Source organism: Agrococcus sp. TF02-05, from assembly GCF_017565345.1.
Lineage (GTDB): Bacteria > Actinomycetota > Actinomycetes > Actinomycetales > Microbacteriaceae > Agrococcus > Agrococcus pavilionensis.
In genome coordinates this window covers 224300-445029 of the sequence record NZ_JAGEKO010000004.1, presented here as the reverse complement: position 1 = coordinate 445029, position 220730 = coordinate 224300, and the positions used below count along the sequence as shown (strand labels likewise).

Annotated in this window: 226 protein-coding genes, 4 tRNA genes, 2 pseudogenes and 1 riboswitch (2 of these 233 running past the window's edge); of the genes and pseudogenes, 152 read left to right on the top strand and 80 right to left on the bottom strand. The window is 72.7% G+C overall.

Annotated features, from left to right (window positions below; genetic code table 11):
- The 19 genes from rplB to map all read left to right on the top strand — a co-directional run.
- Positions 1–655: the 3' portion of a 50S ribosomal protein L2 gene (gene rplB / locus JQT67_RS06075; protein WP_021010892.1), read on the top strand. It extends 185 nt beyond the left edge of the window; 655 of the gene's 840 nt are visible here — the last part of the coding sequence; the start codon falls outside the window, past its left edge; its stop codon occupies positions 653–655.
- Positions 656–667: 12 nt separating this feature from the next.
- Complete coding sequence (gene rpsS, locus JQT67_RS06070) at positions 668–949, top strand: 30S ribosomal protein S19 (protein WP_021010891.1); 282 nt, start codon at positions 668–670, stop codon at positions 947–949.
- Positions 950–974: 25 nt separating this feature from the next.
- On the top strand, positions 975–1343 hold the full coding sequence (gene rplV, locus JQT67_RS06065; protein ID WP_021010890.1) for a 50S ribosomal protein L22: 369 nt from the start codon (positions 975–977) through the stop codon (positions 1341–1343).
- Positions 1343–2077 (top strand): 30S ribosomal protein S3, encoded by a 735-nt coding sequence (gene rpsC, locus JQT67_RS06060; protein WP_021010889.1) that lies wholly within the window; start codon positions 1343–1345, stop codon positions 2075–2077. The genes rplV and rpsC overlap by 1 nt, the downstream gene beginning before the upstream one ends.
- 2 nt (positions 2078–2079) lie before the next feature.
- Positions 2080–2499: a 50S ribosomal protein L16 gene (rplP, locus tag JQT67_RS06055; protein WP_021010888.1), complete on the top strand. Its 420-nt coding sequence runs from the start codon at positions 2080–2082 to the stop codon at positions 2497–2499.
- Positions 2499–2816, top strand: a complete 318-nt coding sequence (gene rpmC, locus JQT67_RS06050; protein ID WP_021065047.1) for a 50S ribosomal protein L29 — start codon at positions 2499–2501, stop codon at positions 2814–2816. Before rplP ends, rpmC begins: the two co-directional genes overlap by 1 nt.
- Entirely contained in the window at positions 2816–3100 is a 285-nt protein-coding gene (gene rpsQ, locus JQT67_RS06045) for a 30S ribosomal protein S17 (RefSeq protein WP_021065046.1), read from the top strand. The genes rpmC and rpsQ overlap by 1 nt, the downstream gene beginning before the upstream one ends.
- Before the next feature lie 25 nt (positions 3101–3125).
- The gene (gene rplN / locus JQT67_RS06040) at positions 3126–3494 is read left to right on the top strand and encodes a 50S ribosomal protein L14 (RefSeq protein WP_021010886.1); all 369 of its coding nucleotides are present in this window, start codon (positions 3126–3128) and stop codon (positions 3492–3494) included.
- 3 nt (positions 3495–3497) lie between these two features.
- On the top strand, positions 3498–3869 hold the full coding sequence (gene rplX / locus JQT67_RS06035; RefSeq protein ID WP_021010885.1) for a 50S ribosomal protein L24: 372 nt from the start codon (positions 3498–3500) through the stop codon (positions 3867–3869).
- Positions 3862–4422 carry a 50S ribosomal protein L5 gene (rplE, locus tag JQT67_RS06030; protein WP_031223885.1) on the top strand — a complete coding sequence of 187 codons (561 nt, stop codon included), beginning with the start codon at positions 3862–3864 and terminating at the stop codon, positions 4420–4422. The genes rplX and rplE overlap by 8 nt, the downstream gene beginning before the upstream one ends.
- Before the next feature lie 81 nt (positions 4423–4503).
- Positions 4504–4902: a 30S ribosomal protein S8 gene (gene rpsH, locus JQT67_RS06025; RefSeq protein ID WP_021010883.1), complete on the top strand. Its 399-nt coding sequence runs from the start codon at positions 4504–4506 to the stop codon at positions 4900–4902.
- Positions 4903–4908: 6 nt separating this feature from the next.
- Positions 4909–5445, top strand: coding sequence for a 50S ribosomal protein L6 (gene rplF, locus JQT67_RS06020; protein WP_021010882.1), 537 nt, complete (start codon positions 4909–4911; stop codon positions 5443–5445).
- Complete coding sequence (rplR, locus tag JQT67_RS06015; RefSeq protein WP_021010881.1) at positions 5445–5816, top strand: 50S ribosomal protein L18; 372 nt, start codon at positions 5445–5447, stop codon at positions 5814–5816. Before rplF ends, rplR begins: the two co-directional genes overlap by 1 nt.
- Complete coding sequence (rpsE, locus tag JQT67_RS06010; RefSeq protein ID WP_021010880.1) at positions 5813–6523, top strand: 30S ribosomal protein S5; 711 nt, start codon at positions 5813–5815, stop codon at positions 6521–6523. Before rplR ends, rpsE begins: the two co-directional genes overlap by 4 nt.
- Positions 6520–6708 (top strand): 50S ribosomal protein L30, encoded by a 189-nt coding sequence (rpmD, locus tag JQT67_RS06005; RefSeq protein ID WP_021010879.1) that lies wholly within the window; start codon positions 6520–6522, stop codon positions 6706–6708. Before rpsE ends, rpmD begins: the two co-directional genes overlap by 4 nt.
- Entirely contained in the window at positions 6701–7165 is a 465-nt protein-coding gene (gene rplO / locus JQT67_RS06000) for a 50S ribosomal protein L15 (RefSeq protein WP_021010878.1), read from the top strand. Before rpmD ends, rplO begins: the two co-directional genes overlap by 8 nt.
- A gap of 60 nt (positions 7166–7225) precedes the next feature.
- Positions 7226–8557, top strand: a complete 1332-nt coding sequence (secY, locus tag JQT67_RS05995; protein WP_208063914.1) for a preprotein translocase subunit SecY — start codon at positions 7226–7228, stop codon at positions 8555–8557.
- Complete coding sequence (locus tag JQT67_RS05990) at positions 8558–9139, top strand: adenylate kinase (protein ID WP_021010876.1); 582 nt, start codon at positions 8558–8560, stop codon at positions 9137–9139.
- Positions 9139–9969 carry a type I methionyl aminopeptidase gene (gene map, locus JQT67_RS05985; protein WP_021010875.1) on the top strand — a complete coding sequence of 277 codons (831 nt, stop codon included), beginning with the start codon at positions 9139–9141 and terminating at the stop codon, positions 9967–9969. Before JQT67_RS05990 ends, map begins: the two co-directional genes overlap by 1 nt.
- Positions 9970–9978: 9 nt before the next feature.
- Here map and JQT67_RS05980 read toward each other — a convergent pair whose 3' ends face one another.
- Entirely contained in the window at positions 9979–10398 is a 420-nt protein-coding gene (locus JQT67_RS05980) for an ImmA/IrrE family metallo-endopeptidase (protein ID WP_243755664.1), read from the bottom strand.
- Positions 10343–10819 (bottom strand): helix-turn-helix transcriptional regulator, encoded by a 477-nt coding sequence (locus JQT67_RS05975; protein WP_021065043.1) that lies wholly within the window; start codon positions 10817–10819, stop codon positions 10343–10345. Before JQT67_RS05975 ends, JQT67_RS05980 begins: the two co-directional genes overlap by 56 nt.
- Positions 10820–10860: 41 nt before the next feature.
- Between JQT67_RS05975 and JQT67_RS05970 the strand changes: the two genes are divergently transcribed.
- The 20 genes from JQT67_RS05970 (at position 10861) to rplQ (ending at position 24346) form a co-directional block, all read left to right on the top strand.
- Positions 10861–11178: a helix-turn-helix transcriptional regulator gene (locus JQT67_RS05970; RefSeq protein ID WP_208063913.1), complete on the top strand. Its 318-nt coding sequence runs from the start codon at positions 10861–10863 to the stop codon at positions 11176–11178.
- Between the two features lie 80 nt (positions 11179–11258).
- Positions 11259–11537 (top strand): hypothetical protein, encoded by a 279-nt coding sequence (locus JQT67_RS05965; protein WP_021010872.1) that lies wholly within the window; start codon positions 11259–11261, stop codon positions 11535–11537.
- Positions 11534–12127, top strand: coding sequence for a hypothetical protein (locus JQT67_RS05960; protein ID WP_208063912.1), 594 nt, complete (start codon positions 11534–11536; stop codon positions 12125–12127). The genes JQT67_RS05965 and JQT67_RS05960 overlap by 4 nt, the downstream gene beginning before the upstream one ends.
- A gap of 12 nt (positions 12128–12139) precedes the next feature.
- Complete coding sequence (locus JQT67_RS05955) at positions 12140–12700, top strand: hypothetical protein (RefSeq protein WP_208063911.1); 561 nt, start codon at positions 12140–12142, stop codon at positions 12698–12700.
- A complete protein-coding gene (locus tag JQT67_RS05950; RefSeq protein WP_208063910.1) occupies positions 12697–13113 on the top strand; it encodes a hypothetical protein in 417 nt (138 codons plus the stop codon). Before JQT67_RS05955 ends, JQT67_RS05950 begins: the two co-directional genes overlap by 4 nt.
- Entirely contained in the window at positions 13110–14234 is a 1125-nt protein-coding gene (locus JQT67_RS05945) for a hypothetical protein (protein ID WP_208063909.1), read from the top strand. Before JQT67_RS05950 ends, JQT67_RS05945 begins: the two co-directional genes overlap by 4 nt.
- Positions 14231–14839 (top strand): ATP-binding cassette domain-containing protein, encoded by a 609-nt coding sequence (locus tag JQT67_RS05940; RefSeq protein WP_021010867.1) that lies wholly within the window; start codon positions 14231–14233, stop codon positions 14837–14839. Before JQT67_RS05945 ends, JQT67_RS05940 begins: the two co-directional genes overlap by 4 nt.
- A complete protein-coding gene (locus tag JQT67_RS05935; protein ID WP_208063908.1) occupies positions 14836–15726 on the top strand; it encodes an ABC transporter ATP-binding protein in 891 nt (296 codons plus the stop codon). The genes JQT67_RS05940 and JQT67_RS05935 overlap by 4 nt, the downstream gene beginning before the upstream one ends.
- On the top strand, positions 15723–16487 hold the full coding sequence (locus JQT67_RS05930; RefSeq protein ID WP_208063907.1) for a hypothetical protein: 765 nt from the start codon (positions 15723–15725) through the stop codon (positions 16485–16487). Before JQT67_RS05935 ends, JQT67_RS05930 begins: the two co-directional genes overlap by 4 nt.
- 86 nt (positions 16488–16573) lie before the next feature.
- Positions 16574–16828: an HPr family phosphocarrier protein gene (locus JQT67_RS05925; protein ID WP_021010864.1), complete on the top strand. Its 255-nt coding sequence runs from the start codon at positions 16574–16576 to the stop codon at positions 16826–16828.
- Between the two features lie 41 nt (positions 16829–16869).
- Positions 16870–18465 (top strand): PTS mannitol transporter subunit IICB, encoded by a 1596-nt coding sequence (locus tag JQT67_RS05920; protein WP_208063906.1) that lies wholly within the window; start codon positions 16870–16872, stop codon positions 18463–18465.
- A gap of 8 nt (positions 18466–18473) precedes the next feature.
- Positions 18474–18905 (top strand): PTS sugar transporter subunit IIA, encoded by a 432-nt coding sequence (locus tag JQT67_RS05915; protein ID WP_021065041.1) that lies wholly within the window; start codon positions 18474–18476, stop codon positions 18903–18905.
- Positions 18905–20038 (top strand): mannitol-1-phosphate 5-dehydrogenase, encoded by a 1134-nt coding sequence (locus JQT67_RS05910; protein ID WP_208063905.1) that lies wholly within the window; start codon positions 18905–18907, stop codon positions 20036–20038. The genes JQT67_RS05915 and JQT67_RS05910 overlap by 1 nt, the downstream gene beginning before the upstream one ends.
- A 61-nt stretch (positions 20039–20099) precedes the next feature.
- Positions 20100–20999, top strand: coding sequence for a hypothetical protein (locus JQT67_RS05905; RefSeq protein WP_144061065.1), 900 nt, complete (start codon positions 20100–20102; stop codon positions 20997–20999).
- 123 nt (positions 21000–21122) lie between these two features.
- Positions 21123–21344 (top strand): translation initiation factor IF-1, encoded by a 222-nt coding sequence (infA, locus tag JQT67_RS05900; RefSeq protein WP_021010861.1) that lies wholly within the window; start codon positions 21123–21125, stop codon positions 21342–21344.
- A 67-nt stretch (positions 21345–21411) separates the two neighbouring features.
- Positions 21412–21525 (top strand): 50S ribosomal protein L36, encoded by a 114-nt coding sequence (gene rpmJ, locus JQT67_RS05895; protein WP_021010860.1) that lies wholly within the window; start codon positions 21412–21414, stop codon positions 21523–21525.
- A gap of 252 nt (positions 21526–21777) precedes the next feature.
- Positions 21778–22155 carry a 30S ribosomal protein S13 gene (gene rpsM / locus JQT67_RS05890; protein ID WP_021010859.1) on the top strand — a complete coding sequence of 126 codons (378 nt, stop codon included), beginning with the start codon at positions 21778–21780 and terminating at the stop codon, positions 22153–22155.
- Between the two features lie 21 nt (positions 22156–22176).
- Positions 22177–22575 carry a 30S ribosomal protein S11 gene (gene rpsK, locus JQT67_RS05885; RefSeq protein ID WP_021010858.1) on the top strand — a complete coding sequence of 133 codons (399 nt, stop codon included), beginning with the start codon at positions 22177–22179 and terminating at the stop codon, positions 22573–22575.
- Between the two features lie 98 nt (positions 22576–22673).
- Complete coding sequence (locus tag JQT67_RS05880) at positions 22674–23663, top strand: DNA-directed RNA polymerase subunit alpha (protein ID WP_021010857.1); 990 nt, start codon at positions 22674–22676, stop codon at positions 23661–23663.
- A 35-nt stretch (positions 23664–23698) separates the two neighbouring features.
- Positions 23699–24346, top strand: a complete 648-nt coding sequence (rplQ, locus tag JQT67_RS05875; protein WP_021010856.1) for a 50S ribosomal protein L17 — start codon at positions 23699–23701, stop codon at positions 24344–24346.
- Positions 24347–24395: 49 nt separating this feature from the next.
- Here rplQ and JQT67_RS05870 read toward each other — a convergent pair whose 3' ends face one another.
- A complete protein-coding gene (locus tag JQT67_RS05870; RefSeq protein ID WP_208063904.1) occupies positions 24396–26192 on the bottom strand; it encodes a glycoside hydrolase family 15 protein in 1797 nt (598 codons plus the stop codon).
- Positions 26193–26266: 74 nt separating this feature from the next.
- Between JQT67_RS05870 and truA the strand changes: the two genes are divergently transcribed.
- Entirely contained in the window at positions 26267–27091 is an 825-nt protein-coding gene (gene truA / locus JQT67_RS05865) for a tRNA pseudouridine(38-40) synthase TruA (protein ID WP_208063903.1), read from the top strand.
- Positions 27092–27107: 16 nt separating this feature from the next.
- Here the strand turns inward: truA and JQT67_RS05860 are convergent, their stop codons facing one another.
- Positions 27108–27746 carry an HAD hydrolase-like protein gene (locus JQT67_RS05860; protein ID WP_208063902.1) on the bottom strand — a complete coding sequence of 213 codons (639 nt, stop codon included), beginning with the start codon at positions 27744–27746 and terminating at the stop codon, positions 27108–27110.
- 105 nt (positions 27747–27851) lie between these two features.
- Between JQT67_RS05860 and JQT67_RS05855 the strand changes: the two genes are divergently transcribed.
- From JQT67_RS05855 to glmM, 4 genes are all read left to right on the top strand, one after another.
- Positions 27852–29246: a cell division initiation protein gene (locus JQT67_RS05855; RefSeq protein WP_208063901.1), complete on the top strand. Its 1395-nt coding sequence runs from the start codon at positions 27852–27854 to the stop codon at positions 29244–29246.
- A 161-nt stretch (positions 29247–29407) separates the two neighbouring features.
- Positions 29408–29854, top strand: a complete 447-nt coding sequence (gene rplM, locus JQT67_RS05850) for a 50S ribosomal protein L13 (protein ID WP_021010851.1) — start codon at positions 29408–29410, stop codon at positions 29852–29854.
- 20 nt (positions 29855–29874) lie between these two features.
- Positions 29875–30354, top strand: a complete 480-nt coding sequence (rpsI, locus tag JQT67_RS05845) for a 30S ribosomal protein S9 (RefSeq protein WP_021010850.1) — start codon at positions 29875–29877, stop codon at positions 30352–30354.
- A gap of 3 nt (positions 30355–30357) precedes the next feature.
- Positions 30358–31710, top strand: coding sequence for a phosphoglucosamine mutase (glmM, locus tag JQT67_RS05840; RefSeq protein WP_021010849.1), 1353 nt, complete (start codon positions 30358–30360; stop codon positions 31708–31710).
- 29 nt (positions 31711–31739) lie between these two features.
- On the opposite strand, the gene JQT67_RS05835 is transcribed toward glmM, so the two are convergent.
- Both JQT67_RS05835 and JQT67_RS13445 read right to left on the bottom strand, forming a co-directional pair.
- On the bottom strand, positions 31740–33134 hold the full coding sequence (locus tag JQT67_RS05835; protein WP_208063900.1) for an APC family permease: 1395 nt from the start codon (positions 33132–33134) through the stop codon (positions 31740–31742).
- Between the two features lie 43 nt (positions 33135–33177).
- Positions 33178–33717: a CGNR zinc finger domain-containing protein gene (locus tag JQT67_RS13445; protein ID WP_021010848.1), complete on the bottom strand. Its 540-nt coding sequence runs from the start codon at positions 33715–33717 to the stop codon at positions 33178–33180.
- Between the two features lie 94 nt (positions 33718–33811).
- Between JQT67_RS13445 and JQT67_RS05825 the strand changes: the two genes are divergently transcribed.
- Positions 33812–34765 carry a DMT family transporter gene (locus JQT67_RS05825; RefSeq protein WP_208063899.1) on the top strand — a complete coding sequence of 318 codons (954 nt, stop codon included), beginning with the start codon at positions 33812–33814 and terminating at the stop codon, positions 34763–34765.
- 233 nt (positions 34766–34998) lie between these two features.
- On the opposite strand, the gene coaA is transcribed toward JQT67_RS05825, so the two are convergent.
- Positions 34999–35931 (bottom strand): type I pantothenate kinase, encoded by a 933-nt coding sequence (gene coaA / locus JQT67_RS05820; protein WP_243755663.1) that lies wholly within the window; start codon positions 35929–35931, stop codon positions 34999–35001.
- Between the two features lie 34 nt (positions 35932–35965).
- On the opposite strand from coaA, the gene glmS reads away from it, so the two are divergent.
- From glmS to JQT67_RS05775, 9 genes are all read left to right on the top strand, one after another.
- Positions 35966–37810, top strand: coding sequence for a glutamine--fructose-6-phosphate transaminase (isomerizing) (gene glmS, locus JQT67_RS05815; protein WP_208063897.1), 1845 nt, complete (start codon positions 35966–35968; stop codon positions 37808–37810).
- A gap of 47 nt (positions 37811–37857) precedes the next feature.
- The gene (locus JQT67_RS05810; RefSeq protein ID WP_307864235.1) at positions 37858–38220 is read left to right on the top strand and encodes a holo-ACP synthase; all 363 of its coding nucleotides are present in this window, start codon (positions 37858–37860) and stop codon (positions 38218–38220) included.
- Positions 38220–40097: a tRNA (adenosine(37)-N6)-threonylcarbamoyltransferase complex ATPase subunit type 1 TsaE gene (gene tsaE / locus JQT67_RS05805; RefSeq protein ID WP_208063895.1), complete on the top strand. Its 1878-nt coding sequence runs from the start codon at positions 38220–38222 to the stop codon at positions 40095–40097. The genes JQT67_RS05810 and tsaE overlap by 1 nt, the downstream gene beginning before the upstream one ends.
- Positions 40094–40660 (top strand): tRNA (adenosine(37)-N6)-threonylcarbamoyltransferase complex dimerization subunit type 1 TsaB, encoded by a 567-nt coding sequence (gene tsaB, locus JQT67_RS05800; protein WP_208063894.1) that lies wholly within the window; start codon positions 40094–40096, stop codon positions 40658–40660. The genes tsaE and tsaB overlap by 4 nt, the downstream gene beginning before the upstream one ends.
- On the top strand, positions 40657–41127 hold the full coding sequence (rimI, locus tag JQT67_RS05795; RefSeq protein ID WP_307864234.1) for a ribosomal protein S18-alanine N-acetyltransferase: 471 nt from the start codon (positions 40657–40659) through the stop codon (positions 41125–41127). The genes tsaB and rimI overlap by 4 nt, the downstream gene beginning before the upstream one ends.
- The gene (gene tsaD, locus JQT67_RS05790) at positions 41124–42173 is read left to right on the top strand and encodes a tRNA (adenosine(37)-N6)-threonylcarbamoyltransferase complex transferase subunit TsaD (RefSeq protein ID WP_208063893.1); all 1050 of its coding nucleotides are present in this window, start codon (positions 41124–41126) and stop codon (positions 42171–42173) included. The genes rimI and tsaD overlap by 4 nt, the downstream gene beginning before the upstream one ends.
- Positions 42174–42306: 133 nt before the next feature.
- Complete coding sequence (locus JQT67_RS05785) at positions 42307–42675, top strand: DUF4190 domain-containing protein (RefSeq protein ID WP_208063892.1); 369 nt, start codon at positions 42307–42309, stop codon at positions 42673–42675.
- Between the two features lie 48 nt (positions 42676–42723).
- Positions 42724–43587, top strand: a complete 864-nt coding sequence (locus JQT67_RS05780) for a hypothetical protein (RefSeq protein WP_208063891.1) — start codon at positions 42724–42726, stop codon at positions 43585–43587.
- On the top strand, positions 43584–43886 hold the full coding sequence (locus tag JQT67_RS05775) for a hypothetical protein (RefSeq protein ID WP_208063890.1): 303 nt from the start codon (positions 43584–43586) through the stop codon (positions 43884–43886). The genes JQT67_RS05780 and JQT67_RS05775 overlap by 4 nt, the downstream gene beginning before the upstream one ends.
- Positions 43887–43888: 2 nt before the next feature.
- Here the strand turns inward: JQT67_RS05775 and JQT67_RS05770 are convergent, their stop codons facing one another.
- Entirely contained in the window at positions 43889–45055 is a 1167-nt protein-coding gene (locus tag JQT67_RS05770; RefSeq protein WP_208063889.1) for a class I SAM-dependent methyltransferase, read from the bottom strand.
- Positions 45056–45198: 143 nt separating this feature from the next.
- On the opposite strand from JQT67_RS05770, the gene groES reads away from it, so the two are divergent.
- The 4 genes from groES (at position 45199) to JQT67_RS05750 (ending at position 48646) form a co-directional block, all read left to right on the top strand.
- Positions 45199–45495 (top strand): co-chaperone GroES, encoded by a 297-nt coding sequence (gene groES, locus JQT67_RS05765; protein WP_208063888.1) that lies wholly within the window; start codon positions 45199–45201, stop codon positions 45493–45495.
- Between the two features lie 67 nt (positions 45496–45562).
- Positions 45563–46474 (top strand): EamA family transporter RarD, encoded by a 912-nt coding sequence (gene rarD, locus JQT67_RS05760; protein WP_208063887.1) that lies wholly within the window; start codon positions 45563–45565, stop codon positions 46472–46474.
- 167 nt (positions 46475–46641) lie between these two features.
- The gene (locus JQT67_RS05755) at positions 46642–47922 is read left to right on the top strand and encodes an ABC transporter substrate-binding protein (protein WP_208063886.1); all 1281 of its coding nucleotides are present in this window, start codon (positions 46642–46644) and stop codon (positions 47920–47922) included.
- Positions 47923–48016: 94 nt separating this feature from the next.
- Entirely contained in the window at positions 48017–48646 is a 630-nt protein-coding gene (locus JQT67_RS05750; RefSeq protein ID WP_208063885.1) for a maleylpyruvate isomerase family mycothiol-dependent enzyme, read from the top strand.
- Positions 48647–48712: 66 nt separating this feature from the next.
- On the opposite strand, the gene JQT67_RS05745 is transcribed toward JQT67_RS05750, so the two are convergent.
- The 4 genes from JQT67_RS05745 to JQT67_RS05730 are packed head-to-tail and all read right to left on the bottom strand — an operon-like array spanning position 48713 to position 52922.
- Positions 48713–49561: an ABC transporter ATP-binding protein gene (locus JQT67_RS05745; protein ID WP_208063884.1), complete on the bottom strand. Its 849-nt coding sequence runs from the start codon at positions 49559–49561 to the stop codon at positions 48713–48715.
- Positions 49558–50553 carry an ABC transporter ATP-binding protein gene (locus tag JQT67_RS05740; protein WP_208063883.1) on the bottom strand — a complete coding sequence of 332 codons (996 nt, stop codon included), beginning with the start codon at positions 50551–50553 and terminating at the stop codon, positions 49558–49560. Before JQT67_RS05740 ends, JQT67_RS05745 begins: the two co-directional genes overlap by 4 nt.
- Complete coding sequence (locus JQT67_RS05735; RefSeq protein ID WP_208063882.1) at positions 50546–51562, bottom strand: branched-chain amino acid ABC transporter permease; 1017 nt, start codon at positions 51560–51562, stop codon at positions 50546–50548. The genes JQT67_RS05740 and JQT67_RS05735 overlap by 8 nt, the downstream gene beginning before the upstream one ends.
- Before the next feature lies 1 nt (position 51563).
- Positions 51564–52922: a branched-chain amino acid ABC transporter permease gene (locus JQT67_RS05730; protein WP_208063881.1), complete on the bottom strand. Its 1359-nt coding sequence runs from the start codon at positions 52920–52922 to the stop codon at positions 51564–51566.
- Positions 52923–53165: 243 nt separating this feature from the next.
- On the opposite strand from JQT67_RS05730, the gene guaB reads away from it, so the two are divergent.
- Positions 53166–54674: an IMP dehydrogenase gene (guaB, locus tag JQT67_RS05725; RefSeq protein ID WP_208063880.1), complete on the top strand. Its 1509-nt coding sequence runs from the start codon at positions 53166–53168 to the stop codon at positions 54672–54674.
- Positions 54675–54764: 90 nt separating this feature from the next.
- Here the strand turns inward: guaB and JQT67_RS05720 are convergent, their stop codons facing one another.
- Positions 54765–55664, bottom strand: a complete 900-nt coding sequence (locus JQT67_RS05720) for a hypothetical protein (protein WP_208063879.1) — start codon at positions 55662–55664, stop codon at positions 54765–54767.
- A gap of 280 nt (positions 55665–55944) precedes the next feature.
- On the opposite strand from JQT67_RS05720, the gene JQT67_RS05715 reads away from it, so the two are divergent.
- The 10 genes from JQT67_RS05715 to JQT67_RS05670 all read left to right on the top strand — a co-directional run bounded on the left by JQT67_RS05715 (position 55945) and on the right by JQT67_RS05670 (position 66274).
- Entirely contained in the window at positions 55945–56811 is an 867-nt protein-coding gene (locus JQT67_RS05715; protein ID WP_208063878.1) for a DUF4097 family beta strand repeat-containing protein, read from the top strand.
- Positions 56808–57584, top strand: coding sequence for a PadR family transcriptional regulator (locus JQT67_RS13750; RefSeq protein WP_208063877.1), 777 nt, complete (start codon positions 56808–56810; stop codon positions 57582–57584). The genes JQT67_RS05715 and JQT67_RS13750 overlap by 4 nt, the downstream gene beginning before the upstream one ends.
- 34 nt (positions 57585–57618) lie before the next feature.
- Positions 57619–58743, top strand: a complete 1125-nt coding sequence (locus JQT67_RS05705) for a GuaB3 family IMP dehydrogenase-related protein (RefSeq protein ID WP_208063876.1) — start codon at positions 57619–57621, stop codon at positions 58741–58743.
- Positions 58744–58778: 35 nt separating this feature from the next.
- Positions 58779–60605, top strand: a complete 1827-nt coding sequence (locus JQT67_RS05700) for a glycerol-3-phosphate dehydrogenase/oxidase (RefSeq protein ID WP_021010822.1) — start codon at positions 58779–58781, stop codon at positions 60603–60605.
- A gap of 65 nt (positions 60606–60670) precedes the next feature.
- The gene (locus tag JQT67_RS05695; protein ID WP_208063875.1) at positions 60671–61498 is read left to right on the top strand and encodes an SURF1 family cytochrome oxidase biogenesis protein; all 828 of its coding nucleotides are present in this window, start codon (positions 60671–60673) and stop codon (positions 61496–61498) included.
- 10 nt (positions 61499–61508) lie between these two features.
- On the top strand, positions 61509–62036 hold the full coding sequence (locus JQT67_RS05690) for a DUF3817 domain-containing protein (RefSeq protein ID WP_307864233.1): 528 nt from the start codon (positions 61509–61511) through the stop codon (positions 62034–62036).
- Positions 62036–63607, top strand: a complete 1572-nt coding sequence (gene guaA, locus JQT67_RS05685; RefSeq protein WP_208063873.1) for a glutamine-hydrolyzing GMP synthase — start codon at positions 62036–62038, stop codon at positions 63605–63607. Before JQT67_RS05690 ends, guaA begins: the two co-directional genes overlap by 1 nt.
- A 190-nt stretch (positions 63608–63797) precedes the next feature.
- Positions 63798–64502, top strand: a complete 705-nt coding sequence (locus JQT67_RS05680; RefSeq protein WP_208063872.1) for a hypothetical protein — start codon at positions 63798–63800, stop codon at positions 64500–64502.
- Positions 64503–64544: 42 nt separating this feature from the next.
- Positions 64545–64994, top strand: a complete 450-nt coding sequence (locus tag JQT67_RS05675; RefSeq protein ID WP_021010817.1) for a YciI family protein — start codon at positions 64545–64547, stop codon at positions 64992–64994.
- The gene (locus JQT67_RS05670; RefSeq protein ID WP_208063871.1) at positions 64991–66274 is read left to right on the top strand and encodes an RNA polymerase sigma factor; all 1284 of its coding nucleotides are present in this window, start codon (positions 64991–64993) and stop codon (positions 66272–66274) included. Before JQT67_RS05675 ends, JQT67_RS05670 begins: the two co-directional genes overlap by 4 nt.
- 10 nt (positions 66275–66284) lie before the next feature.
- Here the strand turns inward: JQT67_RS05670 and JQT67_RS05665 are convergent, their stop codons facing one another.
- Positions 66285–67079 carry an alpha/beta fold hydrolase gene (locus tag JQT67_RS05665; RefSeq protein WP_208063870.1) on the bottom strand — a complete coding sequence of 265 codons (795 nt, stop codon included), beginning with the start codon at positions 67077–67079 and terminating at the stop codon, positions 66285–66287.
- 80 nt (positions 67080–67159) lie between these two features.
- Here JQT67_RS05665 and JQT67_RS05660 point away from each other — a divergent pair, with 80 nt between their 5' ends.
- The 4 genes from JQT67_RS05660 to JQT67_RS05645 all read left to right on the top strand — a co-directional run bounded on the left by JQT67_RS05660 (position 67160) and on the right by JQT67_RS05645 (position 70447).
- Positions 67160–68452 carry a SufS family cysteine desulfurase gene (locus JQT67_RS05660; RefSeq protein WP_307864232.1) on the top strand — a complete coding sequence of 431 codons (1293 nt, stop codon included), beginning with the start codon at positions 67160–67162 and terminating at the stop codon, positions 68450–68452.
- Entirely contained in the window at positions 68449–68904 is a 456-nt protein-coding gene (gene sufU, locus JQT67_RS05655; protein WP_208063869.1) for a Fe-S cluster assembly sulfur transfer protein SufU, read from the top strand. Before JQT67_RS05660 ends, sufU begins: the two co-directional genes overlap by 4 nt.
- Positions 68905–68985: 81 nt before the next feature.
- Positions 68986–69972, top strand: coding sequence for a bile acid:sodium symporter family protein (locus tag JQT67_RS05650; RefSeq protein WP_208063868.1), 987 nt, complete (start codon positions 68986–68988; stop codon positions 69970–69972).
- A 76-nt stretch (positions 69973–70048) separates the two neighbouring features.
- The gene (locus JQT67_RS05645) at positions 70049–70447 is read left to right on the top strand and encodes a VOC family protein (RefSeq protein WP_208063867.1); all 399 of its coding nucleotides are present in this window, start codon (positions 70049–70051) and stop codon (positions 70445–70447) included.
- A 48-nt stretch (positions 70448–70495) separates the two neighbouring features.
- Here the strand turns inward: JQT67_RS05645 and JQT67_RS05640 are convergent, their stop codons facing one another.
- Together JQT67_RS05640 and JQT67_RS05635 are read right to left on the bottom strand one after the other, a co-directional pair.
- On the bottom strand, positions 70496–71278 hold the full coding sequence (locus JQT67_RS05640) for an acetoin reductase (RefSeq protein ID WP_208063866.1): 783 nt from the start codon (positions 71276–71278) through the stop codon (positions 70496–70498).
- 149 nt (positions 71279–71427) lie between these two features.
- Positions 71428–72402: a Bax inhibitor-1/YccA family protein gene (locus JQT67_RS05635; RefSeq protein WP_208063865.1), complete on the bottom strand. Its 975-nt coding sequence runs from the start codon at positions 72400–72402 to the stop codon at positions 71428–71430.
- Between the two features lie 131 nt (positions 72403–72533).
- On the opposite strand from JQT67_RS05635, the gene JQT67_RS05630 reads away from it, so the two are divergent.
- On the top strand, positions 72534–73559 hold the full coding sequence (locus JQT67_RS05630; protein WP_208063864.1) for a glycerophosphodiester phosphodiesterase family protein: 1026 nt from the start codon (positions 72534–72536) through the stop codon (positions 73557–73559).
- Here JQT67_RS05630 and JQT67_RS05625 read toward each other — a convergent pair.
- On the bottom strand, positions 73498–74019 hold the full coding sequence (locus JQT67_RS05625; protein WP_208063863.1) for a DUF421 domain-containing protein: 522 nt from the start codon (positions 74017–74019) through the stop codon (positions 73498–73500). The genes JQT67_RS05630 and JQT67_RS05625 overlap by 62 nt on opposite strands.
- Before the next feature lie 133 nt (positions 74020–74152).
- On the opposite strand from JQT67_RS05625, the gene JQT67_RS05620 reads away from it, so the two are divergent.
- Entirely contained in the window at positions 74153–76531 is a 2379-nt protein-coding gene (locus tag JQT67_RS05620) for an ATP-dependent helicase (protein ID WP_208063862.1), read from the top strand.
- Between the two features lie 21 nt (positions 76532–76552).
- On the opposite strand, the gene JQT67_RS05615 is transcribed toward JQT67_RS05620, so the two are convergent.
- The 4 genes from JQT67_RS05615 to JQT67_RS05600 all read right to left on the bottom strand — a co-directional run bounded on the left by JQT67_RS05615 (position 76553) and on the right by JQT67_RS05600 (position 80056).
- Entirely contained in the window at positions 76553–76729 is a 177-nt protein-coding gene (locus JQT67_RS05615; RefSeq protein WP_021010806.1) for a hypothetical protein, read from the bottom strand.
- Between the two features lie 74 nt (positions 76730–76803).
- Positions 76804–78465, bottom strand: coding sequence for a tripartite tricarboxylate transporter permease (locus tag JQT67_RS05610; RefSeq protein ID WP_208063861.1), 1662 nt, complete (start codon positions 78463–78465; stop codon positions 76804–76806).
- Positions 78465–79013, bottom strand: a complete 549-nt coding sequence (locus JQT67_RS05605; protein ID WP_208063860.1) for a tripartite tricarboxylate transporter TctB family protein — start codon at positions 79011–79013, stop codon at positions 78465–78467. Before JQT67_RS05605 ends, JQT67_RS05610 begins: the two co-directional genes overlap by 1 nt.
- Complete coding sequence (locus JQT67_RS05600) at positions 79010–80056, bottom strand: tripartite tricarboxylate transporter substrate binding protein (protein WP_208063859.1); 1047 nt, start codon at positions 80054–80056, stop codon at positions 79010–79012. The genes JQT67_RS05605 and JQT67_RS05600 overlap by 4 nt, the downstream gene beginning before the upstream one ends.
- Before the next feature lie 156 nt (positions 80057–80212).
- Between JQT67_RS05600 and JQT67_RS05595 the strand changes: the two genes are divergently transcribed.
- Together JQT67_RS05595 and JQT67_RS05590 are read left to right on the top strand one after the other, a co-directional pair.
- Complete coding sequence (locus tag JQT67_RS05595; protein ID WP_208063858.1) at positions 80213–81808, top strand: sensor histidine kinase; 1596 nt, start codon at positions 80213–80215, stop codon at positions 81806–81808.
- The gene (locus JQT67_RS05590; protein WP_307864231.1) at positions 81805–82482 is read left to right on the top strand and encodes a response regulator; all 678 of its coding nucleotides are present in this window, start codon (positions 81805–81807) and stop codon (positions 82480–82482) included. The genes JQT67_RS05595 and JQT67_RS05590 overlap by 4 nt, the downstream gene beginning before the upstream one ends.
- Before the next feature lie 13 nt (positions 82483–82495).
- Here JQT67_RS05590 and JQT67_RS05585 read toward each other — a convergent pair whose 3' ends face one another.
- On the bottom strand, positions 82496–83218 hold the full coding sequence (locus JQT67_RS05585) for a VIT family protein (protein WP_208063857.1): 723 nt from the start codon (positions 83216–83218) through the stop codon (positions 82496–82498).
- 187 nt (positions 83219–83405) lie between these two features.
- Between JQT67_RS05585 and sucC the strand changes: the two genes are divergently transcribed.
- The 4 genes from sucC to JQT67_RS05565 all read left to right on the top strand — a co-directional run bounded on the left by sucC (position 83406) and on the right by JQT67_RS05565 (position 86663).
- Positions 83406–84572, top strand: coding sequence for an ADP-forming succinate--CoA ligase subunit beta (gene sucC / locus JQT67_RS05580; RefSeq protein ID WP_021010799.1), 1167 nt, complete (start codon positions 83406–83408; stop codon positions 84570–84572).
- Between the two features lie 14 nt (positions 84573–84586).
- Positions 84587–85486: a succinate--CoA ligase subunit alpha gene (sucD, locus tag JQT67_RS05575; protein WP_021010798.1), complete on the top strand. Its 900-nt coding sequence runs from the start codon at positions 84587–84589 to the stop codon at positions 85484–85486.
- Between the two features lie 106 nt (positions 85487–85592).
- Positions 85593–85781, top strand: a complete 189-nt coding sequence (locus JQT67_RS05570) for a hypothetical protein (protein WP_021010797.1) — start codon at positions 85593–85595, stop codon at positions 85779–85781.
- A 69-nt stretch (positions 85782–85850) separates the two neighbouring features.
- Positions 85851–86663, top strand: coding sequence for a hydrolase (locus JQT67_RS05565; protein ID WP_208063856.1), 813 nt, complete (start codon positions 85851–85853; stop codon positions 86661–86663).
- Positions 86664–86762: 99 nt separating this feature from the next.
- Here the strand turns inward: JQT67_RS05565 and JQT67_RS05560 are convergent, their stop codons facing one another.
- Complete coding sequence (locus JQT67_RS05560) at positions 86763–88982, bottom strand: NADP-dependent isocitrate dehydrogenase (protein WP_208063855.1); 2220 nt, start codon at positions 88980–88982, stop codon at positions 86763–86765.
- Positions 88983–89130: 148 nt separating this feature from the next.
- Between JQT67_RS05560 and JQT67_RS05555 the strand changes: the two genes are divergently transcribed.
- The 6 genes from JQT67_RS05555 to JQT67_RS05530 all read left to right on the top strand — a co-directional run bounded on the left by JQT67_RS05555 (position 89131) and on the right by JQT67_RS05530 (position 97819).
- Positions 89131–90789, top strand: coding sequence for a DUF6350 family protein (locus JQT67_RS05555; protein ID WP_208063854.1), 1659 nt, complete (start codon positions 89131–89133; stop codon positions 90787–90789).
- Positions 90790–90799: 10 nt separating this feature from the next.
- Positions 90800–91429 (top strand): phosphoribosylglycinamide formyltransferase, encoded by a 630-nt coding sequence (gene purN, locus JQT67_RS05550; protein ID WP_021010793.1) that lies wholly within the window; start codon positions 90800–90802, stop codon positions 91427–91429.
- Positions 91426–93147, top strand: a complete 1722-nt coding sequence (gene purH / locus JQT67_RS05545) for a bifunctional phosphoribosylaminoimidazolecarboxamide formyltransferase/IMP cyclohydrolase (protein ID WP_208063853.1) — start codon at positions 91426–91428, stop codon at positions 93145–93147. The genes purN and purH overlap by 4 nt, the downstream gene beginning before the upstream one ends.
- A gap of 118 nt (positions 93148–93265) precedes the next feature.
- Entirely contained in the window at positions 93266–93859 is a 594-nt protein-coding gene (locus JQT67_RS05540; protein WP_208063852.1) for an adenylate kinase, read from the top strand.
- A gap of 283 nt (positions 93860–94142) precedes the next feature.
- Entirely contained in the window at positions 94143–96014 is a 1872-nt protein-coding gene (locus tag JQT67_RS05535) for an ABC transporter ATP-binding protein (RefSeq protein WP_208063851.1), read from the top strand.
- Positions 96011–97819: an ABC transporter ATP-binding protein gene (locus JQT67_RS05530; protein ID WP_208063850.1), complete on the top strand. Its 1809-nt coding sequence runs from the start codon at positions 96011–96013 to the stop codon at positions 97817–97819. Before JQT67_RS05535 ends, JQT67_RS05530 begins: the two co-directional genes overlap by 4 nt.
- A gap of 104 nt (positions 97820–97923) precedes the next feature.
- Here JQT67_RS05530 and JQT67_RS05525 read toward each other — a convergent pair whose 3' ends face one another.
- From JQT67_RS05525 to JQT67_RS05515, 3 genes are all read right to left on the bottom strand, one after another.
- Positions 97924–99396: an alpha-amylase family glycosyl hydrolase gene (locus JQT67_RS05525; RefSeq protein WP_208063849.1), complete on the bottom strand. Its 1473-nt coding sequence runs from the start codon at positions 99394–99396 to the stop codon at positions 97924–97926.
- A gap of 15 nt (positions 99397–99411) precedes the next feature.
- Complete coding sequence (locus tag JQT67_RS05520; protein ID WP_021010787.1) at positions 99412–99858, bottom strand: GNAT family N-acetyltransferase; 447 nt, start codon at positions 99856–99858, stop codon at positions 99412–99414.
- A gap of 73 nt (positions 99859–99931) precedes the next feature.
- Complete coding sequence (locus JQT67_RS05515) at positions 99932–100921, bottom strand: 1-phosphofructokinase family hexose kinase (RefSeq protein WP_208063848.1); 990 nt, start codon at positions 100919–100921, stop codon at positions 99932–99934.
- Between the two features lie 125 nt (positions 100922–101046).
- On the opposite strand from JQT67_RS05515, the gene JQT67_RS05510 reads away from it, so the two are divergent.
- From JQT67_RS05510 to JQT67_RS05495, 4 genes are all read left to right on the top strand, one after another.
- Positions 101047–101730 carry a hypothetical protein gene (locus JQT67_RS05510; protein WP_208063847.1) on the top strand — a complete coding sequence of 228 codons (684 nt, stop codon included), beginning with the start codon at positions 101047–101049 and terminating at the stop codon, positions 101728–101730.
- 99 nt (positions 101731–101829) lie between these two features.
- Complete coding sequence (locus JQT67_RS05505) at positions 101830–102981, top strand: hypothetical protein (RefSeq protein ID WP_208063846.1); 1152 nt, start codon at positions 101830–101832, stop codon at positions 102979–102981.
- Between the two features lie 169 nt (positions 102982–103150).
- The gene (locus tag JQT67_RS05500; RefSeq protein WP_208063845.1) at positions 103151–104866 is read left to right on the top strand and encodes a hypothetical protein; all 1716 of its coding nucleotides are present in this window, start codon (positions 103151–103153) and stop codon (positions 104864–104866) included.
- 121 nt (positions 104867–104987) lie between these two features.
- Positions 104988–106535: a DNA polymerase Y family protein gene (locus JQT67_RS05495; protein WP_208063844.1), complete on the top strand. Its 1548-nt coding sequence runs from the start codon at positions 104988–104990 to the stop codon at positions 106533–106535.
- A gap of 106 nt (positions 106536–106641) precedes the next feature.
- Here the strand turns inward: JQT67_RS05495 and JQT67_RS05490 are convergent, their stop codons facing one another.
- Positions 106642–107415 (bottom strand): TVP38/TMEM64 family protein, encoded by a 774-nt coding sequence (locus tag JQT67_RS05490; RefSeq protein ID WP_208063843.1) that lies wholly within the window; start codon positions 107413–107415, stop codon positions 106642–106644.
- Positions 107416–107556: 141 nt separating this feature from the next.
- Between JQT67_RS05490 and JQT67_RS05485 the strand changes: the two genes are divergently transcribed.
- Positions 107557–110949, top strand: a complete 3393-nt coding sequence (locus JQT67_RS05485; protein WP_208063842.1) for an error-prone DNA polymerase — start codon at positions 107557–107559, stop codon at positions 110947–110949.
- Between the two features lie 6 nt (positions 110950–110955).
- On the opposite strand, the gene JQT67_RS13435 is transcribed toward JQT67_RS05485, so the two are convergent.
- The 3 genes and pseudogenes from JQT67_RS13435 to JQT67_RS05475 form a co-directional block, all read right to left on the bottom strand.
- Entirely contained in the window at positions 110956–111168 is a 213-nt protein-coding gene (locus JQT67_RS13435; protein WP_307864230.1) for a hypothetical protein, read from the bottom strand.
- A 50-nt stretch (positions 111169–111218) separates the two neighbouring features.
- Positions 111219–111383 (bottom strand): annotated as a pseudogene (locus JQT67_RS13430) (class II fructose-bisphosphate aldolase); the annotation flags it as partial.
- A complete protein-coding gene (locus JQT67_RS05475) occupies positions 111383–111835 on the bottom strand; it encodes a PfkB family carbohydrate kinase (RefSeq protein ID WP_307864229.1) in 453 nt (150 codons plus the stop codon). The pseudogene JQT67_RS13430 and the gene JQT67_RS05475, both read right to left, overlap by 1 nt.
- 9 nt (positions 111836–111844) lie before the next feature.
- Here JQT67_RS05475 and JQT67_RS05470 point away from each other — a divergent pair, with 9 nt between their 5' ends.
- Positions 111845–112045: a hypothetical protein gene (locus tag JQT67_RS05470; protein WP_208063976.1), complete on the top strand. Its 201-nt coding sequence runs from the start codon at positions 111845–111847 to the stop codon at positions 112043–112045.
- 15 nt (positions 112046–112060) lie between these two features.
- On the opposite strand, the gene JQT67_RS05465 is transcribed toward JQT67_RS05470, so the two are convergent.
- The 5 genes from JQT67_RS05465 to JQT67_RS13745 all read right to left on the bottom strand — a co-directional run bounded on the left by JQT67_RS05465 (position 112061) and on the right by JQT67_RS13745 (position 118187).
- Positions 112061–113194 (bottom strand): amidohydrolase family protein, encoded by a 1134-nt coding sequence (locus JQT67_RS05465; RefSeq protein WP_307864227.1) that lies wholly within the window; start codon positions 113192–113194, stop codon positions 112061–112063.
- 80 nt (positions 113195–113274) lie between these two features.
- The gene (locus JQT67_RS05460; RefSeq protein WP_208063839.1) at positions 113275–116562 is read right to left on the bottom strand and encodes an ExeM/NucH family extracellular endonuclease; all 3288 of its coding nucleotides are present in this window, start codon (positions 116560–116562) and stop codon (positions 113275–113277) included.
- Between the two features lie 126 nt (positions 116563–116688).
- Positions 116689–117540, bottom strand: a complete 852-nt coding sequence (gene purU / locus JQT67_RS05455) for a formyltetrahydrofolate deformylase (RefSeq protein ID WP_021010778.1) — start codon at positions 117538–117540, stop codon at positions 116689–116691.
- Between the two features lie 27 nt (positions 117541–117567).
- Complete coding sequence (locus JQT67_RS05450; protein WP_021010777.1) at positions 117568–117867, bottom strand: hypothetical protein; 300 nt, start codon at positions 117865–117867, stop codon at positions 117568–117570.
- A gap of 20 nt (positions 117868–117887) precedes the next feature.
- Positions 117888–118187, bottom strand: coding sequence for a DivIVA domain-containing protein (locus JQT67_RS13745; protein ID WP_021010776.1), 300 nt, complete (start codon positions 118185–118187; stop codon positions 117888–117890).
- 35 nt (positions 118188–118222) lie between these two features.
- Here JQT67_RS13745 and JQT67_RS05435 point away from each other — a divergent pair, with 35 nt between their 5' ends.
- On the top strand, positions 118223–119452 hold the full coding sequence (locus tag JQT67_RS05435; protein WP_208063838.1) for an MFS transporter: 1230 nt from the start codon (positions 118223–118225) through the stop codon (positions 119450–119452).
- Between the two features lie 23 nt (positions 119453–119475).
- On the opposite strand, the gene JQT67_RS05430 is transcribed toward JQT67_RS05435, so the two are convergent.
- On the bottom strand, positions 119476–120366 hold the full coding sequence (locus JQT67_RS05430) for a LysR substrate-binding domain-containing protein (RefSeq protein ID WP_208063837.1): 891 nt from the start codon (positions 120364–120366) through the stop codon (positions 119476–119478).
- A gap of 152 nt (positions 120367–120518) precedes the next feature.
- On the opposite strand from JQT67_RS05430, the gene JQT67_RS05425 reads away from it, so the two are divergent.
- Entirely contained in the window at positions 120519–124079 is a 3561-nt protein-coding gene (locus tag JQT67_RS05425) for a bifunctional proline dehydrogenase/L-glutamate gamma-semialdehyde dehydrogenase (protein ID WP_208063836.1), read from the top strand.
- Between the two features lie 111 nt (positions 124080–124190).
- Here JQT67_RS05425 and JQT67_RS05420 read toward each other — a convergent pair whose 3' ends face one another.
- Together JQT67_RS05420 and JQT67_RS05415 are read right to left on the bottom strand one after the other, a co-directional pair.
- Entirely contained in the window at positions 124191–124706 is a 516-nt protein-coding gene (locus JQT67_RS05420; protein ID WP_208063835.1) for a DinB family protein, read from the bottom strand.
- Positions 124707–124794: 88 nt separating this feature from the next.
- Positions 124795–125565 carry an SDR family oxidoreductase gene (locus tag JQT67_RS05415; protein WP_208063834.1) on the bottom strand — a complete coding sequence of 257 codons (771 nt, stop codon included), beginning with the start codon at positions 125563–125565 and terminating at the stop codon, positions 124795–124797.
- A 120-nt stretch (positions 125566–125685) separates the two neighbouring features.
- Positions 125686–125764, top strand: a riboswitch (ZMP/ZTP riboswitch).
- Between the two features lie 39 nt (positions 125765–125803).
- Here JQT67_RS05415 and glyA point away from each other — a divergent pair.
- Positions 125804–127135, top strand: a complete 1332-nt coding sequence (glyA, locus tag JQT67_RS05410; RefSeq protein WP_307864225.1) for a serine hydroxymethyltransferase — start codon at positions 125804–125806, stop codon at positions 127133–127135.
- Positions 127132–128019, top strand: a complete 888-nt coding sequence (locus tag JQT67_RS05405; RefSeq protein ID WP_021010769.1) for a bifunctional methylenetetrahydrofolate dehydrogenase/methenyltetrahydrofolate cyclohydrolase — start codon at positions 127132–127134, stop codon at positions 128017–128019. Before glyA ends, JQT67_RS05405 begins: the two co-directional genes overlap by 4 nt.
- Positions 128020–128201: 182 nt before the next feature.
- Here the strand turns inward: JQT67_RS05405 and JQT67_RS05400 are convergent, their stop codons facing one another.
- Positions 128202–128696: an SRPBCC domain-containing protein gene (locus tag JQT67_RS05400; RefSeq protein ID WP_021010768.1), complete on the bottom strand. Its 495-nt coding sequence runs from the start codon at positions 128694–128696 to the stop codon at positions 128202–128204.
- 59 nt (positions 128697–128755) lie between these two features.
- Positions 128756–129292 (bottom strand): gamma carbonic anhydrase family protein, encoded by a 537-nt coding sequence (locus JQT67_RS05395; protein WP_208063833.1) that lies wholly within the window; start codon positions 129290–129292, stop codon positions 128756–128758.
- Between the two features lie 30 nt (positions 129293–129322).
- Between JQT67_RS05395 and JQT67_RS05390 the strand changes: the two genes are divergently transcribed.
- Complete coding sequence (locus JQT67_RS05390) at positions 129323–129706, top strand: hypothetical protein (RefSeq protein WP_208063832.1); 384 nt, start codon at positions 129323–129325, stop codon at positions 129704–129706.
- 26 nt (positions 129707–129732) lie between these two features.
- Positions 129733–129806 (top strand) — tRNA-Leu (locus tag JQT67_RS05385).
- Between the two features lie 19 nt (positions 129807–129825).
- Here JQT67_RS05385 and JQT67_RS05380 read toward each other — a convergent pair.
- From JQT67_RS05380 to JQT67_RS05365, 4 genes are read right to left on the bottom strand one after another with little or no spacing between them, the layout of a single operon-like run.
- Positions 129826–130659 carry a galactosyltransferase-related protein gene (locus JQT67_RS05380; RefSeq protein WP_307864223.1) on the bottom strand — a complete coding sequence of 278 codons (834 nt, stop codon included), beginning with the start codon at positions 130657–130659 and terminating at the stop codon, positions 129826–129828.
- Entirely contained in the window at positions 130656–131645 is a 990-nt protein-coding gene (locus JQT67_RS13740; protein ID WP_208063831.1) for a glycosyltransferase, read from the bottom strand. The genes JQT67_RS05380 and JQT67_RS13740 overlap by 4 nt, the downstream gene beginning before the upstream one ends.
- Positions 131642–132733 (bottom strand): glycosyltransferase family 4 protein, encoded by a 1092-nt coding sequence (locus JQT67_RS05370; RefSeq protein WP_307864222.1) that lies wholly within the window; start codon positions 132731–132733, stop codon positions 131642–131644. The genes JQT67_RS13740 and JQT67_RS05370 overlap by 4 nt, the downstream gene beginning before the upstream one ends.
- Positions 132730–133863, bottom strand: coding sequence for a glycosyltransferase (locus JQT67_RS05365; RefSeq protein WP_208063830.1), 1134 nt, complete (start codon positions 133861–133863; stop codon positions 132730–132732). Before JQT67_RS05365 ends, JQT67_RS05370 begins: the two co-directional genes overlap by 4 nt.
- A gap of 218 nt (positions 133864–134081) precedes the next feature.
- Here JQT67_RS05365 and JQT67_RS05360 point away from each other — a divergent pair, with 218 nt between their 5' ends.
- The 3 genes from JQT67_RS05360 (at position 134082) to JQT67_RS05350 (ending at position 137735) form a co-directional block, all read left to right on the top strand.
- Positions 134082–135050, top strand: a complete 969-nt coding sequence (locus JQT67_RS05360; RefSeq protein WP_021010761.1) for a carbohydrate ABC transporter permease — start codon at positions 134082–134084, stop codon at positions 135048–135050.
- Between the two features lies 1 nt (position 135051).
- Entirely contained in the window at positions 135052–136020 is a 969-nt protein-coding gene (locus JQT67_RS05355; RefSeq protein ID WP_208063829.1) for a carbohydrate ABC transporter permease, read from the top strand.
- A 311-nt stretch (positions 136021–136331) separates the two neighbouring features.
- Positions 136332–137735, top strand: coding sequence for an aldehyde dehydrogenase family protein (locus JQT67_RS05350; RefSeq protein WP_208063828.1), 1404 nt, complete (start codon positions 136332–136334; stop codon positions 137733–137735).
- Between the two features lie 56 nt (positions 137736–137791).
- Here JQT67_RS05350 and JQT67_RS05345 read toward each other — a convergent pair whose 3' ends face one another.
- Together JQT67_RS05345 and JQT67_RS05340 are read right to left on the bottom strand one after the other, a co-directional pair.
- Positions 137792–139843, bottom strand: coding sequence for a primary-amine oxidase (locus JQT67_RS05345; RefSeq protein ID WP_208063827.1), 2052 nt, complete (start codon positions 139841–139843; stop codon positions 137792–137794).
- 61 nt (positions 139844–139904) lie between these two features.
- Positions 139905–140915, bottom strand: a complete 1011-nt coding sequence (locus JQT67_RS05340; RefSeq protein WP_243755721.1) for a helix-turn-helix domain-containing protein — start codon at positions 140913–140915, stop codon at positions 139905–139907.
- 166 nt (positions 140916–141081) lie between these two features.
- On the opposite strand from JQT67_RS05340, the gene JQT67_RS05335 reads away from it, so the two are divergent.
- On the top strand, positions 141082–142584 hold the full coding sequence (locus JQT67_RS05335) for an APC family permease (RefSeq protein ID WP_208063825.1): 1503 nt from the start codon (positions 141082–141084) through the stop codon (positions 142582–142584).
- A gap of 70 nt (positions 142585–142654) precedes the next feature.
- Here JQT67_RS05335 and JQT67_RS05330 read toward each other — a convergent pair whose 3' ends face one another.
- Positions 142655–144034 (bottom strand): ABC transporter substrate-binding protein, encoded by a 1380-nt coding sequence (locus JQT67_RS05330; protein WP_208063824.1) that lies wholly within the window; start codon positions 144032–144034, stop codon positions 142655–142657.
- Positions 144035–144172: 138 nt separating this feature from the next.
- Here JQT67_RS05330 and JQT67_RS05325 point away from each other — a divergent pair, with 138 nt between their 5' ends.
- From JQT67_RS05325 to JQT67_RS05305, 5 genes are all read left to right on the top strand, one after another.
- Positions 144173–145105, top strand: a complete 933-nt coding sequence (locus JQT67_RS05325) for an aldose 1-epimerase family protein (RefSeq protein WP_208063823.1) — start codon at positions 144173–144175, stop codon at positions 145103–145105.
- Between the two features lie 68 nt (positions 145106–145173).
- A complete protein-coding gene (locus JQT67_RS05320; protein WP_021010753.1) occupies positions 145174–145788 on the top strand; it encodes a PepSY domain-containing protein in 615 nt (204 codons plus the stop codon).
- 122 nt (positions 145789–145910) lie between these two features.
- A complete protein-coding gene (locus JQT67_RS05315) occupies positions 145911–146681 on the top strand; it encodes a methionine ABC transporter ATP-binding protein (RefSeq protein WP_208063822.1) in 771 nt (256 codons plus the stop codon).
- Positions 146682–147353, top strand: coding sequence for a methionine ABC transporter permease (locus JQT67_RS05310; protein WP_307864221.1), 672 nt, complete (start codon positions 146682–146684; stop codon positions 147351–147353).
- A gap of 39 nt (positions 147354–147392) precedes the next feature.
- On the top strand, positions 147393–148244 hold the full coding sequence (locus JQT67_RS05305) for a MetQ/NlpA family ABC transporter substrate-binding protein (protein WP_307864220.1): 852 nt from the start codon (positions 147393–147395) through the stop codon (positions 148242–148244).
- Positions 148245–148247: 3 nt separating this feature from the next.
- Here the strand turns inward: JQT67_RS05305 and JQT67_RS05300 are convergent, their stop codons facing one another.
- Both JQT67_RS05300 and JQT67_RS05295 read right to left on the bottom strand, forming a co-directional pair.
- Positions 148248–148880: a GyrI-like domain-containing protein gene (locus JQT67_RS05300; protein ID WP_208063821.1), complete on the bottom strand. Its 633-nt coding sequence runs from the start codon at positions 148878–148880 to the stop codon at positions 148248–148250.
- Between the two features lie 21 nt (positions 148881–148901).
- Positions 148902–148974: transfer RNA gene (locus tag JQT67_RS05295), tRNA-Lys, on the bottom strand.
- A gap of 128 nt (positions 148975–149102) precedes the next feature.
- Here JQT67_RS05295 and JQT67_RS05290 point away from each other — a divergent pair.
- From JQT67_RS05290 to pstB, 7 genes are all read left to right on the top strand, one after another.
- Positions 149103–151631, top strand: coding sequence for an HAD-IC family P-type ATPase (locus JQT67_RS05290; protein ID WP_307864219.1), 2529 nt, complete (start codon positions 149103–149105; stop codon positions 151629–151631).
- Between the two features lie 44 nt (positions 151632–151675).
- A complete protein-coding gene (locus JQT67_RS05285; protein WP_208063820.1) occupies positions 151676–152305 on the top strand; it encodes a DNA-directed RNA polymerase subunit beta in 630 nt (209 codons plus the stop codon).
- A gap of 85 nt (positions 152306–152390) precedes the next feature.
- Positions 152391–152981: a hypothetical protein gene (locus tag JQT67_RS05280; RefSeq protein ID WP_208063819.1), complete on the top strand. Its 591-nt coding sequence runs from the start codon at positions 152391–152393 to the stop codon at positions 152979–152981.
- A gap of 307 nt (positions 152982–153288) precedes the next feature.
- Positions 153289–154404: a phosphate ABC transporter substrate-binding protein PstS gene (gene pstS, locus JQT67_RS05275; protein ID WP_021010746.1), complete on the top strand. Its 1116-nt coding sequence runs from the start codon at positions 153289–153291 to the stop codon at positions 154402–154404.
- Positions 154405–154510: 106 nt separating this feature from the next.
- Positions 154511–155446 carry a phosphate ABC transporter permease subunit PstC gene (pstC, locus tag JQT67_RS05270; RefSeq protein WP_021010745.1) on the top strand — a complete coding sequence of 312 codons (936 nt, stop codon included), beginning with the start codon at positions 154511–154513 and terminating at the stop codon, positions 155444–155446.
- A 3-nt stretch (positions 155447–155449) separates the two neighbouring features.
- The gene (pstA, locus tag JQT67_RS05265) at positions 155450–156532 is read left to right on the top strand and encodes a phosphate ABC transporter permease PstA (RefSeq protein WP_208063818.1); all 1083 of its coding nucleotides are present in this window, start codon (positions 155450–155452) and stop codon (positions 156530–156532) included.
- A 7-nt stretch (positions 156533–156539) separates the two neighbouring features.
- Positions 156540–157319 (top strand): phosphate ABC transporter ATP-binding protein PstB, encoded by a 780-nt coding sequence (gene pstB, locus JQT67_RS05260; RefSeq protein WP_208063817.1) that lies wholly within the window; start codon positions 156540–156542, stop codon positions 157317–157319.
- A 136-nt stretch (positions 157320–157455) separates the two neighbouring features.
- Here pstB and JQT67_RS05255 read toward each other — a convergent pair whose 3' ends face one another.
- The 4 genes from JQT67_RS05255 to JQT67_RS05240 are packed head-to-tail and all read right to left on the bottom strand — an operon-like array spanning position 157456 to position 162136.
- Positions 157456–158400, bottom strand: coding sequence for an NUDIX domain-containing protein (locus JQT67_RS05255; protein WP_208063816.1), 945 nt, complete (start codon positions 158398–158400; stop codon positions 157456–157458).
- A complete protein-coding gene (locus tag JQT67_RS05250) occupies positions 158397–160655 on the bottom strand; it encodes an RNA degradosome polyphosphate kinase (RefSeq protein WP_208063815.1) in 2259 nt (752 codons plus the stop codon). The genes JQT67_RS05255 and JQT67_RS05250 overlap by 4 nt, the downstream gene beginning before the upstream one ends.
- A 12-nt stretch (positions 160656–160667) precedes the next feature.
- Complete coding sequence (gene mshD / locus JQT67_RS05245; protein WP_208063814.1) at positions 160668–161498, bottom strand: mycothiol synthase; 831 nt, start codon at positions 161496–161498, stop codon at positions 160668–160670.
- The gene (locus tag JQT67_RS05240) at positions 161495–162136 is read right to left on the bottom strand and encodes a response regulator transcription factor (RefSeq protein WP_208063813.1); all 642 of its coding nucleotides are present in this window, start codon (positions 162134–162136) and stop codon (positions 161495–161497) included. Before JQT67_RS05240 ends, mshD begins: the two co-directional genes overlap by 4 nt.
- Positions 162137–162253: 117 nt before the next feature.
- Between JQT67_RS05240 and JQT67_RS05235 the strand changes: the two genes are divergently transcribed.
- The 4 genes from JQT67_RS05235 to JQT67_RS05225 are packed head-to-tail and all read left to right on the top strand — an operon-like array spanning position 162254 to position 164384.
- On the top strand, positions 162254–162532 hold the full coding sequence (locus JQT67_RS05235; protein WP_208063812.1) for a hypothetical protein: 279 nt from the start codon (positions 162254–162256) through the stop codon (positions 162530–162532).
- A gap of 37 nt (positions 162533–162569) precedes the next feature.
- Positions 162570–162692 (top strand): hypothetical protein, encoded by a 123-nt coding sequence (locus JQT67_RS13625; RefSeq protein ID WP_035255022.1) that lies wholly within the window; start codon positions 162570–162572, stop codon positions 162690–162692.
- Between the two features lie 4 nt (positions 162693–162696).
- Positions 162697–163314 (top strand): FABP family protein, encoded by a 618-nt coding sequence (locus JQT67_RS05230; protein ID WP_208063811.1) that lies wholly within the window; start codon positions 162697–162699, stop codon positions 163312–163314.
- Complete coding sequence (locus JQT67_RS05225) at positions 163311–164384, top strand: glycine cleavage T C-terminal barrel domain-containing protein (RefSeq protein ID WP_307864216.1); 1074 nt, start codon at positions 163311–163313, stop codon at positions 164382–164384. The genes JQT67_RS05230 and JQT67_RS05225 overlap by 4 nt, the downstream gene beginning before the upstream one ends.
- Before the next feature lie 171 nt (positions 164385–164555).
- Here JQT67_RS05225 and JQT67_RS05220 read toward each other — a convergent pair whose 3' ends face one another.
- Positions 164556–165395: a class I SAM-dependent methyltransferase gene (locus JQT67_RS05220; RefSeq protein ID WP_208063810.1), complete on the bottom strand. Its 840-nt coding sequence runs from the start codon at positions 165393–165395 to the stop codon at positions 164556–164558.
- Between the two features lie 44 nt (positions 165396–165439).
- On the opposite strand from JQT67_RS05220, the gene JQT67_RS05215 reads away from it, so the two are divergent.
- Both JQT67_RS05215 and JQT67_RS05210 read left to right on the top strand, forming a co-directional pair.
- Positions 165440–166264 carry a DUF3626 domain-containing protein gene (locus JQT67_RS05215; protein WP_208063809.1) on the top strand — a complete coding sequence of 275 codons (825 nt, stop codon included), beginning with the start codon at positions 165440–165442 and terminating at the stop codon, positions 166262–166264.
- Between the two features lie 142 nt (positions 166265–166406).
- On the top strand, positions 166407–167162 hold the full coding sequence (locus JQT67_RS05210; protein ID WP_208063808.1) for a phosphoglyceromutase: 756 nt from the start codon (positions 166407–166409) through the stop codon (positions 167160–167162).
- A gap of 121 nt (positions 167163–167283) precedes the next feature.
- On the opposite strand, the gene phoU is transcribed toward JQT67_RS05210, so the two are convergent.
- Positions 167284–167991 (bottom strand): phosphate signaling complex protein PhoU, encoded by a 708-nt coding sequence (phoU, locus tag JQT67_RS05205; protein ID WP_208063807.1) that lies wholly within the window; start codon positions 167989–167991, stop codon positions 167284–167286.
- Positions 167992–168139: 148 nt separating this feature from the next.
- Between phoU and JQT67_RS05200 the strand changes: the two genes are divergently transcribed.
- Both JQT67_RS05200 and JQT67_RS05195 read left to right on the top strand, forming a co-directional pair.
- Complete coding sequence (locus JQT67_RS05200) at positions 168140–169288, top strand: cell wall metabolism sensor histidine kinase WalK (protein ID WP_208063806.1); 1149 nt, start codon at positions 168140–168142, stop codon at positions 169286–169288.
- Positions 169285–169980: a response regulator transcription factor gene (locus JQT67_RS05195; protein ID WP_021010728.1), complete on the top strand. Its 696-nt coding sequence runs from the start codon at positions 169285–169287 to the stop codon at positions 169978–169980. Before JQT67_RS05200 ends, JQT67_RS05195 begins: the two co-directional genes overlap by 4 nt.
- A 4-nt stretch (positions 169981–169984) precedes the next feature.
- Here the strand turns inward: JQT67_RS05195 and JQT67_RS05190 are convergent, their stop codons facing one another.
- A complete protein-coding gene (locus JQT67_RS05190) occupies positions 169985–170443 on the bottom strand; it encodes a hypothetical protein (RefSeq protein ID WP_208063805.1) in 459 nt (152 codons plus the stop codon).
- 182 nt (positions 170444–170625) lie between these two features.
- Between JQT67_RS05190 and JQT67_RS05185 the strand changes: the two genes are divergently transcribed.
- Genes JQT67_RS05185 through rlmB form a run of 4 tightly spaced genes read left to right on the top strand, consistent with a single transcriptional unit; the run spans position 170626 to position 174764 of the window.
- Positions 170626–171114, top strand: coding sequence for a CarD family transcriptional regulator (locus JQT67_RS05185; RefSeq protein ID WP_021010726.1), 489 nt, complete (start codon positions 170626–170628; stop codon positions 171112–171114).
- 43 nt (positions 171115–171157) lie between these two features.
- Positions 171158–172354, top strand: a complete 1197-nt coding sequence (ispD, locus tag JQT67_RS05180) for a 2-C-methyl-D-erythritol 4-phosphate cytidylyltransferase (protein ID WP_374222117.1) — start codon at positions 171158–171160, stop codon at positions 172352–172354.
- A 35-nt stretch (positions 172355–172389) separates the two neighbouring features.
- Entirely contained in the window at positions 172390–173799 is a 1410-nt protein-coding gene (cysS, locus tag JQT67_RS05175; protein ID WP_208063803.1) for a cysteine--tRNA ligase, read from the top strand.
- Positions 173796–174764, top strand: a complete 969-nt coding sequence (rlmB, locus tag JQT67_RS05170; protein ID WP_208063802.1) for a 23S rRNA (guanosine(2251)-2'-O)-methyltransferase RlmB — start codon at positions 173796–173798, stop codon at positions 174762–174764. Before cysS ends, rlmB begins: the two co-directional genes overlap by 4 nt.
- Positions 174765–174874: 110 nt before the next feature.
- Here the strand turns inward: rlmB and JQT67_RS05165 are convergent, their stop codons facing one another.
- Positions 174875–176182: a DUF4032 domain-containing protein gene (locus JQT67_RS05165; protein ID WP_208063801.1), complete on the bottom strand. Its 1308-nt coding sequence runs from the start codon at positions 176180–176182 to the stop codon at positions 174875–174877.
- A 104-nt stretch (positions 176183–176286) separates the two neighbouring features.
- Positions 176287–177363: an ABC transporter ATP-binding protein gene (locus JQT67_RS05160; RefSeq protein WP_208063800.1), complete on the bottom strand. Its 1077-nt coding sequence runs from the start codon at positions 177361–177363 to the stop codon at positions 176287–176289.
- 175 nt (positions 177364–177538) lie between these two features.
- Between JQT67_RS05160 and JQT67_RS05155 the strand changes: the two genes are divergently transcribed.
- Positions 177539–178429, top strand: a complete 891-nt coding sequence (locus JQT67_RS05155) for a thioredoxin domain-containing protein (protein WP_208063799.1) — start codon at positions 177539–177541, stop codon at positions 178427–178429.
- Between the two features lie 4 nt (positions 178430–178433).
- Positions 178434–179411 (top strand): thioredoxin domain-containing protein, encoded by a 978-nt coding sequence (locus JQT67_RS05150; protein WP_208063798.1) that lies wholly within the window; start codon positions 178434–178436, stop codon positions 179409–179411.
- Position 179412: 1 nt separating this feature from the next.
- On the opposite strand, the gene JQT67_RS05145 is transcribed toward JQT67_RS05150, so the two are convergent.
- Positions 179413–179484, bottom strand: a tRNA-Thr gene (locus JQT67_RS05145).
- Positions 179485–179530: 46 nt separating this feature from the next.
- On the opposite strand from JQT67_RS05145, the gene JQT67_RS05140 reads away from it, so the two are divergent.
- A complete protein-coding gene (locus tag JQT67_RS05140) occupies positions 179531–180055 on the top strand; it encodes a GNAT family N-acetyltransferase (RefSeq protein ID WP_208063797.1) in 525 nt (174 codons plus the stop codon).
- On the top strand, positions 180052–180984 hold the full coding sequence (locus JQT67_RS05135; protein WP_208063796.1) for a DMT family transporter: 933 nt from the start codon (positions 180052–180054) through the stop codon (positions 180982–180984). Before JQT67_RS05140 ends, JQT67_RS05135 begins: the two co-directional genes overlap by 4 nt.
- 253 nt (positions 180985–181237) lie before the next feature.
- Here JQT67_RS05135 and JQT67_RS05130 read toward each other — a convergent pair whose 3' ends face one another.
- On the bottom strand, positions 181238–181882 hold the full coding sequence (locus JQT67_RS05130) for a GNAT family N-acetyltransferase (protein WP_243755711.1): 645 nt from the start codon (positions 181880–181882) through the stop codon (positions 181238–181240).
- Between the two features lie 35 nt (positions 181883–181917).
- On the bottom strand, positions 181918–182316 hold the full coding sequence (gene msrB / locus JQT67_RS05125) for a peptide-methionine (R)-S-oxide reductase MsrB (protein ID WP_021010715.1): 399 nt from the start codon (positions 182314–182316) through the stop codon (positions 181918–181920).
- A gap of 82 nt (positions 182317–182398) precedes the next feature.
- On the opposite strand from msrB, the gene JQT67_RS05120 reads away from it, so the two are divergent.
- The 3 genes from JQT67_RS05120 (at position 182399) to groL (ending at position 185069) form a co-directional block, all read left to right on the top strand.
- On the top strand, positions 182399–182776 hold the full coding sequence (locus JQT67_RS05120) for a DUF3263 domain-containing protein (RefSeq protein ID WP_208063794.1): 378 nt from the start codon (positions 182399–182401) through the stop codon (positions 182774–182776).
- Positions 182773–183333 (top strand): LytR C-terminal domain-containing protein, encoded by a 561-nt coding sequence (locus JQT67_RS05115; protein WP_208063793.1) that lies wholly within the window; start codon positions 182773–182775, stop codon positions 183331–183333. Before JQT67_RS05120 ends, JQT67_RS05115 begins: the two co-directional genes overlap by 4 nt.
- Positions 183334–183449: 116 nt before the next feature.
- Positions 183450–185069: a chaperonin GroEL gene (groL, locus tag JQT67_RS05110; protein ID WP_021010712.1), complete on the top strand. Its 1620-nt coding sequence runs from the start codon at positions 183450–183452 to the stop codon at positions 185067–185069.
- 49 nt (positions 185070–185118) lie between these two features.
- Here the strand turns inward: groL and JQT67_RS05105 are convergent, their stop codons facing one another.
- From JQT67_RS05105 to JQT67_RS05080, 6 genes are all read right to left on the bottom strand, one after another.
- Positions 185119–185409: a WXG100 family type VII secretion target gene (locus JQT67_RS05105; RefSeq protein ID WP_208063792.1), complete on the bottom strand. Its 291-nt coding sequence runs from the start codon at positions 185407–185409 to the stop codon at positions 185119–185121.
- 61 nt (positions 185410–185470) lie between these two features.
- Positions 185471–187084 carry a cell wall metabolism sensor histidine kinase WalK gene (locus tag JQT67_RS05100; RefSeq protein WP_208063791.1) on the bottom strand — a complete coding sequence of 538 codons (1614 nt, stop codon included), beginning with the start codon at positions 187082–187084 and terminating at the stop codon, positions 185471–185473.
- The gene (locus JQT67_RS05095; RefSeq protein WP_208063790.1) at positions 187085–187780 is read right to left on the bottom strand and encodes a response regulator transcription factor; all 696 of its coding nucleotides are present in this window, start codon (positions 187778–187780) and stop codon (positions 187085–187087) included.
- 53 nt (positions 187781–187833) lie between these two features.
- Positions 187834–189483 (bottom strand): DNA repair helicase XPB, encoded by a 1650-nt coding sequence (locus tag JQT67_RS05090; RefSeq protein ID WP_208063789.1) that lies wholly within the window; start codon positions 189481–189483, stop codon positions 187834–187836.
- A 72-nt stretch (positions 189484–189555) separates the two neighbouring features.
- Positions 189556–191229: a helicase-associated domain-containing protein gene (locus JQT67_RS05085; protein WP_208063788.1), complete on the bottom strand. Its 1674-nt coding sequence runs from the start codon at positions 191227–191229 to the stop codon at positions 189556–189558.
- On the bottom strand, positions 191229–191543 hold the full coding sequence (locus JQT67_RS05080) for a hypothetical protein (protein WP_208063787.1): 315 nt from the start codon (positions 191541–191543) through the stop codon (positions 191229–191231). The genes JQT67_RS05085 and JQT67_RS05080 overlap by 1 nt, the downstream gene beginning before the upstream one ends.
- Positions 191544–191642: 99 nt before the next feature.
- Here JQT67_RS05080 and JQT67_RS05075 point away from each other — a divergent pair, with 99 nt between their 5' ends.
- Both JQT67_RS05075 and JQT67_RS05070 read left to right on the top strand, forming a co-directional pair.
- On the top strand, positions 191643–192017 hold the full coding sequence (locus JQT67_RS05075) for a cold-shock protein (RefSeq protein WP_026374335.1): 375 nt from the start codon (positions 191643–191645) through the stop codon (positions 192015–192017).
- The gene (locus JQT67_RS05070; protein WP_208063786.1) at positions 192001–192747 is read left to right on the top strand and encodes a DUF3027 domain-containing protein; all 747 of its coding nucleotides are present in this window, start codon (positions 192001–192003) and stop codon (positions 192745–192747) included. Before JQT67_RS05075 ends, JQT67_RS05070 begins: the two co-directional genes overlap by 17 nt.
- A 6-nt stretch (positions 192748–192753) precedes the next feature.
- Here the strand turns inward: JQT67_RS05070 and serC are convergent, their stop codons facing one another.
- On the bottom strand, positions 192754–193857 hold the full coding sequence (serC, locus tag JQT67_RS05065; RefSeq protein WP_208063785.1) for a phosphoserine transaminase: 1104 nt from the start codon (positions 193855–193857) through the stop codon (positions 192754–192756).
- 88 nt (positions 193858–193945) lie between these two features.
- On the opposite strand from serC, the gene JQT67_RS05060 reads away from it, so the two are divergent.
- The 4 genes from JQT67_RS05060 to JQT67_RS05045 all read left to right on the top strand — a co-directional run bounded on the left by JQT67_RS05060 (position 193946) and on the right by JQT67_RS05045 (position 196628).
- Entirely contained in the window at positions 193946–194617 is a 672-nt protein-coding gene (locus tag JQT67_RS05060) for a metal-dependent transcriptional regulator (protein WP_208063962.1), read from the top strand.
- A gap of 153 nt (positions 194618–194770) precedes the next feature.
- Positions 194771–195583, top strand: a complete 813-nt coding sequence (locus JQT67_RS05055; protein ID WP_208063784.1) for a C40 family peptidase — start codon at positions 194771–194773, stop codon at positions 195581–195583.
- A 115-nt stretch (positions 195584–195698) separates the two neighbouring features.
- Positions 195699–196481 carry an NlpC/P60 family protein gene (locus JQT67_RS05050; RefSeq protein WP_208063783.1) on the top strand — a complete coding sequence of 261 codons (783 nt, stop codon included), beginning with the start codon at positions 195699–195701 and terminating at the stop codon, positions 196479–196481.
- A gap of 75 nt (positions 196482–196556) precedes the next feature.
- Positions 196557–196628: transfer RNA gene (locus tag JQT67_RS05045), tRNA-Arg, on the top strand.
- 217 nt (positions 196629–196845) lie between these two features.
- Here JQT67_RS05045 and JQT67_RS05040 read toward each other — a convergent pair.
- The 8 genes and pseudogenes from JQT67_RS05040 to JQT67_RS05005 all read right to left on the bottom strand — a co-directional run.
- A pseudogene (locus tag JQT67_RS05040) lies at positions 196846–197322 on the bottom strand (helix-turn-helix domain-containing protein); the annotation flags it as partial.
- A 399-nt stretch (positions 197323–197721) separates the two neighbouring features.
- Positions 197722–198654, bottom strand: coding sequence for a c-type cytochrome biogenesis protein CcsB (gene ccsB, locus JQT67_RS05035; protein ID WP_208063961.1), 933 nt, complete (start codon positions 198652–198654; stop codon positions 197722–197724).
- 2 nt (positions 198655–198656) lie between these two features.
- Entirely contained in the window at positions 198657–200126 is a 1470-nt protein-coding gene (locus JQT67_RS05030) for a cytochrome c biogenesis protein ResB (protein ID WP_243755658.1), read from the bottom strand.
- A gap of 122 nt (positions 200127–200248) precedes the next feature.
- Positions 200249–201007 (bottom strand): cytochrome c biogenesis CcdA family protein, encoded by a 759-nt coding sequence (locus JQT67_RS05025; RefSeq protein WP_208063782.1) that lies wholly within the window; start codon positions 201005–201007, stop codon positions 200249–200251.
- Entirely contained in the window at positions 201004–201585 is a 582-nt protein-coding gene (locus tag JQT67_RS05020) for a TlpA disulfide reductase family protein (RefSeq protein WP_208063781.1), read from the bottom strand. The genes JQT67_RS05025 and JQT67_RS05020 overlap by 4 nt, the downstream gene beginning before the upstream one ends.
- 28 nt (positions 201586–201613) lie before the next feature.
- Complete coding sequence (locus JQT67_RS05015) at positions 201614–202462, bottom strand: hypothetical protein (protein WP_208063780.1); 849 nt, start codon at positions 202460–202462, stop codon at positions 201614–201616.
- Between the two features lie 117 nt (positions 202463–202579).
- Entirely contained in the window at positions 202580–203170 is a 591-nt protein-coding gene (locus JQT67_RS05010; protein ID WP_208063779.1) for a DUF305 domain-containing protein, read from the bottom strand.
- Positions 203171–203249: 79 nt separating this feature from the next.
- A complete protein-coding gene (locus JQT67_RS05005) occupies positions 203250–203657 on the bottom strand; it encodes a DUF6153 family protein (RefSeq protein WP_208063778.1) in 408 nt (135 codons plus the stop codon).
- Positions 203658–203753: 96 nt separating this feature from the next.
- Between JQT67_RS05005 and JQT67_RS05000 the strand changes: the two genes are divergently transcribed.
- Positions 203754–204179 carry a (2Fe-2S) ferredoxin domain-containing protein gene (locus JQT67_RS05000; RefSeq protein ID WP_208063777.1) on the top strand — a complete coding sequence of 142 codons (426 nt, stop codon included), beginning with the start codon at positions 203754–203756 and terminating at the stop codon, positions 204177–204179.
- A gap of 30 nt (positions 204180–204209) precedes the next feature.
- Here JQT67_RS05000 and JQT67_RS13735 read toward each other — a convergent pair whose 3' ends face one another.
- Positions 204210–204920, bottom strand: coding sequence for a M23 family metallopeptidase (locus JQT67_RS13735; RefSeq protein WP_026374350.1), 711 nt, complete (start codon positions 204918–204920; stop codon positions 204210–204212).
- Between the two features lie 710 nt (positions 204921–205630).
- Here JQT67_RS13735 and JQT67_RS04990 point away from each other — a divergent pair.
- The 3 genes from JQT67_RS04990 (at position 205631) to JQT67_RS04980 (ending at position 208248) form a co-directional block, all read left to right on the top strand.
- Positions 205631–206041 carry a four-helix bundle copper-binding protein gene (locus JQT67_RS04990; protein ID WP_026374351.1) on the top strand — a complete coding sequence of 137 codons (411 nt, stop codon included), beginning with the start codon at positions 205631–205633 and terminating at the stop codon, positions 206039–206041.
- A 605-nt stretch (positions 206042–206646) separates the two neighbouring features.
- Positions 206647–207258 carry a DUF305 domain-containing protein gene (locus JQT67_RS04985; protein ID WP_041203756.1) on the top strand — a complete coding sequence of 204 codons (612 nt, stop codon included), beginning with the start codon at positions 206647–206649 and terminating at the stop codon, positions 207256–207258.
- Positions 207259–207378: 120 nt separating this feature from the next.
- Positions 207379–208248: a hypothetical protein gene (locus JQT67_RS04980; protein ID WP_208063776.1), complete on the top strand. Its 870-nt coding sequence runs from the start codon at positions 207379–207381 to the stop codon at positions 208246–208248.
- On the opposite strand, the gene JQT67_RS04975 is transcribed toward JQT67_RS04980, so the two are convergent.
- The gene (locus JQT67_RS04975; protein ID WP_208063775.1) at positions 208226–209386 is read right to left on the bottom strand and encodes an FAD-dependent oxidoreductase; all 1161 of its coding nucleotides are present in this window, start codon (positions 209384–209386) and stop codon (positions 208226–208228) included. The two genes, JQT67_RS04980 and JQT67_RS04975, sit on opposite strands and share 23 nt — an antisense overlap.
- A 92-nt stretch (positions 209387–209478) precedes the next feature.
- Between JQT67_RS04975 and JQT67_RS04970 the strand changes: the two genes are divergently transcribed.
- From JQT67_RS04970 to JQT67_RS04960, 3 genes are read left to right on the top strand one after another with little or no spacing between them, the layout of a single operon-like run.
- Positions 209479–209691, top strand: coding sequence for a heavy-metal-associated domain-containing protein (locus JQT67_RS04970; protein WP_021009506.1), 213 nt, complete (start codon positions 209479–209481; stop codon positions 209689–209691).
- Between the two features lie 38 nt (positions 209692–209729).
- Complete coding sequence (locus JQT67_RS04965) at positions 209730–210686, top strand: heavy-metal-associated domain-containing protein (protein WP_208063774.1); 957 nt, start codon at positions 209730–209732, stop codon at positions 210684–210686.
- 55 nt (positions 210687–210741) lie between these two features.
- The gene (locus JQT67_RS04960; RefSeq protein ID WP_208063773.1) at positions 210742–213069 is read left to right on the top strand and encodes a cation-translocating P-type ATPase; all 2328 of its coding nucleotides are present in this window, start codon (positions 210742–210744) and stop codon (positions 213067–213069) included.
- Here JQT67_RS04960 and JQT67_RS13410 read toward each other — a convergent pair.
- On the bottom strand, positions 213053–213712 hold the full coding sequence (locus JQT67_RS13410; RefSeq protein ID WP_243755754.1) for a hypothetical protein: 660 nt from the start codon (positions 213710–213712) through the stop codon (positions 213053–213055). The two genes, JQT67_RS04960 and JQT67_RS13410, sit on opposite strands and share 17 nt — an antisense overlap.
- Before the next feature lie 30 nt (positions 213713–213742).
- On the opposite strand from JQT67_RS13410, the gene JQT67_RS04950 reads away from it, so the two are divergent.
- On the top strand, positions 213743–215683 hold the full coding sequence (locus JQT67_RS04950) for a heavy metal translocating P-type ATPase (protein WP_243755706.1): 1941 nt from the start codon (positions 213743–213745) through the stop codon (positions 215681–215683).
- Between the two features lie 23 nt (positions 215684–215706).
- A complete protein-coding gene (locus tag JQT67_RS04945) occupies positions 215707–216027 on the top strand; it encodes a metal-sensitive transcriptional regulator (RefSeq protein ID WP_021009501.1) in 321 nt (106 codons plus the stop codon).
- A 190-nt stretch (positions 216028–216217) separates the two neighbouring features.
- On the opposite strand, the gene JQT67_RS04940 is transcribed toward JQT67_RS04945, so the two are convergent.
- On the bottom strand, positions 216218–216415 hold the full coding sequence (locus tag JQT67_RS04940) for a hypothetical protein (RefSeq protein ID WP_021009500.1): 198 nt from the start codon (positions 216413–216415) through the stop codon (positions 216218–216220).
- Between the two features lie 130 nt (positions 216416–216545).
- On the opposite strand from JQT67_RS04940, the gene JQT67_RS04935 reads away from it, so the two are divergent.
- The 3 genes from JQT67_RS04935 to JQT67_RS04925 form a co-directional block, all read left to right on the top strand.
- Entirely contained in the window at positions 216546–216836 is a 291-nt protein-coding gene (locus JQT67_RS04935) for a DUF4287 domain-containing protein (RefSeq protein WP_208063770.1), read from the top strand.
- A 110-nt stretch (positions 216837–216946) separates the two neighbouring features.
- Positions 216947–218011 carry a peptidoglycan bridge formation glycyltransferase FemA/FemB family protein gene (locus JQT67_RS04930; protein ID WP_208063769.1) on the top strand — a complete coding sequence of 355 codons (1065 nt, stop codon included), beginning with the start codon at positions 216947–216949 and terminating at the stop codon, positions 218009–218011.
- A 67-nt stretch (positions 218012–218078) separates the two neighbouring features.
- Positions 218079–220730 carry the 5' portion of an AAA family ATPase gene (locus tag JQT67_RS04925; RefSeq protein WP_208063768.1) on the top strand. 1095 nt of this gene lie beyond the right edge of the window, so the window shows 2652 of its 3747 coding nt (coding positions 1–2652); its start codon is at positions 218079–218081; the stop codon falls past the right edge of the window.

The window sequence follows — 220730 nt, the reverse complement described above, 5'->3', positions numbered from 1 at the left end:
CCGCGTCATCGACTTCCGTCGCAACGACAAGGACGGCGTGAACGCCCGCGTCGCGCACATCGAGTACGACCCCAACCGCACGGCGCGCATCGCGCTGCTGCACTTCGAGGACGGCACGAAGCGCTACATCCTGGCTCCGAACAAGCTCTCGCAGGGCGACGTCGTGGAGTCGGGCGCTGGCGCCGACATCAAGCCGGGCAACAACCTGCCGCTGCGCAACATCCCCACGGGCACCGTCGTGCACGCGATCGAGCTCCGCCCCGGTGGCGGCGCGAAGCTCGCGCGCTCGGCTGGCGCCTCGGTGCGTCTCGTCGCCAAGGACGGCCCCTACGCGCAGCTCCGCCTGCCGTCGGGCGAGATCCGCAACGTCGACGCGCGCTGCCGCGCCACGATCGGCGAGGTCGGCAACGCCGAGCAGTCGAACATCAACTGGGGCAAGGCCGGCCGCAACCGCTGGAAGGGCATCCGCCCGACGGTCCGCGGTGTCGCGATGAACCCGGTCGACCACCCGCACGGCGGTGGCGAGGGCAAGACGAGCGGTGGCCGCCACCCCGTCAGCCCCTGGGGCCAGGCCGAGGGCCGCACGCGCCGCCCGAACAAGCCGAGCGACCAGCTCATCGTCCGTCGCCGCCCCACCGGCAAGAAGAAGCGCTAGTAGGAGAGTCCGATGCCCCGCAGCCTCAAGAAGGGTCCGTTCGTCGACGACCACCTCCTCACCAAGGTGGTTCGGCAGAACGAGGCCGGCAGCAAGAACGTCATCAAGACGTGGTCGCGCCGCTCGATGATCGTGCCGGCCATGCTCGGCCACACGATCGCCGTGCACGACGGTCGCAAGCACATCCCGGTCTTCGTCACCGAGACGATGGTCGGCCACAAGCTGGGCGAGTTCGCGCCCACCCGCACCTTCCGCGGTCACGTGAAGGACGACAAGAAGGGCCGTCGCCGCTGACGCGGCGACGGAGAAGGAGAAGGCAATGGTTGAGTCGATCGCTCGCGTTCGTCACATCCGCGTGACCCCTCAGAAGGCCCGCCGCGTCGTCGACATGATCCGCGGCAAGCAGGCCGAAGAGGCCCTCGCGATCCTGAAGTTCGCCCCCCAGGGCGCCTCGGAGCCGGTGTTCAAGCTCGTCGCCTCGGCGATGGCGAACGCCCGGGTCAAGGCGGACCAGGCGAACGAGTACCTCGACGAGCAGGACCTCTACGTGGCCCGCGCGTTCGTCGACGAGGGCACCACGCTCAAGCGGTTCCAGCCGCGTGCACAGGGTCGCGCGTTCCGCATCAACAAGCGGACGAGCCACATCACCGTCGTGCTCGCGACGCCGACCACGGAGGACGAGAAGTAATGGGACAGAAGGTCAACCCGTACGGCTTCCGCCTCGGCATCACCACCGACCACGTGTCGCGCTGGTTCGCCGAGTCGACGAAGCCGGGGCAGCGCTACGCCGACTACGTCGCCGAGGACGTCCGCATCCGCAAGATGCTGAAGACGAGCCTCGACCGCGCCGGCGTCGCCCGCATCGAGATCGAGCGCACCCGCGACCGGGTCCGCGTCGACATCCACACCGCCCGCCCGGGCATCGTGATCGGCCGCCGCGGCGCCGAGGCCGAGCGCATCCGCGCCGACCTCGAGAAGCTCACCGGCAAGCAGATCCAGCTGAACATCCTCGAGGTCAAGAACCCCGAGGCCTCGGCGCAGCTCGTCGCGCAGGGCATCGCGGAGCAGCTCAGCGCTCGCGTGGCGTTCCGCCGCGCGATGCGCAAGGGCCTCCAGTCGGCGCAGCGCGCCGGCGCCAAGGGCGTGAAGATCAAGGTCTCGGGCCGCCTCGGCGGCGCCGAGATGAGCCGCAGCGAGTCGTACCGCGAGGGCCGCGTGCCCCTGCACACCCTCCGGTCGAACATCGACTACGGCTTCTACGAGGCCCGCACGACCTTCGGCCGCATCGGCGTGAAGGTCTGGATCTACAACGGTGAGCTCACCAACCGCGAGCTCGCTCGCGAGCAGGCGAACCAGAAGCCGCAGCGAGAGCGTCGGGGCCCCCGTCGCGACGCGCCGGCCGCAGCAGGAGTCGAGGCGTAATCATGCTCATCCCCCGTCGAGTCAAGCACCGCAAGCAGCACCACCCGAAGCGCTCGGGCCAGGCGACCGGTGGCACGAAGGTCAGCTTCGGCGAGTTCGGCATCCAGGCGCTCACGCCTGCGTACGTCACGAACCGGCAGATCGAGTCCGCGCGAATCGCCATGACCCGTCACATCAAGCGTGGCGGCAAGGTGTGGATCAACATCTACCCCGACCGTCCCCTCACGAAGAAGCCCGCCGAGACCCGCATGGGCTCCGGCAAGGGCTCGCCCGAGTGGTGGGTCGCCAACGTCAAGCCGGGCCGCGTCCTCTTCGAGGTCGCCGGTGTCGACGAGCAGCTCGCGCGCGAAGCGCTGACGCGAGCCATCCACAAGCTGCCGCTCAAGGCACGCATCATCAAGCGCGAGGAGGCTGACGCATAATGGCGATCGGTTCCAAGGAGCTCATGCCCGCCGAGCTCGCCACCATGGACGACGAGCGACTCGTCGTCGAGCTGAAGCGGGCCAAGGAGGAGCTGTTCAACCTGCGCTTCCAGTCGGCCACCGGCCAGCTGGACTCGCACGGCCGCCTGCGCGCCGTCAAGCGCGACATCGCGCGGCTCTACACCGTGATCCGCGAGCGCGAGCTCGGCATCAGCGCCTCCCCGGCGCCCGTCGAGAAGCCGGCGGACAAGAAGAAGTCGAAGAAGGCCGACGCGGCCCCGGCTTCTGAGAAGGACGAGAAGGCTGAGGACAACTGATGGCTAGCACCGAGCAGAAGGACGAGACCGTCCAGCGCGGTTACCGCAAGTCGCGCATCGGCTACGTCGTCTCCGACAAGATGGAGAAGACGGTCGTCGTCGAGGTCGAGGACCGCGTGAAGCACCCGCTGTACGGCAAGGTCATCCGCAAGTCGTCCAAGGTCAAGGCGCACGACGAGCAGAACGCAGCCGGCATCGGCGACCGCGTCCTGATCGCAGAGACCCGCCCGATGAGCGCGACCAAGCGGTGGCGCATCGTCGAGATCCTCGAGAAGGCCAAGTAGGCCTCGGCCTCGAAGGAGATCCAGAATGATCCAGCAGGAATCCCGCATCAAGGTCGCCGACAACACCGGCGCCAAGGAGCTCCTGACCATCCGCGTGCTCGGCGGCTCCGGCCGTCGCTACGCCGGCCTCGGTGACACCATCGTGGCCACGGTCAAGGACGCCATCCCCGGCGGCAACGTCAAGAAGGGCGACGTGGTCAAGGCCGTCGTCGTCCGCACCGTGAAGTCGACGCGCCGCGCCGACGGCTCGTACATCAAGTTCGACGAGAACGCAGCGGTCATCCTCAAGAACGACGGCGACCCCCGCGGCACCCGCATCTTCGGACCCGTCGGTCGCGAGCTCCGCGACAAGCGCTTCATGAAGATCGTGTCGCTCGCACCGGAGGTGATCTGACCCATGGCCAGCATCAAGAAGGGCGACCTCGTCGTCGTCATCGCCGGCGCGCGCGAGTCGCGCGGCGGCGACCGGGGGAAGACCGGTCGCGTGATCGAGGTCCTGCCCGAGCAGAACCGCGTGATCGTCGAGGGCGTCAACCTCGTCACCAAGCACATCAAGGTCGGGCAGACCAACCGCGGCACCCGCACGGGCGGCATCGAGACCCACGAGGCCCCGATCCACGTGTCGAACGTCGCGCTCGTCGACCCCGAGACCAAGAAGCCCACCCGCGTGCGCCGCGAGGTCAAGAGCGTCGAGAAGAACGGCGTCACGACCACGACGAAGGTCCGCGTCGCGACGAAGTCGGGCAAGGAGATCAAGAGCAATGACTGACACCGCTGTGCGCCTCCCGCGGCTCAAGCAGCAGTACCGCGAGACGATCATCCCGTCGCTCCGCGAGGAGTTCGGGTACGCCAACGTCATGCAGGTGCCGGGCCTCACGAAGATCGTCGTGAACACCGGCGTCGGCGAGGCCGCGCGCGACTCGAAGGTGATCGAGGGCGCGATCCGCGACCTCACGCAGATCACCGGCCAGAAGCCGATGGTCACGAGCGCCCGCAAGTCGATCGCGCAGTTCAAGCTGCGTGAGGGCATGCCGATCGGCGCGCACGTCACGCTGCGCGGCGACCGCATGTGGGAGTTCCTCGACCGCCTGCTGACGCTCGCCCTCCCGCGCATCCGCGACTTCCGCGGCCTGAGCCCGAAGCAGTTCGACGGCAACGGCAACTACACGTTCGGCCTCCAGGAGCAGTCGGTGTTCCACGAGATCGACCAGGACAAGATCGACCGCGTCCGCGGCTTCGACATCACCGTCGTCACGACGGCGAAGAACGACGACGAGGGTCGCGCGCTGCTCAAGGCGCTCGGCTTCCCCTTCCAGTCCTGACCCCATCGGCGCCGCCGGCGCCGAGCAGATTCAAGGTCGCTGTCCGCGGAACGGGCAGCGAAACCAGAACGGAGAACACCCATGACGATGACCGATCCGGTCGCCGACATGCTGACGCGTCTGCGCAACGCCAACACGGCGATGCACGACGAGGTCACGCTGCCGTCGTCGACCCTCAAGGCGAACATCGCCGAGATCCTCGAGCGCGAGGGCTACATCACGAGCTGGAAGGTCGAGGACGCGCGCGTCGGCAAGACCCTCACGCTCGGCCTGAAGTACGGCCCCAACCGCGAGCGCGCGATCTCGGGCATCAAGCGGGTCTCGAAGCCGGGCCTGCGCGTCTACGCGCGCTCGACCGAGATCCCCCAGGTGCACGGCGGCCTCGGCGTCGCCATCCTGTCCACGAGCTCGGGCCTCCTCACGGACCGTGAGGCCGAGCAGAAGGGCGTCGGCGGGGAAGTCCTCGCCTACGTGTGGTGAGCTGACATGTCACGAATCGGACGTCTCCCCATCGACATCCCCGCGGGTGTCGAGGTCACGGTGAACGACGGCGTCGTCACCGTCAAGGGCCCGAAGGGCGAGCTGCAGCTGCAGGTCGCGCAGCCCATCGAGGTCGAGGTCGTCGACGGCCAGGTGCAGGTCACCCGCCCCGACGACGAGCGCGAGTCGCGCTCGCTGCACGGCCTCACCCGCACCCTCATCGCGAACGACATCGTCGGCGTCACCGAAGGCTACTCGAAGGCTCTCGAGGTCGTCGGCACGGGCTACCGCGTGCAGGCCAAGGGCACCGGGGTCGAGTTCGCGCTCGGCTACTCGCACCCGATCAGCGTCGAGCCGCCCGCCGGCATCACGCTCACGGTCGAGGGCAACAACAAGGTCACCGTCAGCGGCATCTCGAAGCAGGCCGTCGGCGAGGTGGCTGCGAACCTCCGCAAGCTGCGCAAGCCGGAGCCCTACAAGGGCAAGGGCGTGCGGTACGCGGGCGAGCAGATCCGCCGCAAGGCTGGAAAGGCTGGTAAGTGATGGGCATCGGTACCCGAGGCAAGAGCAAGTCGGCTGCCCGCGGTCGTCGTCACGCACGCCTCCGCAAGAAGATCGTCGGCACCCCGCTGGTGCCGCGCCTGGTCGTCACCCGCTCGGCACGCCACGTGTTCGTGCAGGTCGTCGACGACTCGCAGGGCGTCACGGTCGCATCCGCGTCGACGATGGAGGCCGACCTCCGCGCCTTCGACGGCGACAAGACCGCGAAGGCCAAGCGCGTGGGCGAGCTCGTCGCCGAGCGCGCCAAGGCTGCCGGCATCGAGTCGGTCGTCTTCGACCGCGGCGGCAACCGCTACGCCGGCCGTGTCGCGGCGATCGCCGACGGCGCACGAGAGGCAGGGCTGGGACTGTGAGCGAAGAGAACAAGGACACGCAGGTGACGGACACCACGCAGCAGCCTGCTGCTGAGGCCGCGACGACGGCCGACCACCGCGACGAGCCGCGCGAGCAGCGCCGGGGGAGCCGCGACCGCGGCACCCGCAACGAGCGCGGCCGCCGCGACGACCGCACGGAGAACCAGTTCCTCGAGCGCGTCGTCACGATCAACCGCGTCTCGAAGGTCGTCAAGGGCGGCCGCCGCTTCAGCTTCACGGCGCTCGTCGTCGTGGGCGACGGCGACGGCCTCGTGGGCGTCGGCTACGGCAAGGCCCGCGAGGTCCCGACGGCGATCTCGAAGGGCGTCGAGGAGGCGAAGAAGAACTTCTTCCGCGTCCCGCGCATCGGCCGCTCGATCCCGCACCCCGTGCAGGGCGAGGCCGCTGCCGGCGTCGTGCTGCTGCGCCCCGCAGCCGCCGGTACCGGTGTCATCGCGGGTGGCCCCGTGCGCGCCGTGCTCGAGTGCGCCGGCATCCACGACGTGCTGAGCAAGTCGCTCGGCTCGTCGAACTCCATCAACATCGTGCACGCCACCGTGGCGGCGCTGCGGATGCTCGAGGAGCCCCGCGCCGTCGCCGCTCGCCGTGGCCTCGACCTCGACCGCGTGCTGCCCAAGCAGCTCGCGCGCATCCAGGCCGAGTTCACGAAGCACGAGGCCGAGATCGCGAAGGCGGCATCGAAGTGAGCAAGCTGAAGATCACGCAGATCAAGTCCGTGATCAGCGAGAAGCAGTACCAGCGCGAGACGCTCCGCTCGCTGGGCCTCAAGCGCATCGGCCAGTCGGTCGAGCGCGAGGACAACGAGCAGAACCGCGGTTACGTCAACACGGTTCGGCACCTCGTCAAGGTCGAGGAGATCCAGAATGACTGACAAGAACGAGTCGACCGAGCTGCCGTCGCTCAAGGTGCACCACCTCCGGCCCGCGCCGGGCGCGAAGACCGCCCGCACGCGCGTCGGCCGCGGTGAGGCATCGAAGGGCAAGACGGCCGGTCGCGGCACCAAGGGCACGAAGGCCCGCAACTCCGTGCGCGCCGGCTTCGAGGGCGGCCAGCTCAACAGCGTCATGCGCGCCCCGAAGCTGCGCGGGTTCAAGAACCCGTTCCGCACCGAGTACCAGGTCGTCAACGTCGGGCAGCTGCAGTCGCTCTACCCGAACGGCGGCGACGTCACGGTCGCCGACCTGGTGGCCAAGGGCGCGGTCCGCAAGAACGAGCTCGTGAAGGTGCTCGCCGGCGGCGAGCTCACGGTCGCGCTCACGATCGACGTCGACAAGGTGTCGTCGGCGGCCGAGCAGAAGATCGTGGCCGCAGGCGGCTCCGTCAAGTAAGTAGGCTGAGGGGCGGTCCGTTCGCGGGCCGCCCCGATTGCCATTCCCGGAAGGCTGCACGTGTTCAGTGCCATCGCACGCATCTTCAAGACGCGCGACCTGCGTCGGAAGATCCTCTTCACGCTCGCGATCGTCGCGATCTTCCGGCTCGGGTCGTTCATCCCCGCGCCGTTCGTCGACTACAGCAACGTGCAGCAGTGCATCGCGGCCAACTCCCAGGCCACCGGGCTCTACCAGCTCGTCAACCTGTTCTCGGGTGGCGCGCTGCTCCAGCTGAGCATCTTCGCGCTCGGCATCATGCCCTACATCACCGCCGCGATCATCGTGCAGCTGCTGCGCGTGGTGATCCCGCACTTCGAGACCCTCTACAAGGAGGGCCAGCAGGGCCAGGCGAAGCTCACGCAGTACACGCGCTACCTCACGATCGCGCTCGGCGTGCTGCAGTCGACGACGCTCATCACCGTCGCGCGCTCCGGCGCCCTCTTCTCGGCGACCGGCGGCCCCTCGCTCCCGCAGTGCCAGAACCTGCTGACGAACGACTCGTGGTGGTCGATCGCGCTCATGATCATCACCATGACCGCGGGCACGGGCCTCATCATGTGGCTCGGCGAGCTCATCACCGAGCGCGGCATCGGCAACGGCATGTCGCTGCTCATCTTCACGTCGATCGCGGCGACCTTCCCCGGCGCCCTCGGCATCATCTTCGAGACGCAGGGCGTCAACACCTTCATCATGGTGCTGCTCGTCGGCGTGCTCATCATGGGCCTCGTCGTCTTCGTCGAGCAGTCGCAGCGACGCATCCCCGTGCAGTACGCCAAGCGCATGGTCGGCCGGCGCATGTACGGCGGGCAGTCGACGTACATCCCCATCAAGGTCAACATGGCCGGCGTCGTGCCCGTCATCTTCGCCTCGTCGCTGCTCTACCTGCCGGCGCTCGTCGCGCAGTTCAACATGCCGGCGGACGGCACCGCCCCCGCTGACTGGGTGCTGTGGGTGCAGGCGAACTTCACGACGGGCGACCACCCGCTCTACATGCTGGTGTTCTTCCTGCTCATCGTCGGCTTCACGTACTTCTACGTCGCGATCACCTTCAACCCCGAGGACGTCGCCGACAACATGAAGAAGTACGGCGGCTTCATCCCCGGCATCCGCGCGGGCCGCCCGACGGCCGAGTACCTCGACTACGTGCTCACGCGCATCACGTTCCCGGGATCGCTCTACCTGGGGCTCATCGCCCTCATCCCGCTCATCGCGCTCGCCACGGTCGGCGCGAACCAGAACTTCCCGTTCGGCGGGGCTTCGATCCTCATCATCGTCGGCGTCGGCCTCGAGACGGTCCGCCAGATCGACGCGCAGCTGCAGCAGCGCCACTACGAAGGGCTCATCCGCTAAATGGCGAACCTCCTCATCGTCGGCCCGCCCGGAGCGGGCAAGGGTACCCAGGCAGCTCGGCTGGCCGCGGCACTGCGCGTGCCAGCGGTCTCGACCGGGGACATCTTCCGCCAGAACATCAAGGAGCAGACCGAGCTCGGCAAGCGGGTCACGGCCATCCTCGACGCGGGGGAGTACGTGCCCGACGAGCTCACGAACGAGCTCGTCGACGACCGGCTCGCGCAGCCCGACGCCGAGCGCGGCTACCTCCTCGACGGCTACCCGCGCACCGCGGGCCAGGTCGAGTACCTCGACGGCGTGAACCTGCGCCGCGGCGAGCAGCTCGACGCGGTCGTGCGGCTCATCGCCGACACCGACGAGGTCGTCCGCCGACTCTCGGCCCGCGCGCTCGAGCAGGGCCGCAGCGACGACACCGAAGAGGTCATCCGCCACCGCCTCGACGTCTACGAGCGCGAGACCGCGCCGCTCATCGCGATCTTCGAGGAGCGCGGCCTCGTCGTCGAGGTCGACGGCATCGGCGCGGTCGACGAGGTGACCGAGCGCATCCTCGCGGGCCTCGCGGCTCGCGGCATCGAGGCCTGATGCGCGGCCGCGGCCCCTACAAGTCGCGCCGCGAGCTCGCCGGCATGCGGGAGCCCGGTCGCATCACCGCCCTCGCGCTCGAGGCGGTCGAGCGCGCCATCGCGCCGGGGGTCACGACGCTCGAGCTCGACGCGATCGCCGAGCGCGTCATCCGCGAGCACGGCGCCGTGCCGAACTTCCAGCTCGAGCCCGGCTACGAGCACACGCTGTGCACCAACGTGAACGACGTGGTCGTGCACGGCATCCCGAACGGCACGCCGCTGCAGCCGGGCGACATCGTCACCGTCGACTGCGGTGCGACGATCGGCGGCTTCCACGGCGACGCCGCGATCTCGGTCGTCGTGCCGGGCGGCGACCCCGCGCTGACGGATGCGCGGCAGCGGCTGAGCGACGTCACGCACGACGCGCTGTGGGCCGGGATCGCCGCGCTCGCCGGCGCGAAGCAGCTCGGCGAGGTCGGCGCGGCGATCGAGGAGCACATCGAGGCGCACAGCGACTACGGCATCAGCGAGGACTACATCGGCCACGGCATCGGCCGCGCGATGCACGAGGAGCCGCCGGTCTTCAACTACAGCACGCGCGTCAAGGGGCCGGCGGTCAAGCCGGGGCTGTGCGTCGCGATCGAGCCGATCATCCACGCGAAGGGCACCGCGACGACCGTCGACGCCGACGGCTGGACGGTGCGCAGCGCCGACGGCTCCGACGCATGCCAGTGGGAGCACTCCGTCGCGGTCCACTCCGGCGGCATCTGGGTGCTGACCGCGCTCGACGGCGGCGCCTCCCGGCTCGCGCCGCTCGGCGTCGAGCCGGTGCCGATCCCGGATCGCTGACGCGGCGGCTCACGCGGCGCGGCGCACGCCGCGATGCTCCCGGTAGTCCCGCACGATGTCGATCGTGACGCCCAGCTCGTCCGCGAGCTCGGCGTCGTCGCGCGCCCACCTGCACGCCTCGGCGAGCGCCCGCGGATCGATGAGCAGGCGCGCGGCGAACCGCTCCGCGGCGCGCTCGTCGGCTGCCGACGAGCCGACGTGCGAGAGCAGCGCGTGCCCGAGCTCGTGGGCCAGCACGCAGCGCTGCTCGACGGGCGTGAGGCCGCGGGCGAGCAGGATGCGCTCGCGCTCGTGCTCGTAGGCGCCGAGGCAGCCGGCCGGGAGCGCTGCGACGTGCACCTCGAGCCCCGCGTGCGCGCACAGCCGGACGAGCTCACTCAGCGTGGGGCTCGTCCCTTCGAGCGATGCCGCGCCGCGCCGCAAGTCCATGGATGTCGCGCTCCTCGAGTCCGCCCTCGTCGTGGATGGCGGTGAGGGTAGGGCCGACCGCTGACACCTCGCCCGCCCGCACGTGCGCGGCGAGCGTCGCGATCGCGGCGTCGGCGGCGAGGTGCCTGCGATCGGCGGGCACGCTCGAGAGCAGCTCGGACATCACGGCGACCCAGAGCTCGACCTCGGGGTCGCGCGGCTGCGCATCGGTGGCGAGGCCCAGCGCTGCGAACAGCCGTCGGAGGACGTCCTCCTGCGGAGCGCCGGCACCGCGCTCGATGTTGCTCACGGTCGTGCGGTCGACCTCCGCGAGCGTCGCGAGCGCCTTCTGGCTGAGGCCGCGGCGCACGCGGGCGGGTCGCACGAGCTCGGCGTAGCGCGCGCGCTCGCTCGCGCTCGCGCCGCGAAGGTGGATGGACATCGCTCGACCCCGTTTCCTGCGTCACCCCATTATCCGCACGATTGCCGAACACCGATCACGGTATTCGACGGTTGTTCGACATGCAGCGGCAAGATCGGCTACCCGTTGTCGAGAAGTGGTTGCGCTGGCGTCGAAAACCTGGCACGCTTTCCGACATGGCGGTCGAATCGCGCATCGGGACCTCACTCGCATCGCTGCGCTCGCACGCCGGCATGACGCAGCACGCGCTCGCCGATCGCGCCGGCACGCCGGTCGCGACGGTCGTCGGCGTGGAGGACGGCTCGATCGAGCCGCCCGCGTCGCTCGTGGCGCGCTTGGCGGCGGCCATCGCGGCGCGGCTGCGGGAGGAGGGCGAGTGATGGCGTCGCGGGCGACGCCCACGGTCTCGTGCCGCGCGGCACGAGCACCCGGCGAACGGGTGGGAAGAAGGAGTCAACTCATGCAGATCGAATCGAAGCGCGGCCGTGCGGCCGTGTGGACGGCATCGGCGGCCGTGACGGTCGTCGGCCTGGCGGCGGCAGGCGTGTCGCTGTCGTGGCTCATGGCCAGCTTCGGGCTGTCCGGCATCGCGGCCGCGCAGGTCGTCGCGGCCATCGAGATCGGCGGTGCGGCCCTCGCCGTCGTCGCCGCGCTCTTCTCGGGCGGCCTCCTCGGGGCGGTCATCTCCACGGTCACGTGGTACTTGAAGCGGAAGCTCCGCACGCTGGCCATCCGATGAGCCGGAGCACGGTCGGCGCCGCGAGCGAGCGGGGCGCGCTCCGGCTCGCGCTCGCGTCGTCGGCCGTGCTCGCCGCCGGTCTGCTGGGCGCGACCTCGGCGGCCACCGCTGCGGCTTCCGGTGACATCGCTGCCGCCAACGCGGCGGCCGTCGCCGGCGGATCGATCGACTCGGCCGTGCTCGCCGCCGACGGCAGCGCGCTCGGCATCGCCGCGAGCAACCTCGCAGCCATCGCGCTGCTTGCGTCGGGCGCGCCGGTGCTCGGGTCGCTCACCCTCGTGGGCATCGCGCTCATCGGGATCGGCATCGGCGTCTCGGCCGCTTCGGTCGTCGCGGCCCTCGGAGCGGTGGAGACGCTCGCGCGCATCGCTCCGTACATCGTCTTCGAGGCCGCCGCGGTGCTGCTCGCGGCGACAGCGGGCCTGCTGCCCGTCGCGCACGTCGCGTCGGCATGGCTGTGCACAGGGCGACGCCCGACCGCTGCGTACGCGATCGGGCTCGGCTACGGTCTGCGCCTCACGGCCGTCGCCGCGCTGCTCGTCGTGCTCGCGGCCGTCGCGGAATCGCTCTGCGTCGCTCGCGGCGCGTGAAGGGAGGAAGCCATGGATGCGCCCATCCGGGCGGGGGTCGCTCGCCCCGCGCTCGAACGGTCGACGACCTCGGCGGTGGTCTGGTGCGTCGTGCTCGCGCTCGTGAGCGCGCTGCTGCTCGTGCGCCTGCCGATCCTCGTCGACGTCGCCGCGGCTGCAGGGCAGGAGGCTGCGGACGCGCTCGGCGATGCGGCGCTCGCGGCTGCCGCGACGACGGTCGGAGCGGTGAGCGCCATCGCGCTGCACCTGCTCGTCCTCATCGTCGCGGCCGTGATCGCGACGTTGCTCGAGCGCTGGCTCGGGCCGGGCGCGCTGCGACCCGCGCGCGGCGCGGGCAGGGTGCGGCTCGGCGTCGCGGGCCTCGTGCTCGCGGTGCTCGTGCTCGGCCAGCAGGTCGCCGCGCTCGCGATGGGCGTCGCCGCCGTGCCGCGCGGCTGGCAGCTGTGGGTCGCGGCGATCGCGGTCGCCGCGGTCGCGCCGCTCGCCTTCCCCGCGGCACGGCGCTCGGCGCGGGACTACGCGCGCTCGCTCGCGGCGGCCGCGGCGACGGGGGTGCTGCTGTGCCTCGGGTGACGCGCGCGACCTTCCGCATCCCCGAGCTCGGCATCGCGCTGCCGCTCTCGCGCACCGGGGTCCGCGGGATCGCGCTCGCGCAGCTGCTGCTCGTCACGGGCGTGCTGAGCGCGGCGGCGACGGCCGACGTCGCGCCGGAGCTCCGGGTGGCGAGCACGTGGCTGACGCTCGCGGCCTCCGCCTGCGCGCTCGCGACGAGCGTGCCCGCGCTGGTCGACGGGCGCTTCCGCTTCCCGCTCGCCGGCGCGGGATCGGCCGTGACGGCGCGCGTAGCGATGACCCTCGTCGGCCTCGTGCGCACCTGGCCCGCGCACCTGTTCGGGTGGCCGCTGCTCACCGTCTCGATGCTCGCCGTCGCCTACCACCTCGTCGGCTCCGGGCATCGAGCCGCGCGTCGCTCGCGCGAGCCATGAGCGACGGGCGCGCGAGGGCTCGGCGGGCGACGGCGGCTGCCGCCGAGGTCGGCTGGGTCGTCGCGCACCACGCGCTGCCGGGATGGATGCTCGCCGCGCTCTCGAGCCCGCTGCGGCTGCCGCTGCTCGTGGCGTCGCTCAGCGCGCTCCTCGGCGTCGTGGCGGTCGCCGCGGCCGCCGTGCACCTCGCCGTGCGCCTGTCGCCCGAGGTCGCGGTGCCGGTGCTGCTCGCGGCGCTCGCGCTCGGGCCCGCCTCGCGCCTCGCGGTCGGCGCGATGCCGCCGCTCGTCGTGTCGCTCGACGCCGTCGCCGGACTGCTGCGCACCCTCGACCTCGGCGGCGCGCGAGGGTGGGGAGCGCTCGCGGCCGTCGCTCCGCTGCTGCCGAGCTCGAGCGTCGTGGCGGGAGCTGCATCGGTCTCGCTGTCGACCGCGGGCGACGGCCGCGCGGTCGCGGTGCTCGCGGCGGCAGCAGCGGGGATCGCCGGGGCGATGGCGGTCGCTGCCATCGGCGGGGGACGGCCGCTGCTCCGCGGCGCGGGGGCGCGGCTCGGCGCTGTGCTCGCGGCCGGCGTCGCGGCCTGGGCCGCGATCGCGGCCGGCTCGCTCGAGCTCGCGGCGCCGAGCGCGGAGCTCGCGGCGGCCTGGGCTGCGATCGCCGCGTCGCAGCCGCTCGTGCTCGCGATCGCGGCGGCGCCCGCGCTGTGGATCGCCACGCAGCTCCTGGCGCAGGATGCGCGCCCGCTCGAGCGGCTCGCGCGCGAGGTCGTGTCGTGCGGCGCCCCCTCCGCGGCGGTCGCTGCGACGCTCGCGGTCGCCGTGCTCGCGATCGGCGTAGCGGCGGCGCCGCTCTCGAGTGCGCTCGCGGCGCTCGCGGGGAGCGGCGCCGAGCGGCCGTGGGCGGCCGCGGCGATCGGCTGGTACGTCGCGGTGGCGGCGTCGACCGTCGTGCTGCTCGAGCCCGGCACCGAGCGCCTCGCGGTGCGCGCGCTGGCCTTCGCCATGCTCCTCGCCGCGCCGTGCCTCGTCGCGACCGGCGGCCTCGCCGCGGCGTGGCTGCTCCTCCCGGGCACCGCGCTCGTCGCGGTCGCCGTCGCGGCGACGCTCGGCAGGCGGCGGTGACGAGCGTGCTCATGGAGGGCGTCGGCATCGTGCCGGTCGGCCGCTCGCGCGTCCGCGTCCCCGACCTCGAGGGGCGCGCGCCGCGACTGCTGCGCCTCGTCGGTCGCAACGGGATCGGGAAGAGCACGGTCGTCGAGCTGCTCGCGGGCGCCGCGCGGCCGCCGCGCGGCCGCGTGCTCGTGGCGGGCAGGCTCGCGAGCGACCCGCTCGCGCGCGCTGGACGCACCGTGACGCGCAGCGAGCCCGCGCTGCTGCCGGCCGTGAGCCTCGAGCGGCACGCGCGCCTGTTCGGTCGCGCGGCGGGCGTCGGCGCCGATCGCGCGATCGCGGCGCTCGCAGCCGCCGGGCTCGAGGGCTGCCTCGCGATGCGCGCCGACGCCCTCTCCACCGGCCAGCGGCGCAGTGCGTGGGTCGTGCTCACGACCCTTCGCGAGGCCGGCGTCATGCTCCTCGACGAGCCGTTCCTCGGCCTCGACGACGAGGCCGCCGCGCGGCTCGCGGGGAGCGTCGAGCGCTGGGCGTCGACGCGGCTCGTCGTGCTCGTCGACCACGGCGAGCGCGCACTCGCCGCCGACACCGGTGTCGTGCGCATGGAGCCCGCATGAGGCCGGCGATCGAGGTCGCGGCGCTGCGCCGCGGCTACGGCGGTCGCACCGTGCTCGACGGCGTCTCCTTCCTCGTGCCGTGGGGCAGCGTGACGGGCTTCGTCGGCGTCAACGGCGCCGGCAAGACGACGACCCTCCGCTGCCTCCTCGGCCTCGAGCGCCACGAGGGCATCGCTCGCGTCGCGGGCGCCCGCTACCGGTCGCTCGGCACGCCCTTGCGCTCGGTCGGCTTCTGCGCCGATGCGCTGGGAGCCGCGCCCGGTGCGAGCGCTCGGTCGCACCTCGTACCGCTCGCCCTGCGCGCGGGCGTCGCGCCCGACGCGATCGACCGCACGCTGCAGGCGGTGGGACTCGCGGAGGCGCGCGGTCCGGTGCGCTCGTTCTCGCTCGGCATGCGCCGCCGCCTCGCGATCGCGGGAGCGCTGCTGCCCTCACCGCGCATCCTCGTGCTCGACGAGCCCTTCGACGGCCTCGACCCGGCCGGCCGGCGGTGGCTCTCGGCACTCCTGCGCGCGCACGCCGACAGCGGCGGGGCCGTGCTGCTCTCGGCGCACGCGCTCGACGAGATCGAGCCGCTCCTCGACCGGCTCGTGTGCCTCCACGGCGGACGCACGAGGTTCGAGGGCGACGTGGATGCGTTCCTGCGCGCGCACGCCGCGCCCGTGGTCATCGTGCGGTCGACGGAGGGCGACCGCTTCGCGGGAGCGCTGCGCGCGGCGAGCGCCGTCGTGCACGGCCGCGCGTCGGGCGCGCTCGCGGTGCGGGGGCTCGACCCCGAGCGCATCGCGCGCATCGCGGCACGGGAGGGACTGCTCGTGACGGAGCTCTCCCCTCGGCGCCTCTCGCTGAGCGCCGCGTTCGCCGCGGCGATCGAGGGCGGCCCGTGAGCGCCGTGCTGCGCGAAGCGAGGGCCGAGCTCGCGACGATGCTGCTGGGCCGGCGACCGTGGATCCCCCTGACGCTCGCGCTCGTCGGATCCGGCCTCGGCGGGCTCGCGACCGGCGCGCTCCTCGCGCACGCCGCGGCCTCGACCGACCTCGAGGCCGCGACCGTCGTCATCGCGCGCGGCTCAGCCGCGCAGCCCGCGATCGCCGTGCTCGCGAGCCTGGGCGTCGCCGCGCCCTACCGCGACGGCAGCTGGATGCATGCCGCGCTCGCCCACCCGAGACCGGCGCACCGGCTCGCGCTGTCGATCGGGTCGACGCTCGTGCCGGCGCTCCTCCTCGCGGCGCTCTCGAGCGCGGCGGCGCTCGCGGGCGCGGCGGCGCTCGTGCGCCCGAGCCTCGATGCGGCGCTCGTCGTCGTGAGCATCCACCTCGGCACCGCGGCCGCGTGGGCCGTGTGGATGGCCGCGCTCGCGCACGCCTCCCGCTCGCCGCTGCTCGTGCTCGCGGTCGGTCTCGCGCTGCCGCTGCTCGTCGAGCCGGGCATCGCCGGCGCGCTCGCCCTCGCGGGCCTCGACGGCGTCCGCTGGCTGCTGCCCGGCCAGGCGCTCCGCGCGGTCTCCGAGGGCATCGTCGCGGGCGGCACCGTGCTCGCCCCGATCGGTGCCGCCGAGCTGCGACTGGCCGCCGCGGCGCTCGTCGGCTGGAGCGCCGTCGCGGTGCTCGCGACCTGGGCGCGGCTGCGCGGCGGCCGCCCCCGCTGACGCCGCGGGATCCTGCCGACGGTCGGGGAACCGGTGGTACCGTGAGCGCCACCCGGCGTCCCGCCGGACCGAGTCAGAGGAGCAGCATGGCCGAGCGCACCGTCACCGTCGAATCGTCGCACGGCCTCCACGCGCGGCCCGCCTCCCTGTTCGCCCAGGCCGCCGCCAAGGCATCCGCCCCCGTCACCGTCGCCGTCGGCGACAAGCAGGTGAACGCGGCGAGCATCCTGTCGGTGATCTCGCTCGGCGTGAACAAGGGCGACACCGTGACGATCGCCTCCGACGACGAGGCGGCGCTCGACGAGCTCGAGCAGCTGCTCTCGACCGACCACGACGTGTAGGCGCCGCGAGCCCTGATCCGCCAGCGAGCACAGGAGCCGAGATGACCACCACCACAGCAGCCACGGCGTCCGGCAGCGGCGCCCGCGTCCGCGTCCAGCGGTTCGGCACGTTCCTCTCGGGCATGATCATGCCCAACATCCCCGCGCTCATCGCGTGGGGCATCGTCACGGCCCTCTTCATCGCCGACGGCCCGTTCCCGAACGAGGGCCTCGCGTCGATCGTGGGGCCGACGATCCACTACCTCCTCCCCATCCTCATCGCCGCGACCGGCGGTCGGATGGTCTACGAGGCGCGCGGCGCCGTGGTCGGCGCCTTCGCGACGCTCGGCGTGATCGCCGGCTCCGACTGGCTCATCGCGCAGTTCAACGCCGCCAACCCGCCCGCCGAGGGGCAGGGGGAGCTCGGCCAGGTGCACATGTTCATCGGCGCGATGATCATGGGCCCGCTCGCCGCGTGGGTGATGAAGAAGCTCGACGCGCTCTGGGAGGGCAAGGTCAAGGCGGGCTTCGAGATGCTCGTCAACATGTTCTCGGCGGGCATCGTCGCGTTCATCCTCGGCATCGCCGGCTTCTACCTGCTCGCACCGGTCGTCAACTGGATCATGGACGTCATCGGCGGTGCCGTCGGCTGGCTCGTCTCGACCGGCCTGCTGCCGCTCGCCTCGATCCTCATCGAGCCCGCGAAGGTCTTCTTCCTCAACAACGCCATCAACCACGGCGTGCTCACCCCGCTCGGCATCTCCGAGGCGGCGGAGCAGGGCAAGTCGATCCTGTTCCTGCTCGAGGCCAACCCGGGCCCGGGCCTCGGCGTGCTGCTCGCCTTCACGTTCTTCGGCGTCGGCGCCGCGCGCGCGACCGCGCCGGGCGCCGCCGTCATCCAGTTCCTCGGCGGCATCCACGAGGTCTACTTCCCCTACGTGCTCATGAAGCCGGCGCTGCTGCTCGCGGTGATCGCCGGCGGCATGACGGGCGTGGCGACCAACGCGCTCTTCGCGACCGGCCTGCGAGCGCCCGCGTCGCCGGGCTCGATCTTCGCGATCGTCGCGCAGACGGCGACCGACAGCTACCTCGGCGTCGTGCTCTCGGTCGTGCTCTCGGCGGCGGTGTCCTTCGCGGTCGGCGCGCTCATCCTGCGGCTGAGCCGCAAGCGCGACCTCGAGCGCGAGGCGGCCGGCGACGACGCGCTCGGCGCCGCCGTGGCGCAGACGCAGGCCAACAAGGGCAAGTCCTCCGAGGCCCTCGCCGGGCTCGCCGCCGCGGGCGCCGCGTCCGGCTCGGCCGCCGCTGCCCCGAGCGCGACCGACGGCCGGGCCGCGGTCTCGGCCGATCCGATCCGCTCGATCGTCTTCGCGTGCGACGCGGGGATGGGCTCGAGCGCGATGGGCGCGAGCGTGCTGCGCAACAAGATCAAGAAGGCGGGCATCGAGGGCGTCGACGTCAAGAACGTCGCGATCGCGGCGCTCGGGACCGACGTCGACCTCGTCATCACGCAGCAGGAGCTCACCGAGCGCGCCCGCCAGCGCACGCCCGGCGCGACGCACGTGTCGGTCGACAACTTCATGAACAGCCCCAAGTACGACGAGGTCGTCGAGATGGTGCAGCGCGCCAATCGCGACGGCAGCGACACGACCGCGTGAGGAGACCCATGCCCGTCCTGACCCTCGAGCAGATCACCACGAGCCCGCGAGCGACCACGAAGGACGAGGCGATCCAGGAGGCGGCGGACATGCTCGTCGCCGCCGGCGCCGTCACGCCCGACTACGCCGACGCGATGCGCGCTCGCGAGGCGAGCGTGTCGACCTACATGGGCAACCTGCTGGCGATCCCGCACGGCACGAACGAGTCGAAGGACTCGATCCTCGCCTCGGCGCTCTCGGTCGCGCGCTACGAGACGCCGCTCGACTGGGACGGCAACCCGGTGAAGTTCGTCATCGGCATCGCCGGCAAGGACGGCGGCCACCTCGAGATCCTCTCGAAGATCGCGATCGTCTTCTCGGAGGAGGACGACGTCGCGAAGCTCGAGGCGGCGCCCGACGCGGCGGCGATCCTCGAGCTGCTCGGCGACGTCAACGAGTGATGCGCGCCGTCCACTTCGGCGCGGGCAACATCGGCCGCGGCTTCGTCGGACTCATCCTGCATCGCGCGGGCTTCGAGGTCACGTTCGTCGACGTGAACGCCGAGCTCATCGGGATGCTGCAGTCGGCGGATGCGTACCAGGTGCGGGAGGTCGGGCGCGAGGCCCGGATCCACACGGTCACGGGCTTCTCCGGCATCGACTCGAGCGCCGACCCGGAAGCGGCGGCGCGCGCGGTCGCGGAGGCGGACGTCGTCACGTGCGCCGTCGGGCCGAGCGCCATGCGCTTCATCGCGCCCGCGATCCGCGCCGGGCTCGAGCAGCGCGAGGGCGCGCCGGTCGTGGTGATGGCGTGCGAGAACGCCATCGGCGCCTCCGACACGCTCCGCGAGCACGTGCTCGACGGCGCGCCGGAGCTCGCCGACCGGGCGGTCTTCGCGAACACGGCCGTCGACCGGATCATCCCGCCGCAGGACCCGCACGGCCTCGACGTCGTCGTGGAGGACTTCTTCGAGTGGTCGATCGATCGCGCGGCCTTCGAGCGCGGCGGGATCGCGGCCCCCGAGATCGGCGACGCGCACTTCGTCGACGATCTCGAGCCCTACATCGAGCGCAAGCTCTTCACGGTCAACACCGGCCACGCGACGACCGCCTACGCGGGCTGGGTCGCCGGCGCCGGCACGATCGCGGCCGCGCTCGAGCTGCCCGAGATCCGCGCGGCCGTCGAGGCGGCGCTCACCGACACCTCGAGGCTGCTCGTGGCGAAGCACGGCTTCGACGAGGCCGAGCACGCCGCCTACGTCGCCCGGGCGATCGCGCGGTTCGAGAACCCGGCGCTGCCCGACACGTGCGAGCGCATCGGCCGGCAGCCGCTGCGCAAGCTGTCGCGCCACGAGCGCTTCGTCGAGCCCGCCGCGCAGCTCGTCGACCGCGGCGAGTCCGCCGACGCGCTCGTCGCGGCGTTCGGCACCGCGCTGCGCTTCGACGCCCCGGGCGACGAGCAGGCGCTCGAGCTCCAGGAGCTGCTCCGCTCGCTCGATCCGGCGGCGTTCGTCGCGCGGGTCACCGGGCTCGAGGCGGAGCACCCGCTCACCGCGCGGCTCGTCGAGGTCGTGCGGGAGGCTCGGGCCCGCTGAGCCTCGGCCTCGCCGCCGTCGGGGAGAATGGGGCGGTGGAGATCGAGCGGAGGCGGCGGTGGTGACCAGCACCTCGAGGCGACGAGGACGCTCGAGCGCGAACCCGCGGCAGCGGCTGCTGCACGGCTGGGACTGGGCGGACGCCCGGATCGAGCTCGACGAGCTGCGCCCCGGCAGCCGCGTGCTCGCCTCCGCGGGCGCGGGCGAGGTCGTCGCGCAGCTCGCCGCCGCCGGGCACCGGGTCTCGGCGATCACCTCGAACCGCACGCAGCTCGACTACGCCCGCCGGCGCGTCGCGGGCGGCGACTTCGAGCCGGGCGCCGCGGAGCGCCTGTTCGACATCGGCCGCGGCATGGTGCGAGCGGCGAGCCCCGCGTGGAGCCGTCGCCGCGTGCGGCAGTTCCTGCAGGAGCAGGATGCGCTCCGCGCGGCCGAGCACTGGCGCTCGCGGCTCGACAACCGCACGCTCGCCTCGATCCTCAAGACGATGCTCGGGCCGGCCGGGAGCCTGTCGGCCCTCGTCCTGCGCGACTTCTCGACGCCGCTCCCACCCCACTTCGACGAGGCGATCCGCGGGCGCATCGGCCGCGCGCTGCGCAAGCACGCGCCGAGCGGCAACCCCTTCGCGTGGCGGCTGCTGCTGGGGGAGGAGCTGCCCGGCCACGCGCTCCCGCGCGTCGGCGCCGATGCGATCGAGTGGGTCGATGAGCCGCTGCTCGACCACCTCGAGCGCGCGGAGCCCGGCGCCTACGACGCGATCACGATCTCGAACGTCGTCGACGGTGCCGACGAGCGCTGGGTGCGCGACGTGCGGAAGGCCGCGGTGCGCGCGCTCGTGCCCGGCGGCCCGCTCATCGCCCGGTCGTTCGCGACGACGATGGACGACGACGCGGCGAAGCGCGCGCGTCGCGACCGCGCGATGCTGTGGGGGTCGATCGTCGTGCAACGCGCAGCGCCGTAGCGTCGAGGCGACACGCCCGGCTTGCACAAACCGCTGCGCCGCGCGTAGGCTTGATCGTTGGTGTCGTGCGCCCTCTGCGCGCGTCACTCGCATGACTGGCGACCAGGACTTGTAGAAGAGGATATGGCCAAGAAAGACGGCGTCATCGAGATCGAAGGCTCGGTGAGCGAGGCGCTCCCCAACGCGATGTTCCGCGTGGAGCTCTCGAACGGGCACATCGTGCTCGCACACATCTCCGGCAAGATGCGGCAGAACTACATCCGCATCCTGCAGGGCGACCGGGTGATCGTGGAGCTCAGCCCCTACGACCTCACCCGTGGTCGCATCGTCTACCGCTACAAGTAGCCCCTGGTCGCTGGATAAGGAACGGCTCGCGCGACCGCGCGAGCACGAGGCCAGCGAGGAAGCAATCATGAAGGTCAACCCCAGCGTCAAGCGCATCTGCGGCAAGTGCAAGGTCATCCGCCGCCACGGTCGCGTGATGGTCATCTGCCAGGACCCCCGCCACAAGCAGCGGCAGGGCTGATGCCGCAGCGCTCAGATCGGCAGGGCCGATCTGAGCGCGGAGGCATCAGGATCGAGTAGCGCGCGCCGCAGGCGCTCGCGCATCGAGATCTGAAGCACAGCAGGACCCCACAACTGAACACGCACGGAGCCCGCTCGCGGGCCGAGGTGCACATCCCAGCAGCGGTAAGAGCTCCACGAGGGGCGACACCTTGGGGAGAGGCCCAGGCACCTCCGCTGCTCCACACCTCTCATACTCCTGAGGAGACACACGATGGCACGCATCGCAGGTGTCGACATCCCGCGCGAGAAGCGCGTGGAGATCGCACTGACGTACATCTACGGCGTCGGCCGCACCCGGTCGGTCGCGACGCTCGAGGCCACGGGCATCGACCGCAACACCCGCGTCAAGGACCTGACCGACGACCAGCTCGTCGCGCTCCGCGACCACATCGAGGGCACGTTCAAGGTGGAGGGCGACCTGCGCCGCGAGGTGGCCGCCGACATCCGCCGCAAGGTCGAGATCGGCTCGTACGAGGGCATCCGCCACCGCCGCGGCCTCCCCGTGCGCGGTCAGCGCACCAAGACGAACGCGCGCACCCGCAAGGGCAAGAAGCAGACGGTCGCCGGCAAGAAGAAGGCCGGCCGCTAGGCCGCGTGGAGGTAGAGAAACATGGCAGCTCCCAAGTCCGCGGTCCGCAAGCCGCGCAAGAAGGACAAGAAGAACGTCGCCGTGGGCCAGGCCCACATCAAGTCGACGTTCAACAACACGATCGTCTCGATCACCGACACCACCGGCGCCGTCATCACGCAGGCCTCGGGCGGCGCGGTCGGCATGAAGGGCTCGCGCAAGTCGACGCCCTACGCCGCCCAGCTCGCCGCCGAGTCGGCTGCGCGCCAGGCGCAGGACCACGGCATGAAGAAGGTCGACGTCTTCGTCAAGGGCGCCGGTTCGGGCCGTGAGACGGCGATCCGCTCGCTCCAGGCCGCCGGCCTCGAGATCGGCGCGATCCACGACGTGACGCCGCAGGCGCACAACGGCGTTCGCCCGCCGAAGCCGCGCCGCAACTAGTCGCTCCTGCCGGGCAGGCGATCCTCGCCTGCCCGGCATTCCGCCGTCACTGAACACGCGAGTCATATAGCGGACTCGCGACCGAAAGGAACCGACACGTGCTGATCGCCCAGCGCCCCACTGTCTCCGAGGAGTCCATCGCCGAGCACCGCTCGCGGTTCACGATCGAGCCGCTCGAGCCGGGCTTCGGCTACACCCTCGGCAACTCGCTCCGCCGCACCCTCCTGTCGTCGATCCCCGGCGCGGCCGTCACGAGCATCCGCCTCGACGGCGTGCTGCACGAGTTCTCGACGATCGCCGGTGTCAAGGAGGACGTCACCGAGATCATCCTGAACATCAAGCAGCTCGTCGTCTCGTCGGAGCACGACGAGCCCGTCGTCGCCTACCTCTCGCGCCAGGGCGCGGGCACGGTGACGGCCGGCGACATCACGACGCCCGCCGGCGTCGAGATCCACAACCCCGAGCTCGTGCTCGCGACGCTCAACGACTCGGCCAAGCTCCAGCTCGAGCTGACCGTCGAGCGCGGCCGCGGCTACGTCTCGGCAGCGCAGAACCGCGACGAGTTCGCCGAGGCCGGCGTCATCCCGGTCGACTCGATCTACTCGCCCGTGCTCAAGGTCACCTACCGCGTCGAGGCGACGCGTGCCGGTGAGCGCACCGACTTCGACTCGCTCGTCGTCGACGTCGAGACGAAGCCGGCCATCTCGCCGCGCGACGCCATCGCGTCGGCCGGTCGCACGCTCGTCGAGCTGTTCGGCCTCACGCGCGACCTGAACGCCGAGGCCGAGGGCATCGAGATCGGCCAGGCGCCCGCCGAGGCCATCGGCTCGGGCGAGCTCGCCACTCCGATCGAGGAGCTCGACCTGTCGGTGCGCTCCTACAACTGCCTCAAGCGCGAGGGCATCAACACGGTGTCGGAGCTCGTCGCGCTCAGCGAGACGCAGCTCATGAACATCCGCAACTTCGGCCAGAAGTCGGTCGACGAGGTGCGCGACAAGCTCACCGAGCTCGGCCTCTCGCTCAAAGATGCGGTGCCCGGCTTCGACGGCGCGCACTTCTACAGCGGTTACGACGAGGACGCTCGCTGACGCGGGCCGATTGACGATCAAGGGATAAAGGAACCATGCCCAAGCCCACCAAGGGTCCCCGCCTCGGAGGCGGTCCGGCGCACGAGCGCCTGCTGCTCGCGAACCTCGCGGCCGCGCTGTTCACGCACAAGTCGATCAAGACGACCGAGACGAAGGCCAAGCGCCTCCGCCCGATCGCCGAGCGCCTCATCACGTTCGCCAAGCGCGGCGACCTGCACGCGCGTCGTCGCGTGCTCGCCGTGATCGGCGACAAGGGCGTCGTGCACGAGCTCTTCACCGAGATCGCGCCGCTCGTCGCCGAGCGCGAGGGCGGCTACACCCGCATCACGAAGCTCGGCTACCGCAAGGGCGACAACGCCCCGATGGCGCAGATCGAGCTCGTCCTCGAGCCGGTCGCGAAGAAGCCGTCGAAGTCGAAGGCCGCCGCCGCGGCGTCGACCGCGGCCGCCGACCAGGAGGCCGCGGAGGCGAAGTCCGCCGAGGCAGCCGAGGACGAGGCCGAGGTCGAGTCGACCGACGCCGAGACCGAGGTCGCCGAGGCCGACGCCGCGGAGACGCAGGAGTCGACGGTCGAGGGCGAGCAGGTCGCCGCCGAGGCCGCCGACGCCGCTGCTGCGGACGCTGCGGACGCGACGCAGGACGCCGCGACGCAGGCCGAGGCGCAGGCGCGCGAGAACAAGTAGCACCGCTCCACGATCGAAGGGCCCCGCGCGAGCGGGGCCCTTCGTCGTCTCACGCGCCGTCGGCCGACGACCGCGCCCGCTCGAGGTCGGTCGCGGCGAGCACGAGGCCGAGGTGCGAGAAGGCCTGCGGGAAGTTGCCCCAGTGGCGACCGGTCGTCGGGTCGATCTCCTCGGCCAGCAACCCCACGTCGTTGCGGAGCGCGACGAGCCGGTCCATGAGCGCGGTCGCGTCGTCGATCCGGCCCGCCTGGGCGTAGGCGCTCACCAGCCAGAAGCCGCACAGCACGAAGGGGTGCTCGTCGCCCGGCAGCCCGTCGAGCCCGGTCGTGCGGTAGCGCAGCGGCAGGCCGTCGACGAGCAGCTCCTGCTCGATGCGCGCGATCGTGCCGAGGAAGCGCGGGTCGGTCGGCTCGACGATCCCGATCGTCGGCAGCTGGAGGAGCGAGGCGTCGACGTCGCTCGTGCCGTAGTGCTGACGGAAGGAGCCCGTGGACTCGTCGAAGCCGCGCGTGAGCACCTCCTCGCGGAGCGCATCCCGCAGCTCCGCCCAGCGGCTCGCATCGCCGTCGCAGCCGCCCTCGACCGCCCGCACGCCGCAGTCGAACGCCGCCCACATCATCGCGCGCGAGTGCGTGAAGAGCTGCGGCTCGCCGCGCATCTCCCACAGCCCGTGATCGGGCTCGCGCCAGTGGGTCGCGAGCTCGTCGAGCAGCGCGCGCTGCATGTGCCAGGAGTCGTGGCTGTCGGCGATGCCGAGCTCGCGGAGCCGCTGCAGCGTGAGCATGACCTGCCCGAGCACGTCGTGCTGCCGCTGGTCGGCGGCGCCGTTGCCGATCCGCACGGGCCGCGCGCCGCCGTAGCCCGGCAGGTGCGGCAGCTCCCGCTCGAGCAGGTCGCGGCCGCCGTCGCGGCGGTACATGATGCGCATGTCCTGCGGGTCGCCGGCGATCGCGCGCAGGAGCCAGTCGCGCCACAGGCCCACGCGCTCGACGAGCCGCACCGCGAGCATCGCGTCGACGGTGAGGGATGCGTCGCGCAGCCACGTGAAGCGGTAGTCCCAGTTGCGCACGCCGCCCGGTTCCTCGGGCAGCGACGTCGTGGGTGCGGCGAGGATGCCGCCGGTCGCCTCGTCGGTGAGCGCGCGCAGCACGAGCACGCTCGACTGCACCGCCTCGAGGTACGGGCCGTCGTAGTCGAGCTCGGCGAGCCACTCGGCCGACTCCGCGACCGTCGTCGCGACCACCTCGGGCTCGCCGACGGGCTCGGCGATCGGGAGCCACGAGTGCTGCCAGCAGAGGTCGAGCACGAACCGCTCGCCCGCGCGCACCGCGAACGTCCCGCGGTGCGCGTGCTGCGCGCTGCGGGGCAGCGGGGCGCCGCGCAGCACGAGCCGGTCGGGGCCGGCGATCGCCACGAGCACCTCCTCGCCGCGATCGCGCACGCGGCGCACCCACGGCGGCACCGAGCCGTAGCCGAAGCGCACGACGAGCTCCTGCTCCATCTCGACCTCGCCCGCGACGCCCTCGACGATGCGCACGACGTCGGCGCGGTCGTCGCCGGTGGGCATCGCATCCGTCACCCGCACGGTGCCGCTCGCGGTCTCGTGGGTCGTCTCGAGCACGAGGCTGCCCGGCAGGTAGCGGCGCGTCGTCGTCGCGGGACCCGCGGGGCCGATGCGCCAGTGCCCGTTCCGCCGGTCGCCGAGCAGCGCGGCGAAGCACGCGTGCGAGTCGAAGTGCGGCAGGCACAGCCAGTCGATCGAGCCGTCGCGCCCGACGAGCGCGGCGGTCGAGCGGTCGCCGATCATGGCGTAGTGCTCGATGGGCAAGGGCTCCTGGGCTCGCATGGCGAGAGGCTACCGAGGTGACCTCCGCGGCCCGTGGGCGCGGCCGCCCCCGCCCGCCTGCATAGGCTGGGCGCATGCCGCGCCTCCGCCTCGACCTCGCGTACGACGGCGGCGGCTTCGCCGGCTGGGCCGCGCAGCCGGGGCTGCGCACGTGCCAGGGCGAGCTCGAGCGCGCGCTCTCGACGGTCGCGCGCGAGGCGATCAGGGTGACGGTCGCGGGTCGCACGGATGCGGGCGTGCACGCGAGCGGGCAGGTCGCGCACGCCGACGTGCCCGACGCGCTCGCGGCCGATGCCGGCCGGCGCCCGGAGCGTCTCGCGCATCGGCTCTCGCGGCTCGCCGCGCCCGAGGGCGACCTCGCCGTGCGCGGGGTGTCGATCGCACCGCCGGGCTTCGACGCGCGGTTCTCGGCGACCTCGCGCTCGTACCGCTACCGCATCGTGACGGGTCCCGCCGACCCGCTCGAGCGCCGCACCGCCGCGCACGTGCCGCACGGGCTCGACGTCGAGGCGATGCGCCGCGCCGCGGCGGCGCTCGTGGGGCTGCGCGACTTCGCCGCGTTCTGCCGGCCGCGCGAGGGCGCGACGACGATCCGCGAGCTGCGCGAGTTCTCGTGGGCGCAGCACGGACAGCTCCTGACGGCGTCGCTCACCGCCGATGCGTTCTGCCACTCGATGGTGCGGGCGCTCGTGGCGGCGTGCGTGCGGGTGGGGGAGGGGCGGCTCGGGCTCGCGCAGGCCGTGGCGCTCCTCGACGAGCGTCGCCGCTCGCCGCTCACGGGGCTCATGCCCGCGCACGGCCTCACGCTCGTGGGGGTCGGCTACCCGCCCGACGAAGGGCTCGCGCAGCAGGCCGAGCGCGCCCGGGCGCGACGGAGCGCATCCGATCTCGAGGAGTGAGGCCGGGCCGGCCGGGTCAGCGCAGCGCGGCGCCCAGCTCGTCGACGGAGTCGACGACCCGCCAGGCGCCCGCGGCCTCGAGCTCCGCGCGCGAGCCGTAGCCGTAGGCGACTCCGATGGCGCGGATGCCGAGCTCGGCGGCCGAGGCGATGTCGTGCTCGCGGTCGCCGACCATGACGACGTCGGTCGCGTCGCGGCCGATCGAGGCGACGGCGCGCTCGATCACGGTCGCCTTCGAGTGGCCGAGCAGCTCGGGGCTGCGGCCGTGCACGCCGCGGAAGCGGTGGCGCAGCCCGTAGTGGTCGATGACGCGCTCCGCGTCGGGCTGCACCTTGAACGTCGCGACGGCGAGCGGCGTGCCCTCGCCGTCGAGGTCGGCGAGCAGCGCGTCGATGCCCGGGTAGAGCTCGCTCTCGAAGAGGCCCGTCTCGAGCCGCTCGCGGAAGGCCGCGAGCGCGCGCTCGACGGTCGCCTCGTCGTGCCCGGCCTCCTTGAGGCTCTGGCCGACCGGCGGGCCGAGCCACGCCTGGAGGGCCTCGTCGCTGGGCTGCTCCCAGTCGAGCGCGGCGTGCATGTGCCGCAGGCTCGCGAAGAGGCCGGGCTTGGAGTCGGTGAGCGTGCCGTCGAGGTCGAAGATGATGCCGTGGGGTGCCATGTCCTCCCATGCTCCCAGAGCGGCGCTCGAGCGGGCCAGGCGGGTTTGCGCGCGGCGTAGGATCGAGGCGGCCGGGCCCCAGCACCGGTCAGTCGAGGAGTGGTGATGACGGAGCAGTCGTCGTTCGATCAGGTCTTCCGCGGGTACGACCGCGAGCAGGTGGACGGCGCCCTCGCGGCGCTGCGCGCCGAGCTCGACGAGGTGCGGCGCACGGCCGAGGCGCGCAGCCTCGAGGCCGAGGCGCGTGCGCAGCACTTGAGCGAGGACCTCGACGCGGCCGTCGCGCGCGCCGACCAGGCTGAGGCGCGCATGCTGCGGCTCGCGCAGCAGGTGCAGACGCTCGACGACGACGCCGAGGAGGCCGACGAGGACGACTCGAAGGAGGGTCGCCAGACGCGCGTGCGCTTCGCCGAGATCCTGCGCGTCGCCGAGGACCAGGCGTCGTCGCTCGTCGAGAACGCCTCGAGCGCCGCGCAGCGGATCCTCGACGACGCGAACGCCGAGCGCGACCGCATCCGCCGCGACGCGCAGGAGGAGGCCGCGCGCGTGCTGCAGGAGGCGCAGCACGAGGCCGAGCTTGTGCGCCGCCGCAGCGAGACCGAGCAGACGGCGCACCGCGCGCGCATCGAGACCGAGCTCGGCTCGATCGGCGAGAAGGTCGCGCAGGCCGACCGCGAGGCGCAGGTCCTGCTCGGCGAGGCCGAGCGCGCCGCCGCCGCGCTGCGCGCGCAGGTGACGCGCGAGACCGACGACCTCAAGCTCGACGCCGACCGCATCGTCCGCGAGGCCAAGGCGCGCCGGGTCGAGCTCGACGCGGCGCTCACCCGCCGGCAGGACGACGCGCAGCAGGAGTTCCTGCGCCTGCACAACCAGGCCGTCGCGCACGCCGAGCGCATCACCGCCGACGCGAACGAGAAGGTCGCCTCGGCGCTCGCGCACGCGAAGCACGTCGCCGAGCAGTCGGAGGCGTACGAGCAGCTCTCGAAGGCGCAGGCCGCGCAGATCGAGGCGAGCGCGAAGGCGCGCGCCTCCGCGATGCTCGACGAGGCCCGGCAGCGCTCGCAGGCGATCGTCGACACCGTCACGAAGCACACGAAGGACGTGCTGCGCGACGCGGAGGACCGCGCTCGCGGCCTCCGCTACCAGCAGACGCAGCTCACGGGCTTCATGGCCGAGGTGCAGTCGCTCATGCACGTCGCCGACGCCGCCGACCCGCGCACGTGGAGCAGCGCGGGCGCCGAGGCGCCGGGGGCCGCGGATGCGTCGGGCTCGACGGCGGATGCGTCCGGCTCGGCGGTGCCGACGGTCGCGGCCGAGGACCGGGCCGTCGTGCCCGACGCCTTCACCGCATCCGCCCCCGTCGTCGACCCGCTCGAGGAGCTCGCGCTCGGCTCGCCGATCGAGGCGGAGGCGATCGAGGAGCCCGCGACGCGCGAGGAGGTCGTCGAGGTCGTGTGGCACGAGGACGAGGAGGAGTACGACCCCTCGATCGACCGGTGACCGCCGGTTGACCTGCCCGGGAGCGAGCGGCTATGCTCGATCCTTGGTGCGCACGCCCGTGCCCACCCGAATGAGCCCTCCACCGGATGGTTGCCCGGCATCGCCGCGACAACACCTCGGAGCGGGATTCACGACCATCCATTCGATCAGTGAGGCAACCAATGACTCGCACGTACTCGCCCAAGGCGGCGGAGGTCCAGCACGACTGGATCGTCATCGACGCCACCGACGTGGTGCTCGGCCGCCTGGCCAGCCACGCTGCCGCGGTGCTCCGCGGCAAGCACAAGCCGACCTTCGCCCCCCACATGGACATGGGCGACTTCGTCATCGTCGTCAACGCCGAGAAGGTGGCCCTCACGGGCCAGAAGCTCCAGAAGAAGATCGCCTACCGCCACTCGGGCCAGCCCGGCGGCCTCAAGGCGGTCGGCTACGAGGAGATGCTCGAGCGCTACCCCGTCCGCACCGTCGAGAAGGCGATCCGCGGCATGCTGCCGAAGAACTCGCTCGGCCGCGCCCAGATCAAGAAGCTCAAGGTCTACGCCGGCCCCGAGCACCCGCACGCGGCGCAGCAGCCGACCCCCTACACGTTCGACCAGGTCGCCCAGTAGGGCGCGAGGAGACACCAGACATGGCGAAGATCGCAGACTCCATCGAGGCTCCCGAGAGCTTCTCGACCGAGACGCCGGCGGCTGAGGCTCCCCGCGCGCCCCGCGTCGTCAACATCGGCGGCCAGGCCGTCGGCCGTCGCAAGCAGGCCATCGCCCGCGTGCGGCTCGTCCCCGGCTCCGGCTCGTTCACCGTGAACGGCCGCACGCTCGAGGACTACTTCCCGAACAAGCTGCACCAGCAGCTCATCAACGACCCGTTCACGCTCCTCGAGCTGCAGGGCTCGTACGACGTGATCGCCCGCATCTCGGGCGGCGGCCCCTCGGGCCAGGCCGGCGCGCTGCGCCTCGGCATCGCCCGCGCGCTCAACGAGATCGACGTCGAGAACAACCGCCCGGAGCTCAAGAAGGCCGGCTTCCTCTCGCGCGACGCGCGCGTCATCGAGCGCAAGAAGGCCGGCCTCAAGAAGGCCCGCAAGGCACCGCAGTACTCGAAGCGCTGATCGATGTCGCGCCTCTTCGGCACGGATGGCGTCCGAGGCCTCGCAGGCCTCGACATCACGGCAGAATCGGCGCTGGCGCTGGCACAGGGCGCCGCACTCGTGCTCGGGCGAACCGCCCGGCAGGAGTCGCGGCGCCCTGTCGCCGTCGTCGCGCGGGATCCGCGGGTCTCGGGTGAGTTCATCGCCGCGGCCGTCTCGGCGGGCCTCGCCTCGAGCGGCGTCGACGTGCTCGACGCCGGCGTGATCACGACCCCCGCCGCGGCCTACCTCGTGCAGGACATCGACGCCGACTTCGGCGTCATGGTCTCGGCGTCGCACAACCCGGCGCCCGACAACGGCATCAAGTTCTTCGCCCGCGGCGGCCGCAAGCTGCCCGACGCGGTCGAGGACGAGATCGAGCTCGCGCTCGCCGGGGCGCCGCTGCGCCCGATCGGGGCCGAGGTCGGCACCATCCGCCGCTTCTCGGACGCCGAGGACCGCTACCTCGTGCACCTGCTCGGCACGCTCGACGTGAGCCTCGAGGGGCTGCACGTCGCGCTCGACTGCGCGCACGGCGCCGCCGCGGGCGTGAGCCCGCGCGCCTTCGCGGATGCGGGTGCGCGCGTGACCGTGATGGGCAACGACCCCGATGGTCTCAACATCAACCGCGAGGTCGGCTCGACCCACCTCGAGCAGCTGCGCGAGCTCGTCGTCTCGTCGGGCGCCGACCTCGGCATCGCCCACGACGGCGACGCCGATCGCTGCCTCGCGATCGACGCCGACGGGAAGGTCGTCGACGGCGACCAGATCATGGCGATCCTCGCGCTCTCCGGCAAGCGCCGCGGCCGCCTCACCGACGACACCCTCGTCGCGACCGTCATGTCGAACCTCGGCCTGCGGGTGGCGATGGAGCGGCACGGCATCGAGCTCGTGCAGACCGCCGTCGGCGACCGCTACGTGCTCGAGGCGCTGCGGGAGTACGGGCTCGCGCTCGGCGGCGAGCAGTCGGGGCACATCATCTTCTCCCGCTACGCCACGACCGGCGACGGCATCCTCACGGGCCTGCAGATCGCCGCCGAGATGGCGCGCACCGGCAAGCCGCTCAGCGAGCTCGCCGCGGTCATGGAGGTCTACCCGCAAGTGCTCGTCAACGTCTCGGGCGTCGACCGCCTCGGCCTGCGCGGCAACCAGCCGATCGCCGACGCCGTCGCGCGCGCCGAGGCGGAGCTCGGCTCGAACGGCCGCGTGCTGCTGCGCCCCTCGGGCACCGAGAAGATGGTGCGCGTCATGGTCGAGGCGCAGGAGCACCACGTCGCCCAGTCGATCGCCGACGAGCTCGCGGAGCTCGTGCGCGCGGAGCTCGCGGTCAGCGCCTAGCGCCGATCGCGGGCTCCGCCCGCAGCGCGTCAGTCGTCGTCGCGCACGATCGGCCGCTCGAGCCGCAGCTCGCGCGTCGGCTCCGCCGTGCCCTGCCGGTGCTCGCGCCGGCGGGCGGCGCGGGCGACGAGGAACAGGATCGTGCCGACCACGACGTAGCCTCCCGCGATGAGCCACGTCTGCAGGCTCTGCTGCGTCAGCAGGGCGACGGACGCGATGAGCGCGAGCACAGAGACGATGCGCGGGGTCGTGAAGTGCTTGTGCGCGACCGTGTCCTTCTTGAGCACGAGCACCGAGATGTTCGCCGAGATGAAGACGAGCACGAGCAGCAGCACCGTCGTGTCGGCGAGCGTGCCGACGTCGCCGATGAGCGACATCGCCATCGTCACGGCGCCCACGACGAGGATCGACACCCACGGGGTGCGACGCTTCGCCAGCACGGCGCCGAACGCCCGCGGCAGCAGCTTCGCCTCGGCGAGGCCGTACGTCGCGCGCGAGGCCATGACGAGGAAGAGCAGCGCGCCGTTGCCGATCGCGACGAGGGCGATGAGGGCGAAGAGCCACGACGGGAAGGCGAGCCCGGAGGCCTCGATCACCTCGAGCAGCGGACCCTCCGAGGTCGCGAGCTGGTCGAGCGGCACGACGACCGCGGCGCCGAGCGCGATGAGCAGGTAGACGACGCCGGCCGTGATGATCGCCCCGAAGAGCGCACGCGGGTACGAGCGGCTCGGGTCCTTCACCTCCTCCGCCATGTTGGCGGCGGCCTCGAAGCCGAGGAACGAGAAGAACGCCGTGATCGTGGCCGCGAAGGCGCCGGAGAGCGGCGGCACGCCCTCGGCGAAGGTCGTGAGGCGCGCAGGCTCGCCGCCGCCGGAGCCGAAGACGATCGCCGCGACGACGATGATGATGATGAGCCCCGTCATCTCGACGACGGTCGCACCCACGTTCGCGATGAGCGACTCCCGCACGCCCCGCAGGTTGACGAGCACGAGCAGCGCGATGAAGCCGATCGCGACCGGGATCGTCGGGATGTCGGGCACGAGCGCCTGCAGGTAGTCGCCCGCGAACGCGTTGGCGAGCGCCGCGGCGGTCGTGATGCCCGCCGCGAGCATGAGGAAGCCGATGAGGAACGTCACGTACGGCTTGTCGAAGGCGCGCTCCGCGTAGCGGGCGGCGCCGCCCGCGTGCGGGTACTTCGTGATGAGCTCGGCGTACGTGCCGGCCGTCAGCAGTGCGAGCACGAGCGCGAGGACGAGCGGCACCCACAGCACGCCGCCGACGTCGGCCGCCATCGTGCCGACGAGCGTGTAGATGCCTGCGCCGAGCGTGTCGCCGACGATGAAGAAGAACAGCAGCAGCGTCGTGATGCCGCGCTTCAGCTTCGTCGAGTGACCCGCAGGCTCCGCGGTCGTGGTCGTTGCCATGCGCGACAGCATCCTCCCGGCAACCTGGGAGGTCGTCCGACGGCTACCCCTCGAGCGCGCGTGCGCGGAAGGCGGCGACGTTCGTGCGGGACTGGCATCGCGTCGAGCAGAACCGGCGCGATCGGTTGCGCGAGAGGTCGAGGAACATCCGCTCGCAGCGCACGTCGGCGCAGCGCCGGCAGCGCTCGAGGTCGTCGAGGCGCACGAGGTCGCCGAGCGCCATCGCGGCGTCGACCGCGATCGTGTCGGCGAGCGATGCGCCGTGCGGCAGCCCGTGCAGGTGCCAGTCGAAGGCGTCGTGCCGCACGAGCCGCGGGCTCGCTCCGGTCTCCTCGAAGATGCGGTTCACCATCGACGCGACGGTGTCGCGGTCCGCGTCCCACATGCGCTCGATCGCCTCGATCCGGCCCCACGTCGCCTCGAGGTCGGCGCGCGTCGCGCCGCTCGCGCCGGGGAAGCCCCAGGAGGCGCACGTCTGCCGCAGGCTCACGGCGGTCTGGAGCTCTGCATCGCGTCGCCGATTGCACAGGTCGGCGGCGAACTCGAGCACTTGCACGAGCTCCTTCGGATACGGCAGCGACACTGGTTGACCTCGGTTAGGATCGCGACTGTCAGGCCCGACGGTCGTGACACCGTGCCGTCGTGAGCACGATGCTATCGAGACAGGGGCCCCGCCGATGCACGCTCGTCGATCGATCGGCCTCGCCTTCGCGCTCGCGAGCGCCGCGTCGTTCGGCATCTCCGGCATCCTCGCCTCCTCACTCCTCGACGCGGGATGGTCCTCCGGGGCGGTCACGACCGTGCGCATCAGCGGCGGCGCGCTCGTGCTGCTCGGCCCGACGCTGTGGCTGCTGCGCGGTCGGTGGGATGCGGTGGCCCGGTCGTGGAAGGAAGTGCTCGTGCTCGGCGTGCTCGCGATCGCGCTGTGCCAGCTCGCGTTCTTCAGCGCCGTCGCCTACATCCAGCCCTCGCTCGCCCTGCTCATCGAGTTCCTCGGGCCCGTGCTCCTCGTCTTCGCCACGTGGGCCGTCACGCGCCGCGCGCCGGCGTGGCTCACGCTCGCGGGCGCGGGCGTCGCGCTCGTCGGCCTCGCCCTCATCTCGGGGGTCGGCGGCGAGGCGCTGCACCCGATCGGCGTGCTCCTCGCGCTCGGCTCCGCGATCGGCAACGCCGCCTACTGGGTCGTCGCGTCGAAGCCCGACTCGGAGCTGCACCCGATCGCGCTCGCGGGCCTCGGCATGGTCGTCGGCGCGGTCGTGCTCGGCGCCGCGTCGCTCTCGGGGCTGCTGCCGTTCGAGGCGACCGCTGAGCCGGTCGTGCTCGCGGGCTCGACCGTGCCGATGTGGGTCGCGGTCGCGCTCGTCGTGCTCGTCTCGACCGCCGCCGCCTACGTGCTCGGCATCCTCGGCGGACGCCGGCTCGGCGCGACGCTCGCGAGCTTCGTCGGCTACTCCGAGACGATGTTCGCGATCGCCTGGACCGCGCTGCTGCTGTGGATCCTGCCGACCCCGCCGCAGCTGCTCGGCGCCGCCGCGATCATCGCGGGCGTCGTGCTCGTGCGGCTCGGGCAGAGCCCGCGCACGCGCGCCGCGCGATCGCCGAACGTCGTCGAGGGCGTCCCGGCCCCGTAGCCCGCATCTGAGTGGCGCCTCCCGCACTTGAGCGGCGCCTCCCGCGTGTGAGTGGCGCCTTCCGCGTGTGAGTGGCGCCTCCCGCGGGTGAGTGGTCACTTGCGCGGGTGAGTGGTCACTTGCGCGGGTCACTGCCGCGGGTGAGCGGTCAGGTCGGCGCGTGAGCGGTCAGCTCGGCGGAGCCGGGTCTCGATGCGCCGCCTTCGGCGGCTACTCGACCAGCGGGGGCGGGGCTACACCTTGCGGAGCAGGACGCTCCGGATCGTGTGGTCGTCGTCCTTCCGCAGCACGAGGTCGGCGCGCGAGCGGGTCGGCAGGATGTGCTCGACGAGGTTCGGGCCGTTGATCGAGTCCCAGATGTCCGACGAGTACGCGCGCGCCTGCGCATCCGTCATGTCGGCGAAGCGGTGGAAGTACGACTGCGGGTCCTGGAACGCGGTCGCCTTGAGGGTGAAGAAGCGCTCGATGTACCACTCCCGGATCGCGCGCGTGCGCGCATCCACGTAGACCGAGAAGTCGAACAGGTCGGAGACCGCGAGGTGCGAGCCCGTCGGCGGCGGCTGCAGCACGTTGAGCCCCTCGACGATGAGGATGTCGGGGCGCCGCACGACGATCTCCTCGCCCGGCACGATGTCGTACGAGAGGTGCGAGTAGACGGGCGCCCGCACCTCGGCCTCGCCCGACTTCACGCGCGTCACGAACTGCAGCAGCGCGCGCCGGTCGTACGACTCGGGGAAGCCCTTGCGGCCCATGATGCCGCGCTGCTCGAGCACGCGGTTGGGGTGCAGGAAGCCGTCGGTCGTCACGAGGTCGACGCGCAGCTCGCCCTGCCAGCGGCCGAGCAGCTCCTTGAGCAAGCGCGCGGTCGTCGACTTGCCGACCGCGACGGAGCCGGCGACGCCGAGCACGAAGGGGGTCGGACGCGTCGGGGCGCCCAGGAACTCGGTCGTCTCGCGGTGCAGGCGGGCGGCCGAGTCGCGGTAGAGGCTGATGAGCTTCGACAGCGGCAGGTAGACCTCCGCCACCTCGCGCAGCTCGAGCCGGTCGCCGGTGCCGCGGATGCGCCGCACCTCGGCCTCGGTGAGCGGGTCGGGCACGTGGGGCGCGAGCCTCGCCCAATCGGCGCGGTCGATCTCGACGAACGGCGAGCTGATCGGGTGCGACATCGAGCGCGACTCTACCGCCGGTAGGATCGACCCCATGTGTGGAATCGTCGGATACACGGGTGAGCGCGGCACGGTCGACGTGCTGCTCGAAGGGCTGTCGCGGCTCGAGTACCGCGGCTACGACAGCGCCGGGGTGTCCGTCATCGACGGCGACCACATCGCGCTGCGCAAGAAGGGCGGCAAGCTCGCCGTGCTGCGCGCGAGCCTCGAGGACGCGCCGCTGCCCGCCTCGGCGACCGGCATCGGCCACACGCGCTGGGCGACGCACGGCGGCCCGACCGACGAGAACGCGCACCCGCACGTCGGCGACGACGGCCGGCTCTCGCTCATCCACAACGGCATCATCGAGAACTTCGCCGAGCTCCGCGCCGAGCTCGAGGCGGCAGGTGAAACCTTCGCGAGCGAGACCGACACCGAGGCCGCCGCGAAGCTGCTCGGCCGCGCCTACCGCGAGACCGGCGACCTGACCGCGGCGATGCGGCAGGTCGTGGGGCGGCTGCACGGCCAGTTCACGCTGCTCGCGATGCACGCCGAGCAGCCCGGCGTCGTCGTCGGCGCCTCCCACAACTCGCCGCTGCTCGTCGGCTACGGCGAGGGGGAGCACTTCCTCGGCAGCGACGTGAGCGCGTTCGTGAAGTTCACGCCGAACGCCGCCGCACTCGACAACGACCAGATCGTGACGATCACGCGCGACAGCGCATCCGTCACCGACTTCGACGGCAACGCCGTCGAGCCGAAGCGCTTCGAGGTGAGCTGGGATGCGTCGGCCGCCGAGAAGGGCGGCTGGAACTCCTTCATGGCGAAGGAGATCTCGGAGGGCCCCGAGGCCGTCGAGAACACGATGCGCGGCCGCCTCGCCGACTCGCACGTCGAGCTCGACCTCGGCGCGCTCGACGACGAGGCGCTGCGCTCGATCGACCGCATCGTGATCGTCGCGTGCGGCACCGCGAACTACTCGGGCCTCGTCGGCAAGTACGCGATCGAGACCTGGGCGCGCGTGCCCGTCGAGGTCGACCTCGCGCACGAGTTCCGCTACCGCGACCCGGTGCTCGACGAGCGCACGCTCGTCATCTCGATCTCGCAGTCCGGCGAGACGATGGACACGAAGATGGCCGTGCAGCACGCCAAGGCGCAAGGCGCGCGCACGCTGTCGATCTGCAACACGCAGGGCGCGACGATCCCGCGCGAGTCGGAGGCCGTGCTCTACACGCACGCCGGCCCCGAGGTCGCGGTCGCGTCGACGAAGGCCTTCCTCGCGCAGGTGATCGGCCAGCTGCTGTTCGGCCTGCACCTCGCGCGCGTGCGCGGCACGATGGCCGACGAGGCGATCGCCGAGGTCGTCGCCGAGATGCGCGAGCTGCCCGCCGAGCTGCGGCAGGTGCTCGCCGAGCAGGAGGCCGTGCACGAGCTCGCGCACTGGATGGCCGACAGCCGCTCGGTGCTCTTCCTCGGCCGCCACGTGGGCTACCCCGTCGCGCTCGAGGGCGCGCTCAAGCTCAAGGAGATCAGCTACATCCACGCGGAGGGCTTCGCGGGCGGCGAGCTCAAGCACGGCCCGATCGCGCTCATCGAGCCGGGCCAGGTCGTCTTCGTCGTGGTGCCGAGCCCGCGCAACGAGCCGCTGCTGCACTCGAAGATCGTCTCGAACATCCAGGAGATCCGGGCGCGCGGCGCTCGCGTCATCGTGGTCGCCGAGGCCGGCGACGCCGCGGTGCTGCCGTACGCCGACGTCGTGCTGCGCGTGCCGCTCACCCTGCCGATGCTCGAGCCCGTGCTGCAGGTCGTGCCGCTGCACATCTTCGCGCTCGAGCTCGCGACCGCGAAGGGCCTCGACGTCGACCAGCCGCGGAACCTCGCGAAGTCCGTCACGGTCGAGTGACGCTCGGGAGCTGAACGGGCGCGGATGAGCGGGGTCGGCTCGTGATCGTGGGGCTCGGCGTCGACGTCGTCGACGTCGCCCGCTTCGAGCGCGCCGTCACGCGCACGCCCGCGCTCAAGCCGCGGCTGTTCGCGCCGGAGGAGCTCGTGCGCAGCGACGGGCAGGCGCGCGGCCTCCACTCGCTCGCGGCCCGCTTCGCCGCGAAGGAGGCGGCGATCAAGGCGCTCGGCGCGCACGCCGGGATGCGGTGGGTCGACCTCGTGGTCGTGCCCTCGCCCGAGGGGGACCCGGAGCTCGAGCTGCGCGGCACCGCTGCGACGCGGGCCGTGGCGATCGGCGCCCGGCGGGTGCACGTCTCGATGAGCCACGACGGCGGCGTCGCGACCGCGACCGTCATCGCGGAGGACTGATGCGCGTCGAGGTCGACGCCGCGGCGATCGCGGCGAACGTGCGCGCGCTCCGGGCGCGCGTCGGCGTGCCGGTGCTCGGCGTCGTGAAGGCCGAGGGCTACGGCCACGGCGCGCTCGCGTCGGCGCGCGCGATGCTCGATGGCGGCGCCGTGATGCTCGGGGTCGTCGACCTCGCCGAGGCCGTCGCCTTGCGCGATGCAGGGCTCGATGCGCCGCTGCTCGCGTGGCTGCACGGCCCCCGCACGGACTTCCGCATCGCCGCCCGGCGCGGCGTCGAGGTCGCGGTCTCGTCGATCGCGCAGCTCGAGGCGGCCGCCGACGCCGGCGCGACGATCCACCTCAAGGTCGACACCGGGCTTGGCCGCAACGGCGTCGCGCGCGGCGACCGCGCCGCGGCCCTCGCTCGCGCGGTCGAGCTCGTGCGCGGCGGCGCGCGCGTGCGCGGCCTCATGTCGCACCTCGCCGGCTCGAGCCGCGAGGCCGACCTCGCGCAGGTCGCCGACTTCGCGGCGGCGGCCGCCGCCGCCGAGCCGCTCGCGCTCGAGGTGCGCCACCTCGCGGCCTCCGCCGCCGCGCTCGCGCTGCCCGAGTCGCGCTTCGACCTCGTGCGGCTCGGCATGGCCGCCTACGGCGTCGACCCCGCCGGTCCCGGCGCGGGCGACGGCGCGAGCGCGGCTGCGCTCGGGCTCCTGCCCGCGATGCGCGTCACCGCGGCGTTCCGCGACGGCGTCGCGGAGGGCGGCCTCGACGCGGGCCTGCTGCCCGCGATCGGCGCCCCGGTGCGCGTGGGCGACGAGCTCGCGCGCGTCGCGGCGGTCGCCGCGGGCGCGCTCCGCATCGAGCCGCCGCTCACGGGCGAGGGCGTGCTCTTCGGCGACCCCGCGACGGGCGCGCCGAGCGCCGACGCGTGGGCGCTCGCGGCCGGCACGATCACGTACGAGGTCGTCACGCGGATGGGCTCGCTCGCGCTCGGCGCGCACGGCACGGCCCCCGATCCCGCGCTCGCCCCGCGGCGCGCGCTCGAGCTCGGGCTCGACGGCGCGCCGCGGCGGCTGCTCGGCGAGCTCGTCGGCGTCAAGCGCGTCGAGGCGGGGCTCGGCGTCTCCTACGGCGGCGAGCACGTGACGGCGCGGCCGACGACGCTCGCGCTCGTCGGCCTCGGCTACGCCGACGGCATCACGCGCGCGGCGAGCGGCCGGCCGGTCATGCTCCGCGGCGGAGCCGAGCCCATCCGCGGGCGCGTCGCGATGGACCAGGTCGTGCTCGACATCGACGACCGCCTCGCGGCCGTCGGCGACCCCGTCGCGATCGAGCACGCATCCGCCCCCGAGCTCACCGGCATGGTCGGCCCGCGCGTCGCGGTCGAGGTCGCCGGGGCCGTGCCCGATGCCGACGCGATGGAGCTGCTCGGCGAGCGCATCGGGCGCCGCCTCGTCGCGGGCGACGCGGTGCTGCTCATCGGGCCGCTCGGCGCCGGCAAGACGACCCTCACGCGCGGCATCGGCAGGGCGCTCGGCGCGCGCGGCACGGTGCAGAGCCCGACCTTCGTGATCGCCCGCACGCACCGCACCGAGGCCGGTCCCGACCTCCAGCACGTCGACGCCTACCGGCTCGGCGGCGACGAGGGCAGCGAGGCGCAGCTCGACGACCTCGACCTCGACCTCGACGGCGCCATCACGGTCGCCGAGTGGGGCGCGCCGCTCGAGCACGCGCTCGAGTCGTGGCTGCGGGTCGAGATCGAGCGGCCGCTGGCCGCGGGAGAGGATGAGATGGACGACGAGGCGGATGCGCCGCGGCACGTGCGGCTGAGCGGTCACGGCCCCGCGTGGGACGCCGCGCGGCTGCGCGCGCTCGCGCTCGAGGGGGCGGCGCGATGATCCTCGCGATCGACACCTCGCTCGGCACCGCGGTCGCGGTGCTCGACGGCGACGAGCTCGTCTTCGAGGAGCGCTCCGACGACCGGCGCGGGCACGCCGAGCGGCTCGGGCCGATGCTCGAGCGCGCGCTCGAGGGGCGCAGGAGCCGGATCGAGCTCGTCGTCGCAGGCATGGGGCCCGGCGCGTTCACGGGGCTGCGCGTCGGCATCGCCGCCGCGCGCGCGACGGCGATGGGGCTCGGCGTGCGCTGCCTCGGCGTCGCGAGCCACCTCGGCGGGGCGACTGGCGACGCGCAGGTCACGACCGACGTCCGCCGGCGCGAGCGCGCGTGGAGCGTCGTCGCGGGCGGTGCCGTCGTCGACGGGCCGCACCTCGCGCCCGCCGACGCGGTGCCCGAGCCCGCCGGCGAGCACGCGGGGCTGCCGCGCGTCGACGCCGAGGCGATCGACGCGGGACTGCTCGCTCGCGCCGCCGCACGCGGCGCCGCCGAGGTGACCGAGGCGCTCTACCTGCGCGAGGCTGACGCGGTGCCGTCAGCGGGCCCGAAGCGGGTGTCGCAGTGAGCGCCGACCTCCCCGAGGCGGGCGTGCGCATCCGCACCGCCGACGCCGCCGACCTCGACGCGATCATGGTGCTCGAGCGCGCCTCCTTCGGCCCGAGCGCGTGGGAGGCCGAGACGATGCGGGCCGAGATCGCGAGCGAGTGGGGCCGCTACCTCGCCGCGGTCGACGCCGAGGGGCGGCTCGTCGGCTACGCGGGGCTCCGCGCCGTGGGCGTCGAGGGCGACGTGCAGACGATCGCGGTCGCGGCCGACGCCCGCGGTCGCGGCATCGGGCGCGCGCTGCTCGCCGAGCTGCTCGCCGAGGCCGAGCGCCGCGGCGTGCAGGAGCTCTTCCTCGAGGTGCGCGCCGACAACCCCGTCGCGCGCGGCCTCTACGAGTCGGTCGGCTTCCGCGAGATCGGGGTGCGGCCGCGCTACTACCAGCCGGAGGACGTGGATGCCGTGGTGATGAAGCGGGAGGCGCGATGAGCGGGCGCGCACCGGTCGTGCTCGGGATCGAGTCGAGCTGCGACGAGACCGGCGTCGGCATCGTGCGCGGCACCGAGCTGCTCGCGAACCGCATCGCGTCGTCGATGGAGCTGCACGCGCGCTTCGGCGGCGTCGTGCCCGAGATCGCGGCGCGCGCGCACCTCGAGCAGATGCAGCCGACGATCCTCGCGGCGCTCGACGACGCATCCATGACCCTCGATGACCTCGACGCGATCGCCGTCACCGCCGGTCCGGGGCTCGCGGGCGCCCTCATGGTCGGGATCGGCGCCGCGAAGGGCCTCGCGACCGCGCGGGAGCTGCCGCTCTACGGCGTCAACCACCTCGTCGGCCACGTCGCCGCCGACGTGCTCTCGGGCGAGCCGCTCGAGCTGCCGACCGTCGCGCTGCTCGTCTCGGGCGGCCACACGTCGCTGCTGCTCGTGCGCGACCTCGCCGGAGACGTCGAGCTGCTCGGCGAGACGATCGACGACGCCGCGGGCGAGGCGTTCGACAAGACCGCGCGCCTGCTCGGGCTCAGCTATCCCGGCGGGCCCTCGATCGACGCCGCGGCCGTCGGCGGCGACCCCGACGCGATCCGCTTCCCGCGCGGCCTCACGGCGCCGAAGGACCGGCAGCGGCACCGCTTCGACTTCTCCTTCTCGGGCCTCAAGACCGCCGTCGCCCGGCACGTCGAGCGCGCGGAGGCGGCGGGGGAGCAGCTCCCGATCGCCGACGTCGCGGCGAGCTTCCGCGAGGCGGTCGTCGACGTGCTCGTCGCGAAGGCGCTCGACGCGTGCGCCGAGCTCGGCATCCCGCGGCTGCTGCTCGGCGGCGGCGTCGTCGCGAACCGCCGCTTGCGCGAGGTCGCCACCGAGCGCGCGGCCGCGCAGGGCGTCGAGCTGCGCATCCCGCCGCTCGAGCTCTGCACCGACAACGGCGCGATGATCGCGGCGGTCGGCGCGATGCTCGTCGCCCGCGGCGACGCCCCGAGCGACCCGGGCTTCGCGGCCGAGTCGACGCTCGACGCGAGCACGGTGCAGGTGTGAGCCGGGCAGGAGTGAGCCGGGCAGGTGTGCGCCGGGCAGGTGTGCCCCGGGCAGGTGCGGGCGCGGCGCGGCTCGCCGACGGCCCGCACAGCCGGGGCTGGCAGGATCGGAGCCGAGACCGAGGAGGCGCAGCATGAGCCAGGCCGCGTGGCAGCAGCAGGGATGGGGCGCTCCGGCGCCGAGCCAGCACGCTCCGGGACCGCAGCCGACGGCGTGGAGCGCGCCGACGCATCCGGGACCGACGACGAGCACGCTCGCGGTGCTCGCGATCATCGCGGCCGTGTGCGGCGCGACGATCCTGCCGATCATCGGCTCGATCGCGGCGATGGTCATGGGCGCGATCGCGCTCGGCCGCATCAAGCGCACCGGCGAGGACGGCCGGCTGCTCGCGATCTGGGCGATCATCCTCGGAGCCGTCACGATCGTCGCGATGCTCTCGGCGACGATCACCGGCATCGCGATGATCGTGCAGCTCGCCGAGCAGGTGCAGCCCGGCCTCTAGGCGATACGTTGATCACGCGCATCCGCGCGCGTGCCAAGGAGGAGCCCCGTGACCGACCAGTTCTCGCAGGCCGACGACCGATTCCGTCGACCCGACCAGGAGGGCGCCGAGCCCCAGGCCGGTGAGCAGCCCACCGCGGACTTCGGCCAGCAGCCGGCCTACGACCCGCAGCCCGACGCCCCGGCGTACGGCCAGCAGGAGTCGGGCTTCGGCCAGTCGCCCGCGTACGGGCAGCAGCAGCCGTTCGGCGACCAGGGGCAGCCCTTCTCGCAGCCGGCCTTCGACCAGCAGGCCACGCAGGGCGACGCGGCGTACGGCCAGTCGGCTCCCGCATCGGGCTACGGGCAGCAGCCCTACGGCGAGCAGCCCGGCTACGGCCAGCAGTCGCAGCCGGCCTACGGGCAGCCCGCGCCCGCCTACGGCGAGCAGGCGCCCGCCTACGGCGAGCAGGCCGGCTACGGCCAGCAGCAGCCCTACGGCAGCGCGCCGGCGTACGGCCAGCAGCCCGCCTACGGCCAGCAGCCCGCCTACGGCCAGCAGCCCGCGTACGGCGCCGACTCGGCCGGCTACGGCCAGGCGCCCGCCTACGGCGACGCGGCCGCCGGCGGCTATGCGCCCGCCGCCTACGCCGCGCCCGGTGAGAAGAAGCTCAAGGGCATCACCGTCTGGGCGCTCGTGCTCTCGGGCCTCGGCCTGCTGCTCTCGTTCGTCTTCGGGCTCGGCTTCCTGCCTGCGCTCGTGGGCGCGATCCTCGGCTTCGTCGCGATCCGCAAGAACCCGGAGGGCAAGCCGTGGCCGCTCGTCGCGGGCATCGTCGGCGCCGTCGCGGCCGTGATCTCGATCATCGTCGGCGTCGTGAACGCCATCCGCCTCGCGCAGTGGATCGAGTACTACTCGATCATGGGCGGTTGATCGAGCCGGCTCGGCCCCGGTCGGCGCGCGGCGCGCGCCGACTGAGCGACCTCACGTGGGTCGCGCTCATCCTCTCGGGACTCGGCCTCGCTCTCGCGTTCATGAGCGGGGCCGGGCTCCCGATCGCCGCCGCCGGCACCGTGTGCGGGCTCTTCGCCCTCCGCCGGCGCCCCGACGACAGCCCGTGGCCGTACGTCGCGGTCGCCGCGGGATCGGTCGGCTCGGTGCTCGCGCTCATCCTCGCGATCGTGACCGCGGTCGAGTGGCTGCCGGTGCTGCCGGGGATGCTCCTGGGCTGAGCTCACGCTCGGTCGGCGAGGATCGCGCGATGCCGGCCGCCGACGCGCGTCGCGACGAGCGTCGCCCGCTCGTCGCCCTTGAGCTTGAGCCGCTTCCGCAGCGCGGCGGGGTCGACATCGGCGCCGCGCTTCTTGATCTCGAGCTCGCCGATGCCGAGCTGCCGGAGCCGCTGCGCGATCCTCCGCTCGTCGAGCGGCAGCACCTCGCGCACGCGGAACGCCTGCGCGAGCGGCGTCTCGACGAGCGCGTCGCCCGTGAGGTAGGCGATGCCCTCGCTCACGCTCCGCGCGCCGAGCCGCTCGGCGAGCGTGCCGATGAGCTCGGCGCGGATGACCGAGCCCGCCGGCTCGAAGAGCCACTCGCCGAGCTCCCCGGGCTCCGGATGCGTCGGCGCACCGACGAGCTCCTCCGCTGCGCCGTTGCCGAGCACGAGGGCGCTGCGCGGCGCGGCGGGACGGGCCAGGGCGCCCGTCCACACGACGGCCTCCACGGTCTCGAGGCCGTCGGTGACCCACTGGTGCTCGGCGTCCGGCGGCAGCAGGGTGCGATCGATGCCCGGCGCGAGCTTGACGCCCGCGGGCTGCGCGGCGGCGCGCTCGAAGACGCGGTCGAGCGAGGGCGACCAGTCGGCGGGGTCGCGCAGCCGGCTGGCGCCGTCGCGCCGCGCGGGGTCGAACCAGAGCGCCTCGGCGTCCGTCGCCGTCTCGAGGGCGTCACCGTGCACGACGGTCGCGTGCCACGGGGCGAGGTTGAAGGCCGCGATCGCCGCCGTCGCCTCGTCGCGCTCGACCGCGGTCACCTCGAGCCCGAGCGTCGCGAACGCGAGCGCGTCGGCACCGATCCCGCACCCGAGGTCGGCCACCGAGACGATGCCGGCCGAGCGCATCCGGCCCGCGTGGTGCGCGGCGACGCGCAGCCGCGTCGCCTGCTCGAGACCGGCCTCGGTGAAGAGCATGCCCTGCGCGAACTCGCCGAACTTCGCGCGCCCCCGGCGCCGCAGCCGCGCCTGGCTCAGCACGGTCGCGACCAGCAGCGGGTCGTGCCCCTCGGCGCGCAGCCTCGCGACCTCCCGCACGACGTCGGCGGCGCCGCCCAGGCCCGCCTCCGCGCGGTCGAGCAGCGCGAGGCCCTCCTTCGACAGCAGGAGTCGCAGCGCATCGGCGTCCATCGCTCTCATCCAACACCACGCACTGCCCGCGGGTCCCGGGCGGTTGGCACTCATGTTGACCGAGTGCCAACTCTCGGCCTAGTCTTGGAGCGGCGCCCGGCATGACCGGGCGCGCCCCAGAGTCTGACAAGAAAGAGGCAACCGTGTCGGTTTCCATCAAGCCGCTCGAGGACCGCATCGTCATCAAGCAGGTCGAGGCAGAGACGACCACTGCAAGCGGTCTCGTCATCCCTGACACCGCCAAGGAGAAGCCCCAGGAGGGCGAGGTCGTCGCGGTCGGCCCCGGCCGCGTCGACGACAACGGCAACCGCGTGCCGATCGACGTGACCGTCGGCGACAAGGTGCTCTACTCGAAGTACGGCGGCACCGAGGTCAAGTTCGGCGCCGACGAGTACCTCGTGCTCTCGGCTCGCGACGTGCTCGCGATCGTCGAGCGCTGAGCCACCAGCACTGACGACAGCGGCGGCGCCCCTCCGGGGGCGCCGCCCTTCGTGATCGAGGGGGACGATGCCCGAGCAGCGCACCACCGGCGTCTGGTACGCCGTCTTCGCCTACGCCTTCTGGGGCGTCGTGCCCGTCTACCTGCAGCTCACCAAGGGCATCGACGGCTTCGAGCTCATCGGCTGGCGGGTGCTCGCCTCCGTCGTGGTCGGCTTCGGCCTCGTCGCGATGACGCGCGGCTGGGCGCGGATGCGCGCGACCCTCCGCAACCGGCGCGACACGTGGACGCTCGTGCTCGCGGGCCACGCGGTGCTCGTCAACTGGACCGCGTTCATCGTCGCCGTGCTCTCGGATCGCGTGCTCGAGACGAGCCTCGGCTACTTCCTCAACCCGCTCGTCTCGGTCGTGCTCGCGGTGCTGTTCCTCGGCGAGCGCCTGCGGCCCGCGCAGTGGGTCGCCGTCGGCCTCGGCGCGATCGGCGTGCTCGTCATGGTCGTCGGCTACGGCGAGGTGCCGTGGTTCGGGCTCGCGGTCGCGCTCTCGTTCGGCGTCTACGGCCTCATCAAGAAGCGCGTCGGGGGATCGGTGGATGCGCTCACGGGCTTCACGATCGAGACCACGGCCGTGATCCCCGCGTCCCTCATCATGCTCGGCATCGCGGTGAGCATCAACGGGGTGACGGTCGGTGCCGCGGGCGCGCCCGGCATCTGGGCGACCGTCGGCCTCGGCCTCGTGACGGCCCTGCCGCTGCTCGCCTTCTCCGCCGCGGCGCGCCGCATCTCGCTCACCGCGCTCGCCTTCACGCAGTACCTCGCGCCGATCATCTCCTTCCTCTTCGGCGCCTTCGTCATGCTCGAGCCGATGCCGCTCGAGCGCTGGATCGGCTTCGCGCTCGTCTGGCTCTCGCTCGTGCTCGTCTCGGTCGACCTCGTGGTCGGCCGCTTCCGCCGCCCACGCCCCTTACCGCCAGCAGCCTGATCGCCGCTCAGCGGCGGCCGAGGAGTCGCCGTGCCCCGGCGCAAGCGAGGTCGCGAGCGCCAAGACCGTTACCAGGACGTAACGCGATCGCGCGGAAATCGGCGCGATGCTCGCTTACTGTGGTGCAAACGCGCGCGCTAGCGCGTCCCACGCAATTGAGGAGCACAATGCAGTCCTTCCTTCGCACCAAGGGGCCCAAGCCCCGGCGCTTCGCGGCGCTCGGCGCCGCGACCGCCGGCGTGCTGCTGCTCGCCGCATGTTCCGGCGGGGGCGGCGGCGCCGCCACGCCGTCGGGCTCGGCCGGACCCGAGGGCAACGGCGAGGTCGACACGGAGTTCGTGGTCGGCACGATCCTGCCCCAGACGGGCAACCTCGCCTTCCTCGGCCCGCCCGAGTTCGCGGGCGTCGACCTCGCGGCAGCCGACCTCGAGGCCGCCGGCTTCGAGTTCACCGTCGACGTGCAGCACCGCGACTCGGGCGACACGACGACCGACATCGCGACCGCCTCGGCGGGCGAGCTGATCTCGGCCGGCGCGGACATCGTCGTGGGCGCGGCGTCGTCCGGTGTCTCGTTCACGTTCATCGACCAGCTCATCGACGCGGGCGTCGTGCAGATCTCGCCGGCGAACACCTCGCCCGACTTCTCGGACTACCCCGACGACGGGTTCTACTGGCGCACCGCCCCCTCCGACGTGCTGCAGGGCCGCGTGCTCGGCAACCTCATGACGGGCGATGGCGCGGCGAGCGTCGGCTTCATCACGATCAACGACCCGTACGGCACCGGTCTGCAGGAGAACGCGGCTGCGGCGGTCGAGGCCGCCGGCGGCACCGTGACGGGCAGCGTCCTCTACAACCCGGGCGACACGAACTTCACCACGCAGGTGCAGGAGATCATGGCGGGCCAGCCCGACGCGATCGCCATCATCGCCTTCGCTGAGACGGCGCAGATCGTGCCGGAGCTCGTGACGCAGGGCTTCCCGGCCTCGGGCATGTACTTCGTCGACGGCAACCTGTCGAACGACTACAACTTCCCCGAGGGCACGCTCGACGGCGCGAAGGGCACGCTCCCCGGCAACCCCGCCGACGAGTCGTTCCGCGACCGCCTGCTCGAGCAGGACCCGAACCTGCAGGACTTCTCGTACGGCCCGGAGTCGTACGACGCGGTCATCCTCGCGGCCCTCGCGGCTGCGCAGGGCGGCAGCGCCGACGCGGAGACGATCCGCGACAACCTGCAGTCGGTCTCGACGGGCGGCACGGAGTGCACCGACGTGGCGGAGTGCCTGCAGCTGATCGCCGACGGCGAGGACATCGACTACAACGGCCCCTCGGGCCCGATCGAGTTCGACGAGAACGGCGACCCGACCGAGGCGTACATCGGCATCTACCAGTACGGTGCCGACAACCAGTACACCTTCCTGAACGCGGAGTTCGGCTCGCTCAACGAGTGACCTGACGCGCACCGAGAGGGCCCCGCTGCGGCGGGGCCCTCTTCGTGCTCGCAGGGGCCGTGCGGTCCTCGAGCGCATGCGCGAGGATGCTGCCATGGCGGAGGACGGCGCGTGGGCATGGATCGACGCGGAGCGGCAGGCGCTCGCCGACGACCTCGCCGGCCTGGACGACGCGCGCTGGTCGACGCCGTCGCTCTGCGCGGGGCTCTCGGTGCGCGAGGTGCTCGCGCACCTGACGGTCAGCGGCGCGGTCTCGCGCGCGCGATGGCTCGTCGGCGTGCTGCGCGCTCGGTTCGACTTCGACCGGCAGGTCGACGACCGGCTGCGGGAGCAGCTGGGCGAGACGCCCGCCGTCACGCTCGCGCGCTTCCGCGCGACGATCGGCAGCCGCGTCTCGCCCCCGCTGCCGCGCCTGGCGCTGCTCGACGAGGTCGTCGTGCACGGCGAGGACATCCGGCGTCCCCTCGGCATCGCGCGAGCGCATCCGCCGGAGGTGCTCGCGGCGGTCCTGCGCTACTACGCGGGCACCGATCTCGTGGTCGTCGCCAAGCGGCGCGTGCGCGGCCTGCGCCTCGAGGCGACCGACGTCGACGTGGCGATCGGGGAGGGCGACGCCGTGCGCGGCAGCGCGCTCGCGCTGATCATGGCGATGACCGGCCGCGCGGCGCTCCTGCCGGAGCTCGCCGGGCCCGGGCTGCCCCTGCTCGCGGCGCGCTCGGGCTGACGCCGGCCCCGCGGCGACGACGAGGGCCCCGCAGCTCGCGCAGCGGGGCCCTCGTCGCATCCCGGGTCAGGGCGCCTTCGGGTCCTCCGTGACCACCGGGGGAGCGGTCGTCGTGGCGACCTCGGGCGTCGGCTCGACCGTCGCGGTCGACGACGTGCGCGCCTTCTCCTCGACGTCGGTCGCGAGCGTGCCGAGGTAGAGCTGGATGACCTTCGGGTCGTTCAGCATCTCGCGACCGGTGCCCGTGTAGGCGTCCTTGCCCTGGTCGAGCACGTAGGCGCGGTGCGCGATCTGCAGGCAGCGCCGCGCGTTCTGCTCCACCATCACGATCGTGACCCCGTGGCTGTTGATCTCGGCGACCCGCAGGAACGTCTCGTCCTGGCGCACGGGGCTCAGGCCGGCGCTCGGCTCGTCGAGCAGCAGCACCGCGGGGTCCATCATGAGCGCGCGGCCCATCGCGACCATCTGGCGCTCACCGCCCGAGAGGCTGCCCGCGCGCTGCTTGCGCCGCTTCACGAGCTCCGGGAAGAGCGCGCCGACGAACTCGAAGCGCTCCTTGAACATCTTCGGCTCCTGGAAGAGCCCCATCTCGAGGTTCTCCTCGATCGTGAGCGAGGGGAACACGTTGTTGTTCTGCGGCACCATGCCGACGCCCTTGCTCACGAGCTTGTCGGCCTTGAGCCCGGTGATGTCGTCGCCGTTCAGCAGCACCGACCCCTCGCGGATGTTCACCTGGCCGAAGACGGCCTTGAGCAGCGTCGACTTGCCGGCGCCGTTCGGTCCGATGATGCCGATGAGGTCGCCCTGGTTGGCCACGATCGAGCAGCCGTTGAGGATGTTGACGCCCGGCAGGTAGCCGGCCACCAGCTCCTTGGTCTCGAGCACCGGGGTGGTCGTCGCTCCGGTCGTGGTCATCGCTGGCCCTCCTCGTCGTCGGCGGTCGCGACCCGCGTCGCCCCGCCGGTGCCGGTCGCCTCCGAGTCGTCGGATGCGTCGGGGTCGGTCGGCACCTCCTCCTCGGCGTCCTCGTGGATCTGGGCGACCTGCTGGTTCGTCAGGGTGCCCAGGTCGGTGTCGTGGTGCGCGCCGAGGTAGGCGTCGACGACGGCCTGGTTCTGCATGATCGTCTCGGGCGGGCCCTCGGCGACGACCTTGCCCTCGGCCATCACGATCACCCAGTCGGAGATGTGGCGCACCATGTGCATGTCGTGCTCGACGAAGAGCACGGTCATGCCCTCGGCCTTGAGTCCCTTGACGTGGTCGAGCAGCGACTGCGTGAGCGCCGGGTTGACGCCGGCCATCGGCTCGTCGAGCATGACGAGGCTCGGCTCGCTCATGAGCGCGCGCGCCATCTCGAGCAGCTTGCGCTGCCCGCCCGAGAGCGACGCCGCGTAGTCCTCGCGCTTCGCGTCGAGCTTGAAGCGGGCGAGGAGCGCATCGGCGCGCTCGGTGTTCGCCTGCTCCTGCTTGGCCCACAGCGGCTTGAGCAGCGCCGCGAAGATGCCCTCGCCGCGCTGGTCGCGCGCGCCGAGCAGCATGTTCTGGAGCACGGTCAGGCGGCCGAGCGACTTCGTGAGCTGGAACGTGCGCACCATGCCGCGCCGGGCCACCTTGTGGCTCGGCACGTGCGCGAGCGACTGGCCCTCGAACGACCACGAGCCCTTGTTGGGCCGGTCGAAGCCGGTGAGCAGGTTGAAGAACGTCGTCTTCCCCGCACCGTTTGGGCCGATGAGCGCCGTGATCATGCCGCGGGGGATCTCGACGTGCGCGACGTCGACGGCGGTGAGGCCGCCGAACTGCCGCACGACGCCGTCGGCGACGACGATCGGGTCGACCTTCTTGCAGCCCGGGCCGACCTCTCCGTCGACGAGCGGGTGCGTGGTGGGAGGCGTGGTCGTGTCAGACATTGAACGACAGCTCCTTCTTGTTGCCGAGGATGCCCTGTGGTCTGAAGATCACCAGGACCATCAGTGCGATGCCGATGAGCACGAACCGGATCTGCCCAGCCTGCGAGCCCGACATGTCGCCGAAGATTCCCATGCCGTGGAGCAGGTTGATGACGCCGCCCGTGAACGAGAGCAGCACCCAGAACAGGACCGAGCCGAGCAGCGGCCCGAAGACCGTCGCGGCGCCGCCGAGCAGCAGCGCGGTCCAGATGTAGAACGTCATCGTGGTGGCGAAGTTGTCGGGCTGCACGGCGCGCGGCAGCACGAACATCACGCCGGCGACCGCGCCGAGCACGCCGCCGAGCACGAGCGCCTGCATCTTGTAGCCGTAGACGTTCTTGCCGAGCGAGCGCACCGCATCCTCGTCCTCGCGGATGCCCTTGATGACGCGGCCCCACGGGCTGCGCATGAGGAGCCACACGAGCACGAGCGCGACGATCACGAGCGACCACGCGACGATGCGCACCCACGTGTCGTATGCGGTCGCCGTCCACGGGCCGAACCCGTAGGTCGTGCCGGTGAGCGGGTTCATCGCGTCGAAGTCGCCCTTGTAGTCCGCGCCGCGCAAGCCCTGCGAGCCGCCGGTGATGGCCGTGAGGTCCTGCGTGCGGACGGAGAAGCGGATGATCTCGGCCGCCGCGATCGTCACGATCGCGAGGTAGTCGCCGCGCAGGCGCAGCGTCGGGATGCCGAGGATGAGCGCGAAGACCACCGCGGCGACGATCGCGACGAGCACCGCCGCGATGAACGACAGCCACACCGGCCAGCCGAGCGTCGCAGTCGGGTCGACCATCATCGTGAAGATCGCGAACGCGTAGGCGCCGATCGCCATGAAGCCCGCCTGGCCGAAGTTCAGCAGGCCGGAGTAGCCGAAGTGGATGTTGAGGCCGATCGTCGCGAGCGCGAAGGCGGCGGTGGTGGGCGAGAGGATCTCGCTGGCGGCGGAGTTGATGATGGAGAGGAAGTCCATGTCAGCCGATCCTTTCCCGTCGACCGAGGATGCCCTGCGGTCGGAACAGCAGCACCAGGATGAGCACGAGCAGCGCGATCGCGTAGCGCAGGTCGGGTGCGATGAAGAGCGTCGAGATCTCGGTCACGAGGCCGATGATGATGGCGCCCACGAGCGCGCCGAACGCGCTGCCGAGCCCGCCGAGGGTCACGGCCGCGAAGAGCAGCAGCAGGATCGTGAAGCCGACGTCCCACTTGATGTTGGCGCCGATGAAGTAGGTGTAGAGGATGCCCGCGCCACCGGTGAGGAGGCCGGCGAGCACCCAGACGATGCGGATGACCCGGTCGACGTCGATGCCCGACGCAGCCGCGAGGCCCGCGTTGTCGCTCACGGCTCGCGTCGCCTTGCCGATGCGCGTGCGGGTGAGGAACAGGCCGACGGCGACGAGCACGACGATCGCGATGAGCGCGCTCACGACGCCCGACGTGCGCATGAGCACCGGGCCGATCTGCAGCACCGCACCGCGGTCGACCGAGAGGCCCTCGGTGCCGCCGCCGATGAGGAACTGGTAGAAGTAGCGCAGCGCGATCGAGAGGCCGATCGTGACGATGAGCACCTGCACGAGGCCCACGCGCCGGCGGCGCAGCGGCTTGAAGATGCCCCAGTCGTGCGCCCAGCCGAACGCCGCCGATGCGACGAGCGTGACGATCACCGCGATCCACGCGGGCCAGTTGACGAGCGTCGTGGTGGCGTAGAAGACGATGCCGCCGAAGGTGAGCAGCTCGCCGTGGGCGAAGTTGTTGACGCCCGTGGTGCCGAAGATGAGCGTGATGCCGATCGCCGCGAGCGCGAGCAGGAGGCCGAAGCTCAGGCCCGAGATGACGCGCGCGAGCAGCTGCGAGCCGAAGTCGTTCGAGCTCGCACCCGTGTCGGAGGAGCCGCCGGGCGTGCCCTCGCCGCCGGGGGCGGGTGCCTCGCTGCCGCTCGGGGCGCCGCTGCTGCCCGTGCCGGGGTCGCTCCCGGAGCCGCCACCGCCCGTCGCGGGGCCGAAGGGGAACAGCACGCCGACCGCGGTCGAGCCGCCGACCTCGAACTCCCGGCTCTCGAAGCTGGGGTCCCGCAGGGTCAGCCCCTCGGGCAGCGTCGACGTGTCGATCGACACCGTGTAGGTGCCGGTCGACGGGACGCCGATGAGCCAGCGTCCGTCGGCGCCCGTGGCGACGGTCTCATCGACGCCGTTGCCGGTGACGGTGATCTCGACGCCCTCGACGGGCGTCTGCCCGTCGCGGATGATGCCGTTGAAGTTGTAGGGAGCTGCCTGCTCGGTCTCGGGGAGCGGCGCGGCGGCGACCGCGGTCGCACCACCAGCCACCATGCCCATGACGGCCAAGGCCACGGCGATCACTCGCCGCAGCCCGCGCCGTTGCGGTCTGCTGGACGTCTTCACATGTCCTCCATGCTGTGGGGCGACGAGTCCAGCAGGAATGCGGATCGCGGGATGCCCGTTACATCGGTGGTGTCACAGTAGCGGCGGCCGCGCCGCTCCTCGTCCACTTGAGGCGCTCCTCGGGGCAACTTCGCCGAGATGCCGCTGGACCGTAACCGAATCGATACGATGAGAGCGATGGAGATGCGCAATCCGTTCGGGCCGATCGGCCTCACCTACGACGACGTCATGCTGCTGCCGGGGCGGACGGACGTGATCCCGAGCGAGGCCGACACCGGCACTCGGCTCTCGCGACGCATCCGGCTCGGCATCCCGCTCGTCTCGAGCGCGATGGACACCGTGACCGAGGACCGCATGGCGATCGCCATGGCGCGCCAGGGCGGCATCGGCATCATCCACCGCAACCTCGCGATCGCCGAGCAGGCGGCGATGGTCGACCGCGTGAAGCGCTCGGAGTCGGGGATGATCACGGATCCCGTGACGACGCATCCGGACGCCACGATCGAGGAGGTCGATCGCGTCTGCGGCGAGTTCAAGGTGTCGGGGCTCCCCGTCGTCGACGAGGCCGGCGTGCTCGTCGGCATCGTGACGAACCGCGACATGCGCTTCGTGCCGCGCGACGAGTTCGCGACGACGCTCGTGCGCGACATCATGACGCCCGCGCCGCTCAAGACCGCCAAGATCGGCATCTCGCGCGAGGACGCGTTCCAGATCTTCCAGCAGACGAAGCTCGAGAAGCTGCCGCTCGTCGACGACGAGGGCCGCCTCGGCGGGCTCATCACCGTCAAGGACTTCGACAAGATCGAGCAGTACCCGAACGCGACGAAGGATTCGCAGGGCCGGCTCCGCGTCGGCGCCGCGATCGGCTTCTTCGGCGACGCGTTCGAGCGCGCCGAGGCGCTCGCGGAGGCGGGCGTCGACGTCATCGTCGTCGACACCGCGAACGGCGAGAGCCAGGGCGTGCTCGACATGGTCGCGAAGCTCAAGGGCGACCGCCGCTTCGACGACATCGACGTCATCGGCGGCAACGTCGCGACCTACGAGGGCGCGGCGGCGCTCATCGCGGCGGGCGTCGACGCGGTCAAGGTCGGCGTCGGGCCGGGCTCGATCTGCACGACGCGCGTCGTCTCCGGCGTCGGCGTGCCGCAGGTCTCGGCCATCTACGACGCCGCGCGCGCCGCGCACGACGCGGGCACCGACATCCCGATCATCGCCGACGGCGGCCTGCAGTACTCGGGCGACATCGCGAAGGCGCTCGTCGCGGGCGGCTCGTCGGTCATGCTCGGCTCGCTCCTCGCCGGCACGAACGAGAGCCCCGGCGACCTCGTGCTCGTGAACGGCAAGCAGTACAAGACGTACCGCGGGATGGGCTCGCTCGGCGCGATGCAGACGCGCGGCAAGAAGACCTCCTACTCGCGCGACCGCTACTTCCAGGCCGATGTGCCGAGCGACGAGCAGCTCATCGCCGAGGGCATCGAGGGGCAGGTGCCCTATCGCGGCCCGCTCGGCTCGGTCGCCTACCAGCTCGTCGGGGGGCTGCGGCAGTCGATGTTCTACACCGGTGCGCGCACGATCGACGAGCTCAAGGAGAAGGGCCGCTTCGTGCAGATCACCGCGGCGGGGCTCAAGGAGTCGCACCCGCACGACATCCAGATGGTCGTGGAGGCGCCGAACTACCGCCGCTGACCGCTCGCGCCCAACCGGGGCCGGTGCGCCCGACCGGGGCCGGCGCGCCAGGCCCGGTCGGGCGCATCCGGCCCGCTCGGCGTGGTCGCCTCACCAGCCGGGCAGCAGGACCGAGCGCACCGGGATGTGCGCGCGCTCGAGCATCGGCCGCAGGAGCGCCGGACGGAACGCCTGCTCCCACATCCAGTGCAGCGTGTCGATGTGCTCCCGCAGCGCGTCCTCGCGCTGCTTCTCGGCGATCACGGCATCGACCGGCTGCATCCCGTTCGCCTCAGCGATCACGCCGTACTTCCACGCGCCGTCGAACTCGCCGCCGAGCGGGCGCATCCCCGGTCGCTCCCACAGGAAGTCGGGGAAGCGCGGACCGAGCCTCGTCATGATGCGCACCTGCAGCTGCGGCGGCGGCGCTCCGAGCCGGTGGATGCCGACTCGGCTCCACGACTCGCCTACCGACTGGCACAGCGGGTCGGCGAAGCGGATCACCCACTCGGCGCGGCGCCGGCCGCGTGGACCCTGGCGACCGAGCGCATCCGTCACCGCCTCCTTCGTGACGATCTCGCGCCGGAGCGCCTCGTCGAGCGCGCTCACCGCATCGCCCTGGCGACCGACCCGGGCGAGGTGCGCGAGCGCGTAGGCGGGGGTGCAGCGGGCGATGTCGTCCTCGACGAGCACGTCGACGTCGTCGATCGCGACCCGCGTGCTCGCGACGCCGCTGCGGCGGCCCGTCGCGCCGAGGTCGCCGATCGTGTGCACCGCGTCCGGCCGGCCGTGCGGGAGGTCGGCGAGGGCGAGCGCGGACTCGCGGGCGAAGACCGCGCCGGGGCGTGAGAGCGCGACCGCGCGCACGTGGACGACGTGGCGCTGGTGCTGTGGAAGCGCCGTGAACGCGGCGGCGTCGACGTAGGCACCGCGGCGGATTCGCTGGAGCTCGGGTGCTCGTCGGAGCCGCTGCGGCTCGCCTGGGTCCGGTCTGAGGAGGTCGACGGTCACGGCCGCACCCTGGCGCATGGGGCAAGTGACCGCGTGGCTCGGCGAGCGCGCTGTGGAGAGCGACGCTCGCGCATCGTACGCGAGCCCGCGCGCGAGCCGGTGATGCTCGGCGACCGGGGCGCCTGCGCCTGACCGGCGCCGGTGCGCCTGCCCCGCTCGGGCGCAGCGGCCCCGATGGGGCGGCGGCGATCCCGCAAGGGTTGCGCCGTTCGCAGACGCGATATATCGTGTGCCGCACGACGCGTTATATCGCGTTTTCGATCAGGCGAAGGAGCCAGAGATGGACGAGCAGTTCGAGAGCGGCGACACCAGGCCGCGCAGCGCATCCGGCGCGTCGGCGTCGGGCGCCGACCGGATCATCGAGCAGTGGGTCGTGCGCGAGGGCGAGAGCCGCGTCATCGACCTCGACGAGGTGCGGGCGCTGCGCGTCGGCATCGTCGGCGGCAGCGTCGACATCGTCGCGCACGACGAGCCGACCGCCCGCGTCGAGGTGCACCGCGTCGAGGGGCGCGACCTCACGGTCAAGCTCGAGCACGGCCGGCTGTCGATCGCGCACCCGCGCGTGAGCTGGGACGACGTGTGGCAGTCGGTCAAGGCGCTCGTGGGCGTGCGCGCCAAGGTCGAGCTCTCGATCCTCGTGCCGCGCGACGCGACGCTCTCGCTCGGCCAGGTGAGCGCATCCGCCCTCGTCTCGGGCCTCCGCTCGAGCGCGACGCTCAGCACCGTCTCGGGGCAGCTGCAGGTCGAGTCGCACGAGGGCGAGCTCGAGCTCAACACCGTCTCGGGCGACGTCGAGGTGTCGGGCGGCAGCGGTCGGCTCTCGGTCAACGGCGTCTCGGCCGACGTCACCGCGAGCGGCGCGCTCGACGAGATCGGCGTCGACACCGTGAGCGGCGACGTGCTGCTCGACGTGCACGGCTCGCCGCGCTCGATCTCGGTCAACACCGTCTCGGCCGACGTGACGCTGCGCCTCGACGCGGGCCAGGGCGTGCGGGCGACGACGCGCACCGTCTCGGGCGCCGGCTCGATCGCCGGCCACTCGCTCCCGCGCCGCGGTGGCACCGAGACGATCGACGGCTCGAACCTCTTCTCCTTCGTGGCGAACACCGTCTCGGGCGACGTCACGGTCGTGCGGAGGGACGCGTGAGCCCCGCCGTCTTCGGCCACGGCGCGCTGCGGCTCTACCTGCTGAGCCTCCTCGCCGAGGCGCCGCGCCACGGCTACGAGCTGATGCAGGCGCTCGAGCAGCGCTTCGGCGGCACCTACTCGCCCTCCGCCGGCACGATCTACCCGCGGCTCTCGAAGCTCGAGGAGGAGGGGCTGCTGACGAAGGCGGTCGATGGCCGCAAGACCACCTACTCGATCACCGACGCGGGCCGCGCCGAGCTCGACGCGCGCGAGGCCGAGCTGCGCGACCTCGAGAGCGAGATCACCGACTCGGTGCGGCGGATGGCCTCCGACGTCCGGGCGGGCGTGCGGAGCGCGATGCAGGCCCTCCGCGCCGACCTCGCGGCGGCCGAGCGCGACGCGCGGAGCGCCGCGCACGGATCGCGACCGAGTGCGCCCGGGCGCGACGCATCCGGGCCCGACGCATCCGCCCCCGTGCCCGAGGCGCCGCCCGCGCCCGAGGCGCCGCACGTGCCCGCGGCGCCCGACGCGCCCGAGGAGCGCGCGGCGAACCCGTGGAGCGCGCCGCAGCCGGAGCGCGACGAGCCGGCGGATGCGTCGCACCCGGCCGAGCGGGCCGCGTCGCGCATCGCGGTGCACGACGTCGACCTCGCGCTCGGCGAGTTCCGCCAGCAGGTGCGGGCGGCGGTGCGCGCCGACCGGGGCGAGCGCATGACGGCGGAGCGCGCGGCGACCGTGCGGCGCGAGCTCGAGGCGGCGCTGCTGCGCATCAAGAGCGCGCTCGGGGGCTGAGCCTCGCTCGACGAGCCCGGGATAGGCTGGGGTCGTGACGGAGATCGAGATCGGCCGCAGCAAGCGCGCCCGCATGGGCTACGGCTTCGACGACATCAGCATCGTGCCGTCGCGCCGCACGCGCGACAGCGACCTCGTCTCGCTCCAATGGCAGATCGACGCGTTCCGCTTCGAGGTCCCGGTGCTCGGCGCGCCGACCGACTCGGTCATGAGCCCCGCGACGGCGATCGCGCTCGGCCGCGCGGGCGGCCTCGGCGTGCTCAACCTCGAGGGCGTCTGGACCCGCTACGACGACCCCGAGCCCCTGCTCGCCGAGATCGCCGGCCTGCCGGCCGACCTCGCAACCAGCCGCATGCGCGAGATCTACGCCGAGCCGATCAAGCCCGAGCTCATCCGCGACCGCATCGCGCAGATCCGCGACGCGGGCGTCGTGGTCGCGGGCAGCCTGAGCCCGCAGGCCGTGCAGCAGCACTACGAGGCGGTGCTCGCGGCCGGCGTCGAGCTCATGGTCATCCGAGGCGCGACCGTCTCGGCCGAGCACGTCTCGGCCGACGCCGGCGCGCCCCTCAACCTCAAGCGCTTCATCTACGAGCTCGACGTGCCGGTCGTGGTGGGCGGCGTGGTCACGTACACGGCGGCGCTGCACCTCATGCGCACCGGTGCCGCGGGCGTGCTCGTCGGCTTCGGCGGCGGCGCCGCCTCGACGAGCGAGAAGGTGCTCGGTGTCGCAGCCCCCATGGCGACGGCCGTGAGCGACGTCGCGGCAGCGCGCCGCGACTACCTCGACGAGTCGGGCGGCCGCTACGTGCACGTCATCGCCGACGGCTCGCTCGGCACGTCGGGGCAGATCGTCAAGGCGCTCGCGTGCGGCGCCGACGCCGTCATGCTCGGCACCGCGCTCGCGCGGGCGACGGATGCACCGGGTCGCGGCTGGCACTGGGGCCCGGAGGCGCACAACCAGAAGCTGCCGCGCGGCAACCGGGTGCAGGTCGACCGCGTCGGCCCGCTCGACGTCGTGCTCAACGGGCCGTCGCCCGTCGCCGACGGCACAGCCAACATCATGGGCGCCCTCAGGAAGGCCATGTCGACCACCGGCTATAAGGATCTCAAGGAGTTCCAGCGGATCGATGTGGTGCTGGAGGCCAACCCGCAGCGCTAGCGCGCCGCTCCGGGCGGCGCGAACGAGGAGGATCCATGTCTGAGACCACCAACAGCGTCAGTCGGTCGAGGAAGCTCGGCCCCGAGGAGCGTGCCGCCGCGATCGCCTCGATGCGCGAGCGCGAGGTCGACGTGCTCGTCATCGGCGGCGGCATCGTCGGCACCGGGGCGGCGCTCGACGCCGTCACGCGCGGCCTTCGTGTGGGCCTCATCGAGGCCCGCGACTTCGCCTCGGGCACCTCGAGCCGCTCGTCGAAGCTCATCCACGGCGGCATCCGCTACCTCGAGCAGCTCAACTTCGGGCTCGTGCGCGAGGCGCTCATCGAGCGCGGCCTGCTGCTGCAGCGCATCGCGCCGCACCTGGCGAAGCCCGTGCGGTTCCTCTACCCGCTCGAGACGCCGCTCATCGAGCGCGCCTACATCGGCGCAGGCATGGCGCTCTACGACGTCTTCAGCTACACGGGCTTCATGAAGCCGGGCGTGCCGCTGCACCGCCACCTGACGAAGAAGCAGGTGCTCAAGAAGATCCCCTCGCTCGACCCGAACGCCTTCGTCGGCGGGCTCACCTACTACGACGCCCAGGTCGACGACGCGCGCTACGTCGCCGAGCTCGCGCGCACCGCATCCTTCTACGGCGCGCACGTCGCGAGCCGGGTGCGCGCCGAGGGCTTCCTCAAGGTGGGGGAGCGCGTCGTCGGCGTGCAGGCGCACGACTACGAGACGGGCGAGCAGTTCGAGATCCGCGCGAAGCAGGTCGTCAACGCGACCGGCGTGTGGACGGGCGAGACGCAGGCGATGGTCGGCGAGCGCGGCGAGTTCAAGGTGCGCGCGTCGAAGGGCGTGCACCTCGTCGTGCCGCGCGACCGCTTCCACTCCGAGATGGGGCTGCTGCTGCGCACGGCGAAGAGCGTGCTGTTCGTCATCCCGTGGGGTCGGCACTGGATCATCGGCACGACCGACACCGACTGGAACCTCGACAAGGCGCACCCGGCGGCGACCGCGGCCGACATCGACTACATCCTCGACAACGTCAACAAGGTGCTCGCGACGAAGCTCACGCGCGCCGACGTCGAGGGCGTCTACGCGGGCCTGCGCCCGCTGCTCGCGGCCGGCGGCGACGGCACCTCGACCGCGAACATCTCGCGCGAGCACCACGTCTCGCACACCGTGCCGGGCCTCGTGCTCATCGCGGGCGGCAAGTGGACGACCTACCGCGTGATGGCGAAGGACGCGATCGACGAGGCCGTGAGCGCGATGGACGGCAAGGTGCCGGAGTCGTGCACCGACCAGATCCCGCTGCTCGGCGCGACCGGCTACCGCGCCGCGTGGAACAAGCGCGCGAAGATCGCGCGCGCCTTCGGCGTCCACAAGCACCGCGTCGAGCACCTGCTGAACCGCTACGGGGTGCTGACCGACGAGATCCTCGACATGATCCGCAAGGACCCGTCGCTGCTCGAGCCGCTCCCCGGCGCCGACGACTACATCGGTGCGGAGGTGCGCTACGCGTGCACGCACGAGGGCGCGCTGCACCTCGACGACGTGCTTGCCCGCCGCACCCGCATCTCGATCGAGTCGTGGGACCGCGGCGTCGCGGCGGCCCCCGTGGCCGCGCGGATCATGGCGGATGCGCTCGGCTGGGACGACGCGCGCGTCGAGAAGGAGATCAACACCTACAACAAGCGCGTCGCCGCGGAGATCGCGAGCCAGGAGCTGCCCGACGACGAGTCGGCCGACCGGGCGCGCACGGAGGCGCCCGAGATCGTGCCGCTCAGCGCGCTCCCGACCGCCGACACCGTCGGCACCCGCCCGCAGGAGGCGTCGCCCGCCGGTCGCGGGGCGGGTGCCCCGCCGGTCGTCGAGTAGCCGCCGGAGGGGGGGAGCGGCGGCTCAGCCAGCGGGCGCAGGCGCGCCGGTAGACTGGGCGCGCCGTGAGCACCCCTCTCCCCACCTTCTCCGACGTCGCGAAGCGACCGCGGTGGATCGGCGTGCTCGTGCTGTGCATCGTCGTCGCCGGCGTCTTCGCGCTGCTCGGCCAGTGGCAGATCGAGCGGGCCGTCGAGCAGGGGCAGGCCGACGAGCGCGACACCGAGACCGCGGTGCCGCTCGAGCAGGTCGCCGAGCCCGGCTCGACGCTCACGAGCGAGGCGGGCGGGCGCATGGTCGCCTTCTCGGGCACCTGGACCGACGACTTCGACACCCGCGTCGGCCGCGACCAGCACGGCGACCAGGGCAGCTGGGTCATCGGCCGCGTGCTCGTCGAGCAGCCGGCCGGCGGCACCGCGTCGCTCGCCGTCGCCCTCTCGTGGCTGCCCGACCCCGCCGCTGCCGAGGCGCTCGCCGCGTCGCTCGAGGCGGGGGAGACCGGCGAGCTCGTCGGCCGGCTCATGCCGCCGGAGGCGCCCACGATGGGCGACGTGCAGGGCGGCACGCGCGAGGCGATGAGCGTCGCCGAGCTCGTCAACGAGTGGGACGACTACGACGGCATGGTCTACGCGTCGTACGCGATCCTCGACGAGCCGTCGGCAGCCGCATCCGACGCCCTCGTCGAGGGCGCCGAGCCGATCGTCTCGGTGCGCCCCGAGGTCGACGCGCAGCTCAACTGGCTCAACGTCTTCTACGCGATCGAGTGGATCGCGTTCATGCTCTTCGCCTTCTACCTCTGGTACCGGCTCGTGAAGGATGCGCTCGAGCGCGAGATCGAGGACATCGAGGATGCAGAGGCTGCGGCCGCCGAAGCCGCCGAGCCCCGCCGATAGGCTGGTAGCCGTGCCCCGCCCCATCGAACAGCTGCCGCAGATCCGCTCCGCCATCCGCTTCTACCGCGTGATGTCGTGGGTGACGGGCATGTTCCTGCTGCTGCTCGTCGCCGAGATGGTGCTGAAGTACTCGCCCACCCACGTCGAGGTCTTCGCCGGCGGCTCGGGCGGCCTGCTCTCGCTGCAGCGCGTCGTGCCCGGCGACGGCTGCCAGTGGTACTCGCTCTTCGTGCCCGGCGGCATGGGCTGCGAGATCACCTCGCTCGGCGACGGCTTCAACATCTCGCTCGCGATCCTCATCGTGCACGGCTGGATCTACGTCGTCTACCTGCTCGCGTGCTTCCGCCTCTGGAGCCTGCTGCGCTGGCCCTTCAAGCGCCTGCTCGCGATGGCCGCCGGCGGCGTCGTGCCCTTCCTCTCCTTCTTCGTCGAGCGCCGCATGCACGACGTCGCGGTCGCCGACGTGACCCGCCTCGAGGCCGAGCGGGCCGCGAGGGACGCCGCCGCTCCCGCCCCTGCAACCACTCCGGAGGCTTGATGTCCGACACCGCTCAGCGGCCCGTGCTCGTGATCGACTTCGGCGCCCAGTACGCGCAGCTCATCGCGCGCCGCGTGCGCGAGGCCGACGTCTACAGCGAGATCGTGCCCTCGACGATCAGCGCCGAGGAGGTGCGCGCGAAGGACCCCGCCGCCATCGTGCTCTCCGGCGGCCCCTCGAGCGTCTACGAGGAGGGCGCCCCGCGCCTCGACGAGGAGATCCTCGAGCTCGGGGTGCCGACCTTCGGCATCTGCTACGGCTTCCAGGTGATGGCCGCACAGCTCGGCGGCAAGGTCGCCAAGACCGGCAACCGCGAGTACGGCTCGACGAGCGTGCGCGTCGACGGCGGCGGCACGCTCCTGCACGGCCAGCCCGACGCGCAGACGGTGTGGATGAGCCACGGCGACTCGGTCGCGGAGGCGCCCGAGGGCTTCACGGTCCTCGCGTCGACCGCCGACACCCCGGTCGCCGCCTTCGAGCACCGCGAGCGGAAGATGGCCGGCGTGCAGTGGCACCCGGAGGTCAAGCACTCCGAGCACGGTCAGCGCGTGCTCTCGTCGTTCCTGCACGAGATCGCGGGCCTGCCGGGCGACTGGCAGACCGGCAACGTCATCGACGAGCAGGTCGCGCGCATCCGCGAGCAGGTCGGCTCCGACAAGGTGCTGTGCGCGCTCTCGGGCGGCGTCGACTCGGCCGTCGCCGCGGCGCTCGTGCACGAGGCGGTCGGCGACCAGCTCGTGTGCGTCTTCGTCGACCACGGCCTGCTGCGGCAGGACGAGCGGCGCCAGGTCGAGGAGGACTACGTCGCCTCGACGGGCGTGCGGCTCGTGACGGTGGATGCGCGCGAGCGGTTCCTCTCGGCGCTCAAGGGCGTCACCGACCCGGAGCAGAAGCGCAAGATCATCGGCCGCGAGTTCATCCGCGTCTTCGAGCAGGCCGAGCGCGACCTCGCCGCCGAGGCCGCGAGCGAGGGCGAGCCCATCCGCTGGCTCGTGCAGGGCACGCTCTACCCCGACGTCGTCGAGTCTGGCGGCGGCACGGGCGCGGCCAACATCAAGAGCCACCACAACGTCGGCGGCCTGCCCGACGACCTGCAGTTCCAGCTCATCGAGCCGCTGCGCGCGCTGTTCAAGGACGAGGTGCGGGCGATCGGCCGCGAGCTCGGCCTGCCGGAGGCGATCGTCGGCCGCCAGCCCTTCCCCGGGCCCGGCCTCGGCATCCGCATCATCGGCGAGGTCACGCAGGAGCGCCTCGACACGCTCCGCAAGGCCGATGCGATCGCGCGCGCCGAGCTCACCGCCGCAGGGCTCGACCAGGAGATCTGGCAGTGCCCCGTCGTGCTGCTCGCCGACGTGCGCTCGGTGGGCGTGCAGGGCGACGGCCGCACTTACGGCCACCCGATCGTGCTGCGCCCCGTCTCCTCCGAGGACGCGATGACCGCCGACTGGACGCGACTGCCGTACGACGTGCTCGCGCGCATCTCGAACCGGATCACGAACGAGGTGCCAGAGGTCAACCGGGTCGTGCTCGACGTGACGTCGAAGCCGCCGGGGACGATCGAATGGGAGTAGAGCTGGTGTGAGCGCGTCGTGCACGCCGCTCCTCAGCTCAGACAATGAAGCGGTCCGGACGCCCCGATGGGGCGCCCGGACCGCTTCATAACTCGCACCCCGCGGCGTGCACGACGCGCTCGCGGGTGGAGGTAGGCAGCCGGGGAGCGGGTGCTGGGCGCGGCTCGGTGCTGGGGAGGAGGATGAGCGCATGGTGCAGCCGAGGGGGCGGGACGTGGCGGCCCGGGTCGTCGCGCTCTGGACGCTCGCGATCGGGTTCGGGGCGAGCGTGCTCGTCGGGCTCTCGCCCACCAGCTGGCTGCAGGCGCGGCTGCGCTACGCGTGCGCGTTCGAGGCGGAGGAGTGGGTGTGCGACGGCAACGCGGCCCTGCTCGCGGCCGGGGCGAGCAGCCTCGTGCTCTCGACGCTCGCGCTCGGAGGCATCGCCCTCATCGTCCGCGCCACGTGGGATCGCGTGCGGATGCGCGCCGAGCGGTTCGGCTGGATCGCGCTCATCGCCGTGCTGCCCACGCTCATCCTGTGCGCGGTGCTGCTGCTCGACGCGGCGACGCACGAGCCGGCCGACGTGGGCATCGACGACAGCCGCCTCGCGATGTGGATCGAGAGCGCGATGATCCCGGCGCTCGCGACGGCCGTCGCCGGCGTGCTCGCCGGCTCCGGGCTGCGGATGCGCGCCCGCGGCCGCCCGCGCCGGGTCGCGTTCGTCACGATCCTGCCGGCGTTCGCGCTGCTGCTCGTCGCCGCGGTCATCTCGTTCCTCGGCACGCTGCCGACCGGCATCGTCGCGGCGTCCGCGATCGGCGCGGGCTGGTACCTCGCGGCGGCGGCGTGGCCGGGTGCGCCGAAGCAGATCGTCGGCGATGTCGATCCAGGCCGTTCCCGTTCGACGTCCTGAGTGAGAGGGTCGAGACCGACCCACCGGAACGAGGAGTGGACCATGCAGTACATGCTCATCATGCGTGCGGACGACGAAGCGGTCGACGCGTACAAGGAGATCCCCTTCGAAGAGGTCATCGAGCGGATGGGGAAGTACAACGAGGCGATGATGGAGGCCGGCGTCATGATCGGCGGCGAGGGCCTGAGCGACGCGAGCGAGGGGTTCGTCGTCGACTTCAGCAGCGACCCGCCGCTCGTGACCGACGGGCCCTACGGCGAGACGAAGGAGCTCTTCAACGGCTTCTGGATGCTCGAGGTGTCGTCGAAGGAGGAGGCCGCCGAGTGGGCCAAGCGCTGCCCGCTCGGACCGGGCGCCAAGCTCGAGGTGCGCCGCGTCCAGGGGCCCGACGACTTCCCCGCCGACAACGAGTGGATCCAGAAGGAGGAGGGCTGGCGCGAGGAGCAGGCCGCGAAGCGCGCCGCGACCACGCCGGGCGGCAGCGCCGGTTGAGCGCCCCCGTCGACGACGAGCGCCGGGCGGTCGAGTCCGCTCGGCGCTCCGTCGCGGCCGTGTGGCGCATCGAGTCGGCGCGCATCGTCGCGACGCTCACGCGCTTCACGGGCGACTTCGCGCTCGCCGAGGACCTCGCGCAGGAGGCGCTCGCCGACGCGCTCGAGCAGTGGCCCGAGCGCGGGTCGCCCCGCAACGGCGCCGCGTGGCTCACCGCGGTGGCGAAGCGGAAGGCGATCGACCACTGGCGGCGCCGGGAGCGCTACGACGACCGGGTCGCCGCGATCGCGCACGACCTCGAGCGCGAGCAGGACGAGGCGGCGGATGCGCTGCCCTGGGATCCCGACGAGATCGACGACGATGTGCTCGGGCTCGTGTTCACCGCGTGCCACCCGGTGCTGAGCCCGGCCGCGCGCGTCGCCCTCACGCTCCGCGTCGTCGCGGGGCTCGAGACGAGTGAGATCGCCCGCGCCTTCCTCGTGCCGGTGTCGACCATCCAGCAGCGCATCGTGCGGGCGAAGCAGGCGCTCGGCGACGCGCGCGTGCCGTTCGAGGTGCCGGGCCGGGCGGAGCGCGCCGAGCGGCTCGGTGCCGTGCTGCAGACCGTCTACCTCCTCTTCACCGAGGGCCACGCGGCCACGGCGGGCGACGACTGGATGCGGCCAGGCCCCGCGCAGGAGGCGCTGCGGCTCGCGCGCACCCTCGTCGCGCTGCAGCCGGAGGAGCCGGAGGTGCACGGGCTGCTCGCGCTGCTCGAGCTCACCGCCGCGCGCTTCCCCGCGAGGGTCGACGCGAGCGGCGAGCCGGTCCTGCTGGCCGACCAGGATCGCGGGCTGTGGGATCGCGGCGCGATCCGGCGCGGCCGGTCGGCCCTCCGGCGCGCGGAGGGCTTCGGTCGGGGCCTCGGCCACTACGGCCTGCAGGCGGCGATCGCCGAGTGCCACGCGACCGCTGCCGACGTCGACTCGACCGACTGGCCGCGGATCGTCGACGCCTACGAGGCGCTCGAGCGGCTCGCACCGTCACCGGTCGTCGCGCTCAACCGCGCGGTCGCGGTGTCGATGGCCGAGGGGCCGGCGGCGGCGCTCGCGATCGTCGACGCGCTCGCGGGGGAGAAGGCGCTCACGATCGGGCACCTGCTGCCGTCGGTGCGCGGTGAGCTGCTCGCCCGCCTCGGTCGCGTCGACGAAGCGCGCGAGGCGTTCGCGCTCGCCGCCGACCGAGCGCAGAACGAGCGCGAGCGCGCCGTGCTGCTCGCCAAGGCTGCCGCGGGGCGCTGAGCCCCGCCGGTCACATCGACGGCAGCGCGAGGCAGAACTCGCGCACCGCAGCTGTGAACTCCGCGGGTCGCTCGAGGTTGCTGAGGTGACCGCAGCACCGCAGGACGACCAGCCGCGCGCCGGTGATCGCGCGCGCGAACTCGTCCGCGACGCGGAGCGGCGACCGCGCGTCGAGCGCGCCCCAGATGAGCAGCGTGGGCACCGCGATGCGGGGCAGCTCATCGCGGAGGTCGGCGTCGGCCATCGCGCGGAGCTGCTGGCGCAGCGTGGCCGGGCGGGCGGCGGCCGCCATCGCGCGCACGAGCCGGGCGGCCTCTCCCGGCGGATCGCCGGCGAAGAGCCCCGGTGGCAGCTCGAGCACGCCTGAATCGGCGGCATCGAGCTGCCGCGCGGCCGCCCCGACGCGCTCGCGGAGCTCGGCCGTCGGCAGCGAGCCGCGCCAGCCCGCGTACGTGTCGGCGCGGATGAGGGCTCGCACGAGGTCCGGATGCCTGCGGTGCAGCTCGAGCGCGATCGTGCCGCCCCACGAGATGCCGCCGACGATCGCCGGCTCGCCCGCGACCGCCTCGATGAGCGCGGCGAGGCGATCGGCGTAGTCGCCGAGACCGAAGCCCGCCGGCACGTCGGAGGAGCGGCCCTGCCCGGGCTCGTCCCACGCGACGACGGTGAAGTCGCTCGCGAGGCCCTCGAGCTGCGGGCTCCACGCGCGGCTGTCGTCGCCCGCGCCGTGCACGAGCACGAGCGGCGGTCCCTCGCCGACGCGCTCGAACGCGATGTCGACGGCCCCGGCGCCCAGCGTCTCCACCGCCGACACGCTACGCCGCGGGGAGCGCGGCCGACAGCCGCGCATATGGCCCCGACAGGGAGGGCTACTACCCTGGGTGGGTGACGACGACGAGTGCCGAGGCGACCCTGAGCGAGGAGCGGATCGAGCTGCTGCGCGCCGACTTCCCGATCCTCGCCGAGCAGCCGGGAGGCGTGCCGCTCGTCTACCTCGACTCCGGTGCGACGAGCCAGCAGCCGCGGCAGGTGCTCGAGGCCGAGTGGGCGTTCCGCACCCAGCGGAACGCCGCGGTGCACCGCGGCGCGCACACCCTCGCCGCGCTCGCGACCGACGACTACGAGCTCGCGCGCGAGCGCATCGCGCGCTTCGTGGGCGCGAAGCCGACCGAGATCTCCTGGGCGATGAACGCGACGGATGCGCTCAACACCGTCGCGCTCTCGCTCGCCGAGGCGAACCGGGCCGGCGCGACCGACCCGGCCCTCCGCATCCGCGAGGGAGACGAGATCCTCGTCACCGAGGCGGAGCACCACGCGAACCTGCTGCCGTGGCAGCGGCTCGCCGACGAGACCGGCGCGGCGCTGCGCTGGATCGAAGTGGACGACGACGGCGTCTGGACGCTCGAGGACGCGCTCGCCGCGATCACCGAGCGCACGCGGCTCGTCGCGCTCGCGCACGTCTCGAACGTCACGGGCCTCATCGCGCCCGTCGAGGCGATCGCCCGGGCCGCCCACGCGGTCGGCGCGCTCGTGGTGCTCGACGCATGCCAGTCGGTGCCGCACCGGCCCGTCGACCTCCACGCCCTCGGGGTCGACGCCGCGGCGTTCTCCAGCCACAAGATGCTCGGCCCCGGTGGCGTCGGCGTGCTCTACCTCGCGAGCGCGCTCGGCGCCGCGCTCCCGCCCGCCCGCGTGGGCGGCTCGATGATCACGACCGTGACGATGACCGAGCGCGACTACCTGCCCGCGCCGCAGCGCTTCGAGGCGGGCACGCAGCCGGTCGGCGCGATCGTCGGCCTCGCCGCCGCGGTCGACTACCTCGAGGCCGTCGGCATGCGCGCGATCGAGCGCCACGAGGTCGCGCTCGGCGAGCGGCTCGCCGCCGGCGCTGCCGCGATCGACGGCGTCCGCCTCGTCGGGCCACGACCGGGCAGCGAGCGCGCGGGCCTCGCGAGCGTCATCGTCGACGGCGTGCACGCGCACGACGTCGGCCAGGTGCTCGACGCCGCCGGCATCGCCGCGCGCGTCGGCCACCACTGCGCCCAGCCGCTCCACCGCCGCCTCGGCGTCGCGGCGACGACCCGCGCATCCACCTATTTCACGACGACCGCGGCCGAGGTCGATCGCTTCCTCGACGTGCTCTCGACCGTGCGCTCCTACTTCGGGGTCGGTCGATGAGCGCCGCCCCGCGCGACCCGCTCGCCGGGCTCTACCAGGAGCTCATCCTCGAGCACGCGAAGCGCCGCTCGGGGGAGGGCGTGCTCGAGCCCGCCGATGCCGAGCGGTTCCTGCGCAACCCCACGTGCGGCGACGAGATCCGCCTGCGCGTGCGGCTCGACGGGGAGACGGTGGATGCGGTCGGCTGGGAGGGGCAGGGATGCTCGATCTCGCAGGCCTCCGCCTCCGTGCTCGCGGAGGACGTGCCCGGGCTCACGGCTGCAGGCGCGCGATCGCGCATCGAGGCGCTCCGCGAGCTGCTGCGATCGCGCGGCTCGGTCGAGCCGGACGAGGCGCTGCTCGGCGACGCGGTCGCGTTCGCGGGCGTCGCGAGGTTCCCCATGCGGGTGAAGTGCGCGATGCTCGCGTGGGTCGCGCTCGAGGAGGCGCTCGACGAGCTCGACGCCCGCTGAGCGGGGCGTCACCGGGCGTCACGGGACCCGGCGCCGCATGTCGGCTGTGATGGGATGAGATGTCCCCCAAGGAGGTCTGACATGTCCAGCACCACGCCCGTCGGCGAGCGGATCGGCCGCGTCGCCGGCACCTGGTTCCCGCTCGTCGTGCTCGCCGCGGCGGCCGTCGCGATCGTCGTCCCGCAGGCGTTCCTGCCGATCGGGCCGTGGGTCAACACGCTGCTCGGCATCATCATGCTCGGCATGGGGCTCACGCTGAAGCCGGTCGACTTCACCGTCATCGCGAAGAAGCCCAAGGCCTTCGTCGTCGGCGTCGTCGCGCAGTACGTCATCATGCCGCTCGCGGCGATCGGCCTCGCGCTCGCGTTCCAGCTCCCGCCCGAGCTGCTCGTCGGCGTCGTGCTCGTCGGCTCCGCGCCCGGCGGCACCGCCTCGAACGTCATGGTCTACCTCGCGAAGGGCGACACCGCCCTCTCCGTCGCGATGACGACCGCGTCGACGCTGCTCGCGCCCGTGCTCACGCCGCTGCTCGTGCTGTGGCTCGCGGGCTCCTACCTGCCGGTCGACGCGTGGGGCCTGTTCCAGTCGATCATCTTCATCGTGCTGCTGCCCGTGATCGCGGGCGTGCTGCTGCGCATCCTGCTCCCGCGCGTCGTGCAGGCGATCCTGCCGTGGCTCCCGCTCGTCTCGGTCATCGGTATCACGCTCGTCGTGCTCGCCGTCGTCGCCGGCTCGGCCGCGACGATCCTGTCGGTCGGCCTGCTCGTCGCGCTCGTCGTCATCCTGCACAACGGCGTCGGCTACGGGCTCGGCTTCCTCGCCGCGAAGGCGGTCGGGCTCGACGAGAGCGCCCGCCGCGCCGTCGCGATCGAGGTCGGCATGCAGAACTCCGGCCTCGCCGCGGGCCTCGCGCGCACCCACTTCTCGCCCGAGTCGGCGCTGCCCGCCGCGATCTTCTCGGTCTGGCACAACGTCTCGGGCTCGCTGCTCGCGTCGTTCTGGTCGCGCCGCCCGCCGAAGGACGCCGCCCGCCTCGCGGCGGCGGAGGACCAGCCCGTCGCGAGCTGACCGGAGCGGATGCGCCCCGTCACCCCTCGTGGGCGGCGGGGCGTACGCTTCCCAGCACCGACCGAGAGGGGCTGCGATGGCGCTGCGCTGGTATTCGAACGTGATCGAGTCGACCGACCCCAGGAGGCTCGGCGCCTGGTGGCGCGAGGCGCTCGACTGGGAGATCATCCACGACACCGACGACGAGGTGGTCGTCATCCCGAAGCAGGCCCAGGAGATCGCCGCGAAGCTGACCTTCCACCAGTTCCCGCCGGGGCTCGTCTTCGTGCGCGTCGACCACGAGAAGGCGACGAAGAACCGCCTGCACATGGATCTCGCCCCGCACTCGAGCGATGACCGCGAGGCCGAGATCGCGCGGCTCGAGGCGCTCGGCGCGAGGCGCATCGACGTGGGCCAGGGGCCAGACGTGTCGTGGACCGTGCTCGCCGACATCGACGGCAACGAGTTCTGCGTGCTCTCGAGCCGCGAGATGTGAGGATCGCCGCGGGGCGCCGTGCATCGCGCCCCGCGGCGATCGAGCGGGTCAGCGGTAGACCATGCCGCCGTCGATGAGCGGGGTCTGCCCGGTCATGTAGTCGGAGTCCGGCCCGGCGAGGTAGGAGACGAAGCGCGCGACGTCCTCCGGGGTGGATGCGCGACCGAGCGTGATGCCCTCGACGTACTTCTTGTAGGTCGCGCCGATCTCGGCGCCGGTGAGCTCGGCGAAGCCGCGGTCGATCTCCTCCCACATGCCGGTGCCGACGATCCCGGGGGAGTAGCCGTTGACGGTGATGCCGAGCGTCGCGAGCTCCTGGGCTGCGGCCTGCACGAGCGCGCGCACGGCGAACTTGCTCGACGAGTACAGGCCGAGCATCGGGAACGACTCGTGCGCTGCGATCGAGGTCGCCGCGATGATCTTGCCCCCGTGCCCGAGCTCCTCGAGCTTGGCGGCAGCCACCTGGATGCCGAACAGCACGCCCTTGACGTTGATGCTGAAGACGCGATCGAAGTCGTCCTCGGTGATCCCGCGCACCGGCGTGATCGGCCCCGCGATCCCCGCGTTGTTCACCATGATGTCGAAGCCGCCGAGCTCGTCGACGGCGCGGTCCACTGCCGCCTCGAGCGCCGACTTGTCGGAGACATCGCCGCCGATGGTGATCGCGCGGCGGCCGGCGCCCTCGACGAGCGCCTTCGTCTCGCCGAGCGAGTCCTCCCGCAGATCGAGGAGCGCGACATCCGCCCCGTCGTGCGCCAGCCGCACCGCGATCGCCTGACCGATGCCCTGTGCCGCTCCCGTGACGAAGGCGACCTTCCCGTCGATGGCCATGCTGTTCCTCCCGTTCGTTGCGTCAGTGTCCTCCGACGCTACGGCGGTGCCGCCGCTCGCGCATTGCGGCGATTGCCAGGCTTGCCCGCACCGCAGCACGACGAAGGCCCCGGCGGTTGCCGGGGCCTTCGTCGTGGAGCGCTGCCGCGCTAGTTGTTGCTGCGCAGGATCGCGAGGATGCGCAGGATCTCGACGTAGAGCCAGATGATCGTCATGACGAGGCCGAACGCCGCCGACCAGCCGTACTTCTTGTGCACGCCGCGCTTGACGCCGAGCTCGATGCCCTCGAAGTCCATCACGAGCGAGTAGGCGCCGAGGAGCACCGCGAGGCCGCCGAGCAGCACGCCGAGCGGGATGCCGAAGATCTCCTGCGAGCGAAGGCCCCACGGATCCTGGTTGACGCCCGTGAGCATGAGCACGAAGTTCACGAGCGAGAAGACGCCGTAGCCGATGATCGCGATGAAGAAGATCTTGTTCATCTTCGGCGAGGTCCGGAAGAACCGGAAGGCGTAGCCGGCGAGGGTCACGCCGAACACGCACGCGGTCGCGAGCAGCGCCTGGAAGATCACGCCCGGCAGGTTCATGCCGAACTCGACCGTCGCCGAGAAGCCGCCGAGGAAGAGGCCCTGCGCCGCGGCGTAGGCGAGCACGAGCGCGGGGCTCGGCTCCTTCTTGAAGATGTTGACCAGCGCGAGCACGAAGCCGGCGATGGCGCCGCCCCACGTGAGCGCGTAGAAGAGCGGCGTCGGCCCGGTCAGGAAGAGCATGCCGAGCGTGACGACGAAGCCGAGCGCCGTGACGCCGAGCGTCAGCGCCGTCTTGGTGATGACGCCGTCGTAGGTGAGGCGCTCGGTCTCGAGCGCGCCGGCCGACGGGGCGTTGAACTGCTGGTTCAGCTGGTCGGCCGACGGCATCGGCTGCTGGCCGTACGGCGTGCCGTACTGCTGCTGCTGGCCGTAGGGCGCGCCGCCGAACTGCTGCTGCCCGTAGGGCGCCTGGCCGTAGGGCGCCTGGCCGTAGGGGGCCTGGCCGTAGGGGGCCGGGCCACCGGGGATGGCCTGGGCCGCGCGCTGCGAGTTCTCGGTGAACGCGGGCGAGTTGCTGAACGCCGGGTTGCCTGCCAAGGGTGGTGCTCCTGTCGAAGTCAATGCGGCCGCCTCTCGGGGCGGTCGCGCTCAGCGTAGCGAAGCGAGCCAGCATTTCGCTGTGCCTGCGGCCCCGTTCGCCCGAGGCGGAGCGCGCATAGCCTGGGGCGATGCGGCCCACCACGCTCATCGCCCACCGCGGCGCCTCCGGCTGGGCGCCCGAGCACACCGAGACCGCGATCCGACTCGCCGCCGCGCTCGGCGCCGACGCCGTCGAGCCCGACCTCGTCGCGACGCGCGACGGCGTGCTCGTCGTGCGGCACGACAACGAGCTGGGCGAGACGACCGACGTCGCGGCGCGCGGCGAGTTCGCCGACCGTCGGCGCTCGCAGGCGATCGACGGCGTCGAGCTCGAGGGCTGGTTCGTCGAGGACTTCACGTGGGCTGAGGTCGCGACGCTCCGCGCTCGCGAGCGGCTGCCGCACCTGCGCCCGCTGGGCGCGCGGCGCGACGGGCACGACCGCGTGCTGCGGTTCGAGGAGCTGCTCGAGATCGCCGACGAGACCGGCCTCGGCGTCGTCGCCGAGCTCAAGCACGCGACCCACCACGCCTCGCTCGGCCTGCCGCTCGACGAGCTCGTGGCGGATGCGGTGCGCGGCACCCGCTGGCAGGCGCCGGGCGCGCTCGTGGTCGAGTCCTTCGAGGAGAGCGTGCTGCACGCGGTGCGGGAGCGGGGCGTGGAGGCCCGGCTCGTCTACCTCATGGAGCACGACGGCACCGCCGCCGACCTCGTGGCCGGCGGCGAAGCATCCGCTCCCACCTACGCCGAGCAGCGCGAGGACGCGGCGCTCGCGGCGCTCGCGAGCCGCGTCGACGCGATCAGCGTCGCGAAGTCGGTGCTCTTCGAGCGCGACGGGGAGCGGCTCGGCACGAGCGACCTCGTCGAGCGGGCGCGCGCGGTCGGGCTCGGCACGATCGCCTGGACGCTGCGGCCCGAGAACGCGTTCCTCGAGCCCGAGCACCGGCTCGGCGAGCACGACGCGGCGTGGGGCGACTGGACGACCGAGTGGGGGATGCTCGCGGCGCTCGGGCTCGAGGCTGTCTTCGTCGACCACCCGGACCTCTGGCGCCGCGTCACCGCGCGGGACGCTCCGGCGGCTCCTCGCTCGGCTTGCCCTCCACCGGCAGCACGCTGACCATGCCGTTGGGCTCGAGCCACGCCCGCTTGACCTGCGAGATGTCGGTGAGTCCGTGCAGCCGCAGCTGCGACTCGACCTCGTCGCGGCTCATGAACTCGCGCCGCAGCGCGCGGCGGTTGAGCCGGCCGTCCTCGATGAGCGGCTTCGGCCGTGCCTTGAGCAGGCGCCCGAGCGCCGGCCAGCGGTAGCCCAGCGCGTCGAGCGCGACGCTCCAGAAGAGGATCGTGCCGACGAGCACGAGGCTGTCGCCGATCGAGCCCGCCTCGCCCCGCATGCCCGCGCCGGCGGCATCCGCGACGAGCACGACGATGAGGATGTCGGTGATGCCGAGGCCGCCGGCCTCGCGCTGGCCGACGACGCGCAGCAGCACCGTGAGCGCGAGGAACATCACCGAGCCGCGAGCGACGATCTCGAGCACCGGCACCGTCAGGCCGAAGACCTCTCCCCAGTCCGGCATCGTGCATCCCTCCCCGTGATCGTGCGGTCACCCTAGCCACGGCGCGTGCGCGCGTGCCGAGAGGCCGGCCGTCCACGAGGGATGCGTCACGACCGTCGGCCGTGTCACCCCCGGCTCGTAGACTGGAGAGGACATGACGGATCTGTGGGGCCTGGGGGACGAGGGCTTCGGGGAAGTGCAGCGGCCGACGCCCCTCGGACCGCGCGGCGAGGCGATCCCCGAGGAGCTGCTCGAGGGCCTCAACCCGCCGCAGCGCGAGGCGGTCGAGCACCGAGGGCCCGCGCTGCTCATCGTCGCGGGCGCCGGCTCGGGCAAGACGCGCGTGCTCACGCACCGCGTCGCCGGCCTGCTCGCGACCCGCGAGGCGTGGCCGAGCCAGATCCTCGCGATCACCTTCACGAACAAGGCCGCCGCCGAGATGCGCGAGCGCGTCGAGCGCCTCATCGGCGAGGAGTCGCGCGGCATGTGGATCTCGACGTTCCACTCCGCGTGCGTGCGCATCCTGCGCCGCGAGGCCGAGGAGTTCGGCTTCAAGCAGTCGTTCACGATCTACGACTCGGGCGACGTGCGCGCGCTCGTGAAGCGGCTCATCAAGGAGCGCGGCGCCGACATCCAGGGGCTCACGCCCGGCGGCGTCGCCGCCCGCATCTCGAAGGCGAAGAACGAGCTGCACGACGTCGACTCCTGGGCGCGCACCGCCAACCTCGAGAACCCGCTCGACGCGGCCTTCCTCGAGCTCTGGCGCGCCTACGACGCCGAGCTGCGGCGCGCGAACGCGTTCGACTTCGACGACCTCATCTCGCAGACCGTCTTCCTGCTGCGGGCGTTCCCGCACGTCGCCGCGCAGTACCGCAAGCGCTTCCGGCACATCCTCGTCGACGAGTACCAGGACACGAACGCGGCGCAGTACGCGCTCATCCGCGAGCTCACGCAGCCCGTGACGCGCGCCGACCTGCCCGACCTCCGCGCCGACCTGCCCGGCGCATCCCTCACGGTCGTGGGTGACTCGGATCAGTCGATCTACGCCTTCCGGGGCGCCGACATCCGCAACATCACCGACTTCGAGCGCGACTTCGCCGGCGCGCGCGTCATCATGCTCGAGCAGAACTACCGCTCGACGCAGAACATCCTCTCGGCTGCGAACGCCGTGATCGGCAACAACTTCGACCGGCGCGAGAAGCGGCTGTGGACCGACTCGGGCGACGGCGAGAAGATCGTCGGCTTCACCGGCTACTCGGGCCACGACGAGGCGCAGTTCGTCGCCGACGAGATCGTCGAGCTCACCTCCGGCGGCATGGCCTACAGCGACATCGCCGTCTTCTACCGCACGAACGCGCAGACGCGAGCGCTCGAAGAGGTGCTCATCCGCACCGCGATCCCGTACCGGGTGATCGGCGGCACGAAGTTCTACGAGCGGGCCGAGATCAAGGACGCGATGGCGTACCTCATCACGGTCGCGAACCCTGCCGACTCCCTGAGCCTGCGCCGCATCATGAACGTGCCCAAGCGCGGCATCGGCCCGGCGACCGAGGCGGCGCTGCAGGCCTTCGCCGACGAGCGGCAGATCACGCTGCGGGATGCGATGCGTCGCGTCGACGAGATCGCCCTCGGCCCCAAGGTCGCCGCGGCGATCAAGGACCTCGCGGCGCTGCTCGACGAGTGGAGCGACCGGCCCGAGGCGGACCCGGGCGAGGTGCTGCGCGAGCTCATGAGCCGGTCGGGCTACACCGACCAGCTGCGCCGCTCGCCCGACCCGCAGGACGCCGCGCGGCTCGAGAACGTCGAGGAGCTCATCGCGGTCACGCGCGAGTTCCGGCGGCAGAACCCCACGGGCAACCTCGTCGACTTCCTCACCGAGACGGCCCTCGTCGCGGCCGCCGACGAGCTCGACGACTCGGGCGGGCAGGTCTCGCTCATGACGCTGCACACCGCGAAGGGGCTCGAGTTCGACGCGGTGTTCATCACGGGCGTCGAGGAGGACCTGCTGCCGCACCGCATCTCGGCGAACGAGCCGGGCGGGCCCGCCGAGGAGCGGCGGCTGTTCTACGTCGGCATCACCCGCGCGCGCCAGCGCCTGCACCTCTCGCTCGCGATGACGCGCGCGCAGTTCGGCGAGGTGAACCCCGCCGTGCCGAGCCGCTTCCTCGAGGAGATCCCGGCCGACCTCATCGACTGGCGCACCGCGCCGGTGACGGTGCGGCAGGCGTCGTCGCAGCGCGCGGTCGGCCGCTGGCGCGACGAGCCGCGCGAGTCGTTCGTGACGGGCTACCGGGAGCCGAAGGCGCTGCCGAAGGGCCCGAAGCGCGAGTTCGCCAACACGATCACCGAGGTGCGCGACAACAGCGGCATGGAGCTCGCGCCCGGCGACCGCATCCGCCACAAGGACTTCGGCGAGGGCCGCGTGCAGGCCATCATGGGCGCCGACAAGAAGCGCGTCGCCGAGGTGCTCTTCGACGCCGCCGGCCGCAAGCGGCTGCTCGTGAAGATCGCCCCGATCGAGAAGATCGGCTGACCGCCGCTCCGCGCGATCGAGCTACAGCGACTGCGTTACGAGCAGCACCATCGCGACGAGCGTGAGCGCCGCGCCGCCGACGATGATCGGCCGGAAGCGGCGCGCCATCGTGCGCGGCGGCCGGTCGTCGTCGAAGCGCTCGAAGTAGGGGTCGAGCTCCGGCGGCACCCGGTCCTGCTCGCGGCTCTGCTCCTGCATGTGCCCAGCCTCCCACGGATGACGGATGCCGTCCCGGTGTGTCCGGGACGGCATCCGTCGTCTTCTGGTGCGCCTCAGTCGCGGCGGTCGTCCTCGGGACGATCCAGGTCCCGGTCGACTCTCGGCAGCGCCGTGGTCGAGAGCCGGCCGCGGTCGGGCTGCGGGTGCGGCTCGTGCGACTCGATCTCCTCGTCGATCGCCGCGATGGCCGTCGTGTCGGCCGCGGGCAGGGCCGCCTCGAAGCGGGCGCGGCGGCGCTTGAGCCACAGCGCGAGCACGATGATGAGCGCCATCGCGACGTAGGCGACGATCGAGAACGGGCTCTGCACGAGGTACGACGGGTCGCCCTGCCCGATCTGCATCGCCTTGCGCAGCTGCTCCTCGGCCATCGGGCCGAGGATCGCGCCCACGACGAGCGGCGCGATGGGGAAGCCGAGGCGCCGCATGAAGAAGCCGAGCACGCCGAGCACGAGCAGCACGCCGATGTCGAACACGGTGAAGTTCGCCGCGTACGCGCCGAGGCCCGCGAAGACCAGGATGCCCGCGTACAGGTAGGGCCGCGGGATCTGCAGCAGCTTCACCCAGATACCGACGAGCGGCAGGTTGAGCACGAGCAGGAGGGTGTTGCCGATGTAGAGGCTCGCGATGAGCGCCCACACGAGCGCCGGCTGGGTGTCGAACAGCCGCGGTCCCGGCTGGATGCCGTAGCTCTGGAACGCGCTCAGGATGATCGCGGCCGTCGCGGTCGTCGGGATGCCGAGCGTCAGCAGCGGCACGAGCACGCCCGCGGCGGCGGCGTTGTTCGCCGACTCCGGCCCGGCGACGCCCTCGATCGCGCCCTTGCCGAACTGCTTGCGGTACTCGGGCTTCGCGAGGCTGCGCTCGGTCGCGTAGGAGAGGAAGGTCGCGACGTCGGCGCCGCCGGCCGGGATCGAGCCGATCGGGAAGCCGATGCCCGCGCCGCGAAGCCACGGCTTCCACGAGCGCGCCCAGTCGGAGCGGCGCATCCAGGTGCGCCAGCCGCGCGTGATGGGGATGATCGGGATCTCGCCGTTCCGCAGCCGCGAGCCGACGTAGAGCGCCTCGCCGAGCGCGAAGAGGCCGACCGCCACGAGCACGACGTCGATGCCGTCGCCGAGCTGCGGGATGCCGAGCGTGAACCGCGCCTGGCCGGTGAGCGTGTCGACGCCGATGAGTCCGATGAAGAGCCCGATCGAGAGCGACACCATGCCGCGCCATGCGCTGTCGCCGAGCAGCGCGCCGACCGTGAGGAAGGCGATCACCATGAGCGCGAAGTAGTCGGCTGGGCCGAGGCTCACGGCGAAGCGCGCGACCACGGGCGCGAGCAGCGTCAGCAGCACCGTCGCGATGGTGCCGGCGATGAACGAGCCGATCGCCGCGGTCGCGAGCGCCGCCGCGCCGCGGCCGGCGCGCGCCATGCGGTTGCCCTCGAGCGCCGTGACGATCGAGGCCGACTCACCGGGCGTGTTGAGCAGGATCGAGGTCGTCGATCCGCCGTACATGCCGCCGTAGTAGATGCCGGCGAAGACGATGAACGCCGCGGTGGGCTCGAGCGAGTACGTGATCGGCAGCAGCAGCGCGACCGTCATCGCCGGGCCGATGCCCGGCAGCACGCCGACGGCCGTGCCGAGCAGCACGCCCAGGAGCGCCCACAGCAGGTAGATCGGCTGCAGCGCGGTCGCGAAGCCCTCGAGCAGCAGGGTCCAGGTGTCCATCAGAGGCCGACCCAGGAGGTGAGGGTGCCGGTCGCCGGCAAAGAGAGCCCGAGCAGCGTGCCGAACACGACTTGCGTGACGACGCCGAGCGCGAGCCCGATGAGCGCGGCGACCCACCAGCGCTTCGCACCGAGGGCGAGCGAGGCGCCGGTGAAGAGGATGGTCACGCCGAGCGGCCACCCGAGGTGGGGGATCGTGACCATGAGCGAGAGGAAGCTCAGCACCACGACGCCCGTCGAGCCCCACGAGGTGCCGTGCTCGAGATCGATGTCCTCGCCCTCCTCCGCGTGGCCGAAGCGGCCCCGCAGCTGGCCGACGAGCACGGCGATCGCGCTGACGAGCATGAGCCCGCCGACGGCGTAGGGGACGACGCGAGCGCCGAGGGTGTTGGTCGAGCCCGGGGGCTCGCGGATGGTCGTGGTCGCGATCAGCACGGCGATCGAGAGGAGCGCGATGAGTCCGACGAACGCCATCGCCTCGATCCGGGCGGAGCGCGACGCCGCCGACGCGCCCGAGGAGGTCGCGCCGGCGGACGTCGCCGTGCTCATTCGATGAGCCCGATCGTGCGGAGGGTCTCCTGCGTCTGCGTGATGTCGTCGGCGAGGAACGCGTCGAACTCGTCACCGGCGATGAACGCATCCGTCCACCCGTTGGTCGAGAGGATCTCGGTCCACGCGTCCTGCTCGTGCAGCTGCGTGACGAGGTCGATGAGCGCGGTGCGCTCGTCGTCGGTGATGTCGCCGGGCGCGATGACCCCGCGCCAGTTGGTCACCGTCACGTCGATGCCCTCGTCCTGGATGGTCGGCACGTCGGGCAGCGCCTCGGCGGGCTCGGCGCTCGAGACGGCGAGCGCGCGCAGGTCGCCCGAGAGCACCGACTCCGAGAACTCGCCGACGCCCGAGATGCCGGCCTGCACGGTGCCGCCGAGCAGCATCGTGAGCGCCTCGCCGCCGCCGGAGTTGGCGATGTAGTTGAGCGTCGAGGGCACGTCGGCCGCGTCGACGCCGCCCTCGGTGAGCAGCAGGCCCGCGAGGATGTGGTCGATGCCGCCTGCCGAGCCGCCCGTGACGGCGATGCCCTGGCCCTCCTCGACCACCGCGTCGACGAGGTCCTGCAGCGACTCGTAGGGCGAGTCGGCCGGCACGACGATGACGAGCGGCTCCTCGGTGAGCTTCGCGATCGGCGTCGTGTCCTCGATGCGCGTGTCGGAGGCGTTCGTCTCGACCGCGCCGACCATGACCGAGCCCGTGATCATGAGCGTGTTCGGGTCGGTCTCGGTCGCGAGGCTCGCGAGGCCGACCGTGCCGCCGGCGCCGCCGATGTTCTCGACCGGGGCCGAGCCGACGAGGTCGGTGTCGGTGAGCACCTGCGAGATCGCGCGGGCGGTCTGGTCCCAGCCGCCGCCGGGGTCGGCGGGGGCGATGACGTTCACGGCGGTGATGGCCGCGGCCTCGCCGTCGCCGGCGGGCGCGCTGCCCGCGGGGGCACCGCCGCCCGACGAGCAGGCCGCGAGGGCGAGCATCGCAGTCCCGGCGATGCCGACTCGGACGATGGTCGAGAAGCGCGTGCTGCGCGCGGTGCTGGGGTGCATGGACCGTCTCCTCCTTGAGCGCCCGGCGCCATGCCGGGTCACGATCTGCCAGGACGCTAACCGGACCGGATGCGCTGCGTCGCGTTGTGGTCGATGTGTGCGTTTCGGTCGTTTCGGTCACGATCTGCCGCGCGGCATCGCGCCTACCATGGGGCCGTGAGGAGAGCGATGAAGCTGCGCACGCAGATCGTGCTGCTGCAGAGCGCGATCATGCTCGTCGTCATCCTCGGCTCGGGCGTCGCCGCCGCGTGGCTGCAGGAGCGCTCGCTCCGCGATGCCTACCTCGATCGCATGATCGGGGTCGCCTACTCCGTCGCGCAGCTGCCGTCGGTGACCGAGGCGTTCGACGATCCGGACCCCGCCGCCGTCATCCAGCCGATCGCCGAGACGGTGCGGGAGGCATCCGATGTCACCTACGTCGTGGTCTCGAACGTCGAGGGCATCCGCTACTCGCACCCCAATCCCGAGCGGATCGGCGAGGTGGTCTCGACGCCGCCCGACGCCGCCAGGAGCGGCGAGCTCGTCACCACGACCGAGACCGGCACGCTCGGCACCTCGTGGCGGGCGAAGGTGCCCGTGTTCGGCCCCGACGGGGAGATCATCGGCCAGGTCTCGGTGGGCATCCTCGAGTCGGAGCTGCACGCCGAGTGGCTCAGCACCGTCTGGATCCTCGGCCTGTGCCTCGCCGTCGCGGCGATCGTCGGCGTGCTGCTCGCGGGCTGGGCGGCGGCGCAGGTGCGCAAGCGCATCTACGGCGTCGAGCCCGACGAGATCAAGTCGATGCTCGAGACCCGCAATGCGACGCTCCACGGGATCGGCGAGGGGCTCGTGGTGCTCGACGACTCGGCGACGATCACGCTGTGCAACGACTCGGCGCTCCGCCTGCTCGGCCGCGAGGGCGACGACCTCGCGGGCGTCGCGATCGCCGAGGTGCTCGATGCGCAGCTCGAGCTGCTGCTGGCCGACGCGGGCGAGCAGCAGCTCGTGCTCGCGGGCGAGCGGATGCTCGTGGCCCGTGCCGACCCGGTGGTCGTCGACGGCCGCACCGTGGGCACCGTGCTCATCCTGCGCGACCGCACCGAGCTCGACGCGGCGCTGCGCGATCTCGCCGGCGCGCAGGGCATGACCGAGACGCTGCGTGCGCAGCAGCACGAGTTCGCCAACACCCTGCACACCCTCGGCGGCCTGCTCGAGCTCGGCGAGGCCGAGGCGGCGATGCAGGTCATCGAGCGCGCGGGCGCGGGCGGCGCGCTCGCGGCGCTCGAGCCCGCGAGCGGCATCCTCGAGCTCGAGGTCGCGGCGCTGCTGCTCGCGAAGCGGGCGCAGGCGCGCGAGCACGGGGTCGAGCTCGTCGTGCGCGACGGGTCGAGGCTGCGCCCCGCCGCCCCCGCGGGCGACGCGAGCGACTGGGTCACGGTGCTCGGCAACCTGCTCGACAACGCGATCGAGGCGGCTGCCGGCGGCCGCGTCGAGGTCGCGATCGACGACGTCGACGCCGAGGCCGGCCGCGTCGTGACGATCGTCGTCGACGACGACGGGCCCGGGGTGCCCGAGGGCCGGCGCGCCGCGATCTTCGACCTCGAGGAGTCGACGAAGCCGCGCGCCGCCGGCCTCGCTCGCGGCTATGGGCTCACGCTCGTCCGCCGCGTCGTCGAGAGGCTCGGCGGCAGCGCGGCGGTCGAGGCATCGCCGCTCGGCGGTGCGCGCTTCACCGCGACGCTCCCGGTCGCGCGCCGCGAGGTGCCGGCGTGAGGACGCTGCGAGCACTGATCGTCGAGGACGATCGTGCGGTCGCGATGGTCACGCGCGGGTTCATCGAGCGGCACGGCGCGTTCCTGGTCGCGGGCCAGGCAGGCACGGGTCGGGACGCCCTCGAGGCGATCGAGGCCATCCGCCCCGACCTCGTGCTGCTCGACGTGCACCTGCCGGATGCGTCCGGGATCGAGGTGCTGCGCGTCGCGCGGGCGCGCGGCTTCGCCGGCGAGGTCGTGGCAGTCACGGCCGCGCGGGACCTCGAGACGGTGCGCGCCGCGCGCGCCTTCGGCGTGCGCCACTACCTCGTGAAGCCGTTCGGCCTCGAGGCCATGCGCGAGCGGCTCGAGGCGATCCGGGCCGAGATCGAGCGGGCCGAGGCGTTCGGGCCCGCGGTGCTCGACCAGCGGGCCGTCGACGCGATGCTGCAGCCGGCCGACCGGCAGCGCCCCGCGCCGCCGCCCGGCTCGCAGCTCACGCTCGAGCGCGTCGCGGCAGCGCTCGACGCCGCGGAGGAGACGGTGAGCGCAGCCGAGCTCGCCGAGCTGCTCGGCATGTCGCGCGTGAGCGCGCGCCGGTACCTCGAACGGCTCGTGCTCGACGGCCGCGCGGAAGTCGCCCCGCGCTACGGGGGCACGGGACGGCCGGAGCTGCGCTACAGCCCGCGCCGCTGAGGCCGCCGCGGCGCTAGTGCACCGGCGTGCCGAGCAGCGCGCCGATCGCCCAGGTCGCGGCGAGCGCGAGGATGCCGCCGATCAGCACGCGGAACATCGCGACGCGCTTGCCCGAGGCGCCGATGCGGGCCGAGACGAAGCCCGTGATGAGCAGGGCGACGACGGTCGCGATCGCGATCGGCCACGGCATCCACGCGCCGGGGGAGAGCACCGCCGCGAGCAGCGGGATGCAGGAGCCGATCGTGAAGGCGACGGCGGAGGCGAGCGCCGCCGACCACGGGTTGTTGAGGTCGTCGGGGTCGAGGTTGTACTCGATGCTGAGGTGCGCGCGCAGCGGGTCCTTGCCGTGCAGCTCGACCGCGGCCGTGTGGGCGGTCGCGGGCGAGAGGCCGCGCTCCTCGAACATGTGGGCGAGCTGGTCGATCTGCCCCTCGGGGTTGTCGGCGAGGTGCTGCTGCTCGCGGCGGATCGCACCCCGCTCGCTGTCGCGCTGCGACGAGACGGAGACGTACTCGCCGACGCCCATCGAGAACGCGCCGGCGACGAGCGCCGCGACCCCCGCGGTCAGCACGCCGGCGGGCGACGTGCCGGCGCTCGCGACGCCGACCATGAGCGCTGCCGTCGAGACGATGCCGTCGTTCGCGCCGAGCACGCCGGCGCGCAGCCAGTTGAGCTTCGACGCGATCGATCCGACCGGCGGCGGCAGGTCGGGACGGCGCTGGAGCGCAGGATCCATGGATGTCCTCCCGGGCATCCATCGTCCGGTGCCGTCGAGTGCGCCGCAAGCAAGGTGGCACTCGGCCCAACCGTGCCCGCGCGCCGAAGCGAGCGGCTTCGGCACGCCGAAAGCGACGGGGGCGCATGTGAGGCGGGGTTAGGCTTGACAGCGGCGATTCGCCACCAGCACACCGATTGGATGACGCGTGGATCTGTACGAGTACCAGGCAAGGGACCTGTTCGAGCAGCACGGGGTCCCCGTGCTGCGGGGCATCACGGCCGACACTCCCGACGAGGCGCAGGCGGCTGCCGCGGAGCTCGGCGGCGGGGTCGTGGTCGTGAAGGCGCAGGTCAAGACGGGCGGTCGCGGCAAGGCCGGCGGCGTCAAGCTCGCGAAGAGCCCCGAGGAGGCGAAGGCCGCCGCGGAGGCGATCCTGGGCCTCGACATCAAGGGGCACACCGTGCACCGCGTGATGGTCGCCGAGGGCGCCGCCATCAAGGAGGAGTACTACTTCTCGGTGCTGCTCGACCGCGCCAACCGCTCGTACCTCGCGATGTGCTCGTACGAGGGCGGCATGGAGATCGAGCAGCTCGCCGAGGAGCGCCCCGAGGCGCTCGCCAAGGTCGAGGTCGACCCGTCGACCGGCATCGACCAGGCGAAGGCCGAGGAGATCGTGCGCGCCGCGAGCTTCCCCGAGGAGCTCGTCGCGAAGGTCGCGCCCGTCATCGTGAAGCTCTACGGCGTCTTCACCGGCGAGGACGCGACGCTCGTCGAGGTCAACCCGCTCGTGCTCACCGAGGGCGGCGACGTCATCGCGCTCGACGGCAAGATCACGCTCGACGAGAACGCGGAGTTCCGGCACGAGGCACACGCGCAGCTCGAGGACAAGGCCGCGACGAACCCGCTCGAGGCGAAGGCCAAGGCGGCCGACCTCAACTACGTCAAGCTCGACGGCCAGGTCGGCATCATCGGCAACGGCGCGGGCCTCGTCATGTCGACGCTCGACGTCGTCGCCTACGCGGGCGAGCGCCACGGCGGCGTCAAGCCCGCCAACTTCCTCGACATCGGCGGCGGCGCCTCCGCGCAGGTCATGGCCGCCGGCCTCGACGTCATCCTGAACGACGAGGACGTCAAGAGCGTCTTCGTCAACGTCTTCGGCGGCATCACCGCGTGCGACGAGGTCGCGAACGGCATCGTCAAGGCGCTCGAGATCCTCGGCGACGAGGCCTCGAAGCCGCTCGTCGTGCGGCTCGACGGCAACAACGTCGAGGAGGGTCGGCGGATCCTCGCCGACGCCAACCACCCGCTCGTGACCGTGGTCGAGACGATGGACGAGGCCGCCGACAAGGCCGCCGAGCTGGCTGCGGCCTAGGAGATACAGAAGAGATGTCGATCTACCTCAACAAGGACAGCAAGGTCATCGTCCAGGGCATCACCGGCGGCGAGGGCTCGAAGCACACCGCCCGCATGCTCGCGGCCGGCACCCAGGTCGTCGGCGGCGTCAACGCGCGCAAGGCCGGCACGACCGTCTCGCACACGGCGCAGGACGGCTCCGCCGTCGAGCTGCCGGTCTTCGGCTCCGTCGCCGAGGCGATGGCCGAGACGGGCGCCGACACGTCGATCGTCTTCGTGCCGCCGGCCTTCGCGAAGGACGCCGTCATCGAGGCCGTCGACGCGGGCATCGGCCTGCTCGTCGTCATCACCGAGGGCATCCCCGTGCAGGACTCGGCCGAGTTCTGGGCGCACGCGAAGGCCAAGGGCACGACGCGCATCATCGGCCCGAACTGCCCCGGCATCATCACGCCCGAGGAGTCGCTCGTCGGCATCACGCCCGCGAACATCACCGGCAAGGGCCCGATCGGCCTCGTCTCGAAGTCGGGCACGCTGACCTACCAGATGATGTTCGAGCTGCGTGACATCGGCTTCTCGACCGCCATCGGCATCGGCGGCGACCCGATCATCGGGACGACGCACATCGACGCGCTCGAGGCCTTCGAGGCCGACCCCGAGACGAAGGCGATCGTCATGATCGGCGAGATCGGCGGCGACGCAGAGGAGCGCGCGGCCGACTTCATCAAGGCCAACGTGACGAAGCCCGTCGTCGGCTACGTCGCCGGCTTCACGGCTCCCGAGGGCAAGACGATGGGCCACGCCGGCGCGATCGTCTCGGGCTCGTCGGGCACGGCCGAGGCGAAGCAGGTCGCGCTCGAGGCGGCCGGCGTCAAGGTCGGCAAGACGCCCTCCGAGACCGCTCGCCTCATGCGCGAGGTCATCGAGTCGCTCTGACGTGAGCGCTCACGGAGCGCCCCGGCTGCGGCCGGGGCGCTCCCGCGTTCTCGGGCACCGCTCGGGCACGCCGTCTAGGGTGGCTGCACGACTCGAGGAGGCAGCCATGCATCACGACGCGAGCAGCGAGCACGACGACGAGGGCACCAAGAAGCCCGGCGGGCTCGGCGACGACGGCACGATCCCCGCGAACCCCGACGGCCTCGGCGCGACGACGACCGACGAGGAGTCGACGTTCGAGCCGGAGGAGGACGAGGCGGCCGACGACCAGGCGGCGAAGCCCGACGTCGACTGACGACGCCGCGCGCCCCGCGCGCGACGGCCCGCGCTCGCGCCGAGCGCGGATGCGGTGCAGAGTGTCAGCATGACGATCCTCTGCGCGACGTGCGGCGTCGAGACCGCCGAGCCGCTGCCCGAGACCTGCCGCATCTGCGCCGACGAGCGGCAGTGGGTGCCGCTGCACGGGCAGATCTGGACGAGTGTCGAGGAGCAGCTGGCCGACGGCATGCACATCGACGTCGTCGAGCTCGAGCCCGGCGCGTGGGCGCTCACGTCGGATCCCGCCGTCGGCATCGGCCAGCGCTCGATCCTCGTGCAGACCGACGCGGGCAACGTGCTGTGGGATCCGCTCGGCACGATCACCGACGACGCCGTCGAGCAGGTGCGCGAGCTCGGCGGGCTCGCGTTCGTCGCCGCCTCCCACCCGCACATGTTCGGCGTGCAGTGCGCGTGGGCGGACGCGCTCGACGCGCGCGTGCTCGTGAACGAGCGCGACGCATCCTGGATCGCCCGCCGCCACGAGCGCATCGACCTGTGGGACGCGGAGGTCGAGATCCTGCCGGGCGTGCGGCTCATCCGCTTCGGCGGCCACTTCCCCGGCGCCGCCGTCATCGAGTGGGCGCGGGGGAGCGGCGGCGAGGGCTCGCTGCTCGCGGGCGACACGATGCAGCCGAAGCCCGACCGGCGCAGCGTCGCGTTCATGCGCTCGTACCCGAACAACATCCCGCTCTCCGCGGGCGTCGTGCGCCGGCTCGCGGAGCAGGCAGCCGGGCTGCGGTTCCGCCGCGTCTACGGCAACATCCCCGGGCAGGTCGTCGAGGACGGGCCCGAGGCGATCGCCCGCAGCGCCCAGCGCCACATCGACTGGGTGACGGGCGTGCACGACGACCTGACCTGAGGGCGCGCCCGGACGGGCACGAGCGAGAGGGGCGGATGCGCCCGAGCGGGGCCGGCGTGCCCGGCCCGCTCGGGCGCATCCGCCCCCGTCGGTCTCGCGTCAGCGCAGGTGCGCGAGGATCCCGTTGAGCGTCGCGCTCGGCCGCATCGCGGCGTCGGCGAGGTCGGTGTCGACGCGGTAGTAGCCGCCGAGGTCGACGGGCGAGCCCTGCGCCTCGAGCAGCTCGCGCTCGATCGCGTCGGTCTGCTCGACGAGCTGCTGCGCGACGGGCGCGAACACCTCCGCGAGCTGCGCGTCGTCGCCCTGGGCGGCGAGCTCCTCGGCCCAGTAGCGCGCGAGCCAGAAGTGGCTGCCGCGGTTGTCGATCTCGCCGACCTTGCGCGAGGGCGACTTGTTCTCGTTGAGGAACGTGCCGGTCGCCGCGTCGAGCGTCTCGGCGAGCACGCCCGCGCGGGCGTTGCCGGTCGACTCCGACAGGTGGCGGAACGACTCCGCGAGCGCCATGAACTCGCCGAGCGAGTCCCAGCGCAGGTGGTTCTCCTCGACGAGCTGCTGCACGTGCTTCGGCGCCGAGCCGCCGGCACCGGTCTCGAACAGGCCGCCGCCGTTGAGCAGCGGCACGACGGAGAGCATCTTCGCGCTCGTGCCGAGCTCGAGGATGGGGAAGAGGTCGGTGTTGTAGTCGCGCAGCACGTTGCCGGTCACCGAGATGGTGTCCTCACCGCGGCGGATGCGCTCGATCGAGACGCGCGTCGCCTCGACCGGGCTGAGGATCTGGATGTCGAGCCCCTCGGTGTCGTGCTTGGGCAGCTCGGCCTCGACCTTCTTGATGAGCTCGGCGTCGTGCGCGCGCTCGGCGTCGAGCCAGAAGATCGCGGGCGTCGACGAGGCGCGGGCGCGCGTCACCGCGAGCTTCACCCAGTCGCGCACCGGCACGTCCTTCGTCTGGCACGCGCGCCAGATGTCGCCGGCCTCGACGTCGTGCGAGAGCAGCACCTCGCCGGCCGCGTTCACGACCTCGACGCGACCGTCGCGCTCGATGCGGAACGTCTTGTCGTGCGAGCCGTACTCCTCGGCCTTCTGCGCCATGAGGCCGACGTTCGGCACCGAGCCCATCGTCGTCGGGTCGAAGGCGCCGTTGCGCTGGCAGTCCTCGATCACGACCTGGTAGATGCCGGCGTACGACGAGTCGGGGATGACCGCGAGCGTGTCGGCCTCCTCGCCGTCCGGGCCCCACATGTGGCCCGACTGGCGGATCATCGCGGGCATGGATGCGTCGACGATGACGTCCGAGGGCACGTGCAGGTTCGTGATCCCGCGGTCGGAGTTGACCATCGCGAGGCGCGGGCCGTCGGCGATGCCCTGCTCGATCGCCGCGCGCACCTCGGCGGCCGTCTCCTCGCCGAGCTCCGAGAGGCCGGAGAGGATCGAGGCGAGGCCGTTCTCGGGCGAGAGGCCGGCCTCGGCGAGCTGCTGGCCGTACCGCTCGAACACCGCGGGCAGGAACGCGCGCACGACGTGGCCGAAGATGATCGGGTCGGAGACCTTCATCATCGTCGCCTTGAGGTGGGCAGAGAAGAGGATGTGCTCGTCGCGGGCGCGGCGCACCTGCTCGGCGAGGAAGGCGTCGAGCGCCTTCGCCGACATGAACGTCGCGTCGACGATCTCTCCCTCGAGCACCGCGAGGCCGTCCTTGAGCACGGTCGTCTCGCCGTCGGCGCCCACCAGGCGGATCTGCAGCGTGTCGGCGGCGGGCATCGTGACCGACTGCTCGTTCGAGCGGAAGTCGCCGGCGCCCATCGTCGCGACGGCCGTCTTGGAGTCGGCCGACCACGCGCCCATCGAGTGCGGGTGCTTGCGCGCGTACTCCTTCACCGAGCGCGGCGCGCGCCGGTCGGAGTTGCCCTCGCGCAGCACGGGGTTGACCGCCGAGCCCTTGACCGAGTCGTAGCGCGCCCGCGCGTCGCGGTCGTCGTCGGTGACGACCTCGTCGGGGTAGTCGGGCAGCGCGAAGCCCTTCGACTGCAGCTCGGCGATCGCGGCCTTGAGCTGCGGCACCGACGCCGAGATGTTCGGCAGCTTGATGATGTTGGCCTCGGGCGTCTTCGCGAGCTCGCCGAGCTCGGCGAGCGCGTCGGCCTCCTGCTGCTCGGCGGGGAGGCGGTCGGCGAAGGCGGCGACGATGCGGCCGGCGAGCGAGATGTCGCGGCGCTCGACCTCGACGTCGGCGGCCGCGGCGAAGGCCTCGACGATCGGCAGGAACGAGTGCGTCGCGAGCATCGGCGCCTCGTCGGTGTACGTGTAGATGATCTTGGCCATGCGGCTCGAACCCCTCGCGGTCTCGGATTGTGACGGCGGCCTCGAGAGCGTGCGCGGGCCGCGCCGTGCGCATCCAACCTACCGCGAGCGTGCCCGTCCGCCGCGCGGCGGCGGGGCTCGGGCCGGATGCGTCGGTAGGGTGCCAGCCGTGCGTCGCGTGTGGGCCGGGATCGGCCAGGCAGTCGAGTCCGCCGCCATCGCAGCGGTGGGCCTCGTGCTGTGCGCGCTCGTGCTGCTCGCGGTCTGGGGCGTCGACCAGGGCTTCGCCGGCGACCCGCTCGTGCACTGGCGCATCGCCGCCGACGCGTGGCTCGTCGGCCACGGCGTCGACCTCTCGCTCGAGCTCGGCCGCGACGCGGTCATCGCGGTCGGCATCGAGGCGGCGAGCCGGCCCTTCGCGATGACGCTCGGCGCGTGGGGCATCGGCCTCCTCACGCTCTGGCTCCACTGGCGCAGCGGCCGCCGGCTCGCCGAGCTGCCGATGCTCGACGCGGGCATCGCGACCGCGAGCGGCGCGCTCGCGACCGGTGCCGTCGGCCTGCTCGCGGCCGCGAGCGCCCAGCACCCCGTCGCATCCCCCGACCTCGCGCAGGCCTTCGCGCTGCCGGCGCTCGTCGCCCTCGTCGGCATGGTCGCCGCCATCGTGCGCGTGCACGGCCACGACTGGCTCGACGCGGCTGCGCGCGCGCTCACGATCGAGGACCGCTGGATGCGCCCGATCCGCGCCGCCCTCCGCACCGGCGCGGGCGGCGCGGTCGCGGTGCTCGGCGTCGGCGGCCTCGTGCTCGGCATCGGCCTCTTCGCGCGCTTCGCTGACGGCCTGCTCGTGATGGAGTCGCTGCAGGTCACGCACCTCGGCGCCTTCGTGCTCTTCCTGCTGCAGCTCGTGCTCGCACCCGTCGCGATCGTGTGGGCCGCGGCGTGGGCGGTCGGGCCGGGCTTCATGATCGGCACCGGCTCGCACGTCTCGCCGCTCAGCACCGACCTCGGCCCGATCCCCGCGATGCCGCTGCTGTCGGCGATCGACCCCGAGGCGGCGCCGTGGATGCTCGCCGTCGTCGCGCTCCCGGTCGTCGCGGCGGTCGTGGTCGGCGCGCTCGCGCGGCAGACGATCCTCGCAGGCACCGCCGCGCGCCCCGTGCACTGGTGGGAGCTCGCGATCGCCGGCGTCGGCGGCGGCGTGCTGGCCGGCGCGCTGCTCGGCCTCGCCGCGATGCTCTCGAGCGGCTCGATCGGGCCCGGCCGGCTCGCCGAGGCGGGGCCCGACGCGGTGCTCGTCGCCGCGTGGGGCGCGCTCGAGGTGGGCGTCGGGCTCCTGATCGGCCTCGTCGCGGGCGGCCGCGGCGTCGGCTCGCTCGCGCGGGAGGGCGAGGGCTCGACGATCCGCGAGGTGCTCGGCCTCCGCGCGGGCAACGACGGGGCGGATGCGTCCACGGGCGACGCGCACGCTGACGCGCAGGAGACCCGGCCGGTCGCGCCGGTCGCGGAGCCCGCGGTCGCAGCGCCGACGCCCGTCGAGCCCGCGCCGGCCGAGCCGGGACCGGTCGAGCCGGGACCGGTCGAGCCGGGACCGGTCGAGCCGGGACCGGTCGAGCCGGTGGCTGAAGCACCCGCGCCCGCCGAGCCGCAGGAGACCTCGCCGGTCGTCGCCGTCTCGATGGAGGACCGGGCGGCGACGCAAGCCGTCGATCCCGTCGAGACGCCCGCGGGCGGCACCCCGGCGACCGACGACGGCGCCGAGCCGGCGCACGAGCGCGACGCAGCGCATCCGGACCCGACTGCCGACGGCGACGAGCACCCTCGGTAGGCTGGAGGGCGTGCTCCGCGTCGTCGTCCTCGTCTCCGGGAGCGGCAGCAACTTCGCCGACCTGCTCGATCGTGCTCGCTCCGGGCGCGTCGCTGTCGAGGTGATCGCCGTCGGCGCCGACCGCGAGTGCGGCGGCATCGAGATCGCGCGCGCCGCCGGCATCCCGACCTTCGTCGAGCCGTTCGCCCCGCCGCGCGAGGCCTGGAGCGATCGCATCGCCGAGCGCGTCGAGGCGTTCGAGCCCGACCTCGTGGTGCTCTCGGGCTTCATGCGGCTGCTCTCGGCCGAGGCGGTCTCGCGCTTCGAGCCGGCGCTGCTCAACACGCATCCCGCGTTCCTGCCCGAGTTCCCCGGCGCGCACGGCGTGCGCGACGCGCTCGCGGCGGGCGTCACCGAGACCGGCGCGAGCGTCATCATCGTCGACAGCGGCGTCGACACCGGCCCGATCCTCGCCCAGCAGCGCGTGCCCGTGCTCGAGGGCGACACCGAGGCGACGCTCCACGAGCGCATCAAGCTCGTCGAGCGCGAGCTGCTCGCCGAGGTGCTCGCGGGCATCGCCGACGGCTCGATCGACCTCGCCGACCACGGCCTCGAGCACCGGCTCGACCAGCCCGACACCGCACCGGAGGAAGCCAAGTGAGCGGACCGCAGCACGACCCCAGCCTCTACCGCGAGCGCGACGCGGTGCCCTTCCGGCGCGCGCTGCTCTCGGTGAGCGACAAGACCGGCATCGTCGAGCTCGGCGCGGCGCTCGCGGAGGCGGGCGTCGAGCTCGTCTCGACCGGCTCGACCGCGAAGCTGCTCGCCGGCGCGGGCCTGCCCGTGACGGAGGTCGCGTCGGTCACCGGCTTCGCCGAGGCGCTCGACGGCCGCGTCAAGACGCTGCACCCCGCGATCCACGCCGGCCTGCTCGCCGACCTGCGGCTCGAGCACCACGAGGCGCAGCTCGCCGAGCTCGGCATCGCGCCGTTCGAGCTCGTCGTCGTGAACCTCTACCCGTTCGTCGAGACCGTGCGGTCGGGCGCGGCCGACGCCGACATCGTCGAGCAGATCGACATCGGCGGGCCGGCGATGGTGCGCGCGTCGGCGAAGAACCACGCGAACGTCGCGATCGTCACCGACCCGCGCGTCTACCCGCTCATCGCGAAGGCCGCCGGCACGGGGCTGAACCTCATGCAGCGCCGCGCGCTCGCGCGCGACGCGTTCGCGCACACCGCCGCCTACGACCGCGCGGTCGCGCGCTGGTTCGCGGGCGAGCCGGTGGACGAGCCGGCCGCGGCGGCGCCCGCGGCGGCCTCCGCCGCCGAGGCGCCCGCTGCGAGCGCGGTGCTGGCCGCCCCGGCAGCCGCGACGGGCGCGCCCGAGCCGGCCGAGGCATCCGACCCCGACACGTCGAGCGCGAGCGGACTGCTGCGCGCCGTCGGCGCCGCGAGCCTCGTGCAGGGCCTGCGCTACGGCGAGAACAGCCACCAGCAGGCGGGGCTCTTCGCGCTGCCCGGCGGCCGCGGCATCACGCAGGCCGAGCTGCTGCACGGCAAGCCGATGTCGTTCAACAACTACGTCGACGCCGATGCGGCGCTGCGGGCGGCGTACGACTTCGTCGAGCCGGCGGTCGCGATCATCAAGCACGCCAACCCGTGCGGCATCGCGATCGCGGCGCCCGGCGCGGCCGACGCGATCGCCTCCGCGCACGAGCGCGCGCACGCGTGCGACCCGGTCTCGGCCTTCGGCGGCGTCATCGCCGCGAACCGCACCGTCACGCGCGCGATGGCCGAGACGGTGAGGGACATCTTCACCGAGGTCGTCGTCGCGCCCGACTTCGAGCCCGAGGCGCTCGAGCTGCTCACGGCGAAGAAGAGCATCCGGCTGCTGCGGCTGCCGGAGGGCTACGCGCGCGAGGGCTCCGAGCTGCGGCACGTCTCGGGCGGCGTGCTCGTGCAGCAGCCCGACACGTTCGATGGCTTCTCGTCGCACACGTGGCGACGGGTCGCCGGCTCGCACGTGGCCGACGACGTGCTCGCCGACCTCGAGTTCGCCTGGCGCGCGGTGCGCTCGGTGAAGTCGAACGCCATCCTGCTCGCCGCGGGGCTCGCCTCCGTCGGCGTCGGCATGGGTCAGGTCAACCGCGTCGACTCGTGCGCGCTCGCCGTCTCGCGCGCGGGGGAGCGGGCCGCCGGCTCGGTCGCGGCCTCGGATGCGTTCTTCCCGTTCGCGGACGGCCTCCAGGTGCTGCTCGACGCGGGCGTGCGCGCGGTGGTGCAGCCGGGTGGCTCCGTGCGCGACGAGGAGGTCATCGCGGCGGCGACCGCCGCCCGCATCACGATGTACTTCACGGGGGAGCGCCACTTCGCGCATTGAAGGCGCGGCCTCGCCGCCCGCCTCGCCGACGGGGGCGGTCGTGCCCGACCGGGGCCGGCACGCCCGCCCCACTCGGGCGCATCCGCACCGCTCGGCGCGTGCCGGTAGCCTCGCCCGCATGAGCGCCGGCACGATCGACGACGTGCGTCGCGCTCGCCGCGTGCTGTGCTTCGGTGCGACCGGCTCGGGCAAGTCGACGCTCGCGACCGCGCTCGCGGAGCGGCTCGGCCTGCCGGTCGTGCTCATGGACGACCTCTGCTGGGATCCCGGCTGGGTGCAGCCGCCGCGCGCGGAGCTCGACGCTCGCGTGCTCCCGGTGCTCGAGCGCGAGGCGTACGTCGCCGACACCGTCTACGGCATCCACAACGGCGCGGCGCTCGAGCGCGTCGACGTGATCGTCGGGCTCGACTACCCGCGGCTCGTGTCGCTCTCGCGGCTGCTGCGACGCACGCTCCGGCGCGTGCGGACGCGCGAGATCGTGTGCAACGGCAACGTCGAGACCGTCCGCGCCGTGCTCTCCCGCGACTCGATCCTCGTCTGGCACTTCCGCTCCTGGCGCTCGAAGCGCGCGCGGATGCGGGCCTGGCACGCCGACGCGACGAAGCCGCCCGTGCTGCTGCTCCGGGCGCCCGCCGACGCGGACGCGCTGCTCGACGCGCTCGGTCCCGGTGCGTGCGACGCGACGTCATCGGGAAACGCCGATCAGCGGTAGACACGCCGCTGTGAGTCTGCTTAGGATCGAAGGCTGTCTGCACCGACCGGGTGCTGCCGACGCCAGGAGGATGCCATGAGCACGACGACCACCGCGATCGCTGCCGCCCCGGCCCTCCGCGTCCGCCCCGCGCGCGTCGCCGCCTAGGAGCAGACGGGGCATCGCCCGCCGCGAGCCACGCTCGCCCTCGCGTCACGACCGCTGACGCCGCTCGACCCCAGCGACCATCGTCGCGCCCCACCATCGCAGGCCCACCCAGCCTGCGACCGCGAAGGATCCCCTCATGTCCTCGACGTCTCCGGACCAGACCGAGACCAAGCCCGTCGGCCACCTGCGAGCGCTCTCGCGGCTCGTGCCGTTCCTCCGGCCCGTGCTGCCCCGCTTGCTGTGGGGCACGTTCGCCGCGCTGCTCTCGGCGCTGCTGAGCCTCGCGACCCCGATCGCGATGCGCGCGCTCGTCGACGGCCCGCTCGCCGCCGCCGACGCCGCCGCGGTCTGGCCGGTCGGCCTCGCGATCCTCGCGCTCGGCCTCGGCGAGGCGTTCTTCGTCTACATGCGCCGACTGCTCGTGACGCTGCCCTCGACCAAGGTCGAGGCATCGATGCGCCGCACGCTCTACGCGAAGCTGCAGGCGCTGCCGGTCGCGTTCCACGACCGCTGGCAATCGGGCCAGCTGCTCAGCCGCGCCGTGCAGGACCTCGGCATGATCCGCCGCTTCACCGCCTTCGGCGCGCCGCTGCTCGTCGTCAACTCGATCACGCTCGTGGTCGGCATCGGCGTGCTCTTCTACTGGAGCCCGCTGCTCGCCGGCGTCTTCGTCGTGCTCTCGGCGCCCATCGTGCTCGTCGCGCTGCGCTTCGAGCGCCGCTACTTCTCCATCTCGCGCTCGGCGCAGGACCAGGCGGGCGACCTCGCGACGACCGTCGAGCAGTCGATCCACGGCATCCGCGTGCTCAAGGCCTTCGGCCGCGGCCGCCACGCGCTCGAGGGCTTCACCGACCAGGCGAAGCGGCTGCGCGAGACCGAGATCGACAAGGCCCGCATGGACGGCAACCTGTGGATGTGGCTGACGATCGTGCCGTACGTCTCGTACGCGGTCTGCCTCTTCCTCGGCGTCTGGCTCGCGGCGAGCGGCCAGATCACGGTCGGCACGCTCTTCGCGTTCTTCGCCGTCGCGATGGTGCTCAACTGGCCCATCGAGTCGATCGGCTTCCTGTTCGCGTTCCTCATCGACGCGTCGAACGCATCCCGCCGCTTCCACGAGATCCTCGACAGCGAGAACACGATCGTCGACCCGGCCGAGCCGAAGACGATCCGCGAGCCGAAGGGCCGGCTCGTGTTCGAGGACGTGCACTTCCGCTACCAGGACGCGCAGCCGCACGAGCGCGACCTCGTCGACGGCGCCGACCTCGTGATCGAGCCGGGCGAGACGATGGCGCTCATCGGCGTCACCGGCTCGGGCAAGACGACGCTCACGGCGCTGCCGACCCGCCTCTACGACGTCACGGGCGGCCGGGTGCTGCTCGACGGCGTCGACGTGCGCGACCTGACCCTCGAGGAGCTCCGCACGCACATCGCGATGGCGTTCGAGGACGCGACGCTCTTCTCGGCGTCGGTGCGCGACAACGTGCTCATGGGCGCGCCGGATGCGTCGGAGGAGGCCCTCGACCGCGCGCTCGCGATCGCCCAGGCCGGCTTCGCGCGCAACCTGCCGGACGGGCTCGACACCGAGATCGGCGAGGAGGGCCTCTCCCTCTCCGGCGGCCAGCGGCAGCGCCTCGCGCTCGCGCGCGCGGTCGCCGCCGACCCCGCGGTGCTCGTGCTCGACGACCCGCTCTCGGCGCTCGACGTCGAGACGGAGGCGCAGGTCGAGGATGCGCTGCGGCACGTGCTCGAGCGCACGACCGCGCTCATCGTCGCCCACCGCCCGAGCACGGTGCAGCTCGCCGACCGCGTCGCGCTCATGCGCGACGGCCGGATCGTCGACGTCGGCACCCACTCCGAGCTGCTCGCGCGCAGCGAGCACTACCGCTACGTGATCTCGAGCCTCGAGGAGGCCGAGCGCGACCGCCAGTCGATCGCCGCCGTCACCGGCTCGATGGAGGTCATCGACCTCGACGAGCTCGACGCCGAGTCCGAGGAGGTGTCCCGATGACCGTCCAGGGCGTGCAGGGCGAGGACCGCACCGACTACACCAAGGCCGAGTCGAAGGCCATCCGCGCGCGCTCGCGGCGCCTGCTCGGCTCGCTGCTGAAGCCGCACGTCGGCCGCGTCGTCGTGACGCTGCTGTTCGTCGTCATCGCGGCCGCCGCGAACATCGCCGGGCCGCTGCTCATCGCCTACGGCATCGACGTCGGCCTGCCGGCGATCATGGAGCAGGGCGACTGGATGCCGCTGTGGGTCGCGACGCTCGTCTACATCGTCGCGGCGATCGCCGCGGGCGTGCTGATGTACCTCTACACCGTCGGCATCGCGCGCATCAGCCAGACGGTGCTCTACGAGCTGCGCCGGCGGCTGTTCGCGCACGCGCAGCGGCTGAGCCTCGAGTTCCACGAGTCCTACACGTCGGGCCGCATCATCGCGCGGCAGACGAGCGACCTCGAGTCGATCCGCGACCTGCTCGACCAGGGGCTCAACGAGCTGGTGCGCGGCGTGCTCATCATGGGCTTCACCGCGGGCGCCATGACGCTGCTCGACCCGCTCTCGGGCGCGATCATCGGCATCGCGCTCATCCCCGCGATCATCCTCACCCGCTGGTTCCAGGTGCGCTCGACGGTGCTCTTCCGCGAGACCCGCACGACGAGCGCGCGCATGATCGTGCACTTCGTCGAGACCATGACGGGCATCCGCGCCGTGAAGGCGTTCCGCAAGGAGGCCGCGAACCAGCGCGAGTTCGACGAGCGCGTCGACGACTACCGCGACGCGAACTACCGCACGATCAACATCTTCGGCATCTACGAGCCGGGGATCATGATGATCGGCGCGGTCACGATCGCGACGCTCGTGATCGTCGGCGGCCTCCGGGTCGTCGAGGGCTCGATGCAGATCGGGGCGCTGCTCGGCGTCGCCCTCTACGCGCGCAACTTCTTCCAGCCCATCCAGGGCATCGGCATGTTCTTCAACGGCTACCAGTCGGCCTCGGCGGCGCTCGAGAAGATCTCGGGCGTGCTCGAGGAGGAGCCGACGGTGAAGGAGCCGGTGCAGCCGAAGGCGCTGCCGGCCTCGCGCGGGCAGATCGACTTCGACGCGGTGCGCTTCGCGTACGGCAACGGCAAGGTCGTGCTGCCCGACTTCGACCTGCACATCCCCTCGGGCCAGACGATCGCGCTCGTCGGCACGACCGGGGCGGGCAAGTCGACGCTCGCGAAGCTCGTCTCGCGCTTCTACGACCCGACCGAGGGCGCGGTGAAGCTCGACGGCGTCGACCTGCGCGAGCTCGCGAACGACGACCTGCGGCGCGCGGTCGTGATGGTGACGCAGGAGGCGTACCTCTTCTCGGGCACCGTCGCCGACAACATCGCGCTCGGCAAGCCCGGCGCGAGCGACGAGGAGATCGAGGCGGCCGCGCGCGCGGTCGGCGCCCACGGCTTCATCGAGGCGCTGCCCGACGGCTACGCGACCGACGTCAACAAGCGCGGCGGCCGCGTGAGCGCGGGCCAGCGGCAGCTGCTCTCGTTCGCGCGCGCGTTCCTCGCCGACCCGCGCGTGCTCATCCTCGACGAGGCGACCGCGTCGCTCGACATCCCCTCGGAGCGGCTCGTGCAGGAGGGCCTCACGACCCTGCTCGCCGACCGCACGGCGATCATCATCGCCCACCGGCTCTCGACCGTCGCGATCGCCGACCGGGTGCTCGTGATGGAGCACGGCCAGATCATCGAGGACGGCTCGCCCGCCGAGCTCATCGAGCAGGGCGGGAAGTTCGCGTCGCTGCACCGGGCGTGGCGGGAGTCGCTCGTCTAGCCGCCTCCCCGGCGGCGCTCTGCAGCGGGTGCGGATCCGCCGCCGGGGTGGCGGTATGCCGCCACCCGACAGGCGGTAGCCCACCCGCTGAGAGGGTCGGCTGGCTACGGGCGGGCGGAGCGGTCGAGCGCGACCGCTTGCCACGGGTCGAGCTCGAGCGCGGCGACGCCGCCAGCGACCTCGACGACGGATGCGCAATCGGGCACGACGACGTCGCAGTAGTCGCCGTCGGGCAGGCCGACGGGCACCTCGACCGAGGCCGGCGAGTCGTCGAGCTGCACCGCGAACGCGGCCGTCTCGCCGCGGAGCGAGACGAAGACCGAGTCGATCGACGACTGCTCGGTCACCGGTGCGTCGACGACGCGCGAGCGCCACGAGACGAGCTCGAGCGTGCCGGGCCAGCGGTGCTGGCACACCCAGTCGCCGTCCTGCCAGCCGCCCTCGGGGTCTGGCCGCGCATCCGCCGCGCACGACGCATCCGCCACCGAGCCGTCGGCCTCGAGCACCGGACCCGCGTCGCGGTCGGTGAACGCGTAGCCGGAGTAGAGCGTCGGCGGGCCGTAGTCGCTCGCGAGCATGACGGCGGTCGCCGCGGCGAACGCGCCGCCGTCGCGGTAGGAGAGCGTCTGGCTGTTGCGCTCGGTGTCGTGGTTCGCGACGAAGGTGCGCTGGCCCTCCTCGAGCAGGCCGTAACCGGCGGGGGAGAGGTCGGCGAGCGCGCGCGCCTGCCCGCCGCGCACGAAGGCGCCGACGCGCTCGGCCCAGCCGAACTCCCACACGGTCGAGAAGCCGGTGTACTGCTCGGGCAGCACCGGCTCGCCCGCGCCGCGGATGACCTCGCTGATGACGGGCGTGCCCTCGGGCAGCGCGCCGACGATCGCGGCGACGTCGTCGGGGTCGATGTGCTTGGCGGCGTCGACGCGGAAGCCCGTCACCCCGAGCGAGAGCAGGTCCTCGAGGTAGCCGACGATCGTCGCCCGCACCGATTCCGACTCGGTCGCGAGGTCGGCGAGGTTCTCGAGCTCGCAGTGCTGGATGACGAAGGGCTCGCGGTAGGCGTCGATGTCGTCATCGGGCGTGCGGTTGCAGTCGTGGAAGTCGGCGCGGCCGTAGAGGCCCGGGTACTCGTAGTGCTCGAACGCGGTGCCCGCCCAGCCCGAGCCCGACTCGACGCCCGCCATGTGGTTGATCACCGCATCCGCGTAGACGTCGACGCCCGCCTCACCGCACGCGGCGGTCATCGCGGCGAACTCGTCGCGCGTGCCGAGCCGCGACTCGACGGCGTACGAGACGGGCTGGTAGCTCCACCACCACTCGGTGCCATCCGGGCCGGCAGGGCCGGCGGTGCCGTCCGCGTCGGGCAGAGCGGCCGTCGCGCCGTCGACGTGCTCCTGCGGCGGCGAGGTCAGCACCCACGCGACGCCCGCGTCGCCGAGCGCGGGGCACTCGGCGGCGATCGCGTCCCACGTCCACTGGAACATCGCGACGCCCGCGTCGCGGCGCTCGGGCGGGGCGGATGCGCAGCCCGCGACCGCGAGCACGGCCGCGGTCGCGACGAGGGCGGCCAGGCGTCGCACGCGGTGCTCGCGGGGCTAGAGCGTCTTGCGGCCGATGGCCTCGCCGTACTCGTTCTCGCCGATGACCTCGAAGCCGACCGCCTGGAAGAACTTGCCGGGGCCGAGGTCGCCCTCCTCCCACACCGCGAAGAGGTGCTCGAAGCCGAGCCGCTTGGCCTCCTCGGCGACCTGCTCGACGGTGTAGCTGCCGACGCCGCGGCGCTGCGCGTCGCCCGCGACGTACATGCGCAGGATGCTCGAGCGGTACTCCTCGCGGTCGACCTCGGGGTCGAAGTTCGCCATCACGAACGCGACGGGCTCGTCGCCGTCGAAGACGACGCGCTGCCACGCGCTCTGGGTGTTGACGAACTCCTCGAGCCGCGCGTTCGCGGCGAGGAAGGCCTCCTGGCCGCGCTTGAGCGTCATGCCGTTGGCAGCGACGATGTTGGCGGCGTTGAGCTCTTCGAGGCGCAGTGTCGTCATGGGCACACCGTACCAGCGCGATGCCGGGGGCCGAATGGGCGTTGGATGAACGCTCGGAGCCGGCTGGACGCGCTCAGCCGATGGGCGTGATGCGGATGCGTTCGGCGAGCTCGGCGGGATCGGCGATCGAGCCGGCCTGGGCGTCGAGCACCGCGGCCGCCGACCACGCGGTCGCGCGGGCGAGCTGCTCCTCGAGCGTCGCGCCCTCGCCGAGCGCCTCGGCGAGCGCCGCGACCGCGGCGTCGCCCGCGCCGGTCGGGTTGCCGTCGAGCACGCGGTCGAGCACGGCGTGCCACGCGCGGCCGTCGGGGAGCACCGCGAGCATCCCCTCGATGTCGAGCGACGCGAAGACGGTGCCGGTGCCGAGCGCCGCGAGGCGGCGGGCCGCGTCGAGCGGGTCGGTGCCGCCCATCGCGTCGAAGAGCTCGTGCCGGTTGGGCTTGACGGCTGTCGCGCCCGAGGCCATCGCGTGCCGCAGCTGCTCGCCGCCGACGTCGACGATCACGGGGCGGCCGGCGGCGAGCGCGATGTCGACGACGGAGGCGCAGAAGCGGTCTGGCGTCAGCGGCGGGAGCGAGCCCGACGAGACGACGACGCGCGCGGCGGGCGCCTCCGCGCGCACGATCTCGAGCATGCGCGCCCAGTCGCGGTGGTCGATCGGCTCGCCCGTCTCGTTGAGGTTCGTGGTGCCGGCGGGCGTGACGATCGCGGTCGTGCGGCGCGTGGGCGCCGCGACCTCGACGAGCCGGTGCGGGATCCCGGAGCGGTCGAGGTCGTGCACGAACAGCGACTGCACGGGGCCGCCGACCGGGGCGACGACGATCGCGCGGCCGTGCTGCTGGTGCAGCACGCGCGCGACGTTGACGCCCTTGCCGCCCGCGCGGGCGAGGCCGGTCGGCACGCGGTGGCTCGAGCCGGGCCGCAGGTCGTCGATCGTGTAGGTGATGTCGATCGCGGGGTTCGTCGTGACGCACAGCACGTGGGCGCCGCTCGGGCGGCCGGTGTCGGCGGTCGGTGCGAGGGTCTCGGATGCGTCGTCGGGGCGGGGAGCGTCGGTCGCCATCCAACCTCCTCGTCGCGATCGCAGGGCTCAGCGGACTCGGATCGATCTTGGCACGGCGCGCGGTCGCCGACACGCCGGAGGCGGTTGACCGGTTCGAACACACGTTCGAGAATGGGAGGATGAGGATGGCGTCCACGAGGCTCGAGCGCCGCTCGGGCGAGGAGCGCACCGCGACGATCGAAGCGCTCCGCGAGCGGCTGCGCGGCATGCAGCAGGCCGTGCCCGCGGCCGCGCCGACGGTCGACGAGTCGGCGCCCGCCGGGCTCGACGAGGTCGTCCGCACCCTCCGCCCCGGTGCCGCCCACAGCATCCAGTCGCGCAGCCTCGCGCTCGCGTGCCTCGGCGCGGCGCTGCCCGCCGGCGCGTGGGGCGCGATCGTCGGCATGCCAGACCTCGGCATCGAGGCGGCCCGCGATCTCGGCGTGCCGATCGACCGCATCGCGCTCGTGCCGCAGCCGGGGCGCGCGTGGCTCGACGCGGTCGCGAGCCTCGCCGAGGCGATGCCGGTCGTGCTCGCCGCCTCGCCCGCGCGCGTGACGCCCACCGAGGCCGCTCGGCTCGCGGCGCGGCTGCGGCAGGCCTCCTCGACGCTGCTCGTCGTCGGCGAGTGGCCGAACGCGGCGACCGTCGTGCGGAGCGTGCGCGCCGAGTGGCAGGGCCTCGCCGACGGCGACGGGCGCATCGCCGCGGGCAGCCTGCTCGTCGAGGCCGCCGCGGGCGGCGCGCCCCGGAGGGCGCGCATCCCGATCGCCGGCCCACCGGCGGTCGAGCTCGAGGAGGAGCAGTCGCTGCGCCTGCCCGCGGCGTGATCCCTCGCCTGGGAAAGCACTGAGAAATCCTTGCCGTTCGCGCAGGCATTCCGTACGGTGGCGGGCAGACCCGAAGGTCACGACTTCGAAGGGGCAGCCATGGCGGCGAGCAGAGCAGGGGCACGGCCCCGCGTGCTGTGCCTGGCCCTCGCCGCCGGTGCCGCATCGCTCGGCGCAGTCGGCCTCTCCGTGCTGCTGGGCGGCTCGACCGCCCACGCCGTCGACGACGACCGCGGCGCCACGACCGGCCTGCTCGGCGACGTCGGCGACCTCGTCGGCGGCGCCGTCGGGCTCGTCACCGAGCCGGTCGACGCGCTCGTCGGCGGGCTCGCGCCCGTGACCGATCCGGTCGAGGCGCTCGTCGTTCCCGTCGTCGCACCCGTCGCTCCGGTCGTGGGCACCGTCGTCGACCTCCCCGGCGAGGTCGTCGGCGCCGCGAGCCCCGTCGTCGCGCCCGTCACCGGTGTCCTCCAGCCCGTGCTCGAGCCGCTCGCGCCCGTCACGCAGCCCGTCGAGCGACTCGTCGAGAGCGTGCGCGGCGAGGTGCTCGCGCCCGTCGTCGGCGCGGTCGACGAGACGGTGGCCGAGCTCCCCGTCGTCGACGAGCTGCTCGGCGAGCGCCCCGTCGCGGGCATCGTCGACCCCGTCGTCGAGGCGATCGACGAGACCGTCGTCGACGTCGTCGTGCCGACTCCGTCGCCCGAGCCCGGCACGTCGCCCGAGCCCGGCACGTCGCCCGAACCCGGCACCGCGCCCGCCCCCGGCGCGAGCCCCGCTCCCGTCCCGACCCCGGCGCCCGGCGCCGGCCCCACCCCCGCGCCGGGCGCCGGCCCCGCGGTCGGCGAGCAGCCCGGCGAGATCGTCGCCGAGGCACCCGCGCTCGGCGGCGCGCTCGAGGGTGCCGACGCATCCGCCCCCGCGCCGCTCGGCGAGCGCGCACCCTTGACCCTCGAGCGCCTCGTCGCCGATGCGCTCGCCTCCGTGCCGGCGCCGGCCGCCGCGCTCGTCGAGGCCGTGCCCGCCGCGCCGCTCGCGGCCGAGCCGGCCGCGCCCCCGGCGCCCATCGGCGCCGAGCCGTCGGCCGTCGTGGCCGGCGGAGCGAGCGGCGCCAGCGCCGCCGGCGCCAGCCAGCCGCTCGCCGTCACCGACAGCCACCGCCTGCCGCAGCTCGCCGAGGGCGGGCTCCGCGCGGCCGCGGACGACCGCATCCCCGACGCCCCGGTGGAGGAGCACACCGCAAGCCCTGATTGAGCGATCCGAGGCCGCGCCCTGCGCGCGGCACGCAGCCGTCCCGGAGCGGGCCGGCAGATCACTCGATCAGAAGGGCAAGACAACTATGCGCAAGCTCGCATGGCGAGCGCTGGCAACCACAGCGCTCGCGGGCGGCCTCTGGGCCGCAGGCACTGGCATCGCCAGTGCGGTGGATGCCGACGCGACGATCAGCGTCGGCTCGCAAGACCTCGTGGTGGCGACGGCATCCGTGCCGATCGACCTGGCCGGGATCGAGGTCGACGCCATCGCGGACGTCGACCTGCTGGGCGACGACGGGCTCGTGTCGGCCGACGCCGACGTGACCGCCGTCGTCGGCGGACTCCTCGACTCGACCGTCGACGCGGTCGTGGAGGTCGGCGGGGTCGCTGACGGGCTGCTCGGCGGCGCCGAGGCGGTCGTCGACGCGGACGCGGTCGTCGATCTCGGCGACACGGCTGCCGAGGCGGTGGCCGACGCGGATGCCGTGGTCGACCTCGGCGATGCGACCGCCGACGTGGTGGCTGACGCGGACGCCGTCGTCGACCTCGCTGACGGCGTGCAGGACGGCGGCCTGGCGGCGGATGCCGATGTGGACGCGGTCGTCGACCTCGGCGGCATCGTCGGCGAGGTGCTCGGCGATGCGGTGCCCGAGGGCGCCGATGTCGTCGTCGACGCGGATGTCGTCGCGGATGTCGGTGAGCTCGTCGGCGTCGATGCGGATGCGTGCGTCGTCGTCTCGCTCGACGGCACGTCGCCGACGTGCGACGCGCCGGCTCCCTCGCCGGCGCCGAGCGTCGGCGAGGAGGCCGATCGGCCGCACCAGCCGACGCTGATCGACGCGGATGCGTGCGCCGACGTGGCGGTGCTGGGCTCGAAGCCGGCCTCGTGCGGCCTGGCCCCCGCGCCCGGTGCCGGTCCCGGTGTCGCGCAGCCGACGGAGCCGACGCTCATCGACGCCGATCTCTGCGCCGATGTCGCGGTGCTCGGCTCGAGCTCGGGCTCGTGCGCTCCGGCGGCGACGCCGGGCGCTGGCGAGGGCGAGGGCGAGCAGGCGGGTTCGCCGTCGCTCATCGACGCGGATGTGTGCCTCGACCTGGGCGTGCTGAGCGCGACGACGGGTTCGTGCGCGCCGGCTGCGACGCCGGGTGCGGGCGAGGAGGGTGCGCAGCCCGGTTCGCCGTCGCTGATCGACGCGGACGTCTGCCTGGACCTCGGCCTGCTGGGCTCGGCCTCGGGTTCCTGCGCTCCGGCGGCGACGCCGGGTGCCGGTGAGGGCTCGGATCGCCCGGAGCAGCCGTCGCTCATCGACGCGGACGTGTGCCTCGGCCTCGGTCTGCTCGGTGCGGCCCCTGCCGGCTGCGCGACGGGCGGCTCGGACTCTGACGGCACGTCGAACCCGCCGCTCATCGATGCCGACGTGTGCGTCGCCCTCTCGCTGCTCGGGGTGGTGTCGCCCGGCTGCACCGAGGCGACCCCGGCGCAGCCCGGTGAGCCCGGTGAGCCCGGTGAGCCCGGTCAGCCTGGTCAGCCCGGCGAGCCTGGCGAGCCCGGTGAGCCCGGTGAGCCCGGTGAGCCCGGTCAGCCTGGTCAGCCCGGTCAGCCTGGTCAGCCCGGTCAGCCTGGTCAGCCTGGTCAGCCCGGGGAGCCCGGTCAGGCCGGCGAGCCCGCTCCGATCGACAAGGGCGAGGTCCCGGGCGATGAGCCGGCGGACGACGCCAAGACGGATCGTGCCCTGCCGGTGGTGACGGATGCGACCGCGGCCGTCTCGACCGCGATGCTGCCTCGCACGGGCGGCAGCGCTGGCGAGCTGCTGCTCCCGGCGCTCGCGCTGCTGGCGGCCGGTGCGCTCCTGCTGCTGCGCCGCCGCTCGAGCACGGTGGGCTGAATCGAGCAGGGGTGCGGGGCGCGCGAGTCGCGTCCCGCGCCCCTGCATGCCCGCACCCGCTGGCACTCGCGACACACCGCATCCGCTTGACGGTGATCGAACGTGTGTTCGATCATGAGGTGTGACGATCGAGACGACGAGCCAGGCCGGAGCGCGAGTGCGCGGCGGCCGCATCGGCGTGCTCAAGGTGCCCGACTGGTCGGTCGTCGTCGCGCGCCAGACGGGCGCGCTGCCCGCGGGCGGCGAGCAGGGATCGCCCGGCGCGATCGTGCACGCGCTGCGCGTCGTCGCGTGCGACGCCGAGGCCCGCGCCGACGGCGTGCGAGTGGGGATGCGGGTGCGCGACGCCCAGGGCGCGTCGCCCATGCTCGCGCTCGCGCCCGCCGACCCGGTGGGGGAGGCGCTCGCCTTCGAGCGCGTCGTGCGCGCGGTGCTCGCGGTCGTGCCGACGGCGCAGCCGATCGGCGACGGGGCACTCGCGTTCCGGATGCGCGGGGCGAGCCGGTTCTACGGCTCCGAGTCGCGCGCGATCGAGGCGGTGCGCGGCGCGCTCGCCCCGCTCGGGCTGACGGCCGCCTTCGGCGTCGCCGACGACCGCTTCTCGGCGGAGCTCGCCGCCGGCGCGGGCGCCGAGACGATCGTGCCGCCGGGCCGCAGCCGCGAGTTCCTCAGCAGCCTGCCCGTCGGCGTGCTCGGCGACGACGAGCTGCCGAGCATGCTGCACCGGCTCGGCGTGCACACCCTCGGCGGCTTCGCGCAGCTGCCCGACGCGAGCGTGCGCGACCGCTTCGGCGAGGCCGGGCTCGTGGCGCTCGCGAGGGCGCGCGGCCTCGACGACCGGCGCGTCGACGACAGCGGCCTCGGCGAGGAGCGCGTGCTGCGGCTCGCGTTCGAGCCGGGCATCGAGGGCGTGCACGAGCTCGCGCTCGCGGTGCGCGAGCCGGTCGAGCGCTTCGTGCGGCAGCTCGCCGAGCAGCGGCTCGTGTGCAGCGAGATCCGCATCGTCATGCGCGGCGAGGAGGGCCGCGTGAGCGAGCGGCTCTGGCGGCAGCCGGGCTTCCTGCGCGCGGGCGACATCGTCGACCGGATGCGGTGGCAGCTGGGCGAGAGCGATCTCGGCTCGGCGCTCGTCGAGGTGCAAGCGCTGCCCGAGCGGCTCGACGCCGACGTCGAGCACATGCCGGGGCTGTGGGGCGGCGGCGACATCGACGACCGCACGAAGCACGCGCTCGAGCGGCTGCAGGGCATGCTCGGCCGCGAAGCGGTGCTCACCGCGCGGCCCGGCGGCGGGCGGCTGCTCGCCGAGCGCGGCGTGCTCACGCCGTGGGGCGACGCGCCAGCGCCGCAGGCCGCTGGGCCGTGGCCGGGCGCCCTGCCGCCGCCGCGGCCCGCGGTCGTCTTCCGGCCGCCGCTGCCCGTGCGGCTGCTCGACGCGGCGGGCGAATCGGTCGATGCCGCCGCGCTCGACGAGCGGCAGGGGAGCCCTGCCGCCTTCTCGCCCCCCGCATCCGCTCGCCGTCGCGTGGTCGCGTGGGCGGGGCCGTGGCCGATCCGGCGCCGCGAGCTCGGCGACGTCGTGCACCGCGTGCAGATCCTCGACGGCGAGGGGGAGGCGTGGGTGCTGCTGCACGCCGATGGGTCGTGGCTCGCGGAGGGGCGCTACGCCTGACGGCACCCGGTGCGTCGCAGCGGTCCGTTGCGGTCCCCGTTCCACCGAACGGGGACCGGTATCTCGGGTCCCGTCTGGTGGAAGGGGTCCCGGAAGGGGAGTCGGCTCACCCGGCGGCGGTGCCGGAGGGATCCGGCTCGCCCGGCAGCGAGTGCTCGGCCTTGCCGCGCCACGAGCGCCACGCCCAGATCGTGAAGCCGAGCACCACGCCCCACGCGATGACGACGACCGCGCCCGACCAGAACGACGGCGCGGCGATGAAGGCGCCGATCGAGACGAGCGAGACCTGCCCCGGCACGGAGGCGACGAGCGAGGCGATCGAGAACACGCGGCTCGGCACCCCGACGGCGCCGGCACCGTAGTTGACCGGCCAGTAGGGCATGCCCGGCATGACCCGCAGGGTGAAGACGGCCGCGAAGCCGCTGCTCTCGTCGAGCCGCTCCTCGAGCTTCCGGGCGTGCCGGCCGAGCAGGCGCATGACGGTCGTGCGCCCGAGGCCGCGCGCGATCCAGTAGGCGCCGATGCTGCCGATGACGGCGCCGACGATCGAGAGCAGGCTGCCGCCGATGACGCCGAACAGCAGCCCGCCCAGCAGCGCCATGATCGTCACCGGGATGGGCGTGAGCGCCACGACGGCGTAGGCGGCGACGAAGACGAGCCAGCTCCACCAGCCGAAGCCCTCGATGCGCTCGCGGAGGTCGTCGAGCTCGGGCAGGCGCACGGTCGCCGCGACCCAGATGAGCGCGACGACGACGACGGCGAGCGCGGCGACGCGCAGCGCGGTGCCCCGGCGCGACCCGCGGCGCGCGGCATCCCCGCCGCGCCGATCGTCGTCGGCGCGGCCGGCTCCGGCGCGACCGGAGGCACGGGTGGCTGACACGGAGCCAGCCTACGGTCGCGCTGCCGAGAGCCCGCCGCGTCGCGAGCGGCCCGTGGCGCTCGCGGGCGGGGACGGGTAGCATTCGAATGTACGTTCGAACGAGGTGGACGCCTCGACGACACGCGGGAGGGAGGCGAGCCGATGGGCTGGAACAACCCGGCGATGCCGTGGAGCGAGCTCGAGGGCATCCTCTCCGACCGCGACGTCAGCGCCGGCCGCACGCCGCACGCGCGTGACCTCGACGAGGCGCGGCGCCGCCGCGTGCGCGTGCCGCAGCCCGGCGCGGTCACGCCCTACGCCGAGCTGCACGCGCACTCGCACTACTCGTTCCTCGACGGCGCCGCGAGCCCTGCCGAGCTCGTCACCGAGGCGCGCCGGCTCGGCCTCGAGGCGCTCGCGCTCGTCGACCACGACGGGCTCTACGGCGCGGTGCGCTTCGCCGAGGCGGCCGCCGAGGCCGAGCTGCCGACCGTCTTCGGCACCGAGTTCTCGATCGGCCTCGACGAGCCGCAGAACGGCGTGCCCGATCCGGGCGGCAGCCACCTCGTCGCGCTCGCGACCGGCCCGGCCGGCTACACGGCGCTCGCGACCGCGCTCACCGACGGCTACCTCGCGACCGACGCGAAGGGCGCGCCGGGCGAGAAGGGCAGGCCCGTCTTCGAGCTCGAGCGGCTCGCCGAGACGGCGCGCGGCGAGTGGATGATCCTCTCGGGCTGCCGCAAGGGCGCCGTGCGGCAGGCGTTCGGCGACGCCGACCCGGAGGGGACGGATGCGGCGGGCCGCGAGCTCGACCGGCTCGCGTCGCTCTTCGGCCGGGACCGCGTCGTGGTGGAGCTGAGCGACATCGGCGACCCGCGCGACTTCGAGCGCAACCGGGCGCTCGCCGCGCTCGGCGAGGCGCGCGGCCTGCCGGTGATCGCGACGACGAACGCGCACATCGCGAGCCCCGCGCAGCAGCGGCTCGGCGACGCGGTCGCGGCGGTGCGCGCGCGCCGCTCGATCGACGAGCTCGACGCGTGGCTGCCCGCGGGCGGCGTCCCGTCGCTGCGGTCGGGCGACGTCATGGCCCGCCGCTTCCGGCGCTTCCCGGGCGCGATCGACACGGCCGCCGCCCTCGGTCGCGAGCTCGCCTTCGACCTGCGCGCCGCATCCCCTCGCCTGCCCCGCGTGCCGGTGCCCGACGGCCACTCGCCGATGAGCTGGCTGCGCGCGCTCGTCGCCGAGCGGCTGCCGCGCGTCTACGACGTCGACGGCGCCGGCCGCCCGAGCCCGGAGGTCGCGGCGCGGCTCGAGCACGAGCTCGGCCTCATCGAGCACAAGGGCTTCGCCGGCTACTTCCTCATCGTCTTCGAGATCGCCGACTTCGCGCACCGGCAGGGCATCCTCTGCCAGGGCCGAGGCAGCGCGGTCGCGAGCGCGGTGTGCTTCATCCTCGGCATCACCGCCGTCGACCCCATCCGCTACAAGCTGCCGTTCGAGCGCTTCATCTCGATGATGCGCGAGGAGGAGCCCGACATCGACATCGACTTCGACGCGGGCCGGCGCGAGGAGGTCATCCAGCACGTCTACGAGCGCTACGGCCGCCGCAACGCCGCGCAGGTCGCGAACGTCATCACCTACCGGCCGAAGTCGGCGGTGCGCGACGCGGCGAAGGCGCTCGGCTACGCCGTCGGCCAGCAGAACGCGTGGTCGAAGTCGGTCGAGTCGTACTCGAAGCCCGACGTCGACGGGATGCCCGAGGACGTCGCGCTGCTCGCCGCCGAGTTCCTGCACGCGCCGCGCCACCTCGGCATCCACTCGGGCGGCATGGTGCTCACCGACGAGCCGGTCGGCTCGGTGTGCCCGATCGAGCCCGCGCGCATGCCGGGCCGCACGGTGCTGCAGTGGGACAAGGACGACTGCGAGTGGATGGGGCTCGTGAAGTTCGACCTGCTGGGCCTCGGCATGCTCGGCGCCATCTCGCACACGCTCGAGCTCGCGCGCGACCACCTCGGCGAGGCGTGGTCGATCGCGTCGATCCCCGCCGAGGAGGCGGGCGTCTACGACATGCTGTGCGAAGCGGATGCGGTGGGCGTGTTCCAGGTCGAGTCGCGCGCGCAGATGGCGACCCTCCCGCGCCTCAAGCCGCGCTGCTTCTACGACCTCGTGATCGAGATCGCGCTCATCCGCCCCGGCCCGATCCAGGGCGGCGCGGTGCACCCCTACATCCGCCGCCGCACGGGCGCCGAGCCGATCAGCTACCCGCACGAGCTGCTCGTGCCCGTGCTCGAGCGCACGCTCGGGGTGCCGCTGTTCCAGGAGCAGCTCATGCAGATGTCGGTCGCGGTCGGCGGCTTCGACGCCGCCGAGGCCGACCAGCTGCGGCGCGCGATCGGCTCGAAGCGCTCGCGCGAGCGCATCGAGGCGCTCAAGGCGAAGCTCTTCGCCGGCATGGCCGCCAACGGCGTCGACGACGCGACGGCCGAGTCGATCTACCGCAAGATCGAGGCGTTCGCGGGCTTCGGCTTCGCCGAGTCGCACTCGCTCGCGTTCGGCAAGCTCGTCTACTCCTCCTCGTGGCTCAAGCTGCACTACCCGGCGGCGTTCCTCGCGGGGCTGCTGCGCAGCCAGCCGATGGGGTTCTGGTCGCCGCAGACGCTCGTGAAGGATGCGCTGCGGCACGGGGTCGAGACGCTGCGCCCGTGCGTGGTGCGCTCGGCCGCCGTCGCGGGCCTCGAGCGGCACGGCGAGCGCCGCCCCGGTCTCGACGCGTGCCTCGAGCGCGAGCAGCCGCCCGTGCCGCCGGTGGCCTCGGAGTCGCTCGCGATGCGCGACCGGCATCGCCGCGACGCGGGCTTCGCGGTGCGGATGGGGCTCGCGAGCGTCGCGGGCGTCGGCGAGGGGGCGGCCGAGCGCATCGTCGCGGCGCGCGAGACCGCGCCGCTGCGCGACATCCACGACCTCGCGCGCCGCGCCGACCTCGACCGCGGCGAGCTCGAGGCGCTCGCGACCGCCGGTGCGCTCGACGCGCTCGGCGTCAGCCGCCGCGAGGGGCTGTGGCTCGCGGGCCCCGCCTCGACCGAGCGGGAGGATCAGCTCGAGGGCTCGCAGCTCGTCATCCAGCCGCCGCTGCTGCCGATGCTCTCGGCCTCCGAGCAGGTGGCGCTCGACATCTGGTCGACGGGCGTCGCGACCGACGACCACCCCGTGCGGCACGCGCGGGCGATGCTCGACGCGCGGGGCGTGCTGCCGATCGAGCGGCTCGCCGACGCCGAGCCCGGCCGACGCGTGCAGACGGCGGGCATCGTCACGCACCGGCAGCGGCCGAGCACGGCGCAGGGCGTGACCTTCATGAACCTCGAGGACGAGACGGGGATGCTCAACGTCATCATCTCGAAGGGGCTGTGGGCGCACTCGCGGCAGGTCGCGCGGCACTCGCCCGCGCTCATCGTGCGCGGCATGCTGCAGCGCACGCCCGAGGGCGTCATCGCGGTGCTCGCCGACCGGCTCGACCGCTTCGAGGTGCCGAGCCCCGGCTCGCGCGACTTCTCCTGAGCGCCGTCAGGCGATCCGCACCTCGAGCCCGGCCGACTCGAGCGCGTCGCGCATCTCGTCGGCGATGCCCGCGTCGGTGATCACGCCCCGGAACGCCTCGAGCGGCGCGACGCTCGCGAGCGTGCGCACCCCGAGCTTCGACGAGTCGGCGACGATCCACGCCTCGGTCGCGCGCTCGGCGAGCAGCTGGTTGACGCGCGCCTCGCGCTCGTCGTGCACGGTCGGCCCGACCTCGGGGTCGAGCCGATCGGCCGCAGCGCGCCGTGCCGGCGCACGCAGTTCTCGCTCAGCTGCAGCACGACCGGCAGGCCGGTCGCCTCCGCGGCGGCGGCGAACGCCTCGGCCGACTCGAGGTGCAGCACGTTGAACGCCGCGAGGCCGCGGTGCTCGGCGCGCGCCTCGGCGAGCAGCTCGGCGGTGGGGATGAGCGGCATCAGGCCTCCAGGTCTCGAGTGCGGATGCGCTCGGCGAGCGCGGCGAGGACGGGGTCGTCGGGCGCGCCGATCGAGCCGGCGAGCGGGTGGAGCACGGCGGCCGCCGACCAGAGCGCGCAGCGGTGCGCGATCGCGTGCGGGTCGGCCTCGCCCTCGGCGAGGCACGCGGCGAGCGCGGCGACCGCCGCATCGCCCGCGCCGGTCGTGTTGCCCTCGAGCGGCCGGTCGAGGGCAGCGGCCACCGCGCGTCGCTCGTCGACGAGCACGAGCCCCTCGGCGTCGAGGGACGCGAGCGCGGTCGCGCCGCGCCCGGCGAGCGAGCGGGCGGCGGCGACGGGGTCGGCCATGCCGGTCGCCTCGGCGAGCTCGGCCCGGTTCGGCTTGACGTGGCTCGCGCCCGCGTCGATCGCCGATCGCAGCAGCGAGCCCGGCACGTCGGCGATCGCCGGCACGCCCCGCTCGTGCGCGGCATCGAGCAGCGCGAGCACCGCCGCGGGATCAACCTCGAGGTGGTCTCGTGGGACGACCTCGACTCGGTCGAGGGCGGGCCCGACCCCGCGTGCCCCGCCTCGGCGCTGCAGCTGCACCCCGACGCGCTCGTGCTCGTCGACGAGGCGGCCGCGAGCCGGCCGTCGGCCCGGGCGGTCGCCGAGCGCCGCTGACCCGCTGCCCGCGGCTCAGCGGACGGGCTCGCCCGCGCGCCAGGTGCCGACGACGCCCAGCCGCTCGTCGAGCGCGACGAGGTCGGCCGCCGCGCCGACCTCGATGCGGCCGAGGTCAGCCCGGCCGAGCGCGTCGGCCGGCGCCCTCGACGCGGCGTCGAGCGCCGCCTCGAGCGGCGCGCCCGCCGCGACGAGCACGCGCACGGCGCGGTCGAGCGTGAGCGTCGAGCCCGCGATCGAGCCGCCCTCGGCGAGCCGCGGGAGGCCCTCCTCGACGCGCACGTCGAGGCTGCCGATCCGGTAGGCGCCGTCGGGCATGCCGGCTGCGGCCATCGCGTCGGTGATGAGCGCGAGCCGGCCGGGCGCCGAGCGCGCGAGCAGGCCGAGCATCTCGGCAGCGACGTGCTCGCCGTCGGCGATCGCCTCGAGCGTCACGCGCTCGTCGAGCAGCGCGGCGGCGAGCGGACCGGGGGAGCGGTGGTGCATGGGCGGCATGCCGTTGCACGCGTGGGTGAGGAGCGTGGCGCCCGCGTCGAAGGCCGCGCGCGCGGTCGCGGCGTCGGCGCCCGTGTGGCCGACGGCGACGCGCACGCCCGCGGCCGAGAAGCGCGCGATCGCCTCGATCGCGCCCGGGAGCTCCGGCGCGATCGTCACCTGCAGGACGTGCCCATCGCCCGCCTCGAGCAGTCGGTCGACCGCGTCTGCGGTCGGCGCCGTGAGCGCGGCGGGGTCGTGGGCGCCGCGGTGGCTGTCGGCGAGGAACGGCCCCTCGAGGTGCACGCCGAGCACCGCGGGGTCGACGGCGGCGCGCGCCGCGGCCGCCCGGACGCGCGGGACGAGCGCGTCGAGCGGCGCCGTGACGAGCGAGACGGCCTGCCGCGTCGTGCCGTGGGCGGCGTGGAAGCCGAGCACGGCATCCCAGTCGGGCTCGTCGTCGTCGAACGCCGAGCCGACGGCGCCGTGGCAGTGGAGGTCGACGAAGCCGGGTGCGAGCGTCGCGCGCGGCAGGTCGATGTCGGCCGCGCGCGGCGGCGCTCCCTGCCCCACGGCGGTGATGACGCCGCCCTCGAGCTCGAGCCACGCATCCGGCACCAGCACGCCCTCGAGCAGGGCCCGACCGGCCCGCATCAGCACCTTCGACTCGCTCACTCCGCCAGCGTAGGGCGCGCGGGAACGGCGAGGGCCCGCGCCGAGCCGGTCGGCTCAGCGCGGGCCCTCGGGTCAGGCGATCAGCAGCTGGTGCGCCACGCGTTCGGCGACAGCGTCGCCGGGCCGCCGACGTTCGCGACCGACGTCGGGGCGAGCCACGCGATCGTGTCCTCCACGTCGAGCGTCACGCACGAGCCGGCGGCGAGCAGCACCGGCGCGCTCCGCTCGCCGGCGAGCATCGACGCGGAGAGCGCGTCGGGGAACACCCGGCCCGAGGCGATGGCGATCGCCTGCTGCTCCTGCGGCTCGATGAAGGCGCGCACGAGCTGGGAGCTCACCGCGTAGCGGTCGTAGCCGTCGATGCGGTCGACGTCGACACCCGCGTCGCGGTAGCCGCGCAGCGCGGCGTCGCCGACGGTCGCGCGCCCGCCGACGACGGTCGCCGATGCGGCGCCGAGCGACTCGAGCGCGCCGAGCGTGCTGGCGTTCGCCGACTCGCGCGGCGTCAGCAGCACCGGCATGTCGCCGACGGCCGAAGCGACGCCGCTCGCCGACACGGCGTCCGAGAACACGAGGCCGCTCGCGATGAGCGCGTGCGAGGCGGTGCCGAAGAAGCGCTCGGCGACGAGCGCCGCCGTCTCGTAGCGGTCGCCGCCGGCGACGCGCGTCACGGTCGCGTTGGGCACGACCTGCGAGACCTGCTCGACCACTGCGCTCGAGATCGTCGAGGTGCCGCCCACGATCGTGACGCTCGACGGCTGCAGGCGGCGCAGCTCCGCCTCCGTCACGGCCGGCAGCGCGCCGCTGCGCGTGAGCAGCAGGCTCGCGTCCGCGTGCGCCGCGGCCGGGCCGGCGGTGAGCGCGTCGGTGAAGATCGCGCCGGAGGCGAGCACGACATCCGTGCCCGGCTCGAAGAGCGCCTCGGAGACCGCGACGTTCGCCTCGTAGCGGTCGGCACCCGCGAAGGTCTCGACCGTCGCCTCGACGGGCGGCAGCGCCTCCCACGCGAGGCCGATCACGACGGCGTCGTGGTCGCTCGCGCGGTAGGGGTCGGGCGCGAAGAGCGCGTCCTGCGCCGGCTGCTTGAACGCCATCGAGTAGTCGATGAGGCTCACCTCGTCGGCGTTCGCGTGCCACGCGGCGGCACCGGCGACGAAGGGCATGAGCCCGGCGTCGGCGAGGCCGTAGTCGAGGTAGCCGAGCTGGCCGTCGAAGACGTACGTGTACGCCTCCTCGCCCTGGAACTCCTCCAGCAGGTCGGTGTAGCCGGCCGCCTCGAGCGTCGTGATCGGGTCCTCGTGGTCGTAGGCGTTGAGGTCGCCGATGATGAGGGAGCCCTCGGCGCCCTGCCCGGTCGGGTCGCCCTCGAGCCAGTCGGCGAGCGCCGCGGCGGCCGCGGTGCGCACGTCGTTGCAGTTGCCCTGCTCGGGCGTGCCCTCATCGCCCGGGCAGGCCGAGCCCTTCGACTTGAGGTGGTTGACCGCGACGGTGAGGATGCGGTCGGTCTCGAGGTCGCGGAACGACTGCGCGAGCGCGGGCCGGTTGTAGGCGGTGTCGAAGCGCGGGTCGATCGACTCGTCGAGCGTCGCGAAGGCGCCGGCCGGTGCGACGAGCGCGGGCTGGTAGATGAGCGCCGTCGTGATGGCGTCGGTGCCGAGCGTGCCGGTGTCGATGCCGGCCCAGCGCTCGGTGCCGTCCTCGTTCGGGCCCGCGACCTCGTTGAGCGCCGCGACGAGCGTCTCGAGCGCGACGCCGTCGTTGTTCTCGATCTCGAGCAGGCCGACGATGGCCGAGTCGAGCTCGTCGATCGCGGCGACGATCTTCGCCTCCTGGCGCTCGAACTCCTCGGCCGTGACGGCACCGCGGTCGTTGAGCGTCGTGAAGTAGTTCAGCACGTTGAACGAGGCGACCTCGAGCGAGGCACCCTCGATCTCGGGCGCCGCAGGGCGCTCGTTCACCGCGGTGTAGGTGCCGGGCTCGGTGGGCTGCAGCTTCCACGTGGAGTTGCGGAACTCCAGCACGCCCGTGAGGCCCTCGATCGTGTCGCCGCCGCGGAAGTCGTTCTCGAGCGTGAACTCCGCGAGGTTGCCGGGGTGGATCGCCGGGTCGGCGTTCTGCACCGAGCGGCCGTCGTCGACCGTGATGCGCTGCTCGGCGTTCGCGGTGCGCACGGCGGCGGCCTCGGCGGAGCCGGGCGCCGCGACCGCGGTCGGCTGCATCTGGCGGTCGGTGCCGAGCACGACCTCGCCGTAGCGGCCGAAGTTGAAGTACTCGAGGATCGAGAGCTCCTGCGGGAGCGTGACGAGCATGCCCTCGAAGCGCTCCTCGTCGGCGATCGGCAGCTCGAGCTCGACGGCCGCCGGCACCGTGCCGGCGCCGCAGTCGAGGATCGACGGGTTCGTCAGCTGCGTCTGGCCCTGGAACTCGCCGGCAGTGCCGGTGACGGTCAGGAGGTCGCCCTCCGTGACGGCGTCGGCGCCGGGCGCGTAGACGAAGACGGCGTCGCTCGTGGCGGCGTCGCCGTCACCGGCGTCCTGCAGGTGGAAGCCGTTGAAGCCGCCCTCCTGCCAGTCGCCGACGACCGTGCCGCGCACGGTCACCACCTGGCCGGCGACGGGCGTCGTGTCGCCCGAGCCCTGGACGGAGCCGATCGTCACCGCATCCGACTCGCACGTGATGTCGGCGGGCGGCTCCTGCACCTCGACGACGCGGTTCGCGACGCCCGGGGTGTTCCACGCCTGGCCGGGCTCGGGGGTCGCGCCCTCGAAGCCCGCGATGCCGGCGCCGTTGAAGGCGTTGCGCACCCAGTCGCTCGCGCTGCCGGTGTCGGTGCCGTCGGGCACGCGGCTCGCGCCGCCGACGGTGGCCGAGCCACCGTCGAAGCCCTGGTCGAGGATCGTGCCCCACGCGAGGTCGCCCGCGTCGGCGTCGCGGACGCCGACCGCGTCGACGACGGTGAAGCCGACGCCCTCGTCGATCGCGCCGTCCTTGTCGGCGTCGACGACCTGGCCGCCGGTCGCGGTGCCCTGCACGAGCAGGATCGAGGCAGAGCCGTTCTGGATGCCGTTGGTCGCGTAGCGCAGCACGCCGAAGCCGCTCGCGTCGACCGCGGGCGCAGCGTCGGCCCGGATGACCTTGCCCTGGTTGCTGTTCGAGTCGCCCTCGACGATCACGATCATGTGATCGCTCAGGTCGGTGCCGGGTGCCGCGTGGACCTCGACGAACTCGGCGTTCGTGTCGGTCCCGTTGACGTCGGCCGAGAACTCGTTGATGACTGGGTGCTCCGCGGCGACTGCCGGGGAGGCGACCAGGCCCGTGAGGGCCAGCGCGGCGACTGTTCCAGTGCCGAGCATCGTGCGTGCGCGCATAGATCCACTCCGTTGAGGTGCAGGGTGCTCCTGAACCTAGCCGCAGCCGACGACAAGCGCACCGCTTTCCGGTGAACAGCCGGTGACACGCCGCTCGGGGCGCGTCCGCGGGCGGTGCCGGACGCGTCAGCGGAAGATGATGGTGCGCTGCCCGTCGAGCAGCACGCGGTCCTCGGCGAACCACTGCACGGCGCGCGAGAGGGTGCGCGACTCGACGTCCTGGCCGATCGCGACGAGCTGCGCCGGGCTCTGCGTGTGGTCGACGCGCTCGACGTTCTGCTCGATGATCGGGCCCTCGTCGAGGTCGCTCGTGACGAAGTGGGCGGTCGCGCCGATGAGCTTCACGCCCCGCGCGTGCGCCTGCCGGTAGGGGTTCGCGCCCTTGAAGCCTGGCAGGAAGGAGTGGTGGATGTTGATGAGCCGGCCCTCGAGCGCCGCGCACAGCTCGGGGGAGAGGATCTGCATGTAGCGGGCGAGCACGACGAGCTCGACGCCCTCGCGCTCGACGACCTCGAGCATCCGTCGCTCGAACGCCGCCTTCGAGTCGGCGTCGACGACCGGCGCGTGCTCGAAGGGCACGCCGTAGAACGCCGCGAGTCCCGCGAGGTCGGGGTGGTTCGACATCACGAGCGGGATGTCGACCGAGAGCTGCCCGGCCCGCTGGCGGAAGAGCATGTCGTTGAGGCAGTGCGCGGCCTTCGAGACGAGCACGAGCGTCTTGAGCGGCCGGGCGACGTCGTCGAGCTGCCACTGCATGCCGTAGCGCTCGACGACCGGCGCGAGCCGCTCCTCGAAGTCGCCGCGCTCGGCCTCGGCCTCGACCTGCAGGCGCATGAAGAAGCGGTCGGTGTCGGCGGAGGAGAACTGCTGCGACTCGGTGATGTTGCCGCCGCACGCCACGATCGCGCCGGTGATGGCGTGGACGATGCCGGGGCGGTCGTCGCAGACGATCGACAGGATCCAGTGGTTGGCGCTCATCCGCTCGATCCTACGAGCGATCGCGCCTCACTCCGGCCGCGAGCCCTCCGGCCACTCGGGCTCGGGCAGCGCCCCGGCCACGAGGTCGAGCAGCGCGTCGACGTCGGCGGTGCGGTAGCGCGCGCCGCTCAGCGCGATCGTGGAGGGCAGCGACACGGCGCCGGCGATGACGTCCGCGAGCGCGGCCTCCCCGTCGGCGGACTCGGGCGCCGCGGCGAAGGCGAGCACGCGCGCGCGCCACGCGTCGACCGCGGGAGCGGGGTAGCCCGGCTGCCACGCGCTCGCGGAGTGCAGGGGCAGGGCGGTGATCGCCTCGGTGGTCAGCACACGGCAAGCGTAGGGGCGCGCTACGCGCCCGCCGGCCCGCGGAGCGCCGCGGCCTCGAGCGCGCGGAGCGCCGTCTCGGCGCGGTCGAGGAAGTCGTCGACCTCGAGCTGCGCGTAGCCCTCGCGGAACGTCGTGACCGAGAAGCGCTGCGCCGGGATGTCGGCGGCGAGCAACTCGATGCCGTCGCCGTCGTGCTCGGCGTAGGCGCGCAGCGTGCGCGCGACGCGGTCGAGGAAGTCGTCGACCGCGTCCATGTCGTAGCCGGGGCCGAAGCGGGTCGTCGCGAAGCGCGCGGAGATGACGTCGTCGGCGGTGAGCACGGCCCGATGCTATCGGCGGCATAGGCTTGCCGGTCGTGAGTGAGCAGTCGACGACCCGGGCGGGGAAGGCCGCGGACCGCTTCCCGACCGCCGCGCTCGCGGTGCTCGCGCTCGCCGTCTTCACGAACATCTCGGTCGAGATGCTCCCGATGGGCCTGCTGCTGCCCATGAGCCGCGAGCTCGGCGTGGGCGAGGGCGCGATCGGCCTGCTCGTGACGATCTTCGCCTTCACCGTCGTCGCGTCGTCCACGACGCTCGTCCGCCTGACCCGACGCATCCCCCGCCACTTGCTCGTCATCACGGTGCTCGTGGTGTTCGGGCTCAGCTGCTTCGGGTCGGCGCTCGCGCCCGACTACGCGTGGTCGGTCGCCTTCCGTGTCGTGGGCGGCATCGTGCACGGCGTCTTCTGGACGGTCGTGGGCGCCTATGCCGCCTACCTCGTAAAGCCCCACCAGCTCGCGCGCGCCGTCGCGATCACCTCGGCGGGCGGCTCGTTCGCCTACGTGCTCGGGCTGCCGCTCGCGACGCTGCTCGGCCAGCTCATCGGCTGGCGCTGGTCGTTCGCGCTCTTCGGCGCCGTGTGTCTCGCGGTCGCGGTGGCCGTGTGGCGGCTGCTGCCGCCCGTCGACCACTTGCGCGACCGAGCCACGACCTCGACGGGCTCGATCGCGCTGCCCGATCCCGAGCCGGGCAAGAGCGTGCGCGGCGTCGCGCTCGCGATCCTCTCGACGACCGTCGTCATGCTCGGCCACTACGCGCTCTACACCTACGTCTCGCCGTTCCTCGTGGATCACGCGGGCGTGCCCGAGTCGTGGCTCTCGGGCGCGCTGTTCGGCTACGGCGTCGTCGGCATCGCGGCGGTGCTCGCGATCGCGCTGTGGCTCGGCAAGCGGCCGACCGCGGCGACGCTCGCGATGCTCGTCGCCGGCATCGCGGCGATGCTCGCGCTCGGGCTCTCGCAGCACGTCGTGCTGACGGTCGCGGCGGTGATGCTGTGGGCGTTCTCGCTCGGCGCGCTGCCGGCGCTGCTGCAGACGCGGCAGCTGCAGGCGACGCCCGAGCGGATGCTGCAGCAGGCGACCGCCTGGTACACGACGGGCTTCAACGTCGGCATCGGCGCGGGCGCGCTGCTCGGCGCGTTCGTGCTCGAGTCGCTCGGCGTCGGCGCGCTGCCGTGGGCGCTGCTCGTCGGGCTCGGGATCGCGCTCGTGCTCGTCTCGAGCGACGTCGCGCTGCACCGGCGCGACCTCGCGCGGCTGCGCTGACGCGGCTCCTCGGGGAGCGGGTCTCAGCTCAGGCCGGCGGGCACCGCGGCCGCGAGCGCGGCGCGCACGGCCGCGATCGCCGGGTCGCCCTCCGAGGCGGCGCGCGCGGCGGTGAAGACCTCGCGCCGGGGTGCGCCCGGCAGCTCGACGATGCGGAAGCCGACCTCCGTGCCGACCCACGTGAGGTCGTTCACGATGCCGACCGCGTGGCCCGTCTCGATGAGCCGCATCTGCGCCTGGAGGTCGGCGGTCGCGAAGCGCACGTCGGGCTCGAAGCCCGCGACCCGGCACTGCTGCTCGCCGAAGTGCCGCGACGCGGCGCCGACGGGCTCCATGACCCACGCGTGCGCGGCGGCGTCGGCGAGCCGCTCGATGCGCGAGTCGGGCGGCACCGCGAGCCGCAGCGCGTCGGTCGTGAGCAGCTGCCGGTCGAGGCCCGCGTGCTGCGGTGCGGCGTGCCCCGGGTACTGCTCGGCGACCACGAGGTCGAAGTCGCCGACGAAGGTGTCGTAGAGCGCCGTCTCGGGCTCGCGCTGCACCATCTCGACCCGCACCTCGGGCGCCTCGTCGGCGAGGATCCGCAGCATGTGGGGCACGAGCCCGAGCGCTGCCGACTGGAACACGGCGATGCGCACGGTGCCGACCGGCCGCCCGAGCGACGCGGCGACGGCGCGCTCGGCCGCCTCGAGACCGGTGAGGATGCCCTCGGCGTGCTCGGCGAGGAGCTCGCCCTGCGCGGTGAGCGCGAGGCGCCTGCCCTGCTTGCGCGTGAGCGGCACGCCGACCTCGCGCTCGAGCGCGGAGAGCTGCTGCGAGACGGCGCTCGGCGCGTAGGCGAGCGCGGTCGCGACCGCGGCGATCGTGCCGCGCAGGCGCAGCTCCCGCAGCAGCCGCAAGCGTCGGACGTCGAGCATTCGGCCCTCCCGAGAAGCATCGCGAATCACGACGGATATCCATCGCGAACCGTCACTGTACGCGACGGTTGCGCGAGCGCATACTGGCCCCGGCGTGCCATCGCACGCAGACGACGACGCGAGCCGCACGACGGCAGGAGGAGGGCAGCCGCATGGGCGCAGCAGCCACCGGGACGACAGCGACCACGACCGCCGAGACGACCGCCGAGCGGCACGACGCGGTCGAGCCGAGCACCGGCCTCGACGCGGCGGAGCTCGAGCGCCTGCGCGCGCTCGCGCCGGCGATCGTCGCGCAGGTGCGCTCGTGGCTCGAGGAGGCCGAGCGCATCCCCGCCGACGCGAGCGCCGAGCAGCTCGCGGGCGTGCTGCGCGACCCCAAGGGCCTCGACTTCGCCGTGCGCTTCGTCGACGGCGTCGTGCGCCCCGAGGACGTGCACGTCGCCGCGCAGACGCTGCGCGAGATCGGCGGCATGGCGCCCGGCTTCCTGCCCTGGCCCATGCGGCAGGCGCTCAGGCTCGGCGGCGGCGTCGCCCCGCTCGCCCCGCACGTCGTCGTGCCGATCGCGCGACGCGTGCTGCGCGAGATGGTCGGCCACCTCATCATCGACGCGACCGACGCCCGCCTCGGCAAGGCGATCGAGCGCATCCGCGCCACGGGCGCCCGACTGAACGTCAACCTCCTCGGCGAGGCCGTGCTCGGCGACCGCGAGGCGAAGCGCCGCCTCGACGGCACCCTCGCGCTCATCGAGCGCCCCGACGTCGACTACGTCTCGATCAAGGTCTCGGCGACGACCGCGCCGCACCAGCCGTGGGCGTTCCAGGAGGCCGTCGACCACGTCATCGAGCGGCTGCTGCCGCTCTACCGCCGCGCGGCCGCGACCGGCACGTTCATCAACCTCGACATGGAGGAGTACAAGGACCTCGAGATGACCATGGCGGTCTTCACGCGGATCCTCGAGACGCCGGGCCTCGAGCAGTACCGCGGCGGCATCGTGCTGCAGGCCTACCTCCCCGACGCGCTGCCGGCGATGCAGCGCCTGCAGGCGTGGGCCGGCGAGCGCGTTGCCGCGGGCGGCGCCCCCGTCAAGGTGCGGCTCGTCAAGGGCGCCAACCTGCCGATGGAGCGGGTCGAGGCGTCGCTGCACGGCTGGCCGCTCGCGACCTGGCACACGAAGCAGGACAGCGACACGCACTACAAGCGCGTGCTCGCGTGGTCGCTCACGCCCGAGCGCATCGCGAACGTCGAGCTCGGCGTCGCGGGCCACAACCTCTTCGACGTCGCCTTCGCGTGGCTGCTGTCGAAGGAGCGCGGCATCGAGCGCGGGCTCGACTTCGAGATGCTGCTCGGCATGGCGCAGGGCCAGGCCGAGGTCGTGCGCCGCGACGTCGGCGGGCTGCTGCTCTACACGCCCGTCGTGCACCCGAGCGAGTTCGACGTCGCGATCGCCTACCTCATCCGCCGCCTCGAGGAGGGCGCGAGCCGCGAGAACTTCATGTCGGCCGTGTTCGAGCTCGCGCGCGACGAGGCGCTCTTCGAGCGCGAGCGCGACCGCTTCCTCGCCTCGCTCGACGCGCTCGCGGCGCCCGCGCCCGCGACGCACCGCACGCAGGATCGCAGGGCAGTGACGACGGCGGATGCGGTCGACGCCCCCGAGGACGGCTTCCGCAGCGCCCCCGACTCCGACCCGTCGCTGCCGGCCAACCAGGCGTGGGCCGCGAGCATCCGCGAGCGCGCGAGGTCGTCGCGGCTCGGCGTCGACCTCGTCGAGGCCGCGACGCTGCGCGAGGCGGCGGAGCTCGACGCGACGATCGAGGCCGCGATCGAGGCGAACGCCGCGTGGCGGGCGCTCTCCGGCGACGAGCGCGCCACGATCCTGCACCGCGCGGGCCGCGAGCTCGAGGCGCGCCGCGCCGAGCTCATGGAGGTCGCGGCCGCCGAGGCGGGCAAGACGCTCGACCAGTCCGACCCCGAGGTCTCCGAGGCGATCGACTTCGCTCACTACTACGCCGAGCGGGCGCGCGACCTCGACCGCGTCGATGGCGCCGTCGCGGTGCCATCGCGGCTCATCGCCGTGACGCCGCCGTGGAACTTCCCGATCGCGATCCCCGCGGGCTCGACGCTCGCGGCGCTCGCCTCGGGCGCATCCGTCATCGTCAAGCCCGCGCGCGCGACCGCCCGCACCGGCGCCGTGATGCTCGACGCGCTGTGGGCGGCGGGAGTGCCGCGCGAGGTGCTGCACTTCGTGCAGTTCGCCGACCGCGGCCTCGGCGACCAGCTCATCGGCGACGCGCGCGTCGACCGCGTGATCCTCACGGGCGGGTTCGAGACCGCCCAGGCCTTCCGACGCATCCGCCCCGACCTCGACCTGCTCGCCGAGACGAGCGGCAAGAACGCGATCATCGTGACGCCCTCGGCCGACTTCGACCTCGCGGCCAAGGACATCGTCGCGAGCGCGTTCGGCCACGCGGGGCAGAAGTGCTCGGCGGCGTCGCTCGCGATCCTCGTCGGCCAGGCGGGGCGCTCGAAGCGCCTGCACAGCCAGATCGTCGACGGCGTGCGCTCGCTCGACGTCGGCTACCCGTGGGACGCCGACAGCCAGATGGGGCCGATCATCGCGCCCGCGGAGGGCAAGCTGCTCGAGGGGCTGACGACGCTCGGAGAGGGCGAGTCGTGGATCGTCGAGCCGAAGCAGCTCGACGACAGCGGCAAGCTGTGGAGCCCGGGCCTGCGCGCCGGCGTGCAGCGGGGGAGCGAGTACCACCGCACCGAGTACTTCGGCCCGATCCTCGGCATCATGCGCGTCGAGACGCTCGAGGAGGCGATCGAGCTCGTCAACGACGTCGACTACGGGCTCACCTCCGGCATCCACTCGCTCGACCCCGACGAGATCGGGCTGTGGCTCGAGACCGTGCAGGCGGGCAACCTCTACGTCAACCGCGGCATCACGGGCGCGATCGTCGAGCGCCAGCCCTTCGGCGGCTGGAAGCGCTCGGTCGTCGGCCCGACGACGAAGGCCGGTGGCCCGAGCTACCTCTTCCCGCTCGTCGACTGGCGCTCGGCCGAGGCGCGCGAGACCGCCCCGATCGAGCTGCCCGCGGTGCAGGCGATCGTCGACGCGGTCGAGTCGCTCGTCAAGGCGACGGATGCGTCGGTCACGGCAGCCGAGGCGGAGGCGCTCGCGCGCGCGGCTGGCTCCGACCAGCACGTGTGGGCGACCGAGCTCGGCGTCGCGAAGGACGTGCAGGGGCTCTCGGCCGAGCGCGACATCCTGCGCCACCTGCCGATGCCGGGCGTGACGATCCGGCTCGCGGAGGGCGGCCGCGTCGCGCAGCTCGCGCGCTCGGTCGTCGCCGCGCTCCGCGCGGGCGCCGAGGTGCGGGTCTCGACCGCGATCGAGTCGGCGCCCGCGGTGCGGGCGGCGCTCGCGGCGGCGGGCGTGCCCGTGACGGTCGAGGACGACGCGGCCTTCCGCCGCTCCGCGCAGCGGCTCGAGCAGGGCCGCATCCGCTACCTCGCGGCCGACGACGCGGTCGCGGCCGGCGTGCGGGCGATCGCCGAGGCGGTCGAGGGCCGCCCCGACCTCGCGATCGTGTCGCACCCCGTGACGGAGGCGGGCCGCGTCGAGCTGCTGCCGTTCCTGCGCGAGCAGGCGATCGCGATCACGGCGCACCGCTTCGGCACGCCGAACCACCTGACCGACCACCTGATCTAGGCGCTCGTCGCCGCGGAGGGGTCTCGCTCGCTCGAGCGGGACCCCTTCCGCCGTCCGGGACCCGGTGCACCAGGTCCCGTTCGGTGGGAGGGATCCCATCGCGCAGGTCGGTCAGAGCACGAGGTGCTGGCGACCGTCGATGAGCTCGCGGGCCGCGTCGAGGTGGCCGGCGTGCGTCGCCGCGTCGAGGACCACGTGCAGCAGCACCGCCTCGAGGTCGGCGAACCGCTCCGCCGGCCACTCCGGCTCGCGGCGGCGGGGCGGGGCGCCGAGCGGCAGCGCGGCGAGGATCGCATCCGAGCGCGCGATCGCCTCGCGATACTCCGCCACCACGGCATCCGTCGACTCGTGCGACTCGACGCGCCAGTCGGCGGGCCGCCCCTCGTCGAGCTCCGGCTGGTCGACAGGCCAGTAGTCGAGCGGCTCGCCGGCGACCACGGTGTGGAACCAGTAGCGCTCGCCGCCGAGCGTGAGGTGCCGCACGAGCCCGATCGGAGACCAGCCCGACGGCAGCACCGCGGCGCGCAGCTGCGCGTCGCTCAGCCCGTCGATCGCGGCGAGCACGTGCTGCCGCTGCGCGTCGAGCGCGCCGAGCAGCAGCGAGCGGGAGCGGTCGCCGTCGTCCATGCGCCGATCCAAGCACGCCCGCGCATCCGCCCGCTCGACTGGCTCCGTCGTCGCCAGCCGCTCAGCGCCGCGGCCGGCGAGGCCGGGCTCAGCCCGCGGCCCAGCCGCCGTCGTTCGGGATGATCGCGCCGTTGACGTTGACCGCCGCATCCGAGGCCAGGAACGCCGCGAGGTTCGCCTGCTCGATCGGCTCGGCGTTCCGCAGCGCGCCCTGGTGCACGGGGCCGAGCGCCGCGAGCCCCTCGTGGTCGATGCCGCGCTGCACGTCTTCGGTCATGACGTTCGTCGCGACGCCGCCGGGGCAGATCGCGTTCGCGCGGATGCCCTGCTTGCCGTACATGTAGGCGGTGTTGCGGGTGAGGCCGACGAGCCCGTGCTTCGAGGCGGTGTAGGCCGCTCCCGCGGCGGCCCCGCGGATGCCCGCCGCGCTCGAGACGTTCACGATCGAGCCCGAGCCCTGCGGCAGCATCACCTTGAGCGCCGCGCGCGTGAGGTAGAACGGCGCGTTGAGGTTCACGCGCATGATGCGCTCCCACAGCGCGTCGTCGACGTTCGCGGCGCCCGCGAAGTGGTCCATGATGCCGGCGTTGTTGACGAGCACGTCGAGGCGGCCGTAGCGCTCGACCGCCGCCGCGACGACCGCGTCCGCGACGGCGACGTCGCCGATGTCGCCCACCATGGCGGATGCGGTGCCGCCGGATGCCTCGATGCTCGCGACGGTCTCGTCGGCGGTCTGGGCGATGTCGCTCACGACGACCTTCGCGCCGAGCTCGGTGAACAGTTGGGCGGTCGCGCGGCCGATGCCGCTGCCGCCGCCGGTGATGATCGCGACCTTGCCGGTCAGGTCGATGACGCTCATGCAGTGCTCCTTCTTCGTCGAAGTGATCGATCGCCAGCATCCGGCCACGCGCACGGCCGTGTCAATGAGGTTCGCTCGACCCGACGCATCCGTCGTCGCCCTCCTCGCGCGGGCTACGATGGGAGCGGCCGTGACTGGCGCAATGGTGGAGCACCACCGGGGAGCGGCCGAGCAGCCGCCGCGCGCCTGGGCATCCGAACCAGCGACGCGCGCCAGCGCCCCCAGCGAAGGAGCAACCGTGACCGACCGCCTGCCCTCCACGTTCAACTCGCCGCTCACGGAGGTCGATCCCGAGATCGCCGCGGTGCTGCAGCTCGAGCTCGACCGCCAGCGCGACTACCTCGAGATGATCGCGAGCGAGAACTTCGTGCCCGTCGCGGTGCTCGAGGCCGCCGGATCCGTGCTCACGAACAAGTACGCCGAGGGCTACCCGGGCCGCCGCTACTACGGCGGCTGCGAGCACGTCGACGTCGCCGAGTCGCTCGCGATCGAGCGCGCGAAGGCGCTCTTCGGCGCCGAGTACGCCAACGTGCAGCCGCACTCGGGCGCGACCGCCAACGCCGCGGTGCTGCACGCGATCGCTCGCCCCGGCGACACGATCCTCGGCCTCTCGCTCGACCACGGCGGCCACCTCACGCACGGCATGAAGATCAACTTCTCGGGCCGCCTCTACGACATCGTCGCCTACGGCGTCGACGAGGCCACGAGCCGCGTCGACATGGACGAGGTGCGCCGCCTCGCGCAGGAGCACAAGCCCAAGGTCATCATCGCCGGCTGGTCGGCCTACCCCCGCCAGCTCGACTTCGCCGCCTTCCGCGAGATCGCCGATGAGGTCGGCGCGCTCCTGTGGGTCGACATGGCGCACTTCGCTGGCCTCGTCGCCGCGGGCCTCCACCCCAACCCCGTGCCGCACGCGCACGTCGTCTCCTCGACCGTGCACAAGACGATCGGCGGCCCCCGCTCGGGCTTCATCCTCACGAACGAGGCCGACATCGCGAAGAAGCTCAACTCCGCGGTCTTCCCGGGCCAGCAGGGCGGCCCGCTCATGCACGTCATCGCCGCGAAGGCGACCGCGTTCAAGCTCGCGGGCTCGGAGGAGTTCAAGGAGCGCCAGGAGCGCACCCTGCGCGGCGCGCACATCCTCGCCGACCGCCTCATGCAGGACGACGTGCGGGATGCGGGCATCACCGTGCGCTCGGACGGCACCGACGTGCACCTCGTGCTCGTCGACCTCCGCGACGCGGCGATCGACGGCAAGCAGGCCGAGGACCTCCTGCACGAGATCCGCATCACCGTCAACCGCAACGCGGTGCCGAACGACCCGCGCCCGCCGATGGTGACGAGCGGCCTCCGCATCGGCACGCCCGCGCTCGCGACGCGCGGCTTCGGCGACGAGGAGTTCACCGAGGTCGCCGACATCATCGCGCTCGCGCTGCTGCCTGGGGCAGACCTGGATGCGCTCCGCGCGCGGGTGGCGAAGCTCGCCGACGCGTTCCCGCTCTACCCGGGCGTGGGCCCCTCGGGCCAGCCGGAGGCGGTGCACGAGCTCGGCTCGAGCGTCGACCGATGACCGCGCAGCTGCTCGACGGCAACCGCACCGCCGCCGCGATCAAGGACGAGCTGCGCGATCGCGTCGACGCCCTCCGCGGCAAGGGGCTAGTGCCCGGGCTCGGCACGCTGCTCGTCGGCGACGACCCGGGCAGCCAGTCGTACGTCAAGGGCAAGCACCGCGACTGCGCCGAGGTCGGCATCGAGTCGATCCGCGTCGACCTGCCCTCGAGCGCGTCGATCGCCGACGTGCAGGCCGCGATCCGCGACCTCAACAGCGCGCGCGAGGTGACGGGCTACATCATCCAGCTGCCGCTGCCCGCGGGGCACGACGAGCACGCGATGCTCGAGCTCATGGACCCGGCGAAGGATGCCGACGGCCTCCACCCCGAGAACCTCGGGCGGCTCGTGCTCGGCGTCGACGGCCCGATCGACTCGCCGCTGCCGTGCACGCCCGCCGGCATCGTGCAGATGCTGCGGCGCCACGACATCGAGATCGCGGGAGCGACGGTCGCGATCGTCGGCCGCGGCCTCACAGTCGGCCGGCCGCTCGGGCTGCTGCTGACGCGCAAGGGCATCGACGCGACCGTGACGCTGTGCCACTCGCGCACGCCGGATCTCGCGGCGCAGGTGCGCGAGGCCGACATCGTCGTCGCGGCGGTCGGCGTGCCGGGGCTCATCAAGGCCGACTGGGTCAAGCCCGGCGCGGCCGTGCTCGACGTCGGCATCACGCGCGGGCTCTCGGCCGAGACCGGCAAGGTCAAGCTGCTCGGCGACGTCGACCCGGGTGTGCGCGAGGTCGCCGGCTGGATCTCGCCCGTGCCCGGCGGCGTCGGCCCGATGACGCGCGTCATGCTGCTCGACAACGTCGTGCAGATGGCGGAGAAGGCGGTGCGGTCGCGCTAGCGGCCGCCCCGCCCTCCGCTCGTCGTGCAGGGCCGGAGTCCCCGCCCTCCGCTCGTCGAGTAGGGCCGCAGGCCCGTGTCGAGACGGGTGCGACGTGGTCTCGATGCGCCCGGCCTACGGCCGGGCTGCTCGACCAGCGTGGGCGGAGCGGCCGGGCTGCTCGACCAGCGGGAAGGGGCCGCTCAGCGCGTGTACGCCTCCCGCAGCGCGGGGTAGTAGTCGTCCCACTCGGGCATCGGCTGCCCGTCGAGCGCGGCGACGAGCCGGTCGAGGTACCACTCCCAGCCCGGCCCGATGTCGGGCAGCGCCGCGAGCGCGACGTCGTGGTGGGTGAAGCGCACCGTCGTGCCGGATCCCTGCTCGTGGCCGCCGTCGATGAGCTCGACCTCGAGGCTCCACGAGCCGTGGTCGTCGTTCGTGACGACCGCGAGGTGCTCGGGCGCGGCGCAGTCGATGATCTCGACCGCGATCGTCGCGTCGCCCTCCTCGGCGCTCATCGCGACGACGACCTCGCCCGAGTCGGGGTCGCCCGCGTAGCCGCCGAACCACATCCCGAGCTCGCGCGATTCCGCGAAGTAGGGCCAGACGGCGATCGCGTCATGCGGCACGCGGCGCTCAAGCACGAGCTCCGCCGTCTCGCCGTGCTCGATCACGGTGCCCGTCGCCTCGATCGCCATGCGGCTCCCTCCGCTCTGGGCCGAGCCTACGCATCCGCCCGCGCCGCGCGCCAGAGCGGCTACCGCGCGAAGGCGTCGACGTAGAGGCGGATGCGCTCCGAGTAGGTCGCGGCGTTCCTCGCGATCGCGCGCCGCTCGTCCTCCGTCGTCTCGCGGCGCACCTTGCCCGGCACGCCCGCGACGAGCGAGTTCGGCGGCACGACCGTGCCCTCGGTGACGAGCGCGCCCGCGGCGACGATCGTGCCGGAGCCGATCACCGCGCCGTTCATGACGGTCGCGTGCATGCCGATGAGCACGTCGTCCTCGACCGTGCAGCCGTGCACGACCGCGTTGTGGCCGATCGAGACCCGCGCGCCGATCGTGAGCGGCGAGCCCTTGTCGACGTGCAGCGAGCAGCTGTCCTGCACGTTCGAGTCGTCGCCGATCGCGACGGCCTCCTCCTCGGCGCGCAGCGACGCGCCGGGCCAGATGCCGACGCGCTCGCCGAGCGAGACGGCGCCGGCGATGACCGCGCCCGGCATGACGAGCGCGCTCTTGGGCACATGGGGCACGCGGTCGGGCAGCGGGATGATCGTGGCGCGCTCGTGGACGGTCATGGCGCCAGGGTACGCGCGTACGGTAGGGGCATGCGCACGTCGCCGACGAGGGTCGAGTCCCTCGAGCCGCAGCAGGTGTTCGTCTTCGGCTCGAACGCCGAGGGGATGCACGGGGCCGGTGCCGCTCGCACGGCGATGGAGCGCTTCGGCGCGGTGTGGGGCGAGGGGCACGGCCTGCACGGGCAGTCGTTCGCGATCGACACGATGAGCGGGCTCGGGGTCATCGAGCGCGAGGTCGGGGCGTTCCTCGCCTTCGCGGCCGAGCATCCCGAGCTTGAGTTCCTCGTCACCGAGATCGGGTGCGGCATCGCGGGCTTCACGCCGGCCGAGATCGCGCCGCTCTTCCGCGGCGCGGGCGACAACGTGCTGCTGCCGGAGCGCTTCGTGGCCGTGCTCGAGCGGGGCGCCGACTAGCGTTGGAGCGGGCGCGCGGCGCCCGCGCCCCCGTAGCCCAATCGGCAGAGGCAGCGGACTTAAACTCCGCGCAGTCTGGGTTCGAGTCCCAGCGGGGGCACCCGGCCGCCGCGGCCGCGTCAGCGCTGCTGCCGGCGCCGGTAGTCGCCGCCCGCGGTGCGCTCGACGAGCCCCTCCTCCGCGAACGCGTCGAGCCAGCCCCGCATGGGCCACGTGCCCCAGCGGTCGCGGAAGAGCGCGCCGTTGCGCAGGATCGCGTCGAGGTGGCGCCGCGGCGGATCCTCGATCGGGTGGTGCTGGTGGAAGGCCCGCGCCCCGCCGATCCACGCCATCGGGATGCCGAGCTCGCGCGCTCGCCACGCGAAGTCGGTGTCCTCCCCGCCGTAGCCGACGTAGCCCTCGTGGAAGCCGCCGATGCGGTGCCACAGCTCCGCGCGCAGCGCGAACGACAGCGACCAGAAGAGGTCGTGCGAGCCGCCGAGCTCGATCTCGCCCGGCGCTGGAGCCGGCCGGGCCGGATGCGGTCGGTCGAGCGAGGGGAGCCGGTCGAGCTCGTAGCCCTCGCGCGGCGGGGGATCGAGGTAGGTGACGGGGCCGGAGAGCAGGCTCTCGCGCGTCTCGGGCGCCTCCGCGGCCCGCGCGTACGCGTCGACGAGCGCGGGCGCGGGCAGGCAGTCGACGTCGAGCAGCACGAGTACGTCGGCTCCCGCCTCGAGGGCGGCCTGGGCGCCGAGGTTCCGGGCCCGCGCGAGCGGCAGGCCGCGCTCGTCGCCGCCGGTCTCGACGACGCGCACGTCGCCGCGCTCGCGCGCGGCGCTCGCGAGCGCCGGGTCGTCCATCGTGACGAGGATGCGCTCGTCGGGCCGCCGCTCGGAGCGCGCGAGCGCGGCCTCCTGCAGCGCCCAGTGCTCGTGCCGGCCGTGGGCGATCGTGATGACGGCGACGCGCGTCACCGGGTGCCGCTCCGATCGGCCACGGCCGCGATGACCGCGGCGGCGCGCTCGGCGCCGCGCCCGTCGTTCCAGGCCCGCCACGAGCCGGCGTCGAGCGAGTCCGCGCGCTCGAGCAGGGCCGGCCACCCCGTCGTCGGCCACTCGGCCTCCACGAGCGCGGGCCAGCGCTCGTCGGCGAGCACCGAGGCCGTGCACCGCTGCTCGTCGTGCGGCCGCGGCTGCGGGATGACGATCGCGGGGCGCCGCGCCGCGGCGACCTCGGCGATCGCGCTCTCGCCCGCGTGCGTGACGACGACGGATGCGTCGAGGAGCGCCGACCACGGATCGTCCGTCCACGACCCGTTGGCACCGAGGTGGGTCCACTCCCAGCCGGGCGTCTCCCCGCGGGCGCGAGCCACCGCATCCGCCGTGAACTCGTCGCCGCCGGCGCCGCCGAGCACGACGACGCTGCGGCGCTCGCGAGCGGCCGCGGTCGGCTCGGTCGGCGCGAAGCGCGAGATCGCCCCGACCGCGTGCACGCGCGAGCGGAGCGCCGCGTCGCCGAGCGGGTCGGCCTCCCGCGGCCAGGCGCCGATGAGCTCGTCGGCGATCGCGAAGCCGAGCTCGTGCGCCGGGTCGGCGCGATGCCCCGGCATGGCGACCGTCACCACCGGCACGCCGTGCAGGCGCGCGAGCAGCGCGACCTCGACCGACACGTCGACGACGATCGCGGCGGGCCGGTGCTCGTCGATCCACCGCGCGATGCGCGCCATGCGCGCGCGCAGGCCCGGGTGGCCAAGCGGCACCCAGTGCAGCCGCCCGCGCGCGTCGGCGTCGACGGCCGGCGGACCCGCGTCGTCGGCCGGCAGCTGCACCCAGTCGCCAGCCCAGTCGGGCGGCGCGGGCAGGCTCGAGAGCCCGGTGACGGGTCGGTCGAGCGCCGCCGCGATCGCCGTCGCGCGCGAGCGGTGCCCGCGGCCGTGGTGGTGCACGTAGTAGCCGATCACGCCGCTCGCCGCTCGTCGGCGAGCGAGGCGTAGCAGCGCTCGTAGGCCTCGACCATCGCCTCGATCGAGCAGTGGGCGACGGCGTGCGCGCGCGTCTCGGCGCGCGAGAGGGCGCTCGCCTCCCGCATCGCGCGCGCGAGCTCGGCGGAGTCCTCCGAGTGGCACAAGCGGCCGCTCTCGGGCGAGATGACCTCGGTCAGGCCGCCGCGCGCGAGGGCGGCGACCGGCGTGCCCGCCGCCATCGACTCGGCGGCGACGAGGCCGTACGGCTCGTCCCACGACGGGGTCACGACGGTGACCGAGGCCTCGCCGACCCGCTGGGCGAGCTCGACGGAGCCGAGGTGCCCGAGGTAGCGGATGCGCGGGCCCCCGTCGCGCGAGCCGAGGTGCGGGGCGACCTCGGCCTCGAAGTACGCGTCGTCGAGCACCGGCCCGGCGAGGTCGAGCGGCATGCCCGCGAGCTGCGCGGCGCGGATCGCGAGGTGCGGCGCCTTCTCGGGCACGAGCCGGCCGAACCAGATCGCCGGTCCGCCGCCCGGTCCCGGCTGCCAGCGGGCGGTGTCGACGCCGTTGAGCACGACCGAGGCGCGCACCGAGTCCTGCCACTGGCGCGCGGTGAAGCCGCTCACCGCGACGAAGCGCGAGCGCTCGGACGCGTAGGGCAGCGCCGACTCGAGCCACGGCGTCGGCGGCGTGTGGAGCGTCGTGAGCATCGGCACCTCGATCGCGCTCGACATCGCGACGGGCAGGTGGTGGAGCGAGTTGTTGTGGATGACGTCGAAGCGATCCGCGCCGGTGGCCGCGAGCTCGAGGCACAGCGCGAGGTAGGCGTGGTGCTCCTGCATCCACTGCAGCGGCGGGGCGCCGACGTCGCGGCGCGCGCCGGCGGAGGGCTCGAAGCGCTCGGCGATGAGCGTGCGGGCGCCGAGCGCGGGGTCGGAGCCCTCGCCCGCGAAGAGCGTCACCGAGTGCCCGCGCTCGATGAGCGCGCGCGCGAGCGCGTGCGTGTGCGCCTCGAGCCCGCCGACGAAGGGCTCGGCGACCGGGAAGCGGCTCGAGGCGATGAGGCAGATGCGCAGCCCGCTCACCGCACGAGCTCTCCGTAGAGCTGCGCGTGCGCGCGGGCGACCGCGTCGCGCTCGGCGATGCGCTCGGCGATGCTCGCCGGCGCGGGCGAGCCGGCGGCGTAGGCCGCGAGCACGGCGGAGCGGAGCGACGCGGGGTCGAAGTCGTCGTCGCGGTTGCGGTACTCGAAGACCGGGCCCTGCTCGCGGTAGTAGCCGCAATCGGGCGCGATGACCGCCGTGCCGAGGTCGCGGCACGCCTCGAGCCAGCCCGAGTGGGTGCCGAACCGGTAGGGCAGCACCGACACGTCGAGCGACGACAGGTAGGCCCACAGCGCCGCGTCGTCGAGGAAGTCGTGCACGTGCAGCTCGAGCAGCCCCGCGGCGGCCTGCTGCTCGAGCAGCTCGGCGAGCGGGCGGTCGTGCCGCTCGCCCGGCCGCAGCACGTCGGTGTGGCCGTTGACCTGCAGCACCGCGCCGGGCAGCTCGCGCACGATCTCGCTCAGCGTGCGCACGACCGGGAGCGGGTTCATGCTCGCGCGCAGGCTCTTGACGTGCACGCCGATGCGGAACGGGTCGCCGGGCTCGCGCGGCGGGCGAGCGGATGCCCTGCGCATCGTCTCGAGGTCGACGACGTGGGGATGCGGCAGCACGCGCGCCTCGACGCCCCACCGGCGCCGGATCTCGGCAGCGGCGCCGGGCGTGAGCGTCACGAGCGCGTCGGCAGCGGGGATGAGCACGTCGAGCTGCGCGTCGTGCGCCTCGCGGGTCTCGTGGTGCGGGTTGCGGAGGTCGTGCACGGTGTAGACGAGCGGGCGGCCGGTCTCGCGCAGCGCCTCGACGAGCTGCTCGAGCTGCGCCGGCGTGCGGGCGTCGAAGCCGAACTGCAGGTGCATGAGGTCGAAGCCCGGGTTCGCCCGCACCCATGCGGGCTCGAGCATCGTCGGCGGCCACCACTTGGCGCCCGCGGGCCTCGCGGGGTCGTCGGGATTCGGATCGTCGAGCCGCTCGATGCGCGGCTCGTCCTCCGCGTCGTGCACGGGCGCGAGGTGGTACACGTACACGTGCGACGCGGGCACGGAGGCGACGCGGATCGTCCGGCGATCGGCATCGATCCCGGTCGCGACCTCCCGGGTCGCGGTCGAGCCCGTCATCGCCCTCGACCTCGCGTCCGCACCGGCGTCACCTGCGCCATCCCGATCTCCTGCACAGTCAGCATCCTCGGCGGTCATCCCTGGAGAAGTGCTCACAGACCTGAGCGTCGCTCGCCGCACCGTGCTCTCAGAACGTTGCTCCTCCCAGAGAAGTGAAGTAGAACCGCTTCTTAGGGGGACGGCCTCGGTGCTGAGGTCGACCCGGAGGAAGGGGATCGATGTCGACCATCGCCGCCGCCGGCTCGGGCAAGCGCAAGGCGCGCCCGCCGAAGCCTCCGAAGCAGAAGCTGGGGTCGCTCCGCCGCAAGGAGGCGGTCGCCGGCTACCTCTTCATCTCGCCCTGGATCATCGGCTTCCTCATCTTCACGCTCGGCGCGATGGTCTACAGCCTCGTCATCTCGTTCAGCTACTACCAGCTCGCGACCAACACGGCGCGGCCGGCCGGCTTCGCGAACTACGAGCGCCTCCTCGAGGACCCGAAGGTCATGGGCTCGCTCGGCAACACGCTCTTCTACGCCGTGCTCGCGGTGCCGTTCGAGATCGTGCTCGCGCTCGGCCTCGCGATGCTGCTCAACAGCGTGCGCCGGGGCGCGGGCTTCTTCCGCACCGTCTTCTACCTGCCCAAGATGACGCCGACGGTCGCCACCGCATCCATGTTCCTGCTGCTCCTCAACGGCAACCAGGGCGCGATCAACCGCGGGCTCGCGGCCATCGGCATCCAGGGGCCGCAGTGGTTGCTCGACCCGGACTGGGTGAAGCCGTCGATCGTGCTCATGACGCTGTGGGGCGTCGCCGGCACGATGGTGATCTTCCTCGCCGCGCTGCAGAACGTGCCGACCGAGCTCTACGAGGTCGCCGAGGTCGACGGCGCGGGGCCCTTGCGACGCTTCTGGAACATCACGCTGCCGATGATCTCGGGCGCGGTGTTCTTCAACGTGCTCGTGCTGACGATCGCGGCGTTCCAGGTCTTCGACCAGGCCTTCCTGCTCTTCCACCGAGATCAGGTGCAGGGGGCATCGGATGCGTCGCTCTTCTACGCGATCTACCTGTTCCAGCAGGCGTTCCGGCAGTTCGACTTCGGCTTCGCCTCGGCGATGGCGTGGCTGCTCTTCGTCATCATCGTCGCGATCTCGCTCATCCAGGTGCGGGTCGGCAACCGGTTCGTCTACTACGAGAGCGAGCGCTGAGATGGCTTCGCAGACGCCCATCAAGACGGTGCAGGCGGCCGCCGCGGTCGCGGAGGTGCCGCCCGAGGACGTGCAGGTCCGCCGGCGCAGGAAGTGGTTCGGGGATGCGCGGGGCCAGTCGCTCACGCCCATGGGCTGGGTCGGCCAGATCGTGCGCTGGGTGCTGCTGCTGCTGTTCGCGGCGCTGTTCATGTACCCGCTCGCGTGGCTGCTCGCCGCGAGCCTCAAGCCGCGCGGCGAGGTCTTCGACAACCGGCTCATCCCCAACACGTTCGTGCCCGAGAACTACCTCGTCGCGTTCGACGAGATGCCGCTCGCCAACTGGATCGGCAACAGCATCTTCATCGCCGTGCTCGCGGCCGTGCTCGTGGCCGTCTCGAGCTCGCTCGTCGCCTTCGGCTTCGCCTACTACCGCTTCCCGGGCCGCGGCGTGCTCTTCGGCATCGTGCTCGCGACGATGATGCTGCCGGGCGCGGTCACGCTCGTGCCGCAGTACCTCATCTGGAACCAGCTCGGCTTCGTCGGCACGCACGTGCCGCTGTGGGGCGCGAACCTCTTCGGCTCGGCGTTCTACATCTTCCTGCAGCGGCAGTTCTTCCTCGGCTTGCCGCGAGAGCTGTTCGAGGCGGCGAAGCTCGACGGGCTGAGCGCGTGGGGCCAGTTCTGGCGCATCGCGATGCCGCTGTCGGTGCCGTCGTTCGTCATCATCCTGCTGTTCGAGTTCCAGGCGAGCTGGAACAACCTGCAGGCGGCGCTCATCTACCTCAACACGGGCTCCCAGGAGGGGTACACCGTGCCGCTCGGGATCGCGAGCGCGATGACGAAGTACAGCCCGACCGCCGGCGGCCAGGGCGACTACCAGTACGTGATGGTGGCCGCGGTGCTCGTCACCATCCCGATGCTCATCCTCTTCGCCTTCGGGCAGCGGTCGTTCATCACGGGCATCGCGACGACCGGGCGCAAGGGCTGAGCCGAGTCGGGCCGGCGCGCGTCCCGCGGGCGACACTCCGGTACCACCCAGCGCGCGAGGTGGTACCGCTTGGTCGCTCGCGCGGCTTGCGGGCGACGCTTCGGTACCACCCAGCACGCGGGGTGGTACCGCTTGGTCGCTCGCGCGGCCCGCGGGCGACACTCCGGTACCACCCAGCAGCAGCGGAAAGGCCGGCGCTCAGCGGAGGCGCGCCTCGTGCGCGGATCGGCAACCCCGTCGCGGCCACCGGCTAGGCGCATCGGCGAGCATGGTCGCAGCCGCTCGACGTGGAGCGGCCCGGAGGAGGAACGATGGAGACCTACGAGAGCCTGCTGGCGGCGGTGACCGTCGAGGACGGGACGCCGGTGATCGACCCCGCGACCGGGCAGGTGTTCGCCTACGCCCCGAGCGCGACGCTCGACGACCTCGACCGAGCGATCGACGCGGCGCGCGCGGCGCAGCCCGCGTGGGCGGCGCTGAGCGACGACGAGCGCCGCGCGGCGCTCTCCGCGGCCGCCGACGAGATCGAGGCGAGCTCCGAGGCGCTCGCCCAGCTCATCGCGCGCGAGCAGGGCAAGCCGCTCAGCGGTCCGGGAGCCCGGTTCGAGGCCGGCGCCGTCGTCGCATGGCTGCGCGCGACCATCGCGACCGAGCTCGAGCCCGAGGTCGTCGTCGACGATGGGCAGGCGAAGGCGACCGTCTACTACCGCCCGATCGGGCTCGTCGGCGCGATCGGGCCGTGGAACTGGCCCGCGATGATCGCGACGTGGCAGTTCGCGCCGGCGCTGCGGATGGGGAACGCCGTCGTCATGAAGCCGAGCGAGTACACGCCGCTGAGCGTGCTCGCCACGGCGCACCTCGTGAACCGGCACCTGCCGGAGGGACTCTTCTCGGTGCTCGCGGGCGACCGCGAGCTCGGCGAGGCGATCGGCAAGCACCCCGCGTTCGGCAAGGTCACCTTCACCGGCTCCGCGCGCACCGGCCAGGCGATCATGCGGGCCTCGGCCGACAACCTCACCCGGCTCACGCTCGAGCTCGGCGGCAATGATCCGGGCATCGTGCTGCCGGACGTCGACCCGAAGGCGATCGCCGAGGGGCTCTTCTGGGGCGCGTTCATCAACACGGGGCAGACGTGCGCCGCGCTCAAGCGGCTCTACGTGCACGAGGACGTCCACGACGACGTCGTGCGCGAGCTCGCGGCGATCGCGAGCGCCATGCCGATGGGCCCCGGCATTGACGAGCAGAACGTGCTCGGCCCGCTCACGACCGAGCAGCAGTTCGGCGTGGTCGACCGCCTCGTCGAGGACGCGAAGGCGCGCGGGGGCCGAGTCGTGGTCGGGGGCGAGCCCGACCGCGCGGCGCCGGGCTGGTTCTACCCCGCGACGCTCGTCGAGGGGCTCGACGACGAGGCCGACCTCGTGCGCGAGGAGCAGTTCGGGCCGGCGCTGCCGATCCTGAAGTACTCCGACGTGGAGGAGGCGATCGAGCGGGCCAATCGCGGCGACGCCGGGCTCGGCGCGAGCGTCTGGTCGTCCGACCCGGAGCGCGCCCGCGAGGTGGCCGCGCGCATCCAGGCCGGCTCGGTCTGGATCAACTCGCACGGCACGATCCACCCGATGGCGCCGTTCGGCGGGGTGAAGGGCTCGGGCTACGGCCTCGAGTTCGGTGTCGAGGGGCTCAAGGCGATGGGCGTGCCGCAGGTCATCCACGGCTGATCGATCCGACGACGGGGGCCCGAGCGAGCGCTCGGGCCCCCGTCGTCGTCGGCCGGTCAGCGGATCGCGACGCGGTCCTCGCCGTCATGGCCGTGATGGCCCTCGTGGCCGCCGCGATCGTCGTGGCCGCCGTGCCCATGAGCGCACTGGCACGCGTCGCCGCAGCCGCACCCACGCATCGCGTCGGGCACGTCGAGCGCGGGGTTGCGGTCGAGGAAGCCGTAGGGCTTGAGCCAGAAGCCGGAGTAGTCGACCGGCATGATGGGCCAGTCCTCGGGCCGGGGGATGTGGGTGAGGCCGAAGGCGTGCCACACGACGAGGTCGCCGCCGTCGACGGCGCCGCCGGCCTCGATCGCCTCGGGCAGCCCCGCGCCGCCCGCGTGCTGGTTGGGATAGCGGCCCGCGGGGAAGAGGTCGTCGTCGCGATGCGCCGTGACCCACAGGTGCCGCGTCGCGAACGTCGCCCGGCCCCACACCGTCGAAGCCGGGTCGGCCATGAGCGTCGCGCGCGCCTCGGGGATGAGCTGGTACTCCGTCGGGCGGCCGACGGCGTTCGTGCGGCTCGACGAGCCGATGTGCCACGTGCGGCCGAGGGCTCCGTCGCCGACCAGCCCGGCGGGCTCCGCGATCCGCTCGCGGCGGTAGCCGAAGGCGTTGCCCCACGGGTTCCGCTCGCCCATCGGGATGCGCTCGAGGTCGACCTGCTCGACGTAGTTGTCGGTGCCGTCGACGTCGAAGTCGAGCCGCGCGCAGAAGATGTGCTGGTGGATCGGCGCGTAGAGGGCGGGCGCGATCTCGGTCGCGTGCGGCAGGTCGAGACCCGGCGCATCGGCGCCGCAGAAGACGATGCCGGTCGCCTTCGCCTCGAACTGGATCGAGCCGTCGAGGTAGAGGTACCAGAAGAAGCCGTAGTCGTAGTTGCCGACCGTCGCGAAGTAGGAGATCACGAGCCGCCGCGAGCGGCGCCCGTGCACCGTCTCGCCGTCGAGCTCGCGATGCTTCCACAGCACCCCGTAGTCCTCCTCGTGCATGCAGACCGCGCGGGGGATCGTGATCGACTCCCCGGTGTCGGCGGCGAGGTGCGCGTCGAAGTAGTGGATGGCGCCGAGGCAGTCGCAGCCGAGCTGCAGCGCGTTGGCGTTCTTGCCGAGGTTGTACTCGCCCGCGTCGAAGTAGCTGATCCAGCGCCGGGTCTCGGTCGTGTCGCCGTAGGGCACGACCATCTCCGGCACGCTCGCCCGGTGCAGCACGCTGCGCAGCTCGTCGCCGTCCTGCCAGCCGAGCTCGTGCAGCACGAGGCCTTCGCGCATCGAGAACCCGACGCGGAACCGCCACTGCTCCCAGGTGACGGCGGCGCCGTCGACGCTGAAGCTCGGACCCTCCGGCATCGTGATCTCGAGCGGCTTGAGCGAGCTGCGCCGCTCGCCGACCGCCGCGTCGTCGTAGTTCGCGTCGAGGTGGGGCAGCGGCACCTGGCGCTCGTCGACGAGCTTGACGACCTTCCGCGCCGTCACGTCGACCATGAGCACGAGCCCCTCCACGGGGAACGACCACGGGTTGTCGCCCTCCGCCGGCGGCATGAAGGTCAGCGAGCGCATCATGCGCCGACCGACCTCGTCGACCTCGCCGAACTGGCCGGGCGCGAGCGGCACGACGAGCGCGCGATCCATCTCGGTCAGGCCGCGCGCCTCCATCGCCCGCCGCCAGCCCGCATCCGCCTTCACGACCTCGTCGACGAGCTCGTACTCCTCGAACAGGTAGGGCGGCTGGCCGTAGGGGTGCTCGCCGGTGGGGAGCACCTCGACCGACTCGACCCGGTCGTCGTCGAGCGAGACGACCGCTTCGCGCACCCGGCCGGAGCCGGTGTCGAGGAGCGTCGAGAGCACCCGTCGCCCGAGCGGCGCGCCCGGCCGCCACGCCGCGAGCGCCGCCTTCGACGGCTCGAGCAGCACCTGCAGCGGGAACCGCGTGTCGGGGGCGAGCTCGCCGGCCGCGTCGAGCGCGGCGCGCACGCGGTCGATCTCGGATGGCGTCAGGCCGTCGAGCGGATGCGTCGCCTCGAGCACGTGCGAATCGCGCGCGCCGTGCGTGTGGGTTGCGTCGGGCATGGGACCTCCTCGTCGAGCGTCACGCCCACGGTAGGCCGGGCGGGCCGCGGCGGCTTGCCCGTCAGTGCAGGCTGCTTGCCGTCCGCCGCTCGTCGGCCAGCACGGGAGGGCGTGGGGCGCTCGACGCCGGCTCGAGCGCCGTCGCCGACCGGTACTCGCTCGGGCTCTGCCCGAACGTCGTGCGGAAGAGCCGGGAGAAGTGGGCGGGGTTCACGAGGCCCCAGCGCGCGGCGATGCGGGCGATCGGCACGTCGGCGAGCGCGGCGTCGGCGAGGTCCCGACGGATGTGCTCGAGGCGGCGCTCTCGGATCCAGCCGGCGACGGTGATGCCGTGCTCGGCGAAGACCGCGTGCAGGTGCCGCGTCGAGATGAAGTGGGCGCTCGCGATCGTCGCGGGGGAGAGCTCCGGATCCTCGAGCCGGCCGTCGATGGAGTCGAGCATCTCGTGCAGCAGCTGCCGGCGCGGATCGCGCGGCACGCCCTGCTGCAGCTGCGTGGAGAGGAGCGTCATGAGCAGGTCGAGTCCCGTGCGCGCGAGCCGCTGCCCGTTCGCCCCCGGCAGCTCCGTGAGGCTGTGCGCGAGCCCGACGAAGAACGGGTTCACGACGCGGCCGAGCGGCGACTCGAGCGGGAACGCCGTCGCCGTCACCGCGGCCAGCTCGTCGCGCGGGATGTCGAGGTAGCCGCGCGGGAAGGTGAACACCAGCAGGCTCGTGCTCCCCTCGAAGCGGAGCGAGTAGGGGCGCGAGGTGTCGTAGATCGCGAGGTCGCCGGGGTGCAGCAGCGCGGCCCGGCCGTCCTGCTCGACCAGCTCCTCGCCCTCGAGCTGCAGGCTCACCTTGATGAGGTCGCTCGGGCTCCGCCGCACGAGCTTCGGGGTGCGCGCGACGATGCTCGCGCTGTGCTCGATGCGGAAGACCGACACCTCGCCGACGTCGGTGCGCGAGCTGCGGGCCCAGAACGGGCCGTCGCCGAGCGGATGCACGTCGAGCGGCACGAAGCTCGCCGCGACCTCGCGCCGCCACGCCGCGATCCCGAAGGCCGCGCCCTCGAGCGGCGGGAAGTCGAACATGCCGGTCAACGCTCCTCCTGCGCCGCGCTCCAGCGCGCGGTTGCCCAGAGGATAGCGCTCAGCCGAGATGCAGGATCGTGCGCGCGGCGTCAAGCGTGCGGCCCCCGTTGACTACGTCGACCGAGCGACGATCGAGCCACCTTCCGATGACAGCAAAGGAGCTGCCATGGCCATCGCATCTCAGCAGGCGGGCGTCGGCTCGCCGTCCGGCACCGCCCTCGGCGGCGGCGTCGCCCGCCTCGGCGTGCCGGGGATCGTCCTCATGATCATCGCTGCGTCGGCGCCGCTCACGGTCGTCGCAGGCGGCGTGACGACGAACTACGCGGTCTCCGGCATCACCGGCGTGCCGCTCGGCATGCTGCTGCTCGCGTGCGGGCTGCTCGTCTACGCCGCCGGCTACGTCGCGATGAGCAGGCACGTCCGCAACGCCGGCGCGTTCTACGCCTACATCGCTCGAGGCCTCGGCCCGGAGGCGGGGGTGGCCGGCGCCTGGGTCGCGCTCGTGGCGTACAACGCGATGCAGATCGGCATCTACGGCATGCTCGGCTTCGCCACGTCGAGCTTCGTGGCCGCGAAGACGGGCCTCGAGATCCCGTGGTGGATCTTCGTGCTCGTCACGATCGCCCTCATCGCGGTGCTCGGCGTCAACCGCGTCGACCTCTCGGTGAAGGTCGTCGGCGTGCTCGTCGCGCTCGAGTTCCTCGTCGTGCTCGTGTACGACCTGCTCGCGCTCGGCACCGCGCCCGAGGGCATCTCGGCGGCGGGCTTCCTGCCCGGCGACCTCTTCGCGACCGGCATCGGCGTCGTGCTCGTGATGGGCATCGCCGCCTTCATGGGCTTCGAGTCGGGTGCCATCTACACCGAGGAGGCGCGCGACCCGGCGCGCACGGTGCCCCGCGCGACCTACACCGCCGTCATCGTCATCGGCCTCTTCTACGCGTTCAGCGCGTGGGCGATGCAGATGAGCAGCGGCCCGAGCGAGGTCGTCGCGAGCGCGCAGGCGAACGGGCCCGACCTCATCTTCGTCGAGCTCGGCGAGCGCGCGGGGACGCTCATCGCCGACATCGGCCAGGTGCTGTTCATCTCGAGCCTGCTCGCAGCGCTCATCTCGTTCCACCACGCGGTCGCCCGCTACGCGTTCGCCCTCGGTCGCGAGCACATGCTGCCGCGGGCGCTCGGTCGCGCGAACCGTCGCGGCGCGCCCGCGCTCGGCTCGATCGGGCAGTCGCTGCTCGCCGCGGCCGTCGTCGTCGGGTTCGCGATCGCCGGCACCGGGAGCGAGCTGGGTCCGCTCTACCCGGTGCTCACGCTCTTCACCTGGCTCACCAACCTGGGCGCGCTCGGGCTCATCACGCTCATGGCGGTCGTGTCGATCGCGGTGATCGGCTTCTTCCGCCGCGATCGGCGCGACACCACGACGTGGTCGAGGCTCGTGGCCCCGGCCATCGCCGCGGTGTTCTTCGCGACCGTGTCGGTGCTCACGCTCATGAACTGGAACCTGCTGCTCGGGCAGGAGGAGTCGACGCCGCTCACGTTCGTCCTGCCGGGCCTGCTCGTCATCGCCGCGGTCGTCGGCGTCGCCATCGCGATCCACGCGCGCCACCGCCGACCGCACGCGTTCGAGTCGATCGGCACGGGCGTCATGCCCGCGCTGCGCGCCGAGGACTGAGCAGCCCGGACAGCACGCGAGAGGGGCGCCCGACCCGCAGGTCGAGCGCCCCTCTCGCGGTGCGGGCGGCCTACTGGCCGCCGACCACCTGGTCGTGCGCGCGCAGCGCGGCCTCCTGCGCCTGGCCGAGCGCCTCCTCGGGGCTCGACTCACCGAGGAGCGCCGACGTCACGGCGTTCTGCAGCTCCGACTGGATCTGCTGGCCGGCGGGCGATGCCCCGAACGACTCGCCGTCCTCGGCCACCTCGTAGTAGGTCGAGATGACGTCGTCGAAGCCGGCGAAGCCGGCCGCGTCGGCGAACTGCTCGCGCAGGTCCTGGTCGACGTCGGGCGATCCGGTGAACAGGCCGGTGTTGATGCCCTGGCGCTCCGGGTTCGACGCGGTCGTCTCGGCGCGCGCCTCGCCCGCCGCCTGCCAGGCTTCGGGAGAGGTGAGCTCGAGCGCCCACGCGCACCCCGCGGACGGGTTCTGCGCGTTCGCCGGGATGACGAACGCCTGGCCCGAGGCGGCGGTGATCGGCTCGCCGTCCTGCGCCATCATCGGCACGGCGGCGATCTCGATCTCGCCCGCGTACGGGGTCAGCACGTTCGGGTACCACTGGTCCCAGATCGCGGCGCCGACCGTGTCGTTCACGAACGTGTTGCCATCGCCGAAGACGTCGAAGGAGTCGACGAAGCTCTTGACGTTCGCGTAGCCGCCCTGCGCGTCGTAGAGCTCCTGCAGGAACTCGACGGCCTCGACGTTCTCCGGGCGGTCGAGGCTCGGCCGGCCCTCGTCGTCGACGATGCCGCCGCCGAAGCTCATCATCCAGAGCGCGGCCTTCGAGACGCCCTGCGGGTCGAAGCCGATGCGGGTGGGGTTGGTGCCCTCGAGCACCGTCATCCGCTCGGCCGCGGCGAGCAGCGCGTCGGGGTTCGACGGGTCGATCTCCTCCTCGGTGACGCCCGCGTCGTTCAGCACGCGCATGTTCAGCAGCACGGCCGGCGGCTGGTAGAACTGCGGCACGCCCCAGACCTGGTCGTTCCACTCGACGTCGTCGACGACCTGCTCGTACCAGCGGTCGTCGGGCTCGACGCCGTGGACCTCGAAGCACGCGTCGAGCGGCGTGATGAGCCCTTGCGCCGCGTACGTCGCGACGAAGTTGCGGTCCATCTGCACGACGTCGGGCACCTGTCCCGAGGCCGCGAGCGTGGTGAACTTCTGCGCGTCGAACGCCGTCGCGTCGATCTCGATCGTGGTGTCGGAAGCGCCGAGCACCTCCTCGGCGTGGTCCAGCCGCGACTGGCCGACGTCGTCGGCGTTCTCGAAGCCCCACGCGCTCACGGTGCCGGAGTACTCGGTCGAGAACTCCGCGGCCGCGGCATCGTTGCCGCCTCCGCCGCCGCACGCCGTCAGCGCCAGTGTCGCGGCGAGCGCCGCAGCGCCCGCACCCAGCCTTCTGCTCGTCATCTCATGCCTTTCGACCGATCCCGCGAAGGGGGCGGTCCGGCACCCTTGCCGGGCCGCTCGTTGGACGGAACATACACCGGCTCCCCGGGAGAAGTGGGGGACAGCCGAGAAGTGCGCGGCATCTCCTATGCTCGCGGCATGCGGCCTCCCACCGGACAGCAGTTCACGATCGCCCACGACGTCGATGGCAAGCGGATGCGCGCGACCATCACCGAGGTCGCGGCAGGTCTGCGCGAGCTCACGATCGAGGGGCTCGACCTCGTCGAGCCGTTCCCGGAGGACGCCCGGCCCGCGAAGGCGCAGGGCATCGTGCTCGCCCCGTGGGGCGGGCGCGTCGCGGGCGGCGACTGGCGGCTGCACGGCGAGGTGCAGCGGCTGCCGATCACCGAGCGCGACAAGGGCAACGCGAGCCACGGGCTGCTGCGCTTCGCGCCCTACCGGCTGCTCGAGCAGTCGGCGTCGCGCGTGCTGCTGCAGGCGACGATCTACCCGCAGGCCGGATTCCCGTTCCTCATCGACACCTTCGTCGCGTACGAGCTCACCGACGACGGGCTCGTCGTCACGCATGAGGCGATCAACGGCGGCGCCGGGCGCGCCCCGTGGGCGTGCGGCGCGCATCCGTTCCTCGCCGTCGGCGGCACGCCGGCCGACGAGCTGACCCTCACCGTGCCGGCCGAGCGGGTGTTCAACGCCGTCGACCTCATCCCGACCGAGGAGACGCTCGTCGACGCGATGGATGCGTCGGCGCCCGACCTGCGGACAGGCCGCCGGCTGTCGGAGCTCGACATCGACCACAACTACGGCGGGCTCGACTTCATCGACGGCGTCGCGACCTCGACGCTGCTCGACGAGCGCGGGCGCGGCGTCGAGCTGTGGCAGGACGACGCCTTCCCGTACACGGTCGTCTTCACGCCGCGCGAGTTCCCCGCGCCGGACGGCCCCCGGCACGCGGTCGCCGTCGAACCTATGAGCGCGCCCGCGAACGCGCTCAACTCGGGGCACGGGCTCGTGTGGCTCGAGCCGGGGGAGTCGTGGCGCGGCCGCTGGGGGATCGCGCCGGTCGGCATCTGAGTCGGCGGCATCCGGGCTCCCAGTCGGCTCCCACTCGCCTCCCACCCGCCGTGGCTAGCGTCGACCGCATGGCCATCGACACGAAGCTCCGCGCCCCTCTGCTCATCGCCGTCGCAGCGACCGGCACGCTCGCCCTCGCATCGTGCAGCGGCGAGGCCGGCAACCAGCAGCCGCAGCGCTCACCCGAGCCCGTCGCGACGAGCGCCGTGCCCGACGCGAGCGAGAGCGGCAGCGGCTCGAGCGCCGAGCCGAGCGAGTCCGGTCGCGGGATCGAGGGCATCGAGTCGGCGATCGCCGCGATCGAGCGCGCCGAGGAGGAGACGGGCGGCGTCGCCTACGAGATCGACAACGAGGACCAGGACCGCGCTTGGGAGATCGACATCGCTGACGGCACGCGCCAGATCACGGTGATCGTGAGCGGCGACGGCTCGTCGATCGTCTCGACCTCCGACGACGCTGAGGAGGTCGACGCCGACGACCGCGCCGCGCTCGACGCGGCCGGCATCACGCTCGTGGAGGCACTCGAGGCGGCGGCCGACGAGATCGGCGAGGGCAGCGCCTTCGACGACGCCTCGCTCGAGGACGAGGGCGACGCGCAGGCGTGGCAGGTCTCGTTCGAGGACGGCGGCGAGGTCTTCGTCTCGATCGCGGACGGCTCGATCCTCCGCGTCGACGGCATCTGACGCTCGCGCGAGGCCGCCCCGCACGGCGCGGGGCGGCCTTCGCATGCCGGCGGCGCTATAGTTGATCCCGGTACAGAAATAGCGATCGGCGGGCGCCGCCGGCGACGGGGAGCAGGCGGACCATGCAAGCGAGCGGCGCGCCGATCGTCGAGCTCGCCGCCGTCTCGAAGCGCTACCGCGGCGCTGACGACCCCCGCCCGGCGCTCGACGACGTCGACCTGACGATCCACCGCGGCGAGATCTTCGGCGTCATCGGCGAGAGCGGCGCGGGCAAGTCGACGCTGCTGCAGGTGCTCAGCGGGCTCGTCGTGCCGGACGCCGGCCGCGTCACCGTCGCCGGCCGCGACGTCGGGGCCCTCGGCAGGCGCGGGCTCCGCGAGCTCCGGCGCGACATCGGCGTCGTCTTCCAGGGCATCCACCTGCTCAGCAGCCGCACGGTGCGCGACAACGTCCGCCTCGCGCTCCAGCTCTCGCCTCGGAGCGAGCGGCCCTCGCGAGCGGCGCAGGCCCCGGCTGTCGACGAGATGCTCGAGTTCGTGGGCCTCGGCCATCGCGCCGGCCACTACCCGGCGCAGCTGAGCGGCGGCGAGCGGCAGCGCGTCGGCCTCGCGCGAGCGCTCGTCGCGCGGCCGGCGCTGCTGCTGTGCGACGAGCCGACCTCGTCGCTCGACACCACCACGACCGCCGACGTGCTGCGCGTGCTCGCGAGGGCGCGCGACGAGCTCGGCTCGACCGTCATCGTCATCACGCACGACCTCGACGTCGTGAAGGCGCTGTGCGATCGCGCGGCCCTGCTCGAGCGCGGCGCGGTGCGCGAGCTCTTCACCGTGGCCCGCAGCGACTACCGGTCGATGCCGAGCTACCGCGAGCAGGTCCGCCGGGAGCTGATGTAGGTGGAGTGGATCACGGAGCTGTTCGCCCAGCACGGCGACGCGATGCTCAAGGCGCTCGCCGAGACCGGCTACATGCTCGTCGTCTCGCTCCTCGCCGCCGTGCTCGTCGGGCTCCCGCTCGGCATGACCGTCTTCCTCACCGCCCGCGGGGGCCTCGCCGAGCACCGCCCGGTGTGGTCGGTCGCGAACATGTACATCAACATCGTCCGCTCCTTCCCGTTCCTGCTGCTCGTCGTCTTCCTCATCCCGTTCACGCGAGCCGTGATGGGCACGAGCTTCGGCACGCAGGCCGCGACCCTGCCGCTGTGCTTCGTCGCGGTCGCGATCTACGCGCGGCTCGTCGAGCAGATCCTGCGCGAGATCCCGCCGGGCATCTCGCTCGTCGCGCGCACGATGGGCGCGACCGTGCCGCAGGCCGTGCTGCGCGTGCTGCTGCCCGAGGCGCGCTCCGGGCTCGTCTACGCGCTCACGTCGGCGTCGATCAGCCTGCTCTCGTACTCGACGGTGCTCGGCGTCGTCGGCGGCGGCGGCATCGGCGACTTCGCGATGCGCTACGGCTACCAGGAGTACAACGACGCGCTCATGTACATCACCATCGCCGTCATCGTCGTGTGCGTGCTCGCGCTGCAGGGCATCGGCCATCGCATCTCCGTGCGGCTCGACCGCCGCTGAGCCGCCCGACCTCCAACCACCGAAGAAAGCAGGATCACCGTGCGTTCCAACACCGTGCCCTCCACCACCAAGCGCTCCGCCGCCCTCCTCGCCGCCGCGACCGCATCCGCCCTCCTCCTCGCCGGCTGCGGCGCCCAGCAGGCGGACGCCCCCGGCGCCAGCGACGGCGCGGCCGCCGAGCCGACGACCATCCAGGTCGCGGCGGTCACGTCGCCCATGACCGACGTCGTCGAGGCGGCGGGGGAGGCGATCGGCGACGGCTTCGAGATCGAGCTCGTCGAGGTCTCCGACTACGTCACCGCGAACACGCTGCTCAACGACGGCGAGATCGACGCGAACTTCTCGCAGCACGTGCCCTACATGGAGGGTTTCAACGCCGCGAACGACGGCACGCTCACCGGCGTGCAGCCGGTCTACAACTTCGTCATCGCCTTCTACTCGAAGACCCTCGACGACATCGCCGATCTCCCGACGGGCGGCACGGTCGCGATCCCCGACGACGCGTCCAACACCGGCCGCGCGCTCAAGCTGCTCGCGAGCGAGGGCGTGATCGAGCTCGACCCGGCGGTCGACCCCTACGAGGCGACGGTCGACGACATCGCCTCGAACCCGAAGGAGCTCGAGTTCCTGCAGATCCCGATCAGCTCGCTCAACACCGCCTACGAGGAGGCCGACCTCGTCTTCCAGTGGCCCTCGCACATCTCGGCGCTCGGGCTCAACCCTGAGGACGACGGCCTCATCACCGAGCTCGACGACACCTTCGCCCTGCATGTCGTCGTGCGCGAGGAGGACGCCGACTCCGAGGCGACCGCCGCGCTCATCGAGGCCTTCACGAGCGACGAGGTGCGCGCGGTGATCGAGTCGAACGAGACGATCGAGGTCGCGTTCTAGGCCTCACGCGGGTTCGACCGGCTGGCGGAGGATGGTCCGCCGCTTGGCCGGCTCGACCCTGCGGGCGTCGCTGAGGTAGATCTCGTGGTGGCGCCCGCGGGGGCGGAGGCCGTGGGCGGGCAGGATCTCGTCGTGGATGCGTGCGAGCACCGGACCCTCGTCGTCGAACGCGCCGACGTGGAGCGTCTGCACGCAGCGGCCCTCCTCGAGCCGCTCGAGGCGGACGTCGGCGAGCCGGGCCGCGGAGGAACCCTCCGGCGCGCCCTTCGCGGCGACCCGCTCGCGCGCCGCCTCGAGCATCGCCTCGTCGATCCAGTCGGGCTGCAGGATGAGCAGCGTCCAGTCCCACCGGGTCTTGTCGCGCGCATCCGTGAACGACGACCAGTCGTCGGCCGACCACAGCCCCTCGAGCGGCATGACGGTGAAGTCGCGGCCGAGCTCGCGCTTGCTCGCCATCTTCAGCGCGTACGCGAGCGGGTAGAGCGCCGCGACCGCCTCGGCGAAAGCTGGGCCGTTCGGGTCGCCGTGCCCGTCGATCGCGAGGTACGACAGCGGCGGCACGTCGACGAAGCGCACCTCGCCCTGCTTCGCGCGGTAGGCGTCGAGCTCCCGCTTGAGGTCGATCTTCGCGGTCATCGCGCTCCTCGCGATCGGCAGTGGGCCCGGTGGGGCTCGAACCCACGACCAGCGGATTAAAAGTCCGATGCTCTACCGACTGAGCTACAGGCCCGTCGCTCCAGGATAGGTGCGCGAAGGGAGGGTCAACCGCTAGGCGGATCTTCGGGCCTGCACCCTGTCGAGCGGGCCGACCATCCGTCAGGCTTGTCGCGTCCCCGCAACCGATGGAAGCCGCAACCTGTGAACACGCCCGCGCGCACCGCGACCCGCATCGCCGACGAGCCCGACGAGGGCGCCGGCACGCTCGTCGGCGACCCCGACCGGCAGCGGCTGCTCTCGACGACCGATCCCGCGCGAGGGCTCACCGCGGCCGAGGTCGCCGAGCGCGTCGCCGACGGCCGCGTCAACCGGCTCGCGAACGCCTCGAGCCGCTCGCTCGCCTCGATCCTGCGGGCCAACCTCTTCACGCTCTTCAACCTCGTCATCGCGGTGTGCACCGCCGTGCTGCTCGTGCTCGGCCGCTGGCAGGACGCGCTCTTCTCGTTCGCGGCGATCTCGAACGTGCTCATCGGCGTCGTGCAGGAGTACAGCGCCAAGCGCAAGCTCGACGACCTCGCGCTGCTCCACGTCGCCCGCAGCACCGTGCTGCGCGACGGCGAGGAGCACGACGTCGCGATGGAGGAGCTCGTGCAGGACGACATCCTGCTGCTGCGCCGCGGCGACCAGGTGCCCGCCGACGGCGTCATCGTCGCGACCGAAGGCATCGACCTCGACGAGTCGCTGCTGACGGGCGAGTCGGAGCCGCAGCTCAAGCACGCCGGCGACGGCGTCCTCTCGGGTTCGGCCGTCTCCTCCGGCTCGGCCGCGGTGCAGCTCACGAGCGTCGGCGGCGACTCCTTCGCGGCGAAGCTCACCGCCGAGGCGCGCCGCTTCTCGCTCGTGCACTCCGAGCTGCGCAGCGCCCTCAACCGGGTCGTCAAGTGGATCTCGATCGCGCTCGTGCCGCTCATCGCGATCGTGCTCAACGGCCAGATGCAGGCGCGCGGCGGCTGGGAGGCGGCGATCGCGAGCGGCGAGTGGGAGGACGCCGTCGTGCTCGCGATCGCGGCGATCTCCGCCTCGGTGCCGCAGGGCCTCATCCTCATGACGTCGATCGCCTTCGCCGTCGCCGCCGTCAAGCTCGCCCGCAGCCAGGTGCTCGTGCAGGAGCTCGCGGCCGTCGAGGGCCTCGCGCGCGTCGACGTCATCTGCCTCGACAAGACGGGCACGCTCACCGAGGGCGACATCGAGCTGCTCGAGGCGACGCCGATCGGCGCCGACGGGTCGGTGACGGATGCCGTTCCGGCGACCGCGCTCGAGCGCGCCTCGGGCGCGTGGCCGCTCGCGCTCGCCTGGTTCGGCCACGACGAGAACGCCAATGCGACCGCCTCCGCGATCCGGCCGCTGCTGCCCGACCCGGCGCTGCGGCCGAGCGCCGTGATCGGCTTCTCCTCGGCGCGCCGCATGAGCGCCGTCGCGTTCGACGGCGGAGCCGTGCGCGGCACGTGGGTGCTTGGCGCTCCCGAGTCGGTGCTCGGCGACGACGGCGAGAGCCCGGCCGCCCGGCGGGCGCTCGAGATCGCCGCCCTCGGTCGCCGCGCCCTCGTGCTCGGCCGCGCGGCGCATCCCATCGACCCCGACGAGGCCGAGCGGCTCGAGCTGCCGCCGCTGACGCCGGTCGCTGTGCTCGCGTTCGGCGAGCACGTGCGCGACGACGCGCCCGCGACGCTCGACTACTTCCGCGAGCAGGGCGTCGAGGTGCGCATCCTCTCGGGCGACCACCCGCGCACCGTCGGGGCGGTCGCGCGCCAGGTCGGCGTGCCGCTCGAGGGCGACGCGTTCGACGCGCGGCAGCTGCCCAGCGATGGGGAAGCGCTCGCGGCGGTGCTCGCCGAGCACCACGTGCTCGGCCGCGTCACCCCTGGGCAGAAGCGCGGCATCGTCGAGGCGCTGCAGGCGCAGGGCCGCACGGTCGCGATGACGGGCGATGGCGTGAACGACGCGCTCGCGCTCAAGACCGCCGACCTCGGCATCGCGATGGGGGAGGGCGCCGCGGCGACGAAGGCCGTCGCTCGGCTCGTGCTGCTCGACGGCCGCTTCTCGCACCTGCCGCGCGTCGTCGACGAGGGCCGGCAGGTGATCGCGAACATCGAGCGCGTCTCGCGCATCTTCCTCACGAAGACGACCTACGCGTTCACGATGGCGCTCGTGTTCGGCGCGCTGCTCATGCAGTACCCGTTCCTGCCGCGGCAGCTCTCGGCGACCGACGGGCTCACGATCGGCATCCCCGCCTTCTTCCTCGCCCTCATGCCCGCGGCGACGCGCTACGTGCCGGGCTTCCTCTTCCGCAGCCTCCGGTTCACGGTGCCCTCCGGCATCACGATCGCGCTCTCGGTCGTCGCCGCGACGATGCTCGGCCGTGAGGCGGGGCTCGACGAGCGGCAGGTGCAGACGGCGGCGGTCTTCACGCTCACGGTCGGCGGGCTGTGGGTGCTCGGCATCGCGTGCCGCCCCTTCACCGCGGTGCGCGCGCTCATCGTCGCGGTCATGATCGCGGGCCTCGTCGCGGCCGTGACGGTGCCGATCGTGCGCGACTTCTTCGAGTTCCAGCTGCCGCCGACGCCCATCATCGCGTGGTCGATCGCGATCGGCCTCGCCGCGAGCGCGCTCATCGAGGTGTGGCACCGGCTCGCCCCGAAGCTGCCGCCGGCGATCGTGCGCTCGACCTAGGCGGACCTGCCGCGCACAGGCGGCATCCGCGATGATGGTGGGCGATGGCCGACGACTTCCACCGCCCGACCCGCTTCTCGAACGACTGGTTCGAGCGGGTCGAGGGCGACGTCGACCCGGTGCTGCGGCTGCAGCTCGCCGCCGACACCGCGCAGGCGCTGCTCTCGCGCGTGCGCGCCGGCGCCGACCCCGAGGTGGTCGAGCGCATCCTCGAGCTCGCGCGCGAGGACGGCATCGACACGGTCGCGGAGCTCTGGTCGCACGCGCGGCCGCACTCGCTGCCCGGCGCGCTCTGGCGCGTCAACCTGCTGCACGCGCTCGTGACGCAGCGCGCGGCCGAAGCGGCGGTGCTCTACCAGCAGGGGGCGGATGCGCTGCAGACGGCCGCGCCGGTCGTCGCGGGCGTGCCGGCCCCGGCGAGCCCCGAGGAGCTGCGCTCGCTCTCCGAGACGATCCTCCGCGGCGTCTTCACCGGCGACTTCGCGCTCGCCCTCGACCGCGCGGCGGCCTTCGCGGTCGTGACGGCCGCGGGAGCGGTCGAGTCGGCCCACGTCGACGAGCCGACGAACCCGGAGCGGGCGCACGAGCGCACCCGGCTCGCCGCCGCGCTCACCGACGTCGCCGACGACCTGCGGGTGTGCGCGCGGCTGTGGCGCGACGACTCGCTCGCCTGACCCGCCCGGCTCGCCCGACGCATCCGATCGACGCCGTAGGCTGAAGCGGTCCGCGCACGGGTCGCGGTCGGAATCGGAGATCGCCATGGCACGCCGCCCGCTCGCAGCCGCACTCGTCCTGGCCGCCGGGGCGCTCGTGCTCACCGGCTGCATCCCCGAGCCGCCGGCGATTCCGCAGTCACCGGTGCAGCCGGCCGACCCGCAGCCCACTGACCCCGCGCAGCCGAGCGAGTCGGCGGACGCACCCGACAGCGGCGCGCCGTCAGGCGACGCGAACGTCGGGCTCGGCGAGACGGTGACGGTCGACGACGGCTCCGGCGACGCGTGGTCGTTCGCGGTCACCGGCATCGAGGAGAACCCGCCGGTCGAGTCGGGCTCGCCCGAGAGCGGCACGCGGTTCGTCGCGGTCCTCCTCGACGCGCAGCGCGTCGAGGGCACCCTCGACTTCTCGTCTCTCTTCGACACCTCGATCATCGGCACCGACGGCGAGCAGTACCTGTGGGGGGACACGATCTTCGCGACCGCGGAGAACGACATCTTCTTCGCGATGGACGACTCCTTCTCGGGCGCTCGGGCGCTCATCCAGCTGCCGGACGGCGTCGACCCCGAGCTCGTGGTGCTCCGCTCGGTCTACGGGCACCCGCAGGTCGAGGACGTCGTCGTCGACGTGCGCTGACGCATCCGGCCGACGCGTTCGCGCTGAGCGCACGCCCAGGCGTGTCGAGCTTGCGCTCGCTAACCTGGAACAGCCGGGCCGCGTAACCCCGGGCTCCAATATTCGCCGCTTCGAGCGGCCTTCCGCCGAGAGGCGTTCGCGGCCCGGCTTCATCGTTCCCGGGCGCCGTCGCGCCCCCGGTCGAGTTCACCCGCTGTTCACCTGGCGGGCGGCTCCCCGCCACCCGGTCTTCCTACCGTGGTCGAGGCGCGCGGCTGCGTGCCGACCCAGGGTCCCAGCCCTGCACCGACCTTCCGAAGGGAACACCGTGAAGTTCACGAAGCTCGGCCGCGCTGCGGTCGTCGCCGCAGCAGGCGCGCTCCTGCTCAGCTCCTGCGCCGCCAACGAGTCCGGAGCGGACGAGGCCGCTCCCGAGGGTTCGCAGGCCGCAGGCTCGTCGCTCTCCGGCGACCTCGCGGGCGCCGGCGCTTCGTCGATGGGCGCCGCCCAGGAGGCCTGGATCGCCGGCTTCCAGACCGAGAACCCCGACGTCAACGTCACCTACGACCCGGCTGGCTCCGGCGCGGGCCGCGAACAGTTCATCGCCGGCGGCGTCTCGTTCGCCGGCTCCGACGCCTACCTGAAGGACGAGGAGCTCGAGGGCGAGTTCGGCGCGTGCGTGCCCGACACCCTCCCGGTCGACCTGCCCGTCTACATCTCGCCGATCGCCGTCATCTTCAACGTCGAGGGCGTCGACTCCCTCAACATGGACGCCTCGACGATCGCGAAGATCTTCTCGGGCCAGATCACGAGCTGGGACGACCCGGCGATCGCGGAGCAGAACGAGGGCGTCGAGCTGCCCGCGACCCCGATCCAGCCCGTCCACCGCTCGGACGACTCCGGCACGACCGAGAACTTCACCGAGTACCTCGCCGCGACCGCAGCCGCCGACTGGACCGAGGGCGTGTTCGAGACGTGGCCGTCGTCGGTCTACAGCACGAGCGAGGGCGCCCAGGGCACCTCGGGTGTCGTCGACGCCGTCTCGAACGGCACCGGCACGATCGGCTACGCCGACGCCTCGCGCGCGGGCGACCTCGGCACGGTCGCGCTCAAGGTCGGCGAGGAGTACGTGCCGTTCACGGCCGACGCCGCCGCCGCGGCGGTCGACGCGTCGCCGCGCGTCGAGGGCCGCCACGAGGGCGACATCGCCGTCGAGCTCGACCGCACGACGACCGAGGCGGGCGTCTACCCGCTCGTGCTCATCTCGTACGCGATCGCGTGCAGCGAATACCAGGACGCCGAGGCGGGCGAGCTCGTCAAGGCCTACCTGAGCTACGTCGCGTCGGAGGAGGGCCAGGCCGCCGGCCAGGAGAACGCCGGCAACGCGCCCATCTCGGACGAGCTGCGCGACGAGATCCTCGCGGTCGTCGACTCGATCCAGTAGTCATACTGGTCTGAGACCCCGCGGCACCTCGCCGCATCGACCGGCTGGGGCGCTCGTCGCCCCGGCCGGTCGCCATGACCGGCCCACCCGAATTCGCTGGAGCCCCATGACCACCGCAGCACCGGCCGCGACGACGAGAGCCTCGGCTCCGAACCGTCCAGCCGACGTCATCTTCAAGGCGGTCTCGACGACCGCCGGCGTGCTCATCCTCATCGCCCTCGCCGGCGTCGCGATCTTCCTCGTCGCGCAGGCCGTGCCCGCGATCATCGGGCCGCTCCCGGATGACGACAGCTTCTGGGCCTGGGTGTGGCCGCTCACGTTCGGCACCCTGTGGTCGGCGTTCCTCGCGATGGTCATGGCCGTGCCCATGGCGATCGCGATCGCGCTGTTCATCACCCACTTCGCGCCCCGTCGCCTCGCCTCGATCCTCGGCTACGCGATCGACCTGCTGGCCGCCATCCCCTCGGTCATCTACGGGCTCTGGGGCATCGCGGTCCTCGCGCCCTTCATGCAGCCGGCCTACGCGTGGCTCGCCGAGAACCTCGGCTGGATCCCGCTGTTCTCGCCGCCCGCTTCCGGCACGGGACGCACGATCCTCACCGCGGCGATCGTGCTCGCGGTCATGGTGCTGCCGATCATCACGGCCCTCTGCCGCGAGATCTTCCTCCAGACGCCGCGCCTGAACGAGGAGGCGTCGCTCGCGCTCGGCGCGACGCGCTGGGAGATGATCCGCATGGCGGTGCTGCCGCACGGCCGCTCCGGCATCATCGCCTCCTCGATCCTCGGCCTCGGGCGTGCGCTCGGCGAGACGATGGCGGTCGCGATGGTGCTCGCCTCGGCGGGGGCCGTGACCTTCGTCGTGGTCGGCTCCCAGAACCCCTCGACGATCGCGGCGAACATCGCGCTGCGCTTCCCCGAGGCGCACGGCATCACCGTCAACATGCTCATCGGCTCGGGCCTCGTGCTCTTCGCGATCACGCTGCTGGTCAACGCGATCTCGCGCTGGATCATCGCCAAGACGACCGTCGACGGAGGTCGCTAGACCATGACCACCACCATCAGCGCGCCGCGCCAGGCGCAGAACCCGCTCACCGCCGGCCAGCTGCCGCGATGGAGCCCGTGGGCGACCCTGCTCGGCGCGCTCCTCGTCGGCGCCGCCGTCGCGGGCCTCATCGCGGGCGCATCGGGCGCCCAGTTCAGCATCGTCACGACCGCCGTGATCGGCTTCGTGCTCTACCTCGTCGCGATCACCGTCGTGAGCCAGCTCATCGAGGGCGGGCGCAAGGCCACCGACCGCTTCGTCACCGGGCTCGTGACCGGCGCCTTCCTGCTCGCGCTCATCCCGCTCGTCTCGCTCGTCGTCACCGTCGTCGCGAACGGACTGGCGCGCTTCGACCTCGAGTTCTTCACCTACTCGATGCGCAACGTCGTCGGCGAGGGCGGCGGCGTGCTGCACGCGATCGTCGGCACGCTGCTCGTGACGCTGTGGGCGGCGATCATCTCGGTGCCGGTCGGCATCTTCACCGCGATCTACCTCGTCGAGTACGGCAAGGGCAAGCTCGCGAAGGCCATCACCTTCTTCGTCGACGTCATGACGGGCATCCCCTCGATCGTCGCCGGGCTCTTCGCCTACGCGCTCTTCGCGCTCTTCTTCGGCGAGGGCGTGCGCTCGGGCATCGGCGGCGCGGTCGCCCTCAGCCTGCTCATGATCCCGACCGTCGTGCGCTCGACCGAGGAGATGCTGAAGCTCGTCCCGAACGACTTGCGGGAGGCATCCCTCGCCCTCGGCGTGCCGAAGTGGCTGACGATCGCGAAGGTCGTGCTGCCCACCGCCCTCGCCGGCATCGTCACGGGCGTGACGCTCGCCGTCGCCCGCGTCATCGGCGAGACGGCGCCGCTGCTCGTCATCGCCGGCTTCACGACGAACATGAACTACAACGTGTTCGATGGCCGCATGATGACGCTGCCGGTGTTCGCCTACAACCAGTACGTCAGTCCGGGTGTCCAGGAGCAGGCGTACTTCGACCGCGCGTGGGCGGCGGCGCTCATCCTCATCCTCATCGTGATGATCCTCAACATCGTGGCGCGACTCATCGCCCACTTCTTCGCCCCGAAGGCCGGAAGGTAGCCCGCACATGTCCAAGCGCATCGAGATCAACGACCTCGACGTCTACTACGGCGCCTTCAAGGCCGTCGAGGGCGTCTCACTCGAGATCGAGCCCCGCTCGGTCACCGCGTTCATCGGCCCCTCGGGCTGCGGCAAGTCGACCGTGCTGCGCACGATCAACCGCATGCACGAGGTGATCGCGGGCGCCTACGTCGACGGCGAGATCCTGCTCGACGGCGCCAACCTCTACGGCGCGGGCGTCGACCCGGTCAACGTGCGCCGCCAGATCGGCATGGTGTTCCAGCGGCCGAACCCGTTCCCGACGATGACGATCCGCGAGAACGTGCTCGCCGGCGTGCTGCTCAACAACCGCCGCATGTCGAAGAGCGACCAGGACGACCTCGTCGAGCGCTCGCTGCGCGGCGCGAACCTGTGGAACGAGGTGAAGGACCGGCTCGGCATCCCCGGCTCGGGCCTCTCGGGCGGCCAGCAGCAGCGCCTCTGCATCGCGCGCGCGATCGCGGTGAGCCCCGACGTGCTGCTGATGGACGAGCCGTGCTCGGCGCTCGACCCCATCTCGACGCTCGCGATCGAGGACCTCATCGAGGAGCTCAAGCAGGAGTACACGATCGTGATCGTGACCCACAACATGCAGCAGGCGAGCCGCGTCTCCGACAAGACGGCGTTCTTCAACATCGCTGGCACCGGTAAGCCCGGCAAGCTCATCGAGTACGACGAGACGACCAAGATGTTCTCGAACCCGTCGGTGCAGTCGACCGAGGACTACGTCTCGGGCCGCTTCGGCTGATCGACTCCGCCCGCAGAGAGCCGGAAGTCTGCGCTCCTGAGTGGGCGGAACAGCAGAGTGCCGGAACTCTGCGGTGGCGCGGCCGCGGCTCGCGCAGTGCGGGACTCTGCTCGCGGGCGCGTAGGGGAGCGGGTGGTCAGTCGGCTGGCGGGCCGTGCGTCTCGAGGGCGACGAGCGAGGGCTCGGTGCCGGCGCTCACGTGCAGCACCGTGAACTCGGCCGTGTGCAGCATCGACGCGCGGTGCGTGCGCTCCGTCTCCGCCGCATCCGTCACGTGCACGACCGCCGAGACGATGTCGCCGATCACCGGCGCGTGGCTGCAGAGCACGGTGCCGCGGCGCTTGCGCACCGCCTTCGCGATGCGTCGCTCGATCTCCTCGCGCTGGCCGACGGACCACTCCTGGCTCAGCTCGTGCCGCGCCATCGCCTCGACCCCGAGCAGCGCCTCGAGCGGCTCGACGGTCTGCAGGCACCGGAGCGCGTCGGACGAGAGGATGCGCTCCGGTCCGAAGGCGGCGATCCCGCGCGCGATCGACGCCGACTGGCGCTCGCCGCGCGACGTGAGCGGACGCGCGGCATCCTCGCCGTCGAAGGAGTAGGGATCCGCGGCCTTCCCGTGCCGCAGCGCGACGATCGGGAACGTGCGCTCCTGGCCGCGCGCGAGGCGCTCCTCGAAGCGCGCGATGATCGCGGCGTCGTGCTCGTAGCTCACGCGCCGCCGCGCCTCGGCGAGGGGCAGCCAGTGCAGCGCCATGATCTCGTCGTTCGGCTCGAACGGCCGCCCGCTCCCGTCGCCGAGCGGCGCCTGCCAGTAGTAGACGACCTTGTCGCGGCCATCGGGCAGCCGGTACTCGCTCGTGCCGAGCGGCGCGCCGAGGATCACGGCGCAGCCGGTCTCTTCCTCGATCTCGCGCGCGGCGCACTCCGGCAGCGACTCGCCCGGGTCGAGCTTGCCCTTCGGGAGCGACAGGTCGCGGTGCTGCGTGCGCTCGACGAGCAGCGCCTCGACGCCGCGCTCGCCCCGTCGCCACACGAGGGCGCCCGCAGCGAGCACCGGCGGGCCGGCAGCGGCCGGGCTCACCGGCTGCCCGTGCGCTTGCGGCGCTGGATCTGGATCATGCGGTCGCGGTGCAGGTCGTCGAGCGGCGCGCCGTCGTCGTCGTAGAAGCGGCGCGTCCACGTGCCGTCGGCCTCCGCCCACCACGACGCCGTCTGCGGCGACATCGCGCGGTCGAAGTGCTGCGAGATGTCGCGCATGTGCTCGGTCGAGGTGAGCTGGATGAGCGCCTCGACGCGGCGGTCGAGGTTGCGGTGCATCATGTCGGCCGAGCCGATGAAGACCTCCTCGGCGCCGTCGTTCCAGAAGGCGAAGACGCGCGAGTGCTCGAGGTAGCGCCCGACGATCGAGCGCACCGTGATGTTCTCGCTCAGCCCCGGCACGCCCGGCTTGATCGAGCAGATGCCGCGCACCCAGATCTGCACCTCGACGCCCGCGCGGCTCGCGCGGTAGAGCGCGTCGATGAGCTGCTCGTCGACGATCGCGTTGATCTTGAAGCGGATGCGCGCCTTCCGGCCGCCCTTGGCGGCCTCCGTCTCGCGCTCGATGCGGTCGAGCAGCCCCTTGCGCAAGTGACGAGGGGCGACGAGCAGCCGCTGGTACGACTTCTCCTTCGCGTAGCCGGAGAGCTCGTTGAAGAGCCGCGTGATGTCGCGCCCCACCTTGTCGTTGTCGGTGAAGAGCCCGAAGTCCTCGTAGATGCGGCTCGTCTTCGGGTTGTAGTTGCCGGTGCCGATGTGGCAGTAGTGGCGCAGCCGGCCCTGTTCGCGGCGCACGATGAGCATGAGCTTGCAGTGCGTCTTGAGCCCGACGATGCCGTAGACGACGTGCACGCCCGCGCGCTCGAGCTGCTTCGCCCAGCGGATGTTCGCCTGCTCGTCGAAGCGCGCCTTGACCTCCACGAGCGCCAGCACCTGCTTGCCGGCCGCCGCGGCGCGGATGAGCGCCGCGACGACGGGGGAGTCGCCGGACGTGCGGTAGAGCGTCTGCTTGATCGCGAGCACGTCCGGGTCGTCGGCCGCCTGCTCGAGCAGCGCCTGCACGCTCGTCGCGAACGATTCGTACGGGTGGTGCACGAGCACGTCCTTGCGCGTGATCGCCGCGAAGAGGTCGGGCTTCTCGTCCTGGTCGCCCGGCAGGAACGACGCCGCGGTGACGGGCACGCGCTTCGTGTAGCGCAGGTCGGGCCGGTCGATGCCGGCGAGCTGGAAGAGCCCCGTCAGGTCGAGCAGCCCCGGCAGCCGGTAGACCTCGTGCTCGGTGATGCCGAGCTCGTCGACCAGCAGGTCGAGCGTCGCGGTGTCGATGTCCTCCGCGACCTCGAGCCGGATGGGCGGCCCGAACTTGCGGCGCGAGAGCTCCTCCTCGAGCGCGCTGATGAGGTTCTCGGTGTCGTCCTCGTCGATCGAGACGTCCTCGTTGCGCGTGACGCGGAAGACGTGGTGGTCGATGATCTCCATGCCCGAGAACACCTCGTCGAGGTTGTTCGCGATGAGCTCCTCGAGCGGCAGGAAGCGCTGCGCGCCGTCGGCCGCGCGCGAGAGCTCGATGAAGCGCGGCAGCACCGCCGGCACCTTGAGCCGCGCGAACTGCGGCTCCTCCTCGCCCGGCACCTGCACCCGCACCGCGAGGTTGAGCGAGAGCCCCGAGATGTACGGGAACGGATGCGCGGGGTCGACCGCGAGCGGCATGAGCACGGGGAAGATCTCGGCGTCGAAGCGCGCCGACATCGCCTGCCGCTCCTCGTCGGTCAGCTGCTGCCACGAGACGACGTGGATGCCGGCCTCGGCGAGGTCGACCTGGAACGACTCGTGCGCGGCGCGGGCGTGGCGCAGCTGCAGGTCGTGCGCGCGCTGCACGACCGCGTGCAGCAGCTCCTGCGGCGAGCGGCCGACGTTCGTCGGCACGGCGAGCCCCGTCGCGATGCGGCGCTTGAGGCCCGCGACCCGCACCATGAAGAACTCGTCGAGGTTCGAGGCGAAGATCGCGAGGAAGTTCGCGCGCTCGAGCAGCGGCACCCGCGGGTCCTCGCCCATCTCGAGCACGCGCTCGTTGAAGGCGAGCCACGAGAGCTCGCGGTCGAGGAAGCGGTCGGCGGGCAGGCCGTCCTCGGTCGCGGTGCCCTGCAGCTCGGCCGACCAGCTCGACTCGTCGTCGTAGTCGTCGAAGTCCGCCTTGTTGGCGTCGTGGAAGCTGCGCTCCTCACCGAGCGTGCGAGCCGGGCGCTCGCGGAGCGCCTCTCCGCTCGCGGGAGCGCTGGTCGCGGTGCCGTCGGTCATGGCGCCATCCTCTCAAGCCGAGGTGCGGTCGTCCTGGGTGGTCCCGTGCCGCCACCGCACGTCGATCGCCCACTGCGAGAATCCTGCCCGCCGGTAGAGCCCGAGCGCAGCCTCGTTGTCGCCCTCGACGTACAGGTGGGCCGTCGTCGCGCCCACCGCGCGCATCCGCGCGAACGCCGCCTCGAGCATCCGTCGCCCGATGCCTGCGCCCTGCCGGCCGGGCGCGACGCCCAGCACGTAGAGCTCGGCGACGTCGCCGCCCGGCTTGACCCACGCGAAGCCGTCGAGGCCGGCCTCGCCCGGCAGCACGACGAGGTTCGCGTCGTCGTGCCACGGCTCGGCCATGCGGTCGGCGAGGTCGCTCGCGCTCATGCGGCCCTGCTCGGGGTGGTCGGCGAACGACGCGGCGTTGAGGGCGAGCAGGGCGGATGCGTCATCGGGCTCGAATGCACGCACCCCCTCGGGCAAGCGGTCGGGAGCCGCGCCGCCGGCGGCGGGCGGCACGGGGGAGCGCAGCTGCAGCAGCTCGCGCACGCGGCGCATGCCGAGCCGCTCGGCGATCGCGCGCGCCGCGGGCAGGTCGCCGTGCGCCCACGCGTCGAACGCGCCGAGCTCGGCCGCGACGCGCTCGGCGAGCGCGAGGCCGAGCCCGCGACCGCGGTGCTCGGGGTGCACCGCGAGCTCGACCTCGCGGTCGGCGTCGCTCACGACCGCGAGCGCGGTCCTGTCGCCGATCGCGCGCCGCTGCCCGCGGGCGAGCTCGACGAGCGCCTGGTCGTTGAAGGGCGGCATGCCGTCGTGCGCGGCGCACGCGGCGCCGAGGGCGCGGGCGGTGTCGATCATGCGGGCTCCAGGTCGAATCGGTAGCCGACGCCGCGCACGGTGCCGATGAGGCCCTCGAGGTCGCCGAGCTTCGCGCGCAGCCGCCGCACGTGCACGTCGACGGTGCGGGTGCCGCCGAAGTAGTCGTAGCCCCACACCTCGCTCAGCAGCTGCTCGCGCGTGAAGACGCGCGAGGGGTGCGCGGCGAGGAAGCGCAGCAGCTCGAACTCCTTGTAGGTGAGGTCGACGGGGCGGCCGTCGACCCTCGCCTGGTAGCTCGCCTCGTCGATGGTGAGCCCGCTCGCGACGATCGGCTTGACCTCGGCGCGGGCGCTCAGGGCGAGGCGGATGCGCGCCTCGAGCTCGGCGGGACCGGCCGAGTCGAGCACGACATCCGTCACGCCCCACTCGGCGCTCACGGCCGCGAACCCGCCCTCGGAGAGCACGAGCAGCACGGGTGCCGCGTCGCGGTCGAGCAGCCGGCACAGCGCCTTCGCGCTCGCGAGCTCGACGGCGCCGTCGACGACGAGCACGTCGCCGGCGGGGGCGTGCGCGACGGCCTCCGCCGTGCCGGGGAGCGTCGTCACGCGGTGCTCCAGCAGCTCGAGACTGGGCAGCGCTCCCCGATCGCGGCGGGTGAAGATCACGACGTGCGCCATCAAGCCTCCTGCCGATTCCGATCCTAGGGTCTGCGCGGAGCCCGCCCGGACGGCGGCGCCTCGGCCACCGAGCGGCCCCGGTTCGACCGCCGCAGGGGACTGCGGCATGATGAGGCCATGGCGAGCAGGGCCACGTCGTGGCGGTGGGGGAGCGTGTGGCCCGTGTGGCTGCTCGCGGCCGCCGGCGCGGTCGCGGTCGGGGTGCTGCAGCCGTCCGACGGCATCGTCTGGTTGCCGATCGTGCTGGGCGTCTGCACCCTCACGGCGTTCGCGATCCAGCTCGGCGGGCCGACCGAGCCCGGCCTCGTCGCGCGGCTCTCGGCGGCGGTGTTCGGCTCCGTCGTCGTGCTCGCGCTGGCCTCCGCGGTGCTCGTGCCGCTCACGCACCTGCTCTAGCCCGCGCGCGCTCGGGGAGCGGGGGTAGGATCGAGGCATGGACGCCATCCCCATCATCGCCTTCGAGATCTTCTACCTCGGCCTGCTCGGGCTCGCCATGGTCGCGATCCTCGGCGTCTCCTACGTGGTGATCCGCAACCTCTTCAAGGGCCAGCGCTAGCGCGGTGCTCGAGCTCGATCCCACGCTGCCCGCGGAGCTCGGCCCGCTCCAGTGGCTCGTCGGCGACTGGGAGGGCACCGGCGTGCTCTCCTTCCCGGTCGGCGACCGCACGGTGGAGCACGAGTTCGGCCAGCGCGTCTCCTTCGCCCACCACGGGCATCCCTACCTCTCCTACGAGGCCTACGCGTGGCTGCTCGACGACGAGCTGACGCCGCTCGCGGCCGAGTCGGGCTTCTGGCGCCTCGCCCGCCCGGCTGAGGCGGCCGATCCCGGCCCCGGCATGCTGCCGCCCGAGGGTGAGCCGGCCTTCGGCTCGCTCGACGCGGTCGAGTCGCTCCGCCGCCCCGACGGCGCCTTCGACATCCAGGCGCTCATCGCCCACCCCGCGGGCGTCGCCGAGCTCTACCTCGGCACGATCGCCGGCCCCCGCATCGACCTCGCGACCGACGCGGTGCTGCGCGGCGCGAGCGCGAAGGAGCACACCGCATCCACTCGCATGCTCGGGCTCGTCGAGGGCCACCTGCTGTGGGCGTGGGACCTCGCGGCGCTCGGCCGCGGGCTCGAGAGCCACGCCTCGGCGCGGCTCGCGCGCGTGACGCCCGCGGGCGGCGACGAGGCGTGAGCGCGCTCGCGGCCCTCGCCTCGCGCATCCCCGGCGCGGTGCTCGACGAGACGAGCGGCCTGCCGCTGCACGTCGGCAACCCCATGGCCGAGCAGCGGCGGCTCCGGGCCGGCGCGCTCGTGCTGCTGCCGCGCGACGTGCTGCGGCTCTCGGGGCCCGACGCGCTGCCGTGGCTCGACTCGATCTCGAGCCAGGCGATCGCCGCGCTCGCCGACGGCGCCTCGACCGAGTCGCTCGTGCTCTCGCCCGAGGGTCGCATCGAGCACGCGCTGCGGCTGCGGCGCGACGGCGACGCGCTCTGGGTGATCGTCGACGCCGGCAGCGGCGACGCGCTCGAGGCGTGGCTCACGCGGATGCGGTTCTTCAAGCAAGTGGAGATCGAGCGTCCCGAGGCGGTCGTCGTGGGCACCGCGGGTGAGCCCGCCGGCCCGGTCGCGTGGCGCGACGGCTGGCCCGAGGTCGCGCCGGGCGGCGTGCGCTACGGCGAGCCGACGGGGGAGCCGTGGAGCTGGTCGGAATCGGTCCTGACCCCCGCTGAGGCCGAGGCGCTCGAGCCGGAGCGCTTCGTCGGCACGCTCGCCGCGGAGGCGCTCCGCATCGCCGCGGGCCGGCCGGGCCTCGCGGAGGTCGACGAGCGCTCGATCCCGCACGAGCTCGACTGGCTCGCGACCGCGGTGCACCTGCAGAAGGGCTGCTACCGCGGGCAGGAGACGATCGCGAAGGTGCACAACCTCGGCGCCCCGCCGCGCCGCGTGGTGCTGCTGCACCTCGACGGCTCGCAGAACGCGCCGGTCGCGGCCGGGGACGCCGTGCTCGCGGGCGACAAGGAGGTCGGTGCGGTGACGTCCGCGGCGATCCACGACGAGCTGGGCCCGATCGCGCTCGCGGTCGTGAAGCGCTCGGCTCCCGCCGACGGCGACCTCGTCGTGCGCTCCGCGGAGGGCGTCGACGTCGCGGCCGGGCAGCAGGTGTTGGTGCCGCCGAGCGCGGGCCACGCGAACCGCCCGCCGCGGCTGCCGCGGCTCGGCGCGGTGAAGCGCCCGACGCGCCCCGACGCTCCGCCCGCGTAGCGCGCCCGCCCGCGTCGCCTCCCGCCGAGCGCGTCTGCTGCGCTCAGCGGAACGGACCCGTCCTCGGCGCGTGGCGACTCGACCCGTCCCCGCCGACTCGACCCGCTGCAACGGCTCCGCTCGGCGAGCACGGGTCGCGGCGCCGCGGCAGCTCGCTCCGGCGCGGCAGCATCACGGGCGCGGCGCGACCGCCTCCCACGCGACCGTCAGCTCCCCGAGCCGCCACCGCGCGGGGCTGCCGTGCACCGGCCAGCCGGTGTCGCGCATCCGCCCGACCGTCGCGACCCACCGCTGCGTCGCCCCGAAGTCGGCGAGCGGCGCGAGCGAGGCCCACGCGCGGTCGAGCTCCGTCAGCAGTGCGTGCACCCGCTCGCCGGGCACGTTGCGGTGGATGAGCGCCTTCGGCAGCCGCTCAGCGACGACCGAGGGCGCCTCCATCGCGTCGGAGCCGAGCTCGTCGACCTTGAGCGCGATCGAGAGCGACCGTGGCCCGGTCGCATCGAGCGCGACCCACGAGCACACTCGGCCGACCTCGTTCGACGTGCCCTCGACGAGCAGCCCGCCGGGCGCGAGCCGGCCGAGCATCGCCGCCCAGTGGCCGGCGACCTCGTGCTCGTCGTACTGCCGCAGCACGTTCATCGCGCGGATGACGTGCGGCGACCGCGGCGCCGGCACCTCGAAGCCGCCGAGCGCGAACGACACCCGCGCATCCGCCGCGATCGCGCGCCCGTAGCGCTCGGGGCCCGCCGCGCGCGCCGCCTCGAGCTCGGCGGTCGCGAGCGCGACGCGCGCCGGGTCGATCTCGAGCCCGAGCACCTCGACGGCCGGGTTGCCGCGCGAGAGCCGCTCGTGCAGCTCGAGGCTCGTCGTCGCGCTCGCGCCGTAGCCGAGGTCGACGACGAGGCAGCCCGGCACGCGCGCGGCCGGCTGCGCGGCGATCCAGCGGTCGACGCGCCGCAGCCGGTTCACACCGGTCGTGCCGCGCGTGATGCGTCCGGTCGGCTTCGCCACCCGACCATTGTCGCGCCCGGCGGGGCGTGGGTACGGTGACGGGCATGGATGCGTGGCGCCGGGCCGTCGACCACGTCGCGTCGCGCTCGACGGGCGGGCCGCTCCCCGCCGACGCGCGGATCACCGTGCACTTCCACCCCGATCGCCGGATCGGCGGCGAGAGCGTGCTCGAGCGCATCGCGGCCGAGGGCGCCTACCGCTCGCAGTTCTCCACCGGCATCTCCAACGGCGGCCTCACCGCGCATCCGGGCGGTGACCGCTGGCGCTGGGAGTCGCGCATCTTCGGCGGCGCCTACGACGAGGCGGCGCCCGACGAGCGCCCGGTCTACGGCGCGGTCGAGCACCGGCGGCGCGAGACGGGCGGCGCGATCCGCTTCGGCTCGTCGTGGCTCGAGCTCGCGCGCAGCGCCTGGCCGCGCGTGACGCTCTGCTGGCCCGACTCGGTCGCCGAGCCCGAGCGCTTCGGCACCGCCGAGCGCTCGGGCGACCTGCTCGCGCTCGCGGATGCGTCGGCGGTCGACCCGCTCGACGACTACGTCGAGGCGCACGTGCACGGCGGCCTCGAGATCGCCCGCGACATCGAGCGGCTCGTGCTCGACCCCTCGTTCCGCGGCACGGAGATCGAGCGGGTCGCCGCCGAGCTCGGCGTGCCGGTCGCGTGGCACCCGGGGCTCGAGCTCGAGGTCGACCGCATCGAGGAGCTCGAGGCCTACCGCGGCATCGACGCGCTCGCGCTCGCGATCGAGCTCGCGGTCGATGGGCGCATCGACGCGCGCATCCTCGGCGAGGCGGCCGAGGGGCATGACCCGCAAGCGGTCAAGCGCGTCTGGCACCTCATCGCGCGGTTCGGGCATCGCGCGCGGAGCTGACCGCGCATCGCGCGTTCTCGGGCTCGACGGGGGCACTCACGCCCGACCGGGCACGGCGCGCCGGCCCCGCTCGGGCGCAGCAGCCCCGGTCGCCCGCGAGCGGATCGCCGGGCGGGCAGCGCGGCCGGGTTAGGCTGGCGGCATGACCGAGCGCACCCTCATCCTGCTCCGCCACGGCCAATCCACCTGGAACGAGAAGAACCTCTTCACCGGCTGGGTCGACGTGCGGCTCACGCCGAAGGGCGAGGAGGAGGCGAAGCGCGGCGGCGAGCTGCTGCGCGAGCACGACGTGCTGCCCGACGTGCTCTACACGTCGCTCCTGACGCGCGCGATCCAGACGGCGAACATCGCCCTCGACGCGGCTGACCGCTCCTGGATCCCCGTGCACCGCTCGTGGCGCCTCAACGAGCGCCACTACGGCGACCTGCAGGGCAAGGACAAGGCCGAGACCCTCGAGCAGTACGGCGAGGAGAAGTTCATGACCTGGCGCCGCTCGTTCGACACGCCGCCGCCCGCGATCGCCGATGACAACGAGTACTCGCAGGCCGGCGACCCGCGCTACGCCGACATCGACGGCGAGATGCCGCGCACCGAGTGCCTCAAGGACGTCATCGAGCGCTTCCTGCCCTACTGGGAGTCGACGATCACGAAGGACCTCGAGGCCGGCCGCACGGTGCTCGTCACCGCGCACGGCAACTCGCTGCGCGCGCTCGTGAAGCACCTCGACAAGATCTCCGACGACGACATCGCGGCGCTCAACATCCCCACGGGCATCCCGCTGCTCTACCGCCTCGGCGACGACAACATGCCCGTCGCGCCGGGCGAGTACCTCGACCCCGAGGCGGCGGCGGCCGGTGCTGCCGCGGTGGCGGCGCAGGGCAAGCGCGGTGGAGCTTAGGGCGGAGACCCTTTCGGGTCTCTGCCGCGACCCCAGCGCCGAGGCCCGTCCCGGCCCTCGGTAGGAGCCGAGACGAGGAAGGGCCCGACCGCTGCGGTCGGGCCCTTCTCTCGTGGCGGCGTCAGCCCTCGGTCGGCGACGCCGGCTGCACCGGCTCGGGCGCCATCTCCGGGTGCGGTTCCTCGTCGCCGACCCAGTCGCCGGTCGCGAGGTACTTGACCTTCTTCGCGATGCTCACGCCGTGGTCTGCGAAGCGCTCGTGGTACCGGCTCGCGAGCGTCGCATCCACCGTCGTGTGCGCCGCGCCCTGCCACTCCGTGCCGAGCACGTGCGCGAAGACGTCGCGGTGCAGCTCGTCGACGACCTCGTCGGCCTGCTCGATCTGCTCGCCGATCGCGAGGTCCTGCGTCTGCAGCAGGTCGCGCAGCAGCTTCGCGATCTCGATGTCCTTCGCGCCCATCTCGGCGAACGTCGGCGCGAGCGAGTCCGGCACGACGTTCATCGGGAAGCGGTAGCGGGCGAGCAGCGCGATGTGGCGCGCGAGGTCGCCCATGCGCTCGAGCGACGCCGACATGCGCAGCGCCGAGACGACGATGCGCAGGTCGCGGGCGACGGGCGACTGGCGGGCGATGATGTTGATCGCGAGCTCGTCGAGCGCCGAGGCCTTGTCGTCGATGATCGGGTCGGTCGCGATCACCTGCTCGGCGAGCTGCACGTTCGACTCGCCGAAGGCGCGCACGGCCGACTCGATCGAGACCACGACGTGGTTGGCGATGTCGACGAGGCGCTCCTGCACCTCGGCGAGCTCCTGCTGGAAGACGTCGCGCATTGCTCCTGCTCCTTCGGTGCGTCGCCGCTCGACGGCGTCGAGCGGCAGCGGCACGGTACGGACTGCCAGTGTCCTCGGGCCAGGTTACCGGGCGGTGTCCGGCCGCTGAACCGCGGGAGCCGCGCGTCGCGCTGGCTACGATGGGAGCGTGGATGCGTCCTGGTACGTGCTCCTGGCGCTCCTGCTGGGCTTCGGTCTGGGGTCGCTGTCGGTGCATCTGCTCGGCGTCGCCGCCCAGCGCGGACGCCAGGTGATGGCGATCGCGAGCGAGCCCATCCCCGACGGCATCGCCGCGATGGTCGACGTGCTCGAGTCGGCCGGCGTCGTGCTCGACGGCTCCAACCAGGTGCTGCTGTCGTCGCCGGGCGCGGTGACGCTCGACCTCGTCGACGGCCGGGCGCTGCGCAGTCACGACATCCTCGAGGCCGTGCGGCGCGTGTGGCGCACGGGGCGCGAGGAGGTGCTCGACCTCGTGCACCGCCGCGGCCGCATCGGCGCCGGCACCGAGCTCCACCTGCGCGTGCGGGTCGCGCCGCTCGGCAACCGCTTCATGCTCGTGCTCGCCGCCGACCGCACCGAGGAGCTGCGGCTCGCGGGCGTGCGGCGCGACTTCGTCGCGAACGTCAGCCACGAGCTCAAGACCCCCATCGGCGCCGTCGCCGTGCTCGCCGAGGCGATCGAGGCGGCCGCCGACGACCCGGATCGCGTGCGGGCCTTCGCGCAGCGCATGCAGGTCGAGTCCGATCGGCTCGGCCGCATGACCAAGGAGCTCATCGACCTCTCGCGCATCCAGGCCGACGACCCGCTCGACCAGCCGGAGCGGGTCGGCATCACCGACGTCGTCGACGTCGCCGTCGACCGCACGCGTGTGCTCGCGGATGCCAAGCGGATGCGCGTGGTCACGCGCGTGCTCGAGGACGCCGAGGTGCTCGGCTCGGCCGAGCTCATCACGATGGCGGTGCAGAACCTCGTCGCGAACGCCGTGCAGTACTCGCCGGAGGCGACGCACGTGGGCATCGGCGTGCGCGTGGTCGACGGCGTCGTCGAGATCGCGGTGACCGACAAGGGCGTCGGCATCGCGCCGGAGGACCGGGAGCGCGTGTTCGAGCGCTTCTACCGCGTCGACCCCGCCCGCAGCCGCGTGACGGGCGGCACGGGCCTCGGCCTCAGTATCGTGAAGCACGTCGCCGTGAGCCACGGCGGCGAGGTCACCCTCTGGTCGCGCCCGGGTCAGGGCTCGACGTTCACCCTGCGACTGCCCGTCGCCGAGACGCCTGCCCGCGAGGAGACTGCATGACGCGCATCCTGATCGTCGAGGACGAGCTCGCGCTCGCCGAGCCGCTCGCCTACCTGCTCGAGCTCGAGGGGTACGAGACCGCGCACGCGGCTGACGGCGACGCGGCGGTCGAGCGCTTCGAGCGCGAGGGCGCCGACCTCATCCTGCTCGACGTGATGCTGCCGCGCCGCAGCGGCACCGACGTGTGCCGGCACATCCGCCGCTCGTCGAAGGTGCCGATCATCATGCTGACCGCGAAGGACTCGGAGGTCGACACGATCGTCGGGCTCGAGCTCGGCGCCGACGACTACGTCACGAAGCCGTACTCGACCCGCGAGCTCGTGGCGCGCATCCGTGCCGTGCTCCGCCGCCGCGCCGCGGAGGAGGAGGACGAGGTCGACGACTCGGTCGTCGAGGTCGGGCGCGTGCGGCTCGACGCCGACAGCCACACCGTCACGGTCGACGGCGCGGAGGTGGCGATGCCGCTGCGCGAGTTCGAGCTGCTCGAGTACCTCATGCGCAACGCCGGCCGGGTGCTCACGCGCGGCCAGCTCATCGACCGCGTGTGGGGGAGCGACTACTTCGGCGACACGAAGACGCTCGACGTGCACATCAAGCGCCTGCGGGCGAAGATCGAGGAGGAGCCCTCGAACCCGACGCAGCTCGTGACGCTGCGGGGGCTCGGCTACCGCTTCGAGCGGGCTGGAGCCTGAAGGACTACTCGGCCGGGCCGAAGTCCGCGTAGTCGGGGAACTCGGTCGAGTGCACCGGCACGCCGACGCCCGTGGGCTCGGCGCCGTCGGCCTGGAACGAGACGTTGCGCAGCCCGCCGAACTCGATGTCGCCGACCTCGAAGAGCAGCTGCTCGCCGTCGGGGAAGCCGAAGGTCGTCGTGCCCTGGCCGACGCGCACCTCCTCGGCCTCGTCGTCGACGCGCACCTCGACGAAGGTCGCCTCGCCGGGGTTCGTGAAGGTGACGAGCAGGTTGAGCGTGTCGCCGTCGGGGTCGCCGACGAGCAGCGCGTTGTGCCACTCGACCGTGCCGGTGGAGCCCGAGACGCCGTCGGAGGGGTCGTACTGGATCGTCGTCGCCTGCGGGGTCAGCAGGTTGCAGCCGGTGGCTGCCAGGACGACGACGGCGGCTGCGGCGGCTGCGGCGAGGGGGCGGTACTGCACGGGATCCCTTTCGACGATGGCCGCGGGCGCAGAGTGCGCGACCGCGGTCACGACCACTCTAATACCCGCCCGATGAGCGCTCCACGCGGGCCCGAGGGGCGTGATCCAACCACGCCGCGCGGGACAGGGCGAGCGACACGCTGTGATAAAATCGAGGTTCTGGCTATGACGAGGAGCATTCGATGAACTTTGAGGTCGGAGAGACGGTCGTCTACCCCCACCACGGTGCCGCGACGATCACCGAGGTCAAGGTGCGCAAGATCAAGGGCGTCGAGACCACCTACCTCAAGCTCAACGTCGCGCAGGGCGGGCTGACGATCGAGGTGCCTGCGCAGAACGTCGACATGGTGGGCGTCCGCGACGTCATCGGCGAGGAGGGCCTCGACAAGGTCTTCGAGGTGCTGCGCGCCGACTTCACCGAGGAGCCCACGAACTGGGCCCGCCGCTACAAGGCCAACGTCGAGAAGCTCGCGTCCGGCGACGTCATCAAGGTGAGCGAGGTCGTCCGCGACCTCAGCCGCCGCGACCAGGACCGCGGCCTCTCGGCCGGCGAGAAGCGCATGCTCGCGAAGGCGCGGCAGATCCTCGTCTCCGAGCTCGCGCTCGCCGAGCACACCGATGAGGACGCCGCCGCGGCGCGCCTCGACGAGGCGCTCGCCCCCGCGAGCTGAACCGCAGACCCCCCCTGGGCGAGGCATCCGATCACTCGATCGGGTGCCTCGTTCCACGTCCGGGGCCGGTCGGGGGCCATCTAGGCTCGAGCGCGTGACCGACACCGCCATCATCGTCGTCGCCGCCGGCAGCGGCACGCGCCTCGGGCGCGGCGTGCCCAAGGCCTTCGCCGAGCTCGCGGGCGCGACGATCCTCCAGCACGCGCTGCGCGGCCTCGCGGGCCTCGACGCGTCGATCGTCGTCGTCGTGCCGGTCGGGTTCGAGGTGGATGCGTCGGCGGCGGCCGAGCGAGCGGGCGTCGCGGCGTCGGTGATCGTGGGCGGCGCGACGCGGGCCGACTCGGTCGCCGCGGGCCTCGAGCGCGTCGGCGAGGAGCGCTTCGTGCTCGTGCACGACGCCGCGCGGGCGCTCACCCCGCGCTCGCTCGTCGAGCGCGTCGTCGAGGCGCTGCGGAGCGGGGAGCGGGCCGTCGTGCCGGTGCTGCCCGTCGTCGACACGATCCGCGAGTCGGGCGCCGCGGGGCTCGGCCGCATCGTCGACCGCTCGACGCTCCGCGCGATGCAGACGCCGCAGGGCTTCGACGCGCAGCTGCTGCGCGACGCCTACGCCGAGGCGCTCGCGCGCGCCGACTCGACCGACGACGCCCAGCTCGTGCAGGCGCTCGGCGAGCCGGTCGCGTCGGTGCCGGGCGACGAGCTCGCGTTCAAGATCACGACGGCGGCGGACGCCGACCGCGCGGAGGCGCTGCTCGCGCCGGAGGGGAGTCACGTGGACGAGCTGCGCACCGGGATCGGGGTCGACGTGCACGCCTTCGGCGGCGACGGGCCGCTCATGCTCGCGGGGCTCGAGTGGGAGGGGCAGGGCCTCGCCGGCCACTCCGACGGTGATGCGGTGTGCCACGCGATCGTCGACGCGCTGCTCGGCGCCGCGGGCCTCGGCGACATCGGCGGGCTCGTCGGGGTCGACGACCCGCAGTACGCCGGCGCGCGCGGCGAGGTCTTCGTGCGGGCCGCCGTCGACAGGCTCGCCGAAGACGGCTGGCAGCCGGTGAACGTCGCCGTGCAGGTGCTCGGCGTGCGCCCTCGGATCGGCGCCCGCCGCGACGAGGCGCAAGCGGCGCTCACCGCGATGGTCGGCGCACCGGTGAGCGTGAGCGGTACGACGACCGACGGCCTCGGCGCGATCGGCCGCGGCGAGGGCGTGCAGGCGATCGCGACCGCCCTCATCCGTCGCCGCTGACCCGGCCTGCGCAAGCGCCAGTAGCCTTGGGCATCGTGACCGTGCGCATCTACGACTCGAAGCAGCAGGCGATCGTCGACCTGCAGCCGCTGAGGCCCGGCGAGGTCTCGATGTACGTCTGCGGCCCGACCGTGCAGTCGTCGCCGCACATCGGCCACGTGCGCAGCGCCGTCGCCTACGACGTGTGGCGCCGCTGGCTCGAGCACCGCGGCCACCGCGTCACGTTCGTGCGCAACGTCACCGACATCGACGACAAGGTGCTCGTCAACGCCGTCGACGAGCCGTGGTGGGCGCTCGCCTACCGCGTCGAGCTCGAGTTCTCCGCGGCCTACCGCGCCGTCGGCGTCGCCGCGCCGACCTACGAGCCGCGAGCCACGGCATCCGTGCCCGAGATGCACGCGCTCATCGCCGAGCTCATCGAGCGCGGTCACGCCTACCCGGCGCTCGACGGCTCGGCCGACGTCTACTTCGACGTGCGCTCGTGGCCCGAGTACGGCGCGCTCACCCGGCAGTCGCTCGACAAGATGGAGCCGGCCGCCGACGCCGACCCGCGCGGCAAGCGCGACCCGCGCGACTTCGCGCTCTGGAAGGCGCAGAAGCCCGAGGAGCCCGCGTCGGCGTCGTGGGACTCGCCGTGGGGCCGCGGGCGGCCGGGTTGGCACATCGAGTGCTCGGCGATGTCGCGCCGCTACCTCGGCGACGCGTTCGACATCCACGGCGGCGGGCTCGACCTGCGGTTCCCGCACCACGAGAACGAGCTCGCGCAGTCGAGCGCCGCGGGCCTGCCGTTCGCGAGCGTCTGGAGCCACAACGGCCTCGTGCACGTCGACGGCGAGAAGATGTCGAAGTCGCTCGGCAACTCGATCTTCGCCGCCGATCTCGTCGCGGCGGTGCGCCCGATCGTCGTGCGCTACTTCCTGCTCGCCCCGCACTACCGCTCGACGATCGACCTCCGCACCGCGGGCGGCGACCTCGAGGGCGGCTCGCTCGGCGAGGCCGAGGCGGCGTTCGGCCGCATCGAGTCGATGCTCGAGCGGGTCGCGCGCCTCGGCGCGCTGCCCGACGCCGACGTGCCGGATGCGTTCGGCGCGGCGATGGACGACGACCTCTCGACCCCGCAGGCGGTCGCGGTGCTGCACGAGTCGACGCGCGCCGCGAACGCCGCGCTCGACGCGGGCGAGACGGATGCGGCGCTCGCGCGGGCGGGGGAGGTGCGGGCGATGCTGCGCGTGCTGGGCCTCGACCCGGCCGACGAGGTGTGGCATCCTGGAACGTCGGCCGCGACCGGGGCGCTCTCGAGCCTCGTCGAGTCGCTGCTGGCAGAGCGCCGCGAGGCGCGCGCGAAGAAGGACTTCGCCGCCTCCGACCGCATCCGCGATGCGCTCGCCGCCGCCGGCATCGCCGTCGAGGACGGCAAGGACACCACCACCTGGAGCATCTCATGAGCAAGTCGCAGCGATCGCCGCGGAAGAAGGGCCCGCAGAAGGGCACCGGCGGCCACGGCAGGAAGGCGCTCGAGGGCAAGGGCCCCACGCCCAAGGCCGAGGACCGCTCCTGGCACGTCGCCGGCAAGCGCAAGTCGGCGCGCGAGCGCTTCGAGGCGGCCGCGCAGAAGGGCCGCCGCCCCGAGCCGCCCCGCCACCGCAAGCCCTCGTCGGCGAAGGACGACTCCGAGCTCGTCACCGGCCGCAACAGCGTGCTCGAGGCGCTGCGCACGAAGACGCCCGCGACGACGCTCATCCTCGCCGCCCGGCTCGAGATGGACGAGCGCGTCAAGGAGATCCTCTCGATCGCGAACAAGCGCGGACTGCCGGTGCTCGAGGTCATGCGGCCCGAGCTCGACCGGCTCTCGGGCCACGACGCCGTGCACCAGGGCGTCGCGCTCAAGGTGCCGCCGTACCAGTACGCGCACCCGATCGAGCTGCTCGAGCAGGTCGTCGACCGGCAGCAGACGCCGCTGCTCGTCGCGCTCGACGGCGTCACGGACCCGCGCAACCTCGGCGCGATCATCCGCTCGGCCGCCGCGTTCGGCGCGCAGGGCGTCATCGTGCCGCAGCGCCGCTCGGTGGGCGTGACGGCCTCGGCGTGGAAGACGAGCGCGGGCGCCGCGGCGCGCGTGCCGGTCGCGATGGCGACGAACCTCACGACGACGCTCAAGGAGCTGAAGTCGCAGGGCGTGTTCGTCATCGGGCTCGACGGCGACGGCGACGTGCCGCTGCACGAGCTCGAGCTCGCCGAGGGCCCGCTCGTGGTCGTCGTCGGCAGCGAGGGCAAGGGCCTGTCGCGGCTCGTGGCCGAGACGTGCGACGCGATCGTCTCGATCCCCATCTCGTCGGCGACCGAGTCGCTCAACGCCGGCATCGCCGCATCCGTCACGCTCTACGAGGTCGCGAAGCGCAGGGCTCGCTAAGCGCGACGAACTCGCGCGGCGACCGGTGCGCTTCCGCCCGACCGGGGCGGGCGCGCCAGCCCCGGTCGGGCGGATGCGCCCCGGTGGGCGGGGAGGTCCCGGCGGGAGGGTCAGACGCGGTCGCGCCAGTCGCCCTCGTCGTCCTCCTCGTCGAGGAGGCCCTGCACCGTCACGATCGGCATCGTCATCGTGAGCGGCAGGTCGAGCAGCGCCGCCTCGTCGCGCCGGAAAGCGAGCTGCGTCGCGATGTACTGCTCGGCCGCCTCGGCGAGCGGCACCTCGCGCTGCTCGCGCTCGGAGAGGAACCAGCGGTGCTCGAGCACCTCGTGGAAGATCTCGGCGGGCTCGAGCTTGCCGCGCAGCTCGATCGGCACCGACTGCACGATCGGCTGGAACACCTGCTCGAGCCACTCGTGGGCGAGCGCCTCGTCGCCGACGTAGGGCCGCAGGTCGTGCTGCGTCGCGACGTACTCGTCGAGGTCGTTGAGCAGCCGCCGCGCCTGGTTCTCCTGCGCGTCGATGCCGGTGAGCGACTGCAGGCGGCGGTGGTGGTGGCCCGGGTCGACGACCTTGGGCTGGATGCGCACGGTCGTGCCGCCGTCGCCCGTGCGGATCGCGAGCTCGCCGATGTCGTAGCCGAGCGCGTTGAGGCGCTCGATGCGAGCGGAGATGCGCCAGCGCTCGTCGGCGGGCAGCACCTCGTCGCTGTGGAGCTCGTGCCAGAGCGAGCGGTACTGGTCGACGATCGAGCCGGCGACCTGCACGGGATCGATCGACTCGTCGAGCCGGTCGCCCGCGGCGAGGTCGAGCAGCTCGCCCGCGATGTTGACGCGCGCGATCTCGAGGTCGTCCTCGCGGCGGCCGTCCGAGAGGCCGTCGCGCAGCAGCGTGCCGGTCTCGGCGTCGACGAGGTAAGCGGCGAAGGCGCCGGCGTCGCGGCGGAAGAGCGTGTTCGAGAGCGAGACGTCGCCCCAGTAGAAGCCGACGAGGTGGAGCCGCACGAGCAGCCCCGCGAGCGCGTCGACGAGGCGCTGCGCGGTCGGCTCCTTGAGCGCGGAGGAGTAGAGGGCGCGGTAGGGGAGCGAGAAGCGCAGGTGTCGGGTGACGAGCGCCGCGGCGAGCGGGTTGCCGTCGGCGTCGACGCGGTCGGCGATGACCGCGAGCGGCTCGACGCACGGCACGTCGAGGCGCTGCAGCGTGCGGAGCATCCCGTACTCCCGGGTCGCCATCTCGGGCGTCGTCTCCTTGATCGCGACGACGCGGCCGCCGAGCCGCGCGAAGCGCACGAGGTGCCGCGAGATGCCCTTCGGCAGCTGCACGACGTCGGCGTCGGTCCACTGCTCGAGCGGCTCGTCCCACGGCAGGTCGAGCAGCGTCGCGTCCATCACGGCGGAGGTGATGCGCAGGTCAGACCGCATGCCGCCATGGTAGGCGCGACCGGGCGTGCGCGCTCGGGCCGATCGCACGCATCCGTCGACGACGACGGCCCCGTCGCCAGGACGGGGCCGTCGCTCGGTGCCGGTCAGAGGCGGTTGCCGCTGTCGGAGTCGAACAGGTGCATGTGCTCCGGGTCGGGCGTGATGTACACGGTGTCGCCGAGCGACGCGTGCGTGCGCCCGTCGACGCGCGCGACGATGTCGACGCGCTTGCCCTCGACGTCGGCGTGGCCGTACAGGTAGCCGTCGGCGCCGAGCTCCTCGACGAGGTCGACGAGCACCGGCAGTCCGTCGCCGCCCGACTCGGCGACCGAGATGTCCTCGGGGCGCACGCCGACGACGACGTGGCCCTTCGCCGCCGCGAGCTGCTCGCGCGCGACGGGCGTCACGTGCGTGCCGAACTCGATGCCGCGCTCGGTCACCGGCAGCTCCATGAGGTTCATGGCGGGGCTGCCGATGAAGCCGGCGACGAACTGGTTCGCGGGCTGGCCGTAGAGCTCGCGCGGCGTGCCCACCTGCTGCAGCACGCCATCCTTGAGCACCGCGATGCGGTCGCCCATCGTGAGCGCCTCGGTCTGGTCGTGCGTGACGTAGACCGTCGTGACGCCGAGGCGGCGCTGGAGCGAGGCGATCTGCGTGCGCGTCTGCACGCGCAGCTTGGCGTCGAGGTTCGACAGCGGCTCGTCCATGAGGAACACCTGCGGCTGGCGCACGATCGCGCGGCCCATCGCGACGCGCTGGCGCTGACCGCCTGAGAGTGCCTTCGGCTTGCGGCTCAGGTAGGGCTCGAGGTCGAGCAGCTTCGCCGCCTCCTCGACGCGCTTCGCGCGCTCCTCCTTGGCGACGCCGGCGATCTTGAGCGCGAAGCCCATGTTCTCGGCGACCGTCATGTGCGGGTAGAGCGCGTAGTTCTGGAACACCATCGCGATGTCGCGGTCCTTCGGCGGCATGTCGGTGACCTCGCGGTCGCCGATCAGGATGCGGCCGTCGTTGACCTCCTCGAGGCCCGCGAGCATGCGGAGGGTGGTGGACTTGCCGCAGCCCGAGGGGCCGACCAGCACGAGGAACTCCCCGTCGCCGATCTCGAGGTCGATCGCGTCGACCGCGGGGCGGGTGCCGCCCGGGTAGACCCGGGTGGCCTTGTCGAACGTCACAGACGCCATTGTCGATACTCCCTTTCCACCGGCAGGTACGTGCCGGACGATCCGTCGTGGTGAGGACGGGCAGCGATGCCCGCGCCTCATCCTGGCACGTCGGGCTGCCGGTACCCTAGAAGGCGGCGCGCTTTCCCCAGCAGCGCCCACCGCCGTGACCACGGCCGACCCAGGACAAGGACGCATGAGCGAGAAGCTGACGAAGAACGAGCGTCGCGCGCAGGCCCGCGAGCAGGCCCGCCGGATGCAGGAGGAGCGCCGCAAGAAGGAGCGCCTCAAGAAGGGCCTGACGATCGGCGGCATCATCGTGGCCGCGGTGGCGATCGTCGCCATCGTGGCGGTCGTGATCGTCAACAGCATCCGCCCCGCGGGTCCCGGCCCCGAGAACATGGCGAGCAACGGCATCGTGATCGGCCAGGGCTTCGAGGCCGAGCGCACGGCGGCGACGCCGCCGGAGGGGGAGCCGACGCCGACCGAGCCGCGCGACGACATCATCCAGATCCGCGTCTACCAGGACTACATGTGCCCCGCGTGCGGCGCCTTCGACGAGGCGAACCGCGCGACGCTCGAGCAGCTGCTCGAGACGGGCGCCGCGACCGTCGAGGTGCACCCGATCTCGATCCTCGACCGCACGTCGCTCGGCACGAAGTACTCGACGCGCTCCGCCTCGGCCGCCGCGTGCGTCGCGGAGCACGCCCCCGACCAGTTCTGGGCGTTCAACTCCGCGATGTTCGACAACCGCCCCGAGGAGGGCACGCCGGGCCTCACGAACGACGAGATCGTCGGCGTCGCCGAGTCGGCCGGCATCGACACCGCCGGCGGGCTCGCCGAGTGCATCACCGAGGGCCGCTTCATGAGCTGGGTCGAGGACGCCACCGTGCGCGCCGGCACCGAGCCGCTGCCGGGCACCGACGGCGAGGTCGCCGACCGCACGCCGACGGTGATCGTCAACGGTGAGCGCTACCAGGGCGCGCCCGGCGACGCGGCCGGCTTCCAGGCGTTCGTCACGGCCACGGCCGGCTCGCTCAGCGAGTCGCCCGAGCCGACGGAGTCGCCCGCACCGAGCGACGGCTGAGCGCGTGCGCACCCTGTCGGCCGCTGGCGCGCTCGTCGCGCTCGCCGCGCTGGCAGGGTGCGCCGCGTCTCCGCCGGCGCCGATCACGACGATCGGCGAGCTCGGCGCCGCCTACCTCGACGCGGGCGGGCAGTGCGACGACCTCGTCGAGCAGTACCGCGAGAGCGACGACGACCCGGTCGTCGCGACGTGCGGCGCCGACACCGAGCTCATCCTCGCCGGCAGCGCCGATGAGGCGCTCGCGGTCGCGACCGAGCGGCAGCTGCAGGAGCAGACCGTGCTCGTCTTCGACCGCTGGGTGATCCGCGATCCCGACCTCGAGACGATCCAGCAGGAGCTCGGCGGCCAGATCGTCACGCTCGCTCCCGCCGACGGGCCCGCGAACATGGCCGACGCGATCGCGTTCGACGCCGATGGCGCGATCGAGCGCGACCCCGTGCCCGCCGAGGGTGCGCCCGAGGCGCTGCCCGACGCATCCGCCGTGCCCGACGTGCTCGTCGTGGTCGACCCCGCGTGTGAGTACTGCGACCGGCTGCTCGAGGCGAGCGGTAAGGAGCTCGAGGAGATGGCCGACGCCGGTGAGGCGCGCGTCGCGTACCTGCCCGTCTCGCTCGGCGACTCGATCGGCAACGGCTACGCGTCGACGCTCGGTGCGAATGCGCTCGCGTGCGTCGCGGATGCGGAGCCCGCCGCGTACCGCGAGTTCCAGACGGCCCTGCTGTCGATGCTGCAGCGGCAGCCGTTCGACGCGGCGTCGGCGTCGGCGCTCGCGGCCGAGCACGGCGCGGAGGTCGGCGACTGCATCGCCGAGGGCCGCTTCGCGTGGTGGGTGCGGCAGGCGACGGTGCGCGCGATCGAGGAGCCGCTGCAGGGCGTCGAGCCGCTGCGCGGCGTGCCGACCGTGGTCGTCGACGGGGTGACGTTCGCGGGCGACGTGAGCGATGCGGATGCGCTCGCGGCGTTCATCGCGGAGGGTCGGTAGGAGCCCCCTGTCAGGATCGAACTGACGACCTACGCTTTACAAGAGCGTTGCTCTACCACTGAGCTAAGGAGGCGCGGCGCGGGTTCGCCCGCGGCGCCCCGCCATTCTAGGCTTGCCCGGTGAGCCGATTGCGCCCCTGGGATCCCGAGCGCGACGCCGCCGCGGTGCTCGCCGCCTTCCTCGGCTCGCCCGACCTCCACCGGCAGGGGCCGCCGATCGAGGCGCTCGCCGACGCGCGCGACTACCTCGAGGCGATCGCCGCCGAGGCGCTCGCGATCGAGCTCGACGGCGAGGCGGTCGGATGCGTCATGGCCGCCGACCGCGAACCTCGCCACGGCACCGCCTGGATGTCGTACTGGCTCGCACCCGCCGCGCGCGGCCGCGGCCTCGCGAGCCGCGCGCTCGACGCGCTCTCGCGGCGGCTCTTCGCCGACGGCCTCCACCGGCTCGAGCTCGGCGCCCGCGCGAACAACCCCGCCTCGATCGCGGTCGCCGAGCGCGCCGGCTACGTGCGTGAGGGCGTCGAGCGCGAGCGGCTGCGCTACGTCGGCGCCGACGGGCAGGCGACGCGCTTCGACGTCGTGCGCTTCGCCCGCCTCGCGACCGACCCGGCACCCGCCCTCGAGCCGCTGGAGGGCGCATGATCCACCTGCTGTGGCTGCTCGCGTCGATCGCCGCCGGCGCTGGGCTCGCGGTGCAGAGCCGCATCAACGGCGAGCTCGGCGCCCGGCTCGACCACGGCATGCTCGCCGCCCTCGTCTCGTTCTCGGTCGGACTCGCGCTGCTCGGGGTGCTGCTGCTCGTCTCGCCCGGCGCCCGCGCGGGCGTGCGCCGGCTCGTCGGCGTCATCCGCGACGGCTCGATGCCGTGGTGGTACGCGACGACGGGGCTGCTCGGCGCCTTCCTCGTCGCGACCCAGGGCGTCGTCGTCGGCACGACCGGCGTCGCGCTCTACACGGTCGGCGTCGTCGCGGGGCAGACGACGAGCGCGCTCGCGGTCGATCGCGCGGGCTTCGGCGGCCTCGCGCGGAAGCCCATCACCGCGCCGCGCGTCATCGGGGCGCTGCTCGCGCTCGTCGCGGTCGGCATCGCGCTCGTGGGCGCGGGGGAGCTGCAGGGCGCGTGGCTCGTCGTGCTGCCCTTCATCGCGGGCCTGCTGCAGTCGTTCCAGCAGGCGTTCGGCGGTCTCGTGCAGCGGCACTCGCGCTCGGCGATCGCGCAGACGGTGTCGAACTTCCTCGTCGGCACCGTCGCGCTCGCGGTGTTCGTCGGCATCCAGTCGCTCGCGGGCGTCACCGCCCGGCCGCTGCCCCCGGAGCCGTGGCTCTACGCGGGCGGCATCCTCGGCATCGTGTTCATCGCGCTCATGTCGGTCGCGGTGCACCACCTCGGCGTGCTGACGATGGGCCTCGGCGTCATCTGCGGGCAGGTCGTCGCCTCGCTGCTGCTCGACTGGCTCTTCCCGGCCGGCCACCCGGTCACCACGTGGTCGCTGCTCGGCGCAGGCCTCACGATCGTCGCGGTCGCGGTGTCGTCGATGCGCCGGCCCGTCCGGGTGGCTCGATCGGCTTGAGCCGAGGGGCGCGCGGGCAGCGCGGTCGACGGGCCTGGGAGCTCGATCGGGCTGAGCGGGGCGCCGAGCCGCATGCGCACTCGACGACGCGCTCCGCGCGATCGAGCTTCCGGCGGGCGGGCTCCAGCGAAGAGCTCGATCGGGCTGAGCGGCGCGCCGAGCCGCATGCGGGCTCGACGGAGCGCTCTCCGCGATCGAGCGTGCGCGATGCGGGCGTCGCGCCGCCGACGCTCGCGTGGCAAGCGGGCCGCCGTCAGCGCGCGCCGAGGAAGCGGGCCGCGGCCGCGCCGCCCTCGATGCCGAGCGTCCACTCCGGCCGCCGCAGCGCATCCGCCGTCAGCCGCAGGTCGAGCTCGCGCTCGACGACGCCCTCGCGGGGCGAGTGGCGGCTCTCGCCGTTGGGCTGGTAGCCGAGCGCGCGGCTCACGCCGAGCGACGCCGCGTTCCAGTCGTACGCGGTGGTCTCGGCCACCTCGGCGCCGAGCGAGTCGAACGCCCACAGCAGCGCCGCGAGCCGCATCTCCTTGCCGTAGCCGCGGCCCTGCGCGTCGCGGCGCAGCCACGAGCCCGTGCCGACCGTGCGCTCGGCGGGGAAGCGGCGCGCGGCGACGTCCTGCGCGCCGATGAGCGCGCCGTCGGCCCACACGCCGAGCATGACGACCCAGTCGTCGCGCTCGGCGCGCACGCGCGACTGCCAGATCCAGCGCGCCGAGCGCGCGGCCATGTCGGGCGCCTCGTCCCACGGCCTGCCGAACGGCGTGCGCGGCGCGTGGTCGTGGATGCCCGAGGCCGCCGCGGCGACGTAGTGCGGGATGTCGTCGTCGGCGAGCGGCCGCAGCTCGAGCCGCGGGGTCGTCAGCCGCAGGCCGAGCAGCGGCCAGATCTCCTCGAGCGTCATCACGCCGCCACGCTAGCGGCGACGCGAGCCGCGCCTCAGGACTCGGGCGTGAAGCTCATCGCGACGGAGTTCATGCAGAAGCGGTCGCCCGTCGGCGTCTGGGGCGCGTCCTTGAAGACGTGGCCGAGGTGGCTGTGGCACTTCGCGCAGCGCACCTCGGTGCGCACCATGCCAAGCGAGCGGTCTTCGACGAGCTCGACCGCGTCCTCGCGCGCGTCGAAGAAGCTCGGCCAGCCGCAGCCGGAGTCGAACTTCGTCTCGTCGTCGAAGAGCTCGTTGCCGCACGCGCCGCACGAGTAGACGCCCTGGCGCGACTCGTCGAGCAGCGCGCCCGTCCAGGGGCGCTCCGTGCCGGCCTCGCGCAGCACGCGGTAGGCGTCGGGCGAGAGGGCCTCGCGCCACTCGGAGTCGGAGCGTTCGATCGAATCGGTCATGCCGCAAGCGTACGCGCGGCACCATTGCGCCGACTGTGTTTCGCGGCGGGCGGAACCCCGCGACGCCCGTAGGATCGGCAGCATGCCGACCGAGCCGCGACCCGCCAGCGCGCCGGCCGCCGACGACGCCGCGGCGCTCGACTCCGCCGCGCTGGACGCCGCCGCCGTGGCCTTCGCGGCCGCCGACTCCGTCGTCGAGCCGGAGGCGCACTCGTCGTCGACGGATGCGTCGGCGCACGACCTGCAGTCGGCGCGCGAGCAGCGCATCCGGCGGGTGCTCGACTTCGAGGGCCGCTGGACGAGCCACGGCGGCGCGAAGGCCCGCGCGATCCGCGCCGAGTTCGGCTGGACCACGACGCGCTACTACCAGGTGCTCGACGGGCTGCTCGAGACGCCAGAGGCGCTCCACCACGACCCGATGCTCGTGCGGCGGCTGCTGCGCGTGCGCGAGGGCCGATGAGCCGCACGCAGCGCGTCGGCGCCCACCGCTCGAGCTCGTCGCGGCGCACGCCGCGCTGGGTGATCCTGCTGTGCGCGCTCGGCGTGACGATCGTGCTCATCGCGATCGGCCTCTTCCTGCTCGACCGGCTCCGCCCGCAGTCGGCGCCGCCCGCGCCCGTCGCGAGCGAGGTCGCCGAGGTCGTCTCCGACCCGGGCCAGATCGATCCCGGCGTCGACGCATCCATCACCGTCCTCGACCAGTCGGGCGAGCACGAGCTCGCGGCGGGCGTCGGGCAAGCGCTCTCGGACGCGGGCTGGAACGTGCTCGCGACCGGCGGCTCGACGGGCGGCAACGTCGAGCGCACGGTCGTCTGGTACGACGACGAGTCGCTCGCGCCCATCGCGCGCGGCCTCGCGCAGGGCCTCGGCGTCGGCGAGGCACGGCTCTCGGACGGCCGCGTCACGGGCACCCCGATCACGATCGTGCTGGGTGCGGATGCGGTGGGCACGGCCCCGAGCGCCGAGCCGCAGGAGGGCGGAGCGGTCACGCACTCGCCCACGCCGACCGCGCCCTGACGCGCCCTCCGCCGCGGCTTGCACTCGACAGGGGAGAGTGCCAGACTCGGGTACTGGCACTCCTATCGTCGGAGTGCCAGATGAACGTCCACAGCGTCCAGGAGGGACGAACTGCAATGGCAAAGATGATCGCATTCAACGAGGAGGCCCGTCGCGGGCTGGAGCGTGGACTCAACACGCTCGCCGACGCGGTGAAGGTGACCCTCGGCCCGCGCGGCCGCAACGTCGTGCTGGAGAAGAAGTGGGGCGCCCCCACGATCACGAACGACGGCGTCTCGATCGCCAAGGAGATCGAGCTCGAGGACCCCTACGAGAAGATCGGCGCCGAGCTCGTCAAGGAGGTCGCGAAGAAGACCGACGACGTCGCCGGTGACGGCACGACGACGGCGACCGTGCTCGCGCAGGCGCTGGTCCGCGAGGGCCTCCGCAACGTCGCAGCGGGCGCCGACCCCATCAGCCTCAAGCGCGGCATCGAGAAGGCCACCGCCGCGGTGAGCGAGCAGCTGCTCGCCAACGCCAAGGAGGTCGAGACCAAGGAGGAGATCGCCGCCACGGCTTCGATCTCGGCCGCCGACGAGGAGATCGGCGCGCTCATCGCCGAGGCCATCGACAAGGTCGGCAAGGAGGGCGTCGTCACCGTCGAGGAGTCGAACACCTTCGGCACCGAGCTCGAGCTCACCGAGGGCATGCGCTTCGACAAGGGCTTCCTGTCGCAGTACTTCGTGACGGACCCCGAGCGCCAGGAGACGGTCTTCGAGGACCCGTACATCCTGATCGTCAACTCGAAGATCTCGAACATCAAGGACCTGCTCCCGATCGTCGACAAGGTGATCCAGGCGGGCAAGCAGCTCGTCATCATCGCCGAGGACGTCGAGGGCGAGGCGCTCGCGACGCTCGTCGTCAACAAGATCCGCGGCATCTTCAAGTCGGTCGCCGTCAAGGCCCCCGGCTTCGGCGACCGCCGCAAGGCGATGCTCGCCGACATGGCGATCCTCACGGGTGGCCAGGTCATCTCGGAGGAGGTCGGCCTCAAGCTCGAGAGCGCGACGCTCGACCTGCTCGGCCGCGCGCGCAAGGTCGTCATCACGAAGGACGAGACGACGATCGTCGAGGGCGCCGGCGAGGCCGAGGCCATCGCGGGCCGCGTGCGCCAGATCCGCTCGGAGATCGAGAACACCGACAGCGACTACGACCGCGAGAAGCTCCAGGAGCGCCTCGCGAAGCTCGCCGGCGGCGTCGCCGTCATCAAGGCGGGTGCCGCGACCGAGGTCGAGCTCAAGGAGCGCAAGCACCGCATCGAGGACGCCGTCCGCAACGCGAAGGCCGCCGTCGAGGAGGGCATCGTCGCCGGTGGTGGCGTCGCGCTCATCCAGGCCGCGAAGACCGCGTTCGAGGGCCTCGAGCTCGAGGGCGACGAGGCGACGGGCGCGAACATCGTGCGCGTGGCCGTCGACGCGCCGCTCAAGCAGATCGCCACGAACGCCGGCCTCGAGCCGGGCGTCGTCGCCGAGAAGGTGCGCGGCCTCGAGGTCGGCCACGGCCTCAACGCCGCGACCGGCGAGTACGTCGACATGCTCGCCGCGGGCATCGCCGACCCGGTGAAGGTGACGCGCTCGGCGCTCGCCAACGCCGCGTCGATCGCCGGCCTCTTCCTCACGACCGAGGCCGTCGTCGCCGACAAGCCCGAGAAGCAGCCGGCGATGCCGGCCGACCCCACGGGTGGCATGGACTTCTAGGAGATCCACCGATCGGAGGGCCCCAGCGCTGCTGGGGCCCTTCGTCGTCTCAGCCCGCGAACAGCCGCGTGTTCCCCTGCTCCACCTCGTCGTACTGCCGGCCCGCGAGCGCGAGCGCCTCGTTGATGCTCGCGAGCGACTCCTCGACCCGCACCTGCGTCGCCCGCCAGTCCTGCACGACGCCCTGGAACGCGACCGAGGCCTGGCCCGTCCACGAGTCCTGCAGCGCCTGCAGCTGCGCGAGCATCGCCGCGGACTCCGACTGCAGCCGCGACGCGGTCGACCGCACCGCGAGGTGCGCGCCGTGGATGGCGTCGCCGTCGACGACGTACCTGCTCATGATCCCCTCGATCCCGCGCGGAGCATCCGCGCTCGGGGAGACGGTAGGGGGATGCGTCGGGTCAGCGCCCGGCGGCGGCGCGGGCCTGTGGATGGTCGCCCGTGATCGTGTTGGGGGTGTCGGCCGGGCGCAGCTTGTGGCTCAGCGCCATGACGGCCTCGTCGGGTGCGAGCGGGATCGCCATGCGGAAGGTCGCGCCGCCGCCGGGCGTCTCGACGACGTCGATCCGGCCGCCGTGCGCGCGCACGATGCCGCGCACGATCGCGAGGCCGAGGCCGGAGCCGCCCGTCTCGCGCGCGCGCGACTCGTCGGTGCGGAAGAAGCGCTCGAAGACCTTGCTGCGCTGGTCGGCCGGCACGCCGGGCCCGTGGTCGACGACCATCACGACCGCGCGGCGGCGGCGCGCGGTGACGCCGACCGCGAGCTCGATCGGCGAGCCCTCCGGCGTGTAGCGCAGCGCGTTGCCGATGAGGTTCGAGATCACCTGGCGCAGCGCGTGCTCGTCGCCGAGCACGATCGCGGGCGGCGTGAGCGGCGGCGGCGTGAAGATCGCGTCGGGGAGCGCGTCGTCGACCTCGTCCTCCACGGGACCCATCGCATCCGCGTCGATCGGCAGGACGTGCACCTGCCGGTCGGGCGAGCCGGCGCGCGTGTCGGACGCCGCGTCGTTGACGAGCGGCACGAGGTCGAGCGGCTGCAGGTCCATGGGCCGCCGCTCGTCGAGCCGCGCGAGCTGCAGCAGGTCCTCCACGAGCCGCGCCATGCGCTTGGCCTCGCCCTCGATGCGCTCCATGGCGCTCGCGACGTCCTCCGGCCGCGAGATCGCGCCCATCCGGTAGAGCTCGGCGTAGCCGCGCACCGACACGAGCGGCGTGCGCAGCTCGTGGCTCGCGTCGCCGACGAACTGCCGCATCTGCTTGACCGACTCGTCGCGCTGCTCGATCGCGGCCTCGATGCGGTCGAGCATGCCGTTGAGCGAGCGCTGCAGCGAGCCGACCTCGGTGCGCGGGTGCTCGGTCGACAGGCGCGTCTCGAAGTCGCCGTCGGCGAAGCGCTCGGCCTGCTTCGCCGTGCGCCGCAGGCCGCGGAGCGTCGAGACTGCGAGGATGCGCGTGAGCGCGGCCCCGAGCACGACCGCGAGCACCGAGAAGCCCGCGAAGACGAGCATGAAGGTGCCGGTCGTCGTCTCGAGCTGCTCGGTGTTGACCGCGACGACCGAGATGAGCAGCTCGCCCGTGCCCTCGACCGTCGTCGGCGCGACGAGCGCGCGCCACGACGACTGCGCGTCGATCGAGGGGATCGTGAACGCCCGCGGCTGCTCGACGATCGTCGCGAGCGAGAGCCCCGAGAGGTCGGGGTTCTCGGGGTCGGGCAGCTTGTTGTCGCAGACGATGACGCCGTCGGCCTCGGCGACGCCCAGGTAGTACGTGTTGGGCATGCGCTGCGCAAGGTCGCACTGCTCGGGGGTGTCGCGGCGCGTGACGGGCTCGCTCGTGAACGCCGTCAGCGCCTCCTGGATCTCGACGTCGATGTCGGCGACCTGCGCGTCGCGGATGATGCTGAGCGTGCCGATGCCCGCGAGCACGAGCCCGAAGGTCATCACCACGACGATGAGTGCACTGATCCGCCCGGCCAGCGAGGTGCGGCCGAGCAGGCGGAGCAGCGCCCGTCGCACCTACGCCTTCGGGGACTTCAGCATGTAGCCGAAGCCGCGCTTGGTGACGATCATCGGCTCGCTCGAGCCGTCGTCGATCTTGCGCCGCAGGTAGGAGATGTACGACTCGACGATGCCGACGTCGCCGTTGAAGTCGTACTCCCAGACGTGGTCGAGGATCTGCGCCTTCGACAGCACCCGGTTGGCGTTGAGCATGAGGTAGCGCAGCAGCTTGAACTCGGTGGGGGAGAGCTCGATCTCCTCGCCGCGCACCGTCACCTCGTGCGTGTCCTGGTTCATCGCAAGGTCGCCGACGTGGATCGTCGCGTCGTCGGTCTCGGCCATCGTGCGGCGCAGGATCGCCTTGATGCGGGCGATGATCTCGTCGAGCGAGAACGGCTTCGTGACGTAGTCGTCGCCGCCGACGGTGAGGCCGTTGATCTTGTCCTCGGTGTCGTCCTTGGCGGTGAGGAAGAGGATGGGCGAGGTGAAGCCGGATGCGCGCAGCCGCTTGGTCACGCCGAAGCCGTTGATGTCGGGGAGCATGACGTCGAGCAGGATGAGGTCGGGCTCGTCTTCGAGGACGGCGGAGATGGCGGCGGCTCCCGCGCCGACGGCGCGCACGTCGAAGCCCGCGAACCGCAGGCTCGTCGTCAGCAGGTCACGGATGTGCGGCTCGTCGTCGACGACGAGGACTTTGGCGTTCGGCTCGGTCATGCCCACAGTCTCTGGTGATTGCCTGAGAGGAGTCTGGGAGTCGCCGGAACGCGTCAGACGCCAGCGCGATCGGCGACGCCGAGCTCGTGCTCGTCGAGGATCGTGTAGGCGTAGCCCTGCTCGGCGAGGAAGCGCTGGCGGCCGAGCGCGAACTCCTGGTCGACGGTGTCGCGCGCGACGATCGTGTAGAAGCTCGCCGTGCGGCCGCCCTTCGGCCGCAGCAGCCGGCCGAGCCGCTGCGCTTCCTCCTGCCGCGAGCCGAACGAGCCCGAGACCTGGACGGCCAGGGATGCGTCGGGCAGGTCGACGGAGAAGTTCGCGACCTTCGAGACCACGAGCACGCGCTCCTCGCCGGTGCGGAACGCCTGGAAGAGCTCCTCGCGCTCGGAGACGGGCGTCTCGCCGGTGATGAGCGGCGCGTCGAGCGCGGCGGCGAGCTCGTGCAGCTGGTCGAGGTACTGCCCGATGACGAGCGTCGGCTCGTCGGGGTGCTGCGCGAGCACGCGGCGCACGGTGTCGATCTTGCGCGGGCTCGAGGCGGCGATGCGGTAGCGGTCGCGATCGCCGGAGGCGGCGTACTCGAGCCGCTCGTCCTCGTCGAGGTCGATGCGCACCTCGAAGCACTCCGCGGGCGCGATGAAGCCCTGCGCCTCGATCTCCTTCCACGGCGCGTCGAAGCGCTTGGGGCCGATGAGGCTGAAGACGTCCGACTCGCGGCCGTCCTCGCGCACGAGCGTCGCGGTGAGCCCGAGCCGGCGCCGGGCCTGCAGATCGGCGGTGAGCTTGAACACCGGCGCGGGCAGGAGGTGCACCTCGTCGTAGACGATGAGGCCCCAGTCGAGCGCATCGAGCACGCCGAGGTGCGCGTACTCGCCCCCGCGCTTGACGGTGAGGATCTGGTAGGTCGCGATCGTGACGGGCTTGATCTCCTTCGACGCGCCGGAGTACTCGCCGATCTCGTCCTCGGTGAGGCTCGTGCGCGCGAGCAGCTCGGCCCGCCACTGCCGCGCCGAGACGGTGTTCGTGACGAGGATGAGCGTCGTCGTGTCGGTCGCGGCCATCGCCGCCGCCCCGACGATCGTCTTGCCGGCGCCGCACGGGAGCACCACGACGCCCGAGCCGGCGTCGGCGAAGTGCGTCACGGCATCCGTCTGGTACGGGCGCAGGGTCCAGCCGTCCTCGACGAGCTCGATCTCGAGCGGGGTGCCGGGCGTGTAGCCCGCGAGGTCCTCGGCGGGCCAGCCGAGCTTGACGAGCTCCTGCTTGAGCTCGCCGCGCGCCCAGTCGACCACCCGGATGCCGCCGTCGGCGGGGCCCGCGAGCAGCGGCGCGATCTTCTTCGAGCGCCGCACCTCCTCGAGCACCGGGCGGTCCTGGCTGCGGAGCACGAGGCCCTCGTCGTCGCGCTCGATCACGAGCCGCCCGTAGCGGCCGATCGTCTCGCGGATGTCCTGCGCGACGCCCGCGGGCACGGGGAACTTCGCGTAGCGGTCGAGCGTGCCGATGATCTCGTCAGCGGTGTGGCCCGCGGCGCGCGCGTTCCACAGCCCGAGGCGCGTCACGCGGTAGGTGTGGATGTGCTCGGGAGCGCGCTCGAGCTCGGCGAACACCTGCAGCGCCTGCCGCGCCGCGGCCGCGTCGGGGTGCGCGACCTCGAGCAGCACGGTCCGGTCGGACTGGACGATCAGGGGGCCGAGAGTCATCGCGTTCCAGCCTACCGCCCTGCAGGGGTACAGCCCCGGCGTTCGCCGACGGCGTTCCGGCGGGATGGCGCGTCAGTTCGCGACGCCGAGCCCCGCGACCTTCGTGATCGCGCTGAGCGGCAGGGTCCGCTCGACGTCGCGGTTGGCGTCGCGCGCGCGCAGGCGGCCGTTCGCGACGGCGAGCGGCACGAGCTCGACGTCGACCGGCTCGCTCGAGGTCGTCACGGTGAGCCGCACGGGCATGCGCTCGCGCACCGCCGACTGCAGCTGCCGCTCGAGCCACGCGCGCTCCTGCTCGCCGACCTCGAAGCCGGCGTCCCGCAGGCGCGCGACGAGCCGGTGCCGCTCGCGCTCGCGGCGCGGGGCGCGCTCCGGCCGGCGCACCACGAGCTCGCCCTCCTCGTCCTCGAGCACCGCGGGGTAGCGCTCCTCGAGCAGCGCCTCGAGCACCTCCTCGGCGCTCAGGCGGAAGGTGACGCGGTGCGGACCGGTCTGCACCGGCCCCGCGGTCGCGAGCGAGCGGTCGACGGCGATCGTGCGGATGAGCTGCTCGTCGTCGCTCCGCGCCTGCGCGCGGGCGCCGCCTTCGGCGATCGGGTCGACGGCGCGCACGCGCAGGCTGCCGAAGCGCGCGGCGGTGTCGCGCACGAGGTAGGCGACCGGCTGCGGCACCCCGGTGAGCGAGATGCCCGCGAGGAAGTCGAGCACGCCGTCGGCGCTCTCGCCGCTCGCGAGCCCCGCGGCGACGCTCTGCGCGGTGATGCGCCACTGCGAGGCGATGCCGGCGCGCTCCATGCGGGCGATGCGGCGGAGGCGGGCGTCGACGGCGGCGCGGAGCGGGCCGGGGGCGACGGCCGAGAGGTCGGGCTGGAGGTAGACGGATGCGGTGGCCGGCGGCACGTGGGTCGCGAGCGTCTCGCGCGCGGCGGCGGGATCGGCGGCGAGCGCGGCGGCGAGCGTCGTCGGGCGGGCGCCATCGGCGAGGCCGAGCCGGCGCGCCTGCCGCGCCTGCCGCTCGCGGACGGCGCGCACGGCGTCGTCGGCGAGCGGGAAGTCGCCGGCCGCGACGGCCGCGACGTCGCCGGTCGCCTCGAGCCACGCGCCCGCGACGCGGAGCCACCGATCGGGCACCGGGGCGGCGAGCCACGCGTCGGCGTCGACCGTGGCGCGCAGGCGCCCGTCGTGCCTGTCGACGAGGCCCGCGACGGCCGCGAGCTCGAGCCGCTCGTCGAGCTGCGCCGGCTCGGCGTCGATCGACGCGGCGAGGTCGCGCACGACCGCGGCGGGCAGCTGCGCGCGCGAGCGGAGCGTGATCGGGTGGTCGGCGATGCGGTGCACGAGCTCGGCGACCTTGATCGCCTCGTCGATCGCGAGCTGCGGCGCGGTCGGGGACTCGATGGGCGCCGCGTTGCCGGGCGCCGTGTCGACAGCCGCGTCATCGGCGGCGCTCGCGGCGCGGCCGTCGAGCGAGCTCGCGGCGAGGGCCGCGACGGGCGGCAGGGCGGCGCCGTCGACGCCGAGCAGCAGCGCGTCGAGGCGCGGCGACGAGGTGCCGGCGGCGAGCGCGGCGAGCTCGGCGCCCGACCGCCACCGGAGCGCTAGCGCGATCGACGCATCCGTCAGCAGATGCTCGGCGAGGTCGAACGTCGAGGCGAGCTGCGGGGGTGCCTGCCGCTCGGTGACGAGCAGGTCGAGCGCGTCGTCGGGCATCGCCTGGATGCGGGCCGCGAGCGCGACGACGTCCATCAGCGCCTGCGCGACTTGCCCGCCGCGCTCACGATGACGAGCACCACGAGGCAGACGATCGCGAGGGGGAGCGCGAGGAGCGGGAGCCAGTAGGCGTACTGCCACGCGATGCCCGCGAAGAAGTCGACGCTGTCGCGGAACGCGACGTGCAGCATCGAGCCCGCGAAGCCGAGCACCGCGATCGCGGCGAGCGCGACGACCAGGAACGCGAGCACGCGCTCGACCGCGTCGCGCGGCGTCCGCGCGGCGGGCGCCTGCTGCTGCGGCGCCCTCTTGCGGGGGCGCTGCGTCGGGTTGCTGCTGGCCTTCGGCATCCCACCAGGATACCGCCGTGGGAGGCCGCCCCGGCGCGCCCACTACGCTGGGTGCCGTGCGGCGGGGTGCCGCACCTCGATCCTGTACGGGAGGGTGCCATGCCGACGGGCAGGGTGAAGTTCTTCGACGAGGCCAAGGGCTTCGGCTTCATCGCCGGCGACGACGGCGTCGAGGTGTTCCTGCACGCGTCGGCGGTGCCGGATGGCGTGCAGGTGAAGCCGGGCTCGAAGGTGGAGTACGGCATCGCCGAGGGCCGCCGCGGCCCGCAGGCGCTCTCGCTGCGCGTGCTCGGCGGCACGGCCGTCAAGGCGGCGCGGCGCGACACCGAGGACATGGCGATCATCGTCGAGGACCTCGTGCGCCTGCTCGACACGATCGGCAACGACCTGCGGCGCGGCCGCTACCCGAGCGCCGCGCACGGCTCGACCGTCGCGCAGATGCTCCGGAGGGTCGCTGATGACCTCGACGCCTGATCCCGTCGGCACCGAGCCGATCGGCACCGCGCCGGCCGAGGGCTCGGCCGCGGACGCCGCGCCGCTCGAGATCGTCCCCGTCTACGACGGCTCGGCGCCCGCGGCCGCGGCGCCCGAGGCGACGGAGGCCCCCGAGGCTTCGGAGGCACCCGAGGCTTCCGCGATGCCCGAGGTCGACGAGCCGACGACGGCCGACGACGCCACTGCCGACGAGCCCGCCGAGGCCGCCGACGAGGTCGCCGAGCAGCCCGCCGCCGCGGCGCCGGTCGAGCCGACCCCCACGGTGCCGTCGATGCAGGAGCTCGAGCTCGCGCTCTCGGCCCTCGACGAGGTCGCGCCGAAGGGCGCGGTCGGCGAGGTGCAGGAGGCGCTCGCCGAGGGCGACCACGTCGTCGCGATCCGGCACGCATCGCGCCTGCCGGGCTACCCCGACTGGTCGTGGACCGTGCTGCTCTCGCGCGGCATCGAGGGCGGGCCGACCGTGCTCGAGGTCGCGCTGCTGCCGAGCGAGGGCTCGCTGCTCGCGCCCGCGTGGGTGCCGTGGTCCGAGCGGCTCGCCGACTACCTCGCGGCCAAGGAGGCGGCCGCCGAGGACGGCGACGACGAGGAGCTCGAGTCGGATCTCGAGTCCGACCTCGACGACGACTTCGACGACGACTTCGAGGACGTCGACGACGACGGCGACGGGCACGGCGACCACGCCGACCTCGTGGCCGACGAGGAGGAGTAGCGCCCGCTACCGCGCGTCGAGCAGGAAGTCGAGGCAGCGGGTGAGCTGCACGACGTCCGAGGGCTCGATCGCCGCGAACGTCGCGACCCGCAGCTGGTTGCGGCCGAGCTTGCGGTAGGGCTCGGTGTCGACGACGCCGTTCTGGCGCAGCGCCTTCGCGAGCGCCGCGGCGTCGACCGAGGGGTCGAAGTCGATCGTCACGACGACGTTCGAGCGGTGCGCGGGGTCGGCGACGAACGGCATCGCCTCGGGCCGCGCCTCGGCCCACGCGTAGAGGGTGCCGGCCGACTGCGCCGTGCGGGCCGCCATCGCGTCGAGCCCGCCCTGCTCGAGCATCCACCGCAGCTGCTCCTGCAGCAGCAGGAGCGTCGAGAGCGCGGGCGTGTTGAGCGTCTGGTCGAGCCGCGAGTTCACGACCGCCTGCTGCAGCGAGAGGAACTCCGGGATGTAGCGGCCCGAGGCCGCGACGCGCTCGATGCGCTCGAGCGCGAAGGGCGAGGCGATCGCGAACCACAGCCCGCCGTCGGAGGCGAAGTTCTTCTGCGGGGCGAAGTAGTAGAGGTCGGCCGCCGAGACGTCGACGGCGAGGCCGCCCGCCGCACTCGTCGCGTCGACGACCGCGAGCGCATCCGCCTGGGCCCCGATCACCGGGTGGAAGACGCCGGTCGAGGTCTCGTTGTGCGGGTAGGCGACGACGTCGACGCCCTCGACGGTGTCGAGCAGGGGTCGCGAGCCCGGCTCGGCGGAGGCCACGCTCGGCGCCTCGAGCCACGGCGCCGCGGCCGCCTTCGCGAACTTGCCGCCGAACTCGCCGAAGACGAGGTGGTGCGAGCGGTGCTGGATGAGCGAGAACGCCGCGGCGTCCCAGAACGCGGTCGAGCCGCCGTTGCCGAGCAGTACCTCGTAGCCGTCGGGCAGCGAGAAGAGCTGCGCGAGCTGCTCGCGCACCGAGCGCACGAGCCCCTTGACCGGCGCCTGGCGGTGGCTCGTGCCGAGCAGCGCCATGTTCGCCTCGAGGTGGGCGACCTGCTCGGGCCGCACCTTCGAGGGCCCGCAGCCGAACCTTCCGTCAGCGGGGAGCAGCTCAGCCGGGATGCGCAGATCGTTCACACCGATGATCCTACGAGCGGCTGAAGCATAGGGTGGGATGGGTTGGAATGCGCCAGGGATGGCGGAGGCAGAGGAAGCGGTACTGGGCGTGGCGGATCTCGTCGATACGACAGAGATGTACCTCCGCACGATCCTCGATCTCGAGGAGGAGGGCATCGCCCCCTTGCGCGCCCGCATCTCCGAGCGGCTCAACCACTCGGGCCCGACCGTCTCGCAGACGATCAACCGCATGTCGCGCGACGGGCTCGTGGTCGTGGGCGCCGACCGTCGACTCGAGCTCACCGAGGAGGGGCGAGCGCTCGCGATCCGCGTGCTGCGCAAGCACCGGCTCGCCGAGCGGCTGCTCGCCGACGTGATCGGCCTCGACTGGAGCCTCGTGCACGACGAGGCCTGCCGGTGGGAGCACGTCATGAGCGAGCAGGTCGAGCGACGACTGCTGACGCTGCTCGGCAACCCGACCGAGTCGCCCTACGGCACGCCGATCCCCGGGCTCGACGAGCTCGGCCTCGCGCCGGCCGAGCCGTTCCTCGACGGCGTCGTGATGGCGACGGATGCGCGTGGCGAGCACGTGGTGCGCAGGCTGGGGGAGCCGATCCAGTCGGACGTCGAGGGGCTCTGCGAGCTGCAGGCGGCGGGGCTCGTGCCCGGCGCGCGGGTCGTGGTGAGCGGTCAGGGCGCGCGCGTCCGCCTCGATGTCGTCGGCGGCGAGGCGATCGAGCTGCCCGTCGAGCTCGCGCGCCACGTCTACCTCACAGCCTGAGGACTCCTCGCTTCCAGCCTTCGTCCAGGCCGCTCCGAGGCTCGCCGGTAGCCTGTGGACGATTGTGACGATTCGGTAACGCTCGGGTACTCTCGCACGGTCAGCCCCGCACCTCGCGTGCGGGAACTGCACCGCTTGGGGGAACACGAACGCATGGGACAGCACTCGACGACGGCCATCGCCGTCTCACCGGTGGTCGACCGTGGAGCGCCCGCGTCGACGATGACGAGCTCGCTCCGCAAGGGCGCGAAGAGCTTCGGCGTCGTCTGCATCGCGGCCGGCCTCGTGGGGGCGCTCTCGCTCCCCGCCGCCGCCTTCGCGCCGCAGACCGAGTCCTACAGCCAGGCCGAGCTCGCGAGCATCATCGCCGAGAACTCGCAGAGCGTCTCGGTCGCCGAGGACGCGCGCGTCGACCTCGTCGCCCGCGACGGCATCTCCGGCACGACCGCTGCCGAGCTCGAGGAGATCCGCAGCGCGGCGCGCGCGGCCGAGGAGGCCCGCCAGGCCGAGCTCGCCGAGGCGCGCGCGCAGCTCGCCGCGACGGCTGCCGCCGGTGGAGCGGCTGCGACGGCGACAGCGACGACCGCTGCGGCCGCTCTGCCGGTCAACGCGCCGCCGGCCAACGGCTCGATCGTCGGCATCGCCCAGTCGCAGCTCGGCGTGCCCTACGTCTGGGGCGGCTCGAGCCCCGCGACGGGCTTCGACTGCTCGGGCTTCACGAAGTGGGTCTACGGCCAGGCCGGCCACTACCTGCCCCACTCCTCGAACGCGCAGGCGGGCTACGGCTCGCCGGTGTCGGCGTCGGCCGTCGCGGCCGGCGACCTGCTGGTGTGGAGCGGCCACGTGGCCATCTACGTCGGCGGCAATCAGATCATCCACGCGGCCACGAGCGGCAAGCCTGTGAAGTACTCGAGCTACTCGGCGATGGTCGCGGCGTTCGGGACTCCGCAGATCCGGCGGTTCTGAGCCGCTCTCACGAGTCGCTCTGCAGAGGGTGACAAATAGGTAACGGTTTGGTAACGTTGCCCGAGGTGCCGCCCGGCGGCGCATCGTTCTCACGGAAGTTTTGGAGTATCAGCCTGTGACGAGTCCTACCGAGATGTCGGCCGACCAGCCCGGCAAGAAGCGCATCGATCGCGCTGCCGTGGTCCGGAACGCGCGACGCGTCGGCGTGATCGCCGTGGCGGCCGCCCTGGCCACCCCGCTCGCACTCCCGGCCTTCGCGTCCAGCAGCGACAGCGAGACCGGTCAGTCCTACTCGGCGTTCGTCGCCCAGGATGCGCAGTCGGTCTCGGGCATCGTGACGGCCGGCGAGAGCGAGCTGAGCGGCTCGCGGCTCGAGGTGTCCGCCACGACTGCGGCAGAGCTGCAGGAGATCCGAGCAGAGCTCGAGGCGGCTGCAGAGGCCGAGCGTCGCGAGCAGGCGGCGGCGGCGGAGGAGCGTGCGACCGCGGAGCGCCAGGAGCGCGCCACGACGAATTCGGGCACCGCGGGCGGTTCGTCGGCGCCGGCACCTGCCGCTGCAGCGCCGGCGGGCGCGACCGGCAGCGCGATCGCCAACGCGGCGCTCGCGCAGGTCGGGGTGTCGCAGGACTGCGTGCAGCTCGTGCGTCGCTCGATCGCTGCCGCCGGTCTCCCGTACTCGGGCATGCAGTCGCTCTTCAACCTCGGTCCGACCATCCCGATGTCGCAGGCTTCGCCCGGCGATGTCATCTACTACTCGAACGGCGGCACCGGTCGCGCGCACATCGCCATCTACATCGGTGGCGGCCGTGCGGTGCACGGCGGCTGGTCCGGCTACAACACGGTGGTCGCGGGCGTCAACATCGGCGGCTCGGCCCCGGTGTTCATCGACATCACCTGATCGTCGACTCGTTGAGCGCCCGTCCCGCTGGGGCGGGCGCTCCGCGTTCTGCCCGGCGCTAGACTCGTCGGGCCTGCCTCTGTAGCTCAATGGAAGAGCATCTCCGTCCTAAGGAGCTGGTTGGGGGTTCGAGTCCCTCCAGGGGCACCGTGTGATGAGTCGTGACATAGGTCTCACCTGAGTCGCGACATAGGTCACGAAGAGAGAGCCCCTGGCCATCGGCCGGGGGCTCTTCTCGTGTTGCGCCAGTAGGCGCGGTCGGGGTCGATGTCGTTGGTGGCGAGGACTTCGCCGGTTTCGAGCGCTTTCGGGGTGGCGCGGTAGGTGTCGCCGGGTGTTGCGCGGTTGTTGGCGCGGTGGGGTGCCAGTTGAGGATCTCGACGTCGCTGCCGTCGGCCAGTCGCCAGTGGGTGAAGTCGGACTGCCAGGTCTCGTTGGGCTGCGCCGCCTCGAACCGGATCCACGACGACCGGGGGCGCTTGCGCGGCTCGGGGGTGATCAGTCCGGCCTCGTGCAGGATGCGGCGGATCGTGGACGTCGAAGGCGCGAGGTGTCCCTCTCGCTCGAGGTGCCAGCCGATGGTGACCGGGCCGGCGTCGCGGCCCTCGGCGCTCAGCTGCCGCCGCAGCTGCACGATCCGCTCGCGGACCTCGGGCGGCGTCCGTCTCGGGCTGCTGTGAGGCGCGCGGGAGCGTGGCTCGATCGCGTCGATGCCGCCTTCCCGGTACCGGGCCAGGAGTCGATGGAGGTGCCGGCGGGTGATGCCGTACTCGGCCGCCGCAGCGGTCACCGTCAGCTGCTTCGAGACGATCATCAGGACGGCGACGCGAGCGCGAGACATGCCAGCGACTGTGACCGATGTCGCGACTCATCAGGGACCTATCAAGTGAGACCTATGTCACGAACCCCGACACCTCCAGGGGCACCGTTGCGGTGAGTCGCGTGCGAGCTTCGCTCGAGGAGTCGGCGGCCCATGGCGACACTTCCCAGCGGGATAGCGTTCGCTGTCCGATCGGGCTGCCCATGGCGATCGCCCGGTTCTCGGCCAGGAAGCACCTCGCCAGCGTGGTGATCGTCGGAGCGCAGCGGGAAGGCGGTTGGGCACCCGCCACCTGATGCAGGCGGCGGAGCAGAACTCCGCGGCAGTTCGGTGCCTCGCCACCAGACTGGCGGTGCCCGCGGTTGCGGCGCCATCCGCGTCCGACAAGCGCGGATCGCTCTGCCCTCCGAGCAGTCCTCGTCAGTCGCTGGTGAGTCCGGAGTACGCGTGCAGACCCTTGAAGAAGAGGTTGACGACCGTGAAGTTGAACACCACGGCCGCGAAGCCGATGATCTGCAGCCAGGCGGAGCGGGAGCCGCGCCAACCGCGAGTCGCTCGCGCGTGGATGTAGCCGGCGTACAGCACCCAGATGATGAAGGTCCACACCTCCTTCGTGTCCCAGCCCCAGTAGCGCCCACACGCGTGCTCCGCCCAGATCGCGCCTGCCACGAGGGTGAAGGTCCAGAAGATGAACCCGATCACGCCGACGCGGTAGCCCAGGTCTTCGAGCTGCTCAGCGCTCGGCAGCGATCGGAGGAAGCCGTTGGTCCGCCGCTCCTTCACGAGCTGGACGACGCTCAATCCGGCGCCCAGGGCGAAGAACCCTGTCGCGAGCGTGGCGACGAAGACGTGGATGACGAGCCAGTAGGTCTGGAGGGCCGGAGGGAGGGGGACCGGCGGCACGTAGAAGTTGACCGTCGCGGTGCCGAGGAACACCACGGCGAGACCGGTGATGAAGACGCCGAGGAACCTGAGGTCTCGCCACAGCCGGGACAAGACGAAGACGCCCACGATGATCGCGACGCCCGTCAGTGCGAACTCGTACATGTTCGCCCACGGGACGCGGCCGGCGGCCAGTCCCCGGAAGACGGCGCCCGCGACATGCACAGTCCAGCCGATCACCGTCAGGACGAAGCCGATCCGAGCGCCGCGGCCAGCCTCGGCCGCAGCGATCGAGGGCGATGTCTGCCCGCCCACCGAGGAGCCGCCGCCGACGCTCACCAGCTCGCGGTCAGCGGCGGACCTGGCTGCCGATCGCTTCGCCACATCGATGGCGAACGCCGCGAAGGCGAGCGTGTAGACCGCCATCGCCGAGTAGACGGCCAGCAGCGCTGCCGCGTCCCATTGATCCATCGTCACGTCGTGATCCTCTCTCCGGGTGGATACGTCGCTGCGGCCCGGTCACGCAGGCGGACCGCGAGGGCGTCCACCGCGCGCTCGAGCATCGGGTCCTCTCCGCGCGCGAGTCCTGCCAGCTCGAGTCCCGCATCGGTCGCCTTGACCCACATCCGGCGACGTGGGATGAGCAGCGATGCGAGCAGCGAGAGGATGAGCGCGATCGTGATCCAGAGCACCGCGGTCTGCGTGTGGTCGACGTGCACTTCGATCACCCCGTACCGCAGGACGTCCTCGAACGCGATCGTGCCGAGCCCGCCGGGGAGCTCGAGCGACTGGCCGGGCACGAGGATCAGGGATTCCGCTGCCGAGTCGCCACCGGCGATCGGCGTCATCTCGTCCGTCGCGAGCGAGTAGACCGAGCGCGGGATGCCTGCATCGAGTCCCAGGTCTCCCGTGAACGCCTGCAGGGAGAGCACCGGATTCAGCACGTCGGTGTAGCCGGAGGCGAGTGCTCCGCTGCTCAACTCCACGGCTGTCGGGTAGAAAAATCCGCGCAGGCCGAGTTGCTGCTCGAGGCCGTCGGGCAGCTTCATCACGCCGAGGCTCGTCATCAAGTCGTCCTGGGCGAGGAAGGGCGTGTACTCGTCGTAGACAACGTTCCCATCGGGGTCGCGCACCGAGATGCGGGGGGCGTAGCCGTTCGAGATCAGGTAGAGATCAGCGCCTGCAACCGAGAGCGGCTCGTTGACCTTGATCTGCGCGGGCCGCTCACCGCTCGGCTCGCTGACGGCGACTCGCGCGGTGAAGTCGAGCGGGGCGCCCACCGCGTGGCGGTTCTCGGTCTCGTACTCCACCTCGAGGTCGTCGAGACGCACGGCGAACGGCTCCAGCGAGCCGTCGTCGAACCACTGCCCAGCCGAGAAGGTGTCGTAGCTCGAGAGCGTGTTCGCGAAGCCGCGACCCTCGACGAGGAGCCGCTGCCCCTCGTAGCCGAAGCCTGAGCCGATGCCCACGACGAGGATCATCGCGAGCAGCGACGTGTGGAACAGCAGGTTGCCGGTCTCGCGGAGGTAGCCGCGCTCAGCAGAGACGCTCTGCCCGTATCGCGCGGTGCGGTACCCCAGGCGCCGCAGCATGCGCTCTGCGCGATCCAGATCGTCCACGGTCCCCGGCGCGGTCTGGAATCCGACGAGCCGCGACAGTCGCGCGGGCGTCTTCGGCGGTGCGGCAAGCATGGCCTTCGAGTGGTGCACGAGACGGGGGATGACGCATCCCACCAACGACGTGAACAGCAGGATGTAGATGGCCGAGAACCACGGGCTCGTGTAGACGCCGTGCAGCGAGAGCACGTCGTACAGCCAGACGAGCTCCGGATTGTCGGAGCGGACCTGGATGACTCCGTTCGGGTCGCTCGATCGCTGCGGCACGAGGCTGCCCGGGATCGCGGCAGGTGCGAGCAGCAGCAGGAGGACGATCGCGGTCCTCATCGAGGTGGAACTGGCGCCACAGGAAACGCGCCCATCCCGCGGGTCCGAGACGCGGCACCCCGGCGATCGGCGCAGCACGGTCGGGCGCATCCACGTGGTCTCCCGGCCGCAGCGGGCCCGACTCAGATGACCGTGGCATACGACGCGATCCACCCTTGCATCTCGTTCATGATGAGGTCCCAGACGCCCGTGACCATCAGCAGGCCGATGAGGATCAGCATCGCGCCCCCCGCGATGTTGATCGCTCGCACGTGGCGTCGCATCCACGCGATCGTGGAGCCCATCCACCCGAGTCCGGCCGCGAGCAGCAAGAACGGGATTCCGAGGCCCAGCGCGTATGCGAGTCCCAGCACGGCCCCCTGCCCCGCGCTGCCCGTCGTGACCGTCAGGGCGCTGATCGCGGCGAGCGTCGGGCCGGAGCAGGGGGTCCACCCAAGCGCGAAGATCACGCCGACGAGCGGCGCCGTCCACATGCCGCCCGCCTTCAGCTGCTGCGGCTTCCAGACGCGCTGCAGGAAGCGCATCTGACCGATGAACACCAGCCCCAGCACGATGAGCAGCACGCCGAGCACCCGGACGAGCAGCGACGACCACACGAGGAGGAACGAGCTCACAGCGCCGACGAGCGCGGTGCCGAGCACGAACACCGTGGTGAAGCCGCCGACGAACAGCACCACGCCCGCGATGAGCCGACCGCGTCCGCCGTCCTCGCCGACGAGCGATCCCATCAGGCCGAGGTAGCCCGGCACGAGCGGGAGGATGCACGGGCTGGCGAACGACACGATGCCGGCCAGCAGGGCGACGGGCACGGAGAGCAGCAGCTCACCGCTCAGCACCGCCGCGGCGGGGTCGAGCGCTCGCTGCGCAAGCAGCTGGATCATCGCTCGAGCTCCTCCCGCAGCAGCGTCGACAGGATGCTGGTGTCGGTGACCGCGCCGGAGACGCGCGCGGCGACGCGCCCCTCGGCGTCGAGGATGATCGTCGACGGGACCGCATTGGGAGCCACGACGCCTGCGAACGCGAGCTGACCCTGCGCGGAGACGTCGTCGAGGACCGACGGGTACTCGATCGCGAACTCCTCCTCGAACGCCGTCGCCTGCGCGCCGCCGTCCCGGACATTGATGCCGATGAAGTCCACCCGGTCGCCGTACTCGGCGTGGAGCTCCGCCAGCACAGGAGCCTCCACGCGACAGGGCGGACAGGCGGCGTACCAGAAGTTCACGAGCGCGACCCCGTCGAGCTCCGCCGAGTCGAACTCACCGCCGGTCGCGACCGGCCCGCTGAACGACCCGGGGGACGTGCGCCGATCCTGCGGGATCTCCGTGACGATGCCATCACCCGCGATGTAGCCCGCGTCCCGCGCTTGACCCGCTGGCCCTGCCGCGCTCGCACAGCCGCTGAGCAGCAGCGCGGCGGCTGCGCCGACCGCGACAAGACCGCGACGAATCGAACCCAGCATGTTTCCTCCGATCAGCTCTCAGCAGCGGTCAGGACGGCAACGGACGCCAGGTCTGTCCCTGGTCGCTCGTCCGCTGAAGTCCTGACTCCCCAGCGACCAGGACGTCGCCATCGGGTAGCAGCGTGAGCGCCGAGACCTGCTCCGGCGTTGTTCCCATCGCGCGCCACGCCTCGTCGGGCCCGGACTCCCACAGCGTGCCCTGCTGGTCGACGCCCACGATGGCGTCGCCTGAGCCGCCCAGCAGCACGAGCGCGGGAGCACCGGCAACCGGCTCGAAGGTCCCGCCTCCATCCAGGCTGCTCGAGAGCCCGGCGAAGCTCGTCATCAACAGGCCCCGGTCGGCGGCGAGCAGATCGTAGGTGTCGACGGCAGCGCCCTCGCGCCAGCTGACGCCCATGTCTTCGCTGATCAGCAGCTGTCCGGCGTGCGATCCGACGATCGTCTCCGCCTTCGGGTCGTAAGTCAGCGCGTGGAAGTCGGCGACGCCCTCGAGCGAGACGGCATCCCAGCTCTCGCCGAAGTCGTCGCTGCGGATGAGCCCCACATTGGGGCCGCGGAGGGGTTGAGGTCCGCTCGTGCCAGGGTGGCCCGACGCGAGGAGAACGTGCTCGGCCACAGCCATCCCCATGAGGTCGATCCTGAGGTCCCCGGCGGGACCGCGGACGTCACCTTCGGCGAGATCGACGGTGAACAGTCCGTTGTGCGTCGCGACCAGCAATGACTGACCGTCAGGAGTGGTGGCGAGCTCGTGCACGTGATTGTCCTCGGTGAGGACAGCCGAGGGTGGGGGCGCCGCGCAGGAGGCGAGAGCGCCGATCGCGGTGGAGAGGGCGGCGGCCGCGAGCAGGCGGCGACCGATTCGAGGATTGGTGGGCATGATGTGTCCTTCGTGGCGTCCGGAAGCTGAAGCGCGCGTGGCGGCGCGCGGCGGCAGGTGTCACCGCCCGCACGACTGATCGGGGCGGCGGCACTCGCCGCCCCGATCAGCGAGGAGTCACAGCTCCGAGAGCATCGACTCCATCTCGGCGATCTCAGAGGACTGGTCGGCGATGATCCGCTCGGCCATCTCGAGCGCCTCGGCGTCCTGGCCGTCGGTCACTTCGGTTCGTGCCATCTCCACGGCGCCCTCGTGGTGCATGATCATCTGCTCGAGGAAGAGCCGCGACGCCTCGGGTCCCGAAGCTTCCTCCAGCAGTGCCATGTCGGATTCCGACATCATCCCGCTGTCACCGCCGTGATCCATGCCGGCGTGCTCGGACGAATCCACTCCCCATTCGGCGAGCATCGCCTCGAGCGTCTCGATCTCCGGTTGCTGCGCGGCTCGGATGCGCTCCGCCAGCTCGAGGACGCCCTGATCGACGTCGTTCTTCGCCAGCAGCATCTCCGACATGTCGATCGCCTGCTGGTGGTGCACGATCATGCCGCTCGCGAACGCGATGTCGGCCTGGTTGAAGGCCGCCTGCGCCGTCGCGGAGGCGGAAGGGGTCGTCGGCTCGCTGCTCGGAGCCGGATTGCTGCTGGTCGCGCAGCCGGTGAGCACCAGCGGGATCGCGACGGCGCTCACTGCGAGCGCGCGGAACTTCATGGTCATGGTTGGAATCTCTTTCAGTGATTGAGCATGGTCGGTTCGGAGCTCGGGTGCATAGGGCAACCGAGTCGCGCGATCATGTCCGACTGATCGAGAGCAGGATGAGGGACGGTCCGGGCACTGCACGAGCTGCAGCAGCAGTCGCTCGCAGAGGCGGCGCGGCAGCCCGGATCGTCCATCGAACGCGGGCCAGTGGAAGCAGCGCCACGACGGCCAGCAGGGCGATGACGCAAGTCACCACCATCAGACCGAGCTCATCGCATGCCACCATGCCGCAATCGAGCCCGACGGGAGCAGGTTGTTCTGCCGCCGCCGTCGTGTGCACGACCGCGGGCGCGCTCGCGTGCGGGGAATGGTGCGATCCACCGCCGAGCACGTGCATGGCCAGGAGGCCCGCGATGACCGCGGCCACGGCGACCGCCATGGCGAGCATCGTGCGGGCTCGGATCGGAGCGGGCATGGTCATGCTGCGCAAGGCATCCATGGCCACCTCCTCCGATCTGCATCGGAGACGCTACCGGGTGAGCCTATGAGGTCCGCCAGCGTGCCGCTGACCAGCCACGACCAATACGGTGTCGTCATGACACGCGCGAGGAACAAGCGGCGGCAGCGTGCAGCTGACGGGCACGCACTCACCGTGGTGGTGTGCAGGGGCGGCGACTGCGGAAGTCGAGCGAAGCATCCCGGCGTGGACCACGTCGGACTCCTGCGCGAGACGAGGGAGTTGGTCGGGCGGTCGGCGCAGGTCGCGCCGAGCAAGTGCTTGGATGCCTGCGAGCACTCGAACGTCGTGGTCGTCGTCCCAGCGGCCGCGGCATCGGAGGGCGAGCCGGTGTGGATCGGGGACGTGAACGACTCGGATGTCAACGCGGCGCTCTGCGAGTACGTCCGATCGGGAGGGCCAGGAATCGCCGACCTCCCGATCGAGCTCGAGCTGCGCCAGTTCCGCGCCACGCGACGAAACCGCGACGAGCTCGACGTCGAGACGTCGATCACGGACGCCTGACGTGCAACGACCAGCCGGGGCAGCGGTCGCTCAGGGCCGCTCGAGGCTGAGCTCTCGAGTCTGCAGCCACAGGATCGGGTCGAAGGAGACGTAGTCCGCGTTCTTCAGCTCGAGGTGCAGATGGGGACCGGTGGAGCGGCCGGAGTTCCCGACCTGGCCGATGACGGTCGTGACGTCGACGACCTGACCCACTTCGACCTGGATCGAGCCGGGCACCATGTGCGCGTACCAGGACTGCACGAACTGGCCGTCGATGTTGTGATCGATGAAGACGACGTATCCGCCGCCACCGGGGTTGTCGCCCTGCCAGACCTCGGAGACGACGCCGTTCGCGATCGGTCGGATCTCGGTGCCGAGTCCCGGCGCGATGTCGGTGCCTCCGTGGAATCCACCGGCCCGGTTGCCGAACGGGCTCGTGATCCGCAGCTGCGCGAGGCCCGGGAACGGGCTCTGCACGTAATCCGTTCGGAGCATGCTCCAGACGTCGGGCAGCGCCGGGTCACCACCGTAGGAGGATCCGCGGGGCTCTGCATCGGCCACCGACTGGTACCGCGCGAGCTCGTCGTCGGAGATCGTGGCGGCCGCGACGGGATCGGTGACGATGATGTCGTCGCGCGTGAACACGGTCTCGCCCTCGGCATCGATCGGTGCGAGCTCTTGCGACTCCGGCTCGATCGATGCCACCTGGGGATCGAGCCGGTCGGGCGCCTGCATCGCTTGCGCCGGGAGCGTCGTCACCACGACGAGTGCTCCGATGAACGCGAGCGCGCTCGCAGCGGTGACCTTCCTCGCGATTCCTCGAGCGCTCCCGATGCGCCGCGGGCGTGGGGACGCGTGGGGCGTCTGCCGTACCTCGCGCGCGGTCAGCCGCACGGGGCGTCGGGCCGGCGCCCTCGCCGACGGGGCTTCGTCGGCGCCGAGAGCGGGGTTCGGGGCCGATGCCGCCCGTTGCGCCGGGACGGCTTCCGCCATGGTGACGTGCAGCTCACGCGCGGTCTGCGTTGCTCGCGCTCGCAGCGCCGCACGAGTCGTGTAGAGGGGCGGAGCGCCGTGACGCACGGTGACTCGTGCACTCGCGCGAGCCTCGGCGCCCGTCATGGCGATGGCTTGGGCGGCACGCTCGCGCTCGCGCAGCGCTCGGCGGGTGGTTGCGCCCTCGGCGGGAGCGCACGACTCGACCGACGGTTCTGGGGCGGGGTTGGTCACGCTGGGCGGGTCCTCGATCGGCGTCAGGCGGGGTTCGCGAGCCGCACGAGCTGTCGGCGCATGCGACGCTCCAGGCAGTCGAAGAGCGCGCGAACCGCTCAAATGTAACGGATGGGTAACGATTTCGCCACCTGGGTGGCTTGGGCGCCCGAGTGGGAACGGACCCTGTGAGTTCACGGGGTGACCAGCACCGCCCCGGTGGGTTGGATGGATTGCATCACTCACCACGCTAGAAGGAGAGAACCATGACTCACCACGTAGAAGCGATGCTCGACACCTACCCGAGCGATCTCGGCGGCATCGACAAGCAAGCGCTCGCAGCCTGCATCGAGGCGTGCTTCGAGTGCGCACAGACATGCACGGCATGTGCTGACGCCTGCTTGGCGGAGGACATGGTCGCTGAGCTCACCAAGTGCATCCGGATCAACCTCGACTGCGCTGACGTATGTGAGACGACGGGCCGAGTGCTCTCGCGTCAGACCGGTTCCGACGCAGCCGTCATCCGCGCGCTCCTGGAGGCATGCCGGGCGGCGTGCAAGGCTTGCGCGGATGAGTGCGAGCAGCACGCGCAGATGCACGAGCACTGCCGCGTGTGCGCGGAGGCGTGCCGACGCTGTGAGCGCGCGTGCGCCGATCTCTTGGCCGCGCTCGGCTGAAGCGACCGCCCTCCAGCGTCTCCGCTCGCAGCGATGGTTCTACGAAGGTGACTGCGCTCGCTGGCTTGACGCGAAGGGACGAGTTGCGGAGGCCCCAGCAGTGGGCAGGGCGGCGAAGGAGGCAACGACGCCCCGCTTGCGCGGGCCGACGCACCGATGTCGCGATCGCCTACGCAGGCGGGAGCCTCGCCAACGGTTGCGCGCAACCCGTGCTGATGTGCTCAAGTGCGCCGAAGTCGCCGCGCTGGCGATCAGGAGCGCAAGAGGCGCGCGAGAGCGAGCTGCCCTCGCAGATGCGCTTGGGGCACGCTGGTGAAGCCCCCGCGCGACCAGGGCGACGCTGTCACTCGAGTGCTACTCGAGGTTCACCTCGCCTATCTGCAGCCAGAGCACCATGCTGGAGCCCGGTCCGAACAGCTGCGGCGACATCGACCGGCGAGCCTGCACCGCGAACACTCGGCGCTGGCGGGTCGCTCGTTCCGTGGGATGGTGGAGGCATGCCCACGGCATGAGCTCCGATGGCCCAGGAACCGCCGGTTCCAGCCTATGAGCCGGAGACCGGGAGTCTTCGGCGTCGGTGCGAAGACGAGAAGGGAGTGCCGATCATGGCGACGATGAAGCACGACGATGAGCACCAGCATGAGCGAGGAGGTCACGTCGAGGACAAGCATCAGTCCAGCACCGGTGCGAAGGCATACCTCCGCTTCGCCGCCATGATCCTTACCGGCATGGTCATCATGTACGGGGCGATGTACGCCGGCTCCTGGGAGTGGGGCCACGTCCGCTGGAGCGAGAGCCGCCTGTTCATGGCATTGACCATGGGCGGCGCGATGGCGCTCGTCATGCTCGCGTGGATGCTGCGGATGTACAAGAACCCGAAGGGCAACATCGCGGTGATCGCGGTCAGCGTGCTGCTGCTCGGGGGTGGCATCGTCCTCGACCGCACGCAGGCCACGGTCGATGACACTGATTTCATGAGCGCGATGATCCCGCACCACTCCCTTGCCATCACGCGCTCCGAGCGCGCCGGCATCGAAGACGTGCGGGTGTGCGAGCTGGCGGTCGAGATCAGCGAGGCGCAGCGGCGGGAGATCTTCGAGATGGACTGGCTCATCGGAGACATCGAGACCAATGGCGTGGCGAGCACGCAGGAAGAGGCCGAGGCTCGTCCCGTGCCGGCATATGAGGAGCCGGCAGAGCGCCAGTGCGCGAGCTGACTGCAGCATCGACCGCGTGGTTGGCGCAAGGCTCTGCTCCTGCACCATGCAGGCATTGATGCCGAGTAGGGCGCCGGCGCCCCCGCCCCTTTCAGCAACCGCTTCGAGAAGGATGGGTCTGTGCAGCATCATCGATCACCGAGCCGCCGGCGCGTCGGTGCGGCCGCTGCGCTCTCCGCCGCGATCGTGCTGGCCGCCACTGCGTGCGCCGCCACGGGCGCGACCGCGGCGTCCCTCACGACGGACAACCACATCCATAAGCTCATCCCGAGCGAGGACGGGTTGTCATTGCTCGTCGGCACCCACAACGGACTGTTCACCGTCGAGCTCGGTTCCGGTGATGTGGTCGGCCCAATGGGCGAGCACGTCATCGACCTCATGGGCCTGACCCGCGCCAATGGTGAACTGCTCGCCTCCGGCCATCCCGGAGCCTCCGGGCCACAGCATCTGCAGGGGCCGAACCTCGGCTTGATCAGGAGCTCCGACGAGGGCGAGCGCTGGGAGGCCGTGGCGCTCGAGGGCGTGGCTGACTTCCACGCGCTCACGTACGACCGGTTCGCGGGTGCGGTCGTCGGTGCGCACGCGGGTCAGATCCTGATCAGCGACGATATGGGCGTGTCCTGGCGCGAGGGCGCCGCCGAGGAACCCTACGACCTGCTGGCCACCAGCGACGGACTGCTGATGACGAGCATCGCCGGTCTCGGCGTCAGCACCGACATGGGTCAGAGCTTCCAGCCGGTCGAGGGCGCCCCGCCCCTGGTGCTGCTCGCCGACTCCGAGGACACGGTCATCGGTGTCGACCTCGCCGGCACGCTGTGGCGATCCGGTCCTGCGCAGCGGTGGACGGCCGAGGGCACGACTCCAGAGCAGATCCACGCCCTCACGCTCCTGCCCGACGGCGAGGTGATCGTGGCGACCGAGTCCGGACTCCAGCGCACCGGTGACCTCGGCCAGACCTGGCAGTCACTCATCCCGCGAGCTGGGTCTTGATGGCGAGGATCTCGGGTGCGGTCGAGAGCCCGACCGCGCCCGTCAGATTGCCCTGCCTGTCACGGAAGGTCGTGATGAGGCTGCCGTCAGGGGACGATGCCGTATCGATGACCGGATCCGGAGCCGCGGCGCCGACACCCATGATCGACAGCCCGTGCACCTGCAAGCTGAAGCCGGATGCCGGGCGATACGGGCCGGGGTCCTCACCTTCACCGAGATCGTGCATGATCGTCCGCGCGGCATGCGCGCCCTGCGCAACTGCGTCGTCCCAGTGGTCGATGCGGCGCAATGTGCCGTCCGGCATCGTATGCGCCGAGGCCGCGCCGGCCGCGTACGCCCGGGGGATCGTGATCGACCGCAGGCGGTCGTCGACCCTGATGCCCTCGGCGTCGCTGGACGCCCATGACGTATCGGGCACTGTCCCCTGGGCCACGATCACCAGTTCAGAGCGCAGCTCGCTGCCATCGTCGAGCCGCACGCGGGTTCGCGACCCCGACGGCTGCAGGACGATCACGGCACGGCCGAAGTGCGTGGTGACGTGCTCGGCGTGCAGGTCGCTGAGCCGCGTCGCGATCGGGCGCCCGAGCACGCGCGCGAGCGGCACGTCGGATCGCGCCACCAGATGCAGGTCGGCTCCTGCCGTGGCGAAGTAGCTCGCGACCTCCGACCCCACCAGCCCGGCGCCGAGCACCGTCACGGTGCGTCCCGTTGGATCACCGCCGACGTGGTCGCGGATCCGCATGGCGTCGTCCGCGCTGTGCAGTTGGAAGACGCCTGTCCGTTCGCGGTCGAGCAGCGGCCGTGGCGTGCTCCCCATCGCGAGCAGCAGGGCGCGGTAGGTCGGCGTCCGGCCGTCCTGCAGGCGGACGGCGCACCGATCTGCGTCAACTGCGGCTGCGCGCCCGTGCTCGAGCTCGACACCGAGCGGTGACAGATCCTTGAGCGCAGCCTGTCCCACGGTGAGCAGGCCGGGCAAGATCCCCTTGTCGACCAGGGTGCGGTTGTATGGCGGATGCGGCTCGCCATGGACGACGTGCACAGAGCCGGCGAAGCCGAGGTCGCGCAACATCACCGCTGCCGAGTGACCGGCGGCCCCGGCTCCAACGATCAGCACGTCAGGCTCGAGCATCGACATCATGGTCACTCCTTGACCGCATTTCCGACCGGGTATATGGTCAAGGCGAATCGATACCCCCCAGGGGTACCTTGTCAAGCGAGAGGGAAGACACCATGAGCAGCTCCGAGTTCAAGGTCACCGGCATGACCTGCGGCCACTGCGAGGTCGCGATCCGCGGGGAAGTCGAGCAGGTTGCGGGGGTCGAGAACGTCCAGGTGAGTGCACAGACCGGCCGGCTGGTGGTCACCGGCTCGCAGTCCATCGACGACGCAGCGATCCTCGCCGCGGTCGACGAGGCTGGCTATGAGGCAGCCCCGCTGCGATGAATGCACCGGCCCGGTTGGGCATGTACGGAGCTGGCCTCGTGCTCGCCTTCGGTGCGACGTTCACCATCGCCGGCGCATTGGCTCCCGATGACGCCGCCGCCAGTTGGTCGCACGGCGACCGGGCCGACCACGGTGATCCATCCTCCGGTATGGCAACACCATCGCAGACGGCGCAGCGAGCAGAGGAGGTGGACGTGACCGGCGTGACCATCGCCCGATCGGGTCTCACCATGGGACCGATCGCAGCGCCTGCGGCGACGGGCGAGACGGGTTCGCTCTCGTTCCAGATCCTCGACCGCGTCGGCGAACCGCTGACCGAGTTCGAGACCGCTCACGGGAAGGATCTGCATCTGATCACGGTCCGTGCCGACGGCAGCCAGTACCGTCACGTGCATCCGGGGCTCGATCGGACGACGGGGACCTGGTCGCTGCCGTGGAGCTGGGACAGCGCTGGCAGCTACCGGGCGTACGCGGACTTCGTCACCGCTGACGGGACCGCCGTCACGCTCTCCCGCATGGTCGACGTCGCAGGCACCCTCGAGCCGCAGCCTGCGGCCGCCGTCAGCAAGCGCGACACCGTCGACGGCTTCGACGTGACGATCACCGGCGAGCTCGCGGCGGGCGGTGCGAGCGACCTGAGCGTCGAAGTGACCCGAGACGGTGATCCCGTCACCGACCTCGAACCGTATCTCGGAGCGTTTGGCCATCTGGTGGCGCTCCGCCAGGGCGACCTCGCCTATATGCACGTGCATGCCCACGGCGACGAGCCGCAGCCCGGGGATGTCGCGGGCCCGGGGGTGGCGTTCACCGCAGAGACGCCGACCGTCGGCCGGTATCTGCTGTATCTCGATTTCCAGGTCGATGGACAGGTGCACACTGCGCAGTTCGTGCTCGACGCGATCGCTTCGACGGACACCGCGGTCGCCACGGAGGAACCCGTTGGCACTGATGGTCCGGAAGACACCGACGGCGACGCTGAGCACGACGAGCACTGACTAGGAATCCGTTCCGGATGCGCGCTGCGCCCGGTGCACCGACGAGGAGACGTTCATGACCGACTTGCAGCCGACGGCCGCGGATTCCAGCGTGGAGCTGGAGATCGGCGGGATGACATGCGCGTCCTGCGCGATGCGGATCGAGAAGAAGCTGAACAAGCTCGAGGGTGTCACCGCGACCGTGAACTACGCGACGGAGAAGGCGAAGGTCTCGGCGCCCGCCGACTTCGACCCTGCGGTGCTGATCGCAGAGGTGGAGAAGACCGGCTACACCGCAGCGCTTCCCACCCCTGAGCAGCCCGCCGCGTCAGACGACGACGGCGAGACGCCGGATGCGGAGCTGATGAGCCTGCGGCACCGGCTGATCGGGTCGGTTGTGCTCACCGTCCCGGTGATCGCGATGGCGATGCTGCCGGTGCTGCAGTTCACTTACTGGCAGTGGCTGTCGCTCGCGCTGGCGGCGCCGGTCATCGTGTGGGGAGCATGGCCGTTCCACAAGGCGGCGTGGACGAACCTGCGGCACGGAGCCGCGACGATGGACACGCTCATCTCGATGGGGACGAGCGCCGCACTGCTGTGGTCGGTCTACGCCTTGTTCTTCGGCACCGCGGGCATACCCGGCATGACGCACCCGTTCGAGCTCACCGTCGCACCCAGTGATGGTGCCGCGAATATCTACCTCGAGGTCGGCGCGGGGGTGACGATGTTCATCCTGGCTGGCCGCTACTTCGAGAAGCGCTCGAAGCGGCAGGCCGGCGCCGCGCTGCGCGCGCTGCTCGACCTGGGCGCGAAGGACGTCGCAGTGCTCCGCGATGGCGTCGAGATCCGCGTCCCGACGAGGGATCTCGTGGTCGGCGACGAGTTCGTCGTCCGGCCGGGCGAGAAGATCGCCACCGATGGCACCATCATCTCCGGCACGTCGGCCGTCGATGCCTCCATGCTGACCGGCGAATCCGTGCCCGTCGAGGTCGGGGAGGGCGACACCGTCACGGGGGCCACCGTCAACGCCGGCGGCCGACTCGTCGTGCGCGCGACGCGCGTCGGCTCCGACACGCAGCTGGCCCAGATGGCGAAGCTCGTGGAGGACGCGCAGTCCGGGAAGGCCGAGGTGCAGCGCCTGGCCGACAAGATCTCCGGCATCTTCGTGCCGATCGTGATCGTCATCGCCGTGGGCACACTGGGCGCCTGGCTCGGGGCGGGGTTCCCCGCGGCGGCCGCCTTCACCGCCGCCGTCGCCGTGCTCATCATCGCCTGCCCATGTGCCCTCGGGCTCGCGACCCCGACCGCGCTGCTGGTCGGGACCGGCCGCGGCGCGCAGATGGGGATCCTCATCAAGGGACCCGAAGTGCTCGAGTCCACGCGCCGCATCGACACCATCGTGCTCGACAAGACCGGCACCGTGACCGCGGGCAAGATGACGCTCACCGATGTGCACACCGCCGTCGGCACCGACCGGAGCGAGCTGCTGCGTCTCGCCGGCGCGCTGGAGGACGCCTCCGAGCACCCGATCGCGCAGGCCATCGCGAAGGCCGCCACGCAGGAGCTCGGCGCACTGTCCACCCCGGAAGGCTTCACGAACATCGAGGGCAAGGGCGTGCAGGGCGTCGTCGATGGACATGCGGTGATCGTCGGACGCCCCTCGCTGCTAGCCGACTGGTCCATGCATCTGCCTGCCGATCTCGCTGAGGCGAAGGACGCCGCCGAGCAGCAGGGGAAGACCGCGATCGCCGCCGGCTGGGACGGTCAGGCGCGCGGCGTGCTGGTCGTCGCAGACACCGTCAGGCCGACGAGCGCGGCCGCCGTGGCGCAGTTCAAGCGCCTCGAGCTCACGCCGGTGCTGCTCACCGGCGACAACCAGGCGGTCGCCGAGCGGATCGCGGCCGAGGTCGGCATCACCTCGGTGATCGCGGAGGTGCTGCCGCAGGACAAGGTCGACGTCATCACGCAGCTGCAGCGAGAGGGCAAGTCCGTCGCGATGGTCGGCGATGGCGTCAATGACGCCGCTGCCCTCGCCCAGGCCGACCTCGGTCTCGCGATGGGCACCGGTACCGATGCCGCGATCGAAGCATCCGACCTCACGCTCGTCCGCGCCGACCTGCGCAGCGCCGCCGACGCCATCCGGCTCTCCCGGAAGACGCTCGCCACCATCAAGGGCAACCTGTTCTGGGCCTTCGCCTACAACGTCGCGGCGATCCCGCTCGCGGCGCTCGGCCTGCTCAACCCCATGCTCGCCGGCGCGGCGATGGCGTTCTCCAGCGTCTTCGTCGTCGGCAACAGCCTCCGCCTCCGCCGCTTCAAGAGCGAGGCGGTGGACCCCACACCGACAGCCACGACCGAGCCGGAGCCTGCAGCTCGGTCGGCAGCCGTCACCACCCATCACTGAGAGGAACTCCATGTGCGACACCGGTCACGACCACAGCCACGGCAGCCATGACCACGCCGGCGACCACGAGGCTCACAGCCACGGCAACCATGACCACGCCGGCGACCACGCGGCTCACAGCCACAGCCACAGCGCCGATGCGCACGGGCAAGGTGCCGCGGCCGGTGACATCGCCGAGTGCCCGGTCATGCCCGGCAGCACGATCCTGAAGGGCGACGCCGAGGCCGCCGGCCTCGTCCGCGACCACGACGGCGAGCGCTACTACCTGTGCTGCGCCGCTTGCGGACCGCTCTTCGACGCCGATCCCGCGAAGTACGCTTCCGTAGCCTGAGCCGCGTCGTGCCGGACCTGTTGCGAGAGAGGTCCGGCACGGCTTCCTCGAACTCGAGAGGATGAGACCATGACCCACCCGCACGCGCATCAAGGCCACCCGACGGATCCCTCGGAGGGTACCGCGCACCCCCAGCATCAGTCCCATGGTGCGCACGATCGGATGGGTGGGCACGCGTCCGCAGCGACCGACGGTGCCGTTGTCCGCGAGGCTCGCGTCGACGACTCGCACGCCGGCCACGGCGGGCACGAGCAGCACGGCGGGCACGAGCAGCACCGCGGTCACGGCGCTCACGGCGATCACGGTGATCACGTCGGGCAGTTCCGTCGACTGTTCTGGATCATGCTCGTCCTGGCGATCCCGACCGTGGCGCTCTCCGGCATGTTCGCCATGGTGCTCGGCTACGAGCTGCCGGACGTCTCCTGGCTCGCGTGGGTCTCCCCGGTGCTCGGCACGGCGATGTACGTGTGGGGCGGCAAGCCGTTCCTCGTCGGTGCGCTGAGCGAGATCCGCGCGCGCAAGCCGGGCATGATGCTGCTGATCGGTCTCGCGATCACGGTGGCGTTCGTCGCCTCCTGGGGCGCGAGCATCGGCGTGCTGCACCACGAGCTCGACTTCTGGTGGGAGCTCGCGCTGCTGATCGTCATCATGCTGCTGGGGCACTGGATCGAGATGCGCTCCCTAGCGCAGACCACTTCCGCGCTCGACTCGCTCGCCGCCCTGCTGCCGGATGAGGCGCACCGGGTCGAGGGCGACATCGTGGTCGTGGTGTCCCCCTCCGATCTCGTCGTCGGCGACGTCGTCGTCGTCCGCCCGGGCGGCAGCGTGCCGGCCGACGGCAGGATCGTCGACGGCCGGGCCGCCATGGATGAGTCGATGGTCACCGGAGAATCCCGCAGCGTCACTCGCGCGGTCGGCGATTCCGTTACCGCGGGTACCGTCGCGACTGATTCGGGCATCCGCATCGAGGTGACGGCGACCGGCGACGACACCGCGCTCGCAGGCATCCAGCGGCTGGTCACGGAGGCGCAGAACTCCTCCTCCCGCGCGCAGCGCCTCGCGGACACCGCTGCGGGTTGGCTGTTCTGGTTCGCGATCGCAGCGGCAGCGATCACGGCGTTCGTCTGGTCGGTCGTGGGGCTTCCGGATGCGGCCGTGATTCGCACCATCACCGTGCTCGTCATCGCGTGCCCCCACGCGCTCGGCCTCGCCATTCCGCTGGTGGTCTCGATCGCGACGGAGCGAGCGGCGCGAGGCGGGGTGCTCGTGAAGGACCGCCTCTCGCTCGAGAGCATGCGGACGGTCGACACCGTGCTGTTCGACAAGACCGGCACGCTGACGAAGGGCGAGCCGACGGTCGCCGAGGTCGCCGTCGTCGACGGCCACGACGCGGATCGGGTGCTCGCGCTCGCGGCGGCCGCGGAGGCAGACAGCGAGCACCCGCTCGCGAAGGCCATCGTCCGGGCCGCCGCCGCTAAGAGCCTCGTGGTGCCGCGCAGCAGCGACTTCTCATCCTCCCCGGCCGTCGGCGTGACGGCCAGGGTCGACGGGACGACCGTCCGCGCCGGCGGCCCCTACATGCTCGCCGAGGAATCCGCGAGCGAGCTCGGCATCGCCGACGAGTGGCGCACCCAGGGGGCGATCATCCTGCACGTCGTCCAGGACGGCGCGGTCATCGGTGCGCTGCGGCTCGCGGATGAGATCCGCTCGGAATCCCGACAGGCCATCGACGCGCTGCACGCGCTCGGCGCCCAGGTGGTCATGATCACGGGCGACGCCGAGGCGGTCGCGCAATCGGTGGCGCAAGAGCTCGGCATCGACCGGGTCTTCGCGGGTGTGCGCCCGGAGGACAAGGCGGCGAAGGTGCAGGAGCTGCAGCACGAGGGGCGGAAGGTGGCGATGGTCGGTGACGGTGTGAACGACGCTCCGGCACTCGCGCAGGCCGACGTCGGACTCGCGATCGGCGCCGGCACCGATGTCGCGATCGCGTCAGCCGGAGTGATCCTGGCCAGCGATGATCCGCGCTCCGTGCTCTCCGTGATCGAGCTGTCGCGCGCCGCGTACCGGAAGATGAAGCAGAACCTCTGGTGGGCGGCGGGATACAACCTCATCTCCGTTCCGCTCGCGGCGGGCGTGCTCGCCCCCATCGGATTCGTGCTGCCCATGTCAGTGGGCGCCATCCTGATGTCGCTCTCCACGATCATCGTCGCGCTCAACGCGCAGCTCCTGCGCCGCCTGGACCTGCGGCCCGAGTCCACTGCGCGCGCAGTGCTCCAGCGATGAGCACGACAGAGCGAGAGGCGAACATGAAGGAACCCGGTCAGGGCCTCTCGCAGTGCGACGAGGGAGAGCACGGCTACATCACCGACAAGGATCGATACCTCGCTCGGCTCAGGCGGATCGAGGGGCAGGCTCGAGGCATCCACCGGATGGTCGACGAGGAGCGGTACTGCATCGACATCCTCACGCAGATCTCCGCCCTGACGGGCGCCCTGGAGAACGTCGCCGTGGGGCTGCTCGAGGATCATCTCCGGCACTGCATCGCCGATGCCGCTCGCTCGGGTGGCGACGTGGCCGACGAGAAGATCAGAGAGGCATCGCAGGCCATCCAGCGGCTCGTCCGCTGACCATTGCCCGGCAGGTCGTGTGCAAGGCCCGCAATCGCGGCGACCAGACCATGGGACCACCGGGCGCGGTGCGGTCGCGACTCGGGTGCCCACCGCATCCGCTTCCATCGACCCGAGAGCGGGCGGATGCGCATGTCGGCGACCGAATGTCCGCCCGCGAAGGCACGGCCGTCGACGGCCGCGCGCCGCATCAAGCCGAGCGGCGCGTGTCGCGAGCGTCCCGCCGGGTGTGCAGCATCGCCTCGACCTCGGCGCAGAGCTGCTGGTGGAGCTCGGCGATCGGGCCGGATCGCGGTCGAGGTCCCAGGTGCTGGAGCTCCTCGAGCAGGCTGCGCAGTCGCACGCCCTCGTCTCCAGCGCCGCCCTCCATGCCGTGCGCGATCGTCATGGAGCCGACCGTAGCGACGGCGGCCCGCTCGCGGTGCGGGTTGCGGGGTCCTTGAGAGACAACGATGTTGCCCTTGAGCGCGCAGCGAGACGGGCGTGACGCGCGGGCCTGCGGCGTGCAGAATGCTTGCATGTCCTTCCAGGCGTACCTCGACGCGATCGAGGACAAGACCGGCCTCACGCCCCGCGAGCTCGTCGAGCTCGCGAAGGAGCGCGGCTTCGACGCCCCCGACGTCAAGGCGGGCCAGATCCTCGAGTGGCTGCAGGCCGATTACGGCCTCGGCCGCGGGCACGGCATGGCGCTCGTGCACGTCATCAAGAAGGGCCCGCAGATCGACGCGAAGCACGTCGGCTCCACCGGCTCGCACCGCGACGAGAGCGACACGCTCTGGCTCGACGGCAAGGCGACGAAGCCCGCGTGATCCCGGCTCCCGCGCTCGACGCGGGTACGATCGAGGGCGGTGCGAGCGCGCCGGGGCCATCCGCCCGAGCGCCCCACCGCATCCGCCCCCATCGACCCGAGAGCGAGCGCATGAGCATCACCGCGACCGAGCCCACGCCTGCCAAGGCCACCGACGGGGTCGCGTGGGACGCGCAGGTGCTCGAGGGCCAGCCGCGCGCGCACTACATGCAGTCGGATGCGTGGGCCCGCACTCGCGAGGAGAGCCCGTGGCGGGCGCTGCGCGACGTCGTGGCGGTGCCGACGACGGGCGGCGGCACGCGCGAGCTGCCGATCCAGCTCTTCGAGCGCTCGGCGCCGCTCGCCGGCCGCATCCTCTTCCTCCCGCGCGTGAGCGGCATCGACGCCGCCGCGGTCGACGCGATCACGGCGCGCGCGAAGGCCTACCCGAAGCGCTGGTTCGGCCTCAAGATGGAGACCTTCCAGACCGAGGATCCCGAGCTCATCGCCGCCTTCGAGCGCAACGGCTGGGTGCGCGCCGCCTCGAGCCAGTACCAGCACGCGGTCGCGGTCGACCTGTCGGGCTCGCTCGACGAGGTCGCCGCGCGCTTCAAGAAGCGCGCCCGCAACAGCTACCGCGCGGCCGAGAACAAGTTCGGCGTCACCGTGCGCAAGACCGAGATGACCGCCGAGAACGAGGCGGAGATGCACCGCCTCATCGGCGAGACGAAGGAGCGCTCGGGTGGCTACTTCCGCCACCCCGAGTACTTCCAGCGCATCTGGGACGTCTACAAGACCGTCGGGCAGGGCCACTTCTACGTCGCCGAGTACGAGGGCGAGGTGCAGTCGATGGCGTTCGTCATCCGCTTCGGCGACACCGCCTGGTACAAGGACGCCGGGTCGATCCGCGAGAACGCGAAGATCTTCGCGCCCTACCTCATGCAGTGGAAGATCATGCAGGACCTCCACGCGCAGGGCGTGACGCTCTACGAGCTCGCGAACATCCCTGACCCGGCGGAGTGGGAGACGAGCGACATCCGCGGGCTCTACACGTTCAAGACCGCGTGGGCGCCCGAGCCCGTCAAGTACATGCCCACCTTCGAGCTGCCGCTGCACGGCCGCTACAAGCTCTGGCACAAGGCCGGCCGCTGGCTGCGCGCCGTCTACACGCGCCGCACGGGCGACGCCTGGTTCTAGGCGGCAGTTCGCGGGTTTCCCGCAGTGTCACCCGGCCGACGCCGGACCCCGCGGCTATCGTGACTGCGTGCGCGAAGACGAGATCGAGTTCCAGGGCGACGAGCCCGTCGACGCCGCGACCCTCGAGCGGGCCGTCGAGCCCGCGCCCGGACCCGACCGATCGCTCACGGGCGAGGCGCCCGTCGTCGCGCCCGAGCCCCCGGTGAGCCGTCGCGACGGCGAGTGGGCGGGATGGGCGGATGCGCTCCGGCGCGTGGGCGGGCGGAGCCCGCTGACCGACTTCATCGACACCACCGCGACCCGCATCGAGCTCTCCGCGACGCATCCGGGCGGCCTCGCGCAGTTCATCACCGGCCGACCGACGGCCCTGTCGAGCCTCATCCGCGACGACCTCGCGCTCCGCGCCGCCCGCTCGGCCGCCGCCGCGATCGCCTCGAAGGGCATCGAGCTCGCGGCCGCCCGCTCGATCGACGCCGTCCACCTCGGCATCGGCATGGCGCGCTTCCCGCACGCCACTGCCGATGGACAGAGCCGCGAGGTCTACGGGCCGGTGCTGCTGCGCCCGCTGATCGTGCGCCGCCGCGGCCGCGACTTCGAGCTGCAGCTGCTCGGCCAGCCCTTCGTCAACCCGCGGCTCGCGAGCATCCTGCGCGGCCACCACGGCGTGCAGCTCGACGAGCGCCGCCTCATCGAGCTCGGCTCGGGCGAGGGCACGTTCACGCCCAACGCCGTGCTCGACGCCGTGCGGCAGGCCGCGGCGCACGTGCCGGGCTTCACGGTCGAGGCGCGGCTGCTCGCCTCGACGTTCGCCGACGTCGGCGAGCCGATGGCCGTCGACCTGCAGCAGGCGCCGCACGACGTGCTCGACGCCGTGCGCGGCGACGAGCAGGCGCGCTGGCGCGTGCGCGAGGGCCGCAGCGGCATCGACGAGACCCCGCAGGACCAGCGCGACCCCGAGGTCGACCGGCTCGTGCTCGACGCCGACCACGAGCAGGACGCCGTGATCGCCGAGGCGGCCGCCGGCAACTCGATCGTCGTCGAGGCGCTGCCCGGCACGGGCCTCACGCAGACGGTCGTGAACGTGCTCGCCGCGCTCGTGAGCGACGACAAGCGCGTGCTCGTCGTGAGCCCGCGCCGCGCGACGCTCCGCGACATCGCCGACCGGCTCGCGAGCACGAAGCTCGAGGCGCTCGCCGTCTCGGAGGCGACGCTGCGCCGCGACCTCATCGCCGCGATCCGCCGCATCGAGCAGTCGGGCCGGCCCGAGACGGCCGAGATCGACGAGGCGATGCTGCGCCTGCGGAAGGTGCTGCTCGACTACCGCGCGGCGCTCCGCCGCGTCGACCCGCAGCTGCAGGTGAGCGTGCTCGACGCGCTCAAGGAGCTCTCGCGGCTCGCGATGCTGCCGACGCCGCCCTCGACGCGCGCGCGGCTGAGCGAGCAGGCGACCCGCACGCTCGCGACCGACCGACCCCGCGTCGCCGCCACGATGCGGAAGGCCGCGGCGCTCGGCCAGTTCAAGTACGGGCCGAGCGACACGCCCTGGTACGGGGCGTCCTTCCAGACCTCGAGCGACGCATCCGCCGCCCTCGCCGACGCGCAGGCGCTCGCCGGCACCGACGGCGACGGCGAGCTCGCTGGGCTCATCGCGAGCGCCCGCAAGGTCGTCGGCGACACGAAGCTGCGGCCCGCCGCGACGCTCGCCGAGCTCGCGATCCAGGTCGCGCTGCTCACCGACGTGCGCGCGACGCTCGACGTCATGACGCCGTCGATCTACGACCGGCCGCTCGGCGAGCTCATCGCCGCGACCGGTCCGCGGCGCGAGGCGATCCAGTCGCTCGGCGCCATGCAGCGCCGCCGGCTCAAGAAGCTCGCCGAGGAGTACGTGCGGCCCGGCGCGCACGTGCCCGACCTGCACGACGTGCTCGTCGCCGCGCAGCAGCAGCGGCGACTGTGGGCGAAGTTCGCGCCCGACGGCTCGATCCCGACGGTGCCCGCGGGCCTCGGCGCGCTCGACGCGACGCTCCGCGAGGTCGAGGGCAAGCTCGCCCGCCTCGACGCGGCGCTGAGCCCCGACGTCAAGAGCGTCGACCTGCCGCTGCCCGAGCTCGAGCAGCGCATCGCCGAGCTCGCCGCCCCGAGCGATGCGCTCCAGAACATCACCGAGCGCGCCGAGCTCATGACGGGCATCGAGCGGCTCGGCCTCGACGCGCTGCTCGCCGACTTCGCCGACCGGCACGTCGCCGACGACCAGGTCGAGCACGAGCTCGACCTCGCGTGGTGGCAGTCGGCGCTGCAGTCGATGATCGCCAAGGAGCGCGCGCTCCTGCGCGGCAACACCGACGTGCTGCGCCGGCTCGAGCAGGACTTCGCGCTCGTCGACGAGGCGCACGTCGACGCCTCGAGCGCCCGGCTCGCGCACCAGATCGCGCGCGCGTGGCGGCTCGCGGTCGACGACCACCCGGACGAGGCGGATGCACTGCGTCGCCTCATCAAGGCGGGCCCGGTCGACGCCGACGAGCTGCAGCGGCTCGCGCCGCACCTGACCCGCTCGGTCGCGCCCGTGTGGCTCTCCTCGCCCTACGACCTGCACCGGGTGCCCAAGCGCATCCCCTTCGACGCCGTCGTCATCGCAGACGCGGGCGCGATCACGATCGCCGAGGCGGCGGGCGCGATCAGCCGCGCGCGCCAGGTGATCGCGGTCGGCGACTCGGTGACG

Coding starts and splice junctions, on each gene's coding strand:
- sucD (WP_021010798.1), top strand. CDS start 84,587: ATGTCGATCTACCTCAACAAGGACAGCAAGGTCATCGTCCAGGGCATC.
- tsaE (WP_208063895.1), top strand. CDS start 38,220: ATGCGCGTCGAGGTCGACGCCGCGGCGATCGCGGCGAACGTGCGCGCG.
- JQT67_RS05240 (WP_208063813.1), bottom strand. CDS start 162,136: ATGGCGCACGTCGTGATCTTCACCCGCCGCGATCGGGGAGCGCTGCCC.
- JQT67_RS05215 (WP_208063809.1), top strand. CDS start 165,440: ATGGATGCGTGGCGCCGGGCCGTCGACCACGTCGCGTCGCGCTCGACG.
- JQT67_RS05280 (WP_208063819.1), top strand. CDS start 152,391: ATGGCACGCCGCCCGCTCGCAGCCGCACTCGTCCTGGCCGCCGGGGCG.
- rplP (WP_021010888.1), top strand. CDS start 2,080: ATGCTCATCCCCCGTCGAGTCAAGCACCGCAAGCAGCACCACCCGAAG.
- glmS (WP_208063897.1), top strand. CDS start 35,966: ATGTGTGGAATCGTCGGATACACGGGTGAGCGCGGCACGGTCGACGTG.
- JQT67_RS05395 (WP_208063833.1), bottom strand. CDS start 129,292: ATGACCGTCCACGAGCGCGCCACGATCATCCCGCTGCCCGACCGCGTG.
- JQT67_RS05030 (WP_243755658.1), bottom strand. CDS start 200,126: ATGAGGACCGCGATCGTCCTCCTGCTGCTGCTCGCACCTGCCGCGATC.
- JQT67_RS05955 (WP_208063911.1), top strand. CDS start 12,140: ATGGATGCGCCCATCCGGGCGGGGGTCGCTCGCCCCGCGCTCGAACGG.
- JQT67_RS05405 (WP_021010769.1), top strand. CDS start 127,132: ATGACCGCGCAGCTGCTCGACGGCAACCGCACCGCCGCCGCGATCAAG.
- JQT67_RS05090 (WP_208063789.1), bottom strand. CDS start 189,483: ATGACTCTCGGCCCCCTGATCGTCCAGTCCGACCGGACCGTGCTGCTC.
- rplO (WP_021010878.1), top strand. CDS start 6,701: ATGACTGACAAGAACGAGTCGACCGAGCTGCCGTCGCTCAAGGTGCAC.
- JQT67_RS05360 (WP_021010761.1), top strand. CDS start 134,082: ATGTCGACCATCGCCGCCGCCGGCTCGGGCAAGCGCAAGGCGCGCCCG.
- JQT67_RS05105 (WP_208063792.1), bottom strand. CDS start 185,409: ATGAGCAGGTACGTCGTCGACGGCGACGCCATCCACGGCGCGCACCTC.
- JQT67_RS05870 (WP_208063904.1), bottom strand. CDS start 26,192: ATGCGAGCCCAGGAGCCCTTGCCCATCGAGCACTACGCCATGATCGGC.
- JQT67_RS05620 (WP_208063862.1), top strand. CDS start 74,153: ATGACGGATCTGTGGGGCCTGGGGGACGAGGGCTTCGGGGAAGTGCAG.
- rplN (WP_021010886.1), top strand. CDS start 3,126: ATGATCCAGCAGGAATCCCGCATCAAGGTCGCCGACAACACCGGCGCC.
- JQT67_RS05860 (WP_208063902.1), bottom strand. CDS start 27,746: ATGGCACCCCACGGCATCATCTTCGACCTCGACGGCACGCTCACCGAC.
- JQT67_RS04985 (WP_041203756.1), top strand. CDS start 206,647: ATGGCGACGATGAAGCACGACGATGAGCACCAGCATGAGCGAGGAGGT.
- JQT67_RS05210 (WP_208063808.1), top strand. CDS start 166,407: ATGACCGAGCGCACCCTCATCCTGCTCCGCCACGGCCAATCCACCTGG.
- JQT67_RS05920 (WP_208063906.1), top strand. CDS start 16,870: ATGACCACCACCACAGCAGCCACGGCGTCCGGCAGCGGCGCCCGCGTC.
- ccsB (WP_208063961.1), bottom strand. CDS start 198,654: ATGGATCAATGGGACGCGGCAGCGCTGCTGGCCGTCTACTCGGCGATG.
- JQT67_RS05015 (WP_208063780.1), bottom strand. CDS start 202,462: ATGCCCACCAATCCTCGAATCGGTCGCCGCCTGCTCGCGGCCGCCGCC.
- tsaB (WP_208063894.1), top strand. CDS start 40,094: ATGATCCTCGCGATCGACACCTCGCTCGGCACCGCGGTCGCGGTGCTC.
- JQT67_RS05420 (WP_208063835.1), bottom strand. CDS start 124,706: ATGGACGACGGCGACCGCTCCCGCTCGCTGCTGCTCGGCGCGCTCGAC.
- JQT67_RS05340 (WP_243755721.1), bottom strand. CDS start 140,915: ATGTTCGACTTCCCGCCGCTCGAGGGCGCGGCCTTCGGGATCGCGGCG.
- JQT67_RS05915 (WP_021065041.1), top strand. CDS start 18,474: ATGCCCGTCCTGACCCTCGAGCAGATCACCACGAGCCCGCGAGCGACC.
- JQT67_RS05235 (WP_208063812.1), top strand. CDS start 162,254: ATGGCGAGCAGGGCCACGTCGTGGCGGTGGGGGAGCGTGTGGCCCGTG.
- truA (WP_208063903.1), top strand. CDS start 26,267: ATGCCGCGCCTCCGCCTCGACCTCGCGTACGACGGCGGCGGCTTCGCC.
- JQT67_RS05325 (WP_208063823.1), top strand. CDS start 144,173: ATGCGGCCTCCCACCGGACAGCAGTTCACGATCGCCCACGACGTCGAT.
- JQT67_RS05610 (WP_208063861.1), bottom strand. CDS start 78,465: ATGGACACCTGGACCCTGCTGCTCGAGGGCTTCGCGACCGCGCTGCAG.
- JQT67_RS05825 (WP_208063899.1), top strand. CDS start 33,812: ATGCACGCTCGTCGATCGATCGGCCTCGCCTTCGCGCTCGCGAGCGCC.
- JQT67_RS05855 (WP_208063901.1), top strand. CDS start 27,852: ATGACGGAGCAGTCGTCGTTCGATCAGGTCTTCCGCGGGTACGACCGC.
- JQT67_RS05715 (WP_208063878.1), top strand. CDS start 55,945: ATGGACGAGCAGTTCGAGAGCGGCGACACCAGGCCGCGCAGCGCATCC.
- rpsM (WP_021010859.1), top strand. CDS start 21,778: ATGGCACGCATCGCAGGTGTCGACATCCCGCGCGAGAAGCGCGTGGAG.
- JQT67_RS05000 (WP_208063777.1), top strand. CDS start 203,754: ATGACACGCGCGAGGAACAAGCGGCGGCAGCGTGCAGCTGACGGGCAC.
- JQT67_RS05910 (WP_208063905.1), top strand. CDS start 18,905: ATGCGCGCCGTCCACTTCGGCGCGGGCAACATCGGCCGCGGCTTCGTC.
- JQT67_RS05700 (WP_021010822.1), top strand. CDS start 58,779: ATGTCTGAGACCACCAACAGCGTCAGTCGGTCGAGGAAGCTCGGCCCC.
- purU (WP_021010778.1), bottom strand. CDS start 117,540: ATGAGCGCCAACCACTGGATCCTGTCGATCGTCTGCGACGACCGCCCC.
- JQT67_RS05285 (WP_208063820.1), top strand. CDS start 151,676: ATGGCCGACGACTTCCACCGCCCGACCCGCTTCTCGAACGACTGGTTC.
- JQT67_RS05070 (WP_208063786.1), top strand. CDS start 192,001: ATGACCTCGACGCCTGATCCCGTCGGCACCGAGCCGATCGGCACCGCG.
- JQT67_RS05080 (WP_208063787.1), bottom strand. CDS start 191,543: ATGCCGAAGGCCAGCAGCAACCCGACGCAGCGCCCCCGCAAGAGGGCG.
- JQT67_RS05075 (WP_026374335.1), top strand. CDS start 191,643: ATGCCGACGGGCAGGGTGAAGTTCTTCGACGAGGCCAAGGGCTTCGGC.
- JQT67_RS05735 (WP_208063882.1), bottom strand. CDS start 51,562: ATGGACTTCCTCTCCATCATCAACTCCGCCGCCAGCGAGATCCTCTCG.
- JQT67_RS05745 (WP_208063884.1), bottom strand. CDS start 49,561: ATGACCACGACCGGAGCGACGACCACCCCGGTGCTCGAGACCAAGGAG.
- JQT67_RS05160 (WP_208063800.1), bottom strand. CDS start 177,363: ATGGCGTCTGTGACGTTCGACAAGGCCACCCGGGTCTACCCGGGCGGC.
- JQT67_RS05115 (WP_208063793.1), top strand. CDS start 182,773: ATGAGCCGCACGCAGCGCGTCGGCGCCCACCGCTCGAGCTCGTCGCGG.
- JQT67_RS05350 (WP_208063828.1), top strand. CDS start 136,332: ATGGAGACCTACGAGAGCCTGCTGGCGGCGGTGACCGTCGAGGACGGG.
- JQT67_RS05770 (WP_208063889.1), bottom strand. CDS start 45,055: ATGGACGCCGATGCGCTGCGACTCCTGCTGTCGAAGGAGGGCCTCGCG.
- JQT67_RS05535 (WP_208063851.1), top strand. CDS start 94,143: ATGTCCTCGACGTCTCCGGACCAGACCGAGACCAAGCCCGTCGGCCAC.
- JQT67_RS05515 (WP_208063848.1), bottom strand. CDS start 100,921: ATGGCGACCGACGCTCCCCGCCCCGACGACGCATCCGAGACCCTCGCA.
- JQT67_RS04940 (WP_021009500.1), bottom strand. CDS start 216,415: ATGACGATCGCGCACGGCATGGAGGGCGGCGCTGGAGACGAGGGCGTG.
- JQT67_RS05120 (WP_208063794.1), top strand. CDS start 182,399: ATGCCGACCGAGCCGCGACCCGCCAGCGCGCCGGCCGCCGACGACGCC.
- JQT67_RS05095 (WP_208063790.1), bottom strand. CDS start 187,780: ATGACCGAGCCGAACGCCAAAGTCCTCGTCGTCGACGACGAGCCGCAC.
- JQT67_RS05675 (WP_021010817.1), top strand. CDS start 64,545: ATGCAGTACATGCTCATCATGCGTGCGGACGACGAAGCGGTCGACGCG.
- JQT67_RS05755 (WP_208063886.1), top strand. CDS start 46,642: ATGCAGTCCTTCCTTCGCACCAAGGGGCCCAAGCCCCGGCGCTTCGCG.
- rplF (WP_021010882.1), top strand. CDS start 4,909: ATGTCACGAATCGGACGTCTCCCCATCGACATCCCCGCGGGTGTCGAG.
- rplV (WP_021010890.1), top strand. CDS start 975: ATGGTTGAGTCGATCGCTCGCGTTCGTCACATCCGCGTGACCCCTCAG.
- JQT67_RS05730 (WP_208063881.1), bottom strand. CDS start 52,922: ATGGGCATGGTGGCTGGTGGTGCGACCGCGGTCGCCGCCGCGCCGCTC.
- rplE (WP_031223885.1), top strand. CDS start 3,862: ATGACTGACACCGCTGTGCGCCTCCCGCGGCTCAAGCAGCAGTACCGC.
- JQT67_RS05300 (WP_208063821.1), bottom strand. CDS start 148,880: ATGACCGCGAAGATCGACCTCAAGCGGGAGCTCGACGCCTACCGCGCG.
- phoU (WP_208063807.1), bottom strand. CDS start 167,991: ATGCGCGACGTCTTCCAGCAGGAGCTCGCCGAGGTGCAGGAGCGCCTC.
- JQT67_RS05005 (WP_208063778.1), bottom strand. CDS start 203,657: ATGGATGCCTTGCGCAGCATGACCATGCCCGCTCCGATCCGAGCCCGC.
- guaB (WP_208063880.1), top strand. CDS start 53,166: ATGGAGATGCGCAATCCGTTCGGGCCGATCGGCCTCACCTACGACGAC.
- rlmB (WP_208063802.1), top strand. CDS start 173,796: ATGAGCAAGTCGCAGCGATCGCCGCGGAAGAAGGGCCCGCAGAAGGGC.
- JQT67_RS05335 (WP_208063825.1), top strand. CDS start 141,082: ATGGCCATCGCATCTCAGCAGGCGGGCGTCGGCTCGCCGTCCGGCACC.
- JQT67_RS05925 (WP_021010864.1), top strand. CDS start 16,574: ATGGCCGAGCGCACCGTCACCGTCGAATCGTCGCACGGCCTCCACGCG.
- JQT67_RS05650 (WP_208063868.1), top strand. CDS start 68,986: ATGTCCAGCACCACGCCCGTCGGCGAGCGGATCGGCCGCGTCGCCGGC.
- infA (WP_021010861.1), top strand. CDS start 21,123: ATGGCCAAGAAAGACGGCGTCATCGAGATCGAAGGCTCGGTGAGCGAG.
- JQT67_RS05965 (WP_021010872.1), top strand. CDS start 11,259: ATGCAGATCGAATCGAAGCGCGGCCGTGCGGCCGTGTGGACGGCATCG.
- rpsS (WP_021010891.1), top strand. CDS start 668: ATGCCCCGCAGCCTCAAGAAGGGTCCGTTCGTCGACGACCACCTCCTC.
- JQT67_RS05485 (WP_208063842.1), top strand. CDS start 107,557: ATGGGCTGGAACAACCCGGCGATGCCGTGGAGCGAGCTCGAGGGCATC.
- JQT67_RS05835 (WP_208063900.1), bottom strand. CDS start 33,134: ATGGCAACGACCACGACCGCGGAGCCTGCGGGTCACTCGACGAAGCTG.
- JQT67_RS05430 (WP_208063837.1), bottom strand. CDS start 120,366: ATGCTCGACGTCCGACGCTTGCGGCTGCTGCGGGAGCTGCGCCTGCGC.
- JQT67_RS05935 (WP_208063908.1), top strand. CDS start 14,836: ATGAGGCCGGCGATCGAGGTCGCGGCGCTGCGCCGCGGCTACGGCGGT.
- JQT67_RS05530 (WP_208063850.1), top strand. CDS start 96,011: ATGACCGTCCAGGGCGTGCAGGGCGAGGACCGCACCGACTACACCAAG.
- rplM (WP_021010851.1), top strand. CDS start 29,408: ATGACTCGCACGTACTCGCCCAAGGCGGCGGAGGTCCAGCACGACTGG.
- JQT67_RS04990 (WP_026374351.1), top strand. CDS start 205,631: ATGACTCACCACGTAGAAGCGATGCTCGACACCTACCCGAGCGATCTC.
- rplR (WP_021010881.1), top strand. CDS start 5,445: ATGGGCATCGGTACCCGAGGCAAGAGCAAGTCGGCTGCCCGCGGTCGT.
- JQT67_RS05980 (WP_243755664.1), bottom strand. CDS start 10,398: ATGGACTTGCGGCGCGGCGCGGCATCGCTCGAAGGGACGAGCCCCACG.
- JQT67_RS13625 (WP_035255022.1), top strand. CDS start 162,570: ATGGACGCCATCCCCATCATCGCCTTCGAGATCTTCTACCTCGGCCTG.
- pstA (WP_208063818.1), top strand. CDS start 155,450: ATGACCACCACCATCAGCGCGCCGCGCCAGGCGCAGAACCCGCTCACC.
- JQT67_RS05510 (WP_208063847.1), top strand. CDS start 101,047: ATGGCGTCCACGAGGCTCGAGCGCCGCTCGGGCGAGGAGCGCACCGCG.
- JQT67_RS05625 (WP_208063863.1), bottom strand. CDS start 74,019: ATGCCGGACTGGGGAGAGGTCTTCGGCCTGACGGTGCCGGTGCTCGAG.
- JQT67_RS05135 (WP_208063796.1), top strand. CDS start 180,052: ATGATCCACCTGCTGTGGCTGCTCGCGTCGATCGCCGCCGGCGCTGGG.
- JQT67_RS04945 (WP_021009501.1), top strand. CDS start 215,707: ATGAAGGAACCCGGTCAGGGCCTCTCGCAGTGCGACGAGGGAGAGCAC.
- JQT67_RS05540 (WP_208063852.1), top strand. CDS start 93,266: ATGAGCGCCGGCACGATCGACGACGTGCGTCGCGCTCGCCGCGTGCTG.
- rplQ (WP_021010856.1), top strand. CDS start 23,699: ATGCCCAAGCCCACCAAGGGTCCCCGCCTCGGAGGCGGTCCGGCGCAC.
- JQT67_RS05600 (WP_208063859.1), bottom strand. CDS start 80,056: ATGCACCCCAGCACCGCGCGCAGCACGCGCTTCTCGACCATCGTCCGA.
- JQT67_RS05365 (WP_208063830.1), bottom strand. CDS start 133,863: ATGACGGGCTCGACCGCGACCCGGGAGGTCGCGACCGGGATCGATGCC.
- JQT67_RS05400 (WP_021010768.1), bottom strand. CDS start 128,696: ATGGCGATCGAGGCGACGGGCACCGTGATCGAGCACGGCGAGACGGCG.
- guaA (WP_208063873.1), top strand. CDS start 62,036: ATGTCCGACACCGCTCAGCGGCCCGTGCTCGTGATCGACTTCGGCGCC.
- JQT67_RS05415 (WP_208063834.1), bottom strand. CDS start 125,565: ATGAGCGTCATCGACCTGACCGGCAAGGTCGCGATCATCACCGGCGGC.
- JQT67_RS04970 (WP_021009506.1), top strand. CDS start 209,479: ATGAGCAGCTCCGAGTTCAAGGTCACCGGCATGACCTGCGGCCACTGC.
- JQT67_RS05315 (WP_208063822.1), top strand. CDS start 145,911: ATGCAAGCGAGCGGCGCGCCGATCGTCGAGCTCGCCGCCGTCTCGAAG.
- JQT67_RS05975 (WP_021065043.1), bottom strand. CDS start 10,819: ATGTCCATCCACCTTCGCGGCGCGAGCGCGAGCGAGCGCGCGCGCTAC.
- JQT67_RS05155 (WP_208063799.1), top strand. CDS start 177,539: ATGAGCGAGAAGCTGACGAAGAACGAGCGTCGCGCGCAGGCCCGCGAG.
- JQT67_RS05185 (WP_021010726.1), top strand. CDS start 170,626: ATGAACTTTGAGGTCGGAGAGACGGTCGTCTACCCCCACCACGGTGCC.
- JQT67_RS05460 (WP_208063839.1), bottom strand. CDS start 116,562: ATGCGCGCACGCACGATGCTCGGCACTGGAACAGTCGCCGCGCTGGCC.
- JQT67_RS05010 (WP_208063779.1), bottom strand. CDS start 203,170: ATGAAGTTCCGCGCGCTCGCAGTGAGCGCCGTCGCGATCCCGCTGGTG.
- rpsQ (WP_021065046.1), top strand. CDS start 2,816: ATGGCTAGCACCGAGCAGAAGGACGAGACCGTCCAGCGCGGTTACCGC.
- coaA (WP_243755663.1), bottom strand. CDS start 35,931: ATGTCGCACCCGATCAGCTCGCCGTTCGTCGAGATCGACCGCGCCGAT.
- JQT67_RS05025 (WP_208063782.1), bottom strand. CDS start 201,007: ATGATCCAGCTGCTTGCGCAGCGAGCGCTCGACCCCGCCGCGGCGGTG.
- rplX (WP_021010885.1), top strand. CDS start 3,498: ATGGCCAGCATCAAGAAGGGCGACCTCGTCGTCGTCATCGCCGGCGCG.
- JQT67_RS05990 (WP_021010876.1), top strand. CDS start 8,558: ATGGCGAACCTCCTCATCGTCGGCCCGCCCGGAGCGGGCAAGGGTACC.
- JQT67_RS05390 (WP_208063832.1), top strand. CDS start 129,323: ATGCGCACGTCGCCGACGAGGGTCGAGTCCCTCGAGCCGCAGCAGGTG.
- JQT67_RS05740 (WP_208063883.1), bottom strand. CDS start 50,553: ATGTCTGACACGACCACGCCTCCCACCACGCACCCGCTCGTCGACGGA.
- msrB (WP_021010715.1), bottom strand. CDS start 182,316: ATGACCGATTCGATCGAACGCTCCGACTCCGAGTGGCGCGAGGCCCTC.
- JQT67_RS05195 (WP_021010728.1), top strand. CDS start 169,285: ATGACGCGCATCCTGATCGTCGAGGACGAGCTCGCGCTCGCCGAGCCG.
- groL (WP_021010712.1), top strand. CDS start 183,450: ATGGCAAAGATGATCGCATTCAACGAGGAGGCCCGTCGCGGGCTGGAG.
- JQT67_RS05320 (WP_021010753.1), top strand. CDS start 145,174: ATGGCCATCGACACGAAGCTCCGCGCCCCTCTGCTCATCGCCGTCGCA.
- JQT67_RS05945 (WP_208063909.1), top strand. CDS start 13,110: ATGAGCGACGGGCGCGCGAGGGCTCGGCGGGCGACGGCGGCTGCCGCC.
- JQT67_RS05425 (WP_208063836.1), top strand. CDS start 120,519: ATGGGCGCAGCAGCCACCGGGACGACAGCGACCACGACCGCCGAGACG.
- JQT67_RS05960 (WP_208063912.1), top strand. CDS start 11,534: ATGAGCCGGAGCACGGTCGGCGCCGCGAGCGAGCGGGGCGCGCTCCGG.
- JQT67_RS05085 (WP_208063788.1), bottom strand. CDS start 191,229: ATGGACGTCGTCGCGCTCGCGGCCCGCATCCAGGCGATGCCCGACGAC.
- JQT67_RS05605 (WP_208063860.1), bottom strand. CDS start 79,013: ATGAGCACGGCGACGTCCGCCGGCGCGACCTCCTCGGGCGCGTCGGCG.
- rpsI (WP_021010850.1), top strand. CDS start 29,875: ATGGCGAAGATCGCAGACTCCATCGAGGCTCCCGAGAGCTTCTCGACC.
- pstC (WP_021010745.1), top strand. CDS start 154,511: ATGACCACCGCAGCACCGGCCGCGACGACGAGAGCCTCGGCTCCGAAC.
- rarD (WP_208063887.1), top strand. CDS start 45,563: ATGCCCGAGCAGCGCACCACCGGCGTCTGGTACGCCGTCTTCGCCTAC.
- JQT67_RS05570 (WP_021010797.1), top strand. CDS start 85,593: ATGCATCACGACGCGAGCAGCGAGCACGACGACGAGGGCACCAAGAAG.
- JQT67_RS04960 (WP_208063773.1), top strand. CDS start 210,742: ATGACCGACTTGCAGCCGACGGCCGCGGATTCCAGCGTGGAGCTGGAG.
- JQT67_RS05615 (WP_021010806.1), bottom strand. CDS start 76,729: ATGCAGGAGCAGAGCCGCGAGCAGGACCGGGTGCCGCCGGAGCTCGAC.
- JQT67_RS05165 (WP_208063801.1), bottom strand. CDS start 176,182: ATGCGGTCTGACCTGCGCATCACCTCCGCCGTGATGGACGCGACGCTG.
- JQT67_RS05560 (WP_208063855.1), bottom strand. CDS start 88,982: ATGGCCAAGATCATCTACACGTACACCGACGAGGCGCCGATGCTCGCG.
- JQT67_RS05505 (WP_208063846.1), top strand. CDS start 101,830: ATGGCGGCGAGCAGAGCAGGGGCACGGCCCCGCGTGCTGTGCCTGGCC.
- rpmC (WP_021065047.1), top strand. CDS start 2,499: ATGGCGATCGGTTCCAAGGAGCTCATGCCCGCCGAGCTCGCCACCATG.
- JQT67_RS05330 (WP_208063824.1), bottom strand. CDS start 144,034: ATGACGAGCAGAAGGCTGGGTGCGGGCGCTGCGGCGCTCGCCGCGACA.
- JQT67_RS05055 (WP_208063784.1), top strand. CDS start 194,771: ATGGGACAGCACTCGACGACGGCCATCGCCGTCTCACCGGTGGTCGAC.
- JQT67_RS05345 (WP_208063827.1), bottom strand. CDS start 139,843: ATGCCCGACGCAACCCACACGCACGGCGCGCGCGATTCGCACGTGCTC.
- tsaD (WP_208063893.1), top strand. CDS start 41,124: ATGAGCGGGCGCGCACCGGTCGTGCTCGGGATCGAGTCGAGCTGCGAC.
- mshD (WP_208063814.1), bottom strand. CDS start 161,498: ATGATCGACACCGCCCGCGCCCTCGGCGCCGCGTGCGCCGCGCACGAC.
- JQT67_RS04950 (WP_243755706.1), top strand. CDS start 213,743: ATGCTCGTCCTGGCGATCCCGACCGTGGCGCTCTCCGGCATGTTCGCC.
- JQT67_RS05750 (WP_208063885.1), top strand. CDS start 48,017: ATGGCGGAGGACGGCGCGTGGGCATGGATCGACGCGGAGCGGCAGGCG.
- pstB (WP_208063817.1), top strand. CDS start 156,540: ATGTCCAAGCGCATCGAGATCAACGACCTCGACGTCTACTACGGCGCC.
- JQT67_RS05645 (WP_208063867.1), top strand. CDS start 70,049: ATGGCGCTGCGCTGGTATTCGAACGTGATCGAGTCGACCGACCCCAGG.
- JQT67_RS05565 (WP_208063856.1), top strand. CDS start 85,851: ATGACGATCCTCTGCGCGACGTGCGGCGTCGAGACCGCCGAGCCGCTG.
- JQT67_RS05355 (WP_208063829.1), top strand. CDS start 135,052: ATGGCTTCGCAGACGCCCATCAAGACGGTGCAGGCGGCCGCCGCGGTC.
- JQT67_RS05585 (WP_208063857.1), bottom strand. CDS start 83,218: ATGGATCCTGCGCTCCAGCGCCGTCCCGACCTGCCGCCGCCGGTCGGA.
- JQT67_RS05640 (WP_208063866.1), bottom strand. CDS start 71,278: ATGGCCATCGACGGGAAGGTCGCCTTCGTCACGGGAGCGGCACAGGGC.
- JQT67_RS04935 (WP_208063770.1), top strand. CDS start 216,546: ATGTCCTTCCAGGCGTACCTCGACGCGATCGAGGACAAGACCGGCCTC.
- rpsK (WP_021010858.1), top strand. CDS start 22,177: ATGGCAGCTCCCAAGTCCGCGGTCCGCAAGCCGCGCAAGAAGGACAAG.
- JQT67_RS04975 (WP_208063775.1), bottom strand. CDS start 209,386: ATGATGTCGATGCTCGAGCCTGACGTGCTGATCGTTGGAGCCGGGGCC.
- rpsH (WP_021010883.1), top strand. CDS start 4,504: ATGACGATGACCGATCCGGTCGCCGACATGCTGACGCGTCTGCGCAAC.
- map (WP_021010875.1), top strand. CDS start 9,139: ATGCGCGGCCGCGGCCCCTACAAGTCGCGCCGCGAGCTCGCCGGCATG.
- JQT67_RS05630 (WP_208063864.1), top strand. CDS start 72,534: ATGCGGCCCACCACGCTCATCGCCCACCGCGGCGCCTCCGGCTGGGCG.
- JQT67_RS05785 (WP_208063892.1), top strand. CDS start 42,307: ATGAGCCAGGCCGCGTGGCAGCAGCAGGGATGGGGCGCTCCGGCGCCG.
- JQT67_RS05680 (WP_208063872.1), top strand. CDS start 63,798: ATGGTGCAGCCGAGGGGGCGGGACGTGGCGGCCCGGGTCGTCGCGCTC.
- sufU (WP_208063869.1), top strand. CDS start 68,449: ATGAGCGCCGCCCCGCGCGACCCGCTCGCCGGGCTCTACCAGGAGCTC.
- rpmJ (WP_021010860.1), top strand. CDS start 21,412: ATGAAGGTCAACCCCAGCGTCAAGCGCATCTGCGGCAAGTGCAAGGTC.
- JQT67_RS05130 (WP_243755711.1), bottom strand. CDS start 181,882: ATGACGCTCGAGGAGATCTGGCCGCTGCTCGGCCTGCGGCTGACGACC.
- JQT67_RS05250 (WP_208063815.1), bottom strand. CDS start 160,655: ATGACCGACGGCACCGCGACCAGCGCTCCCGCGAGCGGAGAGGCGCTC.
- JQT67_RS04930 (WP_208063769.1), top strand. CDS start 216,947: ATGAGCATCACCGCGACCGAGCCCACGCCTGCCAAGGCCACCGACGGG.
- JQT67_RS05520 (WP_021010787.1), bottom strand. CDS start 99,858: ATGACGACACTGCGCCTCGAAGAGCTCAACGCCGCCAACATCGTCGCT.
- rpsC (WP_021010889.1), top strand. CDS start 1,343: ATGGGACAGAAGGTCAACCCGTACGGCTTCCGCCTCGGCATCACCACC.
- JQT67_RS05020 (WP_208063781.1), bottom strand. CDS start 201,585: ATGCTGGGTTCGATTCGTCGCGGTCTTGTCGCGGTCGGCGCAGCCGCC.
- glmM (WP_021010849.1), top strand. CDS start 30,358: ATGTCGCGCCTCTTCGGCACGGATGGCGTCCGAGGCCTCGCAGGCCTC.